At 66.2% G+C, this 225,263-nt stretch carries 216 protein-coding genes and 1 pseudogene (2 of these 217 running past the window's edge); 104 read left to right on the top strand and 113 right to left on the bottom strand.

The annotated features are described in order from the left end of the window. On the top strand, positions 1-1,356 hold the 3' portion of the coding sequence (locus HV793_RS16980; protein ID WP_175213614.1) for a putative phage tail protein. It extends 114 nt beyond the left edge of the window; the window shows 1,356 of its 1,470 coding nt (coding positions 115-1,470); its start codon lies off the left edge, out of view; it ends in the stop codon at positions 1,354-1,356. 261 nt (positions 1,357-1,617) lie between these two features. Here the strand turns inward: HV793_RS16980 and HV793_RS31240 are convergent, their stop codons facing one another. From HV793_RS31240 to HV793_RS16960, 4 genes are all read right to left on the bottom strand, one after another. Continuing rightward, positions 1,618-2,868, bottom strand: coding sequence for a DnaJ domain-containing protein (locus HV793_RS31240; RefSeq protein WP_175213613.1), 1,251 nt, complete (start codon positions 2,866-2,868; stop codon positions 1,618-1,620). A 486-nt stretch (positions 2,869-3,354) separates the two neighbouring features. After that, positions 3,355-3,585: a hypothetical protein gene (locus HV793_RS16970; RefSeq protein ID WP_054456318.1), complete on the bottom strand. Its 231-nt coding sequence runs from the start codon at positions 3,583-3,585 to the stop codon at positions 3,355-3,357. A 283-nt stretch (positions 3,586-3,868) separates the two neighbouring features. After that, on the bottom strand, positions 3,869-4,078 hold the full coding sequence (locus tag HV793_RS16965; RefSeq protein ID WP_119451334.1) for a DUF7661 family protein: 210 nt from the start codon (positions 4,076-4,078) through the stop codon (positions 3,869-3,871). 16 nt (positions 4,079-4,094) lie between these two features. Beyond that, positions 4,095-4,976: a LysR family transcriptional regulator gene (locus HV793_RS16960; RefSeq protein WP_175213612.1), complete on the bottom strand. Its 882-nt coding sequence runs from the start codon at positions 4,974-4,976 to the stop codon at positions 4,095-4,097. Between the two features lie 98 nt (positions 4,977-5,074). Here HV793_RS16960 and HV793_RS16955 point away from each other — a divergent pair, with 98 nt between their 5' ends. The 3 genes from HV793_RS16955 to HV793_RS16945 are packed head-to-tail and all read left to right on the top strand — an operon-like array spanning position 5,075 to position 7,588. Next, positions 5,075-6,082, top strand: a complete 1,008-nt coding sequence (locus tag HV793_RS16955; RefSeq protein WP_175213611.1) for a membrane dipeptidase — start codon at positions 5,075-5,077, stop codon at positions 6,080-6,082. Positions 6,083-6,107: 25 nt separating this feature from the next. Next, a complete protein-coding gene (locus tag HV793_RS16950) occupies positions 6,108-7,079 on the top strand; it encodes a Bug family tripartite tricarboxylate transporter substrate binding protein (RefSeq protein ID WP_054456322.1) in 972 nt (323 codons plus the stop codon). Next, positions 7,079-7,588, top strand: coding sequence for a RidA family protein (locus tag HV793_RS16945; RefSeq protein ID WP_175213610.1), 510 nt, complete (start codon positions 7,079-7,081; stop codon positions 7,586-7,588). The genes HV793_RS16950 and HV793_RS16945 overlap by 1 nt, the downstream gene beginning before the upstream one ends. 29 nt (positions 7,589-7,617) lie before the next feature. On the opposite strand, the gene HV793_RS16940 is transcribed toward HV793_RS16945, so the two are convergent. From HV793_RS16940 to HV793_RS16930, 3 genes are all read right to left on the bottom strand, one after another. Beyond that, positions 7,618-8,217, bottom strand: coding sequence for an OmpA family protein (locus tag HV793_RS16940; RefSeq protein WP_119451338.1), 600 nt, complete (start codon positions 8,215-8,217; stop codon positions 7,618-7,620). A 2-nt stretch (positions 8,218-8,219) separates the two neighbouring features. Next, positions 8,220-8,720: a hypothetical protein gene (locus HV793_RS16935; RefSeq protein ID WP_225588745.1), complete on the bottom strand. Its 501-nt coding sequence runs from the start codon at positions 8,718-8,720 to the stop codon at positions 8,220-8,222. Between the two features lie 155 nt (positions 8,721-8,875). Then, positions 8,876-9,061: a hypothetical protein gene (locus HV793_RS16930; protein ID WP_054456325.1), complete on the bottom strand. Its 186-nt coding sequence runs from the start codon at positions 9,059-9,061 to the stop codon at positions 8,876-8,878. 193 nt (positions 9,062-9,254) lie between these two features. Here HV793_RS16930 and HV793_RS16925 point away from each other — a divergent pair, with 193 nt between their 5' ends. Together HV793_RS16925 and HV793_RS16920 are read left to right on the top strand one after the other, a co-directional pair. Further along, positions 9,255-9,974 (top strand): carbonic anhydrase, encoded by a 720-nt coding sequence (locus tag HV793_RS16925; protein WP_175213609.1) that lies wholly within the window; start codon positions 9,255-9,257, stop codon positions 9,972-9,974. A gap of 122 nt (positions 9,975-10,096) precedes the next feature. Beyond that, on the top strand, positions 10,097-10,366 hold the full coding sequence (locus tag HV793_RS16920) for a hypothetical protein (protein WP_125473658.1): 270 nt from the start codon (positions 10,097-10,099) through the stop codon (positions 10,364-10,366). Positions 10,367-10,422: 56 nt separating this feature from the next. On the opposite strand, the gene HV793_RS16915 is transcribed toward HV793_RS16920, so the two are convergent. Further along, the gene (locus HV793_RS16915) at positions 10,423-10,803 is read right to left on the bottom strand and encodes a DCC1-like thiol-disulfide oxidoreductase family protein (protein WP_013394373.1); all 381 of its coding nucleotides are present in this window, start codon (positions 10,801-10,803) and stop codon (positions 10,423-10,425) included. 107 nt (positions 10,804-10,910) lie between these two features. Beyond that, complete coding sequence (locus HV793_RS16910) at positions 10,911-11,861, bottom strand: GlxA family transcriptional regulator (RefSeq protein ID WP_175213608.1); 951 nt, start codon at positions 11,859-11,861, stop codon at positions 10,911-10,913. A 118-nt stretch (positions 11,862-11,979) separates the two neighbouring features. Here HV793_RS16910 and HV793_RS16905 point away from each other — a divergent pair, with 118 nt between their 5' ends. After that, the gene (locus HV793_RS16905) at positions 11,980-12,573 is read left to right on the top strand and encodes a LysE family translocator (protein ID WP_175181328.1); all 594 of its coding nucleotides are present in this window, start codon (positions 11,980-11,982) and stop codon (positions 12,571-12,573) included. Positions 12,574-12,670: 97 nt separating this feature from the next. On the opposite strand, the gene HV793_RS16900 is transcribed toward HV793_RS16905, so the two are convergent. From HV793_RS16900 to HV793_RS16840, 13 genes are all read right to left on the bottom strand, one after another. After that, positions 12,671-13,312: a DUF2239 family protein gene (locus HV793_RS16900; RefSeq protein ID WP_175213607.1), complete on the bottom strand. Its 642-nt coding sequence runs from the start codon at positions 13,310-13,312 to the stop codon at positions 12,671-12,673. Between the two features lie 200 nt (positions 13,313-13,512). Further along, positions 13,513-14,703, bottom strand: a complete 1,191-nt coding sequence (locus HV793_RS16895; protein ID WP_175213606.1) for a tyrosine-type recombinase/integrase — start codon at positions 14,701-14,703, stop codon at positions 13,513-13,515. A gap of 236 nt (positions 14,704-14,939) precedes the next feature. Then, on the bottom strand, positions 14,940-15,131 hold the full coding sequence (locus HV793_RS16890) for a conjugal transfer protein TraR (RefSeq protein WP_175213605.1): 192 nt from the start codon (positions 15,129-15,131) through the stop codon (positions 14,940-14,942). 10 nt (positions 15,132-15,141) lie between these two features. Then, positions 15,142-15,321, bottom strand: coding sequence for a hypothetical protein (locus HV793_RS16885; RefSeq protein ID WP_175213604.1), 180 nt, complete (start codon positions 15,319-15,321; stop codon positions 15,142-15,144). Then, positions 15,321-15,773 (bottom strand): DUF3310 domain-containing protein, encoded by a 453-nt coding sequence (locus HV793_RS31115; protein WP_244958657.1) that lies wholly within the window; start codon positions 15,771-15,773, stop codon positions 15,321-15,323. Before HV793_RS31115 ends, HV793_RS16885 begins: the two co-directional genes overlap by 1 nt. A 2-nt stretch (positions 15,774-15,775) precedes the next feature. Further along, complete coding sequence (locus HV793_RS16875) at positions 15,776-17,173, bottom strand: DEAD/DEAH box helicase (RefSeq protein ID WP_175213603.1); 1,398 nt, start codon at positions 17,171-17,173, stop codon at positions 15,776-15,778. Further along, a complete protein-coding gene (locus tag HV793_RS16870) occupies positions 17,170-17,649 on the bottom strand; it encodes a hypothetical protein (protein WP_175213602.1) in 480 nt (159 codons plus the stop codon). Before HV793_RS16870 ends, HV793_RS16875 begins: the two co-directional genes overlap by 4 nt. Beyond that, a complete protein-coding gene (locus tag HV793_RS16865) occupies positions 17,649-18,524 on the bottom strand; it encodes a hypothetical protein (RefSeq protein ID WP_175213601.1) in 876 nt (291 codons plus the stop codon). The genes HV793_RS16870 and HV793_RS16865 overlap by 1 nt, the downstream gene beginning before the upstream one ends. A 1-nt stretch (position 18,525) precedes the next feature. Then, a complete protein-coding gene (locus HV793_RS16860; RefSeq protein WP_175213600.1) occupies positions 18,526-18,825 on the bottom strand; it encodes a PDDEXK family nuclease in 300 nt (99 codons plus the stop codon). After that, positions 18,818-18,988, bottom strand: a complete 171-nt coding sequence (locus tag HV793_RS16855; protein ID WP_175213599.1) for a hypothetical protein — start codon at positions 18,986-18,988, stop codon at positions 18,818-18,820. The genes HV793_RS16860 and HV793_RS16855 overlap by 8 nt, the downstream gene beginning before the upstream one ends. Before the next feature lie 3 nt (positions 18,989-18,991). After that, the gene (locus tag HV793_RS16850; RefSeq protein WP_175213598.1) at positions 18,992-19,993 is read right to left on the bottom strand and encodes a DUF7666 domain-containing protein; all 1,002 of its coding nucleotides are present in this window, start codon (positions 19,991-19,993) and stop codon (positions 18,992-18,994) included. A gap of 56 nt (positions 19,994-20,049) precedes the next feature. After that, entirely contained in the window at positions 20,050-20,667 is a 618-nt protein-coding gene (locus tag HV793_RS16845) for a DNA polymerase III subunit beta family protein (RefSeq protein WP_175213597.1), read from the bottom strand. A gap of 68 nt (positions 20,668-20,735) precedes the next feature. Continuing rightward, positions 20,736-22,934: a DNA polymerase family A protein gene (locus tag HV793_RS16840; RefSeq protein ID WP_175213596.1), complete on the bottom strand. Its 2,199-nt coding sequence runs from the start codon at positions 22,932-22,934 to the stop codon at positions 20,736-20,738. A gap of 35 nt (positions 22,935-22,969) precedes the next feature. Between HV793_RS16840 and HV793_RS16835 the strand changes: the two genes are divergently transcribed. Further along, positions 22,970-23,233: a hypothetical protein gene (locus tag HV793_RS16835; protein ID WP_175213595.1), complete on the top strand. Its 264-nt coding sequence runs from the start codon at positions 22,970-22,972 to the stop codon at positions 23,231-23,233. A gap of 2 nt (positions 23,234-23,235) precedes the next feature. On the opposite strand, the gene HV793_RS16830 is transcribed toward HV793_RS16835, so the two are convergent. The 10 genes from HV793_RS16830 to HV793_RS16785 form a co-directional block, all read right to left on the bottom strand. Then, the gene (locus HV793_RS16830; protein WP_175213594.1) at positions 23,236-23,481 is read right to left on the bottom strand and encodes a hypothetical protein; all 246 of its coding nucleotides are present in this window, start codon (positions 23,479-23,481) and stop codon (positions 23,236-23,238) included. Beyond that, complete coding sequence (locus HV793_RS16825; protein WP_175213593.1) at positions 23,478-23,768, bottom strand: XkdD/Y8K6 family phage-associated protein; 291 nt, start codon at positions 23,766-23,768, stop codon at positions 23,478-23,480. Before HV793_RS16825 ends, HV793_RS16830 begins: the two co-directional genes overlap by 4 nt. After that, positions 23,765-24,133 (bottom strand): HNH endonuclease, encoded by a 369-nt coding sequence (locus HV793_RS16820; protein WP_175213592.1) that lies wholly within the window; start codon positions 24,131-24,133, stop codon positions 23,765-23,767. The genes HV793_RS16825 and HV793_RS16820 overlap by 4 nt, the downstream gene beginning before the upstream one ends. Before the next feature lie 229 nt (positions 24,134-24,362). Next, on the bottom strand, positions 24,363-24,962 hold the full coding sequence (locus HV793_RS16815; protein ID WP_175213591.1) for an ssDNA-binding protein: 600 nt from the start codon (positions 24,960-24,962) through the stop codon (positions 24,363-24,365). A 37-nt stretch (positions 24,963-24,999) separates the two neighbouring features. Beyond that, on the bottom strand, positions 25,000-25,206 hold the full coding sequence (locus tag HV793_RS16810) for a hypothetical protein (protein WP_175213590.1): 207 nt from the start codon (positions 25,204-25,206) through the stop codon (positions 25,000-25,002). After that, a complete protein-coding gene (locus HV793_RS16805) occupies positions 25,203-26,450 on the bottom strand; it encodes a DUF2800 domain-containing protein (protein WP_175213589.1) in 1,248 nt (415 codons plus the stop codon). The genes HV793_RS16810 and HV793_RS16805 overlap by 4 nt, the downstream gene beginning before the upstream one ends. Further along, positions 26,443-26,766 (bottom strand): hypothetical protein, encoded by a 324-nt coding sequence (locus HV793_RS16800; protein ID WP_175213588.1) that lies wholly within the window; start codon positions 26,764-26,766, stop codon positions 26,443-26,445. Before HV793_RS16800 ends, HV793_RS16805 begins: the two co-directional genes overlap by 8 nt. After that, a complete protein-coding gene (locus tag HV793_RS16795) occupies positions 26,763-27,017 on the bottom strand; it encodes a hypothetical protein (protein ID WP_175213587.1) in 255 nt (84 codons plus the stop codon). The genes HV793_RS16800 and HV793_RS16795 overlap by 4 nt, the downstream gene beginning before the upstream one ends. Then, positions 27,014-27,505 (bottom strand): hypothetical protein, encoded by a 492-nt coding sequence (locus tag HV793_RS16790; protein ID WP_175213586.1) that lies wholly within the window; start codon positions 27,503-27,505, stop codon positions 27,014-27,016. The genes HV793_RS16795 and HV793_RS16790 overlap by 4 nt, the downstream gene beginning before the upstream one ends. A gap of 152 nt (positions 27,506-27,657) precedes the next feature. Further along, the gene (locus tag HV793_RS16785) at positions 27,658-28,098 is read right to left on the bottom strand and encodes a hypothetical protein (protein WP_175213585.1); all 441 of its coding nucleotides are present in this window, start codon (positions 28,096-28,098) and stop codon (positions 27,658-27,660) included. Positions 28,099-28,246: 148 nt separating this feature from the next. On the opposite strand from HV793_RS16785, the gene HV793_RS16780 reads away from it, so the two are divergent. The 25 genes from HV793_RS16780 (at position 28,247) to lysC (ending at position 55,565) form a co-directional block, all read left to right on the top strand. Then, positions 28,247-28,486, top strand: a complete 240-nt coding sequence (locus HV793_RS16780; RefSeq protein WP_175213584.1) for a hypothetical protein — start codon at positions 28,247-28,249, stop codon at positions 28,484-28,486. Between the two features lie 236 nt (positions 28,487-28,722). Next, complete coding sequence (locus HV793_RS16775; RefSeq protein WP_175213583.1) at positions 28,723-31,020, top strand: VapE domain-containing protein; 2,298 nt, start codon at positions 28,723-28,725, stop codon at positions 31,018-31,020. A gap of 319 nt (positions 31,021-31,339) precedes the next feature. Further along, entirely contained in the window at positions 31,340-31,537 is a 198-nt protein-coding gene (locus tag HV793_RS16770) for a hypothetical protein (RefSeq protein WP_244958656.1), read from the top strand. Between the two features lie 40 nt (positions 31,538-31,577). Beyond that, the gene (locus tag HV793_RS16765) at positions 31,578-32,054 is read left to right on the top strand and encodes a terminase (RefSeq protein ID WP_175213581.1); all 477 of its coding nucleotides are present in this window, start codon (positions 31,578-31,580) and stop codon (positions 32,052-32,054) included. 9 nt (positions 32,055-32,063) lie between these two features. Then, positions 32,064-33,584, top strand: a complete 1,521-nt coding sequence (locus HV793_RS16760; RefSeq protein ID WP_175213580.1) for a terminase — start codon at positions 32,064-32,066, stop codon at positions 33,582-33,584. A gap of 81 nt (positions 33,585-33,665) precedes the next feature. Then, positions 33,666-33,887 (top strand): hypothetical protein, encoded by a 222-nt coding sequence (locus tag HV793_RS16755; protein WP_175213579.1) that lies wholly within the window; start codon positions 33,666-33,668, stop codon positions 33,885-33,887. Positions 33,888-33,895: 8 nt separating this feature from the next. After that, positions 33,896-34,300, top strand: coding sequence for a hypothetical protein (locus HV793_RS16750; RefSeq protein WP_175213578.1), 405 nt, complete (start codon positions 33,896-33,898; stop codon positions 34,298-34,300). A 2-nt stretch (positions 34,301-34,302) separates the two neighbouring features. Further along, a complete protein-coding gene (locus tag HV793_RS16745) occupies positions 34,303-35,979 on the top strand; it encodes a portal protein (protein ID WP_175213577.1) in 1,677 nt (558 codons plus the stop codon). Positions 35,980-35,987: 8 nt separating this feature from the next. After that, a complete protein-coding gene (gene gp10, locus HV793_RS16740) occupies positions 35,988-36,308 on the top strand; it encodes a capsid staple protein (protein ID WP_175213576.1) in 321 nt (106 codons plus the stop codon). 42 nt (positions 36,309-36,350) lie between these two features. Next, positions 36,351-36,707, top strand: a complete 357-nt coding sequence (locus HV793_RS16735; RefSeq protein WP_175213575.1) for a Bbp19 family protein — start codon at positions 36,351-36,353, stop codon at positions 36,705-36,707. Next, positions 36,664-37,377, top strand: coding sequence for a peptidase (locus HV793_RS16730; RefSeq protein ID WP_175213574.1), 714 nt, complete (start codon positions 36,664-36,666; stop codon positions 37,375-37,377). Before HV793_RS16735 ends, HV793_RS16730 begins: the two co-directional genes overlap by 44 nt. Before the next feature lie 12 nt (positions 37,378-37,389). Continuing rightward, positions 37,390-38,439 (top strand): major capsid protein, encoded by a 1,050-nt coding sequence (locus HV793_RS16725; protein WP_175213573.1) that lies wholly within the window; start codon positions 37,390-37,392, stop codon positions 38,437-38,439. Between the two features lie 27 nt (positions 38,440-38,466). Beyond that, on the top strand, positions 38,467-38,901 hold the full coding sequence (locus HV793_RS16720; RefSeq protein WP_175213572.1) for a Bbp16 family capsid cement protein: 435 nt from the start codon (positions 38,467-38,469) through the stop codon (positions 38,899-38,901). Positions 38,902-38,913: 12 nt separating this feature from the next. Next, on the top strand, positions 38,914-39,108 hold the full coding sequence (locus HV793_RS16715; protein WP_175213571.1) for a hypothetical protein: 195 nt from the start codon (positions 38,914-38,916) through the stop codon (positions 39,106-39,108). A gap of 70 nt (positions 39,109-39,178) precedes the next feature. Next, the gene (locus tag HV793_RS16710; RefSeq protein WP_175213570.1) at positions 39,179-39,877 is read left to right on the top strand and encodes a phage connector family protein; all 699 of its coding nucleotides are present in this window, start codon (positions 39,179-39,181) and stop codon (positions 39,875-39,877) included. Between the two features lie 3 nt (positions 39,878-39,880). Continuing rightward, positions 39,881-41,938 carry a phage tail protein gene (locus HV793_RS16705; protein ID WP_175213569.1) on the top strand — a complete coding sequence of 686 codons (2,058 nt, stop codon included), beginning with the start codon at positions 39,881-39,883 and terminating at the stop codon, positions 41,936-41,938. Then, the gene (locus HV793_RS16700; RefSeq protein ID WP_175213568.1) at positions 41,928-42,410 is read left to right on the top strand and encodes a hypothetical protein; all 483 of its coding nucleotides are present in this window, start codon (positions 41,928-41,930) and stop codon (positions 42,408-42,410) included. Before HV793_RS16705 ends, HV793_RS16700 begins: the two co-directional genes overlap by 11 nt. Before the next feature lies 1 nt (position 42,411). Next, positions 42,412-42,927 (top strand): virion core protein, T7 gp14 family, encoded by a 516-nt coding sequence (locus HV793_RS16695; protein WP_175213567.1) that lies wholly within the window; start codon positions 42,412-42,414, stop codon positions 42,925-42,927. A gap of 10 nt (positions 42,928-42,937) precedes the next feature. Further along, entirely contained in the window at positions 42,938-45,169 is a 2,232-nt protein-coding gene (locus tag HV793_RS16690) for a transglycosylase SLT domain-containing protein (RefSeq protein WP_217481785.1), read from the top strand. After that, positions 45,159-51,761 (top strand): ADP-ribosyltransferase-containing protein, encoded by a 6,603-nt coding sequence (locus tag HV793_RS16685; RefSeq protein WP_175213566.1) that lies wholly within the window; start codon positions 45,159-45,161, stop codon positions 51,759-51,761. The genes HV793_RS16690 and HV793_RS16685 overlap by 11 nt, the downstream gene beginning before the upstream one ends. A 62-nt stretch (positions 51,762-51,823) precedes the next feature. Next, positions 51,824-54,301 carry a putative phage tail protein gene (locus tag HV793_RS16680; protein ID WP_175213565.1) on the top strand — a complete coding sequence of 826 codons (2,478 nt, stop codon included), beginning with the start codon at positions 51,824-51,826 and terminating at the stop codon, positions 54,299-54,301. A 50-nt stretch (positions 54,302-54,351) separates the two neighbouring features. Further along, positions 54,352-54,570 (top strand): hypothetical protein, encoded by a 219-nt coding sequence (locus HV793_RS16675; RefSeq protein WP_244958655.1) that lies wholly within the window; start codon positions 54,352-54,354, stop codon positions 54,568-54,570. Further along, the gene (locus HV793_RS16670) at positions 54,567-55,061 is read left to right on the top strand and encodes a lysozyme (protein WP_280528341.1); all 495 of its coding nucleotides are present in this window, start codon (positions 54,567-54,569) and stop codon (positions 55,059-55,061) included. Before HV793_RS16675 ends, HV793_RS16670 begins: the two co-directional genes overlap by 4 nt. Continuing rightward, on the top strand, positions 55,040-55,450 hold the full coding sequence (locus tag HV793_RS16665) for a hypothetical protein (RefSeq protein ID WP_175213564.1): 411 nt from the start codon (positions 55,040-55,042) through the stop codon (positions 55,448-55,450). Before HV793_RS16670 ends, HV793_RS16665 begins: the two co-directional genes overlap by 22 nt. Further along, on the top strand, positions 55,341-55,565 hold the full coding sequence (lysC, locus tag HV793_RS31295; RefSeq protein ID WP_425321807.1) for an Rz1-like lysis system protein LysC: 225 nt from the start codon (positions 55,341-55,343) through the stop codon (positions 55,563-55,565). Before HV793_RS16665 ends, lysC begins: the two co-directional genes overlap by 110 nt. Here the strand turns inward: lysC and HV793_RS16660 are convergent. Beyond that, positions 55,555-56,634 carry an acyltransferase family protein gene (locus HV793_RS16660; protein WP_175213563.1) on the bottom strand — a complete coding sequence of 360 codons (1,080 nt, stop codon included), beginning with the start codon at positions 56,632-56,634 and terminating at the stop codon, positions 55,555-55,557. The genes lysC and HV793_RS16660 overlap by 11 nt on opposite strands. A gap of 539 nt (positions 56,635-57,173) precedes the next feature. On the opposite strand from HV793_RS16660, the gene guaB reads away from it, so the two are divergent. After that, positions 57,174-58,634, top strand: a complete 1,461-nt coding sequence (gene guaB / locus HV793_RS16655; protein WP_054456333.1) for an IMP dehydrogenase — start codon at positions 57,174-57,176, stop codon at positions 58,632-58,634. A 118-nt stretch (positions 58,635-58,752) separates the two neighbouring features. Beyond that, a complete protein-coding gene (gene guaA, locus HV793_RS16650; RefSeq protein WP_054456334.1) occupies positions 58,753-60,345 on the top strand; it encodes a glutamine-hydrolyzing GMP synthase in 1,593 nt (530 codons plus the stop codon). Between the two features lie 80 nt (positions 60,346-60,425). Here guaA and HV793_RS16645 read toward each other — a convergent pair whose 3' ends face one another. After that, on the bottom strand, positions 60,426-61,637 hold the full coding sequence (locus HV793_RS16645; RefSeq protein ID WP_175213562.1) for an MFS transporter: 1,212 nt from the start codon (positions 61,635-61,637) through the stop codon (positions 60,426-60,428). A 226-nt stretch (positions 61,638-61,863) separates the two neighbouring features. Between HV793_RS16645 and HV793_RS16640 the strand changes: the two genes are divergently transcribed. After that, the gene (locus HV793_RS16640) at positions 61,864-62,778 is read left to right on the top strand and encodes a LysR family transcriptional regulator (protein ID WP_088159349.1); all 915 of its coding nucleotides are present in this window, start codon (positions 61,864-61,866) and stop codon (positions 62,776-62,778) included. Between the two features lie 57 nt (positions 62,779-62,835). Here HV793_RS16640 and HV793_RS16635 read toward each other — a convergent pair whose 3' ends face one another. After that, positions 62,836-64,002 (bottom strand): mandelate racemase/muconate lactonizing enzyme family protein, encoded by a 1,167-nt coding sequence (locus tag HV793_RS16635; RefSeq protein WP_175213561.1) that lies wholly within the window; start codon positions 64,000-64,002, stop codon positions 62,836-62,838. 81 nt (positions 64,003-64,083) lie between these two features. Between HV793_RS16635 and HV793_RS16630 the strand changes: the two genes are divergently transcribed. The 5 genes from HV793_RS16630 to HV793_RS16610 are packed head-to-tail and all read left to right on the top strand — an operon-like array spanning position 64,084 to position 69,151. Next, positions 64,084-64,851, top strand: a complete 768-nt coding sequence (locus HV793_RS16630) for an ABC transporter permease (protein ID WP_175213560.1) — start codon at positions 64,084-64,086, stop codon at positions 64,849-64,851. A gap of 29 nt (positions 64,852-64,880) precedes the next feature. Further along, positions 64,881-65,738, top strand: a complete 858-nt coding sequence (locus HV793_RS16625; protein ID WP_125472951.1) for an ABC transporter ATP-binding protein — start codon at positions 64,881-64,883, stop codon at positions 65,736-65,738. Positions 65,739-65,772: 34 nt separating this feature from the next. Then, positions 65,773-66,771: an ABC transporter substrate-binding protein gene (locus HV793_RS16620; RefSeq protein WP_054456339.1), complete on the top strand. Its 999-nt coding sequence runs from the start codon at positions 65,773-65,775 to the stop codon at positions 66,769-66,771. Further along, complete coding sequence (locus HV793_RS16615; protein WP_175213559.1) at positions 66,768-68,435, top strand: GMC family oxidoreductase; 1,668 nt, start codon at positions 66,768-66,770, stop codon at positions 68,433-68,435. The genes HV793_RS16620 and HV793_RS16615 overlap by 4 nt, the downstream gene beginning before the upstream one ends. After that, positions 68,432-69,151 (top strand): GntR family transcriptional regulator, encoded by a 720-nt coding sequence (locus HV793_RS16610; RefSeq protein WP_054456341.1) that lies wholly within the window; start codon positions 68,432-68,434, stop codon positions 69,149-69,151. The genes HV793_RS16615 and HV793_RS16610 overlap by 4 nt, the downstream gene beginning before the upstream one ends. Before the next feature lie 60 nt (positions 69,152-69,211). On the opposite strand, the gene HV793_RS16605 is transcribed toward HV793_RS16610, so the two are convergent. After that, the gene (locus HV793_RS16605) at positions 69,212-70,009 is read right to left on the bottom strand and encodes an aminoglycoside adenylyltransferase family protein (RefSeq protein WP_119451359.1); all 798 of its coding nucleotides are present in this window, start codon (positions 70,007-70,009) and stop codon (positions 69,212-69,214) included. Between the two features lie 136 nt (positions 70,010-70,145). On the opposite strand from HV793_RS16605, the gene HV793_RS16600 reads away from it, so the two are divergent. The 5 genes and pseudogenes from HV793_RS16600 (at position 70,146) to HV793_RS16580 (ending at position 73,604) form a co-directional block, all read left to right on the top strand. Next, the gene (locus HV793_RS16600; protein ID WP_119451360.1) at positions 70,146-70,751 is read left to right on the top strand and encodes a hypothetical protein; all 606 of its coding nucleotides are present in this window, start codon (positions 70,146-70,148) and stop codon (positions 70,749-70,751) included. Between the two features lie 23 nt (positions 70,752-70,774). Beyond that, entirely contained in the window at positions 70,775-71,782 is a 1,008-nt protein-coding gene (locus HV793_RS16595) for a hypothetical protein (protein WP_119451361.1), read from the top strand. 59 nt (positions 71,783-71,841) lie between these two features. Further along, positions 71,842-73,050 carry a hypothetical protein gene (locus tag HV793_RS16590; protein WP_175213558.1) on the top strand — a complete coding sequence of 403 codons (1,209 nt, stop codon included), beginning with the start codon at positions 71,842-71,844 and terminating at the stop codon, positions 73,048-73,050. A gap of 17 nt (positions 73,051-73,067) precedes the next feature. Continuing rightward, a pseudogene (locus tag HV793_RS16585) lies at positions 73,068-73,172 on the top strand (VOC family protein); the annotation flags it as partial. A gap of 84 nt (positions 73,173-73,256) precedes the next feature. Beyond that, entirely contained in the window at positions 73,257-73,604 is a 348-nt protein-coding gene (locus HV793_RS16580) for a hypothetical protein (protein WP_054456346.1), read from the top strand. 63 nt (positions 73,605-73,667) lie between these two features. Here the strand turns inward: HV793_RS16580 and HV793_RS16575 are convergent, their stop codons facing one another. Both HV793_RS16575 and HV793_RS16570 read right to left on the bottom strand, forming a co-directional pair. After that, positions 73,668-75,281: an NAD(P)/FAD-dependent oxidoreductase gene (locus HV793_RS16575; RefSeq protein ID WP_175213557.1), complete on the bottom strand. Its 1,614-nt coding sequence runs from the start codon at positions 75,279-75,281 to the stop codon at positions 73,668-73,670. Between the two features lie 90 nt (positions 75,282-75,371). After that, positions 75,372-76,325: a GlxA family transcriptional regulator gene (locus HV793_RS16570; protein WP_175213556.1), complete on the bottom strand. Its 954-nt coding sequence runs from the start codon at positions 76,323-76,325 to the stop codon at positions 75,372-75,374. Positions 76,326-76,461: 136 nt separating this feature from the next. On the opposite strand from HV793_RS16570, the gene HV793_RS16565 reads away from it, so the two are divergent. From HV793_RS16565 to HV793_RS16550, 5 genes are all read left to right on the top strand, one after another. Next, positions 76,462-77,262 (top strand): SDR family NAD(P)-dependent oxidoreductase, encoded by an 801-nt coding sequence (locus HV793_RS16565; RefSeq protein ID WP_175213555.1) that lies wholly within the window; start codon positions 76,462-76,464, stop codon positions 77,260-77,262. 3 nt (positions 77,263-77,265) lie between these two features. Continuing rightward, positions 77,266-78,480, top strand: a complete 1,215-nt coding sequence (locus HV793_RS16560; RefSeq protein ID WP_175181317.1) for a multidrug effflux MFS transporter — start codon at positions 77,266-77,268, stop codon at positions 78,478-78,480. A gap of 42 nt (positions 78,481-78,522) precedes the next feature. After that, entirely contained in the window at positions 78,523-78,936 is a 414-nt protein-coding gene (locus tag HV793_RS16555; protein WP_054456351.1) for a PaaI family thioesterase, read from the top strand. A gap of 255 nt (positions 78,937-79,191) precedes the next feature. Further along, a complete protein-coding gene (locus HV793_RS31110; RefSeq protein WP_082401177.1) occupies positions 79,192-79,467 on the top strand; it encodes a hypothetical protein in 276 nt (91 codons plus the stop codon). A gap of 4 nt (positions 79,468-79,471) precedes the next feature. Then, complete coding sequence (locus HV793_RS16550) at positions 79,472-79,996, top strand: helix-turn-helix transcriptional regulator (RefSeq protein ID WP_175213554.1); 525 nt, start codon at positions 79,472-79,474, stop codon at positions 79,994-79,996. A 134-nt stretch (positions 79,997-80,130) separates the two neighbouring features. Here HV793_RS16550 and HV793_RS16545 read toward each other — a convergent pair whose 3' ends face one another. From HV793_RS16545 to HV793_RS16515, 7 genes are read right to left on the bottom strand one after another with little or no spacing between them, the layout of a single operon-like run. Beyond that, entirely contained in the window at positions 80,131-81,255 is a 1,125-nt protein-coding gene (locus HV793_RS16545; protein WP_175213553.1) for a C45 family autoproteolytic acyltransferase/hydrolase, read from the bottom strand. A gap of 28 nt (positions 81,256-81,283) precedes the next feature. Then, entirely contained in the window at positions 81,284-82,324 is a 1,041-nt protein-coding gene (locus HV793_RS16540; protein WP_119451372.1) for a CapA family protein, read from the bottom strand. A gap of 10 nt (positions 82,325-82,334) precedes the next feature. After that, positions 82,335-83,888 carry an ABC transporter substrate-binding protein gene (locus HV793_RS16535; RefSeq protein ID WP_054456355.1) on the bottom strand — a complete coding sequence of 518 codons (1,554 nt, stop codon included), beginning with the start codon at positions 83,886-83,888 and terminating at the stop codon, positions 82,335-82,337. A 40-nt stretch (positions 83,889-83,928) separates the two neighbouring features. Next, positions 83,929-85,059 (bottom strand): C45 family autoproteolytic acyltransferase/hydrolase, encoded by a 1,131-nt coding sequence (locus tag HV793_RS16530; protein WP_175213552.1) that lies wholly within the window; start codon positions 85,057-85,059, stop codon positions 83,929-83,931. Between the two features lie 31 nt (positions 85,060-85,090). After that, entirely contained in the window at positions 85,091-86,746 is a 1,656-nt protein-coding gene (locus HV793_RS16525; protein ID WP_119451375.1) for an ABC transporter ATP-binding protein, read from the bottom strand. Position 86,747: 1 nt separating this feature from the next. Continuing rightward, complete coding sequence (locus tag HV793_RS16520; RefSeq protein ID WP_054456358.1) at positions 86,748-87,605, bottom strand: ABC transporter permease; 858 nt, start codon at positions 87,603-87,605, stop codon at positions 86,748-86,750. Between the two features lie 6 nt (positions 87,606-87,611). Continuing rightward, positions 87,612-88,556 carry an ABC transporter permease gene (locus tag HV793_RS16515; protein WP_054456359.1) on the bottom strand — a complete coding sequence of 315 codons (945 nt, stop codon included), beginning with the start codon at positions 88,554-88,556 and terminating at the stop codon, positions 87,612-87,614. A 184-nt stretch (positions 88,557-88,740) separates the two neighbouring features. On the opposite strand from HV793_RS16515, the gene HV793_RS16510 reads away from it, so the two are divergent. Both HV793_RS16510 and HV793_RS16505 read left to right on the top strand, forming a co-directional pair. After that, the gene (locus HV793_RS16510; RefSeq protein WP_054456360.1) at positions 88,741-89,631 is read left to right on the top strand and encodes a LysR substrate-binding domain-containing protein; all 891 of its coding nucleotides are present in this window, start codon (positions 88,741-88,743) and stop codon (positions 89,629-89,631) included. A 137-nt stretch (positions 89,632-89,768) separates the two neighbouring features. Then, positions 89,769-91,382 carry an ABC-F family ATP-binding cassette domain-containing protein gene (locus HV793_RS16505; protein ID WP_175213551.1) on the top strand — a complete coding sequence of 538 codons (1,614 nt, stop codon included), beginning with the start codon at positions 89,769-89,771 and terminating at the stop codon, positions 91,380-91,382. Here the strand turns inward: HV793_RS16505 and HV793_RS16500 are convergent. Continuing rightward, positions 91,375-91,830 carry a GNAT family N-acetyltransferase gene (locus HV793_RS16500; RefSeq protein ID WP_175161441.1) on the bottom strand — a complete coding sequence of 152 codons (456 nt, stop codon included), beginning with the start codon at positions 91,828-91,830 and terminating at the stop codon, positions 91,375-91,377. The genes HV793_RS16505 and HV793_RS16500 overlap by 8 nt on opposite strands. Before the next feature lie 107 nt (positions 91,831-91,937). Here HV793_RS16500 and HV793_RS16495 point away from each other — a divergent pair, with 107 nt between their 5' ends. After that, the gene (locus tag HV793_RS16495) at positions 91,938-93,212 is read left to right on the top strand and encodes a hypothetical protein (protein WP_175213550.1); all 1,275 of its coding nucleotides are present in this window, start codon (positions 91,938-91,940) and stop codon (positions 93,210-93,212) included. Between the two features lies 1 nt (position 93,213). Here the strand turns inward: HV793_RS16495 and HV793_RS16490 are convergent, their stop codons facing one another. From HV793_RS16490 to HV793_RS16475, 4 genes are all read right to left on the bottom strand, one after another. Further along, on the bottom strand, positions 93,214-93,780 hold the full coding sequence (locus HV793_RS16490; protein ID WP_054456364.1) for a hypothetical protein: 567 nt from the start codon (positions 93,778-93,780) through the stop codon (positions 93,214-93,216). After that, complete coding sequence (locus HV793_RS16485; RefSeq protein ID WP_175181309.1) at positions 93,777-94,358, bottom strand: hypothetical protein; 582 nt, start codon at positions 94,356-94,358, stop codon at positions 93,777-93,779. Before HV793_RS16485 ends, HV793_RS16490 begins: the two co-directional genes overlap by 4 nt. Beyond that, on the bottom strand, positions 94,355-94,951 hold the full coding sequence (locus HV793_RS16480; protein WP_054456366.1) for a hypothetical protein: 597 nt from the start codon (positions 94,949-94,951) through the stop codon (positions 94,355-94,357). Before HV793_RS16480 ends, HV793_RS16485 begins: the two co-directional genes overlap by 4 nt. Before the next feature lie 169 nt (positions 94,952-95,120). Further along, positions 95,121-95,687 (bottom strand): hypothetical protein, encoded by a 567-nt coding sequence (locus HV793_RS16475; RefSeq protein WP_175213549.1) that lies wholly within the window; start codon positions 95,685-95,687, stop codon positions 95,121-95,123. A 279-nt stretch (positions 95,688-95,966) separates the two neighbouring features. Here HV793_RS16475 and HV793_RS16470 point away from each other — a divergent pair, with 279 nt between their 5' ends. From HV793_RS16470 to HV793_RS16445, 6 genes are all read left to right on the top strand, one after another. After that, positions 95,967-96,680: a gluconate 2-dehydrogenase subunit 3 family protein gene (locus HV793_RS16470; protein ID WP_054456371.1), complete on the top strand. Its 714-nt coding sequence runs from the start codon at positions 95,967-95,969 to the stop codon at positions 96,678-96,680. 3 nt (positions 96,681-96,683) lie between these two features. Beyond that, positions 96,684-98,459: a GMC family oxidoreductase gene (locus HV793_RS16465; protein ID WP_054456372.1), complete on the top strand. Its 1,776-nt coding sequence runs from the start codon at positions 96,684-96,686 to the stop codon at positions 98,457-98,459. 12 nt (positions 98,460-98,471) lie between these two features. Beyond that, positions 98,472-99,785 carry a cytochrome c gene (locus tag HV793_RS16460; protein ID WP_175213548.1) on the top strand — a complete coding sequence of 438 codons (1,314 nt, stop codon included), beginning with the start codon at positions 98,472-98,474 and terminating at the stop codon, positions 99,783-99,785. Positions 99,786-100,056: 271 nt separating this feature from the next. Then, complete coding sequence (locus tag HV793_RS16455) at positions 100,057-100,566, top strand: P-loop nucleotide/nucleoside kinase family protein (RefSeq protein WP_175213547.1); 510 nt, start codon at positions 100,057-100,059, stop codon at positions 100,564-100,566. 69 nt (positions 100,567-100,635) lie between these two features. Continuing rightward, a complete protein-coding gene (locus HV793_RS16450) occupies positions 100,636-102,279 on the top strand; it encodes a VRR-NUC domain-containing protein (RefSeq protein WP_175213546.1) in 1,644 nt (547 codons plus the stop codon). Continuing rightward, positions 102,276-104,546, top strand: a complete 2,271-nt coding sequence (locus HV793_RS16445; protein ID WP_175213545.1) for an ATP-dependent DNA helicase — start codon at positions 102,276-102,278, stop codon at positions 104,544-104,546. Before HV793_RS16450 ends, HV793_RS16445 begins: the two co-directional genes overlap by 4 nt. Here HV793_RS16445 and HV793_RS16440 read toward each other — a convergent pair whose 3' ends face one another. Continuing rightward, positions 104,547-104,954, bottom strand: a complete 408-nt coding sequence (locus HV793_RS16440; protein ID WP_119451386.1) for a group III truncated hemoglobin — start codon at positions 104,952-104,954, stop codon at positions 104,547-104,549. It abuts the gene before it with no gap. A gap of 217 nt (positions 104,955-105,171) precedes the next feature. Between HV793_RS16440 and HV793_RS16435 the strand changes: the two genes are divergently transcribed. The 9 genes from HV793_RS16435 to HV793_RS16395 all read left to right on the top strand — a co-directional run bounded on the left by HV793_RS16435 (position 105,172) and on the right by HV793_RS16395 (position 116,865). Beyond that, on the top strand, positions 105,172-106,653 hold the full coding sequence (locus HV793_RS16435) for an amidase (protein ID WP_175213544.1): 1,482 nt from the start codon (positions 105,172-105,174) through the stop codon (positions 106,651-106,653). Between the two features lie 248 nt (positions 106,654-106,901). Beyond that, positions 106,902-108,521, top strand: a complete 1,620-nt coding sequence (locus HV793_RS16430) for a methyl-accepting chemotaxis protein (RefSeq protein WP_054456378.1) — start codon at positions 106,902-106,904, stop codon at positions 108,519-108,521. Continuing rightward, on the top strand, positions 108,521-109,051 hold the full coding sequence (locus tag HV793_RS16425; protein WP_370539821.1) for a chemotaxis protein CheW: 531 nt from the start codon (positions 108,521-108,523) through the stop codon (positions 109,049-109,051). Before HV793_RS16430 ends, HV793_RS16425 begins: the two co-directional genes overlap by 1 nt. Further along, positions 109,048-110,331 (top strand): CheR family methyltransferase, encoded by a 1,284-nt coding sequence (locus HV793_RS16420; protein WP_082401157.1) that lies wholly within the window; start codon positions 109,048-109,050, stop codon positions 110,329-110,331. Before HV793_RS16425 ends, HV793_RS16420 begins: the two co-directional genes overlap by 4 nt. A 4-nt stretch (positions 110,332-110,335) precedes the next feature. Continuing rightward, a complete protein-coding gene (locus HV793_RS16415; protein ID WP_175213772.1) occupies positions 110,336-110,986 on the top strand; it encodes a chemotaxis protein CheW in 651 nt (216 codons plus the stop codon). After that, positions 110,983-113,238 carry a hybrid sensor histidine kinase/response regulator gene (locus HV793_RS16410; protein ID WP_175213542.1) on the top strand — a complete coding sequence of 752 codons (2,256 nt, stop codon included), beginning with the start codon at positions 110,983-110,985 and terminating at the stop codon, positions 113,236-113,238. Before HV793_RS16415 ends, HV793_RS16410 begins: the two co-directional genes overlap by 4 nt. Further along, positions 113,235-114,245 carry a chemotaxis response regulator protein-glutamate methylesterase gene (cheB, locus tag HV793_RS16405; RefSeq protein ID WP_175161415.1) on the top strand — a complete coding sequence of 337 codons (1,011 nt, stop codon included), beginning with the start codon at positions 113,235-113,237 and terminating at the stop codon, positions 114,243-114,245. Before HV793_RS16410 ends, cheB begins: the two co-directional genes overlap by 4 nt. 34 nt (positions 114,246-114,279) lie before the next feature. Continuing rightward, entirely contained in the window at positions 114,280-115,293 is a 1,014-nt protein-coding gene (locus tag HV793_RS16400) for a response regulator (protein WP_054456382.1), read from the top strand. A gap of 288 nt (positions 115,294-115,581) precedes the next feature. Continuing rightward, positions 115,582-116,865 (top strand): cystathionine gamma-synthase family protein, encoded by a 1,284-nt coding sequence (locus tag HV793_RS16395; RefSeq protein ID WP_054456383.1) that lies wholly within the window; start codon positions 115,582-115,584, stop codon positions 116,863-116,865. Positions 116,866-116,891: 26 nt separating this feature from the next. Here the strand turns inward: HV793_RS16395 and HV793_RS16390 are convergent, their stop codons facing one another. Then, complete coding sequence (locus HV793_RS16390) at positions 116,892-118,403, bottom strand: MFS transporter (protein ID WP_054456384.1); 1,512 nt, start codon at positions 118,401-118,403, stop codon at positions 116,892-116,894. Positions 118,404-118,557: 154 nt separating this feature from the next. On the opposite strand from HV793_RS16390, the gene HV793_RS16385 reads away from it, so the two are divergent. Next, positions 118,558-119,442 (top strand): LysR family transcriptional regulator, encoded by an 885-nt coding sequence (locus tag HV793_RS16385; RefSeq protein WP_054456385.1) that lies wholly within the window; start codon positions 118,558-118,560, stop codon positions 119,440-119,442. A 14-nt stretch (positions 119,443-119,456) separates the two neighbouring features. Here the strand turns inward: HV793_RS16385 and HV793_RS16380 are convergent, their stop codons facing one another. Continuing rightward, positions 119,457-120,143: a GntR family transcriptional regulator gene (locus HV793_RS16380; protein ID WP_054456386.1), complete on the bottom strand. Its 687-nt coding sequence runs from the start codon at positions 120,141-120,143 to the stop codon at positions 119,457-119,459. A gap of 90 nt (positions 120,144-120,233) precedes the next feature. Then, the gene (locus tag HV793_RS16375) at positions 120,234-121,262 is read right to left on the bottom strand and encodes a MerR family transcriptional regulator (protein WP_054456387.1); all 1,029 of its coding nucleotides are present in this window, start codon (positions 121,260-121,262) and stop codon (positions 120,234-120,236) included. A gap of 176 nt (positions 121,263-121,438) precedes the next feature. On the opposite strand from HV793_RS16375, the gene HV793_RS16370 reads away from it, so the two are divergent. Continuing rightward, positions 121,439-121,900, top strand: a complete 462-nt coding sequence (locus tag HV793_RS16370) for a GNAT family N-acetyltransferase (RefSeq protein ID WP_175213541.1) — start codon at positions 121,439-121,441, stop codon at positions 121,898-121,900. Between the two features lie 15 nt (positions 121,901-121,915). Here HV793_RS16370 and HV793_RS16365 read toward each other — a convergent pair whose 3' ends face one another. Genes HV793_RS16365 through HV793_RS16350 form a run of 4 tightly spaced genes read right to left on the bottom strand, consistent with a single transcriptional unit; the run spans position 121,916 to position 126,015 of the window. Next, positions 121,916-123,139, bottom strand: coding sequence for an MFS transporter (locus HV793_RS16365; RefSeq protein ID WP_175213540.1), 1,224 nt, complete (start codon positions 123,137-123,139; stop codon positions 121,916-121,918). Positions 123,140-123,164: 25 nt separating this feature from the next. After that, positions 123,165-124,226, bottom strand: a complete 1,062-nt coding sequence (locus HV793_RS16360; protein WP_175213771.1) for an alcohol dehydrogenase catalytic domain-containing protein — start codon at positions 124,224-124,226, stop codon at positions 123,165-123,167. Positions 124,227-124,231: 5 nt separating this feature from the next. Next, positions 124,232-125,344 (bottom strand): flavin monoamine oxidase family protein, encoded by a 1,113-nt coding sequence (locus tag HV793_RS16355; RefSeq protein WP_175213539.1) that lies wholly within the window; start codon positions 125,342-125,344, stop codon positions 124,232-124,234. Then, positions 125,341-126,015 (bottom strand): cupin domain-containing protein, encoded by a 675-nt coding sequence (locus tag HV793_RS16350; protein WP_175213770.1) that lies wholly within the window; start codon positions 126,013-126,015, stop codon positions 125,341-125,343. The genes HV793_RS16355 and HV793_RS16350 overlap by 4 nt, the downstream gene beginning before the upstream one ends. 150 nt (positions 126,016-126,165) lie before the next feature. Between HV793_RS16350 and gcvA the strand changes: the two genes are divergently transcribed. After that, positions 126,166-127,083 (top strand): transcriptional regulator GcvA, encoded by a 918-nt coding sequence (gene gcvA, locus HV793_RS16345; RefSeq protein WP_175213538.1) that lies wholly within the window; start codon positions 126,166-126,168, stop codon positions 127,081-127,083. 43 nt (positions 127,084-127,126) lie between these two features. Here gcvA and HV793_RS16340 read toward each other — a convergent pair whose 3' ends face one another. Further along, complete coding sequence (locus HV793_RS16340) at positions 127,127-128,017, bottom strand: LysR family transcriptional regulator (RefSeq protein ID WP_119451399.1); 891 nt, start codon at positions 128,015-128,017, stop codon at positions 127,127-127,129. Positions 128,018-128,147: 130 nt separating this feature from the next. On the opposite strand from HV793_RS16340, the gene HV793_RS16335 reads away from it, so the two are divergent. Both HV793_RS16335 and HV793_RS16330 read left to right on the top strand, forming a co-directional pair. Then, on the top strand, positions 128,148-128,744 hold the full coding sequence (locus tag HV793_RS16335) for a short chain dehydrogenase (RefSeq protein WP_175213537.1): 597 nt from the start codon (positions 128,148-128,150) through the stop codon (positions 128,742-128,744). 302 nt (positions 128,745-129,046) lie between these two features. Next, on the top strand, positions 129,047-132,112 hold the full coding sequence (locus HV793_RS16330) for an autotransporter family protein (protein ID WP_175213536.1): 3,066 nt from the start codon (positions 129,047-129,049) through the stop codon (positions 132,110-132,112). An 80-nt stretch (positions 132,113-132,192) separates the two neighbouring features. On the opposite strand, the gene HV793_RS16325 is transcribed toward HV793_RS16330, so the two are convergent. Further along, positions 132,193-139,746: an autotransporter-associated beta strand repeat-containing protein gene (locus HV793_RS16325; RefSeq protein WP_175213535.1), complete on the bottom strand. Its 7,554-nt coding sequence runs from the start codon at positions 139,744-139,746 to the stop codon at positions 132,193-132,195. A gap of 311 nt (positions 139,747-140,057) precedes the next feature. Between HV793_RS16325 and HV793_RS16320 the strand changes: the two genes are divergently transcribed. After that, positions 140,058-140,672 carry an ABC transporter ATP-binding protein gene (locus tag HV793_RS16320; RefSeq protein WP_175213534.1) on the top strand — a complete coding sequence of 205 codons (615 nt, stop codon included), beginning with the start codon at positions 140,058-140,060 and terminating at the stop codon, positions 140,670-140,672. A 17-nt stretch (positions 140,673-140,689) separates the two neighbouring features. On the opposite strand, the gene HV793_RS16315 is transcribed toward HV793_RS16320, so the two are convergent. The 6 genes from HV793_RS16315 to HV793_RS16290 are packed head-to-tail and all read right to left on the bottom strand — an operon-like array spanning position 140,690 to position 149,342. Continuing rightward, the gene (locus tag HV793_RS16315) at positions 140,690-141,673 is read right to left on the bottom strand and encodes a tripartite tricarboxylate transporter substrate binding protein (protein WP_054456400.1); all 984 of its coding nucleotides are present in this window, start codon (positions 141,671-141,673) and stop codon (positions 140,690-140,692) included. Between the two features lie 44 nt (positions 141,674-141,717). After that, positions 141,718-143,649 (bottom strand): acyl-CoA synthetase, encoded by a 1,932-nt coding sequence (locus HV793_RS16310; protein ID WP_054456401.1) that lies wholly within the window; start codon positions 143,647-143,649, stop codon positions 141,718-141,720. Between the two features lie 16 nt (positions 143,650-143,665). After that, positions 143,666-144,799 carry an acyl-CoA dehydrogenase family protein gene (locus HV793_RS16305; protein WP_175213533.1) on the bottom strand — a complete coding sequence of 378 codons (1,134 nt, stop codon included), beginning with the start codon at positions 144,797-144,799 and terminating at the stop codon, positions 143,666-143,668. Between the two features lie 9 nt (positions 144,800-144,808). Further along, the gene (locus HV793_RS16300; protein ID WP_175213532.1) at positions 144,809-146,005 is read right to left on the bottom strand and encodes an acyl-CoA dehydrogenase family protein; all 1,197 of its coding nucleotides are present in this window, start codon (positions 146,003-146,005) and stop codon (positions 144,809-144,811) included. Positions 146,006-146,014: 9 nt separating this feature from the next. Next, positions 146,015-147,196, bottom strand: coding sequence for an acetyl-CoA C-acyltransferase (locus HV793_RS16295; RefSeq protein WP_175213531.1), 1,182 nt, complete (start codon positions 147,194-147,196; stop codon positions 146,015-146,017). A gap of 25 nt (positions 147,197-147,221) precedes the next feature. After that, on the bottom strand, positions 147,222-149,342 hold the full coding sequence (locus HV793_RS16290; protein WP_175213530.1) for a 3-hydroxyacyl-CoA dehydrogenase NAD-binding domain-containing protein: 2,121 nt from the start codon (positions 149,340-149,342) through the stop codon (positions 147,222-147,224). 199 nt (positions 149,343-149,541) lie between these two features. On the opposite strand from HV793_RS16290, the gene HV793_RS16285 reads away from it, so the two are divergent. The 4 genes from HV793_RS16285 to sodC all read left to right on the top strand — a co-directional run bounded on the left by HV793_RS16285 (position 149,542) and on the right by sodC (position 154,425). After that, positions 149,542-150,471 (top strand): LysR family transcriptional regulator, encoded by a 930-nt coding sequence (locus tag HV793_RS16285; RefSeq protein ID WP_054456406.1) that lies wholly within the window; start codon positions 149,542-149,544, stop codon positions 150,469-150,471. Positions 150,472-150,609: 138 nt separating this feature from the next. Then, on the top strand, positions 150,610-151,998 hold the full coding sequence (locus tag HV793_RS16280) for a GntP family permease (protein WP_175213529.1): 1,389 nt from the start codon (positions 150,610-150,612) through the stop codon (positions 151,996-151,998). A gap of 52 nt (positions 151,999-152,050) precedes the next feature. Continuing rightward, positions 152,051-153,370 (top strand): DUF445 domain-containing protein, encoded by a 1,320-nt coding sequence (locus HV793_RS16275; protein WP_082401160.1) that lies wholly within the window; start codon positions 152,051-152,053, stop codon positions 153,368-153,370. A gap of 530 nt (positions 153,371-153,900) precedes the next feature. After that, positions 153,901-154,425, top strand: a complete 525-nt coding sequence (gene sodC, locus HV793_RS16270) for a superoxide dismutase family protein (RefSeq protein WP_054456408.1) — start codon at positions 153,901-153,903, stop codon at positions 154,423-154,425. Positions 154,426-154,437: 12 nt separating this feature from the next. On the opposite strand, the gene HV793_RS16265 is transcribed toward sodC, so the two are convergent. The 13 genes from HV793_RS16265 to HV793_RS16205 all read right to left on the bottom strand — a co-directional run bounded on the left by HV793_RS16265 (position 154,438) and on the right by HV793_RS16205 (position 169,318). Continuing rightward, positions 154,438-155,061 carry a glutathione S-transferase family protein gene (locus tag HV793_RS16265; RefSeq protein ID WP_125471724.1) on the bottom strand — a complete coding sequence of 208 codons (624 nt, stop codon included), beginning with the start codon at positions 155,059-155,061 and terminating at the stop codon, positions 154,438-154,440. A 94-nt stretch (positions 155,062-155,155) separates the two neighbouring features. Continuing rightward, on the bottom strand, positions 155,156-156,376 hold the full coding sequence (locus tag HV793_RS16260) for an MFS transporter (RefSeq protein WP_175213528.1): 1,221 nt from the start codon (positions 156,374-156,376) through the stop codon (positions 155,156-155,158). A 108-nt stretch (positions 156,377-156,484) separates the two neighbouring features. Next, the gene (map, locus tag HV793_RS16255; protein ID WP_054456411.1) at positions 156,485-157,276 is read right to left on the bottom strand and encodes a type I methionyl aminopeptidase; all 792 of its coding nucleotides are present in this window, start codon (positions 157,274-157,276) and stop codon (positions 156,485-156,487) included. Beyond that, a complete protein-coding gene (locus HV793_RS16250) occupies positions 157,277-157,522 on the bottom strand; it encodes a ParD-like family protein (protein WP_054456412.1) in 246 nt (81 codons plus the stop codon). It abuts the gene before it with no gap. Between the two features lie 80 nt (positions 157,523-157,602). After that, positions 157,603-158,253 (bottom strand): DUF2894 domain-containing protein, encoded by a 651-nt coding sequence (locus tag HV793_RS16245; RefSeq protein ID WP_175162920.1) that lies wholly within the window; start codon positions 158,251-158,253, stop codon positions 157,603-157,605. After that, positions 158,243-158,893, bottom strand: coding sequence for an OmpA family protein (locus tag HV793_RS16240; protein WP_054456414.1), 651 nt, complete (start codon positions 158,891-158,893; stop codon positions 158,243-158,245). Before HV793_RS16240 ends, HV793_RS16245 begins: the two co-directional genes overlap by 11 nt. After that, on the bottom strand, positions 158,890-162,579 hold the full coding sequence (locus HV793_RS16235; protein ID WP_175213527.1) for a DUF802 domain-containing protein: 3,690 nt from the start codon (positions 162,577-162,579) through the stop codon (positions 158,890-158,892). Before HV793_RS16235 ends, HV793_RS16240 begins: the two co-directional genes overlap by 4 nt. A gap of 10 nt (positions 162,580-162,589) precedes the next feature. Beyond that, on the bottom strand, positions 162,590-163,417 hold the full coding sequence (locus tag HV793_RS16230; RefSeq protein WP_119449397.1) for a DUF3348 domain-containing protein: 828 nt from the start codon (positions 163,415-163,417) through the stop codon (positions 162,590-162,592). Between the two features lie 129 nt (positions 163,418-163,546). Next, positions 163,547-164,476, bottom strand: coding sequence for a LysR family transcriptional regulator (locus HV793_RS16225; RefSeq protein ID WP_175213526.1), 930 nt, complete (start codon positions 164,474-164,476; stop codon positions 163,547-163,549). A gap of 198 nt (positions 164,477-164,674) precedes the next feature. Beyond that, entirely contained in the window at positions 164,675-165,493 is an 819-nt protein-coding gene (locus HV793_RS16220) for a phosphate/phosphite/phosphonate ABC transporter substrate-binding protein (RefSeq protein ID WP_175213525.1), read from the bottom strand. A 10-nt stretch (positions 165,494-165,503) separates the two neighbouring features. Further along, positions 165,504-166,508 (bottom strand): ornithine cyclodeaminase family protein, encoded by a 1,005-nt coding sequence (locus tag HV793_RS16215; RefSeq protein ID WP_054456417.1) that lies wholly within the window; start codon positions 166,506-166,508, stop codon positions 165,504-165,506. A 14-nt stretch (positions 166,509-166,522) separates the two neighbouring features. Continuing rightward, on the bottom strand, positions 166,523-167,506 hold the full coding sequence (locus tag HV793_RS16210) for a Bug family tripartite tricarboxylate transporter substrate binding protein (protein ID WP_119449434.1): 984 nt from the start codon (positions 167,504-167,506) through the stop codon (positions 166,523-166,525). Between the two features lie 42 nt (positions 167,507-167,548). After that, a complete protein-coding gene (locus HV793_RS16205; RefSeq protein ID WP_175213524.1) occupies positions 167,549-169,318 on the bottom strand; it encodes an HAL/PAL/TAL family ammonia-lyase in 1,770 nt (589 codons plus the stop codon). Positions 169,319-169,723: 405 nt separating this feature from the next. Here HV793_RS16205 and HV793_RS16200 point away from each other — a divergent pair, with 405 nt between their 5' ends. The 4 genes from HV793_RS16200 to HV793_RS16185 all read left to right on the top strand — a co-directional run bounded on the left by HV793_RS16200 (position 169,724) and on the right by HV793_RS16185 (position 173,822). After that, on the top strand, positions 169,724-170,386 hold the full coding sequence (locus HV793_RS16200) for a response regulator transcription factor (RefSeq protein ID WP_054456419.1): 663 nt from the start codon (positions 169,724-169,726) through the stop codon (positions 170,384-170,386). Then, a complete protein-coding gene (locus HV793_RS16195; protein ID WP_119449401.1) occupies positions 170,383-171,771 on the top strand; it encodes an ATP-binding protein in 1,389 nt (462 codons plus the stop codon). Before HV793_RS16200 ends, HV793_RS16195 begins: the two co-directional genes overlap by 4 nt. A 124-nt stretch (positions 171,772-171,895) precedes the next feature. After that, positions 171,896-173,125, top strand: coding sequence for a helix-turn-helix domain-containing protein (locus tag HV793_RS16190; protein WP_175213523.1), 1,230 nt, complete (start codon positions 171,896-171,898; stop codon positions 173,123-173,125). Positions 173,126-173,159: 34 nt separating this feature from the next. Then, entirely contained in the window at positions 173,160-173,822 is a 663-nt protein-coding gene (locus HV793_RS16185; protein WP_175213522.1) for a DUF5074 domain-containing protein, read from the top strand. Here the strand turns inward: HV793_RS16185 and HV793_RS16180 are convergent. Next, a complete protein-coding gene (locus HV793_RS16180) occupies positions 173,809-174,546 on the bottom strand; it encodes a hypothetical protein (RefSeq protein ID WP_054456423.1) in 738 nt (245 codons plus the stop codon). The two genes, HV793_RS16185 and HV793_RS16180, sit on opposite strands and share 14 nt — an antisense overlap. Before the next feature lie 53 nt (positions 174,547-174,599). Beyond that, on the bottom strand, positions 174,600-175,784 hold the full coding sequence (gene tet, locus HV793_RS16175) for a Tet(A)/Tet(B)/Tet(C) family tetracycline efflux MFS transporter (protein WP_175213521.1): 1,185 nt from the start codon (positions 175,782-175,784) through the stop codon (positions 174,600-174,602). Positions 175,785-175,903: 119 nt separating this feature from the next. On the opposite strand from tet, the gene tetR reads away from it, so the two are divergent. The 4 genes from tetR to HV793_RS16155 all read left to right on the top strand — a co-directional run bounded on the left by tetR (position 175,904) and on the right by HV793_RS16155 (position 180,545). After that, on the top strand, positions 175,904-176,557 hold the full coding sequence (gene tetR, locus HV793_RS16170) for a tetracycline resistance transcriptional repressor TetR (RefSeq protein ID WP_175213520.1): 654 nt from the start codon (positions 175,904-175,906) through the stop codon (positions 176,555-176,557). Positions 176,558-176,755: 198 nt separating this feature from the next. After that, entirely contained in the window at positions 176,756-177,880 is a 1,125-nt protein-coding gene (locus tag HV793_RS16165; protein ID WP_054456426.1) for a TRAP transporter substrate-binding protein, read from the top strand. Positions 177,881-177,960: 80 nt separating this feature from the next. Beyond that, a complete protein-coding gene (locus HV793_RS16160; protein WP_054456427.1) occupies positions 177,961-178,584 on the top strand; it encodes a TRAP transporter small permease subunit in 624 nt (207 codons plus the stop codon). Next, entirely contained in the window at positions 178,581-180,545 is a 1,965-nt protein-coding gene (locus tag HV793_RS16155; protein ID WP_175213519.1) for a TRAP transporter large permease, read from the top strand. The genes HV793_RS16160 and HV793_RS16155 overlap by 4 nt, the downstream gene beginning before the upstream one ends. A 43-nt stretch (positions 180,546-180,588) precedes the next feature. On the opposite strand, the gene HV793_RS16150 is transcribed toward HV793_RS16155, so the two are convergent. Next, the gene (locus HV793_RS16150) at positions 180,589-181,047 is read right to left on the bottom strand and encodes a bleomycin resistance protein (protein ID WP_054456499.1); all 459 of its coding nucleotides are present in this window, start codon (positions 181,045-181,047) and stop codon (positions 180,589-180,591) included. A 35-nt stretch (positions 181,048-181,082) separates the two neighbouring features. Further along, positions 181,083-181,598: a GNAT family N-acetyltransferase gene (locus tag HV793_RS16145; protein ID WP_175213518.1), complete on the bottom strand. Its 516-nt coding sequence runs from the start codon at positions 181,596-181,598 to the stop codon at positions 181,083-181,085. Positions 181,599-181,723: 125 nt separating this feature from the next. On the opposite strand from HV793_RS16145, the gene HV793_RS16140 reads away from it, so the two are divergent. Together HV793_RS16140 and HV793_RS16135 are read left to right on the top strand one after the other, a co-directional pair. Further along, positions 181,724-182,254 (top strand): MarR family winged helix-turn-helix transcriptional regulator, encoded by a 531-nt coding sequence (locus tag HV793_RS16140; protein WP_225588743.1) that lies wholly within the window; start codon positions 181,724-181,726, stop codon positions 182,252-182,254. After that, positions 182,251-183,030, top strand: a complete 780-nt coding sequence (locus HV793_RS16135) for a HEAT repeat domain-containing protein (RefSeq protein WP_175213517.1) — start codon at positions 182,251-182,253, stop codon at positions 183,028-183,030. The genes HV793_RS16140 and HV793_RS16135 overlap by 4 nt, the downstream gene beginning before the upstream one ends. A 47-nt stretch (positions 183,031-183,077) precedes the next feature. Here the strand turns inward: HV793_RS16135 and HV793_RS16130 are convergent, their stop codons facing one another. After that, on the bottom strand, positions 183,078-183,827 hold the full coding sequence (locus HV793_RS16130) for an SDR family oxidoreductase (protein WP_054456432.1): 750 nt from the start codon (positions 183,825-183,827) through the stop codon (positions 183,078-183,080). Between the two features lie 175 nt (positions 183,828-184,002). Between HV793_RS16130 and HV793_RS16125 the strand changes: the two genes are divergently transcribed. Then, positions 184,003-184,794, top strand: coding sequence for a DUF169 domain-containing protein (locus HV793_RS16125; RefSeq protein ID WP_054456433.1), 792 nt, complete (start codon positions 184,003-184,005; stop codon positions 184,792-184,794). Here HV793_RS16125 and HV793_RS16120 read toward each other — a convergent pair. Next, positions 184,761-185,699, bottom strand: coding sequence for a LysR family transcriptional regulator (locus HV793_RS16120; RefSeq protein WP_175213516.1), 939 nt, complete (start codon positions 185,697-185,699; stop codon positions 184,761-184,763). The two genes, HV793_RS16125 and HV793_RS16120, sit on opposite strands and share 34 nt — an antisense overlap. A gap of 107 nt (positions 185,700-185,806) precedes the next feature. Between HV793_RS16120 and HV793_RS16115 the strand changes: the two genes are divergently transcribed. Together HV793_RS16115 and HV793_RS16110 are read left to right on the top strand one after the other, a co-directional pair. After that, complete coding sequence (locus HV793_RS16115) at positions 185,807-186,985, top strand: MFS transporter (protein ID WP_175213515.1); 1,179 nt, start codon at positions 185,807-185,809, stop codon at positions 186,983-186,985. Between the two features lie 70 nt (positions 186,986-187,055). After that, entirely contained in the window at positions 187,056-187,730 is a 675-nt protein-coding gene (locus HV793_RS16110) for an HAD family hydrolase (RefSeq protein ID WP_175213514.1), read from the top strand. Between the two features lie 11 nt (positions 187,731-187,741). Here the strand turns inward: HV793_RS16110 and HV793_RS16105 are convergent, their stop codons facing one another. From HV793_RS16105 to HV793_RS16065, 9 genes are all read right to left on the bottom strand, one after another. Next, on the bottom strand, positions 187,742-188,701 hold the full coding sequence (locus tag HV793_RS16105; RefSeq protein ID WP_175213513.1) for a DMT family transporter: 960 nt from the start codon (positions 188,699-188,701) through the stop codon (positions 187,742-187,744). A gap of 82 nt (positions 188,702-188,783) precedes the next feature. Then, complete coding sequence (locus HV793_RS16100) at positions 188,784-189,608, bottom strand: AraC family transcriptional regulator (protein ID WP_175181486.1); 825 nt, start codon at positions 189,606-189,608, stop codon at positions 188,784-188,786. Positions 189,609-189,705: 97 nt separating this feature from the next. After that, positions 189,706-190,983 carry an RNA polymerase sigma factor gene (locus tag HV793_RS16095; protein WP_175213512.1) on the bottom strand — a complete coding sequence of 426 codons (1,278 nt, stop codon included), beginning with the start codon at positions 190,981-190,983 and terminating at the stop codon, positions 189,706-189,708. After that, entirely contained in the window at positions 190,980-191,387 is a 408-nt protein-coding gene (locus tag HV793_RS16090) for a VOC family protein (RefSeq protein WP_125471701.1), read from the bottom strand. Before HV793_RS16090 ends, HV793_RS16095 begins: the two co-directional genes overlap by 4 nt. Positions 191,388-191,405: 18 nt before the next feature. Continuing rightward, positions 191,406-191,543: an SRPBCC family protein gene (locus tag HV793_RS16085; RefSeq protein ID WP_175213180.1), complete on the bottom strand. Its 138-nt coding sequence runs from the start codon at positions 191,541-191,543 to the stop codon at positions 191,406-191,408. Next, positions 191,533-191,943: a YciI family protein gene (locus tag HV793_RS16080; protein WP_054456440.1), complete on the bottom strand. Its 411-nt coding sequence runs from the start codon at positions 191,941-191,943 to the stop codon at positions 191,533-191,535. Before HV793_RS16080 ends, HV793_RS16085 begins: the two co-directional genes overlap by 11 nt. Positions 191,944-192,362: 419 nt before the next feature. Continuing rightward, a complete protein-coding gene (locus HV793_RS16075) occupies positions 192,363-192,716 on the bottom strand; it encodes a YciI family protein (RefSeq protein ID WP_119449411.1) in 354 nt (117 codons plus the stop codon). A 135-nt stretch (positions 192,717-192,851) separates the two neighbouring features. After that, a complete protein-coding gene (locus HV793_RS16070) occupies positions 192,852-193,598 on the bottom strand; it encodes a hypothetical protein (protein ID WP_175213511.1) in 747 nt (248 codons plus the stop codon). A gap of 230 nt (positions 193,599-193,828) precedes the next feature. Next, on the bottom strand, positions 193,829-194,791 hold the full coding sequence (locus HV793_RS16065; RefSeq protein ID WP_175213510.1) for an MORN repeat-containing protein: 963 nt from the start codon (positions 194,789-194,791) through the stop codon (positions 193,829-193,831). A gap of 300 nt (positions 194,792-195,091) precedes the next feature. Between HV793_RS16065 and HV793_RS16060 the strand changes: the two genes are divergently transcribed. Then, positions 195,092-196,828: a SulP family inorganic anion transporter gene (locus tag HV793_RS16060; protein WP_175213509.1), complete on the top strand. Its 1,737-nt coding sequence runs from the start codon at positions 195,092-195,094 to the stop codon at positions 196,826-196,828. Between the two features lie 17 nt (positions 196,829-196,845). On the opposite strand, the gene HV793_RS16055 is transcribed toward HV793_RS16060, so the two are convergent. Then, positions 196,846-197,478, bottom strand: coding sequence for a LysE family translocator (locus HV793_RS16055; protein ID WP_082401164.1), 633 nt, complete (start codon positions 197,476-197,478; stop codon positions 196,846-196,848). Between the two features lie 100 nt (positions 197,479-197,578). On the opposite strand from HV793_RS16055, the gene HV793_RS16050 reads away from it, so the two are divergent. Next, entirely contained in the window at positions 197,579-198,031 is a 453-nt protein-coding gene (locus HV793_RS16050; protein ID WP_175213508.1) for an Lrp/AsnC family transcriptional regulator, read from the top strand. A 48-nt stretch (positions 198,032-198,079) separates the two neighbouring features. Here HV793_RS16050 and HV793_RS16045 read toward each other — a convergent pair whose 3' ends face one another. The 3 genes from HV793_RS16045 to HV793_RS16035 all read right to left on the bottom strand — a co-directional run bounded on the left by HV793_RS16045 (position 198,080) and on the right by HV793_RS16035 (position 200,755). Next, positions 198,080-199,045, bottom strand: a complete 966-nt coding sequence (locus HV793_RS16045) for an OmpA/MotB family protein (RefSeq protein ID WP_175162890.1) — start codon at positions 199,043-199,045, stop codon at positions 198,080-198,082. Further along, positions 199,042-199,932 (bottom strand): motility protein A, encoded by an 891-nt coding sequence (locus HV793_RS16040; protein ID WP_119449415.1) that lies wholly within the window; start codon positions 199,930-199,932, stop codon positions 199,042-199,044. Before HV793_RS16040 ends, HV793_RS16045 begins: the two co-directional genes overlap by 4 nt. Positions 199,933-200,182: 250 nt before the next feature. Beyond that, the gene (locus HV793_RS16035) at positions 200,183-200,755 is read right to left on the bottom strand and encodes a GNAT family N-acetyltransferase (protein ID WP_125471696.1); all 573 of its coding nucleotides are present in this window, start codon (positions 200,753-200,755) and stop codon (positions 200,183-200,185) included. 102 nt (positions 200,756-200,857) lie between these two features. Between HV793_RS16035 and HV793_RS16030 the strand changes: the two genes are divergently transcribed. Next, positions 200,858-202,579, top strand: coding sequence for an NYN domain-containing protein (locus tag HV793_RS16030; protein WP_175213507.1), 1,722 nt, complete (start codon positions 200,858-200,860; stop codon positions 202,577-202,579). A gap of 26 nt (positions 202,580-202,605) precedes the next feature. Here HV793_RS16030 and HV793_RS16025 read toward each other — a convergent pair whose 3' ends face one another. Continuing rightward, positions 202,606-203,400, bottom strand: coding sequence for an AraC family transcriptional regulator (locus tag HV793_RS16025; protein WP_119449418.1), 795 nt, complete (start codon positions 203,398-203,400; stop codon positions 202,606-202,608). A 97-nt stretch (positions 203,401-203,497) separates the two neighbouring features. Between HV793_RS16025 and HV793_RS16020 the strand changes: the two genes are divergently transcribed. The 3 genes from HV793_RS16020 (at position 203,498) to HV793_RS16010 (ending at position 204,681) form a co-directional block, all read left to right on the top strand. After that, the gene (locus tag HV793_RS16020) at positions 203,498-203,764 is read left to right on the top strand and encodes a hypothetical protein (RefSeq protein ID WP_119449419.1); all 267 of its coding nucleotides are present in this window, start codon (positions 203,498-203,500) and stop codon (positions 203,762-203,764) included. Between the two features lie 103 nt (positions 203,765-203,867). Beyond that, complete coding sequence (locus HV793_RS16015; RefSeq protein WP_054456450.1) at positions 203,868-204,374, top strand: 2-thiouracil desulfurase family protein; 507 nt, start codon at positions 203,868-203,870, stop codon at positions 204,372-204,374. Further along, positions 204,364-204,681, top strand: a complete 318-nt coding sequence (locus tag HV793_RS16010; RefSeq protein WP_175213506.1) for a hypothetical protein — start codon at positions 204,364-204,366, stop codon at positions 204,679-204,681. Before HV793_RS16015 ends, HV793_RS16010 begins: the two co-directional genes overlap by 11 nt. Before the next feature lie 28 nt (positions 204,682-204,709). On the opposite strand, the gene HV793_RS16005 is transcribed toward HV793_RS16010, so the two are convergent. From HV793_RS16005 to HV793_RS15995, 3 genes are all read right to left on the bottom strand, one after another. Continuing rightward, complete coding sequence (locus tag HV793_RS16005; RefSeq protein ID WP_175213505.1) at positions 204,710-205,681, bottom strand: tripartite tricarboxylate transporter substrate binding protein; 972 nt, start codon at positions 205,679-205,681, stop codon at positions 204,710-204,712. Between the two features lie 129 nt (positions 205,682-205,810). Then, entirely contained in the window at positions 205,811-206,389 is a 579-nt protein-coding gene (locus tag HV793_RS16000) for a hypothetical protein (protein WP_175213504.1), read from the bottom strand. A gap of 120 nt (positions 206,390-206,509) precedes the next feature. Continuing rightward, complete coding sequence (locus HV793_RS15995; protein ID WP_175213503.1) at positions 206,510-206,968, bottom strand: carboxypeptidase regulatory-like domain-containing protein; 459 nt, start codon at positions 206,966-206,968, stop codon at positions 206,510-206,512. Positions 206,969-207,120: 152 nt separating this feature from the next. Here HV793_RS15995 and HV793_RS15990 point away from each other — a divergent pair, with 152 nt between their 5' ends. Further along, entirely contained in the window at positions 207,121-207,666 is a 546-nt protein-coding gene (locus HV793_RS15990) for a TetR/AcrR family transcriptional regulator (protein ID WP_225596824.1), read from the top strand. 70 nt (positions 207,667-207,736) lie between these two features. Here the strand turns inward: HV793_RS15990 and HV793_RS15985 are convergent, their stop codons facing one another. After that, positions 207,737-208,132, bottom strand: a complete 396-nt coding sequence (locus tag HV793_RS15985; RefSeq protein WP_175213502.1) for a hypothetical protein — start codon at positions 208,130-208,132, stop codon at positions 207,737-207,739. 112 nt (positions 208,133-208,244) lie between these two features. Here HV793_RS15985 and HV793_RS15980 point away from each other — a divergent pair, with 112 nt between their 5' ends. Beyond that, positions 208,245-209,141, top strand: a complete 897-nt coding sequence (locus tag HV793_RS15980) for a LysR family transcriptional regulator (protein WP_175213501.1) — start codon at positions 208,245-208,247, stop codon at positions 209,139-209,141. A 47-nt stretch (positions 209,142-209,188) separates the two neighbouring features. Here the strand turns inward: HV793_RS15980 and HV793_RS15975 are convergent, their stop codons facing one another. From HV793_RS15975 to HV793_RS15945, 7 genes are all read right to left on the bottom strand, one after another. Beyond that, positions 209,189-210,583, bottom strand: a complete 1,395-nt coding sequence (locus HV793_RS15975; protein ID WP_175213500.1) for a M20 family metallopeptidase — start codon at positions 210,581-210,583, stop codon at positions 209,189-209,191. Further along, positions 210,580-211,551: an ABC transporter ATP-binding protein gene (locus tag HV793_RS15970; protein WP_175213499.1), complete on the bottom strand. Its 972-nt coding sequence runs from the start codon at positions 211,549-211,551 to the stop codon at positions 210,580-210,582. Before HV793_RS15970 ends, HV793_RS15975 begins: the two co-directional genes overlap by 4 nt. Next, positions 211,548-212,537, bottom strand: a complete 990-nt coding sequence (locus HV793_RS15965) for an ABC transporter ATP-binding protein (protein ID WP_054456460.1) — start codon at positions 212,535-212,537, stop codon at positions 211,548-211,550. The genes HV793_RS15970 and HV793_RS15965 overlap by 4 nt, the downstream gene beginning before the upstream one ends. A 2-nt stretch (positions 212,538-212,539) precedes the next feature. Further along, a complete protein-coding gene (locus HV793_RS15960) occupies positions 212,540-213,451 on the bottom strand; it encodes an ABC transporter permease (protein WP_175213498.1) in 912 nt (303 codons plus the stop codon). Between the two features lies 1 nt (position 213,452). Further along, positions 213,453-214,370, bottom strand: coding sequence for an ABC transporter permease (locus HV793_RS15955; RefSeq protein ID WP_054456461.1), 918 nt, complete (start codon positions 214,368-214,370; stop codon positions 213,453-213,455). Between the two features lie 65 nt (positions 214,371-214,435). Further along, positions 214,436-216,007: an ABC transporter substrate-binding protein gene (locus HV793_RS15950; protein ID WP_119449429.1), complete on the bottom strand. Its 1,572-nt coding sequence runs from the start codon at positions 216,005-216,007 to the stop codon at positions 214,436-214,438. Positions 216,008-216,095: 88 nt separating this feature from the next. Further along, positions 216,096-216,767 carry a GntR family transcriptional regulator gene (locus HV793_RS15945; protein WP_225588818.1) on the bottom strand — a complete coding sequence of 224 codons (672 nt, stop codon included), beginning with the start codon at positions 216,765-216,767 and terminating at the stop codon, positions 216,096-216,098. 285 nt (positions 216,768-217,052) lie between these two features. On the opposite strand from HV793_RS15945, the gene HV793_RS15940 reads away from it, so the two are divergent. The 3 genes from HV793_RS15940 to HV793_RS15930 all read left to right on the top strand — a co-directional run bounded on the left by HV793_RS15940 (position 217,053) and on the right by HV793_RS15930 (position 221,029). Further along, positions 217,053-218,249: a pyridoxal-phosphate-dependent aminotransferase family protein gene (locus HV793_RS15940; RefSeq protein WP_175162877.1), complete on the top strand. Its 1,197-nt coding sequence runs from the start codon at positions 217,053-217,055 to the stop codon at positions 218,247-218,249. 24 nt (positions 218,250-218,273) lie between these two features. Further along, on the top strand, positions 218,274-219,326 hold the full coding sequence (locus HV793_RS15935) for a serine hydrolase domain-containing protein (RefSeq protein ID WP_175213497.1): 1,053 nt from the start codon (positions 218,274-218,276) through the stop codon (positions 219,324-219,326). A gap of 692 nt (positions 219,327-220,018) precedes the next feature. Then, positions 220,019-221,029, top strand: a complete 1,011-nt coding sequence (locus tag HV793_RS15930; RefSeq protein ID WP_175213496.1) for an aldo/keto reductase — start codon at positions 220,019-220,021, stop codon at positions 221,027-221,029. 53 nt (positions 221,030-221,082) lie between these two features. Here the strand turns inward: HV793_RS15930 and HV793_RS15925 are convergent, their stop codons facing one another. Then, on the bottom strand, positions 221,083-222,423 hold the full coding sequence (locus HV793_RS15925; protein ID WP_175213495.1) for an MFS transporter: 1,341 nt from the start codon (positions 222,421-222,423) through the stop codon (positions 221,083-221,085). A gap of 86 nt (positions 222,424-222,509) precedes the next feature. Beyond that, on the bottom strand, positions 222,510-224,147 hold the full coding sequence (locus tag HV793_RS15920) for a GMC family oxidoreductase (protein ID WP_175181257.1): 1,638 nt from the start codon (positions 224,145-224,147) through the stop codon (positions 222,510-222,512). A gap of 180 nt (positions 224,148-224,327) precedes the next feature. Between HV793_RS15920 and HV793_RS15915 the strand changes: the two genes are divergently transcribed. After that, on the top strand, positions 224,328-225,173 hold the full coding sequence (locus HV793_RS15915; protein ID WP_054456468.1) for an IclR family transcriptional regulator: 846 nt from the start codon (positions 224,328-224,330) through the stop codon (positions 225,171-225,173). Between the two features lie 19 nt (positions 225,174-225,192). Here the strand turns inward: HV793_RS15915 and HV793_RS15910 are convergent, their stop codons facing one another. Beyond that, positions 225,193-225,263 carry the final stretch of a GntR family transcriptional regulator gene (locus HV793_RS15910; protein ID WP_175213494.1) on the bottom strand. Its footprint extends 643 nt past the window's final position, so 71 of the gene's 714 nt are visible here — the last part of the coding sequence; the start codon falls outside the window, past its right edge; its stop codon occupies positions 225,193-225,195.

Raw genomic sequence — 225,263 nt, 5'->3', positions numbered from 1 at the left:
AATCCGTATGTCGTCGCCGTTGGATACTATTCGCGCCGTGACAAGCCGGAATCGTTCTACCAGTACGACCAGACAGACACGGCCAGCGTGGATAACGGCGGTACGGTGATTGTGGGCAACAACGGCGACCGCTGGAAGTTGGTGCCCAACATCTCGATCAGCGTATGCGACTTTGGCGTGATCGGCGACGGCGCGCGTGACAATGCAGCGGCATTGAGCAAGCTGCGAGCCTGGGTAGCGGCCAAAACCGCATCCGGGAACGTGGTGCAAGTGACCTGGCCTGCGGGTAGGTATGTTTACTCGCAGGGTCCCAACTGGGCGATTCCGGGCCTGCGCATGATTGCCGAGGGAGAGGTGTGGCTGATCAACACCGGCACGGATACGTCGTTCCTTTGCGATGGTTCCTACATCGCGGGCGGGGTTCGTGGAATGTCGATTGAGGGGGATTTCCGGGTTTTCCCAAATGCAAACAGCGCTATTGGCGTCTTGATCAAGTCTGTCCACGTCTCTGAAATTCAAATCGTCTCGCGCGGCGCCGGCAACGGATATTCGGCAATCTATATCTCAGGCTGCGTCTGCACCCTGTTCAAACTCCGGGCGTCTGGTAACGACGGCGGCTGGTACAACCCTCCCACCCATTGCCTATACATAACGCAACATGAGCCAGGGGGCCAGACGAGCTACTGCACATTCCTGAATCCTGTTCTGGAGGGAGCCCCCGTCGGCGTACTGCTCGACGGAGCCATGGGAAACACCTTCATCGGCGGAACCATGGAAGCCTGCCCAAACATTGGCGCCCAACTGACGCTCAATGCCATCCAGAACAAGTTATTTTCCATTGATTTCGAAGAGAACGGGAACCTCGACATCCTCTGCGAAGGTTCCAATAATGAGTTCATCAGTTGCGATACGCTGAAAAAGATATCGATTGCTGCGGGCAGCGACAATCAAGTGGTTGCTGGCCTGCATCAAGCGGTAGAGGTGTTGGCGGCGGCGAGCCGGACGCTTTTGTCTGGCTTCAAGTACAACAGGGCAGGAGGAAGCGCGTTTCCGGCTGACACAGGCACGAAAACGCGATTCCGCGACTTGACCAACGTGGGGACGGGGCTTCAGCACAACGCGCCACCGACGCTGCGGCAATTGACGGTGGGCGCTTCGCCCTTTTTCTACACGAATACGGCTGGCAATGACCAGAGCGTGGCAATTGTTCCCGGGATCATCACCGCGGTAGCTATCGTGCGTAACGGGGCGGCGCTACCTTTACCCGCCACGAATGGCATGTATGAACTGTCTCCGGGCGACTCGATTCGTGTCGAATACACGGCACTTCCGGCGTTGTTTGTGCTGAGCCGTTAGTCTTCAAGACGGGACCCGCCACGGCGGGTTGCGTCCGCATGCGGACGCGGTGCGCGTTCTTTTTTCACGGGGGAGCATGGCAATTCTTCCCCTCTTCAAGAATGCCCTCGTCCCTCGCGCCGGTGATAAAGATAGCGTTCGATCTCCGCCTGTTCCACCGCCGGTTCCAGCGAGCGCCACCCTCGAGAATTCCTGGCGACTCGGTGGCTCGCTGCCGCGAGTCCAGCTGGAATAGAGGGGAGGAGTGAAGTTCGCGGAATTTCAGTCGGCGAGGAATGCCGCCGGATCGCCAGTAGATGGTCGAAAATTCCCGTTTACTTGCCGTTGCAAGGAATACTCCATGACAGTCGAATATATGACGTTCCCGGCGTATGTCTTCTCATAGGATTTCGCTGTAGGGTCGAAGGTAACGGCCATATCGTTGAGGAACCTCCCACAGCGCTGGCTGAATTGCCGACCTGTGGCGAACCAGGCAGAGTAGGCGCCAGAGGGAATTCCGCGGAACGTTTGCGTATCTCCACCTCGAACAAATCCGGCCAGAATGGTCCGACCAGCTTGGTCTTTCAGCTTGACAACGGCATCGACTCCTGAGGGGGCTGTGATACGAAGTTCATGTTCTCCTAGTGAGGCGGGAGATCTCAGGACGGCGCCAGAGAGAGGGGAGGATTGGGCGTCGTTGCAAATGGTTTGGAGCGTCGTGCTGTCATTCCCGATCTGAATGAACGTGCCGTTCACATAGCCAAAGCCAGCCTGGTGTGAGATCGGGAGCCAGCCATTTGTCGGCTCACCTTCGATTGTGATCGTGTCTAGAAAGCGAAGCCTCGCAACAATCTCGTGCTTTGAGTTGGGGCCAGCCCGGACGTTCAGTTCCTGTGATATGACGCGGCCTCTTGCGAGAGGCAGTGGTGGCTGGGGTGATGGACTGGAACCCAAAACCGGTGTGCCAATACCAGAATCAACGGGTAAATACTTTGACTGAGCAGGCTCGCTAATCGAGGAACGAGTGGGCGCGACAGTGGGTTTGGAGGGAAGAGATGTAGACGATTTACGGGATCCCGAATTAATCAGGATCAAGAATAGGATCAGAACGAGTACCCCACATCCGACTGCCCAGCCGTTCCATGTACCGGAGGTCGGGAAGGGCGAGTTTGAAGGGCTTGCTCCCCCAGTTCGCGCCGCTTGAGCGTTCATGCTAGCGCTGGCTTTGGCCGCATTCGGTCTTGGCTGGTCAGGCCTCGTGGCCTGTTGCTGTGCGGGCTTAGGGCGCTGAGCTTCCTGCTGGGCTTCTTGCTGAGCTATCCAAGCGTCGTGGGCCTGTCGTCTTGTCGGGTCCGAGAGTTCTGCATATGCCTGGTTAATTAGGCGCATAACTCGCGCAGCGCCTTCATCGCCACCATTTTTATCAGGGTGGTATTGCTGTGATAGGGCTTTGTACGCTGCGCGAATTACGGAGTCTGGAGCATTTCGAGCAACCTTCAGATTGTCATAGTGGGTGTGAAGTTGTGTACCCATGCTGATTATGTCGACCACGCGAAAAGACGAAGAAGGGTGGAAACAAGATTATCAAATTGTTACGTTTATGGCGAAGTTCGCCGTCCAAGTACCAAAGCTCATGTTCCCCATTGAGTCCGCATTGTATGCGGCGTGTGGCGGGTGCGAATTTACGATGTCCTCCGGCGAGACGCGCGGGAGGAGATCAATATCGCGGCGCCAAGATTTTCCGCACTATCGCGCGCATCGAACAGTCTCGGATAGTGTTGGTGGCGTTGATAATAATTTGGGTATTTTGGGGAATGGAAGATGGTTCGTCGCGAAAGTTTGAGATCAATGGGGTCGAGTTTTCGTTCATGACGATCCCCGCTTTCTATGAGAATTTCAGGGCTTGAAAGGGGTCAATCCTTGCTCTCGAGATGGCTCGCACGTCTCCTGCGTTCATTGGGAGCAATGCTACCTTTGAATGTAGTGGACAGTTTTTCGGCCCTTGGGAGCAAAAAATTCTCAAGAATGCCCTCGCCCTTCGCGCCGGTAGTACAGATAGCGTTCGATCTCTGCCTGTTCCACCGCCGGTTCCAGCGAGCGCCACCGGACCACGTAGCCGCGATGCGCTGGCGGCATCCAGCCCAATACGGAGTACATCGTGACTTCGGTCTGGCCAGTATTGAATTCCGTCTCGAAGAATCCCTGGCGACCCGGCGGCTCGCTGCCGCAAATCCAGCTGGAATCTGGCATGGCGCTCTCCCGTACGGCTTCAATCCTACGCGCCGGTCCGGGAAATGGCATACGTTCTAGCCCCGATGCGGGTTGCGTCCACCTTGTGTTAGAAACACGGATGGGGCTCTTGCGGCATGATTGCCGCGATCTTTGCGAACCTTTGCAGTTCGATTTGGCGGATGCCGGTAGTATTCGTCCATCGAACCTCAGGAGCCCGTCATGCACAGTCAGCAACCCGCGCCCGAGCCGAACAAGCGCCGTTGGCCTTTCGGCTACGGTGAAGAAGAATAGGGCGTTTGCGCTACCCGATACGCTCAATCCGGTCGCCAGGACCGGACAACTCGTGATAGATGTCATCCAGATATTCGGCCAGCCCGTCTGCGGGCACATCGGCAGGAATGGCAATGTCCGCAGCCCGTACGCGTTTGCCGGCGTCCGAACGGTACGCCGTCCACACCGCGCCCTCGCGTTGGATGTCGAGCTGAAACCTGCCGTAGATGTCGAATTTCATCGATGTCCCGAAAAAATCATGACCAGGCCAGTGCCAACTCGGCAGCCATGCTGCGCGTGAGTCCCAGAAGAGCCTGAGCGGCCGGGCTGAGCGTCTCGCCGCCGCGGGTCAATACTTCCAGGCTGCGGACGGCGCTTTGGTCGGCCAGGGGCACGATCGCCAATTTTGCGCTTGCCGTCACCGCCAAGGCGGGCAGGATGGTGACGCCAAAGCCCTGTTCGACAAAGGTCAGCAAGGAAGTGGTATTGCGCACCGTCAGCAGCGAGGCTTCCACCAACGCGGCCACTTCCGGGGAGTCGAACCGGGCGCACAGGCCGTTTGCAATGAACTCCGCGGCGTCGATATCGCGCCAGCGCGCCTCGCGCCGCAGCTTCGTCAGGCGGTGCCCGGCCGGACACACCAGCACGAAACGGTCTTCGAACAAGGGTTCGGTCACGATGCCGGGCAGGGGAGCCGGCAGCGTGGCAATGCCGAAATCGACCTCGCCATCGGCCACCGCCTTGCCCACCGCGGCCGAGTCTATGTCGCGCAAGTCCACACGTACCTGTGGATACTGCTTGCGCATCGAACCGATGACCTGCGGCAACAGCCGGATGGCCGCCGAGGGCACGGCTGCCACCTTGGCTGTTCCCAGGGCGCCGCTGGCATAGCGGACCATGTGGGCCACGGCCGAGTCGAATTCTGCAATGGCCCGCTGCGCCTGCCCGCGGACATAAAGCCCCAGCGGAGACAAGCGGATCTTGCGCTCGCCTTCGAACAGCGGGCCGCCCAGCTCTGACTCCAGCTGCTTCAAGGTCATGGAAAGCGCCGCCGGCGTACGGCCGACCCGGTCACCGGCCTGCGCCAGTTCGCCGGCATCGACCACGGCCATGAACATGCGCAGATGCTCGAGTTTCATATTTAAGAAAATATTAAATAGAACGAAGTTATTTTAGTTTGACTGAATTCTGGCCGGAAATCTACAGTACCGCTCACTGCCATTCAAGGAAGCAAGCAATGAGCGCAAGCGCCTTACGCGTCGACGGACTGCAGTACAGCAACTGGTCCGAGAAGATATTCCGCCAGCTGCGTGAAGGCGGCGTGGACGCGGTCCACGTCACCATCGCGTATCACGAGAACCTGCGGGAGATGATCCACAACATCGAACGCTGGAACCGGTGGTTCGAGCGCTATCCCGACCTGATCGTGCAGGCGCGCAGTGGCGACGACGTCAGGCGCGCCCGCGAGGCCGGCCGTACCGCGATCATTTTCGGGCTGCAGAACCCGTCGCCCATCGAAGACGACATCGGCCTGGTCGAGGTGGTGCACACGCTGGGCGTGCGCTTCATGCAACTGACCTACAACAACCAGTCCTTGCTGGCTGCGGGCTGCTATGAAGCGGTCGACAGCGGCGTCACCCGCATGGGGCGCGAAGTGATCAAGGAAATGAACCGGGTCGGGCTGGTCATCGACATGAGCCATTCGGGCGAACGTTCCACGCTGGAGGCGATAGAACTGTCCGAGCGGCCCATCACCATCAGTCACGCCAATCCGCATTCCTGGGCGCAGGCGCTGCGCAACAAGTCGGACACGGTGCTCAAGGCGCTGGCTGGCGCGGGCGGCATGTTCGGCTTTTCGCTGTATCCGCATCACCTCAAGAACAAATCGGCCTGTACCTTGGACGACTTCTGCGCCATGGTGGCGCGCACCGCGGATCTGGTGGGGGTGGAGCACCTGGGCCTGGGTTCGGACCTGTGCCAGGACCAGCCGGACTCGGTGGTCCAGTGGATGCGCACGGGCCGCTATACCAAGAACATCGACTACGGCGAAGGCTCGGCCGCGCAGCCGGGGTTTCCGCCGCAGCCCTGCTGGTTCCAGGACAGCCGGGATTTCAAGAACATCGAACAGGGCTTGCGCGGCACGGGGTTTTCAGCGGACGAGGTGGCGCTATTGATGGGCGGCAACTGGATGCGCTTTTTCGATGCAAGCTTCGGCCCGCAAGCCACTACTACCCGCAATCCCTGAACGGTCGCAACCTCGGAGCACATACATGAAGAACGCCATTCGCATCCTTGCGTGCGCCACGCTGGCGCTGGGCGCCGTCTGCAACGCCAGCGCGCAGGACTTTCCCAACAAAAGCATACAGATCGTCGTGCCGTTCCCGCCGGGCGGCGTGGCCGATCTGGTCGTGCGCACTGTCGCGCAAAAGCTGGGCCAGGACGTCAAGCAGCCCGTGCTGGTGGTGAACAAGCCCGGCGCCAGCGGCATCATCGGGGCCGAGTTCGTGGCCCGCGCGCCGGCGGACGGCTACACGCTGCTGTTGGCCAACCTGCCGATCATGTCGATCAATGAACTGCAGTACAGCAGCCTGCCGTACTCCGCCACGCGGGACTTCGCGCCCGTGATCCTGTTGGCCGACCAACCCTACATCATCGCCACCGGCAACGCCGTGCCCGCCAAGACGATGAAGGAGTTCATCGCCTATGCCAAGGACAAGCCGGACACGCTGACCTTCGGTTCGGCGTCCAGCTCGACCTTTCTGGCCGGCGAACTGTTCAAGCAGCGGGCGGGCATCCGCATGGCGCACATCCCCTACAAGGGCAGCGCACCCGCCATCAACGATCTGCTTGGCGGACACATCAGTCTGATCCTGGATCCGGTGATCACCTTGCTGCCGCACGTCCAGGCCGGCAAGCTGCGGGCCCTGGCGGTCACTTCGTCTGAACGGATAGATACGGCGCCGGACATTCCCAGCTACAAGGAAGTCGGCCTGGTGGATATGGACATCACTTCGTGGCAGGGCATCGTCGCTCCGGCCGGTACACCCGAGGCAGTCGTCAAGAAACTCAACGAGGACTTCAACCGGGCCTTGCAGTCGCCCGAAGTGGCCTCGCGCCTGAAGGAGCAAGGGGTAAGCACCAAGGGCGGCTCGGCCCAGGCCTTTACCGATTTCGTCGCGGCCGAAAACAAGCGCTGGGCGACGCTGGCCAAACAAGTCAACTTCCTGCCCGGCAGTTTGTGATGAGCATCCTGACCGGAGCCGATGCGCGCTTGCAGGCCCTGGGCCTGGCCTTGCCCCAGCCTACGCCGACGCACTATGCCTATCTGCCTGCGCTGCGCCACGGCAGCACGGTGTACGTCGCGGGGCAGATTCCGAAGCTCAGCGCGGACCAGTTGCTGGTTCAAGGCGCGGTGGGTGAGCAGGTCGGCGAAGCAGCGGCGCGCGAGGCCGTGCGCCTGTGCGTGCTGCATGCGCTGTCGTGGGTGGCCCACCACGCGCAGGGCAACCTGGATGCGGTGGAACAGGTATTGCGCGTCAACTACTTCTTCCAGGTGGGCGAGCGCGCCAGCACGCGGCTATCCGCCATTGCCGATACCGGATCGGAACTGCTGGTCGCGATCTTCGGCCGCCAGGGCGAGCATCCGCGTTCGGTCATTGGCGTGCGCGAGTTGCCGCGCAATGCGCCGGTGCTGGTCAGCATGGACGTGGCCCTGGCGGTTGCGGAGTCCTCGCGCGTGCTGGCAGGCTGACGCCGTTGCCGGCCGCGCGCAGGGCTTGCTCAGCGCTTGGGCAGCACGAACTCCACCCGCCGGTTCTGCGCCCGTCCTTGCGGATTGTCCGAACCGTTGGCCAGCCGGTTCGACTGGATCGGCTGGGTATCGCCCAGTCCTTTGACCGTCAGCCGCGACTTGTCCACGCCATGGCTTGCCAGCCATTGCGCCACCGCCTGTGCGCGGCGCAATGACAGATCCTTGTTGTAGGAGGCCGATCCCTTGGAGTCGGTGTGGCCTTCGATGCCGACGGTGCCGGCCGAACTGGATTTGATCAGGCTGGCGATGTCACGCAGCGTAGGTTCGGCGGCGGGGCGTATGGCGGTCTTGTCGAAATCGAATAGCACATCGCCCAGCATGGCGACGGTCACGGCGTTCTTGTCTTGCCGCACCGACAGGCCGTCGTGGCGCGCGGCCAGTCCGTCTATCTGCGCGTTCAGGTCCGATATGCCGCCGCTGGCATCGGCAGGCAATCCCTTCAGGTCCAGGATGGTGGCCTGCAGATCCAGGATCTCGGCCTTATAGGGAGGCTCCTGCGCCCAGGAGCCGCTGGCGGCGGCGAGCAGCGCCGCGGCCAGGAGAGTCGGCGCGCGCGTGGCGGCGGCCATGGTCAGCGGTCGGTGATCTTGATGGCGTCGAAGGTCTCCACGCCCGGGATGGTCAGCGAAACCTCCTTGATTTCCTTGGGCGGGGCAGGGAACTTGCCCTGCCAGGAACCGGCCATGGGGGTGTCCTTGGACGTGCGGATGAGCAGCTTGGGATTGGTCAGCGGCTTGTCGCTGCTGTCTTTCAGCAGCAGGTGCTTCTTGTTGCCGGCGATGACGTAGAAGCTGTTGGCGTAGTCGTCCTTGCTGATCTGCGAGTAGATCATTTCCGTCTTGCCGTCGACGATGGGCTTGAACCGGATCTTGATGGACAGGATGTCACCGCTGCGCACCGCTTCGATGACCTGGCCTTCCGCGCTGCCGGAATCGGTCAGGCCGGTGGCCAGGGGCGCGGGAGCGTCGGCCTGGCCTTGCGCCATGGCGGTCTGGCCGGCTGCCGCCACCATCATGCCCAAACCCAGGGCACAGGCGGCGGCTGTCTTTCTGATCGGAATCACGATAAGCATCCTTTGTCGTTGAAAACCATTCAGGGCAGGGCATCCGGACCAAGACTCATCCTTTTGGTCCCGTCCAAAGTCCAACGCAAGATGGTCCAACTTTCAGGCGCTTATTTCAGTTTGATGTTTTTCCAAGACGTTACGGAATCTAGCCGGCACAAGCCTCATCCGCCGCGGTGCCCGTGGTAGCGCGGTGCGGCGACGCTGCGGACGTTTTCCTTGTGCTGCGAGCCGACCAGGGCCTTGCGCCGGGCTTCCTCATGCTGTTGATCCGCGCGGGCGCGTTCCTTGTCGGCATGCGTGTCTGGCGCGGTGTGGGAGGGATTGGGGTGGGGAGTGTTGGGCGTCATGGTGCGTACCTATCAAGCAGGTGACGCGGCATATGCCGCTTTTCCACATTACGCCCCTCATCCGTGTTTCTCAAGCTGCGGCTACGGCGCTTTTTTTGATTGTGGCAGCGCAATGTTTGAGCATTTGTAGTGGCCGCGGCAGCACAATGGTCCTGCGCTGGTTTCCCAGATGTTCTTCTTTCAGGAGAGCCTCATGTGCGACTGTTCCTCTTTCGCCCATTCCCCGCAATTCAACCGCCGCCGCCTGCTGTTCGGCGCCGCAGCGATCGCCGCGGCTGGCGCTTCAGGCTGGCTGGGCGATGCCCAAGCCGCCGTGCCGACAAACGATATCGGCCCCGACGAGGCCCTGAAACGCCTGATGGCCGGCAATGCCCGCTACGCCGCCAACAAGCCGAACATGCGGGACTATTCCGCGGGACGCGCGGCTCGCGCCGTGAAGCAGAAGCCCATCGCCGCCATCCTGGGCTGTTCGGACTCGCGGGTGGCGCCGGAACTGGCTTTCGACCAAGGGCCGGGCGACCTCTTCATTGTGCGCGTGGCCGGCAACTTCGTGAACGAAGACGGTCTGGCCAGCCTGGAGTACGGCACGCTGGTCCTGCGGGCGCCGCTCATCCTGGTACTGGGCCATGACAACTGCGGCGCGGTCGATGCGACGGTGAAGGCGTGGCAGGACAAGACGGAATTCCCTGGCCATCTGCCCGCGCTGGTGAACGCGATCAAGCCCGCTGTCGAGATGGCGAGCAAGTCGGGCGCAAGGGATCTGATGTCGGCTGCCGTGCAGGCCAATGTGCGCCTTGCGGTTGAACGCCTGAAGACTGCGCAGCCGCTGTTGCAAGAGATGGTGCAGCAGAAAAAGTTGGGAGTGGTGGGCGGCGTGTACAGCCTGGCAACGGGCAAGGTGACGTTGGTCTGACGCCAGCGCCGGGGTCGGCTGAATTCCAGCGTCGGCCGGCCTCGAACTGGTGAGAATTGCTGAGCTTTAATCGTTTTTCCCTTCGTAATATCCGATGAAAGGATATTGAAAGGGGAAGAGGCATGGGGGCGTGCGAAAAATGCGAGGCTATCGTCAGGGACCGGCGCGACGCGCTTGGTCATGACAGCCTGATCAGCCTGGGCGTGGTGCGATCGACGGGGCAGCAGCAACGCGGCGTGCAGCACGAGGCGTACACCTGTGCGGTGTGCGGCACGGATTGGGATTATCTCTACGACAAGCGCGACCCGGCTTCGGGGTGGCGCCGCTCCGATGCGGGCGTGCACACGGAAACGGCCGAAGCGCCTTTGGCGAGAGCCGTCGGCGCCGCGTAGCGTGGCGCCGTCTTTAATCAGATACCGTTCCTGCGTTGGCTCAGCGGCCGGCGCGGCTACATCTGCATCTTCTTCTTGCCCAATAGCGTCAGCGCCAGGCTGCGGCCGGTGCGCATGAAGGGGTAGAGCGCCGTCGACAGGCAGGGGTTGCGGAACACGGCCGCGTTGACGCTGTTGAACAGGTCGTTGCCGGTACTGATCAGCGCCAGGCGGTTGATGCAGTCCGCGCCCCAGTAGTCCTGCCCGTCCAGGTGCAGCAGCATGCCCTGGTTCAGATCGTAGCCTTGCGCCTTGTAGGCCACCGCCAGGTCGGGGTGGTCGCGCATGTTCAGCAGATCGATGGGACCGACGGCCTTTTGCAGTTGCAGCATCCGCACGTAGTTCGAGCAGAAAGGGCAGTCTCCGTCGTAGAGCAGGAAGTTCTTTGCGATGGCCATGATGCACCGTGTGGAAATGCGCGGGCGCGAAAGGCGCGCCTGCCTCTTACATCCGATTAAAACGCATATCGCGGCAAGCGCCCACCGCCCGCATCGCGGCGCGGGTTTCAGCGCATCTGGCGCACGCCGTGGCCCAGGCGCCGGCGCAGCAGGTTGCGCAGCGTGACGCCGTCGGCATAGCCGACTTGCGCCGCGATCTGCTCCAGCGATTGGTTGCTGGTCTTCAGCAAATGGGCCGCGCGCTCTACGCGCAGGTCCTGGAAGAACGACAGCGGGCTCTTGCCAAGGACCTCCTGCATGCGGCGCGCCAGCGTGCGCTTGCTGGCGCCCAGCGCCTGCGCCGCGGCGTCCAGCGAGAATCCCTGCGCAAGATGCGCGCGGGCCCAGCGCTCGAAGGCCTGTACCATCGGCTCGGCATGCGTCAGGTGATCGGTAATGACATAGGCCGACTGCGAGGGCCGCTGGTCCACGATCAGATAGCGCGCCACCAGCGCGGCCAGCTCCGGACTGGCCTGGCGCACCAGCCACAGCGCCATGTCCATGTGGCTGAGCGCCGCGCCCGCGGTCAGCAGCGACGACGAACGCACCAGCATGCGTTCGTCCTCCAGGTCCACCGCCGGATAGCGCTGCCTGAACAGCGGGGCCAGCCACCAGGTGGTGGTGGCCTTGTGGCCGTCCAGCAGGCCGGATTCCGCCAGCACGAAGGTGCCGATGCAGGCTGCGGCGGTGTTCGCGCCGGGCGCGCGCTGCCGCAGCATGCGGCCGGCGTCGCGCACGTCGGCGCGGTCCAGCGCGGGCAGCAGGGTTTCGGGCATCTTGCAGGCAATGGCCGGGATCACGAGCCAGTCCGGGTCCGACGGGTCCGGGCTGCCCGAGACGGGCACGCCGAATCCCTGTGCGGTACGCACCTTGCGGCGCATGCCGACGATCCGCGCGTCGAACGGCTGGACCGGTTCGGGCAGCAGCGGCGCCAGCTCGTTGGCCGTGGTGAACACGTCCAGGATGGCTGACACGCCGGTATCGAACACGCCCTCCAGGGCCAGGATCTGGATCTTCATGGCAAGAACGCTATCAAAGATGTCAAAACCGCCAATATTAATAAGGCCCGCCCGGACTCACAATGGCGCTGTCTGATCGCTGGCGCAAGCGTGCGCCGCGTCTTGCGAGAGCCTTATCTTGTCTTTTGAAAATCTGCTTGCCCTGACGGTATTCGCCTTCGTGACCTCGGTATCGCCAGGGCCTAGCAACGTCATGCTGATGACCTCGGGCGCAAACTTCGGCTTCGGCCGGACGCTGCCTCAAGTGCTGGGCATCACAGCCGGCTTCACTTCGCTGCTGCTTGGGGTAGGCCTGGGCCTGGGTGCGCTGTTCCACGCCTGGCCGGCCCTGTCGGCGGGACTGAAGGTTGGGGGCGCGGCCTATCTGCTGTACCTGGCATGGCGCATAGCCCTATCGCGTTCCATCGGTGCGGGACAGGCGTCCGCCAGGCCGCTCACGTTCATTGAGTCGGCCTTGTTCCAATGGATCAATCCCAAGGCCTGGATCGTGGCGCTGGCCGCGGTTGCGGTCTATGTGGATGCCGCGGCGCCCTGGGCGTCGCTGGCGTGGATGTGCCTGGTGTTCGCGGTGGTGAACGTGCCCAGCGTGTCGCTGTGGGCGGGCTTCGGCGTGGCACTGCGCGGATTCCTGGCGCAGCCTGGAAGGCTGAAGTGGTTCAACATCGGCATGGGAACGCTGCTGGCGCTGACGTTGTGGCCGATGCTGCGGTGAGCAAGGCCGGTGGCAGCATTGAGGAAAGTGCGGCGAGGAAGGCCGTGGCCTTTTTGGGGGGAGGGTGCGGCCCGCGCAGGCCGCACCCGGACACGGATCAGCCCGCGGCGGCTTCGTCGGGCGCGCCCCATGCCAGACCCATGGCGTAGCCGCGCACATCTTCCGGCCATCCGGCGATCTGCTGCGTAAAACGCCCGCGGTCGTTGGCGTACAGCGCCCGCGTGGCTTCCTCGAAACCGGGCAGGTTGCCGGCCATGCTGGACATGAACCGGTATGCAGCCTCCTGGCGCTCGCGCCGGCGGTCCTGCGCCTCGTTGTCGCGGCGCGCCTGTTCCACCAACTTGCGCAAGACGACCGAAGCGCCGCCGGGCTGCGCGCCCAGCCAGTCCCAATGGCGCGGCAACAGGGTTACTTCGCGCGCCACTACGCCAAGCTTCGGACGGCCCCGGCCGCGCGGTTGCGCGTCATCGACGAGGCTGGCGGGCGCTTCAGGCGCAGCGGCGGCCGGGTCAATGCGGACGCGGTGGCGCTCCGCGATGGCGGCATGGTTTCCGCTCAGGTCCAGATCGACCTGTTTGCCGGACAGGTCATCGAATACGAGGATGGTGGCGTCGTGGCCTTCGTCCATCGCCTGCCTGACCGCGAGCGCCACGTCGGAGAGGGCGCCGGCCGCAAGAATGCGATGACCCACGAAGGCGGTGTGCGGATCGGCGGGGAGGGGGGAGATCGGGTTGTTCATTTTTATCCGGGTGAAATTTGCGGATGAATTATGATCCGGGTAAAAATGGATGTCAATACACCCGGGTAAAAATATAGAAACGAAAAATGCACCACCGTGAGGTGCAGAAATATCCTTGTGGACCTAGGGTCAACACCTAGAAATGCCGCGACGGCCTGCCACAATTTCCGCCGCAAAATCATCTGCTTACCCGCAGAATCTCAGGCCACCAGCTTTAAGCTGGGGGACTTTTGGGGTATCGCCTTTGCCCGCATTTCGCGCATCAAGGCCCACAGATTGAGCGATTCGCCCTCGTCGTGTCGCTGGTTCATCTGCTCAAGGGCGTCGTAGATCTCGCACAACTGCGCGACGGCATAGTGGTGCGTCATGTTGTTGCTGCCCTGGGTGTGCCACAGGATTTCGTTCTGCGTGCGTTCGGAAACACCGGCCGCGCGCAGCCGCATCCCTACGGTGTGCCGAAGATCGTGTACGTGCAGGTCGTCGAGTCCGGCCTTCTCCCGGGCGGCTACCCAGTAGCGGTTACCCATCTTCGTGATAACCGCGTACTTCGGTGGGCGGCCCGGGCGGGTTTGATGGGGGAAAACGAATACCCGTTCTGGGTGCAGGCCACGCTGGGCGTCAACCAGTCGTTGCGCGACCGAGTTGCAGACGATCAGACGTTCCGACTTCCGGCCCTTCACGAACTCCCGCGGCACCACGAAAATGGACACCTCCAGGCCAGGCCGGATACTGACGCGAACCTCCCAATCCCAGCTGAGATTGCTGACGACGTTGCTGCGCACCCCCGTGTTCAGCACGAATTCGGCCATGGGCTTGAGGTAGGGGGCCAGGTGCTGCAAAAGGCGCTCCTGCTCTACCCAGGTGATCGGACGGGGCTGGCGTTGATCTGACAGCGGCAGCATCGTGATCTTGGGCGCATGCGGTAGCCACGTGGCGCCGTTTTCAAACTGCCATTTCGATACCGCCCGGCTGAGGATCGTGCGCACGCACTCCAGGGCGTTGTTGATGGTCTTGTTCTTCCACTTCGCCCGGCGCCGATCGATGATGAAGTCTTTGAGGACGGCATCACACAGCTTGTCGATTGTTAAAGAACCGTTCCATTCCACCAGCGGTTCGAGCATGTAGGCGTCGGTCACGACCGACGGCATGCCCTCCTTATCCTTGAGCAGCTGCGTGGCCGCGTCTTCCAGTGTGACCGGCACCCGTTTGTTGGGATCTGCCAGAAACTGCAGGGAGACACGGATTGCTTCACGCTGCGCCGTCAGGTAGTCGGTTGCCGCTGCTTGGCTTTCGAAGCCGCGCTTGCGAATGCGCTGTTTTTTGTACTGGGCGTCGACCTCGAAGGTACCGTCACCAGTCGCGTAGACGCCGTTCGTTTTTGAACGTCCCATTGCTTCACCTCTGTGATAGAAGCGGGACACTCATTACCCGCGGGCAGTTTAACCGCTTCCTTGTAGTCGTCCCAGGCGGCGTCCAGGTCCGCGCGCTCGTAGATGATCGACGGCCCGGCGCGCGTGCCCTTGCCGGCCAGTCGTGGCGCGATGTTGGTGTCGAAGAACCGGCGCCGCACGCCAAGATAGGTCTGGGCTTCCTGGATGGTGAATCCCCGTTTTTCCATGTCGCACCCCTACGGCAACTTGTACCGATCGCGGCAGGGCGCGCAGGCGCCCGCCACCAGGCGGCCCGACCATTCGCCGCACAGGTCGCATTCGCCGGGCTCGCCCTTGGGCATGGCCGCAGCGCGGACACTGGCGGCCGCTTGGCGCGCGGCGGCTTCGCGTTCGATGTGGTCGCCGGCTTCGTCGATGATGTCAGCCATGCTGTTCTCCTTAAGTTTTGCCGTTCCACTTCGCGCGGCGCTGTTCCGTGCGCAGCTCGCGTCGCAGCCGCTTGATTTCGTCGCGGGCCTCCCGCATTACGGGCGCCAGCCAGCCCGGGTTCTCCTGATGGGCACAGTTGATGGCCGCCTGTAGCCGGGCCAGCAGTGGCGCTTTCTTTGTGGCTTTCATCAGTTGTCACCCAGCAGGTGGTTGATATACCAGCGCGCCTTGCGCAAGTCCTCGTGCCCGTTCTTGCGCTTCCAGCGCCACAGGTACTTGATGGCGTTGGCGGTGCACGCGGCCTCGATCCCTTCCAGTCCGGTCGTGGCGGCCGCGATCGCGTCGATGCACTCGATGCCGCCGGCCGTGTAATGAGCCGGGTGATTCACTGTGTCGGTACGAGCGTCGGCGCCGGCCGCCGAGACGGGCATGCCGCCTGTCGTGTAGCGGGCGTCGAGCGCTTCCAGATCAGCTTTGGCCTCGGTGAGTTCAGGCCTCGTCGCCAGTATTTCGGTCAGGCACTTGCGAAGCCCGGTTACCTCCCAAGGCCGTAAGGGCAGGGATTTCTTCAGCTTATGCAGCGCGTGCTGCGCAGGTGAACTATCTTCAATGAATGGGGCGAAGGGTGCAGGTTCACGCATGGTTATGCTCTCCTTTTCAGGGCTTCGAGCAGCAAGTCCTGGACTTCCCGCTTGGTTTCGATGCGCGCCAGCACGATCTCGTCGACCGTGTCGCGCGCCAGGATGTAGTGGATGAATACGGGCCGGTCGTGGCCGGCCTGCATCTGGCGAGTGGGCCCGATGCGTTCGATGATCTGCTGGTGTTCCTCCAGGTTCCAATTCACGCTGAAGAACACCAGGATGTTGCCGCCGTCCTGTAGGTTCAGGCCGTGGCCGGCGCTGGCGGGGTGGGCGAACAGGACTGGAATCTTGCCGGCGTTCCAGTCGCGGAGCGTCTGCGGATCCTTGTCGAGCTGGCGACCCTTCGGAAATGCCTTAAGCAGGCGCGCCAGGTCGGACTTGAAGTGGTAGGCCACCAGCACCGGCATGCCGGCCGCTTCCTCGATCACCTCGTCCAGGGCCTGCAGCTTCACGTCGTGGACCTCGGCCCACTGCGTGCCGTCCTCGCCGACATACGCCGCGCCGTTGGCCAGCTGCAGGCACTTCATGGTCTTGGCCGCGGCGTTGAAAGCCTCGACCTCGTGTTCCCCGATCTGGGCGAACATGGCCTTTTCCATGTCGGTGTACAGGCCACGCGCCTTGGCCGGCAGGTCCACCCGGATCAAGTTGACGATCGGCTCTTTCAGATCGAACCAGTCACGTGCGTCAAGCGACAGGCACAGATCGCGCATGGCGTCCTCGATCTGGTCCTGGGCGTAGGGAAGCGGCTCGATGCCGTAACCGTCAAAGGTGGGCCGGAACCAGCGCTGGCGGAACGCGTCGAACGTGCGGCCCAGGCGCTGGCCCTGGTCCAGGTACCAGGCCTGGCCCCACAGATCTTGCAGGCCGTTAGGGGAGGGTGTCCCCGTCAGTTCTATGAAGTGCGCCGCGTGCTTGTGCGCGACGCGGCCCAGCGCACGGGCGCGCTGCGTGCCCTGGCGCAGACGGAAACCCTTGAGCTTGGTGGACTCGTCGGCCACGATTTTGCGGAACGGCCAAGGCCGTTTCCAGCGGTCCAGCAGGTCAACCAGCCAGGGCAGGTTCTCGTAGTTGATCGTGAAGACGCTGGCCGAAAACCCAAAGGCGCGCAGCAGCGCCCGCTCACGCGCTTTCACGTCACCCACGATGGGCGTCACGTCCAGGTTGCGCAGGTGCTGCCATTTGGCAGCCTCGTCCGGCCAGGTGGACTGCGCCACGCGCAACGGCGCGCAGACCAGCACCGGGCCGGGCTCGACCAGCTCCAGGAGGTCCAGGGCGTTCAGCGTGGACACCGTCTTGCCCATGCCCATCCCGGCCCAGACGCCGCAGCGCGCGACGTCCAGGGCGTGGTTCGTGATCAGCGCGCCATACGGGCGCGCGGTGAAAGCGCGGCGGGTAGTCACTGGTCGCGATCCTTCTGCGCGCCCGATTGCGCCGCTATGGTGCGCTTGTAGTGCGCCACCACATCCCGATATAGGGCCCGGTGCAGGCTCTCTATGCTGTTCCCCAGCCCGGTATAGTCCCAGGCCATATGCGTGCCGCTCATCGTCTTGAGAATTTCGAACGATGGTTCATCCGCGTCGCTGGTCTGATCGTGCGACCATTGCCTAGCTATTGTGTAGGCGACGTTCACGTCTTTCGCGCTCTGTTTCCCCTGGGTAAGGAGGTCGAGATAGCGCTTCTCGGTCAACGGCTCTATCCAGTACGTTTCGCTGTTTCGCGGAACCCAGTGTTCTGTGATGCCTTCCGGGGATGCGTATCGAGTCTTGTAATCTCCGTCTTCGGTGTATCCCACCACGACGACAAGATGCCAATCATCCCCAGGCCAGCCTAGTCGGGCAACGCAAACGGTACCCGGCGCAATGACTTTCCGTCCCATTACATGCCCTCCGGCTTGATGACCGGACCGCCGTTGTCTGGCTCGGTCGGGCGGCCATCGAGGTGGTATTGCGCGCCCGGTTGCGCGGACAGGGCGGCGTCGATCACAGACTGCGCGTGCTTCCGCATGGCGACGCGCCCCGGTTCAGGTAAATGCTCCCAGGGATACCCCGTGAATTCAGTCATCGCCTTCGCGGCGGCATCCAAGTCGATGCCGAACCAGCGCACCGCCTCGCTGGCCTGGGGCGCGGCAGGGACGCTGCGCTTGCGCGGCTTACGTTCGTTGAGCTCCGCACGTGCGTACTGCTTGAATCCAGCGAGTTCCCATTCGTCGGGCTCGACATTGGCCGCGTAGTCGAGCATCTTCTTCAGGTCGCACGCTTGCACGACCTCGCGCCAGATGGTTGCCGCGTCGTGGCCCGTGATTACCTGGAGCGCAACGCAGACGCCACCACTGAATCCCAGGTCACTGCCGTGCTGGTGCCCAAGATCCCATCCCCTGCTAAAACCTCGGTCATGTTCGACCTTCAACTGCTGCGCCTCCCCGGCCACAGGGGCGCTTGCCAGGGCGGCGCGGGCGTATTCGCGCATCTGAGGCGCGACCCAGTATTCGTCGATCTTGTCGCCGCCCGCCAGCGCCATCATGCGAAGCGCCGGGGACGGCAAGGGCGGCAAGGGCGGCAAGGGCGGCAACGCGCGCCCATCAGCTACAGGGGCGCCGGCCGCGCCAGCGCCGGCCGGCGCGCCGAAAACGCCCGTCAGCATCTTTTCGTGCATGGCTTCGGTGTTGCAGGTCGGGCAAATGCCGGGGCCGCCGCAGCGGGCCCGAGCGCCGTCCGCGCGGGGCGTGACCCAGCCGTGTTTCGTGTCGCTCATGTCATGCCTCCCGGGCCAGCGCATCCACGCCGGCGATGCTGTCGACCACTTCTACGCGAAAGCCCAGCTTGCGCAGGCGCGCATGCTCGCGCTCCTGCGCCGCGGTGGCGGCTTCGCCGGTGGCCTTGAACTCGATGAATTGGACGTAGCGCGCGACGAGGGCCTGGTGCTCCGGCGGGATCGCGCGCAGGCGCAGCCGGTCCGGCACATTGCGCCGGCCGGGGCTGGTGAACTTGTAGGGGAGGTCGCCCTGCGCCTTGAACATGGCGACCCCGTACTGCTCGATGCTGGACTCACGCATAGCAAACGCTCCACACGTCGCACAGGGCCATCGCGACCAAGTCAAAGACCAGGTAGCCCAGGACGCCCAGGCACACCAGCGCGCAGAAGACCGCGCACGCCGTGTCCAGGCGCCCCAGCGGGGGCAAGAGAGGGAATTCGTCGTCATCGTGGCGCTGGTGCATGGCCTACTCCTGGTCGTCGGGAACTTCGATGAACGCGCCGTCTGCCGCCAGGCGGTACCAGGTGTCGGGCTTCACGCCGTCCTGGCCCGCGATGGCGCTGCGGATGCGCACGAGCTTGAAATCGTCATCGCGGTAGCACAGGACGATGGCGCTGCCAGCGCAGGCCCGGGCGCGGCCCTTGTAACCCGAGGCCATGGCCACCGAATCCGCACCCTCAACACTGGCGGCCGAGTAGTTGCCCGTGTTGCTGGCGGCCGAGCGGGCGCCCGTGTTGCTGGCGGCCGAGTAGTTGCCCGTGTTGCTGGCGGCCGAGCGGGCGCCCGTGTTGCTGGCGGCCGAGTAGTCGCCCGTGTTGCTGGCGGCCGAGTAGTCGCCCGTGTTGCTGGCGGCCGAGCCGTAGCCCGTGTTGCTGGCGGCCGAGCCGTAGCCCGTGTTGCTGGCGGCCGAGCGGGCGCCCGTGTTGCTGGCGGCCGAGCCGTAGCCCGTGTTGCTGGCGGCCGAGCGGGCGCCCGTGTTGCTGGCGGCCGAGTAGTCGCCCGTGTTGCTGGCGGCCGAGCCGTAGCCCGTGTTGCTGGCGGCCGAGCCGTAGCCCGTGTTGCTGGCGGCCGAGTAGTTGCCCGTGTTGCTGGCGTGGGAACGCTCTTCGGTTGCGGTCGCGCCGTTCGCCTTGTCCACGCGCGCCATGATCCACTCGACGGCGGACTTGATCAGCTGCGGAACCTTGATTTCCGCCTCGATGGTGATCTTGCCGCTGGCCAGCTTCGTGTCGCCGCCTTCCTTCCGGTCGATATCGCCGTGCGCGACCACCACGGCATAGCGGCTCTCGGCCGGCGCGTAGTAGCCGAACACGTCCAGCGGGTACTCGCAGCTGTGGAAGCCGCCCGAGGCGCAGCGCACGACCTTGCCGTCGTGCTCGTAGGTCTTGCCCAGCTCGTACTGGTAGCCGCGGCAGGCGAGGTTCTTGTCGAAGCCCTTGAACGCGGTGATGCGGGTGTCGTTGCTCATGTTGCGATCCTTGGTGTTGGTTGTTTGCTACAGAAAATTGCCTATTTGCTAAACATTCAGACGAGCCAAGACGGCGCGGGCAAGGCCACCGGCTTCTTGTCAGCCTTGTGAATCTGCGGCATGAGCGTGGCGACAAATTCGGGCTGGCCCTGGATCAGTGCGCGCACGGCGCCGCGCTGGCCTGCAAAGGCGAGCTGCGGTGCTGCGGCCGCGCCTTTCTTGCTTCCCATCAGCACGGCGGCCTTGGCAACGTCGGCCAAGTAATCGGTGTTCAGTGAGGCGCCGACGCCATCCAGCTTTGCCTCGCGCGGTAGCACGCGGCGCCAGTCGGGGAATTGCCCATCGCCCGCGGCCCAGGTGATCCTGTTGCCGAAGTAGGCGAGCGTGCCGCTGCGCAGGTCGTCGGCAAGTTCCACGACCATTGTTGCCATATGGCGGTTCGGCTTGACCTTGGCGATAGCGTCATTCGGGACAATGACCCGGGTGCCGACCGGCAACACCGCATCTTGGCGTACACGCATTGCATGCATACGGTGTCCGTCGGTGGCCACCAGATACAGGCCGTCCTTTGCCTGCTCGATCAGCATGCCGTTCAGGTAGTAGCGGATGTCTTGCTGCGCAGCCGCAAGAGCGACGGCCTTGAATGCGCCTACGGGGATTTCGACGTTGGCCATGTTGATGTCCTTCTGCGGTTGAGTGTTGAGCAAATATTAGCAAACGCTAAATTAAAAGGTCAACAAATTTATTCTTTGCGATAACGCAACGCTTCGAAGCCAGCTGCGGCCAGGGGGATGTCGGGCGCCCACTCGGGCGGCGTGGCCATCAGGCTGGCGAGGTGCGCCGCGTTGAACTCCGGGCGGTCCGGGGCTTCGGTGATGATTTCGTCGTGCACGGTAAGCACGATCCGGTAGCCATTTGCGTCCAGCCCCTCCATCGCCACGGGGGCTTGGAACTCCACGCCGTCATCGTCACGGACAGTCCCGCATATCGGCCGCCACGATTCCACGGCCGGCATGTTGTGCGCCAGGATGTCGCGGGCCAAGGACTGGCAGGCGTTCTCAAACAACTTGCCGCCGTAGCTGTGCAGGCGCGTCCACTTGCGGCTGTACTGGTTCACGCCCATGTACGAAAACTTGCCGTTGTCGTCGACCTGGGGGGAGGGGTAGCAGAGGAACCGGCCGGACGGCATGCGGATACGGAGCCAGGCGCCATCGCGACGGACGCGAAACCGGCCGCAGTCGATGGTCGTGCCCGGGTTGCGCGTGGCGCGGATAGCGGACTCTTCCAGCATGCCCCACAGCGCCTCAATGCCCTGGTGCCCACGGCGCCATGCCCGCTTGAAGCTGTCGCACACGATGAAGGCGCGTTCGGACAGGCCGAAAGTGCTGCGGCGCTTGCGCACCGTCCAGTCGTACATGCCCTTGGCCTCGTCGCGGATGTCATCGGGCAGGCCGGGGTAGGCGTCCTCGGCCATCTGCTCGATGTCGAATCCGTAGGTGAGCGCCCCGGTCAGGAACGCACCGACGCCGCCCTGGTACGCCAGCATCAGTTCCATGACCTTGCCGATTTGACGCATGGTTTTGTCCACGTCCTCCGGCCGCACGCCGAAGGCCTTGGCGTAGGCAACCTTGTACAAGTCGGCGCCGATGCCGGCGTCGAAGTCGCGAAACGCCTGGAGCTTCCAGGACTCGCCGGCCAGCCATGCCGCGACGCGCCCTTCGATGTTGGCCAAGTCGGCTACCACCAGCTTCTTGCCGCGCGGCGCCACGATGCAGCCGCGGATGGCGGCGCTGGCCACCTCCATGACGTTGTCATAGATGAGGTCCGCCGCGCCCGCCTTGATGGCGTCGATGCCGAAGTCGATCTCGTCCTGCAGGGCCTCGTCGCGCAGCGTGCCGATCTTCGGGCGCGGCAGGTTCTGCGGCTGCCAGAGACGCCCGGCCCAGCGCCGCGTGCGGCCAGCGCCGGCAAACTGCAGCAGGCCGCGCAGCCGACCGTCCGCGCTGGCGCCGTTGATGAGCCGTTTGTACTTGCTGGTGCTGGACGTGCTGGCCTGCAGGCGGATCGCCAGCAGTTCGCGCAAGGCCCAGGGCAGCGCCTGGTCCTCGATGCGACGCTCCAGGGTGCTGGCCTGCAGGTCCGGCAGCTCGACGCCGTACTCGGCCAGCAGGTGCGCCAGCAGCTTGTCGCGCTTGGTGGCCGACTCCACCGCGCCGTCGGTCAGCTCCAGGGTGCGCGCGGCCAGATTCTTCTTGGCCCGCTCCACCGCCGTGACTGCGGCCTGCGCCAGCTCCCTGTCCACCAGCACGCCGCGCTGGTTGATGCGCTGGTCCAGCAGCCACAGGTTGAACTCTTCGCCGCTGTAGTTCCAGGTGGGCATCTTGCGGTAGATGACCCGCATGGCCTCGATGTCCTGGCCGGCGTACTCCACGAACTGCGCCCACTCGGCAGGGTGGGTGTGGCGCGTCGCGCGGCGCAACGCCATATTTTTGGGCCGCGGCTTGCAGAACAGCTGGATGAAGCCCTTGCCGGTCTTCAGCTTGCGCTGGTCCATCGGCACGTTCATCACCTCGCACAGGATTTCAAGGGCGCCGGGCAGGGCGTGCGTGTAGGCCTGCACCATCGTGTCCCACCACGCTGCCTCGGGGATCGTGGCGTGCAGCGCGGGTTGCGCGTGCTTTAAGATCGTGCGGTCGAACATGCCGCCGTTGTGCCAGACGTGGCGGGTGGCCGGCCGCTGCAAGATATCGACCAGCGCCGCGGGCGGCTTGGGGTCGGCCGTCACGTCCCAGACGCGCACGGGCTCGTCCTCGAGCGCGTATGCCCAGAGCAGAATCTCGGCCTTCTCGGCGTAGGCGTGCGTGCCGTAGGTCTTCAGGTCGCGGTCGCTGAAGGTTTCCAGGTCGTGAAAGGCGGTGGCCGTGAACTGGGGGGCTGTCATATACTGGATGCTCAATAATTGATCGGGACGCCACCATGAGCGCGCTGCAAATCGCCTACCTGGCCGCCGGCCTCGTCACCGCGGCCGTGCTGTACCCGTGGCTGGTCCGCCAATTCGGTGATCAGGCTCGCAGCATGTTGGCCCGCGTCGCCTACTTCGGCGTGGGTGTCGTGCTTGCGTGGCCGATCTTCGCCATGCTGCCGATAGGGGGGTGGTTTGAGCGGCGCGCGCAGGCCAAAAAGGACGCCCGGGAAAGGGCGTACCGGGCGCAGCTTGACGCGATGAATCGGGCGCGCTGAGGTCATTCTTCGCGCGCCTTGAGCATGGCATCAGCGAGGGCGTACGCACTCTCCGAAATGTCTTTGGCGTAGCGCTTGGCGGCGAGGTCGATGTTGATTCGGCCGGAACTGAGCGTTCCTTCGAGCGCCTTAGCCGCGAAGTAGTCGCGCAGCGTCATGCCAGCGCGGCCGTGCAAGAACTCGCCGTTAGGCAGCCCGGAAAGACCGGATTCAGGGAAGGCGGGGCCGCCGTCGTTGATCGTGCTCATTGCTGCTCTCCCTTGGCCTTCGCGATGGCGGCACGGGCGGCGTCAAATTCGACGGTCGCGCGGTCGGCAACGCGAAGAACGCCTTCAATAGCGGCCAGAAGCTCGGGGGCCGCAGAGATAAGGTGGGCGTTCGCATCGCACTCGGCCCTGTACTCGGGCCGGTGGGGGTCGCCGTTGTTGACGCCCCAGGTGGCGGCGACCTTGCGTCCGTTGTTTGCGCGCACGTCGCAGCCGAATCCGCTTGCGGTGTCCCGATGCCATGGTCCGGGCGTGTGTTTGGTCGTCATGCTGCTTTCCTAAAGGGGGTGTAGTGCCGGCCTTCGGCCACGCACTGTTGAACGTTCTTGCGCTGTGTGCCGCCCAGCAGGTGGGCCGGGTTGCAGCACAGCCGGTTGTTGCAGAGGTGCATCACGACGCTTTTGCTGTTCAGGCGACGGCCGCCCATCTCGACCAGCGCCACGCGGTGCGCCAGCGCCGACTTCACCTTGCCCTTGCGCGGGCCTTTCTTGAATCGCATGTTCATCTTTCCGTAGCCGGAAGCGTTGCGTGCGCCGATCCACAACCAGCAGGGCGTGCCGTTGTGCGACAGCTCATCGGAAATCATGGTGTTGGCCAGGATGCGCTCGGCCAGGTTTGCGTAGGGCGATGCCACGGTGCGTCCTCGTGCTGAAAGGGGTGTGGACCATGCCCCGGATTGCCGCCATTTCTATTGCCGGCTTCCAACGGATTGCGCGTACTCACCAGCGCCGTAATCAACATGTGCGGGCGGAGCTGGGTTGCGATCCGGGGCGTTGGCGCCGCGTGGTCCTGATCGCGGCTGAGGATGGGAAGCCCCCGCTATCGCACGGCGCCGGGGAGAGCGGCGCCGTGAGGGTGTGGGGTTAGGCCAGGTCGTCGCCGGCGTCGGAGCCGTCGCCCAGGTCGTCGAAGTCGTTGGCGTCGCCCTTGCTGGTGCCGCCGAAGGAATCGCCGCCCTTGGCGAACTGCACGCCGTTCACCGTGCAGCGGATCGTCTTGCCGTACTTGTTGTCCTGGGCCCACAGGTCCACGGTGGCGTTGACGTAGCAGCCCGAATAGATGCGGCCTTCCTTGCCTGGATATGCGGTGCCCTTGGCGGCGTCGATGATCGGCGACTTGTCGGCGTCCAGCAGCAGCGGCATGCCGTCCTTCTTCTGGCGCACCGCGCCCAGGGCCATGTTGCCCTCGAAGCCGTCATAGGCCTTGCGCTTGCCCGGGTAGTAGCAGACCTCTTTCGGGTTGCCCGTCTCCAGCAGGTTGTCGACGATGGCCTTACCCTTGGCGCCCCACTTTTCCGCCGCGGCGGCATACATACCGTCCTCGATGGTCTTGCGGGCGGGGTGGCCCTGTTCGGGGATGAGGAAGGTGCAGCCGTAGCGCTCTTCCTGACCAGCTTCAAAGGCCTTGGCCTCGGTCAGGCTTTGGGCAAAGGCGACACGGACGTTGCTCAGTTTGACTTTCATTTTCAGGTTCCTTATGGGTCTGTCTATTTGCTGCGGTTCAACGGAAAAATTCAGGGTGCGCACGCTTGGCGCGCGCGGTGGCCTTGGCTATCGCCTTGGCCCGTTCGTGGGGGTTTCGGACGCGGGCGGCCGACTGCAGCGCCAGGCGGAACTCCAGCGGCAGGACGTTGGCGTCCTTGCCTTCGTTCTCCCGGGGCGCCGATGTCAACGTCGGATTGTTGGGCTGCAGTCGGTGCGTGCTCATACGAGATCCGCTCCTGCGGTGACGGCCGCGTCAGCGCCGGCCGTGACGTCGTCGAAGTCGTCCACCGCGGGCTTGATGACCAGAGCGGGGCGCTTGTCGGACGCCGGCGCCACGCTGGGCGAGCCTTCGGACTTCGTGATCAGGGCCTGCGCCTTCGCCCACCGGCGCGGCGTGTCCTTGAGCAACTTCTCGGCGCTGGTCGGGCTGATGACCTTCTTGTCGTACATTTCGTCCGACTTCAGGCGCATGGCCTTGAGCAGTTCCTCGGCGTCTTGCTCGCTCGTCCACTTGCGCGCGCCGGCGCGGCCCTGAACCAGTTTCCAGCCGTCGACGGGCTCGCCCAGCAGCAGGCGGCGTTCAGTTTCCGCGCGCACCGCTTTGCACCAGGCTTCGACCTCGTCCACGCGCGACATCAGCACGCCCAGGTCCGGCGCGGCCATGTCACCTTGCGGCGCGATCACGTCGAAGTCGTCAGGCGTGGCCTTGACGTTGCGCGACACTGTGACAACAACCTCCGTCGCCTTGGCCGGACACGCCGCGTGCGCCTTGCAGAAGCGACACGCCTTTTCCGACGGCGCATAGTCCGACGGCATCGGCGGTGTCTCGCTGTCGACGTAGAGGTACGCCCGGTCGGCAGCCGCCTTCAGAAGCGCACCTCGCTCGCGCAGTTCGTCGGCCGTGATGGCCCACTCGCTGACGTGGTTCAGCCGCGGTTGGTGGATCGTCATGCGCACGCGGTCGAAGTCCAGGACGACGGCAAACTGATCCAGCGCGCCCAGGGCGTAGAGGATCATCTGCTTGTTCTCCTCGGCGTCGACCTTCACGCCGCGCCCGAACTTCAGGTCACAGACGTGCAGCTCGTCGTCCGTGCGCAGGATGACCGCGTCGGACGTACCGAAGGCCTCGGGCACCCAGCGGCTGATGTCCAGGCGCTGTTCGAGCAGCAACTCATGGCCGGCGGACACGTCGCGCACGTAGTCCACATACTTCTGGACCTCGGTCGCCATGTCGGCCGTGACCTCCACGGTCTTGCCGGCGCGCATAGGGATGCGCCGGCCCTTGTAGGCCATCGCATCTTTGCCTTCGCGCAACGCCATCTCCGCAACAGCGTGCGCCGCCGTACCCTCGTCGGCGTAGTCGCTGCTGGTGTCGGGGTAGCCCGCCTCCAGCTGGACGCTTGCCGGGCACGTGGACCACCGCTCAGCGCCCGAGGGCGAGAGGGTGGCGTGTGCGGGTTCAGTCATTGCTGACCTCCCCAGCGCCCTGGACTGGCGCGCCCGTCAGCGTCGCGGCTTCCACCGGGATGCAGGAGACACGACTCCCCTGGAAGGTGTACAGCTGGCCCGCGTAGATGAACGGCGCGCTGCTGCCGCGAAGGTCAAGAAGTTGCGCGCCCAGCTGGGTGACGCGTTGGGTGGCGGCCTCCATTGCGGCTATCGCAGTCGCCGGTTGACCCGCAGTACCCATCGCGGCGATCGCAGCTGCGGCTGCCTCCCGGTGCGTGTTCTCCTCAGCTTGCGCCGCAAGCAGATTCGAAATCAGGGAATCCAGGCTGTTCATTTCAATGCTCCTATGTCAGCTTGGCCATAGACGCGCTTGAGCTTCTGATAGACCGCGCGGGTGCTGGTGGCCCTATGGCGCCAGGTGCCGGTGATGGCCGCGTAGCGCATGATGGGTTTGCCCATGGCGTCCAAATTGCCGGTAGGCACAGCCTCCTCACGGCCGCCCTCGCAGACCAAATCGTGAGAGGGCATTCCGGCCGTCATCCTGCGCGCAGCCCGGCGCAGCGCACGAGCTTTGCGGCCGTTCATGCGATGGCCTCGTCGCTGGACGCGGTGGGGTCGTAGTCGCCGGCGATGACCTGTTCCGCCTTCGCCTTGAAATCCGCGAACTGATCGGCCTTCAGATCCTTGGCGGAGGTGACGCCGAAACGCTGCAGCAGGCCTTCAGCCTTGGCGCGGCTGATCTTGGCGATCTCCAGCACCAGCGGCTTGATGTCCTTCGTGTAGTCGAGGGAGGCGTCGACGGGCGCGCTGGCTTTCGTCGATTCGGTCGAGGAATTCGCCGAGCTGTCGGATGCAGTCGGGGTCGGCTTTTCCTGCGAGGCCTTGGCGGACGTGTCCGCCGTCTGGGCCTTTTTTTCCGCGGACGCCGAATCGGGCTTGGTCGTAGCTGCCGGTACGTCGCCAGTGGCGAGCAACGTGGCGGTGGCCAGGGCGTCCTTGGCGGTATCGAGTGCCGCGGTGAAAGTGACTCGCGCGTCCTTGATGGTGCGCTCAACGGTGATCCCGAAACTCATGTCTTTTGCTCCAATTGGTGAGGTGGTGCACTGCTATTTCAGATTAGCAAATGCGATATTTATGGGCAATTGAAATTTACTATTTGCTAAATTTCAGGACGCAAAAAAGCCCGCAGAAGCGGGCGCGGTTTGCGAATCGGCATGGCGGCCTCCTACATGGTCAGCTTCACCAATCTCATAGAGAAATCACGGTCGAGCTTGCCTGTAAGTTGGGCGTGCTCATAGACCAAATTCACGATATCAGCGTATTTTTCAGGGGTCAGCGAGGTTTTCAACTCCTGTTGTATCTCTGCAACCATCTTTACTGCGCCGCCCACAAAGCTCGGATCAACGCGCACGGTTTGCGTCGGGGCGACCCCGCCGGTACCGGTATGCGGCTGGTCCATCCAGTAAATGGGTTTACCGGCCTCGCGCTCGATGCGGCGGCATGTTCTCTCGGAAATGACCCGGTGTCCGTTAACCATTTGCGACAAAAACGACGGTCCAGATTGACCCAACTTTTTAGCAAAGCTGGCCGGGCCGCCTTGCTCTGCTAGAACGGTGCGAAGGTTGGCACGGCGTTGTTTATTCAGCGGTGTGTCATCGTTCAACATTGCGTCTTCCTCGTGAGTGGGGTTGGGGTTTTCTCTAGGCCGCGACGGTAACATCCGCCGAAAAGATAAGCAATACGTAATGTTAAATTGCCCGTTCGCATAGTCGATTGCTAAACTACGTTAGCAAACAGTCAAGTGGAGCAATCGAATGAACCAAGACCCCATGGCCGCGCTCTACACGGCGCGCCTATGCAACGTGCGCGCCCTGGCCGCCAGAGAGGGCGGATCCGTCGCCCTGGCTGACAAACTCGGGTGGGACCAGGCCTGGATGTCCCAACTGATCGGCAAGAACCCGTCGCGCAACATCACGGAGCGCACAGCGCGCAAGATCGAGGCGCGTATGGCGCTGCCGATCGGCAGCCTCGATCTTATGCGGGCGGCGGCATGAGGTGCGCACGCCCCATCCATAGGGCCTACGGCGTATGGGTAGCACGCCCGCGACGTAAGAGGGCCTTGGCGCGGCGCAATCGCCAAGCCGCAGCGGCACGAAACGCCGCAATCCTCGATCAGATCATTCTGAATGCGTCGGCCGCGTACGCCGGGCCCGTTTGGCACGCCATACCTGCGGCGGCTATCGCCGTGTTGATGATTTCGGGCGTGATCTGGGCACTTGTGAGGTAACGGATGACCGACAACGCGAAACAATCGCTGGTCGCAGCGCTGGGCCCCATCATCGACCGCGTGCGCCGGGATGTGTGCTGGAAGAAGACGGACGACGGCCCGCGCCGCGTGGATGAGGCCTTGACCGATGCGCGCCTCGCGCAGCACGTCAACGGCGGCCCGGCCTACGGCGCTGCGCCCATCCTGCCCGGCCAGTCCGTGACGCTCCTGGGCGTGCTGGACTTCGACAGCCACAAGGGTGAAACCCCGTGGCCCGACATGCAGGCCGCGGCCGCGCGCGTGGCGCAGGCGCTGCAGGGGCAGGGCGGCGCGCCCGTGGCGTTCCGCTCATCCGGCGGGCACGGTATCCATCTGTACTGCCTGTGGGCCGAACCCCAGGACGCCTATAGCGTTCGCATGTGGCTGCGCGCGGCGCTGGCCGCGGCGGGCCTGGCGCCGGGCACGAAGGGCGTGGCCGATGGCCAGGTCGAGGTGTTCCCCAAGCAGGACGCGGTGGGTACTGAAAAGAAGCGCTTCGGCAACATGTTCATCCTGCCGCTGGCCGGCGCCAGCGTGCCGCTGGACCCGTTCGACCTGGACGACCTGCCGCGCGACTACCTGGTGGGCATGGACTGGCCGATGTCGGCGCCCGTGCCCGTGCTGGAGAAGCCCGAGCGCGAGCTCGCCGCGGTGCCGGCGGGCGACGCCGACGCGGCCGTGCTGGAGAGCGCGCTGGCCGCCATCAAGAACGAGGAAGGTAACGCCCTGGATTACGACCAGTGGCGCGACGTCGTCTTCGCGATTCACCATGCCACGGCGGGCGCCGACTACGGGCTGGAGCTGGCGCACCAGTTCAGCGCGCGCAGTGGCAAATACGATCCGGACTTCCTGGATAACCGCGTCTGGCCCTACATCGACAGCGCGCGGCCGGACGCCGTCACCATCCGCACGGTGCTGCACATGGCCCGCCAAGCGGGCTGGCAGGAGCCGGCCGACCTGGTCGCGCGCGACTTCGATGTGGTGGAAGCGCCGCGCGCAGCCGACGGTCGACCCGAGAGGCCGCTACCCAACTTCGAGCGCAACGACCACGGCCGGATCCTGGCCACGATCGGCAACCTGGCGCTGGCCGTGCGCGATGAGCGTTGCAGCGGCGCAACGGTGCGCTATGACGATTTCCGTGCCGAGATCCTGGCCGCGAGCCCGACCGACCCGGAAGGCTGGCGGCCGTTCGAAGACGCCGACTACACCCGCATGCAAATCTATATGGAGGCAGGCGGCTTCCAGAAGATCGCGCGCGAGTCGCTGCGCGACGCCGTATGGCTGGTTGCCATAGAGAACCGATTCGATACCGCGATCAAGTGGCTGTCCTCGCTTGAATGGGACGGCGTGGCGCGCATCGGTACGTTCTTGCCGCGGTACCTCGGCACGCAAGACACGCCGTACACGCGGGCGGTGTCGCGCTATACATGGACGGCGCTGGCCGGGCGCGTCATGCAGCCTGGCGTGCAGGCCGATATGGTCCCGGTGCTGATTGGTAGCCAGGGCCTGCTCAAGTCCTCGGGCGTTGCCGCCATGGCGCCAGCCGAGGAGTTCTTCACGGAAATGGATCTGGCGAGCCGCGACGCGGAGGCAAGCCGGCGCATGCGCGGGCGGCTGGTCATCGAGCTCGCCGAGCTGAAGGGCCTTTTCTCCAAGGACGACGAAGCAATCAAAGCGTTCATCACGCGGCGCGAGGAAGAGTGGCGTGTCCTCTATAAGGAGTTCAACACGACGTTCAAGCGCCGGCATTTGTTCGTGGGCACCTCCAACCGTTACGAGTTTCTGTCAGACGATACCGGGCATCGCCGCTGGCTGCCGGCCGCGGTGGTGCGGCAAGTGGATGTGGCCGCGATCGTGCGCGACCGGCTGCAGCTATGGGCTGAAGCCCGCGAAGCCTTCGGCCGGGGCGGGGTGGACTGGCAAGAGGCGGAAGACCTGGCCAAGGGCGTGCACGCCCAGCATGAGATCCATGAGCCCTGGACGCCCGTTGTCGAAAACTGGCTCACCGCGGGCGATTTCGAGCCGCTGGGCAGGGCCGAAGATGCCCGCCGGTTGGTGGCCACGTCGCACGAAGTGCTGGTCGGAGCGTTGGGGTTTGAGCCGCGCAACATCAAGGTGGGGGATGAAAGGCGCGTGGCCGGAGTCATGAAAAGGTTGGGGTATTTGCAATCCAGGCCGTATGTGGACGGAAAACAGGTCAGGGCGTGGGTTTTTACGGGTCTGCAAGAAATTGCGAGTACGCAAGAAACTGCGAACTCGCAAGAATTTGCGGATTTAGCGTGATGACTGGCCGATTCTGCCCCGTTGACAAGACGCATAAGACGGATCAAGACAGATCGGATTTTTTCTATCTGTCTTGCCGGAGAGCCTTTGTTTATGCGGTTCTAGGAGGTAGCAAGACAGATAAGACAGATAAATTCTCTATATTTCATGTGCGAATAATTAGGGGCCCCAGGAAAGTTTCCAAAACGAGGGGTCTTATCTGTCTTATCCGTCTTACGGTAAACGCGCAGTTTTTTGCGGATTGGCGCTGGCGCGCGGCGGCCGTTTGTATCGGGGGTGGGCGATGACCCGAATCACGGTAGGTGTGAACGAGAAGGGCGTGCGGGTTGGCGAGGACCACCAGCGTGCCACGCTCACCGACCACGACGTCGAGCTGATGCGTCAGCTACGCGAGGAGGGCCTGGGCTACAAGCGGCTGGCCAAGATGTTCGACACGAGTGTGCGCAACGTGCGAGACATCGTGAACTACAAACGGCGCGTGACCACGCCCACGGCCTGGAAGACCGTCGAGGGGTAGGGTGCGCATAGCGCGGGCGGCGGAATCTACCGTCCCGGGCATGCAGACCATCCGCACACCTGAAAAAGATTTCGCGTTTTTGGCCACCCTGGCCGACACGGGAAACGTCACGAAGTCGGCCGCCGCGGTCGGCGCAAGCCGACGTGTGGTGTACGAGTGGCGCCTGGCTGACCAGGATTTCGCCGAGGCTTGGGACCAGGCTATACGCGTGGCCACCCTGGGCTTGGAGGACGAAGCCCGCCGGCGGGCGCAAGAGGGTGTCGAAGAGCCCGTGTTTTACCTGGGCGGTCAGTGCGGCACGATCCGCAAGTACAGCGACACGCTGCTGATCTTCCTGCTGAAGGCTCATGATCACAAGTACCGTGAAAAGACCGGCCTGGAGTTGAGCAACCCCGACGGTTCCCTCCAGCCGTTGAGCGATGCGCAGGCGGCCGGCCGAATTGCCGCCCTCATTGCGGTTGCGCGGGCGCGCCAGGCGCAGGAAGCGAGCGACGAGCCAGGCGCCGACCTGGTGTAGGGGCGCGGCATGAACGCGTCCGAGATCCTGAAGCTGCTGCGCTACCTGACCCCGGCCGAGCGCGCCGAGGTCGAGGCCATTCTCGCGCAGGACAAGACCATCTGGCGCCCGCTGCCGGGCCCGCAGATGATGGCCTACGACTCGGTGGCCACCATCATCGGATACGGCGGCGCGGCCGGCGGGGGCAAGACCGACCTCGCATGCGGCAAGTCGCTGACCAACCACCAGAAGATCCTGGTGCTGCGCCGCGAGGCCACGCAGCTGACCGGCATCGTTGACCGCTTCACGGAGCTTTTGGGCAGCCGTGACGGCTACAACGGCGCAGAGCGCATCTGGCGCCTGCCAGGCCGGCAGATTGAGTTCGGATCCACGCCAAACCCCGACGACTGGAACAAGTACCAGGGCCGGCCGCACGACCTGCTGGTGTTCGACGAGGCCGCCAACTTCCTGGAGGGCCAAGTGCGCGCGCTGCTGGGCTGGCTGCGGTCCGTGGACCCTTCCCAACGCTGCCAGGCCCTGTTGACGTTCAACCCGCCCACAAGCGCTGAGGGGCGTTGGATCGTCGATTTCTTTGCGCCCTGGCTCGATCCCAAGCACCCGAACCCGGCCCAGCCGGGCGAGCTGCGCTGGTTCGCCACCGTGGACGGCAAGGACGTGGAGTGTGCGGACGGCACGCCCTTCGAGCATGGCGGCGACCTGATCACGCCGCTGTCGCGCACCTTCATCCCGTCGCGCGTGAGCGACAACCCGTACCTGATGGGGACCGGATACATGGCAACCCTGCAATCCCTGCCCGAGCCGCTGCGCTCGCAGATGCTCTATGGCGACTTCCAGGCCGGCATGGAAGACGACGCCATGCAGGTCATCCCCACGGCCTGGGTGGAAGCGGCGCAGGCGCGCTGGAAGCCGATGCACAACAAGCCGCGCATGGACAGCGCGGGCGTGGACGTGGCGCGCGGCGGCCGCGACAACACCATCATCGCCCGGCGTCACGGCTGGTGGTTCGACGAGCCGCTCGCCTACGCGGGCAAGTCGACCCCGGACGGCCCGAGCGTGGCCGGCGTCACCATCGCCGCGGTGCGCGACCGCGCGCCCATCCACATCGACGTCGTGGGCGTGGGCGCCAGCCCCTATGACTTCCTCGTGCAGGCCGGCCAGCACGTGCTGGGTATCAACGGCGCCGAAGCCGCGCCGGGCACAGACAAGTCGGGCCGCCTGACCTTCGCCAACACGCGCAGCCACGACTGGTGGCGAATGCGCGAGGCGCTGGATCCCGCCGCGGACAACGGAATCGCGCTGCCGCCCGACCGCCAGCTACTGGTCGACCTGTGCGCGCCGGTGTGGCGCCTGCAGGGCCGCACGATCTACGTGGAAAGTCGCGAGGACATCATCAAACGCATTGGCCGGTCGCCGGACTGGGCCAGCGCCTACATCCTCGCGCTGCACGACACGCCCAGAGTGGAGGACATCCCGGGTGCGCATACCCGCAAACGTGGCTCCTACGATCCGTACGCAAACCTGAACCGATAGGACAAACCCCACATGTGCGAGCCCGCCACCATTGCGTACAGCGTCGCGGCGATTGCCGGCGGCGCGATTGCGGCGTCCGCCATGGCTCCTAGCACACCGAGTGTCGCGCCTACGGCGCCCGTTCAACCGCCGACGAAACAAGGCGAGAAGGCGCCCGAGGCCGACCAGCTGCGGCGCAAGAACAGCGGAAACCTGATCGATACCGGGCCTGGCGCGTCGTCGGGCAGCACGCTACTCACGGGGCCCGGGGGCATCGACTCCGAAGGGCTGAGCCTGAACAAGAACACGCTGCTGGGGGGCTGACCATGTGCATGGCACCGAGCATGCCCGGCACGGGCAACACCTTTTGGACGACCGGCGCGGCCGGCATGACCCCCGAAGAGGCCAAGGCGCTTCCCGGGCTGACTCCCGAAGCCATTGCCTGGGGCGGGATCAGTACCGTTGCCCAGCTGGGACAGGAGCGCACCGCGGCCCTCGACAAGTGGAAGGCCGAGAACCCTGAGCGCTACCAGGAAGGCCTGCGCGAGCAGGAGCGGCAAGCGGCGGGTCAAGCGCCGCGCACGCAGGCGGCGACGGATGCGCGCCGTGGCGCAGGCGGATCAGGCGGCGGCGCCGGCGCATCGTCCCGGAATACGCTGCTGACGAGCACGGGCGAGTCCCAAGGCGTGGATCCGTCCGCGCTGGACCTGTCCAAGAGCACGTTGCTGGGGCTCTGACAATGGCCCAGCCGCACGTCCCGCGCGACAAATATCTCTCCCGCTACTCCGCGCTGCAATCCGAGCGTTCCAGCTGGAACACATTCTGGCGTGAGCTGACCGATTTCATCCTGCCGTATAGCGGCCGGTTCTTCACGTCTGACCGCAACCGCGGCACGCGGCGCTTCAACAACATCTACGACCCCACGGGCACGCTATCGGCGAACACGTTGTCGGCCGGCCTGATGGCGGGCATGACAAGCCCGGCGCGCCCTTGGTTCCGCCTGGCCACGCCCGATCCGGCGCTGATGCAATACCACTCCGTCAAGGTGTGGCTGTCAGACGTCACGAAGCTGATGCTGGACGTGTTCGCACGATCCAACACCTACAACAGCCTGCAGAGCATGTATCAGGATCTGGGCGTGTTCGGCACGGCCGTCAGCTTCGTGCACCCGGATTTCAACGACGTCATCCACCATTCTCCGTTGCCGGTGGGCGAGTTCTATCTCGCCACGAACGACAAGGGCAACGTCGATACGCTGTATCGCGAGTTCGACGTCACTGTCGCGCAGCTGATCAAGAAATTCGGTATCGAGAACGTCAGCACGGCCGTGAAGTCCATGTACGAGAACGGCACGCTAGACAGCTGGGTGACCGTTGTCCAGTGCGTCGAGCCGAACGTTGACCGCGACCCGAAGTTGCGCGACGCGCGCAATATGCCGTTCACGTCAGTCTACTTCGAACACGGTCAGACGCCCGACAAGTACCTGCGCCGCTCCGGCTTCGAGGAGTTCCCCGCGCTGGCGCCGCGGTGGCAGGTCTGGGGCAGCGACGTCTACGGCGTCGGGCCGGGCGGCCTGGCGCTGGGATCGGTGAAGGGGCTGCAGCACCGACAGCTGCGCCTGGCCGAGGGCCTGGACTACACGACGAAACCGCCAGTCCAGGCGCCTACCGCCCTCAAGAATCACGACATCGACATGCTGCCGGGCGGCGTGACATTCGTGGATGCAGCCAATCCGAACGCCGCCATTCGGCCCGCCTGGCAGGTGCAGCTCGACCTGGGCGGCATGCAAGCGAACATCCAGGACACGCGCGAGATTCTGCGGTCGACGTTCTACGCCGACTTGTTCCTGATGCTATCGAACGTTGACGTGCGCATGACCGCGACGGAGGTGGCCGAGCGGCACGAAGAAAAGCTACTGATGCTGGGCCCCGTGCTGCAGCGCTTGCACAACGAGATGCTGGATCCGATGGTCGAAATGGCGTTCCACCGCCTGGCGGCCGCCGGCGCGCTGCCGCCACCGCCTCCCGAGCTGGAAGGCGTGGACCTGAACATCGAATTCGTGTCCATGCTGGCGCAGGCGCAGCGCGCAATCGGCGTGAACAGCACCGATCGCTACGTTATGACCCTTGGCCAGGTGGCGACGGTCAAACCCGAAATTCTGGACCGGCTGGACGCCGACGCGCTCGCCGACAGCTACGCGGACCAGTTGGGCGTCGATCCCCGCCTGGTTGTGCCGCTCGACAAGGCGGTGCTGGTGCGCCAGCAGCGCGCCCAGCAGCAGGCTGTCATGCAGGCCGCGGCCACCGCTGAGCAGGCCGCCACCGCGGCGCAGCGCCTGGGCGCCGTGCAGACCGGCGAGCGCAATGCCGCCTCTGACCTCATCAACCAGTTCCAGGGATACAGCATCCCGCAATAGGTGCCGCCATGAACTTGACCGACATGAAGCTCTCGCCCGCTGAGGCCAAGGAAATGGATTGCTCGGCGGGTTGCCTGAGCAGCGATGAGGGCGGCCCCAAGTACCCGTGGGGGCTGATCCTGTCCTTGGACGACGACACGCTGCGCAAGCTCGGTGTGTCGGAACTGCCCAAGGTCGGTCAGCAGATGCACCTGATGGCGGTGGTCGAGGTATGCACCACCAGCCAGCACGCGAATCAGGACGGCACGGACAAGTGCGTGTCCCTGCAGATCACGCAGCTGGGGCTGGAAGGCGCCGCGCCGGATCCCGCGCAGGTGCTCTACGGCTAGGGGTGCGCATACCGCGCGCGGCGAATCCCAGAATTCGAGCGCATGAGTACCACGTCATACGACCCTCTCAATCCGTCGGTCACGGAAACGGACCGCGACGCGAAGCGTGAAGACGCCAAGCAGGAATCACGGCTTGAATCGGACGACTTGAAGTGGCTCATGGGAAACCGACGCGGCCGCCGCATTGTGTGGCGCCTGCTTTCCCGGGCAGGGGTGTATCGGTCCTCCTTCAGTACGAACGCCATGCAGATGGCGTTCAACGAGGGGAACCGGAACGAAGGGCTACGGCTCATCGCGAAGTTGCACCAGCTCTGCCCGGAACGGTACGCCGAAATGCTCCAGGAGCAGACCAAGCATGACCACCGAAACCCAAGCGACGACCGGAACAACGCCAACTGATCCCGGCACGCAGCAAGCCGCGACCGCACCGGCCACCCAGGACAACACCGTCCTGACCGCCGACGCGTCCGCGAGCGAGCAACAAGCGCAACCCACGCAGCAGGGCGACGCCCCGGCCGGCGACAAGCCGACCACCGAGGCCAAGCCGGATGGCGAGAATCCGCAGAACGAGGACGACAAGTCCGAGGCTGACGGCGAAAAGGGCGCGCCCGAGCAATACGAGGACTTTGCCGCACCCGAAGGGGTGCAGCTGGACGCCGAGCTGGTGGGCGACCTGAAGACCATCGCCAAGGAACTGAACCTGTCGCAGAAGGACGCGCAGCGTGTGGCCGACCTGGGCCCGAAGCTGATGCAGAAGCTGCAAGGACATCAGGCCGAAGCGTTCGCGCAGATCCGCCAGACCTGGGCGGACACCGCGAAGGCCGACAAGGAGATCGGCGGCGAAGCATTCGCCGAAAACCTGGGCGTGGCTAAGAAGGCACTCGATTCGTTCGGCACTCCCGAATTGCGCACGTTGCTCAACGAGTCCGGCATCGGAAACCACCCGGAGCTTATCCGGTTCATGGTCCGCGCCGGCAAAGCGATCAGTAGCGACACGTTCGTCGCAGGGGAGCGCGGCGCGGCAGGCGCGCGGCGTGACCTGGCGAGCAACCTTTACCGCAAGCAATAAGGAGCCTTCACCATGGCCACCCTCCCGTCCCGTCCTGGCGCCGTCACGCTGACCGACTTCGCCAAGTCCATCGATCCCAACGGCTCGACCGCTTCGGTGATCGAACTGCTGAACCAGTCCAACGAAGTGCTGCAGGATATGCGCTGGATGGAGGGCAACCTGCCCACCGGCCACCGCACCACCGTCCGCACCGGTCTGCCCACGCCGACCTGGCGCAAGCTGTACCAGGGCGTCCAGCCGACCAAGTCGCTGCGCGCGCAGGTCGATGACGCCACGGGCATGCTCGAAGCCCGCAACGAGGTGGACGTCGATCTGGCCAACCTCAACGGCAATAGCTCGGCGTTCCGTCTGTCGGAAGCCCAGGCCGAAGTCGAGGGCATGAACCAGTCGTTCACGCAGACCCTGTTTTACGGCGACACCGCAGCCAACCCCGAGCGCTTCATGGGCCTGGCGCCGCGCTACTCGTCGATCTCGGCCGCGAACGGCGTGAACATCGTCGACGGCGGCGGCACGGGCAGCGACAACACGTCGATCTGGCTGGTCCTGTGGGGCGAGAACACCGTCACCGGCATCTACCCGAAGGGCTCGGAAGCCGGCTTGACCCATCAAGACCTGGGCGAAATCGACGCCTTCGACACGCAGACCCCGCCGGCGCGCTTCCGTGCCCTGGCCGACCTGTGGAAGTGGAAATGCGGCCTCACGGTCCGCGACTGGCGCTATGCCGTGCGCATTGCCAACGTGGACATTTCGGACCTGGTGGGCCAGACCGGCAGCCAAGCCCCGACCGCTGCCACGGCACTGATCAAGCTGATGGTGCGCGCCATGGCTCGTATTCCGCAGATGGGTATGGGCACCGCGGCCTTCTACGCCAACCGCACCGTCAAGGAATACCTGTCGATCGCGGCCCTGGACAAGTCGAACGCGGCGCTGGCGATCCAGCCTGCCATCAACCAGTTCGGTACGGTGTCGCCCGGCAGCGTCGGCAACGGCACCACGACCTTCCTGGGCGTGCCGGTGCGCACCGTGGACGCGCTGCTGTCCACCGAAGCCCGCGTCGTCTAAGCGTCCAACGAGATACGGAGAACCACCATGATCCTGGACACCCAAGAAACCTTCTCGGAAGGTCAATCCATCGCCGCCGCGGCGGGCGACGTCGTGTCGACCAATGTGTACGACACCGGCGCCGCCCACGATGTGGGCATCGGTGAGCCGCTGTACCTGTACGGTCGCATCGGAACCGCGGTCGTTGGCGCCGGCGCAACGGTGCAGGCCGTCCTGCAGACGGACGACAACGTCGGTTTCGCGACCCCGCGCGAGTTCCCCATCACCGGGGCACTTGCCCCCGCGGCGCTGGCGGCCAATGCGGACTTCTTCAAGTATCGACTGCCGGTGGGCCTGGAGCGGTACCTGCGCATCGTGTACCGCATCGCAGGCGCCACCACGACCGCGGGCACGGCCAGCGCCTACATCGTCAAGGACGTGCAGGCCAACGTGCCGTACGCCAGCGGCTTCACCGTGGCCTAAAGGAGCTATCACATGAAAGTTATCGCGACCGCTGTGGGTTACGCCGGCAAGGATGGGCACCAGCTGCGCCAGCCGGGCGATGTCTTCGAGATGCCTGAAGGCTCCAAGGCGTCTTGGTTCAAGCCCGTTGATGACGACGAGCAGGGCGACAAGCCCCGCGGTAGTCGGAAGGCGGACAGCAAGCAAGCAGGTCAGGACCTGGCGTAAGCCCGGGCGCCTCTGACCCGGTGACAAGAAGCGGGGGCCGAGTGCCCCCGCTTGTTCGTGGAGCATGACCATGGCGTCCGTCGTCGACATCTGCAATTTGGCGCTCGCCCACCTGGGCGACGAGGCTACTGTATCGAGCATCGATCCGCCCGAGGGGAGTGCGCAGGCGGAGCACTGCGCGCGCTTCTACCCAATCGCGCGCGACTCGGCACTGGAAGGCCACGACTGGAACTTCGCCACCACGCGCGGCGTGTTGGCGCTGGTCGGTTCGGCGTGGCCCAGCTGGGCGTACTGCTATGAACTGCCCGCCACCTGCGTGCGCGCGATCAGCGTGCTGCCTCCTGGGGCACTGGACGACTACAGCGTCGGCTATCCCGCCTCCGGCGCCGACTTGGGCTACCCCGGATCGATGATGGTGGCGCATGGCGCGCTATACATGCCGCAGGAATTCAGCATCGAGACGGGCGAGAACGACGGCCAGGCCGCAGACGGACGCCGGTTGCTCTACACGAACCAGCAGGGTGCCGTGCTCAGGTACACGCGGCGAGTAGAGGACCCGACGCGCTTCCCGCCATTGTTCGTCGATGCACTGTCCCGCCTGCTCGCCTCGTACCTTGCGGGGCCGGTAGTGAAGGGAACCGAGGGAGTCGCGGTTGCGCAGGCGCAACTGCGCGCCTACCAGAGCATTGTTTCGCAGGCGACTGTGTCGGATAGCAACCAGCGCAGTATCAAGCCGCGGCAATGCGTGCCGTGGATCGCGGGGCGCTGAGCTATGGCCAACGTTCGCACCCTGTCGCGTTCCTTCGCGCGTGGCGAGATCAGCCCGGAACTGTTCGGTCGCGTCGACCTGCCGCAATACCAGACCGGCCTGGCAACTTGCTCGAATTTCATCACGTTGCCCCATGGACCCGCCCAGAACCGCGCGGGCCTTGGTTTTGTTCGCGCCGTGAAAGACAGCGGCAAGCGCACCAGGCTGATTCCGTTCTCGTTCAACACGCAACAGACCTTCGCGCTGGAGGTGGGCGAGGGTTATGTTCGATTCCATACCATGGGCGCGACGCTCGTGAATGGCGCGACGCCGTATGAGGTGGCGACTCCCTATCTGGCGGCGGATTTGTTCGACCTGCATTATGTGCAATCCGCGGATGTGCTGACGATCGTTCACCCGGGCTACGCGCCCCGGGAGCTACGGCGCCTTGGGGCGCTGAACTGGGTGCTTTCCACCATCCAGTTCACACCGACCATTTCCGCGCCGGCTAGCGTCACAGCGACCGCGCACGCAGGCACGGGGACGGCCGACAATACCGACCACATCTACGCCGTCACCTCGCTGGCGTCGGACACGCTCGAGGAATCGCTTATCTCGACAGCTTCCAACACCGTTTCGAATGATCTGTCCCTGCAGGGCGCATACAACGATGTCGCGTGGCCGGCCGCGACCGGCGCTGTACGCTACAACGTGTACAAGCGCAGCAATGGACTGTGGGGCTATGTCGGGCAGTCCGGCGGACTGACGTTCCGGGACAACAACATCACGCCCGACATTTCGCAGGCTGCGCCCACCTTGGCGGACCCATTCAATGGCGCCGACAACTACCCCGCGGCAGTCTCGTACTACGAGCAGCGCCGCTGGTTCGCCGGCACGCGGAACAAGCCCCAGAACGTCTGGGGCACCCGATCAGGCACAGAATCGAACCTGGCCTCGTCCATACCTACACGGGACGACGACGCGATCGCCTTTCGCATCGCGGCGCGCGAGGTGAACACGATTCGCCACATCGTGCCACTGTCCAATCTCGTTGTGCTCACGGCCAGCGCCGAGTGGCGTGTTTCGCCTGCCAACTCCGACGTGCTGACGCCAGCGACGGCGTCGCCGCGGCCGCAGTCGTACAACGGCGCGAACAACGTGCAACCGGCCGTCGTGAACAACAATCTACTGTATGCGGCCGGGCGCGGCGGCCATGTCCGGGAAATGTCCTACAACTGGCAGGCGAACGGCTACATCACGGCGGACGTGTCCATCCTGGCGCCCCATCTATTCGATTACCGCACTATTGTGGACATGGCGTTTTCACGCGCGCCGCATCCGATCCTTTGGTGCGTGTCGTCGTCGGGCGAGCTGCTCGGCCTGACCTACGTACCCGAGCAGCAGGTACAAGGCTGGCACCGTCACAGCACGAAGTCCGGGCGCTTCGAATCGATATGCACGGTGGCCGAAGGCGATGAGGACGCGCTCTATGCGATCGTCCGCCGAACGGTCAATGGGGCGCAGGTGCGCTATGTGGAGCGCTTGCACACGCGGATGATGCCCAGCCAAGCCGACGCGTTTTTCGTCGACAGCGGCCTCACCTATGACGGGGCGCCCGCCACGGTGTTTTCGAACCTTGGCCATCTCGAAGGGGAGGCGGTGAACATTCTGGCCGATGGCGCGGTGATGTCATCGCAAACCGTCACGGCCGGTACCGTCACGCTGGAAAAGCCAGCCCGTAAGGTCCATATTGGACTGCCCATCCAGGCGGATGCAGTGACCTTGCCGTTGGCCTTCGAAACGCAGGCGATGGGCCAGGGCCGCGTCAAGAACGTGAACAAGGTGTGGTTGAGGCTGAATGAATCGTCGGGCGTCTTCGCCGGGCCCGGGTTCGACAAGCTGACCCAGGTCAAGCAACGCACGACCGAACCGTACGGATCGCCACCCCGCTGGATCTCGGGAGAGTTCGAACACGTGGTGAAGGCCGCGTGGACTGATGGGGCGCAGGTGTACGTTCGTCAAACCGATCCACTTCCGGTGACTCTCGTGTCTATGACCATCGAGGCGACAATTGGCGGCTGATCTGGTCATCCGGCCGGCTGCCCCCGCGGATGCCACTGCGCTTGCGGTCGACCTGCGCGCGCAGGACGCCCAGGAGATCCGTGCGATGCACGGCGCGCAAGTCGATGTTCCTGAAGCCATACGCCATAGCATCGCCGTGTCGTCGCATGCATGGACTGCCATGTCAGGCGGGCGCGTCGCCATGGTCGGCGGGGTCGCGGACATTGGAACGTTGCTTGGCGACAACATTGGGAGTCCGTGGCTGCTGGGCTCATCGATTATGTTCCGCCGACCGGGTGCGCTTACTCGTATTGGGCGCCGATATGTTGCGTTTATGCACACAATCTACCCGGAACTGCGCAACATGATCGACGCCCGGAACACTCAGAGTATCGCCTGGTTGCAACGCCTGGGGTTTACGGTGCACTCCGAAATGGGGGTGCCATGCGGGCCGGACGGCGTGCTGTTCTATCGCTTCAGCAAGAAGGCCTGATATGTGCACCCCTGCCGCAGCTCCTTACGTGATGATGGCGGGCGCTGGCGCGTCGGCAGTCGGCGCGAGCAACAGCGCCAAGGCGCAACAAGCGGGCTTGAACTACCAGGCCGACGTCGCGGCGAACAACGCCCAGATTGCGGAATGGCAGGCACAAGATGCGATCCGACAGGGGCAGGAGCAGGAACAGCAGAGTCGCCTGCGGTACGCCGCTACCAAAGGCACGCAGCGCGCGGCGCTGGCCGCCAACGGCGTGGCCCTCGACGAAGGGAGCGCTGTCGACATCTTGGCGTCGACCGACTATATGAACGAAATGGATGCCGCCACCATCCAGGCGAACGCTGCGCGCTCCGCTTGGGGCTATCGGACCCAAGGCACGAGCTACAGCGATAACGCGACAGCGCTGCGAGCCGGTGCGGGCGCGGTGAGCCCTGGATCAGCGGCTGGGCTGAGCTTGCTGGGAAGCGCCAGCCAGGTTGCGGGCAGCTGGTACCAGTATTCGAAAGCGTCAAAGTGAGGGCTGACCCGTGCCGCGCGTTCCTATCGTAGACGCACCCCGCGTCAATTCGTCCGGCTTGCCGGGTGTGCGCCAGCAGGCGGGCCCGGGCGCGCTTGCGCAGGAGATTGGCGCGCGGCAGACGGCGCAGTTGGGCCAAGGGCTCATGTCCGCAGGCGCGGCGGCGACGAGCATCGCGACTGACATGCAGCAGCAGGCGAACCAGCTGCGCGTGGACGATGCGGTCAACCAGGCGAAAGAGGCGGCGCTGAAGCTCACATTTGACCCGCAGGCCGGGTACACGAACGTTAAGGGCATACAGGCCCTACAGCGCGACAGCGGGCAGCCGCTGGCTACCGAGTACGGGGATCTGCTGGACCAGCAGATGCAGAGTATCGCCGAGGGGCTGGGCAACGACGTGCAGCGCTTGGCGTTCCGCCGCGCTTCCCAGGCGATCGGCCTGCAGTTCCAGGAGCAGGCGACTCGCTACGAGGGCGAGCAGTTCCGCACCTATGCAGCATCGGTGCGGGAAGGCACGATTGCCAACAGCACCAACGAAATCGCGCTCTACTACAACGATCCGCAGAAGATCGACCAGAACATTTTATCGATCCAGGCGGCCGTGGCCGATCTGGGCCGAATGAAGGGCCTGTCAGCTTCGATGATTGAGGCTCAGACCCGCAAGGCGACCAGCAACGCGCATCTGACCGCGCTGTCCTCGGCGTTGCAAAAGAACAACGTTGCCTATGCCGACGGCTATCTGCGCAAGTACGCGTCGCAGATGGATGCTGACGACATGCTGCGCGTCGACGGGCTCATAACCAAGCAGATGGACGTACGTCTGGGCGCAGCCGCGGCGACGTCGGCCGTGAACCGTGCCATGCCGCGGCTGATGCCTACACCTGGTGATCGGCTGGTCAACCTTGTGACAGGCAGCGGTACGCAATTGCCGCCGGATCTCGTCGCAACGGTGGCGAATGCTGAAAGCGGGAATCGGGATCTGAACGCGGACGGTTCTGTGGTCACGTCGCCCAAGGGCGCCAAGGGTCGCATGCAGGTCGTGGACGCGACGAACCGCGACCCAGGCTTCGGCGTAACACCGGCGCGCGACGATAGCCTGGAAGAGCGGGCGCGCGTGGGCCGCGACTATCTCCAGGCGATGCTGCAGAACTACGGCGGCAACCTGACGCAGGCGCTGGCGGCGTACAACGCAGGACCGGGCAACGTGGATAAGGCCCTGGCCGCTGCTGAAAAGGCTGGCGACCAGGCCAACTGGATGAACTACCTGCCCAAGCCCGAGGAAACCATCCCATACGTGCGCGGCATACTTGCGAAGTATGAGGCTGGGCAGGGTGCACCGGCCAAGCCGACCCTCTACGAACTGCAGCGAAACGTGCGGGATCAGATGGAAGGCCAGAACCCCGAGCGGATCCGCATCGCCTTGGAGGAAACCGCGCGGCAGTATGAGGTGGCGAACAAGGCCATCAAACAGCGCGATGACGAATCGGTCGCGGGCGCCATGCGCGAACTTGTCGCGAACGGCGGGAAGTACTCCGACCTGCCGCTGGCTGTGCGCGCCACGATCCCGGCCGAGAGCGTGGCCGAAGTCATCAGCTTCGCTGGCAAGATCGCGAAGGGCGAGGACCGGACCAACGAGGCTGTCTACCAAAAGCTGGCTGGCGACCCCGCCTACCTGCGAAGCCTGAGCGACAACGAGTTCTACAGGCTGCGGGGCGAACTGAGCGAAAGCGACTTCAAGACGCTTTCCAACCAGCGCGGGGCAGCCGCCGGGCGCGGTACGGACAAGGCGGACGAGCTGAATACGGCGGCGATCAATAGCACGCTAAACAATCGCCTCTCCACGCTCAAGATCGACCCGACTCCGAAGGACGGCACGAGCGACGCCGTGCGCGTGGGCGCCATCCGCAAGTTCGTCAACGATGCAGTGCTCAGCCAGCAGAAGGTTTCTGGCAAGCAGATGACGGACCGGGAGACGGAGGAATTCATCGACGGGCTGTTTGCCAAGTCGGTGCAGTTCCGAGGCTACTTCAGTACATCGAATGAGCGAATGCTGACCATAAAGGCCGGCGATATTCCGAGCGACGTCAAAAAGGCGCTCAAAGTCGATTTCAAGAAGAACGGCATCGACGACCCGACTGAAGCCGATTTGCTGGGGGCCTACTGGCGTCTGGAGACCGCGCGACAGCAACGCGAGGCGCGTCATGCATCCATGACACAAAGGAACGCTGTAGATGGCAGCTGAAACACTGGATACCGCAAGCGCCGTTTCGGCCTACTTGAACGACCCCAACCCGCCCACGACAGACCCGGCGGGCGCGACACGCGTGTCTGTGGCGGCCGCCTTGGGCAGCAACCCGGACCTGGAAGCTGAACTGCGCCAGGTCGCGACGCGCACCGGAATCCCTATCGATTCCGTGCGTCGTCACCCGGAGGAAGTCAAGCGCGAGGCCGCGCTCACGTCGTTCGACTTCGAGCGCTTAGCCCGGGATTTCCCCTCGACCGCGGCCTATCTGGCTGGCGTCGAGAATGCACGCATTGCCCACGACGACGTCGACAATATGGGCGTCATCGAGAAGGGGCTGCGCGGTCTGGCCAACGTGGGCAAGGCCGCGGCGTCGGCCATTCCCCAGGCCGGCGGCGCGCTGTGGCGCGTCGGGCAGGGCGCAGCCGAGAACCTGGCGCCTCTGCTGGATCCGCTGGCGGGCACGCTGCTGCCCGAAAACCCGTTGCGGCGCCTGGCCGCCGGAATGGCCGACCAGGGGCGCGCGGGCGAGATCTCCGCCAAGGGGCTGATGCCTCAGGCTGCGGGAAATATAGAAGCGGGCGTCTATTCAGGCGTGCAGTCGCTGGTCACAATGGGCTTGACGCTACCGGCCAGCATTGTGACGGGCAACCCCGCGCCCACGCTTTACGGCATGTCGGCCATCACCGGCGGCCAGGCCTACGGCCAGGCGCGCGAGGCGGGAATGGATCCCTACCGCGCGCTGATGTTCGGCACGTCCCAGGCCGCCATCGAGTACGCCACCGAGCGTATCCCTGTCGGCCGCTTCCTGCATGACATGAAGGCCGGCACGCCGCTCTGGAACATGTTGCTGCGCCAAGTCTCAGCCGAGATCCCAGGCGAGCAGGTGGCGACGGCGCTGCAGGATCTGAACGAGTGGGCCGTGCTGAACCCGGAGAAGCCATTTTCCGACTATCTTGCAGCGCGCCCCGACGCCGCGGCGCAGACCTTGGTGGCCACCATCGTGGCGTCGGGCGGCGCCGTGGGCACGGCACAGCTGGCGAACACAGCCGCGGATCGGCTAGCCGGGCGCACGGTGCGCGCGGAGCGCGCGCAGCTGGATGGGCAGGTGCTGGCTGAACTGGACGCCACCGCGGCGGCGTCCAAGCTGCGCGCCCGCTCGCCGGAAGACTTCCAGGCATTCGTCAAGGACGCCATGGCCGACGGCCCGGTGCAGGACGTCTACATCCGGGCGGAAGACCTGGCGCAGTCCGGCGTGGACATCGCCCAACTGGCTCAGGTGTCGCCTGCAGTGGCGGCGCAGTACGAGCAGGCGCTGGCGACCGGCGGGGACGTGCGCATTCCGGTGGACGAGTACGCCACGCGCGTCGCGGGCACGGACCTGTCGCAATCCATGCTGCCGTTCCTGAAGACCGATCCGGCCGGCATGACCCAGGCCCAAGCCCAGGAATTCATGCAGAATCGCAGCGAGCAGCTGCGTGCCGAGGTCGAGCAGGTCATGGCCGAGCGCGAGGCAGATGCCCCGTTCAAGGAGTCCAAGGATCTGGTCGAAGCGGAGCTGATGACCCAGCTGGAGCAGGCCGCTCGGTTCACGCCCGACGTGAACCGCGCCTATGCGGGCATGATGTCCAATTTTTATGCTGTGCAAGCTGCGCGGCTGGGTGTCACCCCACAGGAAATGTACCAGCGCTACCCGGTCCAGATACGGGCCGAAGGCATGGGGCAGTTGAATCAAGCGTTGGCGGCGCAGCCGCCCAAAGGATGGATCCACTCCACCAGCGGCGCCGACGCCGCGGCGTTGTGGGATGGGCAGGCCGACGGTACCACCGTATTCTGGACTGACCTGCAAGGTAAGCTCGGCGACGATCTGCCGGGCACAGCCGGCTATTCGCATTCGCTCGGACGCTCGGACCTTGCGCATATCCGAAAGGCTCATGGAGACGTTGCGGCGGAGACGGCGCGCGGTCAATTGCCGATCACGGCCGCCGACGTGGCGCAGGTGCCCGATATTGTCACGGACTACGATGCGATGCGGGCGGATCTGCGAGGGGCGAACGGCAGCGATCGCATCGCTTACGCGAAGCGAGTTAGCGACGGAGTGCTGGTGTACCTGGAGGAAGTGAGCCACAAGCGGCAAAACATGCGCGGCGTCACGATGTGGAAGTATCCCCCGTCGGTCGATGAGCAGCAGATTCTGCAATCTGCAACCGCCGGCCAAACGTCCGAAACGGACGGGGGCATGGGTAATAGTGTAGGACCAAATGGTCGGGAACTCAATCAGTCCGAGGTACCGCAGACAGGTACGCCGGAATTTCTGCGTTGGTTCGGGGACAGTAAGGCGGTGGACGCGCAGGGCCGGCCGCTGGTGCTCTATCACGGCTCCGAGACTGCAGGATTCGACACGTTCAATTCCGACGAGACTGGAATATTCTTCACGACCTCGCGGCTGATGGCTTCCCAGTATGCCGGGTCGCGCGCGGAGGCCCGCGCCGGCGAGAACGCGCCCAGTATCTATCACGCGTATGTGAAGATAGAAAACCCTTATGAGGTGGATTGGGGTGAGCGCGATTGGAACAAGGGTGATGGTCAGTTTCGTACCACTGACGACGTAGCCCGGTACGCGAAAGAGAATGGTTATGACGGGGCCATCATCCGAAACGCGAAAGACGCCGCGACGGACAACTACAGCCATGTCGTGGCGGATATCTTCGTCCCCTTCGAGTCCAACCAGGTGAAATCGGCCACGGAGAACCGCGGGACTTTCGACGCCCATGACCCGAGCATTCTGAACCAGTCCGAGCGCGGTGCCTACAACATCGACACGCGAACTATTTCGCTACTGCAGAATGCGGATCTGTCGACCTTCCTGCACGAGTCTGGCCACTTTTACCTGGAAGTCCTGACGGACATAGCGGGCCAGGCCGAGGCGCCGGCCGCCGTGCGCGATGACGTTCAGAAGCTTATGGCCTGGTTCGGGGTGCAAGACCTGGCCGCCTGGAACGCGCTCGACCTGGAAGAGAAGCGCCCCTTCCATGAGCAACTGGCGCGCGGCTTCGAGGCGTATCTTTTCGAGGGCAAGGCGCCCGCGCCAGAACTGCAAGGCCTATTCCAGCGTTTCCGCGCGTGGATGCTGGCCGTGTATCGCTCGATGTCCGCGCTGAACGTCGAGCTTTCGGACGAGGTGCGCGGCGTCTTCGACCGCATGCTGGCGTCAACGGAGCAGATCCGGGAAACCGAGACGATGCTCGATTACAAGCCAGCTTTCACGTCGGCGGAGCAGGCCGGCATGACGCCGGAAGAGTGGGCGCAGTACCAGGCCCTTGGCCTGGAGGCGACCCAGGACGCCGTGCAGCAGCTGGAGGCGCGCAGCATCCGCGACATGAAATGGTTGTCGGGTGCGCGCAGCCGCGTGATCGCCCAACTGCAGCGGGAGGCCGCCGACCGGCGCAAGACCGTACGCAAGGAGGTCGAGGCAGAAGTCATGGCGGAACCGGTCAACCAGGCCAAGACCTTCATGAAGCGCGGAGTGGACCCGGTGACAGGTGAACCTGTGAGCGGTCCTACCAAGCTGCAAATCAGCGCTCTGGAGGATCTGTACGGCGCTGAAGGGGACCGATATGCAATGCTCGATTGGTCCAAGTTGGGCTACGGCAAGTACGGCATGCTTGCCGAGGACGGGCTAAACCCGGACATCGTTGCCGATCGGTTCGGGTACGAGTCCGGCGACGGGCTGGTGCGCGCGGTGCTCGCGGCCGAAGACCCTCGCGCCAAGATCGAAGCCCTGACGGATCAGCGTATGCTGGAGCGCTACGGCGATCTGACGGATGCGCAGAGCATTGCCCGCGCGGCCGATGAAGCGGTGCACAACGAGGCGCGCGGCCGCTTCATCGCGACCGAGGTAAACGCGCTGCAGCGCGCCCTGGGTCAGCGCCAAGTGCTGGCCCGCGCGGCGCGGCAGTTCGCCGAGGCGACCATTGCGCGCCTGCGCATCCGCGACGTGCGGCCCAGCCAGTGGGTCGTGGCCGAAGCGCGCGCCGCGCGTGCCGCCGAAACGGCGCTGCGCAAGAACGACTTGCAGGGCGCAGCCGTCGAGAAAAAGCGCCAGCTCGTGAACAACTATGCCGCACGGGCTGCGCAGGCGGCCCAGGCCGAGATCGAGAAAGACCTCAATTACATGAAGCGCCTGTCGGGCTCGACATCGCAGTCCGGCATGCGTGGGGAATCCCTGGCGCAGCTGAACGCGCTGCTGGCGCGGTTCGACCTGCGCAGCAGCATGTCCTTGCGCCAGATCGACGCTGCCAAGACGCAAAGCCTGGCCGAGTTCATCGCCAGCGAGTCGGAGCGCCTGGACGCTGTCATGCCCGACCTGCCGGCGTACATCCTCGACGAGGGGTTTCGCCGACATTACAAGGACATGTCCGTCGAGGAGTTCCGGGGCCTGGTCGACAGCGTGCGCCAGCTCGCCAATCTGGCGCGGCGCGAACAGAAGATGTACACCGCGCTGCGCGACATGTCGTTCGACGAAGAGCGCGGCGCGATCTTGGCGCGTCTGCGGGAATTCAATCCGAAGGCGTTCGACGAGGCCGGCGACCCGCTGGCGCGCGAACCGGAATTTGTCCCCAATATCCGCAAGAGCGTGGCCAAGTTGGGGGATGGGTTCTCCGGAGAGTTTCTGAGCGCCGAGACGATCCTCGATATTCTGGAAGGTGGCAAGTTCGGCCAGGTGCACGAGTCGTTGTTTGGCCGGATGAGTTCGCGGGCAAACTGGAAGGCCACGCGCATGGAAAAGGTGTACCGCGACCTGAAGCCGCTTTTCAAACAGTGGAACCTGAAGGAGCGCCGCGACTACGGCCGCAAGGGTATCGTCGTGCCCAGTATTGGCACCAGCATCACGCGCGAGAATGCCCTGGTGGCGGCGCTGTTGTACGGGAACGCCGACGGCCGCAAGCGCCTGGAGAACTACGGCTGGAACGACAACCGCATGCAGGGCGTACTCGATGTCCTGGATGAGCGCGATTGGAATCTCGCGAATGCGATCTGGGAGCAGTTTGACACGAAGCTCTGGCCGGAGCTGGAGGCGCTGAACAAGCGCACGCGGGGCAAAGCCCCGCCGAAAGTGGAGCCGCTGCCGTTTCCCACGAAGTACGGCGAGGCCCGCGGCGGCTATTTCCGCCTGAAGTACGACACGGATCTCGACGAGCGCGCGCACCGGTTCGACGAGGGCGCCGCCGTGCGCGAGCTGCTGGGCGGCGGCATGGGCATGTCCGCCAAGACCAACCAGGGCACCAGCACGCAGCGCAAGGACGGTGTGGTCATGCGCCCACGTCTGGATCTGGGCGTCTTCGTGGAGGCCGTCAACGAGACGGTGCACGATCTGGCGCTGCGCGAGGCGGTCGCCGACACGATGCGTCTGCTCAATGACAAGGGCATCCAGACAGCGATCAAGTCGTCCGTCGGCGTGCCGGCATACCGCGCGCTGGTGAACCGGGTGCGTGAGGTCGCCGCGCCACCGCGCAACCCCTCCGGGTTCATCGAGAAGATCCTGGCCAGCGCCCGCCGCAACACCATCGTGGTGCTGATGTCTGGCGTCAAGACCGCGCTGCAGAACGTGGTGGGCCTCGTGCCCGCGCTCACGCGCGTGAATGCCGGCAGCATCGGTCTGGAAATGGCGCGGTTCTACAGCCCGGCGATGGCCGAGCGGTACCGCTTCGCCATGGAGAATTCCGAGTACATGCGCCACCGGTACCAGAATTTCGATCGTGATCTGAACGACATGGCCGCCAAGCTGACGGTCAAGGGCCGGCTGCTGCCCGACACGGCGACCATGCTGGCGCTGATGGGGCTTGTGGATCGTGGCGTATCCGTGCCGCTGTGGAATGCGGCTTTCAAGGACGGCATGGTGCAGTTTGACAATGACAACGCCAAGGCCGCCGACTACGCCGACCACATCGTGCGTCAAACGCAAGGCAGCGGCCGCGACGTGGACCTGCCCAAGATCATGTCGGGCCATGGCGGATACGGCCAGCTCAAGCGCTTGTTCACGATGTTCTACAGCTACTTCAACAGCCAGCTCCAGATGCTGGTGCGCGCGGGCGCGATCGCGAAGCGCGAGGCAGCCAGCAACCCGGGCGCGGCGATTGCCAAGTTCACGGTGCAGTTCGTCATGATCGCCGTGTTGCCCGCGATCCTCACGGAAATGATGATGGGCAACGGCGGGGACGATGAGGACGAAGATAAGCTGGCAAAACGCTACGCCCGGGCGCTCCTGATGTACGGCGCCGGCATGTTTCCCATCGTGCGCGATATCTCGTCCTACACCTGGTCGGTGTTCGACACGGACACCTACAACTTCGGCTACAAGATCAGCCCTGTCCAGTCGGCCGGCGAGGGTGTCGTAAAGGGTATCCAGTCGCTGGCCGATATCGTGGCGGGGGAGGGCGACATCGTGGACACCAAGAATGCGATTATGGGGACGAGCTTCGCATTCGGGCTGCCGGGGAAACTGATATCCGACTTTGTCGCCGGCGCCAATGCCTGGATGAGCGGTGACGCCGGGCCCGAAGCGTTGCTGTTCGGCGCCCCGCGGCGGTAGCCCGGGTGCGCATACCCATGACCTAGCCTCTGAGAATTGGCGCGTACCGCGAGGACGCGCCAATGACCATCAGCTCTACCACCCGCAAGGCGGGGCCGTTCTTCGGCAACGACGCAACGATCGACTTCCCGTTCACCTTCAAGGTGTTCAAGAAGCAAGACGTGCGCGTCACTCTGACGGATCCTACCGGGGCCGACCAAGTCCTGCTTCTGGATTCTTCCTATAGCGTCACCCTTAACACCGACCAGGATTCGAACCCTGGCGGGACGGTGCGCTATCCCGTTCTTGGATCGCCGCTTCCGGCGACGTGGCGCTTGACGGTTACCGGCGGTCTGCCGAATACCCAGCCGACCGACATTCAGAACAACGGCGGCTTTTACCCCCAGATCGTAGAGGACATGGGGGATCGCAGCACTATTCAGATCCAGCAACTGCAAGAGCAAGTTGATCGATCCCTGAAATTCTCCATCTCTGATTCAGGCGCCGGCGCGGTGCTGCCCCCAGCGGACCTGCGGGCCAACAAGATGTTGGGGTTCGACGCGGCGGGGATCCCTACCACGCTCATCCCGGCGTCAGGCTCTGCGGCTGAGGTAGCGCTCGCTCTCGCGTCCTTTATCAACTCGCTGGCCAACTCGACGGACACTGTGCAGGGCAGCGCGCTGGTGGGCGGCGTGTCCCGGATCGTCAGTACCATCGCCGAGCTGCGCAACCAGCGCGGCGACAAGAATCCGTATGTGACCGCCATAGGCTACTACGCCCGCGGTGACAAAAGCCCGGCCTTCTACTTCTATGATCCGACAGACGGGGTGAGCGCCGACAACGGGGGCACCGTGATCGTGACCCAGCTCGGCCATCGCTACAAGCTTAACCATCGTGGTTTTGTGTCGATCGATGACTTCGGCGCGCGCGGAAACGGCGTGGCCGATGATTCAGCGCGCATCCAAGCGGCGTTCGACTGGGCCAGCGTGTCGAAAGTCCCGTTGACTGCAAGTGCAAGGACATACGGCCTGGCCCTGTCGCAGCGCATCGCTATGGAAGGCTGGAACCAGACATATTGCTGTTTGGTGTTCAAGTCATATGTGAGAATACAGGGCGCAGGCAAGGGCAAGACGATCTTCAAGCTGCTGGACAACCAAAGCTCCGACGCCAGCCCGAAGTGGTTCAACATGATGTCGGCCAACACGGTGGTCGAGTACCCCTATATCGACGGCATTACCTTCGATATCAACGGTCAGAACAACAAGATCAACCCGGGTCGCGGAGCGGGGTTGTTCGACGGTTTCAACTGCGCAGCGTTGATGGTGTCGGGAAGCGTGGCTAGCGTGGGCGTAGATGCCGGCACGCGCTACCTCAATTTCACCAACAATCAGGTCATCAATTCACCGGGCGTCACATGCATAGCCACTGGCCAACGCAATGGCCCCGGCACAGTCATCAAAAACACCGGGTACATCGGCAACTGCGACTTCCTCAACAACGGCTTGGATAGCCAGGACCATTCCAGCATTTTCGCGTTCGGCGACGACATCACTATGCGCGATTGCTGGTTCAAGTTCCCGACACCGTCTACTGGCCGGTTCGGGCCGGTTGTCGCGGTCGAGATGCACGGCTCGAACATTCAGATGATCAACTGCCATGTTGAGAATTATTGTCAGATGGCGTGGTTGGTCCACGGACCCGATGGTATGCGCCGCAACCAGTCTGTTCTCAATTGCACAGGCAAGGTGACGCACAAGGGTATCGGGCTGTTCAGCAGTGCGACCTGGAATGGAGGGCTGTCGGACCTCTTCGTGCTGGGCAACCAGATCGAGATCACAGGCGACCTGATTGTCAATCCGCACCTGATCGGCACTAAGTACGCCTTCTACTTCGCGTCCGGCCACGGCGCGAATGTGTATCGTCTGACCGCGGCCGACAACCTCGGCTATTGCAGCGATACGACGGACAACGCCGGTATGGTTTGGGGAGCTGACACCGACACGATCATGCAAGAGGCGTTCGACATCAATAACCATTTCAGCGGCTTCAGCCGTGGGGTGATCGTAGGCGGTGGCGGTGGCGGTCGCCTGCTGGTGTACAAGCAAGTTGGGTTGTCGGTCCAGAACTGCCGCGCCACTCCAGTTGTCCCCACCGCGAACACGCGAGGACTACTTATCACCGGCATCAATTACACGCTCGATATCTCGAACCCGACCATCGGGTCCGGCGACATTCTGTCTGCGCCTCCCGTCGCAATTGAGATGTCTGGGTCGGCCACGAACCTGCACCTGGAAGGTGTCAGCGCGATGGATTGTCCCGTCGATGTCCTCGACGGAATAACCGTGAGCGGCTATCGCACGGGCACATTCGCACGGCGGTTCAATGCACTACCTGCCCAGTCCACCTGGAAAGCGGGTGACGTTGCCTATCTGGCGGTCCCCTCAGAGGCTGGCGTTGCTGGCAGCAAGGTCATGACCAACGGCTGGCGCCGGATTACCAACGGCGCGGGGAACGTTCTCAATACGGATTGGCTGGAAATGCGGACGCTGACCGGGAACTGATATGCGTCTGGGAATTGGTGTCCGCACGCCGGATCAACATCGGAGGCGACATGCCCCAAAGGATCATCAAGATGCAAACTGAAATCGGCGCCGAAGTCGCCAAGGCCGCGCCACCGGCAACTGTCGTCGTAGCGGGCGCCGCATCAGGCTGGGACTTGAATGCAGCCGTGCTCTGGGCGACGTTGATCTATATCGGATTGCAGGCTGCCTATCTGCTTTGGAAGTGGCGCCGGGACATGCGGCGTGAACGGGAAGAGGTGGAAGCGTGATCCCAGCCGCGCTGAAACGGAAGGTCCTCGCCGCGGCCGCCGGCGGGGCTGTGGCTATTGCTGGCGTGCTGGTTACGCACTTTGAGCCCGGCAAGGTCCGTGGCAAGCCGTACATCGATCCGGTGGGCGTGCTGACGGTCTGCGACGGTCATACCGGCTCAGACATCGATCCGAAGCGGATTTACACCGATGCCGAGTGTGACGCGTGGCGCGATGCGGACTTGGCCACGGCTGACCGCGCGGTGCGTCGGCTCATAACCGTGCCGCTCAACGAATGGCAGCGCGCCGCGCTCATCGACTTCACCTACAACCTGGGCGCGGGCAATTTGGAGCAGTCCACCATGCGGCGCAAGTTCAATGCCGGGGACTACGCCGGCGCCTGCGCGGAGCTTGACCGCTGGGTAAAGGGTAGGGTTGGCGGCAAGCTGATGACGCTGCCCGGCCTGGTTACGCGCAGGGAGGTGGACACGTGGGTCTGCCTTCAATCCTGATCGGCTGGAAGGGCTACGCCGCGGCGGCCCTCGTTGGCGCAACGGTACTGGCTGGCGCCGCTGGCGCCATCGCCTGGTACGGTGTCAGTCAGCGCGCCGCCGGGCGGGCCGAGTGCCAGGAAGCCCATCGCGTGGCCGGCCTGGAGGAATTCAAGGCCGAGGCCGAACGCCTGACCGGCCTGGCCGGCGACCTGCAAGCCCACATCGATCAGCTCGTCGCCACGCGGCCGCAGGTCATCGAGAGGTACACCCGTGAAATTGTCCAGCGCCCTTTGCCTGCTGACTGCGTGCGCGACCCTGGCAGGGTGCGCGCAACCAACGAAGCCATCGACGCGGCCAACGCTGCCCGTCAACCTAAGCGCGCCGTGCCCGCCAGTCCCGCACGTTGATTCGGTGTCCTGGGATGATCTGGCGCTGGCACATACCGCACTGGCGTTCCAGTATGCCGAGTGCGCCGCCCGGCACCAGGCCGTTGTGGACGCCTGGCGGGCGCCTAAGCAGTAGCCGGGACTGCTGCAGTTTGGGCGGCGACCTTCTTTTTGCTGCCCAGCTTCCGCAGGAAGTTCCGGGACGGCCGCTCAATCAAGTAGTAGGAGATTGTGGCCGTGCAGATGGCCAGCGAGATCTTGTCGGCCAGTCGCAGACCCACAATCTCGTTGGACATGACCACGTTCAGTAGGAAGTGCGTCAAGTACAGGGAATAGGAGATCTCGCCCAGGAACACGGAAACCCGGTTCCCGAAAAGGAGACGCCCCAAGCCCTTATCGCACAGCAGCCCGGCGATGATGAGCAGCGCGCCACAGGTCATGATCCACGATTGAAACGGCACCGTGCAGGCGTAGCCGAGGACAGCGATCCCAGCGATTACCATCGCATCCGATACGAGGGTAGGGAGCTTGTTGATGTCCTGGACGACGCGATAGAGAGCAACGCCCGCGATGAATACCGACGTGAACTGGACCAGGAAATTTCCGTGGGACAGGACAATGTTGCTCGTATCGACGCCGGCAGCCTGCAAGAGGCCGATATGCGGCATCTTCATCAGGACCCAGACCATAGCAGCCATGACTGCGGCGGCGAACACCTTGGGCAGCTTGAACAGGATCAGCGCTGCAAACGGGAACCAGATATAGGCGAACATTTCCACGCTGATCGTCCAGGACAGCGCGTTCCATGAAAACTGGTTCACGAAGCCCCAGGCCTGGATCAGGAGCAAATTCAAGCCGAAAGTGAAAGCCGTTTCATTGGGCGTGCGCAGTGGATACCCGGCCTCCATCAAGGCCAGGAAGGCCAGGAGCGTAACCAGATGCAGTGGATAGATCCGGGCCACTCGTTTGTAGAAGTAACTGCCGTAGGTGCCGAGATTGACCGACTTCCGGAACTCCGGATAGACGTGTGCCATCACGAATCCGCTCAGGACTAGGAACACGATTACGCCGGAAAAGCCGTACAGCAGGATCTGCATGAATAGGCCTTCGCCTTTCATGCCGCCTCCCCAGGTGTAGTGCATCAGAACAACCCAAAGCGCGGCGTACCCGCGGACTCCGGTTAGAGCCGGGATGTTTTGTATCATTTTTATTCTCTGTAAGAACGGAATTTGCGAAGGATTGTAGCCGGGTGAGCCAAAATGGTGCGTGTGGTTGTCCTATCTCTTCAGGGGAAAAACCGCTGTGGCGAAATAGGTGCGGTCCTTCGACAGCCTAATTTCATCATCCGCCCCGGGCTCCCTGAGCCAACTTGAGCAGCCGTCGTCCGGGAAGGATGGGGAAATAGGGAATCGCGGATCCCTGCGGCAATAAGGTCTTCTACCTTCATCAGACGTTTCGCCGTGAAAGTGGGTGCAGGTCCAGCAGCCGCCCGGGTTGCGTGAGGGATCTTTGAAGTAGGACATAACTGTACAAACATACAGTGTTTCCGGGGTTTGAGGTGCGACGCTGCTGGGGGAGTTTCGGGGGACTTCTGTAGGCAGTACGGTACAAAACAGTGCAAAATGGGTAATAAGTGCCTGCTGTAAGTTATTGATAAATAAAGAACTACAAAAATTTCATAGGGTCAACACCTAGGCAAAACACCCAAGCGGCGTATAATCTTGCTTTGCGCCCGGAGTTACCCATGCGTCTCGTACAAAAAGCGCTCACCTTCGACGATGTGTTGCTGGTGCCTGCGTATTCCGAGGTCCTGCCTCGCGACACTTCCCTGGCTACGCGCCTCACTCGCAACATCACCCTGAACATCCCGCTCGTGTCCGCCGCCATGGACACCGTGACCGAATCGCGCCTGGCCATCGCCATGGCGCAAGAGGGCGGCATCGGGATCATCCACAAGAATCTGTCGGCTGAAGCCCAGGCCCGCGAGGTCGCCCGCGTCAAGCGCCATGAATTCGGCATCGTGATCGATCCGGTCACGGTCACCCCGCAAATGAAGGTGCGCGACGCCATCGCGTTGCAGCGCCAGCATGGCATCTCGGGCCTGCCGGTGGTCGAAGGACGCAAGCTGGTCGGCATCGTCACCAACCGCGACCTGCGCTTCGAAGAAAACCTGGACCAGCCCCTGCGCAACATCATGACGCCGCAGGAACGCCTGGTCACCATGAAGGAAGGCGCCACGCTGGAAGAGGCGCAGTCCCTGATGCACAAGCACCGCCTGGAGCGCGTGCTGATCGTCAACGACGGCTTTGAACTGCGTGGCCTGGCCACCGTCAAGGACATCGTCAAGAACACCGAACACCCGATGGCCAGCAAGGACGCCCAGGGCCAGCTGCGCGTGGGCGCGGCTGTGGGCGTGGGCGCCGGCACCGAAGAACGCGTGGAAAAGCTGGTTGCGGCTGGCGTCGACGTCCTGATCGTCGACACCGCCCACGGCCATTCCAAGGGCGTGCTGGAAGGCGTGCGCTGGGTCAAGCAGAACTACCCCAAGGTTGAAGTCATCGGCGGCAACATCGCCACCGCCGCCGCCGCGCGCGCGCTGGTCGAGTACGGCGCCGACGGCGTCAAGGTCGGCATCGGCCCGGGCTCCATCTGCACCACCCGCATCGTCGCGGGCGTGGGCGTGCCGCAGATCCATGCCATCTCCGAAGTCGCCAAGGCGCTGGAAGGCACGGGCGTGCCCCTGATCGCCGACGGCGGTATCCGTTATTCGGGCGACGTTGCCAAGGCCCTGGCGGCCGGCGCTTTCGCCTGCATGATGGGCGGCATGTTCGCCGGCACCGAAGAAGCGCCGGGCGAAGTCGTGCTGTTCCAGGGCCGTTCGTACAAGTCCTACCGCGGCATGGGCAGCCTGGGCGCCATGACGGACGGCTCCGCCGACCGTTACTTCCAGGATCCGTCCAACAACGCCGACAAGCTGGTTCCCGAAGGCATCGAAGGCCGCGTCCCCTACAAGGGCAGCGTGCTGGCCATCATTTACCAACTGGTCGGCGGCATCCGCGCCTCGATGGGCTACTGCGGCTGCGCCACCATCGACGACATGCGCACCAAGACGGAATTCGTGGAGATTACCTCCGCGGGCGTGCGCGAGTCCCACGTGCACGACGTACAGATCACCAAGGAAGCGCCCAACTACCGCGCCGACTGATCCGTACAGTCAACTACAATGTCATGCATCGCGCACCGGCAGAACCGCAACATGAATCAGCGGTTCTGCCGGTGTGGTTTTATTTACTGCGGTTTTATTCTTTACCGGTAGAGTCTCCATGCACCAGCGCATCCTCATTCTCGACTACGGTTCGCAAGTCACCCAGCTGATCGCCCGCCGCGTCCGCGAAGCCGGCGTCTACTCCGAAGTGCACCCCGGCGACGTCGACGACGCCTTCGTGCGCGACCAGATGGCGCAAGGCCTGAAGGGCATCATCCTGTCCGGCAGCCACGCTTCCGCCTACGAAGAAGGCTCCATGCGCGTGCCGCATGCGGTGTTCGAACTGGGCGTGCCCGTGCTCGGCATCTGCTACGGCATGCAGTCCATGGCGCAGCAGTTGGGCGGCGTGGTCAGCTATTCCGACCACCGCGAATTCGGCTACGCCGAAGTCCGCGCCCACGGCCACACCAAGCTGCTGGAAGGCCTGGAAGACTTCGCCACCGCCGAAGGCCACGGCATGCTCAAGGTCTGGATGAGCCACGGCGACAAGGTCACCGAGCTGCCCCCGGGCTTCAAGCTGATGGCTTCCACGCCGTCCTGCCCCATCGCCGGCATGGCCGACGAAGATCGCAAGTTCTACGCCGTCCAGTTCCACCCCGAAGTCACGCACACCGTCCAGGGCAAGGCCATGCTGGCCCGCTTCGTCAACGAGATCTGCGGCTGCGAAGGCGACTGGAACATGCCCGACTACGTGGCCGAAGCCGTCGCCCGCATCCGCGAGCAGGTCGGCACGGACGAAGTCATCCTGGGCCTGTCCGGCGGCGTGGACTCCTCGGTCGCCGCAGCGCTGATCCACAAGGCTATCGGCGACCAGCTCACCTGCGTGTTCGTCGACCACGGCCTCTTGCGCCTGGACGAAGGCAAGCAGGTCATGCAGACCTTCGCTGAAAACATGGGCGTGAAGATCATCCACGTCGACGCCACTGCCCAATTCATGGGCAAGCTGGCCGGCGTGGCCGACCCCGAAGCCAAGCGCAAGATCATCGGCCGCGAATTCGTCGAAGTGTTCCAGGAACAGGCGGGCAAGCAGAAGAGCGCCAAGTGGCTGGCCCAGGGCACGATCTACCCCGACGTCATCGAATCCGCGGGCGCCAAGACCGGCAAGGCCACCTCCATCAAGTCGCACCACAACGTGGGCGGCCTGCCGGACACGCTGAACCTGCAACTGCTGGAGCCGCTGCGCGAACTGTTCAAGGACGAAGTCCGCGAACTCGGCGTGGCCCTGGGCCTGCCGCCGCAGATGGTCTACCGCCACCCGTTCCCCGGCCCCGGCCTGGGCGTGCGCATCCTGGGCGAAGTCAAGCATGAATACGCCGAACTGCTGCGCCGCGCCGACGCGATCTTCATCGAAGAGCTGCGCAACACCAAGGACGAGGCCAGCGGCCTGACCTGGTACGAGCTGACCTCACAAGCGTTTGCCGTGTTCCTGCCGGTGAAGTCGGTGGGGGTGATGGGTGATGGGCGTACCTACGAATACGTGGTGGCGCTGCGTGCGGTGCAGACCTTCGACTTCATGACCGCCGATTGGGCGCCGCTGCCGCATCCGCTGCTGGCGCGGGTGTCGTCGCGCATCATCAATGAGGTGCGTGGCATTAATCGCGTTGTTTACGACGTGTCGAGCAAGCCGCCTGCGACCATCGAGTGGGAGTGATCCCGCTGTTGTCGTGCGGTGAATGAAAGAGGCGCTTCGGCGCCTCTTTCTTTTTGAGTCGGGAGATGAAAGCGCTGCCGTCATCCCCTCAATCGCACCAAGAATGCTCCGAGCGCCGTGGCAGTGGACAGCACCGTCACCGCCATCCATCCGAACTGTGCATACAGCAAGGCTGCCAATGCCGACCCGACGGCCATTCCGATGAACATGCCGGTGAACAGCACCGCGTTGAGCCGGCTGCGGGCGTTCGCATCGATACCGTAGATGATGGTTTGGTGCGCGATCAGCGCTGCCTGTATGCCCAGGTCGAAGCCGATGGCGCTGGCGACCAGCAATCCCAGCTGCGCGCCGGGCGCCAGGAACGGGGTCAAACCCATAACGGCGAAGGACACGACGACCAGAGCTGCGCCCAGGCGGGTGACTAGCGCGGCGCCGTGGCGGTCGGCGATGCGTCCGGCGATGGGAGCGGCCATGGCTCCTGCCGCGCCGGCCAGTCCGAAGGCGCCGGCGGCGGCTGCGCCCAGGTTGAAGGGTTCGCCATGCAGCATGACGGCCAGGGTGGACCAGAAGGCGCTGAAGCCGATCGACAGCAGGCCTTGAGCCCAAGTGGCGCGACGTAGTGCGGCATGTTGCTGCCATAGCGCGGCCAGCGATCGCAGCAGCGCAAAGTAGGGCAGTCGCGTGCTGGCCTCGAAGCGCGGGAGTTGGCGGCTTGCGGCCAGGCCCACGAGTGCGATGCTGGCGGCGGCGGCCGCGAACATGGCGCGCCAACCCCAGTTCTCGGCAACGAAGCCGCTGACTACCCGGGACAGCAGGATGCCCAATAGCAGGCCTGTCATCACCGTGCCCACGATCTTGCCGCGGTGCGCGGCTGGCGCCAGCGTTGCGGCTGCCGGCACGATGTCCTGCGCCATTGTCGCGGACAGGCCGACGGCCAGGCTGGCGGCCAGCAGCGTCGCCAGCGTAGGTGACAGCGCCGCCAGCAGCAGCGCGGCAGACAGGATGGCGGCCTTGAGCAGGATGATCCTGCGCCGGTCGTGCCGGTCGCCCAGCGGCGCCAGAAAGAGGATGCCCAGGGCATACCCCAACTGGGTCAGTGTCGGCAGCAGTCCGACCGACTGGGAAGAGGCGCCGATGTCCGGAGCCAGCACGCCCAGCATGGGCTGGCTGTAGTACAGGGATGCGACCGACAGGCCGGCGCTGCCGGCCAGCATGAAGGTCAAGCGTAGTGGCAGCCCCGAGGAGACGGTCGGATCCTGATCCTTGGTGGCGGTAATTTGCGTGGAAGACATGTTGCTATGTTCCGGGGGCTTGGTGGGCGGCCGCCGCAGCGGCCTGTTGAAGGGCTTGCAGGAACGGCGCGAGGGGTTGCGCAGCGCTGACGAGTGAAGCGCCGATGCACAGGGATTTCACGGCGTAGCTCCTTGCGTTGAGGGGAAGGCCAGATTAGTCTTTGCATGGAATTCAATGAATTGGTCTTTATCGCAACGTAGGGTTGCGTTATTTGCAAAGATAACCATGGATAAACTGCAAGCCTTGCGCGTCTTCCTGGACGTGGCCGAGTCAGGAGGATTCTCCAAAACCGCGCGGCGCCTGGGGGTCGCCACGTCTTCCGTCACGCGGCTGATCGATACCTTGGAGGCGTCTCTCGGTACCGCGCTGCTGACCCGGTCGACGCGCCGGGTAACGTTGACCGACGCAGGAGTGACTTACCTGGAGCAGGTGTCCAGGGTTGTGTCGGATCTGGAGGAGGCCGACGGCAGCGTGTCGGACGTTGGCGCGGTCGCGGTCGGACCCTTGCGAGTTTCCTTGCCTGTGACCTTCGCGCGCTTGTGCCTGGGACCCTATATCTCGGGTTTCCTGCGCGAGAATCCGCGCGTGTCACTGGATCTGGTGCTATCCGATGCGTATGTGGACCTGGCGGCGGAACGGATCGATGTCGCCGTCCGCATTGGCACGCCGGACTTGCAGCCGCAATTGATCGTGCGCAAATTGGCCGAGCATCGGCGCTATGTGGTGGCCAGCCACGAATACCTGGAGCGGCACGGCACGCCCACTGCGCCGGAGGAATTGACACAGCACGACTGTCTGCGATTCGCCCACCAGGCCGGGCCGCAGCGCTGGTCGTTTCTTCGGGGCGATGACAAAGTGCAGCATGTGGAGGTGCAGGGGCGTCTGGCCGCCAACAACTCGGACATGCTGCGCGAAGCTGTGCTGGATGGACAGGGCATCGCGTTGCTGGCGGAATGGCTGATCCGGGAAGACGTGCGGGCCGGGCGGCTGCGCCGGTTCTTCGAGGACTACGAGGTCAATCCTCAAGAACAGAGTGTGTGCGTCCATGCGGCGTATCTACCGAATCGCAGGCACTCCAAGAAGGTCCAGGTATTCCTCGATTTTCTCCAGATGCGTCTTGCGACAAGCGCGGCCGGCTGACGTCAAGCCCTGTTGACCCCTGCAGCCTGGGCAATTGTGGGCCTTCTTTCTGGGATGTTATGAACGCAAACCACAGATCTCGCGCAATTGCGCGAGATCCGGCTCCACGCCCAGGCCCGCCGCGTTTCCGAGCTTGGCCTCTCCTTCGATGATGACGCCCAACGCCGGGCTGAGGGCCGCGCGCAGCGGGTTCTCGTTGGCATCGATTTCAAGCATGCCGCCGGCTCGTCCTCGCGCCGCCAGAATGTGCGCCGACGCAAGCTGGCCGACACCCGCGCCAAGGAAATGCGGGCAGTAGCGCAGTCCAGCCTCGTGAATCCTGTCGATGACGGGCAGGCAGCCGGATATGCCGCCCCATTTGGCCAGATCCGGCTGCACGACTTTAAGCGTCCTGCTGTTGATCATGGTCTCGAAGGCATCTGAACCGATGAGGTTCTCCCCGGCTGCCAGGGGGATGTCCGTTTGAGCAGCCAACTGCGCCCATTCCGACAGCGGGCGATCCGCGCGCAGCGGCTCCTCCAGCCAGCGCGGCGCGAACTCGCTGAAGTGGCTGGCCATGCGCTGCGCACCCGCCAGATCCCAGGCCTGATTGGCGTCCAGCATGAGCTCGTTGCCCGAAGGCAGCCGGGCGTGCACCGTTCTGACATTGGCGAGGTCCCGCTCTTCGCCAAAGCCCACCTTGAGCTTGAAAGCGCGATAGCCCTCCGCGTGTTTTGCGAGCACCGTATCTTCGGGGCGGTCAGGGTTGATGCCGCTTGCATAGACGCGGATCACGTCCGAGACGCCGCCCAGGAATTGCCATAGCGGCACGCCCGCCCGGCGCGACAGCATGTCCCACAAGGCCAGGTCGATGCCGGCGATCACCTGCGCGATGGGCCCGGGTTCGCCCGACTGGATGGCGAGCACCGCGGTGCGCGCGCTCATGTGGGCAAACACCGCTTGGGCCGCGGCGTAAGGCTGACCAACGACCAGCGGCGCGACAACGGTTTCAAGCAGACGGGCGCGGTGTTCCGCGCCGCAGCCGGGAAAGTTGCACCAGACCTCGCCCCAGCCCACTGCGCCATCCGTGTCCTCTACCCGCACGAGCAGGGCGGGGCGGTCATGCATGGTGCCGAACGAGGTTTGTACCGGACGCTTGACCGGCCATCGCAGGACGTAGGCCTCGATACGCGTCAGCGTGAATGGTTTGATGGACCAGGCTTGAGTCGTATTAGGGTTTGTCATGGCATGAAGATATTAAGTACTGGTCTATAGTATGTTTAGCACTTAAGGATTGCAACTCAGGTCTAACCCTCTATACACACCATGCGCCTTCCGTCCTTCATCTCGCGCCCGCTGCTCATCGCGGCGCCATGGCTATGCATCCTCTTGCTGTGGCTAGCGGTGCGCGCCAGCGGACTCGTCAGCCCCGCGCTTGTGCCTTCGCCGGCCGCGGTCGTCGAAAAGTTCATCGAGCTCTCCAAGGACCGCCTGTGGCTGGACATCTGGATGTCGGCCCGGCGCGTCTTCACGGGCGTCGCGCTGGGCATCCTGGTGGCAGTGCCTGTGGGTTTTTGCCTGGGCTGGTATCGCGGGCTGCGGGTCTTCATCGATCCCGTCATCAACTTCTTTCGCGCGCTCCCGCCGATCGCGTTGATTCCGCTAGTGATCGTCTATTTCGGCATCGGCGAATCGGCCAAGACCGTCATCCTGTTCTACGCCTCGTTCTTTGCGGGCGTCATCGTGATGTACGAAGGCATCGCCCAGATCAGCCCGATCTTCGTGCGCGTCGCCCGCACGTTGGGCGCCAACGACCTGGAGATCTTCGCCAAAGTCATCGTGCCGCTTACCGTACCGCACATCCTGACGGCCATCCGGGTGGCGCTGGGCGTGGCCTGGGCCACGCTGGTGGCGTCCGAACTCATTGCGGCCCAGCAGGGGCTCGGGGCGCTTATCCAGAATGCATCGTCGTTCTTCCAGCTGGACGTGATCTACGTGGGGATCATCTGCATCGGCCTCATCGCCATGCTGATGGACCTGGCGCTGAGGGCCGTGAGCCGGCGCCTGGTCGCGTGGCAAGACCGCATCGCCTGAGACCGTTCCGGACATACAAGACCATGACCATGAGCACTCAACTGCGCAGCGTGGACACCGCTACGCCTAAGCCTTCCCAGGAACCGGAAGTCAGAATCAGGTTCGATAACGTCACCGTGGACTTTCCCACGGCCACAGGCCCGATGAGGGTGGTGGATGGCGTGACCCTGGACATCCGGGATGGGGAGTTCGTCTCCATCATCGGCCCTTCAGGCTGCGGCAAGACGACCTTGATGAATATCGTCGGCGGTTTTGTGCAACCCACCGCCGGCTCCGTGACGCTGGACGGCCGGCCCGTCACGGCGCCCGGGCCCGACCGCGGCGTGATCTTCCAGGAATACGGCGTGTTTCCGTGGCTGACGGTGCGCGGCAACATCGAGTTCGGCATGAAGCTCGCGGCCAACAAGACGAGCCCGCGGGAGCGCGCCGAGATCTGTCAGCGCTACATGAAGCTGATGGGCCTGAGCGACTTCGCCGATCACTTTCCGAAGCATTTGTCCGGCGGCATGCGGCAGCGGCTGGCGATCGCGCGCGCCTACGCCGTCAAGCCCCAGTTCCTGTTGATGGACGAGCCCTTCGGCGCGCTGGATGCGCAGACCCGGACCGCCATGCAGGACCTGCTGCTCGAAGTGCTGCAGACCGAAGGCAAGACGGTGATGCTGATCACCCACTCGGTGGAGGAAGCCGTCTACCTGTCGTCAAAGATCGTCGTGGTCACCGCCCGGCCTTCAAAGGTCCGGAAGGTGATAGAGGTGCCTTTCGGCTACCCCCGTTCGGAGCGGGTCCACGAGGACCCTCGCTTCGTCGAGTTGAGCCGCGAGATCCGGGAGCTGGTCATGTTCGAGTACGAAGCCCAGGCCCGCCAATCCGTGCGCCCGACGGATTGAGCCAGCGTCAGCAGCCCCACCACAAGGAGACTCCATGAAACTCGACCGCAGAACCCTGCTCAAGGCCGGCATGGCCGCTTCCATCGCAGCAATCGCGGCGCCTGCCATCGGCCAGGCGCGCAAGAAACTGCGCGTAGGCTACTTGCATACGCCCGCCGTCGACGGCCACCTGTGGCTGGGCTTGCAGATGGGCAGCTACGCCAAGCATGGTTTGGAACTGGAGCCCATTGTCTTCACCACGGGGCTGGAGATCTTCCAGGCCATGATAGGCGGCAGCCTGGATGTGCTGGCCACCGGCGCGGTTGTGTCGAACTTTCCAGCGCGCGGGCAGGGCAAGGTTTTTCTTGTGAACGACATCGAGTACGGTACTGCCCAGCTTTGGGTCCGCGACGAGTCGATCAAGACCGTGGCCGATCTGAAGGGCAAGCAGATCTCCACGACCACGGGTACGACCGCCCATGTGTTCCTGGACCGGGCCTTGCGCGCCGCCAAGCTCGATCCGGGCAAGGACGTGCAGATCGTCAACCAGCGCATGGCCGATGCCGTTACCTCGTTCGTGTCCGGCGCGGTCAGCGCGGTTGCGCTCTGGGTTCCGTTTGACACGATCGTCCGGTCCAAGGTGTCCAATGCGCGCATGCTGATCGACGCTTCCGCGTTCTATCCGGAGGCGGCGATCATGGGCGGATGGGCGGCCAGGAACGATTTCTACGAGGCCCAGAAGCCGGCCATCCGCAGCCTCATCGCTGCGTGGGGCGAGGCCAATGACGCAATCGTGAAAACCCCGGACGCCGCGGTGGAGACGCTGCAGAAGACGCAATACAAGGACGTGCCGCTGGCCGAGTTCAAGGCGCAGTTCAAGCAGGCCAAGTATTTCTCCACGGCGGAATGGCGCACCAAGTACGAGGACGGCTCAGTGACACGCTGGCTGCAGCAGGTGACCGATTTCTTCGCGCAGGCCGGGAACATTCCGAATCCGGTTCCCGCTTCGCGCTACTTCGATCCCTCGGCCTATCTGGAGGCGATCAAGGCATGAGCATTCCGGCTGGCGCGGGCTTTGACTACATCGTCGTCGGCGGCGGCTCCGCCGGATGCGTGCTGGCCAACCGGCTCAGCCGCGATCCTGCGGTGCGCGTGCTGCTGCTGGAGGCGGGCGCGGCTGCGCACAATTTCTGGCTCAAGCTGCCGGTGGGCTACTTCAAGACCATTTACGATCCGCGGTTTGCTCGGCTGTTCCCGGTCGAAGCCCAGGCCGAAACCGGCAATCGCGCCATCCTGTGGCCGCGCGGCAAGGCGTTGGGCGGTTCAAGCGTGATCAACGGCTTGTTGTACATCCGTGGTCAGCATGAGGACTACGACGACTGGGCCGATCTGGGCGCAACGGGATGGGCCTATCGGGATGTGCTGCCGTACTTCAAGAAATCCGAGCTCTACGACGGGGGCGAGTCCGAGTATCACGGCGCTTCCGGCGAACTCCGTGTCTCCAACCTGCGCAATGAACATCCTTACACGGCTGCTTGGGTGGAAGCGGCAGTCGAGGCCGGCTGCCGGCGCAATGACGACTTCAACGGCGCCGAATCGGAGGGTGTGGGTCCCTACCAGCTGACGCTGGGCAGCCGTTGGCGTTGCGACGCCGCGACCGCGTTTCTTTATCCGGTCAGGTCGCGTCCGAACCTGGTGATCGAGACCGGCGCCCATGTCACGCGCATCCTGATCGAAGGCGGCCGGGCGCTGGGCGTGGAGTGGGTGCAAGAGGGCCATTTGAAGCGCGCGATGGCGGATGTCGAGGTGGCGCTTGCTGCGGGTGCGCTGCAATCGCCCCAGGTACTGCAGCTTTCGGGCGTGGGCGACGCAGCGCTGCTTGCCAGGCACGGCATCGCCGTCGCCGCTCATTCGCCGGAAGTCGGCCGCAACCTGCAAGATCATTACCAGGCGCGCGTGATCGTCAAGCTTAAACGGCGCATGTCGCTCAACGACGCGGTGCGCAATCCGTTCAGCCTCGCAGGCATGGGGGCGCAGTGGCTGTTCCAGGGCAGGGGACCGCTCACGGTGGGCGCGGGCCAGGTAGGCGGGCTGGCGGCGACCGAGCACGCGGTGGGCGGCCGTGCGGACATACTTTTCAATGTCATGCCGCTATCCGTGGACAAGCCAGGCGACGCGCTGCACCGGTTTTCCGGCTTTTCCGCGTCGGCGACGCAATGCAGGCCCGATTCGCGCGGCACCGTCGAGATCGTGGGCACGGATCCGTTCGCATCGCCGCGCATCGTCTCGAACTACCTGACCGAACCGCGCGATGCGAAGGTCTTGGTCGCGGGCTTGCGCATGTTGCGCGACATCTATGCCCAGCCGTCGTTCCGCGACCTGGTAACCGGAGTTGAGTACCTGCCGGGAAACGATGTCACGACAGCCGCCGCGCTGGAGCAATTCGCGCGCGACAAGGGCGGCACGGTGTTCCATCCTGCCGGCACCTGCCGCATGGGCGGCGACGCCGGGTCGGTGGTCGACGCGCGCTTGCGCGTGCGCGGGGTGGAACGCTTGCGCGTCGTCGACGCTTCGGTCATGCCCCGCATGGTGTCGACGAACACCAACGCCGCCGCGATCATGATCGGCGAGAAGGGCGCCGCGCTGATCCTGGAAGACGCGCGCGGCGCTGCCCGGCCGCAAGCGCGTGATATAGTCGCGGACACTTTGACGCCATGATTCTCGACACCGCCCAAGCCCCTCTCTACGTTCAACTTTCGGATCTGTTCCGGCAGCGGATCCTGAAGGGTGTGTGGAAGAACGGCGAAAAATTGCCCTCGCTCGACGCGCTGGCCGAGGAGTTCCACGTGGCCAAGGTCACGGTGCGCCAGGCAATCGAAAGGCTTACCCGCGACGGACTGCTTTCACCGCAGCGGGGGCGCGGCACCTTCGTGACGGGAGCGCCCCAGGACAACCGTTGGTTCCGTGTCGAGACCACGCTCGAGAACCTGTCCAGCGTCTATCGGGATACGCACCCGACCATACTCAATATCGACGAGTCCACGCGCACGCCGTTGCTGAACGAGTCGGACGGCGTCGCCGCGGAAAAGTACGTGTTCATGCGGCGCATCCATGCCCGCAACGGGCAGCCGTATTGCGTCATCAACATCTACCTGGACGCCGCCATCTTTGCCAAGCACCCTGCGCGCTTTCGCAAAGAGACCGTCATTCCCATTCTGATGGGGATGTCCTCGGTGGATATTGTCTCTGCCCGTCAGGTGCTGACCATCTCGACCGCTGACGTCGAGGTGGCGCGGCATTTGGGCATCAACGTGAACGCGCCCGTGGCGGAAGTCCGGCGCGTATTCACCGGGCCGGACCGCCGCGTCATCTACCTGGGCGAAGTGACGTATCGCGGCGATTTCGTGCGCATGGAAATCGACCTGAAGCCGTGATGGCTGAAAGGCTGCCCGCTGTATCCGCGCAGGCAAGCAGGCCCTTCACGTGTCCCCGGGTTATCGGCTGCCGGCCAGTCCTTCAATAGCGGCGCGGGCGTGGGCAATGAACGCCGCGGTTTCGGCATCGTGCCGTTGCGCCAGGTCGTCTTCTTCTTGTCCCAGATAGATCGCGCGCGCCTTGGCGAGGACGGGGCGGTAGGGCGCTTCCAACCTCTCGAGCAGCCATGCCGCCGCCTGGTCCTTGGATGCGATGCCCCCGGAGACGGCCGTGTACCAGATGCGCGCCAGCGCGAGGATGATGTGCTTTTCATCGCCGGCCCAGTCCTCGGGCGTGTTCCACTGCGCGACAGTGTCCAGTAGCGCCCGCCTCAGGTCTTCGCGGGGGACGGCCTGGAGCAACTGATCGGCCTGCGGCCCCAAGATGGGAATGCTGTGTCCACGGACCTTGGTGAGCAGTATGGCCAGATCGTGGTCCATCATGGGCGGTTCCACGACTCCCGCCATCAGATCGGTCCGCAGCCATTCGCCGAACTGGAGTTCGCGTCTGGCCGGGTGGCGCCAAGGCACGACGTGTTCCAGCGCCAGCACGGTGACTTCGAGCGCGCGCAAATCGGGTGATGAGCCGGGCGGCGCGGAGATCGCCAATAGCGCCGCGGCCAGCGCGCGCAGCACGGCTTCGTCCGGCGGCTGGGTCACGGTAACGAGCAGGTCGATATCGCTATGGGGCTGCAGCCCGCCGTCCACGGCGGAGCCGAACAGATGGATGGCGACGAGGCCAGCGCCCAGATGCCGTTCGATGAGGCTGCTGGCCGCTGCGACCTGGGTGGCGATTGAGGGGGGAACGAGATGAGCCATGCGTCGATAGTAGCGAAGTTTGCTCGCAGCCGGCAGGGCGGCGGCGCGCAGGCCATGATCGCCGCGCCGGCACTGGTACTATGCCGGCGCAAGGCCCAAGTCCGCTGATCCCAACAAGCCCACGACAGGCACCGAGATGAACCGTTTATTGTTCCGAGCAGGCGTCCTGGCCGCAGGCGTCCTGATGGCAACGGCCAGCCAGGCGCAACCGCCTGCGGCCGCGCCCAATATTGGAGGCTGGCGCCAGGTGTCGGATAGCCAGTTCAACCGGCAATTCCATTTCTCGATGCTGCCCGGCGTGGCGGCCATCGGCAGCAACTGGGCGGTGTACGACTCCCGCGCGGGGAAGGTGGTGTGCTGCCTGGTGGTGGAAGGGCCGGAAGTGTCGGAAGAGCAACTGGGCAGCGTCTACGACATTCCGGGCCCCTGGATCACCGATCTGACCAATGGCTGGAACCTGGACGCGGCGCCTTACCGGCCGCGGGTGCAATTGCTGCGCGTGGATGGCGAGTTGCGCGACTACGAGTTCGCCGATGCTGGCGACGGCGTGGGCGGTCTGCTGGTCCCCGACCATGCCGACGCCGTCGCCGCCCGCTCGCTGGAAATCGATGGACAGCGCTACGCGGTGGAGCGCAAGGATTCGACGCTGGCTGATGACGATGGCGGCCTGTACACGTACAGCCTGCGTCCGGCCAAGGGCGGCGCGCCGCTGAAGATCGAGGTTCCCATCGGAACCTATTGAGCCCGGGAGGCGACGACCACCGCATGAGCCAGACCCTGCAAATCGAGGATGCCCCGCTCACCGAGGATGACATCCTGCTGCTGCGCAGATGCTCCCGCGGCAGACTGTTGATGGCCGTGTTCGGCGTCTTCGTGGTGCTGCTGCTGGCGCTTTCCGTGTTGACCTTTGTCGTGCTTGGTCTGTCCGAGTGGCGCGCGCTGGACGTCGGCGTGGGCGCGGTGCTGCTGGCGGGCATTGCGGTGATGGGAGCGCTGGCGGTGTTTTTCGGACGCAAGCTGCTGCGCATGCCGCCAGGCTGGCGCAGCCTCGACCGGGCGCTGAAGGGGCGGCTGGCCAAGCAGATCGTTTCAGGCCGGCTGACGTCATTTGGTCCGGCTTCCTCGACGCCGGGCGTGTGCTACGGATTCGGCGAGCAGCGCGTGGACGCCGCCCTGCCGTTCTGGAACGAGATCGCCAGCGACACTCGTAGCGGACACGGGCCCGCGACGGCCGTGGGTCTGACAAATCTGCCCGTGCGCCTGCACCTGCTGACCTTGCAGCCAGACTCGCCTCCCGTGCTGTTGCGGGTGGAGTACCCCATGAGCGCGGAATCCCTGGTCGCTGTCGAGGAAATCAGCGATGCCGACCGTGCGGCCGTGCGCAGGGAAGAGTTGGACGCGCGCAAGTTCATGCTGATCTTTGCCCTTGTGCCGCTGGTGGGGGGGCTGTTTCTGCCGCCGCTGCTGTTCGTCGCAGCGATCTTTGCAATCCTGGGAATGCTGTTTGGCATGCGCAGCCGCAAACTGCAGCGGGGGCTGTACAAACATGGCGTGCGGGGCGTGGTCGAAGAGGCCGTGGTCTATCGATTGCGCAGCCCCAACTCCTCGATCGTCTCGCTGGTCCACAACTACCGCATCGGCGGCGTGATGTATCGGGTCGAATACCTGGGCGACGTGGTTGAACCGGGCAGGCGCGTCGAGTTCGAGTTCCTGGATGGCGGCCTGAAGGGGCAGACTGCGCTGTTCTTCCGCGTGGACGGCGAGCCTGCGTAGGCGTCAATGAATCGGCGGAACCGCCATCAGTGGATCCCGCCAAGCAAAAGGAGAGTTGCATGTCCGTACCCATAGACGTGTCCGGCGATCCCGCGGGCTCGGTGAGCGAGGCAGGGCATTATCAGGTGAGCCTGACCGCGGCGGGCAGCCACGTCTTTGCACGCGAAGCAGGGCGCGGCAATCTGATCATCGGCCCGGCCAGCATGGGCAAGAAGGCTGATCTGCACGTGGCTGGCGACGAGGCCATCAACTGGGCTGCATTTGAACCGTTCTCCACGCCTGCCGGCTCGCCGTGGCCGCGGCATATCGATTATTACGGCAACGACAGCGGTTTTTTCGGCTGGTCGCAGGGCCGCGAAATCGAGCAGTTCAGCTGGGCGCCGGCATACTCAGGCAGGCGCGCCATCGACGCGGGCGCGGCAAGAATCCAGACGCTGCGCATCCGGCTGGACCAGGTGTCGGGGCATCTTGAAGCCAGGTTGCCTCAGGTCCGTGACCTGGAGTTGTTTGGCGACCTGACGCACATTGCCGTGGCGGGCGAACTGCCCGATATGTTGTCGCTGCGGCCGGCGCTGGGGCGCCGGACTGGCGTGGCGCCTTACGCCTTGCCCGATCTCGGCCCGCTGCGGGGCGTGCGCGCGCTGGCGCTGCATGGCGCGCCGCTGGGGCAGCCCATTTCGCTGCAGGGAATCGATCGCTTTCCGGAGTTGGAGAGCCTGTCGCTCTGGGGCGGCTTCAGCGGTTGGGAGGCGCTTGCCCGCCTGCCGCGCCTGACAAGTCTGGAGATCCGATTCACGCCCGATCTGGATGGCTTGCCGGAACTGGCCAGTTGGCCCGCGCTGGACAGGTTCATCGCCTACAACGTCGACGAAGCCGCGGGCAAGCGCTTGAAGGCGCAGATGAAGGCAAGGGAGAAGGTCCGCGCATGGGGCGGTTACAACTCCGTCTCCCAGCTGCGCAAGCGGGAGTGGTGGCAAAGCGAATACGGCCGGCCTTTCTCGGGCTGGAACAGCCGCATGGCGAAGTCGGCGAATACGGCCTACGACACGGCCCGGTCGGCGCTGGAAAGCGCAAGCAATACCGTTGAGGTCCAAGCCGCAATCTCTGTCTTTACCCGCCACTTCAACGGCATGAAAGGGATCGAGACCAGCGAGCGCGAAGACATAGGCGAGGCGGTGTGGCAGTTCAGCCAGCTTGCCCAGGTCGAACGGCTGGGAGTAAGCGAAGCGCAGACGCAGCGCTGGTTCGACGAGGCCAGGGATTACTGAGGCGTTGCTTACCCGTGGTCAAGGCCGCAGGCGATACCTTCTATGGCGGCTACGCGGGCTACTTCATGGATCCGGACGGGCATTTGTGGGAAGTGGTCTACAACCCTCGGATGCTGCCTTAGGAATAGACGCGTAGCGCTCTGTTACGGTGACAAAGGGGCGCTTCCTTTAAGCTCCGCGAGTCTCAATTCTGATGGAGCTGGCGCATGTTCAAGCCCTTGATTTCCGTGGCGTCGATGGTTGCATTGTTGGGAATGGGCGGCATGGCCCGGGCCCAGGATCTGGTCCTGCCTTCCATTCCCGAAGCGACGGATGCGATCGTCGACATGCTGGCGGACACGGGCATGCCCCGGCCGTCCAAGGTCAAGCTCGGAACCTGCATCCCGGCGGTGGAGGCCACGTATCCGGGCCAGGTCGCCTGCACGGTCGCGGTGACCCTGGGGGCCGCGGTCAGCGAGAACCAGATGGATTTCTACAAGCAGGACGGCAAGTGGAAAGCGCAGCCCAGCGTTTCCCAGGATAAGCTGCCGTTTCCTGATCCCAAGCTGGATTGAGAACGACCTCCGGCCTGGCGACGGCCACAGGCACTTCAACCCGGGCGCCGCAGGTGCGACTGTTTACGCCTGCCGGCTCATGATGCTCAAGGCCACCGCTTCGGCGATCTTGATGCCGTCCACGCCCGCCGACAGGATGCCGCCGGCGTAGCCCGCGCCTTCACCCGCCGGGAACAGTCCCTGGGTGTTGAGGCTCTGCAAGGTTTCGTTGTCGCGCTTGATGCGGATGGGCGATGAGGTGCGGGTTTCGACGCCGGTCAGCACCGCGTCGTGCATGCCGAAACCCTTGATGGTCTTGTCGAAGACGGGCAGCGCCTCGCGGATGGCGGTGATGGCGAATTCGGGGAGCGCGGTGGCCAGGTCGGTCAGGTGCACGCCCGGCGTGTATGACGGCAGCACGGAGCCGAATTCGGTCGATGCCTTGCCGGCGATGAAGTCGCCGACCAACTGGCTTGGCGCGCTGTAGTTGCGGCCGCCCAGCTCAAAGGCCTGGGATTCCCATTTGCGCTGGAAGTCCACGCCCGCCAGCACATGTTCGGGATAATCGACCTCGGGCGAGATCCCGACCACGATGCCCGCGTTGGCATTGCGCTCGTTGCGGGAGTACTGGCTCATGCCGTTGGTGACGACACGGTCGGGTTCGGAGGTGGCTGCCACCACCGTGCCGCCGGGGCACATGCAAAAGCTGTAGACCGAGCGTCCGTTGCTGGCATGGTGCACCAGCTTGTAGTCCGCCGCGCCCAGGATTGGGTGGCCGGCGTTGGGACCGAAGCGCGCGCGGTCGATCAGCGACTGCGGATGTTCGATGCGGAAGCCGATAGAGAAGGGCTTGGCTTCCATGAACACGCCCTGGTCGCGCAGCATCTGGAAGGTGTCGCGCGCGCTGTGGCCGATGGCCAGCACGACGTGGTCGGCCTCGATGTGCTCGCCGCCGGCCAGGGTCACGCCGGTGACGCGGCCGTTTTCCCGATGCAGCGTCTCCACCCTGCTGGAGAAGCGGACTTCGCCGCCCAGCTTTGTGATGGTGTCGCGCATGACTTCCACCATGCCGACCAGGCGGAACGTGCCGATGTGCGGCTTGCTGACGTACAGGATTTCTTCGGGCGCGCCAGCCAGCACGAATTCCTTGAGCACTTTTTCGCCGTAGTGCTTGGGGTCCTTGATCTGGCTGTACAGCTTGCCGTCGGAGAAGGTGCCGGCGCCGCCTTCGCCGAACTGGACGTTCGAATCGGGGTTCAGGATGCGCTTGCGCCACAGGCCCCAGGTGTCCTTGGTGCGTTCGCGCACGGCCTTGCCGCGCTCCAGGATGATGGGTTTGAAGCCCATCTGCGCCAGGACCAGCCCGGCGAACAGGCCACAGGGGCCGGTGCCGATGACAATGGGGCGCTTGGCTAGGTTGGCGGGCGCCTGGGCGACGAACTTGTATTCGGTGTCGGGAGTGGGCTTGACGTTGCGGTCGTCGTGAAAGCGCTTGAGCAGCGCCGCTTCGTTTTCGACGTCGACGTCCAGCGTGTAGATCAGCAGGATGTTGTGCTTCTTGCGCGCGTCATAGCTGCGGGAGGCAACGGTATGGCCGCGCAGATCGCTGGCCGCTACACCCAGTTTCTTGAGAATCGCGGCGGGCAATTCTTCGGGCGCGTGATTCAACGGCAGCTTGATTTCAGACAGTCGCAACATCTTTGGTCCAGATAAATGGGCGAGCACAACGTCGCCAAACGCGAATTGTACTGGACCGCAGGCAGGGGGCCGCGGGGTATCTGGCGCCGGTCAGGGGCCGGGAGGGCTGGTCCGCGCGTCGCGCCGCACTGCCTGGGGCGGCATGCCGAACCCGCGCAGAAAAGCCTCGCGCAGGTGGCGGCGGTCGCGAAAACCGGTTTCCCTGGCCACGACTTCCAGCGGATGCCGGCTGCTTTCTATCATCAGCCGGGCAGCTTCCAGCCGCAGCCCCTCGATGGCCTTGGCGGGCGACTGGCCGGTCTCGGCCGTGAATACGCGGCTGAACTGGCGCGGGCTCAGGCTGGCGGCCTGGGCCAGATCCTCCACGCTCAAGGGGCGGGCGAGGTTGCGGCGGGCATGTTCCAGCGCCTGCTGGATGCGGTCGGACTTGGGCGCGAGCCTGAGCATTTCCGAGTGCTGCGACTGGCCGCCCGAGCGGCGCTGATGCATGACCAGCCGGTGCGCCACCGCGCGCGCGATATCCGCGCCCAGGTCTTTTTCCACCAGCGCCAAGGCCAGGTCCATTTCCGCGGTCATGCCGGCGGAGGTCCAGACCGTCCCGTCGGCGATGTAGATGCGGTCGGCCTCGACCCGCGCGCGCGGATGGCGCTGCTGCAAGGCGTCGGCCCAGTACCAGTGCGTGGTGGCGCGCCGGTCGTCCAGCAGGCCGGCGTCGGCCAGCAGGAACGCGCCGGTGCACAGGCCGGCGACGCGGCGCGAGCGGGGCGCGAGTTTTTCCAGCAGCCGGGGGAGTTCGGGCGCGACGGGCCTGGACAGGGGCGAAAGCACGCCGGCCACCAGCCAGGTGTCGGCCTGGCTGCGGACGGTGAGCGGACGGGCCTGTACCGTCAGGCCAGCCGAGGCGCGCACCGCGCCATCCAGGGCGTAGCTCTCCATAGCGTAGAAGGGCTCGCGCGCCACCACATTGGCGAGTTCGAACACGGCCTGCGTGCCCAGGCCGATGATCTGGAAGCCTTCGGGAAGTATGTAACCGATGCGGTGCATGGGAGCGTCCTTGCGGGCTATGGCCCCGCGTATGTCCTGCGTCAATGTCCTTATTTATGACTATATACGTCATTTACGCCATGGGCTGCAAGCCGCAATATGGCTTCCATCGCAATCACCCCTACGGAGTCTCACCATGGCACAAACCCAACCCGGCACTGCCCTCGTTACGGGCGCATCCAGCGGCATCGGCGCGCTGTACGCGGAAAAGCTCGCGCAGCAGGGCTACGACCTGATCCTGGTCGCGCGCAACCGCGAACGCCTGAACGCGCTGGCCAGCGTCATCAGCACCCGCAGCGGCCGCGCGGTGGAGGTATTGGCGGCGGACCTGGGCGACCGCGCGTCGCTGGCCCGCGTCGAAGAGCAGCTGCGCCAGGACGCCAGCATTACCTTGCTGGTGAACAACGCCGGCATCGGCACGCATACGCCGCTGCTGCAAAGCGACGTGGAGCAGATGACGCGCATGGTCGACCTGAACGTCACCGCGCCGATGCGGCTGACCTATGCGGCGGTTCCGGGCTTTGTCGCGCGAGGCCGGGGCGCCATCATCAATATCGCTTCCGTCGTGGCGCTTGCGCCCGAAGTCCTTAATGGCGTCTATGGCGGCAGCAAGGCATTCGTGCTGGCGTTCAGCCAGTCGCTGCAACACGAGCTGGCCGGGACTGGCGTGCAGGTCCAGGCTGTGCTGCCCGGCGCCACGGCCACGGACTTCTGGGCCATCGGCGGGCGGCCGGTGGAAACATTGGACCAGCGCATCGTGATGCGCGCCGAAGACCTGGTCGACGCCGCCTTGCTGGGCTTCGCGCGCGGCGAGAAGGTCACCATTCCCTCGCTGCATGCTGGCGAGGAATGGGACGCCTACGAGGCCGCGCGCCTGGCCATGGCGCCCCATCTGTCCAGCAGCGCCGTTGCACAACGCTACACGGCCGCGGTCTGAACCATGGACACCGCCATCTCCGCTGCGGCGCCGGGCAGTGCGGCGCCTGCGCGCCTGACCGGGCGCCTGCTGGCCGTGCTTGCCGGCATGGCGGCCTTGGGCGCGCTGTCCACCAACATTATCCTGCCGGCGTTTCCCAGCATGGCATCCGAACTGGGCGTGGACGCCCGCGATATGGGACTGGTGCTGTCGAGCTTTTTCCTGGCCTTCGCCATCGGGCAATTGTTCGTCGGGCCGCTGTCGGACCGCTGGGGACGGCGCGCTCCGGTGGTGGGTGGACTGGTCCTGTTCATCGCTGGCAGCCTGGTCTGCGTGTGGGCGTCGACCTTGCCGCTGCTGGTGGCGGGCAGGGTGGTGCAGGCGCTGGGCGTATGCGCGGCCTCGGTGCTGTCGCGGGCCATCGCGCGCGACCTGTTCGAAGGCGAAGCGCTGTCGCGCACCCTGGCCTTGACCATGGTGGCCATGGCTGCCGCGCCGGGCTTTTCGCCTCTGCTGGGCAGCGCGATGGAGTACGGGCCGGGCTGGCGCGCGAGCTTTGCGCTGGTCGCGGTGCTGGGGCTTGTTCTGGCGCTGGCCTATGTGGCGACGGTGGGGGAGACGCATCCGGCCGACCGGCGCGCTGCGGCGACGCCCGCTGCCGTGCTGCGCGGCTATGCGGACTTGGCGCGGGATGTCCGGTTCATCGGTCCGGCGTCTGCCGTGAGCGTGGTCATCGGCGGCCTGTATGCCATTTTTGCAGCCACGCCAGCCATGCTCATGGGGCGCCTCGGTCTGAGCGCGCTGCAGTTGGGATTGTTCTTCGCCTGCACGGTGTTTGTGGTGTTCGCCGCCGGCATGCTGGCGCCGCGCCTGGCTCACCGCTTTGGCGCGGCCAGGGTGGCGCGATCCGGCTGCGCGGTGGCGCTGGCGGGCGCGCTGACCTTGCTGGCGGGCGGCGAAGATAGCGGCCTGTCGCAGTTCACGGCCGCCGTGGCGCTGTATCTGTTCGGCATGGGACTGGTCAATCCGCTGGGCACTGCGCTGGCGCTGGGACCCTTCAGCCGGCAGGCCGGGCTGGCGTCCGCGCTGCTGGGCGGCCTGCAGATGGCTTGCGCGGGTGGCATGACGGCGTTGGCCAGCCTGGCGGGCGGCAGCCCCACGCTGATATTGGGCGGGGTGTTGGCTGGCGCTTCTGTGCTTGCGTGCGCTGCGTTGATGGCGGGCAAGCGCCAGCGGTAGTACTTTCCTGATTCTCGACAACCTGTACAAAGGACAAACGCAATGCTGCGCTCACCCGAAACCATAGAAAGTCTCTTCGAACGGCAACGCGGCACGTTGCCTGACACCTTCGGCGTGCGGCCGCTGTCAATCGAGGAAGGGCGCATGTCCATGGAAATGACGGTGGCGCCGTGGATGATGGCGCCCAACGGTTATCTGCACGCAGCCTCGCAGGTGATGCTGGCCGATACCTGCGCCGGTTACGCCACCCTGGCGCATCTGCCCGAAGGGGCCAAGGGCTTCACCACGCTGGAGCTGAAATCGAACTTCCTGGGCACCGCCCGGGAAGGCGTGCTGACCGTAGAGGCGGTGGCGGAGCACATGGGGCGCACGACCCAGGTCTGGTCGGCGACCGTGGTCGACGCAAGCGGCCGCAAGCTGTCGCTGTTCCGTTGTTCGCAGATCATCCTTTGGTGAGCGCGCGGCCCGGTGATGGGCCGCGATGGTAGAACCCGCAAGCCATTCCAGCCTTTTCGTCCGTTTCTCAGACGGATTCCGCCTTGGTTCCCGCGAGCGCCCTCGATAAGCTGCAACGTCGGCTTTCAGGGCCGGCGGCCACGGCGCAAAGAACGCCGTTCGTTCACGACGCCCGGCGCTGTTGGCATCCCCTGAAGCTGTGGCTTGGTTGTCTATTGACAACCTATTCTTATGTCTTCATACTGGATACCAATGATGGCTCGTCCGTCCCATCCCAAAAAAGAGGTCGAGGCAGCACTGCACCATGCCGAAGAATGCGGCTGGCGTGTGGAAGTTGGCGGTAGCCACGCATGGGGGCGGATCTATTGCCCCAGCAATCTGGCGGACTGCCGCTGCGGCGAATTCTGCATCACCAGCATCTGGAGCACCCCGAAGAACCCCGGCAATCATGCGCGCGCCTTGCTGCGCGTCGTAAATAACTGTACTGCGCACCGCCACTTGCCTAGGGCTGACGGCGGCGCATGGGAGTAGTGCGATGGAATACACCTTCACCTTGAAGTACCAGCTTGCCGACGGCGACCATGACATGGATGCGTTGGTCGAACGCCTGGGTGCGGCCGGTTGCGACGATGCTCTGGTCGGCACCGGGCTGCCGGGACGCATCGCGCTGGAGTTCACCCGCGAGGCTGAAAGCGCGGAATCCGCCGTGCGCTCGGCGCTGGCAGACGTCAGGCGCGCGGTTCCAACCGCCAAGCTGATCGAGGCCGCACCCGATCTGGTGGGCCTGACCGATGTGGCCGAGATCGTCGGCGTCTCGCGCCAGAACATGCGCAAACTGATGCTGGCGTATCCAGACAGCTTTCCGCTGCCGGTCCATGAGGGCAGTACCTCGATCTGGCACCTGGTGGACGTGCTGGCCTGGTTGCAGGCCAAGGGCGGCTATCCGCAGGTCGAACAAGTCATGGACGTGGCGCGTGTGGCCTTGCAGGTCAATGCGGCAAAGGAAGGGCAGCGCGTTTCGCGTTCTGCCTCCAAGGCACTGGAAGCGCTGGTGGGATGACGGTCCTGCGCATTTTGAGAGCGCTTGCCCGCGCCAGCGTCCCGATCTCGTCCAGGATTTGCAAGGCGGGCCCCGGCAATATTCCTTCGCGCCGGCGATGCGCATGAAAAACATGCGCTCATGGCCCAACCCGTTCAGTCGATCGGATAGGCCTCGCCCTCCAGGCCATAGCGGGTGAAGAACTGCCCGAACGACGGCATGGCGGCGATATCCATTGTGAGTCCTGCGGTGTCCAGCACCAGGGTGGCGACGGTGGCCGAGCGTCCGCCCGTCAGCGTGCCGCGCGGCGGGCGGCAGACGGAATAGGGCGTGGCCCAGTCGTCCGCCAGGGCGCGCCGCACGTCTATCACCGTGATCCGGGGGCCGCAGGCGTCCAGCAACTGGCGCACGCGCCAGGCCCGGTAATAGGTGTCCACGGCATTCTTCAGGCCCGCTTCGCGCAGCTTGCCCAGCGCGACTTCGCTCATGAAATGGTTGGAATGGGTCAAGAGGCCGTCCTGCGGCAGCAAGGTGAAGCTCTCGTCGGGCGCGCATTCGAAGTCGATCACCCAGCCGTTCTGGCTGACGATCATGTTGCTGGAGCAGGCCTTGGGCGTGGCGGCGATCAGCTGCATGGCGATGGCGACGTGCTGCTGGCAGAGCACAGCGCGCCGCACGCTGCTCAGCGGCACGCCGGACTGCGTGTAGTCGCGGTCGCTGCTGAGATAGTTGCCGGTCAGGCCGATGCCGGCCGAGTTGAAGCCGTGCCGCGCCAGGCCGCCGGCCTCCACCAGCGTCAGGAAGGTGACGCCGCTTTCCAGGGTGGCGCGCAGCACGATGGTGCTGTCGCAGGCGTCGGGTTCCCAGTCCCAGTTGTGCGCATGGATCAGCGTGCCTGTCGCGCTGCGCCCGGGCATGACCAGGGCGGCGGTGCATTCGCCCTCGGCGGGGTCCAGGTTGCCCATCTTGGCCAGCAGCCGCGCCTTGGCGATGACTTCGGTGCGGGCGTTGATCAGGGCTACGTCGTCGAAGGCGCAGCCCGCGCCTTGCGCGATGCCGCGCATTTCTTCGGTATGCGCGGGGTCGAACTTCTGGATCTGGTCTGCGAACTCCTTGATCAGGGCAGCCTGGGCGGCCATGGAAGTGCCGATCTTGTCGAGTTCGCCGCGATAGTGCCGCGCGCTGCGGGCAATGCGTTCGGGCACGGCGCGGCCGTACTGCACGCCGCGTTCAAAGGGGGCGCCGGAGATCGAGACTAGGGGAAACGGGGCGTATTTCATGGGAGCATCAAATGGGGGAGACGGATGTTCAGGAGGCGGTGTGGCCGGTCAGGTCCAGCAGCAGGGCATCGCCGTCGGCGTGCAGGTCCGCGCCCAGCGCGGCGGATGCGCGGATCAGCAGGTCGCGTTCTTGGGCCACGTCGGACGCGGGCAGGAATACGGTCTGGTTGGCGTCGTTGCGCTGCACGAAACGGAACTGCATGGCGGCGGGGCGCTTGTCGCGGATGTCGACGCGAACCGTCATGCCGGTCCACTCCGTATGCGCGTCCGCCTGGTGGGCGACCTGGAAGGAGAAATTGCCGCTGCCATAAAGAATGGGCCTGCCGCGATGCAGTTCGATCGGCAGGATCATGTGGGGGCCATGTCCCAGCACGATGTCGGCGCCGGCCTCGACGGCCGCATGCGCGTACTCGCGCTGGTACTGCAGCACCTCGCGCCGGTAGCCCCAGTGCAGCGAGGCGATCACGACGTCCGCCTGTTCCCGCAGCGCCGCCACGTCGGCCCGGAATTGCGCGAGCGACTCCGGATCGGCCCAGGTCAGCACTTCGGGCGGCACGCCGGGGCGCGTGCGCGCCGCCTGCATTTCCAGCCGCGGCCGGTAGGCGGTATGGCCGCGGATGATGGCGACGCCGGCATGGTGCGCGGTGGCTTCATGGTTGTCCGGCCAGTACACGGCGGTGCGCTGCAGGAAGCCGTAGCGCACGCCGTCGCGTACCTCGATCAGCGGAGCGCGGGCGGCACTGGCGTTCGCACCGGCGCCCACGCTGGACAGGGAAGCGTTCCGCAAGGCCGCCAGCGAGGACAGCACCGCTTCATGGCCGATGTTGACATTGTTGGCGTTGCCCACCGCCTGCAGGCCGGCGTCGCGCAGGACCTGCGCGTGGCGGGGGGAGGTATAGAAGCCGCGCCGCTCCTGGGCGTGCTCGGGCAGGTCGTACAGGCAGCATTCCAGGTTGGCGAACACCAGGTCCGCTTGCCGCAGCGGCTGGCTGACGCGGTCGAACAGGCCGCTGGCGTCATCCACACCCTTGAGGTTGATGTCGCCCAGCAGATACAGGGTTTGATTCATGGTGGCGTTCCTAGTCGGCCTTCGAGACTTCCCAGAGCAGCGGCGCGCCGAAGATCGACGATTCGAAGCCCTGGACGTTCTTGCGGTATGCGCCCGTGCTCAAGGTATTGAACAGGGGAATGATGGGGACCTGCTCCAGCATCAGCCGGTGCAGTTGATCCAGCAAGGCCTGCCGTTCGGCGGGCGCCGTGGCGTTGGTGGCCTTTTCCAGCAGCGCGCGGGCAGCGGGGTCGTCCCACAGCTTGCGCGGCTGGGAACTCTTGTCGCCGGTGACGGCCTCGAAGTTCAGGGCGGGGTCCATGCGGCTGGAGTACGAGAACGACATCATCTGGTAATTGCCTTTCTGCCACTTGTCCTGCTGGGCGCCCCATTCCAGCACCTCGATGTCGGCGTTGATGCCGGCCTGCTGCAGCATCGCCTGTGTGATCACGGCCGCGTCGTAGTTCGGCAGATTGCGCTTGTTGGTCGAAATGACGATTTTCTCGCCCTTGTAGCCGGCCTTGGCGAGCAGCGCCTTGGCGCGCGCCAGGTCGTAGACGTAGCCCTGCTTTTCGGCTTCGCCATAGTAGGGCGAAGCTACGGGGACGAGCGAGTTGTTGGGCTCGGTCAGGCCGTAGGTCACGCCGGCCACCAGTTCCTTGTAGTTCAGCGCCGCGGCGATGGCCTGGCGCAGATAGGGATTGGACAGCAGCTTGTCGCGCGTCTGGATCGTCAGCGTGGAAGGCGCCAACTGGGGCGAGACATTGGTGCTGATGGCCTTGTTCTGCGCCAATTCAGCGACCTCGGAATACGGCACCTTGGACATCACGTCGATAGCCCCGCTGGCCAGGGCGGTCTTGGCCGTCGCCGGGTCGGAGATCACGACAAAGCGCACTTCGTCGACCAGCGGGCGCTTGGAACCCACATAGCCGTCGGGCTTGCCCGGCCGGTTGGCGTAGTTCTCGAAGCGCGTCAGGCTCACGTATTCGCGACGGCGCCACTCCGCGAAGCGGAACGGGCCGGTGCCGATGGGCTTGTCCCAGGTGCCGTCGGGCTTGACGGAGTCGCGATGGGTGATGGCCGTCATGCCGCAATCGCTGCGCGCCAGCGAATCGAGAAACAGCGGCGCGGCCCGGTCCAGCTTGAACACGACGGTGGCGGGATCGGTGGCGGCGGCGCTTTCCACTTTCAGGCCGATGCGACCATCGAAGTCGGTCAGGCAGCGCCAGCCCGTCTTGGGATCCATGTAGCGGTTCCAGCTCCAGACCACGTCGTCCGCGGTCAGGGGCGCGCCGTTGTGGAAGGTCACGCCCTGGCGCAGGTGGAAGGTGTAGGTCTTGCCGTCTTCGGATACGTCGATCTTCTCGGCCAGCAAGGGGGCGGGTTGGCCCTTCGCGTTGTAGCCGACCAGTCCTTCAACCACGTGCAGGATCACCCCATCGGTATTGGCGTCGCGGTTGACGCCCGGATCGCTGCTGCGGATGTCCGCGTCCTGATGGGCGCGCAGCACGGTGGCGCTCAGGGCCGGCGCGGCGGCCGTCAGGAGGGCGGCCAGGGCGGTGTACGCATACAGAGGTCGTTTCATGATGGGTCCTTGTTGTGAGCGGTTTGCAGCCGGAAGACGTTCAGAAGGAAGGGGAGGATCCGCGTTCCACCGTATAGCGGGCGTAGGTGGCGCCCTGCCAGGGCATGCGCGCGACCTCCAGCACGCCAGCCGCGGGTTCCATGATCAGCGCCGCGGTGGTGCAGGATGCATAGCCCTGGGCGCTGACGCGCCCCGGCCGGCAGACGGAAAAAGGAGTGGCGTGGGTATCGGCGAAGGCGGCCTTCAGGTCCTGCACGCCGAGCTTGTTGCCCGCGGCGGACAGGCGCTGGCGCACGCGCTGGTCGCGGTAGAGGCTTTCCGGCGAGCTGGCGATGCCCGTCTCTTTCAGCTTGCCCAGCGCCACTGGGCTGGTCCAATGGTTGGCGTGGACCAGCAGGCCGTCCTCGGGATAGACCAGGAAGGTCTCGTCGGGCGCGCATTCCAGGCTCAGTGCCAGGCCCAGTTGCGTGCCCAGGATCAGGTTGCACGAACATGCTTTAGGCGTGCCGGTGACGATCTGCAGGGCCAGCGCGTAGTGCTCTTGTTCCAGGGCCTTGCGGCGCACCAGCGGCAGGGGCACGCCGTCCTGCTGGTAGTCGCGGCTGGAGGACATGCCGTTGCCGTTCAGGGTCAACCCGGCCGAGTTCATGCCATAGCGCGCCAGGCCGCCGGCTTCAACGAAGGTAAGCACGTCGGGGCCGTCGTCGCGCAGCACGCGCAGGATGATGATGGTGTCGGCGCAGTCCTGGCGGTTGTCCCAGTTCTGGCCTTGCAGGAAACTGCCGTTGGCGCTGCGGGCAGGCAGGATGGCAGCGCCGGTGCATTCGTCGCTTGCCACCGCGGCAGAACCGACCAGCTGCGCGCGCCGGGCCAGGGCCACGATCTCGGTGCGGGCGTTGATCATCAGCACGTCTTCGAAGGAAACGCCGGCGCCCTCGGCGATGCCGCGCATCTCGTCCAGGTAGGCAGGCTCGAAATCCTCGACGGCGCGCGAGAAGTTCGCGATGAGCCGGCGCAGGTCCGCGGGCGAGTACCGCAGCTCTTGCAGCGCACGGGCGTAGATCCCGGCGCTGCGCCGCACGCGCGCGACGGCCAGGCGTCCGTGCTGCAGTCCGCGCTGGTAAGGCGTGCCGGCCACCTCGACCAGCGGAAAGTAGGCTTGCGCTTCCATGTCTGTTCCTATGCCTGCGGGGCTGCGGGCGTCATTGGTCGAACCGCCATTTCAGGCGTACGCCGCCGCTGTCGTTGGCCTCCAGGGCCGGAATGGCCGACAGCAGCTTGCGCGTGTAGGGATGCTGGGGCGCGTCGAAGATCTGGTCGCGCAGGCCCTGTTCGACGATCTGGCCGTCCTGCATCACGACCACGCGGTCTGCCACCTGCTCGACCACGCCCAGGTCGTGGCTGATGAACAGACAGGAAAAGCCGTGGCGTTGCTGCAATTCGGCAAACAGCTTGAGCACCTGCGCACGCACGGTCACGTCCAGCGCCGAGACCGGCTCGTCCGCGATCACGAAGGCGGGGCGCCGTACGATGGCGCGGGCTATCGCCACGCGCTGGCGCTGGCCGCCCGACAATTCATGCGGGTAGCGCCTGGCGTACTCCGGGCCCAGCCCGACCTCGGTCAGCACGGTCTGGACGCGTTCGGCCTTCTGCGCCGCCGTCATGCCGTCCACCTGGCGCAAGCCTTCGGCCGTGAGCTCGCCGACCGTCATGCGCGGATTCAAGGAGGAATAGGGATCCTGGAACACCATCTGGCAGTTGAGGCGGTAGTCGTTCCAGGCGGCGCCCGTCTGCGCAATGGGCTTGCCGCGGAAGTAGATGCCGCCGTCCGTGGGGGCCAGCAGCCCCGCGATGGCCCGGCCCAGCGTGGTCTTGCCGGAACCCGATCCGCCCACCACCGCCACCACCTCGCGCGGCCGGATCTGCAGGTCGATGCCGTGCAGGGCGCGCTTGGCCTGGGTGCGGCCGAACAGCCGCTGGCGGCCGGCGTAGTCCACCAGCAGCTGGCGCACGTCGACGATGGGCGCCTCGGTCGGAACGGGACGGGCGGGGCCGCGCATGGGCATGGCCGCCAGCAATTGCCGCGTGTACGGATGCGCGGGACGGTCCAGGATCTGCTGGGTGGTGCCTGTTTCCACGATCTCGCCGTGGCGCATCACGATCATGCGCTCGGTGTACTTGGCGACCATGGGCAGGTCGTGGCTGATCATCAGCACGGCCGTATTGCGGGCGCGGGTCAACTCCAGCATCAGTTCCAGCACGTCGCGCTGCACCACGGCGTCCAATGCCGTGGTGGGTTCGTCGGCCACCAGCAGGGCGGGTTCCAGCAGCATGACGGCGGCCAGCATCATGCGCTGGCGCATGCCGCCGGAGAATTCATGGGGCCAGGCGTCCAGCGCAGCCGCGGGGTCGCGCAGGCCGACGCGCGCCAGCATCTCCAGTATCCGCTGCTTGCGGGCGGCGGCGGACAGGTCCTTGCGGTGCAGCGCCAGCCCTTCGTCGAGCTGGCGGCCGATCTTCATGGAAGGATTGAGCGAGGTCATCGGCTCCTGGAAGACCATGCCGATGCGCGCTCCGCGCAGCTTGCGCAGGGTGGCGGGGCGGGCGTCGGTCAGCGACTTGCCTTCGAACGTGATCGAGCCCGCCGCGCGCACCAGCGGCGGCGGCGTCAGGCCCAGCAAGGCGCGCGCTGCCTGGGTCTTGCCGCTGCCCGATTCGCCGACGATGCCGACCAGTTCCCCGGGCTTGATGGAGAAGCTGACCCGCTTGACGATTTCCCGGCCGCCCGCGCCCACGGTCAGCGTCAGGCCGTTCACCTCTGCCAGCGTCGCGCCGGCGTCCATATGCTTGGTCGTCATGTCATTCACCCGTACGCATGCGCGGATCCAGGCGGTCGCGCACGGCGTCGCCCAGCAGGTTGATGCCCAGCAGCGTGAGCGAAATGCAGATGCCGGGGAAGATGCTGAGATACGTCGCCTGCGCCATGAACGGACGGGCCGAGGCCAGCATGTTGCCCCAGGTCGGCGCGGGAGGCGGCACGCCCAGCCCCAGGAAGGACAGGGCGCTTTCGGCCAGGATGACCCAGCCGAACATGGAAGTCGCCAGAACCGTCAGCGGCGCGACGCAGTTGGGCAGCACGTGGCGGAACATTGTGTAGAGCTCGGAATTGCCCAGCACGCGCGAGGATTCGATGAACTCCTTCTCGCGCAGCGACAGCACCGTGCCGCGCACGATCCGCGTCACCGAAGGCGTATAGGCCAGCCCCAGCGCCAGGATGATGCCGTACTTGTTGGCGCCTACCACCGCCAGCAGGCCCAGCGCCAGCAGCAGGCCGGGAAAGGCCAGCAGGGCGTTGTTGAAGGCCATGATGATGCGGTCGGTCCAGCCGCGCACGAAGCCGGTCAGTACGCCGATGGCGGTGCCCAGCACGATGGAGAACGAAACGGTCAAGAGGCTGATCCAGACGCTGGTCGAGGCGCCCACCATCAGGCGGCTGAGCACGTCGCGGCCGAATTCATCGGTGCCCAGCCAGAACTGGGCGCCTGGCGGCTTGAGCCGGGACGCGAAGCTGATGCCCAGCGGGTCGCGCGGGGTCCAGACGGCGCCGATGAGGGCGGCGCCCACGACGATGGCGATGATGACCCCGCCGATGGCCGCATTGGCGGGCAGGCGGCGGCGCCGCGGTTTCACGGGATTGATGGCTGTAGTCAGTTGCATGGCGGTTTACTCCGCTCCAACGCGGGGATCGAAGGCGGGATAGAGCAGGTCGACGAACAGGTTGACCAGCACGTAGATGACCGCGACGAACAGCAGGCAACCCTGGATCACCGGGTAGTCGCGGGCGAAGATGGAATCGACCAGCAGGCGGCCCAGGCCGGGTATGGTGAACACGGTCTCGACCACCGCGATGCCGCCCAGCAGATTGCCGAGCACCAGGCCGATCAGGGTCCAGGTGGGGCCGAAGGAATTCTTGAATACGTGATGGGTCAGTACCGCGCGCTCGCTCAGGCCCTTGGCGCGGGCATGGGTTACGTAATCCAGGCGCAGGACCTCCAGGGCGCTGGCGCGCGCCATGCGCATCAGCACGCCGATCTCGTGCAGGAACAGCGTCAGGATGGGCATGGCCAGGTACAGCAGGCCGGCGACCGCGTCCTCCGACACCGACACGTAGCCCACGACCGGCAGCCATTCCAGCTTCAGTCCCAGCAGCAGCAACAGCAGCAGGCCCAGCCAGAAGGTGGGGATGGAAACCAGCAGCGTGGCCATGCCGACCAGCGCGATATCGGTGGCACGATTCTGGCGCCAGGCGGCGATGATGCCGGCCGGCACCGCGACCAGGGCGGCGGCCGCCACGGCGGCCAGCACGATGGGGGCGCTGACCAGGAAGCGGTCCCAGACCAGGGACAGCACGGCCTGGCCGGTGGTAATGGATTTCCCCAGGTCGCCCTGCAGCAGGTCGCCGAACCACAAGGCGAATTGCGCGGGCCAGGACAGGTCCAGGCCCATGCGCTGGCGCAGTTCTTCCAGGCTGGCGGGGTCGGCAAGGTCGCCCAGCAGCAGTTGGGCCGGATCGCCAGGGATCATGCGGATCAGCACGAAAACGGCGACGGACACGATCAGCAGTGTCGGTATGGCCATTCCGATGCGCGAGAGTGCGAAGCGAAGCATAGGGGGCTCGTAGCTCACGTCCCGGCGCCTGCCGCGGCAGCGCGATGGTGACGATACGGTTGACGGGGCCGCTATGCCGGCTCGGCTGCGGGACGACGTAACTTTGACGTCCTGTCATAAAGAAGTAAAACTAAAATTACTTTGTGATATATAAAGTTCTTCTTACCGATATGGCGCCCACCCGATGAGCTCGATCCGCTTCTTCCGCACCTTCGTCGCCGTGGCGCGCAGCGGGTCTTTCGCCGCGGCGTCGGAACGGGTGTCGCTGACGCCGGCCGCGGTCAGCCTGCAGATGCGCGCGCTGGAAGACGACTTGGGCGTCACCCTGTTCGACCGCAGCGGCAAGATCGTGTCGCTGAGCGAAGGCGGACACCGGCTGTTGCCGCGCGCGGAGCAACTGCTGGCGGTGTACGACGACCTGCGCGACGGCCCGGCCGGCGACGAGCTGGTGGGTTCCATCGATGTGGGGTCGGTGGGCACGTCCATGGCGTTCCTTGCGCGCGCCGTACTGACCCTGCGGGACTCGCATCCCAAGCTGAACGTGCAGCCGGTGATCAGTTTTTCCGGCGACCTGTCGCTGCGCGTGCGGGCAGGGGAGCTGGACGCGGCGCTGGCGGTCAAGAACGCCCACAAGCTGCCTTCGGGCACGCAATGGACGCCGCTCTACACAGAACCCTTTGTGTTCATCGCCAACCGTCAGGCGGCGGGCAAGGCGGACGTGGCCAGCCTGATGGCGCGGCGGCTCTTCCTGCGGCCTTCGCGCGACACGCACACGGGGGCGCTGATCGATGCCTTCGTCCGCAGGAATCACCTGAAGTTCGGCGAGTACCTGGAAATCAATTCGCTGCGGACCATGGTTGAACTGGTACACCAGGATGTCGGCGTGACCATTGTTCCGCTGACGCGCGCGGCGCATTGGGAGGAAGATCCGCGGCTGCGCGTGGCTTACTTCGATGATCCCTCCGCGCAGCGCACCGTCGGGCTGTTCGAGAACGAGGCGCGCAGCCATCTGACCAGCGCCCTCAGGCGCGTTCTGCTCGCCACGATCGAGCAGGATGCCCAGGTCAGGCGGTGATCCCCATTACAATGCGGTATTCATCACCTCACCAGGAGTCATTCGCCATGCGCCACTGATGCCGCCGTCTACGCGACGGCCAGTCTCCACCCACCCCCAAAGAGCAGGGGGAGTTCTTGGCATCCTTGGAATTGCACATGACGAATCCCTATATCGCGCTGGAAGGCGTGTCTTATGTTCTGCCGGACGGCAGAACGCTATTCTCCGGTCTCGACGAACAGTTCGACCTGCGGCCTACCGGGCTGGTGGGCCGCAATGGCGTGGGCAAGAGCGTGCTGGCCCGCATTCTTGCCGGGCAGCTGCCGCCGGCCCACGGCCGCTGCCTGCGCTCGGGCAGCGTGCATTACCTGGCCCAGCAGGCGGCGCCCGGCGTGGCGGAAACCGTGGGCGGCCTGGCGGGCATGCAGGCCACGCTGGCTGCGCTGGAGCGCATCGAAGCGGGCAGCGCCGCCGCCGAGGACTTCGACATCGTGGGCGAGCGCTGGGGGGCGCGCCTCGCGTTGCAGCAGGAGCTGGAACGCTGCGGCCTGGGCCATCTGGATGCGGCGACGCCGGCCGCCGCGCTCAGCGGCGGCGAGGCCATGCGTGTCGCCTTGATCGGCGCGTTGCTGTCGGACGCCGACTTCCTGATCCTGGACGAACCCACCAACCATCTGGACAGGCCGAACCGGCAGGCCCTGGCCGAGCAGCTGCAACGCTGGCCGCGCGGTTTGCTGGTGATCAGCCACGACCGGCAATTGCTGGAGGCGATGCAGCGCATCGTGGAATTGTCGACGCTAGGACTGCGCGGGTATGGGGGCGGCTACAGCTTTTACGCGCAGCGCAAGGAAGAGGAACGGAGCAATGCGCTGTCGCTGCTGGAGCAGCGCAAGCATGAGCGACAACGCGAGGAACAGGCCCTGCGCGAACAGCACGAACGCCAGGAACGCCGCCAGGCGCGCGGCAACCGTCAGGCACGCGACGCCAATCAGGCCAAGATCCTGCTGGGCCGGCAGAAGGCGCGCAGTGAAACTTCCGCGGGCAAGCTGCGCCACCAGCATGCGGCGGCCAGCGAGCGGCTTGCCTTGCGCGTGCGCGAGGCGGCCGCGCAGGTCGACGACCAGGACGCCATCGTGCTGCATGCGCCGCCCGCCGCGATGCCGGCGCAGCGGCGCGTCGCCGAACTGGATGCAGTGGAGCTGCCGTTTGTTCCGGCCGCCACGCGCCGCATCGACCTTACGCTGGGCGGGCAGCAACGGGTGGGCGTGGTCGGTCCGAATGGTTGCGGCAAGTCGACCTTGCTCAAGGTGCTGGCGGGACAGCTGCAGGCACCGGGCGGAACCTGCCGGGTCGCGGCAAAGGCCGTGTATCTGGACCAGGGATTGGCCATGCTGGCGCCGCAGCGGCCGGTGCTGGAGCAGTTGCAGGCGGCCAATCGCAGAGCGACGCAAGCCGACTTGCGCACGCGCCTGGCCCAACTGGGGCTGGACGCGCGCAAGATCGCGGCGCCCAGCGGCGAGCTCAGCGGGGGAGAGCGCCTGAAGGCCGCGCTGGCCTGCGCGCTGTACGCCGACCCGCCCGCGCAATTGCTGTTGCTGGATGAACCCAGCAATCACCTGGATCTGCCTTCGATGCAGGCATTGGAGGCGATGCTGCGCGCCTACCGGGGCGCCTTGGTCGTGGTGTCCCATGACGACGCGTTCATGGAGCGTCTGGACCTGACGCACCGGCTGGTTGCGGGCAGGGAAGGCTGGCGCCTGGAAACTATCTGATCGACAGTTCCAGGATGTCGTCGCCGGCCTCGTCGCGCTCCCCGGTGGGCGTCCACCCCAAGTGGCGGTAGAAGCCATGGGAGCGCACGGCGGGATCGCTGGCGCATGCCAGGAACAGGCGTTCGTGTCCCAGGCTGGCCAGATGGCGGACCACCAGTTGCAGCAGCGTCTTGCCCGCGCCTTGGTTCTCGCTTTCGGGCAGCAGCGCCAGCACCACGATTTCGCCGGTCTCGCGGTCGCCGAAGCAGTAGCCTGTCACCCGGCCGTGCGCGCAGGCGACAAAGCCGGGCAGGTCGCCCGAGCGCACGCCAGCGGCCCAGCTGTCCTCGGTGATGCCCAATGCGTGCAGTTCCTCCACGGAAAATGCGTTCTCTCTCGTCTGGCCGCGGATCGTCAGGCAGGCGGGGACGTCGTCGGCGGTGGCGGGGCGGAATGTCAATGTGCTCATGTCCGTATATTGACACCCTGTGCGCAATCGTGGCGAGCGGTAACACTCCGCGCGTCCGGGCGGCATTAACATCGTCCGCTTCAATCCGCGCACTGCAGGGTGTAGGCATGCTCGAGTCCGTACTCGCGCCATGGGCGCTCACCGGCCGGCTGTGGCTGCGGTTCTGGCCGCAATTGATGGCGCTGGTGCTGGCAGGCACGCTGGCCCGCGATGTGCTGCTGTGGGTGGCGGCGCAGACCGGCTTCGCCAACCATCTGGCCGGCCTGGCCGTGCTTACGCTGGTGGCCCTGGCTCAGCTGGTCACCACTGTCGCCATGTTCCTGGTGCTGCTACCGGGTCTGCCAGCCTTGCGAAGCGCACAGGAAGCGGCGCACGCCGGACAGGCGGAGGCCGGCGGCAGCAACGGACGTCTGGGGCGGGCGCTGACCGTGGCCTTGTTGCCGTTCTTCGCCTACTACGCCGCCTGGGGTTTCCTGGGCGACATCGTGCGGCAATACTCGCGTCTTGCTTATGGGCTGGATCCGCTGGGCGAGCACGGCAATGTGCTGGACGCGCTGGATTCCCGCTGGCTGCTGGTGTCGGTGGCGATTTCCTGGCTGGTGCGCAAGGCGGCGGTGACGGCGCGCGACCGCACGGGCAAGGGTCGCTGGCAATGGCTGGTGGTGCTGTGCGAAACCAACTGGGTGCTGATCGGCTTGTACGTCATCAGCCGCTGGAAGGACCAGGCGTGGCAGTGGCTGGCCGACCGGCGCGGCCTGGAGGCGTTGTTGCAGTCCCTGATGAACATGCTGACGCCCGTCACGAATGCCTGGGCGGCGGGCATAACGCCCGTGGAGGCGCAGGGGCGCGGCCTGGGCGCCGCGCTGCTCAGCCTGTTCTTCTATGCCTTGTTGCCGGTGATATGGCTGGTGATGGCCGCACTGGTCTATGGCTATGACGTGCGCGACGATGCCGATCTCAGGCGCTATGAACGGCTGCAACGGTTGGGCGATCGCTACCGCGCCGTGCCGCGTTTTCTGCGCGATTTCGTCGAGCATTTCGTGGCCGGCTACCGCAAGCGTTATCTGCCGCTGGCCAGCGGCGTGCGGCTGGCCTTCCACAGCAGCGCGCTGCTGCTGGTTACGCTCATCGTGGGCTACCGCCTGATCGACTGGGGCGCCGCGTGGCTGTGGTACGGCGCGGCGCGCCTGATCGGTCCGCACGACCTGGATACCTGGCAGGTGCTGGCGCATGGCGTTTCGCTGCTGTTCGGCAGCCCCTTCCGCGATTCTTCCACGGGTTTGCTGATCGAACCCGTGCGCATCTGCTTTCTTGCGGCCGTGCTGGAATGCGCTTACGCACCCTGGAAGATGCGCAGCGCGGCGCCCGCGCCAGCAGCGTGAGTCAGCCGGCAGGCTCCGGCGGCGCGAAGCGCAGGTAGGCGGGCCGTTCGGCGTCGATGGACACGGTGATAGACCAGGGCGCGGCTGCGTCGGCGGGCACCATGAAGGCTTCCATGATTTCGACGCTGGCGCCGGGTGCGGCGCCGCTGTGGGCCGCCGCCACGCAACCGCGTGCGGTGCCGCGCGGCAGGCGCAGCGCCGGGGCGATGGCGGGCAGCCAGGTGCGTCCCTGCGCGTCGTGCAGCGCAATACGGCAGCCGCGCCAGCGCGTGGGCAGATCGGCAGATTGCACCTGCACGGAGAAAGCAGCCAGCGCGGCGCGCGAGCCGGGCTGCCAACCCCTGCCGGCGGGTGGTTCCAGTACCGCGAATTGCCGCAGCTGCCATTGCGCGCCGCCCAGCGGCGCCTGCGCGCCCGCCGCGATTTCGCGCGGCTGCAATTCGCGGCCTGCGAGCCAGCGGGCCACGCTGTCGCGACCGCTCCAGTACAGCGTCAGCGCGAGCAGCACAGGAAGCAGCCACAGGCTGCGGCGGCGCCAGCGGCGTTCGCTAGCGGCCGCATCGTTCATGGGGCGGCCTCCTGTTCCAGATCATGGTTGGCGGCGGCGATGGGCCGGCCGGAGGCGTCCAGCGGGACGTCGTCCAGCGTAATGCGCACCTGCGAATCCAGGCGCGGGTCATAGCGCGCGGACAGCAGCAGCGTGGCGCCGCGCGCCTGATCCGGCCGGATCTCGAACACCAGCCGCACGGTGCGCGGCAGGCCCGGTTCCAAGGCGTGGGGCGGCTGGTTGCGCGCGAGGGCAAGGCGGTCCGTATGGCGGTAGGCCAGGCCGCCGGGTCCGAGCCAGGCGGCTTCGCCGACCGTGGCCGACGTGTCCCGTGCCGCCAGGCGCAGCCAGACGATGGCCCAGACGCCGCCCGTCGTGCGCGTCTGCGTGGCGCTCAGGCTCTTGTAGTTCAGCTGCTGCGCGAACTGCACGCGCTCCACAGTGACGTCGAACAGCCTGGCGCTCACCGTCTGTCCCATGGCGCCGCTTGCCGTGATGGGGCCGGTCAGCGCCATGTAGCGGGGCGTGGTGCGCTGCATGGCGTACAGGGCCAGCGCGGCGGCCAGCACCAGCAGCAGGGTGCCCAGCCGCGCGCTCATGGGGCCGACTCCGGCGCGCCGCCCGGGGCTATCGGCAACTCGATCCGGCCCACGTTCGCGGGATTGAACCAGCCCGGCGCGCCATACAGGTTGTCGACGGGCTTGTAGATCTTGCTCTGCACCGCGAGCGCGGTGCGCATGGGAACCGCGGCCGCGGGGGGCAGCATCCAGACGAAGGCCATGCGCTCGGGCAGGCCGGGCTGCAGATAAGGCATTTGCTGGGAGTCGCGCAGGCCGACCACCATGGGCTTGCCGGCAGCCGAACCCAACGGCGCATTCCAGCGCAGCAGTCCGAGATAGTCGGCGCTCGATTCGGCGGTGCGGTTGGTGAGGTCGGCCTCGACCACCAGCGCCGTGGCGCCGGGCTTGAGCGGCACGCCATAGACCTTGGGCGTGGAGGCGGTCCAGGCCCGGCGCGGCACCACCTGCCACTGGCCGGTCTGGATCGAGATATCGGCGCCATACACGGGTTCGGACGCACGGTTGAGCTTGCCGTAGGCGCCGTAAATCGCCACGCTGGCCGCGGCGACCAGAGAGCCTATGCCTGCCAGGCTGGCTGCGACACGGGCTCTGAGCGAGTGCAGTACGCGCATCCGGACTCCAGGCGCGCAGGCCGCGCGCATCGGGAATCCCAGATCGTAGGCGTGTCGCTCCTGGCGGGTTTTGTCCTTATGTTTCCATGCATGTCGGGGGCGGCAATGCTGCGTGCGCCGGCCAAGTTTTGAAACAATTCGCCGGGCGCGTTGCGCAGTCCCGGGCGCTTCAGAACAGGTTCAGCGCCCGCGCCACCCACCAGCCCAAGCCGATCGCGACGCCGATCAGCAGCGTCCTGCGCAGGCCGCCGCCCTTGGCCGGCACGGCGCCCGGAGGGAGGCCCGCGTTCGGGTCCGATTGGACGGCTGCCGTCGGGGCGCGGGTCGGCGTCGGCTCATCGGTCTCGATCACGAACTCCGGCTTCGCGCCCTGCGGCTTCAATCCCGGCGCGAGATTTTCCACGTCCACGCCGGCATTGCGCAGCATGTCCCACAGGCCGCCATCGCCCTGGCCGGCGCGCAATGCCTCGATGCGTTCGCGTTCGGCGCGCGGCACTTCGTCCAGGCTGTCGTATTTGCGGCCATTGACCGTGACCGCGCCATTCTTGATCTCGACCTTGAAGGACTCGCCGTTTTCGATGCCGGCATAGCTCCAGGTCTCGCTGACCGTGGCGCCGTCCATTCCGCCGTCCAGCAGATCTTCGATGTTGGCGCGCTGTTCAGGCGTGAGGTCCTTCGCGGCGCTCCAGCTGCGCGTCGTCGTAGTGCTGCGCCAGGTCTTGGTTTTTTCGTTCATGCGTGGGTCCGTTGTCATGCGGGTCTAGTGCAAAGGCACTTACTTTGTCCTTAATGCAAAACTTATTTTCATGTCAAGAAAATCGATCTGATATGGTCATCTGAGCGTATCAGATGGCCTAAAAAGCGCATAATGTGCGCACCCTTTCCCAAGCTCCATGTCGTGGGGATCGGGTCGATTTTCTGCAAGCGAAGAGCGTGTTGTCACTAGCTCGGCGGTTCGTGTTCCCAGGTTCATGTTCGGTAGCTAGGACAACTTGGAGTATTCACGGAGATGTCTATGACAGAAGACGCAAAGCCGCGCAGGCGGTTCCTGCAGGCGTTGGCCATTGTGCCGGCGTCGACGCTGGCGGTGGGCGCAATGACCACCGGCTGTACCAACGAGCCGGATAGCGCCGCAGCGCGCGCGGCCAAGCCCTACGAACCCACCTATTTCACCAAGGCCGAATGGGCCTTCATCGTGGCCGCGGTGGATCATCTGATTCCCGCAGACCAGTACGGTCCCGGCGCCATCGAGGCCGGCGTGCCGGAGTTCATCGACCGCCAGATGGAAACCCCGTTCGGCCACGGCAAGCTCTGGTACATGCAAGGTCCGTTCCACACCGACCAGGTGCCGGAACTGGGCTACCAGCTGAACCAGAATCCCCGCGAGGTCTATCGCCACGGCATCGAGGCCTGTGACGCCTGGTGCGTGAAGACGCACGGCAAGGCCTACGCCGAACTGGACAAGCCGCTGCAGGAGCAGATCCTGAAGGACCTGCAGGGCGGCAAGATCAAGTTCGAAACCGTGCCTGCCACGACGTTCTTCAGCTTCCTGCTTTCCAACACCAAGGAAGGCTTCTTCGCCGATCCGATGTATGGCGGCAACAAGAACATGGTGGGTTGGAAGATGGTGGGTTTCCCGGGCGCGCGCGCGGACTTCATGGACTGGGCCGACCAGCCCAACGCGAAGTATCCCTATGGCCCGGTGTCGATCTCTGGGGAGAAGGGTTAAGCCATGGCGATCAAGAAAGACAAAGTCGATGCGGTGCTGGTCGGGTTCGGCTGGACCGGGGCGATCCTCGGCCAGGAGCTGACCGAGGCCGGCTTGCATGTACTGGCGCTGGAGCGCGGCGCGATGCAGGACACGCCCAAGGACGCCGAGTATCCCAAGGTTGCGGATGAGCTGGCGTACTCCGTGCGCGGCAAGCTGTTCCAGGACCTGTCCAAGGAAACCGTGACCATCCGCCATGGCGTGGACGACGTGGCCGTGCCGTATCGCCAGAACGGCTCGTTCCTGCTGGGTACGGGCGTGGGCGGCGCGGGCTTCCACTGGAATGGCATGCACTACCGTGTGCTGCCCGAAGAACTGGAGCTGCGCACCCGGTATGAAACGCGCTACGGCAAGAACTTCATCCCTGAAGGCATGACCATCCAGGATTTCGGCGTGACCTACGACGAGCTGGAGCCGTACTTCACGAAGTTCGAGTACGTATGCGGCACCTCCGGCAAGGCCGGCAACCTGAACGGCCAGATCGTCGAAGGCGGCAATCCGCTGGAAGGCAAGCGCAGCAAGGAATTTCCGCTGCCGCCCCTGACCACCACCTACGGCGCCCAGTTGTTCGACAAGGCGGCGCGCGAGGTCGGTTTCCATCCGTATCCGGCGCCTGCGGCCAATGCTTCGGGTCCGTACACCAACCCTTATGGCGTGCGTCTCGGCCCCTGTAATTTCTGCGGTTTCTGCGAGAACTACGGCTGCTACATGTACTCGAAGGCCTCGCCGCAGACCACCATCCTGCCGGTGCTGCTGAAGAAGCCCAACTTCGAGCTGCGCACGCACTCGCACGTGATCAAGGTCAACCTGGACTCGAGCGGCAAGAAGGCCGTGGGCGTGACCTACATCGATGCGCAAGGCCGCGAAGTGGAGCAGCCGGCGGACCTGGTGATCCTGTCGGCCTACCAGATGCACAACGTGCGCCTGCTGCTGCTGTCCGGCATCGGCAAGCCCTACGATCCCAAGACCAATGAAGGCGTGGTCGGCAAGAACTACGCGTACCAGATGAACGGCGCGGTCAGCGTGCTGCTGCCCAAGGGCACCCAGCTCAATCCCTTCGTGGGCACGGGCGCGGGCGGCGTGGGCATGGACGACCTGAACGGCGACCAGTTCGACCACGGCCCGCTGGGCTTCCTGGGCGGCGCCAGCATCCGCCACGTGCGCTACGGCGGCCGTCCCATCAAGCAGACGCCCACCATGCCGGGCACGCCCAGCTGGGGCACGGGCTGGAAGGCCGGCGTACAGGACGCCTACCAGCGCCACATGTCCATAGGCATTTCCGGTTCGGTGATGTCGTACCGCGACGCCTATCTGTCGCTGGACCCGACCTACAAGGACAGCTTTGGCCAGCCGCTGCTGCGCATGACCTTCGATTGGCACGACAACGAGTTCGACATGCTGGGCTACATGGGCAAGCGCATGGAAGAAGTGGCCAAGGCCATGAAGCCCGAAAAGTACGCCGTGGGAGTGCGCAAGAAGGGCGCGCGCTACGACACGCGGGTCTACCAGAGCACGCACAACACGGGCGGCGCCATCATGGGCACCAACCCCAAGGAAAGCGTGGTCAACAAGTACCTGCAGAGCTGGGACGTGCCCAACCTGTTCGTGATGGGCGCCTGCGTGTTCCCGCAGAACATGGGCTACAACCCCACCGGCCTGGTCGGGGCGCTGGCCTATTGGTCGGCGCAGGCGATCCGCGACCTGTATCTGAAGAACCCCGGCCCGCTGGTCCAGGCTTAAGGAGACGGCACAATGATTAAGCAGACCATTGTTGCGGCCATCTCCGCCCTGGTGGCCAGCGCCGCGTTCGCCGCGGACGGCACGCCGGCCGCCGCCGACGCCCAGATGATCAAGCAGGGCGAGTACCTGTCGCGCGCCGGCGACTGCATCGCCTGCCACACGGCCAAGGACGGCAAGCCGTTTGCAGGCGGCCTGGGCATCGATTCGCCGCTGGGCATGATCTATTCCACCAACATCACGCCCGACAAGGACACCGGCATCGGCAGCTACTCCTACGAGGACTTCGACAGGGCCGTGCGCCATGGCGTGGCCAAGGACGGGCACTCGCTGTATCCGGCGATGCCGTACACCGCCTACGCCAAGGTCACGCCCGAGGACGTGAAGGCCTTGTACGCCTACTTCATGCATGGCGTGGAGCCGGTCAGGCAGGAGAACAAGGACACGGACATCATCTGGCCCTTGTCGATGCGCTGGCCGCTGGGCGTGTGGCGCTGGATGTTTGCGCCCGACGTGGCCACGGCCCCCGTGACCGCGGACACCCAGGGCGCCGACCGCGCCGCGCTCCTGCGCGGCCAGTACCTGGTCGAAGGCCTGGGCCATTGCAGCACCTGCCACACGCCGCGCGGCGTCGCCTTGCAGGAAAAGGCCTTGACCGAGGCGGACGGCTCGGCCTTCCTGTCCGGCGGCGTGGTCGAAGGCTGGCTGGCCAAGAACCTGCGCGGCGACACGACCGACGGCCTGGGCAGTTGGAGCCAGGCGGACATCGTGGCCTTCCTGAAGTCCGGTCGCAACGGCCATTCCGCGGCTTTTGGCGGCATGGCGCAGGTGGTGGGCGAAAGCACGCAGCACCTGTCCGATGCCGACCTGAACGCCATCGCGGCCTATCTGAAGAGCCTGCCGCCGGTGAACAAGGACGCCACCAAGCCGCTGGCCTACAACGAGTCCGTGGCGCAGGCGCTGCGCACGGGCAAGGACAAGGGCGACGGCGCCATGGCCTTCCTCAACAATTGCGCGGCCTGCCACCGCAGTACCGGCAAGGGCTATGCGGAAACCTTCCCGCAGCTGGCGTTGAGCTCGACGGTGAATTCGGCGGACCCCGCGTCCCTGATCCACATCGTGCTCAAGGGCGCGCAGATGCCGGCCACCGCGGCGGCGCCCACTGCCTACGCGATGCCGGGCTTCGACTGGCGCATGACCGACAAGGAAGTCGCCGATGTGGTGACGTTCGTGCGGTCCAGCTGGGGCAACCAGGGGGCGGCCGTCACCGCCGCCGACGTGGCCAAGGTGCGCAAGGACGTGGGGGCGGCGCCGCAGCCCGCGCGTTGAGGTCCCCGCGGCATCGCGCAGCGTGATGCAACACGGCGCCGGCAAGCTGCAAGGCTTGCCGGCGCTGTTTTTTCCGCGGAATTTGACAAGAGCCGATGCCGGGCGCAAGCTTCACCACATGCGCCGATCCCTGACCCCGTTCGCTTTGATTATTACCACCATCAAGGTCATGGTGGGTTAGCGCGCGTCGGTACATCGCTACATAAACCCGCCAGAGGCGGGTTTTTTGTTGGCCCGCCTCCTGCCGCAGTTTTTTCCAGGAGAGCACTTCATGATGTCCACAGAACCTTCCGCCGCCGCCACGCCCATGCTGCACTTTCTGTGCGGCAAGATCGGCGCCGGCAAATCCACGCTGGCGCAAACCTTGGCCGCGCGGCCCGGCACCATCCTGCTCAGCGAGGACAGCTGGCTGGCGGCGCTGTATCCCGGAGAAATCGTGGACCTGACCGACTACGCCCGCTGCGCCAGCCGCCTGCGCAATGCCATGGGCAGCCACGTGGCGGCGCTGGTCGGGGCGGGCTTGTCGGTGGTGCTGGACTTCCCGGCCAACACGCGGCGCAGCCGTGAATGGCTGCGCCAAGTGGCGCAAGAGGCCGGCTGCGCCCATCAGCTGCATTTTCTGGATCTGCCCGATGAGGTCTGCAAGGCCAGGCTGCGCGCGCGCAATGCCTCGGGCACGCACCCTTACACCACCACGGACGAACAGTTCGACATGATCACGGCGTACTTCGTCGAGCCGGACGAAGACGAAGGGTTCAATCTGGTGCGCCACGAAGCCTGAAGAGAGGGACGCCGGCCGGGCGCGCCTGCTATGATTGCTGGATAAATATCCAGTCTTCCGGCCCGACCGATGTTCCCCGCCTACCGTTACTACTATCTGCACAACTTCCAGCGCGCGCTGACGTGGGTGGGCGACCGCTACGCCGACCTGCTGGACGACGCCGAGCGCCGCTTCATGGCGGAATTTCCGGTCTTGCCGCAGGCATCCCAGGCCCTGATGGTGCGCATGCTGATGCGGCGCGGCCCATGGTTCCGCGCCAGCCGGCTGACCTACGAGGAGATCGGCGCGGCCGAGGCCGCCGCCGGGCCGCTGCTGCAATTGGGCTGGCTGGACGCGCAGGCGCCGATGACGCTGGATGAACTCTTCGGCCTGCATACCAAGCCGGAGCTGAATCGCATGTTTGCGCAGGTGCCGGCCAAGTCCGCCCCGCGCAAGGGCGATCTGCTGGAGGCCGTGCGCGTCGCGTGCGCGGATGCGCGGCCCTATGCGGACTGGAATCCCGCAGCGGACGAGCCAGTCTGGCGCGTGACCGTATCGGATGTCTGTGAGCGATTCCGCCTGATGTTCTTCGGCAATCTGCACCAGGACTGGTCGGAGTTCGTGCTGGCCGACCTGGGCGTATTCCAGTACGAGACCGTGCCGTTCGATGCCTCGTCGCGCGCCTTCCAGACGCGCGAAGACGTGGACTGCTATCTGGCGCTGCACGCCTGCCGCGTCGCCCTGGATGAGGGGGCGGATGCCGATGCGCTGATGCAGGCCGTGCAGGCCTGCGCCAGCGCCAACCCCTGGCTCGAAAAGCGTCGCGCCAAAGTGCTGTTGCGCATCGGGCAGTCCTGCGAGCGGTCGCAGGACTGGGACACCGCGCAGCGCGTGTACGAGGCCTGCGCATATCCTGGCGCGCGCCATCGCCGCATCCGCGTGTATGAACGCATGGCGCGGCACGGCGACGCGTTGGCCCTGGCTCTGCAGGCGCAGGCCCAACCTGAAAGCGAAGAGGAAAGCCAGCGCCTGGCGCGCATGCTGCCGCGGCTGTATCGCGGCGCGGGGCAGGGCGCTCCGGCGCGCGATTCGGCTCCCGCCTTGCTGCGCACCGATCTGACGCTGGCGCGCCCGGCAGAGCGAACTTCGGTCGAATTCGTCACCCGCGATCACCTGCATCGGGACGACGCACCCGTGCACTACGTGGAAAACGCGCTGATCAATTCGCTGTTCGGACTGCTGTGCTGGCCCGCGGTGTTCGCGCCCTTGCCGGGCGCTTTCTTCCATCCGTTCCAGCGCGGTCCGGCGGACCTGGACGCGCCGGATTTCCATGAGCGCCGCGCGGCGCTCTTTGCGCAATGCCTGGCGCAGCTGGACACGCCGGGCTACCGCGACCTGATCCTGCAACGCTACGCCGAAAAATCCGGACTGCAATCGCCCTTTGTTTTCTGGGGCTCCCTGTCCGAGGACCTACTGACGCAGGCGCTGGACTGCCTGCCTGCCGCCCACTTGAAGCTGTACTTCGAACGCCTGCTGCGCGACGTCAAGACCAACCGCTCCGGCTTGCCGGACCTGATCCGCTTCTGGCCGGCCGAGCGCCGCTATGAGCTGATCGAGGTCAAGGGGCCGGGCGACAAGCTGCAGGACAACCAGATCCGCTGGTTGCGGTACTGCGTGTCGCACGGCATGCCGGTGCGGGTGTGCCACGTCAGCTGGCGCGAGGACGCGGCATGAGCTACGCCGTGGCGGTGCGCGCCCTGTGTGAATTCACGGCGCGGGCGGGGGATCTGGACCTGCGCTTCACGCCTGCGCCTACGGGTCTGGAGGGCATGGCGGGCCATGCCGCCGTGACGGGGCGCCGGGGGCCGGATTACGAGACCGAGTTGGCGCTGTCCGGCCTGCATGAAAACCTGCTGGTGCGCGGCCGCGCCGATGGCTACGACCCCGTTGCCAATCAGCTCGAAGAGATCAAGACCTACCGCGGCCAGCTTGAAAGTGTGCGCGATAACCACCGCGCAGTGCATTGGGCGCAGGCCAAGGTGTACGGGCATCTGCTGTGCCAGGCTCGCGGACTCGCAAGCCTGCACGTGGCGCTGGTGTACTACAACGTGGTCACCGAGGAAGAGACGGTGCTGGTGGAAGCGCACGAGGCCGCCGCGCTGCAGGCGTTCTTCCGCGAGCAATGCGGAAGATTCCTGGCCTGGGCAGCGACCGAGCTTGCGCACCGCCAGGCGCGCGATGCGGCGTTGGAAGCGCTGAAGTTCCCGTACGGCGAGTTCCGCGCGGGGCAGCGTGAGCTCGCCGTGGCCACGTACCGCACGGCGCGCGACGGCGGCTGCCTGATGGCCCAGGCGCCCACCGGCATAGGCAAGACGCTGGGGACGATCTTCCCGCTGCTCAAGGCCAGCCCGGGCGCGAGCCTGGACAAGATTTTCTTCCTGGCCGCCAAGAGTCCGGGCCGCGGCCTGGCGCTTGAGGCGCTGGACACGGTCAACGCGCAGCCGGCTGCGCCCGGCTTGCGGGTGCTGGACTTGCAGGCGCGCGACAAGACCTGCGTCCACCCGGACCTGGCCTGCCACGGCGAGTCCTGCCCGCTGGCGCAGGGATTCTACGACCGCTTGCCGCAGGCGCGCGAGGCCGCGCTGTCGCATGCGCGGCTGGATGCCGCCACGGTGGCGGCCACCGCGCGCGAACATCAGGTCTGCCCGTACTACCTGTCGCAGGAGCTGATCCGCTGGAGCGACGTGGTGGTGGGCGACTACAACTACTACTACGACGCCAGTGCGATGCTGTACGCCATGACGCAGGTGTACCAATGGAAGGTGGCGGTGCTGGTGGACGAGGCCCACAATCTGGTCGACCGGGCGCGCCGCATGTACACGGGCGAGCTCGACCAGGCCTCGCTTGCGGCGGCGCGCTACGCCGTGCCCAAGGGGTTGAAGAAGTCCCTGGATGGTTTGCAGCGCTCATGGAACGCGCTCAACAAGAAGCAGGCGGAGCGCTACCAGGCCTATGACGAGGTCGCGGCCGGCGTGCTGGCCGCGGTGCAGAAGGCGGTGGGCGCGATCATGGAGCACATGGCCGAGAACCCGCTGCCGCAGGACGATCCCGTGCTGGCGTTCTACTTCGAGGCCTTGCAATTCATGCGGCTGGCCGAGCAGTTCGGCTCGCACGCGCTGTTCGATGTGACCCTGTCGGACGCCAGCGCGGCCGGCGCCAAGACGCCGCCCTCCGTGCTGTGCGTGCGCAACGTGATCCCGGCGCCGTACCTCGCGGCGCGTTACGCGGCGGCGCATGCCACGGTGCTGTTCTCGGGCACGCTGAGCCCGCAGCAGTTCTACCGCGACACGCTGGGCCTGCCCGCGGCCACGCCCTGGCTGGACGTGGCCGCGCCATTCCAGGCCGAGCAGTTGGCGGTGAGGGTGGTGGGCAACGTATCCACGCGCTATCGCGATCGCGAGCGTTCGCTGGCGCCCATCGTCGAACTGATTGCGCGGCAATACGCCGAGCGGCCGGGGAACTACCTGGGTTTTCTCAGCAGTTTCGACTATCTGCGCCAGGTGTCGGACCTGATGCGTGAGCGCCATCCCGCGGTGCCGATCTGGCTGCAGACGCCGGGCATGGACGAGGCGGGCCGCGCGGCGTTCCTGGCGCGCTTTACCGAAACGGGGCAGGGCGTGGGCTTCGCGGTGCTGGGCGGCGCATTTTCGGAAGGCGTGGACCTGCCCGGCAGGCGGCTGATCGGCGCGTTCATCGCCACGCTGGGGCTGCCGCAGGTGAATCCCGTGAACGAGAACATGAAGCGCGCCATGGACTTGCGCTATGGCGTGGAGAACGGCTACGACTACACCTACCTGTACCCCGGCATGCAGAAGGTGGTGCAGGCGGCGGGCCGCGTCATCCGCACGGAACACGACGTGGGCACGGTGCACCTGATCGACGACCGCTACCGCCGCGCCAAGGTGCGCGGGCTGCTGCCGGGCTGGTGGCGGATCGAGTGATCAGGCCGGGTGCAGTTCGGTCAGCGGCTGGCTGGGGTCGCGGCTGAGCTGGTACCCATACCAGAGGCTGCGCGCCATGCGCCGGGCCATTTCCTGGGCTGCGTCGGCCAGCGCCCGGTTGGGCAGGGCGTCGGTGGTCTCCTGCCATAGCGCCAGCCAGCGCTCGAACAGTTCTGCGCTGAGGTTCGGCATGGCGGCATGCTTGGGCATGGGCATGCCGGTGAAGCGGCGCGTGCCCAGCAGCACGGCGGACCAGAAATCCGACAGGGTCGCCAGATGCTCGTCCCAGTCGTGCACCTGACTGTTGAAGACCGGGCCCAGCTGCGCGTCCGCGCGCGCCTTGCCGTAGAAGGCGTGCACCAGGTCGCGGATTTCGGCTTCGGTGCAGATGTCTGCGTCTGAGGTCAAGGTCGTCTCCTTGTGGGGCGGAAGGCGATCTTAGGGCGGGTGCGCCAGCCTGCGGTTTGATCTGGCGCAAGTTTTCCGGCCTGCCGCGGGATCCGGCGCGCCAAGCGCGGCGCCTGTGGTTTGCGTAGTATCGTCTGCCTGCGCGGCCGGCGTCCGGCAAGCGCGACCCCATATGATCAGGCGCCCCGAGTCGAAGGCGCGCCGCAAGGAGACCCGCATGACCATTGCCGCCCCGGCCGCAGCCGTCCCATTGAACGACATCGTGGCGATGCCCGCGCACGCGCTGTCCGAGGCGATCCGCAAGCGTCAGGTGTCCTGCCGCGAGGTCATGGCGGCCTACCTGGCGCACATCGACCGGGTCAATCCCAAGCTCAACGCCATCGTCGCCCGGCGCGACAGCGACGAACTGCTGCGCGAGGCCGATGAGCGCGACGCCCAATTGGCCGCGGGACAGTGGCTGGGCTGGCTGCATGGCATGCCGCAGGCGCCCAAGGACCTGACCGCCGTGCGCGGCATGGTCACGTCCATGGGCTCGCTGGTCTACAAGGACCAGGTCACGGCGCACGACTCCATCATCATCGAGCGCATGCGCGCGTCCGGCGCCATCTTCATCGGCCGCAGCAACGTGCCGGAGTTCGGCCTGGGCTCGCACACCTATAACCAGGTATATGGCGTCACGGGCAACCCCTACGATCCGTCCCGGACCGCGGGCGGCAGCAGCGGCGGCGCTGCGGCCGCGCTGGCGGCCCGCATGCTGCCGGTGGCGGACGGCAGCGATTTCGGCGGCTCGCTGCGCAATCCCGCGGCGTTCTGCAACGTCTACGGCATGCGCCCGTCCGCTGGCCGCGTGCCTTACGGACCGTCGACCGAGGTTTTCCTCAAGCAGCTGGCGGTTGAGGGGCCGATGGGCCGTACACCGCGCGACGTGGCCATGCTGCTGTCCGTGATGGCGGGGCCCGACCGCCGCGTGCCGCTGTCCCTGACCGGCGACCCGGCGCAGTTCGCGCAGTCCCTGGACGCCGACCTGCGGGGCAAGCGCGTGGGCTGGCTGGGTGACTGGAATGGCTACCTGCCGATGGAGCCGGGCATTCTGGAGCTGTGCGAGCCGGCGTTGGCCGGCCTGGCGCAGACCGGCTGCGAGGCCGTCGACTACCAGGTGCCATTCGCCGGCGAACGCCTTTGGCGCATCTGGCTGGCTCACCGCCACTTGATGGTGGGCGGACAACTGCACCCCCTCGTCCACAATCCCGAAACCCGCAAGCTGGTGAAGCCGGCCGTGGTCTGGGAAGTCGAAGGGCTGGAAGGCATGACGGCGCGGCAGGTTTACCAGGCCACCGAAGAGCGCAGCGCCTGGTACCAGACCGTGCAGCGCATGTTCGACGACGTGGATTATCTGGCGGTGCCGTCGGCCCAGGTGTTCCCCTTCGACGCGGCGCTGGACTGGCCCAAGGAGATCGCCGGGCGTCCCATGGACACTTATCACCGCTGGATGGAGACCGTCACGCCCTGGACGCTGGCGGGCTGCCCGGTGATCAGCGTGCCGGTGGGATTCAACGCCGCAGGGCTGCCCATGGGCATGCAGCTTATCGGGCCGCCGCAGGCGGACCTGGCTGTGCTGCAGCTTGCGCACGCCTATGGGCAGGCGCAAGACTGGGTGCAATCCCGTCCGCCCGCGGCGCTTTGGAGCGGCGCCGCCTGAAAACGGGTCCGGTACGCATTGTTGCGGGAAAAGACAAGCCCTTGTAAGAGGGCTTTGCTTTTTTCCGACGCAAAGCGCCATATTTCCCGCAATTTCGGCGTTTTCCGTGGCTGTCAGCGTTTGCCTTTGCAATAATTGTCAACCAACTCACAACATCCCGTAATAAATGGACAGCCTTGTGTCCCCGGTTCTGTTCCAGAATATTTCGGTCCAATCGACGAGTTGATTTTGCATAGAGGTCTCCCGGCATGAAGAATCTGACACTACGCCAGCGCATCCTGGCCAGCTTCCTGGCGATTCTGGCCATCATGGCGTTGATGGTGGTGATGGATTACCGGCGCCTGCTGGTCATCGAGTCGGAAGTCGAGCTGATCAACAATGATGCCGTGCCCGGCATCTACTACAGCACTTCGATCCGGGCCTCCTGGTTCGCCGGCTTCGTGCTGGTGCAGGACGCGTTCAACATGGAGACGGACCAGGAACGCAGCCGCATCCTGGCGGGTCTGCCCGAGACCGATAAGTTGCTGGCGGACGATATCGAGCAATACCGTCGCACCATCGCGCGCGCCGACGACCGGCAGATGTTCGAGGAGTTCGAGAAGGAACTGCAGGAGTACAGACGCATCCGCGCCAACATTCTTGCGCCTGCCGCGCTGGCGGACCCGGCGCGGGCGCAGGCGCTGATCAAGGCGGAACTGCGGCCGGCGTTCTACAAGGGCCGCGACATCCTCGCCAGGATGGTGCAGGAAAACAAGAAACAGGCCGACGAAGCGGCCGTCGCCATCAAGCAATCGGTGAATAGCGCCGAAACGCGCATGCTGCTGTCGCTGGGCCTGGCGATCGTGGCGGCCATCATCTGCGGCATCCTGCTGATGCGCGCCATCGCCAACCCCATGCGCGCCATCGTCAAGACCTTGGAGGCCACCGGCGGCGGTGATCTGACGCGACGCCTGACGCTGGCGCGCAAGGACGAATTCAACGCCATCGAGACCGGCTTCAATGGCATGGTGGACGAGCTGACCGGTCTGGTTGGCAAGACGCAGCGCTCCGCGGTGCAGGTGGCCACCTCCGTCACCGAGATCGCGGCTACTTCCAAGCAGCAGCAGGCGACGGCCTCCGAAGTCGCCGCCACCACGACCGAGATCGGCGTGACCTCGCGCGAAATCTCCGCCACCTCGCGCGAGCTGGTGCGCACCATGGCCGAAGTCTCCGGCGCGGCCGAGCAGACCGCGGCGCTGGCGGGCAGCGGCCAGGTGGGCCTGGCGCGCATGGAAGACACCATGCGCAACGTGGTCGGGGCGGCCGGTTCGGTCAACGCCAAGCTGGCGATCCTGAACGAGAAGGCCGGCAACATCACGCAAGTGGTTACTACGATCACGAAAGTGGCGGACCAGACCAACCTGCTGTCGCTGAACGCGGCGATCGAAGCCGAGAAGGCCGGCGAATACGGCCGCGGCTTCGTGGTGGTGGCGACCGAGATCCGCCGGCTGGCGGACCAGACCGCCGTCGCCACCTACGACATCGAGCAGATGGTGCGCGAGATCCAGTCGTCGGTGTCTGCCGGCGTCATGGGCATGGACAAGTTCTCCGAGGAAGTGCGGCGCGGCATGGCCGACATGCAGCAGGTGGGCGACCAGCTGTCGCAGATCATCCAACAGGTGCAGACGCTGGCGCCGCGCGTGCAAATGGTCAACGAAGGCATGCAGGCGCAGGCCACCGGCGCCGAACAGATCAACCAGGCCCTGCAGCAGCTGAGCGACGCCGCCCAGCAGACCGTGGAATCGCTGCGCCAGTCCACGCTGGCGATCGAAGAACTGACGCTGGTCGCCAACGACCTGCGCAGCGGCGTTTCGCGCTTCAAGGTGTGATGGTTGCCATGGCGCAGCGCGCTCCCTCTGCTGCGGCCGGACGCCGGCTGTACCTGCTGTTCCGCATTGGCGGCGACCGCTATGCGCTGGACGCAAGAGACATCGCCGAGGTGCTGGGCCTGCGCCCGTTCAAGCAGGTGCCGGGCGCGCCGGCGTGGGTGGCCGGCGTGATGGACCGCCGCGGCGTGGCTGTCCCCGTCATCGACATGAGCGCGCTGGCGGGGGGCGGCACGGCCGCCGCCGTCACCAGCACCCGGCTGGCCCTGGTGCGCTATCAGGCGCAGTCGGACGGGCCGGAACATCTGCTGGGGCTGATCCTGGAGCAGGCGACCGAAACCGTGCACTACGATCCAGCAGCGTTTCAGTCCGGCGGCCTGGACAATCCGCAGGCGCGCTATCTGGGCGCGGTGCTCGGCGATGCCGACGGCATGGTGCAGGCTGTCAACGTGCGCGACCTGCTGCCTGCGCCCGTGCGGGCGCTGTTGTTTCCCGCCGACGCCGCAGGCGCGGCGCGCGAGGCGCGGCCATGATGCTGATCGACGAGTTCAGCGCCTTGCTCAAGCGGCGCATGGGCCTGGATAGCGGCTCCATCGGCAAGGCCGCCGTCGAGCGCGCGGTGCGGCGCAGAATGGGCATGGCCGGCATTGCCGACGAGCAGGATTACCTGTGGCAGGTGCAGGCGGCGCCTGCCGAGATGCAGCAGCTCATCGAAGCGGTCATCGTGCCGGAGACCTGGTTTTTCCGTTATCCCGAATCGCAGGCGGCCATGGCCGCGCTGGCGCGGGCGCGCCTGTACGCCACGGGCGCCGAAGGCCGTGTGTTGCGCGTGTTGAGCGTGCCCTGTTCCAGCGGCGAGGAGCCTTACTCCATCGCCATGGCGCTGCTGGACGCCGGCGTGCCCGCCGAACGTTTCCAGATCGACGCCTTCGACATCAGCGTGCGCATGGTCGAATTCGCGCGGCGCGGCCTGTACGGCCGCAATTCATTCCGCGGCGATGACCTGGGGTACCGCGACCGCTATTTTTCGGAGACCGCCGACGGCCACCAACTGGCCGCCCACGTGGCGGCGCAGGTGCGGTTCCAGGCCGGCAATCTGTTCGATCCCGATCTGCTGGCAGGGGTGGCGCCCTATGACTTTGTGTTCTGCCGCAATCTGCTCATCTATTTCGACGCGGCAACGCAGGCCCGCGCCGTGCAGGTGCTGCGCAGCTTTACGCGCGAGGATGGCGTGCTTTTCGTCGGCCCGGCCGAAACCACCTTGCTGACCGGCCGCAGGCTGCCGGCAGTGCCCATGGCGCGTTCGTTCGCCTTCCTGGCCAAGCCGCTGCCCCCGCCGGCCGAGCCTGTCGCGCCGGCGGCAGCGCGGCCCATCGTGCACAGCTGGACGCCGCCCAGGCGGCCGCTGGCCCAGGCGCCGGAGCCCGGCCTGCCCCTGGCGCATGCGCCCATACCGGCGATACCCGCGGCGCCCGTGGTCGCCTCGGCCGGATTGCGCGACGCGCAGGCCTCCTTGCGCCATATCGCGGCCCTGGCCGACCAGGGCCGGGTGCAGGACGCCATGGCGCAGTGCCAGGCGCACATAGGCACCCACGGCGCCAGCGCCGAAGCCCTGTATCTGCAAGGCTTGCTGCAGGACGCGGCAGGCGACGCGCGGCAGGCGCAAGCGGCCTACCGCAAGGCGCTCTATCTCGATCCGACCCATCGCGAAGCCCTGCTGCATCTGGCCGCGCTGGTGGCGTCGGACGGCGATCACGAAGCGGCCAGCCGCCTGCAGGCGCGCGCGGCTCGCGGGGAGGCGCGACGTGGTTGAAATCATGGGCGTGCTGTCCGACGTGGACGACTGCTGGAACCGCATCGGCATCCGCGGCGACAAGAGTTGCGCGCAATTGGCCGACCACGTGCATTGCCGCAATTGTCCGGTCTATGCGGCGGCGGCCAAGCGCATACTTGACCGTCTGCCGCCGCAAATGGAAGAGCAGGGCGTCGAAGAGGCCCAGCAGGAGCGCGCCAGGCTGTCTTCGCTGCTGGTGTTCCGCGTGCACCGCGAATGGCTGGGGCTGCCGACCCGGGCGCTGGACGAAGTGGCCGGCACCCGCAGCATCCTGAGCCTGCCGCACCGGCGCGATCCGGCGATGCTGGGCGTGACCAATGTGCGCGGCTCCCTCACTGTGTGCGTGTCGCTGGCGCGCCTGCTGGGCCTGGAGGCGGCAGCGGAGGACGCGCGCGAGCGACCCGCCACGGCGCGCATGCTGATACTGGGCGGCGCAGGCCGCGCGGTGGTCGTGCCGGTGGATGAGGTCGAAGGCATGCACGCCGTGGACCTGGACGGGCTGGAGCCCCTGCCCGCGACCGTGGAGGGTGCAAGCCTCAAGTACTCGCGCGGCATGGCCCGCTGCGGCGGCCGCGCCGTGGGCGTGTTGGACGAGACCTTGCTGATGCAAGCTTTGGAACGGAGCCTGGCGTGAATCCGGATCAGATGCGCGATGCCTCGCTTCTGGAATTGTTCCAGCTGGAGACCCGCACCCAGGTGGAGGTGCTGAACAAGGGCCTGCTGGCCCTGGAGCACGACCCCACGTCCGCGCCGCAGCTGGAAGCCTGCATGCGCGCGGCGCATTCGCTCAAGGGCGCGGCCCGCATCGTCGATCTGCATCCGGCGGTGCGCATCGCGCACGCCATGGAGGATTGCCTGGTTGAGGCGCGCGAAGGCCGGCTGCGGCTGCAGGCCGCGGACATCGACGCCCTGCTGATGGGCGCGGACCTGTTGCAGCGCGTGGCCACGCCGGGTGTGGAGCTGGGTGGCGAGATCGACGAGCTGGTGACGCGCCTGAGCAATGCGCCTGCGTTGCCGGCAGCGCAGGCTGCCGCGCCGGTCCCCAAGCCCTCGGATTTCCTGCCGCCGATTCCGGTCCTGGATGAACCGCCCGCCGCAGCGGTGCAAAGGCGCAGTTCGGACGCGGGATTGGGCGAGGGCGAACGCGTGCTGCGCGTGACGGCTGACACCCTCAACAAATTGCTGGGCCTGTCCAGCGAGACCCTGGTGGAGTCGCACTGGATCGCGCCCTTTGGCGCGTCCATGCTGCGTCTGAAGCGCATGCAGGCGGGCGCGGTCCAGGCATTGGACGGCGTGCGCGCGGCCCTGGCGGGCCAGGCGCTGGACGCGCAGGCGCAAGCCGCGCTGGACGATGCCCTGCGCATCGTCCAGCAATGCCAGCAGGAGCTGTCGCAGCGCACCAGCGAGGTCGACGAATTCGGCTGGCGCATGGGCCACCTGGCCCAGCGCCTGTACGACACCGCGCTGGCCTGCCGCATGCGGCCGTTCGGCGACGGGGTGGGAGGCATGGCGCGCATGGTCCGCGACGTAGGCCGCGCGCTGGGCAAGCAGGTGCGGCTGGAAATCGAAGGCGAGTCCACCCAGGTGGATCGCGACATCCTGGAAAAGCTCGACGCGCCGCTGATGCACCTGTTGCGCAACGCGGTGGACCACGGCATCGAGATGCCGCAGGACCGGCTGGCGGCGGGCAAGCCGGCCGAAGGCCGGATCCGGCTGTCGGCGCGCCATGCGGCCGGCATGCTGCTGATTGAACTCAGCGACGACGGCGCCGGCATTTCGCTGGACCGGCTGCGCGTGGAAGTGGTGCAGCGCAAGCTGGCCAGCGCGGAAACCGCGGCCCGGCTGACCGAGGCCGAGCTGCTGGAGTTCCTGTTCCTGTCGGGCTTCAGCACGCGCGGCGAAGTCACGGAGATCTCGGGGCGCGGGGTGGGGTTGGACGTGGTGCAGACCATGGTGCGCCAGTTGCGCGGCGCGGTGCGCATCCAGCAGCAGACAGGGCAGGGCACCCGTTTCATGCTGGAGATGCCCTTGTCGCTCTCGGTGGTGCGCAGCCTGCTGGTCGAGGTGCAGGAAGAGATCTACGCATTCCCGCTGGCCTACGTCAACCACGCGCTGCAAGTGCGCGCCGAAGACATCGAACAGCTCGAAGGGCATCAGCATTTCCGCTTCATGGACCGGCAGATCGGGCTGGTGTCCGCGCGCCAGATCCTGCGCACGGGCGGCGCCGCGCCGGCCTCCGAAACGGTATGCGTGGTGCTGGTGGGCGACCACGACCGGCTTTATGGCGTTGCCGTGGACCGTTACGTGGGCGAGCGCACGCTGGTGGTGCAGCCGCTGGACCCGCGTCTGGGCAAGGTGCAGGACGTGATGGCGGGCGCATTGATGGACGATGGCACGCCGCTGCTGATCCTCGACGTGGAAGACATGCTGGTGTCGGTGCAGAAGCTGGTGGAAGGCGGACAGCTGAGCCGGGTGGACGGCGCGGGCGCGGCCGAACAGGCGCGGCGGCGCAAGCGCGTGCTGGTGGTGGACGACTCGCTTACGGTGCGCGAGCTGGAACGCAAGCTGCTGTTGAACCGCGGCTTCGACGTGGCCGTGGCCGTGGACGGCATGGACGGCTGGAACATGTTGCGCAGCGAGGCGTTCGACCTGGTCGTGACCGACGTGGACATGCCGCGCATGGACGGCATTGAACTGGTGTCGCGCATCAAGGCCGATCCCAAGCTGCAGGGCCTGCCGGTGATGGTGGTGTCGTACAAGGACAGGGAAGAGGACAGGAGGCGCGGGCTGGACGCCGGCGCCGACTATTATCTGGCGAAGGGCAGCTTCCATGACGACGCGCTGCTCGACGCGGTGGAAGACCTGATCGGAAAGGCGCGCACGTGAGAGTCGGAATCGTCAACGACATGCCGATGGCAGTGGAAGTGCTGCGGCGCGCGATCGCGCTGGAGCCGGGGCTGGACCTCGCCTGGGTCGCGACCAACGGCCAGGAGGCCGTGGACCTGTGCGCCCGCGACCGGCCGGACGTGGTGCTGATGGACCTCATCATGCCCATCATGGACGGCGTCGAAGCCACGCGCCGCATCATGGCCGAAACGCCGTGCGCGATCGTGGTGGTGACCGCCGACGTGGCGCGCCATACCTCGCGCGTATTCGACGCCATGGGCCACGGGGCGCTGGACGCAGCAGACACGCCGGTAATCGGCAGCGGCGACATGCGCATGGCGGCGGCGCCGCTGCTGCGCAAGATCCGCAACGTGGGCTGGCTGATCGGCCGCTATGGCAAGCGGCCTGCCCTGACGCCGGTGGCCCGGCCCATGCAACAGGCCGACGCCAAGCGCCTCCTGGTCATCGGCGCATCGGCTGGCGGTCCGCCGGCGCTGGCGCAGCTGCTGAAGGGAATACCGCCGGAGTTTCCCGCCGGCATCGTGCTGGTACAGCACGTGGACGCCTCGTTTGCCGCGGGCATGGCGGACTGGCTCAATGAACAGGCGCCGCTGCCCGTCAGGCTGGTGCGCGAGGGCGAATGGCCCGAACCCGGCCAGATATTGCTGGCCGGCACTGGCGACCATCTGCACATGCTGGCCGACGGCACGCTGCGCTACACCGAAACCCCTAAGGAAAGCCTGTACCGGCCTTCCATCGACGTTTTTTTCCATAGCGTGGCGCAGCACTGGCGCGGCCTGGCCGTCGGCGTGCTGCTGACGGGCATGGGCCAGGACGGCGCGCGCGGGCTGAAGGCGCTGCGCGAGCGCGGTTACCTGACCATTGCACAGGACCAGGCCAGCAGCGCCGTCTATGGCATGCCCAAGGCCGCGGCGGCCATGCAGGCGGCCGTGGAAATCCGCCCATTGGACCAAATCGCTCCTCGCGTGATCCAGGCTTTTGCCTGAGCGCGCGGACCTCGACAGCATTCAAGGACTCACTATGCAACCTCCCATTGACAGCTCGGCTTCGGCGAACCTGCATTCGCATGCGGCCATGGTGTTGCTCGTCGACGACCAGGTGATGGTCGGCGAGGCCATCAGGCGGGCCCTGGCCACGGAGGGCAACATCGACTTCCACTATTGCTCTGATCCGGAAAAGGCGCTGGCCGTGGCGATCCAGACCCGGCCCACCGTCATCCTGCAGGACCTGGTGCTGCCGGGCGTGGATGGACTGAGCCTGGTGCAGGAATACCGTGGTCATCCAGTGACGCGCGATATCCCCATCATCGTGCTGTCCACCAAGGAAGATCCGGCGATCAAGAGCGCGGCCTTTGCCGCCGGCGCCAACGACTATCTGGTCAAGCTGCCCGACTCCATCGAGCTGGTGGCGCGCATCCGCTACCACTCGCGCTCCTACCTGGCCCTGGTGCAGCGCGACGAGGCTTACCAGGCCTTGCGCCAGAGCCAGCAGCAACTGCTGGAAAGCAATATGGAGTTGCGCCGGCTGACCAATTCCGACGGACTGACGGGCCTGGGAAACCGCCGTTATTTCGACGAATACCTCAATGCCGAGTGGCAGCGTGCGCGCCGCGACGGCCGCGAAATCAGCATGCTCATGATCGACGTGGACCACTTCAAGGCCTACAACGACACCTACGGCCACATCGCTGGCGACGAGGCGCTCAAGCGGGTGGCCAACACCATCTTCGCCAGTTGCGACCGGTCCACCGACCTGGCGGCGCGCTTTGGCGGCGAGGAGTTCGCGCTGGTGCTGCCTGGCACCCCGGCCGGCAGCGCGCGCCTGGCCGCCGAGAAGCTGCGCCGCGCGGTGGAAGCCTTGCAGATTCCGCAGAAGGACACTGGCGACGGCCCGTGGCTGACGGTCAGCATAGGCACGGCGACGGCGGTGCCGCAAGGCGACCAGCCCTGCACCGACCTGATCCAGGTGGCCGACCGCGGTCTCTATCAAGCCAAGCGGCAGGGCCGCAACCGCGTCGTTCCCGGCGTGATGTAGGGCGCGGCCGCAGGCAGGCTGCGCCAGCCATCCTCCGCGGGTTTCATGATTTTCCTGTCGATTGCGCCAAGTTGAGGTAATCAGGCAGCGCCTTTCAGGAAATCCCCATAAGGGGAAATATTGTTTCTCACTGTCCTCGCCGGACGATGCAAGCGGAAGGACTCTTGCGGCCGGCTACTGTCATTCTTCCATGCAGCCCGAGGCGGGCGGCGCTATTGTTTTCGCATGCGTGAAGCGCCAGCCCGACGGCCCGGCCGGGCACCCGGAAACCAGACAGAGAGGCATAGCATGAGTTACTCCAGCTACCACAAGAAGGACATTTTCGGCCGCCCGCTGCATGCCGAAACCCAGATGATGTCGTACGGCTTCGACCCCTTCCTGTCGGAGGGCGCGGTCAAGCCGCCGGTGTTCCTGACGTCTACCTTCGCGTTCCGCTCGGCCGAGGATGGCGCGGCGTTCTTCGATCTGGTTTCGGGCCGCAAACCCTTGCCCCAGGGCGAGTCCGCGGGGCTGGTGTACAGCCGCTTCAACCATCCCAACCTGGAAATCGTCGAGGACCGCCTGGCGCTGCTGGATGGTTCGGAAGACGCCGCGGTGACCTCCAGCGGCATGTCGGCGATCAGCGCCGTGTTCCTGGCATTCTTGCGGCCCGGCGATCAATTGGTGCAATCCGTGCCGCTGTATGGCGGCACCGAAACCCTGATCTCCAAGATTTTCCCGGAGTGGGGGATAGGTTCGCATGCCGTCGAGGACGGCCTGTCGGCCAAGAGCATGCGCACAGCGCTGGAGGCCGCGGCGGCGCAGGGGCCGGTGCGTCTGTTTTTTGTTGAAACGCCCGCCAATCCGACCAATGCCTTGATCGATTTCGAGGCCATGAAGAATGAGCTGGACGCCTTCGAAGCGCGGCACGGCTATCGTCCCGTGTCGGTGTGCGACAACACCCTGCTGGGCCCGATCTTCCAGAAACCGGCCGAGCATGGCGTGGACCTGTGCGTGTATTCGCTGACCAAGTATGTGGGCGGCCATAGCGACCTGGTTGCGGGCGCGGTCACCGGCAGCAAGACGCTGGTCAAGAAGGTGCGAGCCATCCGCAGCGCGTTCGGCTCTCAGCTGGACCCGCATTCCTGCTGGATGATCACGCGTTCGATGGAGACCGTGGTGCTGCGCATGAAGCAGGCCGCGCGCACGGCGACCAAGGTGGCCCAGTGGCTGTCCGGCAATCCGCATGAAAAAGTGCAGATTTTCCATCCGGAGATGATTGCGGACCGGGCCTACCAGGAAGTCTACAAACGCCAGTGCACCGGGCCGGGTTCGACCTTCGCCTTCGTGCTTGAGGGCGGGCGCGCCAAGGCGTTCCGCTTCATCAACGCGCTGCATCTGTTCAAGTCGGCCGTCAGCCTGGGAGGCACCGAATCGCTGATCTGCCATCCGGCGTCCACCACGCATTCCGGCGTTCCGGCGGCCGAGCGCGACGCGGCCGGCGTGTCCGAGGGGCTGGTGCGCGTGTCGATCGGACTGGAGCACGAGGAAGACCTGATCGCCGACATGGACCACGCCTTCCGCAACTGCTGAGCCGGGGCCGGCATGGCAGGCCTGTTTCAGGCTGCCATGCGCCGCCGGTTGAATAGCACGAACCCCGCCGTGACCAGCAGCATCAGCGCCGCGGTGGCGATGACTGCGGCATAGCCCGTGTCGAAGGCGGTCTTGGCCAGGCGGGTCAAGGCCATGCCCAGGTCCGACGACAGTCCGTCCGCCACGATCAGGGCCTGGTCCAGGCTGTCGCGCGCCAGGTCGGACTGGGGCAGGCCAACCGGCACGGCAAGCGTGTGCGCATAGACGCCGGACAGGATCGATCCCATCAGGGTGACGCCCAGCGCGCCGCCCAGCTCGTACGAAACCTCTTCGATCGAGGCCGCCATGCCGGCGCGCTCCGGGGTGGCGCTCTGCATGATGGTGCTGGACGCCGCGGTCATGGTGGCGCCTATGCCGGCGCCCAGCACGCACAGGCTGACCATCTGCGGCAGCAGCGCCGCGTCATAGCTCAGCAGGTAGCCGGTCATGCCCAGCCCCGACACCAGCAACGACAGGAACAGCATGGTGGCGCTGTTGACGCGGCCCAGCAGCCAGCCCGCCAGCGGACCCGCGATGAAAGCGGCCAGCGACAGCGGCAGGATGAAGAGCGCGGCTTCAAGCGGCGACATGCCCATGACCAGCTGCAGCCGCTGGCTGAACACCAGCTCCATGCCCAGCAGCGCAGCGGCGGCGAACAGCGCAGCCGCCACGGCCGAACTGAAGCTGAGGTTGCGGAAGATGGCGAAGTCGATCAGCGGATAAGGCCGCGCGCGCTGGCGCCGCACGAACACGGCGAGCATGGCCGCGCCCGCAGCGCAGGCCAGGCCGGCGTCGCGCCAGGACGGGTCGGTCTTGCCCAGTTCCTTCAGCGCGTAGGCGCACAGGATCAGGCCGGCCATCACCTGCAACGAGCCCGGCAGGTCCCAGGGGCGGGAGGCGTCCGGACGGCTGGCAGGAATCAGGCGCCAGGCCAGCGGCAGCGCCAGCAGCACGATGGGCACGTTGATGAGGAACACGGAACCCCACCAGAAATGCTCCAGCAGCACGCCGCCCACCACCGGGCCGACAGCGGCGCCGCCCGAGGCAACCGAGGCCCATACGCCGATGGCGATGGCGCGTTCGCGCTCGTCGGCGAAGGTCAGGCGCAGGATGGACAGCGTGGCAGGCATCATCATGGCGGCGCCCACGGCCAGCAGCGCGCGCGCCGCGATCAGCGTGGCCGCGCCGGGCGAGTAGGCCGCGCACAGGGACGCCGTGCCGAACACGACCAGCCCCGCCATGAACAGGCGCTTGTGGCCGAGGCGGTCGCCCAGCGTGCCCATGCCCAGCAGCAGGCCGGACACGACCAGCGCGTAGATGTTCACGATCCACAGCTTTTCCGACGCGTTGACGTTCAATTCATGCGTGAGCCGGGGCAGGGCGGTATAGAGGACGGTCATGTCGACCACGATCAACAGCAAGGCGCTGGACACGATGGCCAGCACCAGCCAGCGGCCGGGCGCGGCCGTGGCGACAGCGTTCGGTTCAGTCCGCTGCATGGTTCTACTCCTGAAACTGAAACGCCTGCCGCGCCGCGAACGCGGGCGGGGCCGGGATTGGCCGGGTCTCAGAGGGCGCCATTATCCATCTTTCAATTCGCATAAAAAAGTTTGAAACCATCTATAAAATAGATGGATAACGAGGAGTCGCGACATGCAATGGACACTGGATCAGCTACGTCATTTCGTCGCCGCTGCGGAATCGGGATCGTTCTCGGCGGCGGCGCGACGCCTGGGCCGGGCGCAGTCGGCGATCAGTACCTCGGTAGGCTTGCTGGAAGCGGACCTGGGTGTGGAGTTGTTCGACCGGTCGCGGCGCAACGCAACCCTGACGGCCGCCGGCGAGGTCATGTTGCAGGAGGCGCAGGAACTGCTGCGCCAGGCAGGCGCGCTGGAACAGCGCGCCTTGTCGTTTGCCGCCGGGCGCGAAGCGCGCCTGGGCGTCGCGCTGGACGAAGGGCTGCCTTATCTGGTGGCCGACCAGTTGCTGAAGGAACTGGCCGAACGCTATCCGGCGCTGGAGCTGACCCAGCTCAACGGCACCGCGACGGAGGTCGCCGATTACGTGGAACAGGGCCGCGCCAGCCTGGCCTTCCAGTTCGATCGCGGCGATCCGGGCAGCGCCTTCGCCCATCGCCATCTGGGCAATGTGGCGCAGGGCATCTTCGTGGCGCAGGGCCATCCGCTGGCCGCGCTGCCCGAGGTCGGGCGCAATGACCTGGCGCGTCACCGGCAGTTGCTCATGCAGATGGACGGCGTCGACCAGGTGGTGCTGAGCCCGTCGGTCTGGCGGGCCGACAGCAGCTACAACATCGCTGCCATGGCCGCCAATGGCGTGGGCTGGGCCATCCTGCCGCTGAACATCGGCGAATACCAGGGTTTCAGCAACGAGCTCGTCAGCGTGCGCTGCGCGGACCTGTTCCTGCCCATGTTGTCCGTGCGTACGCTGTGGCTGAGGGGCGGCAGCCTGAGCGAGACGGAACTCTGGCTGCAGCAGCGCATGGGCCAGCTGCTGGCGGGGACGCAGGCGCAGCCGTAGCGCTGGGGCCGGCTTCAGCTGAGCAGGGCGCTGACCAGGTCGCCGCCGCTGCGGCCGCCGTTCTTGAAATCCAGCGCCGTCTGCACATGCTCCAGATGCGCGTCCATCAGCGCGCAGGCACGGTCGGCATCGCCCGCGCGGGCGGCCTCGATGAAGGCGTGATGCTCCTGTGACGAGCAGCTGGCATCGTGCGAGCTTTGATACAGCACGGTGATGACGGCGCTGCGGGCCGAGAGTTCGCGCAACATCCCCGTCAGCACGGAATTTCCTACGGTCTCGGCCAGCAGAATGTGGAAGTGTCCGAGCAGCCGGTTGCGTTCCTGCACGTCGCCGCCTTCCAGCGCGCGGCGCTCCGCGGCCAGATGGGCGTCGATGCGGCGGTAGTCAGCCGCCGTTGCCCGCGCCACGAATTCGCGTGCGAGCGCTGCTTCCAGGATGCGCCGTACCGCATAGACCTCGCGCGCCTCGTTCGCGTCCGGCTTGCTCACGAACGCGCCCTTGTCCGGCACGATGTTGATCAGCTTGTCCTTGGACAGCATCAGCAGCGCGGCGCGGATCTTGGTCCGGCTGACCTGATACACCCCCGCCAGCGCCTCTTCGCGCAGCCGCGTGCCGGGCGGCAACTTGTGCGCGACGATGGCCGCCGAGATTTCCTTGGCGATATCGTCGGCGCTGGGGTCGGGGCGGACTTCCTGGGACATGTTGGGGCAGGCGAGGGACAGGGCTGGTCAGTCTAGCAAATGGGCAGGCCCGGCGGGGAGCGGGCCTGCCCATGGCCGGGCGGACCCGCGCTAGCGCGCCGCCGCCAGCGCGCCCATTGCCTGCCGCATGAACGACAGGGTGGCGTCATCAGTCCAGGTGCCGGCGGTGAGCTCGGGCTCGGTCATCAGCGCGTGGCGGAATTTCGCCTGGGTGGCGGGGTCGTTGCCGGCATAGCTGCGGAACAGGTCCAGCCAGCGCCGGGCCAACGCCAGGGCCGTGGGCGAGTCCGGCGCCACGCCCGCGTCGAGCGCGTCGCGCACCTCGGCCATCAGTTCGGGCCATTCGCCAATGCGATCGCCGTAATGCTCGCGCATGTAGCGCGCCTCGTCCGGCGTGAGGTACTTCTCGTAGATCCGCAGCTTGCTTTCCGAGAAGGCTTGCAGCACGTAATCGCGCAAGGCCGGAGAGATGCCCATGTGCGCCTGCATCGAGGGCTCGCGTTCGTGCATCCGGTTCAGCTTGACCAGCAGGCGCGGATCGCGACTGGTGTCGCGCAGCAGCAGGGTCATCCAGCGCAAGGCCAGTTCGCGCGGCTGCGCCGCTTCGGGCGCGACGCCGGCATCCATCTGCGCCTGCACCTCCTTGACCAGCGCGAGCCAGTCGGCGTCGCCATTCTGGCTGCTGCGGTACATGGGCAGGCGGGCCAGTTCATCGGGGGAAAAGTATTTGTCGTACATGGTCATGAGTTCCAGAGTGGTGAGCCAATCGGCCAGCTCTGGCTCCTTGCCTTGCGCCAACTGGCCCTGCAGCTGGGCGAGACGCTCGCGCAGCCGGGAGGCTTGCTGGATCTGGCGGTCGAGCATCGCGATCTGCTTGGCGATGATTTCGTCCATGGGAGTGTCGGGCTGGTCCAGATAAGCGCCGATCTCGGCCAACGGCAATCCGAAGCGGCGCAGCGCCTGGATCTGATGCAGCCGCGCGATGTCGTCGCGGCCATACAGCCGATAGCCGTTGTCGGCGCGCGCCGAAGGCGTGAGCAGCCCGATCGCGTGATAGTGGTGCAGCGTGCGGACAGTCAGCCCGCTTCGCCTGGCCAGTTCTCCTACTTTCAGTTGCACGGCATTCCTCCTGTTGATGGCGCGGAACGAACTCTGGGACATGACGTTGCGTGAGGGTCAAGCGTTACCGCGGGCGGCAGCTAGTCTGACACGTCGGGCGATGGGATCCAGCGATTTTGAGCGGCGGCCTTGGCCGTTCCTGGAATAATGGGCGTCCCCCGAAGAGGAAACGAACAATGAATATCCGTGAGCTGGATGCTTCCGAGTTGTCGAGTCTGCTGGATTTGTATCGGCATCTGCATCCAGCGGATGATCCCCTGCCGGGCGCGCAAACGGTCGCAGTGGTCTGGCAGGAACTGATGGAAAGCACTCGGCACAGGGTTTTTGGCGCGTATGCCGACGGCAAGCTCGCTTCAAGCTGCACGCTTACCGTCATTCCCAATCTGACGCGTGGTTGTCGGCCCTATGGCGTGATCGAGAACGTGGTGACGGATGCCGCCTACCGGCGTCAGGGCCTTGCCAAGGCGGTGCTCGACGAGGCGCTGGCGTTCGCCTGGGGCGGGAATTGCTACAAGGTCATGTTGATGACCGGTAGAAAGGACGAAGCGACCCTTCGATTCTACGAGTCCGCGGGTTTTGACAGGCATGGCAAGCAGGCATTCATCGCGAGGCCGCCGGTATCCGGCGACCTCGGTTGAGCCGAACGGCCGGGTTCAGGCCTGTTGCCGCGACTTGGCAGACCCGGCCAGCAGCGCGACCGCTGCGATCGCCAGGGGAATGAACGACACCCACAGCACCGTCGCCCAGTCATAGGCCGCCAGCAGGCCGCCCGATGCGAAGGAGCCGACCGCCATGGTGCCGAAGATGATGAAGTCATTGAGCGACTGCACCCGGGTCTTTTCCTCCGGCCGGTGGCATTCCAGAACCAGGGCCGACGCGCCCACGAATCCGAAGTTCCAGCCCAGGCCCAGCAGGACCAAGGTCACCCAGAAGTGGGCCACGTCGATCCCGGTCAGGCCGATGGCCGCGGACAGGCCGGTGAGCGCCAGGCCCGCCGTGACGATGCGTCCGGCGCCGAAACGCGTGATGAGGCGTCCCGTGAAGAAGCTGGGGCCGTACATGGCGATGACGTGCCATTGCAGGCCGAGGTTGGCGCTTTCCTGGGAATGGCCGCAAAGATGCATGGCCAGCGGCGCGGCGGTCATCAGGAAATTCATCAGCATGTAGGAGACGGCGCCGCAGACCACCGCCGTGATGAAGCGCGGCTGGCGCGCGATCACGCCCAGCGGCCGTCCGCCCGCAACTTCGGCCGCACTGGGCATGGGCAGGTGCACGCCCAGCAGGACCAGGGCCGAGACCGCTGCTACCGCCGCCTGCATGAGATAGGTCGCCGCGAACATGTGGACGGGCCACAGGTACATCGTGTACGTGACCAACTGAGGGCCGACCACGCCGGCCAGCACGCCGCCGCCCATCACGAAGGACAGGGCGCGGGCGCGCCTGGCGGGAGACACGCCGTCGGCCGCCGCGAAGCGGAACGACAGCACGACGGCGGCGTACGCGCCGCCGAAGAACGTGCCCAGGCAGAACAGCCAGAAAGAACTCAGCACGATGGCGGCGGCGGCCAGCAGGCCCACCAGCACGCCGCAGGCGGTGCCGGCAAGAAATGCCGCGCGGCGGCCATGGCGCCTGGCGATGGCGCCAGCAGGAAGGATGCAGGCGGCCATGCCGACCACAAAGATGGAAATGGGCAGGGTCGCCAGCGCCTTGTCCGGCGCCAGCATGTCGCCGACGATGGCGCCGGTGGCGTAGACCACGACGGCGTTGGCGCCTGCCAGCGCCTGGGCGATTGTCAGCCGGGCGATGTTGCCGCGCTGCGCCTGCGCCGTGAGTTCAGCGCCGGGTGCGGCCGATGGCGCCGGGGTTGATGCGGACAAGTGGGTCTCCTCGAGAGTCGTGCTTTTAGTTGATATGGGTGTTGATTTGCCGAGCGCGTTGCGGTTCTCGCGCGGCGTCCATGGTCAGGACCACGCGGAACTTCGCATCGCCGGACTTCAGCCGCAGCAAGGCATCAGCTGCGCGCTCCAGGGGTAGAGTCTCGACCATGGGCAGCGCCTCTGCAAGTACGCTGAAATTCAGCGCTTTTTCAGTTTCCCAAGGCGTGCCGGTCATGGACCCGGCAACGGTGCGCTCGCCGCCCACCAGAAAGCCGGGCGGCACCGCCAGCGGGTCGCGGCCCACGCCCAGCAACATCGTGCGGCCTTGCGGAGCCAGTCCGCGCATGGCCCCGGACACGGCCTGCGTGTCGGTGATGGTGGCGATCAGCGCTTGTGCGCCGCCCATGTCGAGGAGCCGTTGCGCGGCGTCTTCCTCGTTGCTGTCGATGTAGACATGGGCGCCCAGGCGCAAGGCGTCAGCGGCGATGTCCAGGCCCCGGCCGATTGCCGCCACTTTCACGCCCATGCGGCGGGCGTATTGCAACGCCATGTGGCCCAGGCCGCCTATGCCCAGCACGGCAACGAGATCGCCGGCCTGCGCTCCGGATTTCCGGAGCGCGTTGAAGGTGGCGATGCCGGCGCAAAGTATCGGGGCGGCTTGCATGGCGTCGAGCTCGTCGGGTATGGCAACCAGTCCGGTCGCCCGGGCCAGCATCATCTCGGCATAACCGCCATCCCGGGTAACGCCGACTACCGGTTGATTCGCGCACAGATTGAAGAGGCCCTGGCGGCATTGCGTGCAGGCGCCGCAATGACCGCCCAGGCGCCCCACGCCGACGCGTTGGCCGATCTTCCAGCGGGCGTCGACGCTCGCGCCGAGCGCCGAAATGCGGCCGACGGCTTCATGCCCGGGGACGCGCGGCCGTTGCAGCGCCGGATTGTCGATATCGGCCGCGTCGGCGCCACAGACGCCGCAAGCTTCGACGCGCAGCAGTACTTCTCCGGGGCCGGGTTCGGGCGTGGACAATTCAACGAATTCGAGCCGGCCGGGCGCGGTGGTCCGAATGGCGCGATAGGTGGAAGGCAGGCGTGTCATTGGGCGGGGGCTCCAGGCGGGACCGCATTGGGGGAGGGTGCAGCGCAGTTCAGCAGCCACTTCACGCCCGCGTCCGCGGCATCGATGGCGCCAGCCAGATAGCCGGGGAATGCGGCGGACCATTCGCTGGCTATCCCGGCCAAGCGACCCGCCCATACGCCAGTCTCGGCTGCAACGGCGGGTGCTGCCGGGTGTGCGCCGCCATCCCTGCAGTCCGCAGCCGTCGAGGTGTCGGGGTCTTGCGCCCAGTCCTTGTAGAACTCCCGCTCGGGCTTGAGCGCCAGGGGGCCGAACAACCGGGCGAGCTGCGCGCGGCTGAGGGCCATCAACACGTCCTGGCCTGCCGACCGGCGCGCCGCCGCGGGCATGCCTACGAATCCGAACAGGGCAGGACCTTGCGGGGTGCTGGCGTCGTGGACCTCGGCCAGAGGTCCCCGGCTGCTGCGGGCTGCGCCAGACATGTCCTGCTCGCGCCAGAATGCCGAACCGTAGACGGCGAGGTACTTGGCATGGGGAGCCATCCAGGTCGGCGTGCCGCGCCATTGCGTTGCCAGCGCGCTCGGCAGCGGAGGGTCGAAAGCGATACGGGATTGCGCCAGGCGCGGAGGGACGGCCAGCAGCACCTGCGAGGCCTGAAAGACGCTGGCTCGTCCCTCGCCGTCCCGCGCATGCACCTCGATGGCGCGGCCTGTGGCATGCAGCCGGGTCACGGTCCGGCCCAGCTTGATGCATGCCGGATCCAGGCGTGCGAGCAGGGTATCGATCAGGCCGCTCATGCCAGTGGTTAGCCGGAAGGACTCCGGATGGCTGGGGTAGCCGTGCATACGTACCGGCGTTCCTGAACGCTCGACCATCATGAAACCCGCTTCGTGTTGCGGGATGATAGACAAGCCGAACTCGCGGACGAGGGCGCCAAGCCTGGGCTGGATCGCTGGCCAGAACCACGTGGGGCCCAGATCGTAGGAGCCGGCGCCCAGGATGCGGCCGCCCAGCCTGTCGCGTGCTTCCAGCAGCATATGGCTGCCGGCGCCATGCCGCTGCAGCAGCAGGGAGGCGTACAGGCCCGCGAGTCCCCCTCCGATGATGACGGTGTCCACTGACGTCGTCATGGCTGGCTCCCGCCGTTCGGGTCCGGCAGATGGTTGGTCTTCAGATAGACGGTGGCGCCCTCGGCGCCGGCGTCGAGGGCGGCTTGCGCGCCACGGGCAAGCCGCAGCCAGCTGCCTTGCGGATAAGAAGCTTGTCCGTCGGCAATCGATCCGGCCAGAACCAGTATTTCCGCATGCACGGCTGCGGTCCGCGGCAGCGGTGCATGGGCGGGCAGGCGCCGCAGACAGGTCTGCTCATAGGACGCGGAGTAAAGCGGGCAGATTTCGCCGCCGCGCTCGCGCGTCCAGGCGGCGGGATCGCGCGTGTCGATGCGTACGACGGATTGTTCATCCGCAGGCATCTGCCGCAATTTGACGAGGATGGTGGCGCCGTTCCTGCTGGAAGGGGCATGGGCGGAGCCCGGCGGATTGCGCAGATACCAGCCTGCCGGATAGTCGCCGCTGGCGTCGGAGAAGGTGCCGGACAACACCAGTATTTCTTCGCCGCCGGGATGCGCGTGCGGCGGAAAGCGGCTGCCCGGCGCATAGCGCACGATGCTGGTGGCGCGCGCCTGTTCGCCGCCCACGCGGTCCAGCATCATGCGTTCCACGCCGTGCTGCGGCGACGGCACCCATTGGTATTGCTCCGGCGTCACGATGGCGTTGCGTGAGAAATCGGCGTTGATAAGCATGATATTGGTAGAAAAGCTATTCCAAGGTGATGTCCGGCCCTTGGCTGCCATATGCTGAAATTGGCTACTGAAAGGGCGTATTCTTCGCCAATCGGCAGCCGCGGACAAACCAGATAAACTACCTTTGATTGAAAGAAAAACTTTTTCGCAATGAAGTCTCTTGCGCATCTCAACGCGCTGCGCGCCTTCGAGGCCAGTGCGCGCCATCAAAGCTTTTCGGCAGCTGCGGCCGAGCTGCACGTGACTCCTGCTGCGGTGGGCCAGCTCGTGCGCGCGCTGGAGCAATGGCTGGGCGCGCCGCTGTTCCATCGCGGCGCCAGCGGCAAGGCGCGGCTGGTCCCGACGGCGGCGGCTGAACGCGCGTTGCCGGAGATACAGGCGGGGCTCGGCAAGCTGGCGCTGGGCCTGGAGCGCTTGAAGGAAGGTTCCTTGAGCGGCATGCTCACCGTGGCCGTGAGTCCGGCTTTCGCCGCTAAGTGGCTGTTGCCTCGGATCGAGCGCTTCCAGCATGCCTGGCCCGATACCGACGTGCGCCTGGACACCAACCTCAAGCCCGTGGATTTCGCGGCCCAGCAGATCGATATCGGCGTGCGCTATGGCGCTGGCGTCTGGCCCGGCCTGGCGGCGGAAAAGCTGATGGACGAAGAGGTCTACCCGGTCTGTTCCCCGGAACTGCTGCGACGGCGCAAGGCGGCGAAGCGTCCGGCCGAGCTGGCGGGCGAGACCTTGATCCATGATCTTTCGATGGACGCGCAGACGGGATTTCCGACCTGGGCCATGTGGCTGGAGAAAGTCGGCGTACAAGGCGTATCCACCGTCCGCGGCATGAAGATCAACAATTCCGCCGCGGTGCTGCAGGCGGCTATCGATGGCCATGGCGTGGCGCTGGCCCGCAGCGTGATGGCGCATGATGATCTGGTTGCCGGCCGCCTGGTGCGCCTGTTTCCGCAGTTGGCGGTTCCCTCCGCGTTGGCCTACTACGTTGTTTATCGGCCCCAGGCGCGCGAGTTGCCCCGATTGGCCGCCTTCCGAGACTGGCTGTTCGACGAGGCCGCTGCCTGTCGGTAGCCGGGTTCGGAGCCCGGCGGACCTTGCGCGACGCCCGCCGCGCTTACCTTGCGGCGCGGGTGAATCTCTGCACCATGAATTCCACGAAGGTCGTGAGCTTGGGCAAGGCCTTGCGGTCCTTGGGATACAGCAGCGTGATCGGCCGGGCCACGGGCCAGGCGGACTCCAGGATCGGGACCAGCCGGCCGGCCCGCACATCTTCGGCCAGCAACAGTTCCGGCTGCAGCACGATGCCGAATCCGGCCAGCGCCGCCTGCCTGAGCGCCTGGCCGTTGTTGGACACGAAGCGGCCGGCGGGGTAGGCCGCGCCGCCATCCTCCGAGTTCAGGCGCCAGCCGGTGCGGCGGTTCCAGTAGGAAAAATCCAGGCATTGATGGCGCGCCAGGTCGCTCGCGGTTTCGGGCGTGCCATGGCGTTGCAGATAGGCCGGCGCCGCGCAGATGATCATCTGATAGCGCCCGATCTTGCGCGCGACCAGGCTGGAATCGGCGGGTTCGCCGATGCGCACCGCCAGGTCGTAGCGCGAGGCCACCACGTCCTCGACGGCGTCGCTCAAGGTCAGGTCCACGCTGACGTCCGGGTACTCGGACAGGTAGTCGGCGATGGCGGGGGCCAGCGCGAACGAGCCGAAGGTCACGGTCGAGGTGATGCGCAGATGGCCTCGCGGCGCGGCGCGCATGGCTTCGGCGCCTTGCTCGGCATCGCGGATGTCCGACAGGATCACCTTGCAGCGCGCGAAATAGGCCTGGCCGGCTTCCGTCAGGCTTTGGCGGCGCGTGGTGCGGTTCATGAGCCTCAGGCCCAGCCGCGCCTCCAGGCCCTTGATGTGCTTGGCCGCCATGGCGGGCGACATCTCGTGGCGAGCCGCCGCCGCGGTCAGGCTGCCCAGTTCGACGACCGCCACAAAGACTTCCATGCTGAGCAGGCGGTCCATGGATTACGCACCCTGAGTGTGAAGTGAACCCACCATTTTAGGATTTTTCCGGGACGCGCCCTTGGCCAGAATGGGCACAAGCGCTGGCGATATCGCGGGCGCATCCCACAACATACGAATCGGAGTTTCCATGAAAATCATCCTGATCGGCGCCACCGGCACCATCGGCCGCGCGGTCGCCCAAGAACTGGGCCAGCGCCACGACGTCATTGCAGTGGGCAAGACGCGCGGCGAGCATCAGGTCGACGTGACCCAGAGCGGCAGCATCCGCGCCTTGTTCGAGCGCGTGGGCAAGGTGGATGCCATCGTCTCCACCACGGGCAGCTTGCATTTTGGCCCTCTGGCCGAAATGACGGCGGAGCAGTTCAAGATCGGTCTGCACGACAAGCTGCTGGGACAGGTGGATCTGGCGCTGATCGGCCAGCATTACGTCAACGAAGGCGGTTCCATCACGCTCACCAGCGGCATCTTGACCGATGAACCGATCCGCTACGGCGCCAATGCGTCGGCGGTGAACTCGGCCATCGATGGCTTCGTGCGCGGCGCGGCGGTGGAGCTGCGCGGCGTGCGCATCAACTCGGTCAGCCCCACGGTCCTGACGGAATCGCTGGATGCCTATGGTCCGTACTTCCAGGGCTTTGAATCCGCCCCGGCCAGCCGGGTTGCGTTGGCCTATAGCCGCAGCGTGGAAGGCGCGCAGACGGGGCAGGTGTTCCGGGTGTGGTGATTTCCCGCGGCGGGCAAAGGCCGGCACGGCCTTGTGCGTCCTGTTGTTGCCTGGATGTGGCGCTCTCCGATCTGGTCGCGGAGCGCCCTCAGCGCGTTGCCAAAATGGCACACCTGTCTGCGAATTATGCAGAACAAAGTGATTATCCGTGAATTTGATGCGAATATTTACACGCATTGCACGCCCGGATTAGGGCGTTTGGCGTAGGTACCGAAGTCTATCGTCGTTACCCCCGGCACTCCGGGGTCTGGTTTGAGCGCGTCCCGGCCCACCGCCCGGACGGCTACACGGAGACGAATCAGATGGCACACCACGCAAGTCCCTCCATACCCCTGTTCGCCCGCTCGCTGGGCGTGGCCATGTCGCTGGCCGCCAGTAGCGCCTGGAGCGTCAATTACGCGCCATTCATCGTTCCCTCAGGCACGACGTTCACCCTGAATGGCGGTGATAGCGTGACAGGCACGGGATCGAGTTCGGCCATTCGGGTCGGCAACGCCACGCTGAACTTCGGCCCTGGCAACATCGCCATCGGCAATGTCGATCTGGGCGTTTTCGCCACCAATGGCGCGGCGACCAACATCAATTTCCAGACCGGCACCAACGTCACCATCACGACGGTGACCACCACCGGCCTGGGATTGCAGTCCACCACGAATTCGCAGGCGACGTTCTCGCTGGCGCCGAGTTCCAACGTGACGATACGCGGCTTTCAGGGCGTAAATCTGGGCCATACGCCATTCGGCACCATGAGCCAGCTGCAGATCGGCAATGGCGCGACGCTGAAGATCGAGACCGCGCCGGCCGGCGGCAATCCCTGGCCCAAGGGCGTGATGACGAGCAACAACACCGCCATTACGCTGGATGCCGGCGGCGTTCTGGATGTGCAGACCACGGGCGGGACATATGGGCGTGGGGTTGAACTGGGCTACAGCCTGACCTATCCGGACTCGGTCGTACGCCGCTACACGTCAGCGCCAGGCTCGACGCTGCGCGTCAGCACCACGGGGCAGACCGCCGACGGCTTCTACATGCTGGGCGTGGGCGAGGCGGTGATGCAGGGCACCACCGACATCCACACCACGGGCCGGGACAGCAGCGGCATGTTCCTGCGCCGCTACGTCAGCCCGACCAACCATCTGGTGGTAGCCCCGCAGGGCGGCTCCACGGCGAACATCCTTACCGAGGGCGCGGACGCCTACGGGGTGATAGGCATAGACGGCTCACGCGCGGAACTGTCCGACCTGAGGACCGAGACCCGCGGCACGGACGCGGTGGGCCTGTATGCGTATACGGCCAGCGGGCAGCCGGCGACCGTCTTCCAGGCAGCGCGCAACACGGTCGTGACCAGCGGGCAGGGCGGTTTCGGCATCCTGGCGCAAGGCGCGGCCAGCAGCGTGGTGTTCGATGACGGCTCGGTGCAGACGTCCGGGACCGAGGCCCATGGCGTGGTGGTGGCGGGCGCGTCGAGCGTCGCGGCGACGGGCAGCGCCATCGGCGTCAGCGGCGCACGCTCGATCGGTCTCCTGCTGACCAGCGACACGGGCACGCAAGCTGCGACCATCAATGGCGGCAGCATCGCGAGCGCGACCGGGACTGCCATAGGCGTCGACGGGGGCACGGCGAACATCCAGCTCGACGGCACCACGGTCCAGGGCGCGACCAACTGGCTGCATGTCGCCAGCTCTGGAACCTTGCTTGGAAGCAGGACCCGTACGTTGCATGGCATAGACCCGAGCCTGGCGCCGGATGCCGGCAATCCGGGCGGCATCAACGTTGCCGGCGCGCAGGCGGGCTCTCCGGCCACGGCCAACGTGACGGCGCGCAATTCTACCTTGACGGGAGCGGCGGCCACCGAGGCCGGCAGCATCTCGAACGTGACCTTGGTGGATTCGACCTGGACGCTGACCGGCAACTCGACCATCACCAACCTGGTCAACGATCCCAGCCTGATCGACTTCACGCCGCCGCAGGCGGGCGCGTACAAGACGCTGACGGTGCGTAACTACAGCGGCGACGGCACCATCGCGCTGAACACCTATCTGGGCGACGACAGCTCGCCCTCGGACAAGCTGGTCATCAATGGCGGCAGCGCCAGCGGCGCTTCGCAATTGCGCATCAAGAACACGGGCGGGCCGGGCGCCTTGACGACGGCCAGCGGGATACAGGTGGTCGAGGTCGTCAATGGCGGTATCTCCGGAGCGGGCGCATTTGCGCTTTCGGGCCGGGTGGTGGCCGGTCCCTACGAGTATCGGCTGTACCAAGGTTCGGCAAGCGCACCGGCCGATCAGAGCTGGTATCTGCGATCCGAGAAGGAGCCGGATCCGCCGCCTCCTCCGCCGCCGCCTCCCGAGCCTCCGGTGCCGCCTGTCCCACCGGCGCCGCCAACGCCGCCCACTCCCGATCCCGAGCCGCTGTACCGTCCTGAAGTCGCCGCCTATCTCGCGAATCAGCGACTGGTTGGGCAGATGTTCGTGCAGAGCATGCACGACCGCCTGGGCGAGCCGCAATTCATCGAGGGCCAGCAGTTTCAAACCGAGGACAGCAAGCGCCGGGCGCTCTGGCTGCGCGCCGTGGGCAGGTGGGAGGGCTCGCATAGCCGCGACGGCAACTTCGACGTCAGCACCGACATGTTCCTGCTGCAAGGCGGCGGCGACGTGGCGCAATGGAAGCTGTTCTCGGAGACCGACCGGCTGCACCTGGGGTTGATGCTGGGCTATGGCAGCGCCGACAGCACGGCCCGGGCCGAGGGCAACCCCTACAAGGCCAAGGGCAGGGTGCAAGGCTATAGCGCCGGCGTGTATGGCACCTGGTTCCAGAACGACGAGAGTAAGCTCGGCGCCTATGTGGATACCTGGTTCCAGTACGGTTGGTACAACAACCGGGTGACGGGCGAGGAGCTGCCGCGCGTGGACTACGATTCCCGCGCATGGGCCGTGTCGGCCGAGACCGGCTACGCCTTCAAGCTGCGCGGCGACTGGATACTGGAACCCCAGGCCCAGATCATCTACGTCAGCTCGGACACGGACAGCCTGACGGAATCCAACGGCACCCGCGTGGGCAGCGCGGATTCCCACGGCACCATCACGCGCCTGGGCGTGCGCACGCACACCACCTTCGACCTGGGCAATGGCCGCAAGGCGCAGCCGTTCGCGACGCTGAATTGGTGGCACAGCAGCACTGGCAGCTCCGTGTCGTTCAATCAATTGCCGGTGGGCGACCTCTATCCGAAAGACCGCTATGAGTTGAAGCTCGGCGTGCATGCCGACTTCAACAAGGGCTGGACGGGCTGGACCAATGTCGCCGGGTCATGGGGAGCGCAGGACTACCACCAGTACGCGGCAAGGATAGGCGTGAAGTACACCTGGTAGATGTGAAAAGCCCGCGGCGGCTAGACCGCTGCGGGCTTTGGTCATGCCAGAGGCCGGTTGCCCGACCCAGGTCATGAGGCTTACCAGAGCACCTTCAACCCGACAGAGCCCTGTGCGCCGGTCTTGACGCGGCTGTCGCCGCTGTTGGCCCACAGCTTGCCAATGTCGCCGTAGAGGCTGGTGTTCTTGGTCAGCTGCAGCATGGCGCCCACCGCGAACTCGGTCGACGTGTAGCCGCCCTTGGCGCGGATGTCGGTGGTGCCGGCCGGGGCGCTGAAGCTTGCCACGTCGGTGGTATTGCTGGCCTTGTACAGATTGACGCGGGCAAAGGGCTGAAGCACGGTGCCGCCGATGCTGTAGCTGCCCTTGACGCGGGCGCCCAGACGCAGGGTCCAGTCATCGTCCGCATCGTTCTTCACCTTGGCCAGGCTCAGCGTGGTGTCGTCCAGATTGAGCTTGCGGTAGATGATTTGCGCCTGCGGCTCCAACTGCCAGCTGCTGCCCAGGTCGAAGGGCTTGCCCACTTCCAGCGAGGCCAGCCAGCCGTGGCCCTTGGTGGTGGCGCCGGCGCCGGTGTCGGCCGTGCGCAGGCTGCTGCGGTAGTCGGCGCCCTGGATCACGGCGTCGGCGTACAGGCCGGAGTCGTGCTGCCAGGTGCCATACAGGCCCACGTAGCGGCCGCGCAGGTTGTTGTAGCCCGCGTACTTGCGCTCCATGCCGCTGGAGAAGCCGCGCACGCCCATGTCACCGTCCAGCTGGCCCACGTACAGGCCGGCCTTGAGGTTGCGGTCGGCGTACACGTCCACGCCGGCCTGGAAGCCGGTCAGGTGGCCGCTGCTCTCGGGGTTGACCGTGCCTTGCTGCGTGATGGTCGGAGCCGTGCGCAGCACACGGGCCCAGGCGCGGTGGTTCGGGTCCTGGTCGATGGTGCCTTGAGCGATGTCGTCGCCCATGCGCTTGCGCATGTCGCCGAGCATTGCCATGTCCGCCTGGCGCAGTTGCGCGGGCAGCGAGGACAGCAGCGGCACTTCTTCACGGTAGGCGGGAGCGGGGGTGACAGGATCGGTGCCTGGGCCGGGGTTGACCTGCGTGTTGGTCGAGTGCAGCGCGGCGCCCTGTGCCGTCTGGGTCAGACGGTACTCGTAGGCGCCGGCATCGACATGGCCGCCCGCCAGCGTGAAGCTGCCGGGTTGCAGGCTGGCGCCGTTCTCGGTGGAGATGACCTGGATGCCCTGGCTGCCCGTCTGTGCGCCCAGGCCGCCGGCATTGGCGATCTGCACCGTGGTGTTGCCGCTGGCGATGGCGCCGGGACCGCTCAACAGCAGCTTGTCGGTGGCGCTGCCATCCGCGCCCAGCACGGTGGACACGCCCAGCTTGCCGTTGTTGCCGACGTAGGGGCCGGTGACCTTGAGCACGGTGCCCGGCGTGCTGCCGCCGAGATTGACCGCGCCGCTGTTGTTCAGGCTGGCCACGGTCTGGCTGTAGCCCGCCAGGTCCAGCACGGCGCCGCTGGCCACGGTGTGGGCCGAGGCGCTGCTGAATGTATTGGTGGCGCCGGCCTTGAGCGTGCCCTGAGCGACATCGGTCGCGCCGGTGTAGCTGTTGCCTGCGCTGGTCAGGGTCAGGACGCCGCTACCTTGCTTGGTAAGGAAGCCGCCGCCCGTGATGGCACCGGCCCAGGTCGCCGTGTTGGCGCCGGTGTCGATGACCGGGTCGTTGGTGCCCGTCATGTGCAGGTTGTTGACGATGGTCAGGCCGTTGGCAATCAGGTTGATGACAGTGCCGTCGTCCATGGACAGCATGCCAGTGCCCAGGCCCAGGGAATGGCCCAGGCCGATGCTGCCCTGCTTGAGCTGCACACCGCCCGAGAAGGCGCTGCCGCCGGTCAGCGTCAGCGCGCCGGCGCCGGTCTTGACCAGGCCGCCGCTGCCCACGACGATGCCCGAGTAGTAGGACGCACTGCCAGCCGCGGAATTGACGGTCAGGGTTCCCGCGCCCAGCGCCACGGTGCCGGCGCCGGTCAGGCTGCTGGCTTGGAGCACGTTGCCATTGAGGTCCAGCGTGGCGCCCGACAGCACCTGATAGCCGGTGCCTTGGACCAGCGCCGTGGTGGAACCCGCGCGCAGCGTGCCGTCCGCGACCAGCGTGCCGCCGGTATAGCTGTTGGCGCCGGTCAGGGTCTGCGTGCCCGAGCCCTGCTTGACCAGGGTGCCCGTGCCGATGACCGAGCCGCTGAAGATGCCGTCGGCCGAACCGCCCGCCAGCAGGGTGTTGGTTCCCATCTTGATGTTGCCGGCGCCCGCCAGGGTGCCGAACACTTGGGCGCCTTGGCCTGCCGACAGGTCGAAGGTCGCGCCGTTGGCGACGGTCACGATGCCGGTGGCGGCGAGGCTGCTGCCCGCGCCCAACGCTACCGTGCCGCTGTTGACGTAGGTGCCGCCGGTGTAGCTGTTGGTGCCGTTGAGCGTCAGCGTGCTGGCGCCGTTCTTGGTCAGGCTGCCCGTGCCCGAGATGTTGCCGTCGAGCGTCAGGTCGTGGCTGCCTTGCACGGCAAGGCCGGCGTTCAGGGCGATGTTGTTTGCCAGCGCCAGCGCCTGAGTGTTGTCCAGCGTGGCCGCGCCGCCTACCGTCAGCGTGCCGGAACCGAGCGCGGCGCCGTTGCCGACGATCAGGCCGCCAGCGTTCAGGAGGGTGCCGCCGGCGTAGCTGTTGACGCCGCTGAGGGTCAGGTTGGCCGCGCCGTTCTTGATCAGGCCGCCAGCGCCGCCGACGGTGCCGTTCAGGTCCATGGCATTGGAACCGGCGATCGTCAGCGCGCCGTTCAGCGCGACCTTGTTGCGTACGGTGACTGCCGTGTTGCTGTCCAGCGTGGTGCCGTTGGCAGCGGTCAGCAGGCCATTGCCCAAAGCCTTGTCGTTGCCCAGCACCAGCGTGCCGCCGTTGAGCGCCGTGCCGCCGGTGTAGCCGTTGGACGCGTTGAGCACCAGGGTGCCGGCGTCGAGCTTGGCCAGCGTGCCGCTGCCAACGAGCGGGGCGTTGATGGTCGCGGTCACGCCGGGATCGACGCGCACCGAGGCGTAGCCCTGGTCGCCGTTGACCAGGTTGAGCGAACCCAGCGAGCCGCGCTCCAGCACATAGCCGTCGGTCATGAACTGCATGCCCGTCGTGCTTTGCGCGCCGGCAACGGTGACCGTCCCGGCAGCGCCCTGGAAGACCGCGAACTTGCCGGCCCAGGAGCGGTTCCCGTTGCCGTCGGCGCCGGTCCAGTTGGCGTTGGCGCCGTCCCAGGTGCCGTTGCCGCCTTCGATCGCGCCGTTGCCGACGGTTTGCGAGCCGTCCCAGAACTGCACGGTGACGTTGGGTGCGGCCACCAGCAGGTTGATCTGCTTGTCGACGGCGGTCTGCAAGGTCAGGTCGGCCGCTTGCACATTGCCGGGCAGGTAACCGAAGTTCATGCCGTTGTTGGTCAGGCTGCCGCCATAATTCATGAGACGGTACACGCCGGTGCCGAAGCCGCCGGCGTCGCTGATATTGAGCGTGCCGCCCAGGGTCAGGTTGCCGGTCACGTCCACCAAGGCAGCGCCGCCGCCGAGGGAGGGGGCGCCCAGGCTGGCATTCACGATCGACTGGGTGCCGAGCCCCATGCTGCCGACTGACAGGGTGTGGCCATCCGTCAAGTTCAGGGTGGCGCCGCCCATGAGCGTCACGTCGCCGGCGATGCTGCCAGCTCCACCCAGGGCGGCGCCGCTGTACACCAGCACATTGGTGCTGGCGAGCGAGCCGTCTACCCACAGACTGCCGGCACTGACGGAGGTCTGACCGGTAAGCGTGTTGTTACCGGAAAGAACCAGCGATCCCGTGCCGCTCTTGGTCAACCAACCCTTGCCGTCGAGCTGGCCGCCGAAGTTGCTGTTGGCCCCGTTGGCGCCGATGGTCAGGTTGTTCCCGTTCGAGACAGTCACGGTGCCATTGCCGTTCAGGCTGGCCAGACGAGCCAGATTGGTGATGAACAAATTGGCGCCGGCTGCCACGTTCGCGGTGGCATTCTGGCCCAGCGCGTTGTTGCCCGCGGTGGTCAAGCTGCCGCCCTGCAGATCGATCATGCCGCTGAAGGTGTTGGCGCTGCCGGTAAGCGAGAGGTCGTTCGCACCGGTCTTGCGCAGCGTGCCGTTGCCGTTGAGCTGTCCATCCAGGATCAGGCTGTTGTTGCCCGCCACCGTGAGCGCGCCGTCGACATTGACGGTATTGCCCAGGCGCATCGGGCCCGCCGTATCCAGTTGCGTGTTGCCCGTGATGGTCAGCATGCCGGTGCCCAGCGCCGCGGCATTGCCCAGGCTCAAGTCGCCGGCATTGACCGTGGTGCCCCCGTTGTGCCGGTTTTCGCCATTGAGGGTGAGTCGGCCGGCGCCGTTCTTGACCAGCTCGGTGGAACCATTGATCACCCCGTTCAGGGTGAAATCATTGCTGCCGTCCAGCGCCAGGGAGGCGCTCAGTTGCACGTTGTTGGCCAGGGTCACCGCGCGGCTGGCTTCCAGGGTTCCCGCGTTGCGCACGGTCAGCGTGCCCTCGCCGAGCGCTGCGTCGTGGCCCACGGCCAGGTTGCCGCCCGTCAGGTTGACGCCGCCCTGGAAAGAGTTGGCGCCGTTCAAGGTCAGCTTGCCCGTGCCGCGCTTGGTCAGGCCACCGAGGCCGTTGACCAGGCCGCCCAACGTGAGGTCCTGGTTGCCGACGAGGTTCAGGTCGCCAGCCAGGTTGATGGTGTTGCTCAGGCTCAATGCCACGCTGTTGTCCAGCTGCATGCCGGAGGCGGCGGTCAGGGTGCTGTTGCCCAGCGGATTGCTGGAGGCCAGCACCAGCTTGCCGCCGTTCAGCGCCATCGTGCCGCCGAAGGAGTTGTTGCCGCCCAGGGTCAGGGTGCCGCTGCCGTTCTTGTTCAGGCCGCCGCTGTTGCCGGCGATGTCGCCGTTCAGGGTCAGGTCATTGCTGCCACCCAGGTTCAGCTGGCCTTGGGCGAAGATCTGGTTGGTCAGCGTGAGCGCCTGGTTGTTGTCCAGCGTGGTGTCGCTGTACGCGGCCAGCGGCCCCTGCCCCAACGCGGCATCGTTGCCGAGTACCAGGGTGCCGCCCTCCAGCAGGGTGGCGGCGTGGCTGTTGGCGCCGTTCAGCACCAGCGTGCCGAGGTCCAGCTTGCGCAGGGTGTTCAGCCCGCTAATAGGAACATTGATGGTCGCGGTAACGTTGGGATCAACCCTTACGGCGAACTGGCCCCTGGTTCCGTTGTTGGCCCGCAGCTCCGCGTTGTTGCCAGCGACGAGGTGGTAGCCATCGATCATGAACTGCATGCCGCCGATTTCGTGCGCGCCTTCCACCGTGACAGTGCCGGGGTCGCCCATGAACACAGCGAACTTGTTGAGCCAGCTTTGGTTAATCGTGCCGTCGGCACTGGTCCAATTGCTGTTGGCGGCATTCCACGTGCCGTTGCCACCGTCGATCGAGCCGTCAGCGACCAAGCGCGAGCCGTCCCAGGCCTGCACCGGCAAATTCGATTGGACCAAAAGGTTGACCTGATTGGCGGTGGAAGTCTGTACGGTCATTCCGCCGATACCGCCCACTCTGCTCGTGTCGACGCCGATGCCGTTGATGGTAAGACCGCCACCGTAATTGAACAAGCGATACACACCGTCGCCGAGGTTGCCAGCATCGGAAATATTCAACTTTCCGGCCAGCGTCAGGTTGCCCATGACATTGAAGAGCGGGGTGTTTCCGGTAGACGAGGAACCCAGCGCCACATCGACGTTTGAGTTCTGGGCCAGGACCAGTGCGCTGGCGGTCAGCGTACTGCCACTGGTTCCGGCCAGATGGCCAAAGCTGTCGATGTTCAGCTGGCTATTGATGAAGCCGCCGCCGCTCACGGTGCCTCCGGTCCGGACGATGACAGCGGGGCTGCTCAGGGTGCCGCTGACCTTCAGGGTGCCGGCCGTGACGGTGACGTTGTTGTTCAGGGCGCTTGTGCCCGTGAGTTCCAGCGTGCCTGCGCCCGTCTTTTCCAGCGAACCCAGGCCGCTCAGCATGCCGGCATATGCGCTGCTGGCGTTGGTGCCGCCCACCTGCAACACGGTGGACCAGCTGATGTTGGTAGTGCCGCTGCCGCTCAGGGCGCCAATCCGGACGACGGGATCATTGAGGCTCAGCGTGGTGCCCGCGGCCAGCTTCACGCTGGCAGGAGCGCCCAGGCCATTACCGCCGGCTGTCGTGACGTAACCTTGATCGATTTCGAGGTTGCCGGCAAATGATGGGTTGTTGCCAAACAGGAACAATTCGTCCGCGCCAGTCTTGATCAGCTTGCCGCTGCCGCTCAGCTGGCCCGCCAAGGTCAGCTGCTCCTGGAGCTCCATGGTCAGGTTGCCGTTGACGCGGACGGCGTTCTGCAGGCTCGTGGGCTGGGTGTTCTTCAGCGTGGCCGTGCCATTGGCGACCAGCGCGCCGCTCCCGAGGGCTTCATTGTTGCTGAACTCCAAGGTACCGCCACTGAGGGCGATGCCGCCAGTGTGGGCGGTATTGATGGCGTTGAGGCTGAGCGTACCGTTGCCAGTCTTGACCAATTGGCCGGGGCCCGAGATCAGCGAATTCAAGGTCAGGTCATTGTCGCCGGCAACCGTCAGATTCGCATTGAGGGCGATGGCGTTGCCTAGCGTTACCGTGTTGCTTGCCGTCAGGGTGGAAGCGCCGCCCACGGTCAAGTTGCCGAGACCCAAAGCCTGATCGTTGCCCACCGTCAGCGTGCCGGCGTTCAGCGTGGTACCCGACAGATAGGTGTTGGCCCCGTTCAAGGTCAGGTTGGCGGCGCCGTTCTTGATCAGCGAGCCTGGGCCGTAAACGACGCCGTTCAGCGTCAGGTCGGCGCTTCCGCCTATCTCCACGCTGCCAAACAGATTCACGTTGTTGTCGAGGGCCACCTTGTTATTGGCGTCGAGCACCGTGTTGTAGAGCGCCGTCAGGGCGCCGCTGCCCAGCGCGGTATTGCTGCCGACCTCCAGACGGCCGGCCTCGATTATCGTGCCGCCGGTATACGTGTTGTTGCCGTTGAGTACCAGCGTGCCGCTGTCTTGCTTGTGCAGGGTGCCGCTGCCGCCTATGGCGACGCCCAAGGTTGCGGTCACGTTGGAATTGACCCGAATCACGGCAACGCCGCTGGCATTCAGCTGACCATTGGCTCCGCCCACGAGCTTGTAGCCGTCGCTTTTGAACTCCAGGCCCGTGATGCTGTGCTGGCCGCCAACTGCCACGGTGCCGGCGACGCCGGAGAATGCCGCTTCGCCGCCGTTCCAGGACTGGTTCACTGTTCCGTCAGCGGAAGTCCAGTTGGTATTGGCGTAATCCCAGATGCCAGAGGCGCCATCCACCGAACCGTTCGCCACGGATTGGCTGCCGTCCCAGTAGAGTTGCGGATTTGCGGGCGCCGCATGCGCGTTCGCGGCGATCAAGGCAATGCCCAGCGCGCCCGCCAACTGTGCGCCGCCGCGGCGCAGGCGCCGGGCAGGGCTGCTGCTTTTTGCCGGCCCGCGGGCGATTTCACTGACGGCTTGCCATACGCCAGCGGCGGCGTTGAAGACTACTCGATAGACGTGATTCATTGATCTCTTCTATGCCGGCGCCGATGCCGGGCCGGCAAAATTGGATGTTGTATTGATTTAAATGAAACTAAATGCGTCTTGGTGGTAGGTCGCTCAGCGAGCCGATAGCATGAACGGGCGAGGCAACCGTTACAAAAGTCGAAATGTTTTGCGGAAAATTAACATTTATTTACGCCGCGTAATGTACGGCAAAAATGCGGATTTCCGCACTGTCAACGTGGAAAAATTTGAATTCCGTTCACATTTGCTGCGTTGACGCCACGCCGAGGCGGTGATGGCCGAGCGCCGCATTCCTGCGTACACTCCCGGCCATGCTACGAATCGACAATCTCGGCAAACGCTACGGCGACCATCTCGTCTTCCAGGGGCTGACCCATACGTTCACGCCCGGATGCGTGGCGTTGTGCGAAGAAGACAGCACCGGCAAGTCCACGCTGCTGGGCATCATCGCGGGCGTGATCGCGCCGGATGCGGGAGAGGTCTGGATCGACGGACATGCGCTGACCCAGGCGCCGGCGCAAGCCCGGTCCCGCCTGGCCTATGTGCCCGACAACTGCATGGCATTGCCCGCGCAGACGGGGCGCGGCTTGTTGGAACAGGTGGCGGCGGAGAAGAATGTGCCGCTGGCCGACAGCGTGCTGGACCTGGCGTTCCGGCTGGGGCTGGAGCCGCATCTGGACAAGCGCTTCGAGCAGATGTCCACGGGCACGCGGCGCAAGGTCTACCTGACGGCCGCCGCCCTGGGCGACCCGGCCGTCATCATTGCGGATGGGGCCAGCAACGGCCTGGATGCGCAGGCGCGCGGCGTGCTGGCAGAACAGTTCAAGATCTGGGCGCAGGATCGGGTGGTGCTGTTCGCCAGCCACGATCCTGAACTGGTAGAAGCCTGCGGCGCCAGATCAATCGAGGTTGCGGCGCTGCGCTGAAGGCGGCGCCGCCATTATTACTTCGCCATCAAGCCCAGGTACTCGATCAAGCCTTTTTCCTTGACGTAGGTGGCCTGCGCCCATTCCTTGTAGTCCTGGCTGTTGCGGTAGGCGGGCTCCTGGTTCAGCTGCTTCATGACGTCCATGCTGGCGGGGTCGAACAGCGCCTTCTTGAAGGCGTCGTGCAGCGTCTTCACCACCGCGGGATCCATGCCCTTGGGGCCGGCCAGGCCATAGGGCGAGGTGGACACGACCTTGTAGCCCAGCTCCTGGGCGGTGGGCACGTCGGGCCAGCGCGTGGTGCGCTTTTCGCCGAAGGTGACCAGCAGGCGCATCTTGCCGGAATCCACGAACTGGTCCCAGCCGGTGGCGTCGCTTTGCGCCATGACGTGACCGCCCAGCAGGGCCTGTTGCATGTCGGCGTTGCCCTTGAACGGCACGTGGTTCAGTTTCACCTTGGCGTTGATGGCGACTTCCTCGATCAGCAGGTGCGGCGACGAACCGATGCCGGTGGAGCCATAGTCGATGGTGCCGGGCGCCTTGCGCGCCGCCTCGATGTATTCGTTGAAGGTCTTGTACGGCGAGTCGGAGCGGACGGTGAAGCCGAAGGTGTAGCCGGACAGGCCCAGGATGAAGGTGAAATCGTTGATGGGGTCCCAGCTGCTTTTCTGCATGTACGGCATGCGCAGCATGGCCAGGGTGTACAGCGTGATGGTGTAGCCATCGGGCTTGGCGGTCTTGGCCATGGTCGCCGGGCCCAGGGTGCCGCCGGCGCCGGGCCGGTTTTCGACGATAACGGGCTGGCCCAGGTACTTGGAGGCATCCTGCGCCACGGTGCGCAGGTGGCGGTCGGTAGAGCCGCCGGCCGGGAAGGGCACGATCAGCGTGATGGGCTTGGACGGATAGGCGCCTTGCGCGCCGGCGGCGAAGGGCAATGCAATGCCGGCCATCGAGAGCAGCGCGGCGCCGAGGCAGGCGCGCCGCAGGGGCTTATGGGTCATGGGTTTGTCTCCTGGGGTGTTGTTGTGTGTGGGAAGGGGACTGCTCAGTCGCGCAGGGCGACCTTGACCGGTAAGCGGGCCAGCGCGTCGCGCAGGCTGGCCTTTAGCGCTGCGGACGCGCGGGCGTCGGCCTGGACTGCGACCTCGGGTTGAGCGTCGGCCTGTACGCGGAACAGCGCGCCGTCGTCGATCAGGCCGGCTTCCTGCAAGGTGCGCGCCACCACGGCCTGGGCCGATACCGCGGTGGCCAGGCGGCGCAGGTCGGGCTTGTAGATCTTGCCCACGTTGGTCATGGGCATGCTGTCCAGCACGATGACGCGCTTGGGCCGCGCCGGGCTTTCGTCCACGTGCTCGGCGGCATAGGCCAGCAGTTCGGCTTCCGGGACCTGGGCGCCTTCGGCCAGCGTGACAAAGGCGATGGGCAGTTCGCCGGCATAGGCGTCGGGGGCGCCGACGGCGGCGCAGAGCTGCACCGACGGGTGCGAGGCGAGTGCGTCCTCGATGGTCTTGGGATCGATGTTGTGGCCGCTGCGGATGATCAGGTCCTTGGCGCGGCCCTGCAGATGCAGCCGGCCGTCCGGGTCCAGGTAGCCGACGTCGCCGCTGATGAGCCAGCCGTCCTCGGTGAAAGCGCGCGCCGTGTCTTCGGAATCAAGAAAGCCGGGGATGACGTTGGGCGCCTTGAACAGCACCATGCCGGGCTTGCCGGCGGGCAGGTCGCGCGCGGGCGCGCCGGCCGGTACGTCCAGGCCGACGATGCGGACCTGCACGTAGGGCAGCGGAAAGCCGACGCAACCCACCGGAAACTCGCAACCCGGCGGCGAGATGGTCGAGATGCCGGCCATCTCCGTCATGCCCAGGCTTTCGTTGACGTGCAGTCCGAACAGCCGTTTGAAGCGAGCGGCCAGCTCGGCGGGCAGGGGCGCGGCGCCGGTGCGGCAATAGCGCAACGACGAGATGTCGGCGCCGGCCAGCGGCACTTCGGCCAACGCGGCGAGGATGGTCGGCACGCCTTGCAGCGAGGTGGCGCGGTGGTGTTCGACCAGGCGCCAGTAGTTGCGCAGCACGTCGCGGTTGCGCAGCAGCAGGGTGGTGGGGATGACGGTTTCCACGCCCGCCGACAGGGCGGCCAGCGATGCCGGCAACACGCCCGCCACATGGAACAGCGGATAGCCGTTGATGACCACGTCGTCCGGTCCGGCGTTCTGCAATTGCACCGCGGCCCAGGCGCTGAAGACCTGGTTGGCGTGGGTGTGGATGGCGAGCTTGGGCGCGCCGGTGGTACCGCCGGTATGGAAATAGGCGGCCACGTCGCCGGCGTGGATTTCCCGGTTGCTGACCAGGCGGTCGACCGGCTGCACGGCGCGCGCGGCGTTGAAGTCCAGCGCATGATCCGGCAGCGCCGGGCGGGCCGAGGCCGGTTCGTCCAACGGCGCCACGCGCAGCAGCGTGTGCAACGTAGGCACGCGTTCGCGCAGGCGCAGCGCCTTGGACCAGGAGCCGCATTCCACGTCGGACCCGTAGGCGATCAGTACCTTGGCGCGCGCCGTGGTCATGAGGGAGGCGAGCTTGTCCTCGGCCAGCAGGGGGTTCAAGGGCTGGACGATGCCGGCGGCCTCGCCGCCCCAGAGCGCCAGGTGGTACTCGAGGCAGCCGGGCAGCAGGATGCCGACGGCGTCGCCCGGGCCCACGCCCAGTTCATGCAGCAGGTTGGCGGTCTGGTGGATGCCGGCCAGCAGTTCGCGGTAGCTCCAGCGCACCGGCGTGTCGCCGGGATCGGCGCTGCGCAGAAAGGTCAGCGCGGTCTTGTCGCCGAAAGCCGCGGCCGAGTTGCGGAAGATCTCGTAGGTGCTCTGCACCGTGAGCGTCTCGGTCAGCGGCCGGGCTTGCAGCCGCTGCACGTCCGCCGCGCTGCGCACGGGGAATGGGGCCGCAAAAGGCGGCGAGAGGGGCGGGGCGGCATGGACCTGGGTCATGGGCGTGGTCCTCCGCTCAGGCCTGCCCCAGCGCGATGTAGCGCCGCAGGTGATGGTCTTCGTCGCCCAGTTGGTGGTCGATCATGACCAGGCGCTTGGCATAGTGCGCCAGGGGCAGCTCCCAGGTCATGCCGATGCCGCCGTGCAGCTGGATGCTCTCTTCAGCCACCAGGGTGCCGATGCGGCCGATGGTGTACTTGGCGGCGGACAGCGCGCGCTCGCGGGTGGCGCGGTCCGGGTGGTCCAGCGCGGCCGCGGCGTTGATCACGGACGAACGCGCCTGTTCGATCTCCAGCAGCACGTCGGCCATGCGGTGTTGCAGCGCCTGGAAGCTGCCGATGGGAGCGCCGAACTGGCGGCGCGTGCGCAGGTATTCCAGAGTGGCGTCGCGAGCGCAGTCCATGGCGCCGACGGCTTCGGCGCACAGCGCCAGGATGCCGCGCCCGGCGGCGCGTTCCAGCAGCGGGTAGCCTGCGCCGGCCTCGCCCAGCAAGGCTTCTGGCGCAAGCTGCACGCCGTCGAGCACCAATTCGGCCGCGCGGCCGCCATCGATCAGGCCATAGCCGCGCAGCGTCAGGCCGGGCGTGCCGGCGCTGACCAGGAACAGGCTGATGCCGGCCTCGTCGTCCGGCCCGCCCGCGCTGCGGGCCGGGATCAGGAACAGGTCGGCGTGCTCGCCCGCCGCGACCACGGCCTTGGCGCCGTTGAGCACCCAGCCGTCTGCAGTGCGTTCGGCGCGGGTCTCGACGTGCGCCAGTTCATAGCCGGAGCCGGGTTCGGCGTGGGCCAGTGAGGCCGTGATGCTGCCCGCGATCAGGCCTTCAAGGGCCTCGCGCTGGGCCGGCGTGCCGGCTTCGGCGATGGCGCTGCCGACCATGAGCGCGTCCAGCAGCGGTTCGACGGCCAGGCCGCGGCCCAGCGCTTCGAACACGACGGAAATGTCGAAGCCGGTTCCGCCCAGTCCGCCGTCTGCTTCGGCAAACAGGGCGCCGATGGCGCCGAGTTCGGCATAGCGCTGCCACAGCTCCAGGCTGTAGCCCCGCTCCGAGCGGGCATTGCGGTCGCGCGTGGCGAAGTCGCTCTGTTCGGCGACAAAGCGGCGCAGCATGTCGGAGAGCATGCGCCGGTCTTCGGTGTGTTCAAAATTCATGGCCGGCCCTTACAGTCCGAGGATCATCTTGGAGATGATGTTCTTCTGGATTTCATTGGAGCCGCCGAAGATCGACAGCTTGCGGTTGTTGAAGTACTGCGCGGCGGGGCTCTCGGCGCCGTGGGGGCCGATGGGCGGTGCGTCATAGCCGTCGTGCAGCGCTTCGGGCACGAAGGGGCGTGCATAGGGGCCCATGGCGCGGCGGTTCAGCGCGCTGATCTCCTGGCGGATCTGGGTGCCGCGGATCTTCAGCATGGAGCTTTCGGCGCCGGGCGCGCCGCCGCCGGCCACCGCCGCGACCACGCGCAGGTTGGTGGTGCGCATGTTGGCCAGCTCGATCTCGACGCGCGCCAGCCGCGCGGCGAAGTCCGGGTCTTCCGATAGCGGACGTCCGTGCTTGCGTAGTCTTGCGGCTACCGTTTTCAGGCGTTCCAGCGCTGCCGTGGATTGCCCGACTCCGGCGATGTTGGTGCGTTCGTAGGTCAGCAGGTACTTGGCGCAGGTCCAGCCGCGGTTCTCCTCGCCCACCAGGTTGGCCGCAGGCACCCGCACGTCGGAGAAGAACACTTCATTGACTTCGTGCTCGCCGTCCAGGGTGATGATGGGGCGCACTTCCACGCCGGGGCTCGCCATGTCGATCAGCAGGAAGCTGATGCCTTCCTGGCGTCGGCCTTCCTGTGACGTGCGCACCAGGCAGAAGATCATGTTGGCGTACTGGCCCAGCGTGGTCCAGGTCTTCTGGCCGTTGACGACGTAACTGTCGCCGTCGCGCACGGCGGTGGTCTTGACCGAGGCCAGGTCCGAGCCCGCGCCGGGTTCGGAATAGCCCTGGCACCACCAGTCGGAACCGTCCAGGATGCGCGGCAGCCAGTGGCGGCGCTGCGCCTCGCTGCCGTACTTGATCAGCACCGGGCCCAGCATGCTCAGGCCAAAGGGCACGATGCGCGGCGCGCCGGCCAGCGCGCATTCGTTTTCGAAGATGTACTTCTGCACGGCGCTCCAGCCGGTGCCGCCGTATTCCATCGGCCAATGGCTGGCGAGCCAGCCTTGCTGGTTGAGGATGGCGTGCCACTCGACCATGTCGGCGCGCGTCAGCAGCTTGCCCTGCGCGACCTTGGCGGACAGGCGCTCGGGCAGGTGGCTGGCGAGAAAGGCCCGCACTTCGTCGCGGAAGGCGTTTTCTTCGGGGGTGAATTCCAGGTCCATGGGGGATCCTCAGTAGATTTCAAACAGGCCGGCCGCGCCCATGCCGCCGCCCACGCACATGGTGACGACGGCATAGCGGGCGCCGCGGCGGCGGCCTTCGATCAGCACGTGGCCGGCCAGACGGGCGCCGGTGACGCCGAAGGGGTGGCCCAGGGCGATGGCGCCGCCGTCCACGTTCAGGCGGTCCATCGGAATGCCCAGCTTTTGCTGGCAATACAGGGCTTGCGAGGCGAAGGCCTCGTTCAGTTCCCAGAGGTCGATGTCCTGCACCTTGAGGCCGTAGCGCGCAAGCAGCTTGGGCACGGCGTAGACGGGGCCTATGCCCATCTCGTCGGGTTCGCAGCCGGCGATCGCCAGGCCGCGGAACGCGCCCAGCGGCGTGATGCCGGCGCGCTGGGCTTCAGCGGCTTCCATCAGCACGCAGGCGGCGGCGCCGTCCGACAACTGCGAGGCATTGCCTGCCGTGACGAACTGGCCGGCGCCGCGCACGGGGGCCAGCGAGGCCAGGGCGTCGTAGGTGGTGCCGGGGCGGTTGCAGGTGTCGCGGTCCACGGTCACTTCGCGCTCGCTGACGGCGCCGGTGGCGCGGTCGGTGACGGACATGGTCGTGGTGACCGGAACGATCTCTTCCAGATACCGTCCCGCGGCCTGCGCGGCTTCGGTGCGCGCCTGGCTTTGCGCGGCGAAATGGTCCTGGGCTTCACGGCTGATGCCGTAGCGGGCCGCGACGATGTCGGCGGTTTCGATCATGGGCAGGTAGAGCTCGGGCTTGTTTGCCACGATCCACGGATCCATGCCGCTCACGCCGTCGTCGCGGGTGCGGATCTGCGACACGAGTTCCACGCCGCCCGCGATCATCGCGGGGGCGCCGTCCATGACGATGCGGCTGGCGGCCGAGGCGATGGCCTGCAGGCCGGAGGCGCAATAGCGGTTGACGGTAGCGCCGCCCACGCCGACCGGCAGGCCGGCGCGGATCACGGCCTGGCGGCCGATATTGCGACCCGTGGCGCCTTCTGGATAGCCGCAACCGATGAACGCGTCTTCGATCAGGGCCGGGTCCATGCCGGCCCGGTCGACGGCGGCGCGCACGGCGTGCGCGGCCAGCGTGGGGCCGGCGATGAGGTTGAATTCGCCGCGCCCCGCCTTGGTGATGGGGGTGCGGGCGGTGGAGACGATGACGGCTTCGCGCATGGCGTGTTCCTGTAAAGTGTCCGGGTCAGCCGGCCTGGTTCAGGCTGGCGAAATTGCGGCCGGATTCGGCCAGCTGCACGAGCAACGGCGAAGGTTTCCAGAAGGCGGGGTCTTCCTGCGCATAGCCGCGGATATCGGCCAGCACGCGGTCCAGTCCCACGCTGTCGGCGTAGTGCATGGGGCCGCCGCGATAACGCGGAAAGCCGTAGCCCGACAGGAACACCACGTCGATGTCGGACGGGCGCTGCGCGATGCCTTGGTGCAGCACGTTGGCCGCTTCGTTGATCATGGCGGCCAGGTAGCGGCGCTGGATATCTTCTTGCGTGTAGGCGCGCGGCGTGACGCCCGCGCGCGCGCGTTCGGCATCGATGGTGGCGAGGACTTCGGGGTCTGGTTCGCCTTGGCGCGCGCCGTCGGGGTACAGGTAGAAGCCGCGGCCCGTCTTCTGGCCGAACCAGCCCCGTTCGCACAGCCGGTCGGGAATCTGCACGTAGCGCAGTGCTGGGTCGCGGGTGGGCGCGCGGCGCTTGCGTGTGGCCCAGCCGATGTCGCCGCCGGCCAGGTCCGCCATCTGGTAGGGACCCATGGGATAACCGAAGTCGCGCACGGCGGCGTCGATCTCGTAGGGCGACGCGCCGTCTTCCATCATCATGTCCGCCGCCTGGCGGTGCACGGCCAGGATGCGGTTGCCGATGAAGCCATCGCACACGCCCGCGCGCACCGGGATCTTGCGCAGTCGCCGCGCCAGTTCGAAGCCGGTGGCCACGGTGTCGGGCGCGGTGTGCTCGCCCACCACGACTTCCAGCAGCTTCATGATGTTGGCCGGCGAAAAGAAGTGCAGGCCCAGTACGTCGGCGGGCCCGCGCGTGGCGGCGGCGATGAGGTTGACGTCCAGGTACGAGGTATTGGTGGCCAGCACCGCGCCGGGCTTGGCGACGCGGTCCAACTGCGCGAACACGGCTTGCTTGACCGCCATGTCTTCGAACACGGCTTCGATGATGAGATCGGCGTCGTCCAGCGCCTCGTAGCGGGTCGAGCCGGTGTAGCGCGCCATGCGGGCGTCGCGCTCGTCGGCGCTGATCCGGCCTTTCTTGACCAGCAGCTCGTAGACCTGCGCGACGCGGCCACGCCCGCGTTCCAGCGCGGCATCGTCCTGCTCGACCATGGTCACGGGAAAGCCGGCGTCCAGCGCCGAGACGGCGATGCCCGCGCCCATGGTGCCGCCGCCGACGATGCCGATACGCTCCAGGCGCCGCGGCCGGGCCGCTTGCTGGCCCGGCATCTTGGCCGTGTCGCGTTCCGCGAAGAAGGCATGCACCAGGCCCGCCCGCTGCGGGCTGTCCAGGCATTGCAGGAACAGCGCGCGTTCGGTGCGCAGGCCATCCTCGAAAGGCTGCTCGATGGCGGCGCGTACGGCTTCGACGATCTTGCCGGGGGAATACAGCCCACGGGTGGTGCGGGCAACGCGTTCGGCCGCTGCCTCGACCTGGGCCAGCGCGGCGGTCCGGTCGGCGAGCGCGTCGGCGTCGCGGGTGCGGCGCGGACCCGCGCCGATCGCCAGCAATTGCCGGGTGTAGGCCAGGCCCGCGTCCAGCGGATCGGTCTCGCTGGAGAGCGCGTCCACCAATCCGGCTTCCAGGGCGGCGCCGGCAGAGAGGTGCTTGCCGGTCAGCATCAAATCCAGCGCGGCCTGCGCGCCCATGAGGCGCGGCGCGCGCTGGGTGCCGCCGGCGCCGGGCAGCAGGCCCAGGTTCACTTCGGGCAGGCCCAGCTTGGCGCCCGCGAGCGCGACGCGGTAGTGCGCCGCCAGCGCCACTTCCAATCCGCCGCCCAGCGCCGCGCCGTGCAGCGCGGCAATCACCAGCTTGGCGCTGGCTTCGATCTGGTTGCAGACGTCGGGCAGGATGGGCGGCTGCGGCGGCTTGCCGAATTCGCGGATGTCGGCGCCCGCGATGAAGTTCTTGCCCGCGCCCATCAGCAGGATGGCGCGGACCTGCGGATCGGCCTGGGCGTCGCGCACGGCCGCGGCCAGATCGCCGCGCACGGCGGCGCTCAGGGCATTGACGGGGGGATGGTCGATGGTGACGACGAGAATGTCGTCATAGCGGCGCGCGTTGGCCGCGCCGGTGCTTGCGCTGTCTGTCATGGACAGTGTCTCCGATGAGGCCTGCCGCCGGAGCGCCGCTGGGGGCGAGGGCTAGGGCCGGGCGGACCAGGAACGGCCCGTCTTTTATGGCCTCATTCTTTCGCAGTAAAGAAGTCTTGACAATGGCATCGATAATTGACATTGAAGTCAAAAAAATTTGACAATGTGGAGGTGACTTGCTGCGGCGTGGAGGCCCGGAATGGACACCAAATCCCTGACGTTGCTGGTGGAAATCCTGGACGCGGGCAACCTCAGCGAGGCCGCGCGCCGCCTGAAGATGACGCGCGCTAACGTCAGCTACCACTTGAATCAGCTGGAACGCTCGGTAGGCATGCAGCTGGTGCGGCGCACAACGAGGCATGTGGAGCCGACAGAAATCGGACTGAAGCTGTATCACCACGGGCGCAGCATCCAGGACGAACTCGCCGCGGCGCGTGAATCCGTCGAGACCCTGGGCAAGACGCCGCAGGGCAAGGTCAGGCTGAGCGTACCCAGCGGCTACGGGCAGTTCGTGATGACGCCCTGGCTGCTGGAATTCAAGCGGACCTATCCGGACATTGTGCTGGACGTGTTGTTCGAGAACAGCGTGGACGACCTGCTGCGCGACGAGGTCGATATCGCGGTGCGCATCATGTCCGAGCCGCCGCAGAACCTGGTGGCGCGCGAGCTGGGCCAGGTCCGCTACGTGGCCTGCGCCTCGCGGGACTATGCCGCCGCCCGGGGCCTGCCGCAGCATCCGGAAGAGCTGTCGCGCACGCCCATCATCAGCGCGGCGGTCATCGGCCGGCCCTTGCGGCTTTCGGCCTACTACGGCGGCCAGCCGCGGCAGCACGTGGTGCTGGAGCCGACGGTGATTTCGCGCAACTACGCGTTCCTGCGCGACGCGACGCTGGCGGGGCTGGGCGTGGGCGTGGTGCCGGACTACGTGGTGCACGACGACATTGCGCGCGGCGAACTGGTGGCCGCGTTGCCGCAATGGCGGCTCAGCATCTTCGGGCGCGGCATGTACATGCTGTACATGCCCAATCGCCACCACCCGCGGGCGATCTCGATGATCATCGAATTCATCCTGGAGCGCGCCCAGGCCGCGCACGAAGGCAGGCCGGGATTGCTGGAGGCGGCAGGCTAGCGGGGCCAGCCCGCTGAGGCGCGTGCAGGCCCTGGACGCGCGCCTTTCCTGACTGGCCGTTCAGCTTGGCGGGCATAAAATCCGTGTTCCTATCGGCAAGCGGCCGCAGGGCCGCGCCCATTTTTTCCAGGCCCGTCCATGTCCTCTTCCGACGTCCAATTGCTTCTTACCGCGCTGGGTAGCGTGCTGGTGCTGGTTGCGCTGATCGTTTCGCGCATCCGCATGCATCCGCTGCTGGCGCTATTGATCGTCTCCATCGGCGTGGGGTTCGCCACCGGCATGGAGCCCGTGGCCATCGTCAAGAACCTGAGCAATGGCGCCGGCAAGACGCTGGGCGCGGTGGGCGTGGTGATCGCGCTGGGGGCGATGCTGGGCAAGATCCTGGCCGACTCGGGCACGACCGAACGCCTGGCCAATGCCATCCTCAGCCATACTTCGCCGCGCATGATTCCGTGGGCCATGACCCTGGTGGCCTTCGTCATCGGCATACCGATGTTCTTCGAGGTCGGCCTGGTGGTGATGCTGCCGCTGATCTTCAGCGTGGCGCGCAAGCTGGAAAGCCAGCAGCGATTCAAGGGCTCGGCCTACGTGTACGTGGGCGTGCCGGTGATCTCGGCGTTGGCGGCAATGCACGGCATGGTGCCGCCGCATCCGGGGCCGCTGACCGCCATCGCCACGCTCAAGACCACGGTGGGGCCGACCATGATCTACGGCTTCATCGCGGCGCTGCCGGCCATGGTCTTCGGCGGCCCCTTGTATGGCGCTTTCATTTCGCCGCGCATGACGACGCGTCCGGACGAGGCGCTGTTGGAACAGTTCACCACCACCCGCCAGGAGGCTGCCGGCCGCAATGCGCCCAGCGTAGGCCTGGGGGTGCTGGCGGCCTTGCTGCCCGCCTTGCTGATGCTGGTGCACGCGGGCGCGGAAATGCTGCTGCCCAAGGACTCGCGCGCCATGCACGTGGCGGCGTTCCTGGGCGACCCGATGGTCGCGATGCTGCTGGGCGTGCTGTTCGCCGCCTTCACCTTGGTGCTGATGCGCGGCGGCGACGCGGAAAAGCTGCGCGACGCCATGGGCAAGAGCCTCAAGCCCATCGCCGGCATCATGCTCATCATCGCGGGCGGCGGCGCGTTCCAGCAGGTGCTGACCAGCGCCAAGGTGGGCGATGCCATCGTGCAGCTGACCCATCAGTTTTCCTTGCCGCCGCTGGTGCTGGGCTGGCTGATCGCCATGCTGCTGTCGGTGTCCACCGGATCGGCCACGGTCGGTATCGTGGGCGCGGCGGGCTTGCTGGCGCCGCTGGCGGGCGCCGATCCCAGCCTGAACCTGCCGCTCCTGGCGCTGGCCATCGGCTGCGGCTCGCTGTTCTTCAACTACGCCAATCACGCAGGCTTCTGGATGGTGAAGGAGTCCTTCGGCATGACCATGGGCGAAGCGACCAAGACGATTTCGGTGGTGCAGTCCATCGTGTCGGTGGTCGGGCTCATCATGGTGCTGCTGTTCAACATGCTGCCGCCGCTGGGCTGACGCCGCTGCGGGCCGTAATTGTTATGCTGGGTCTGTCGTTTCCGGAGACCCCATGACAGAGATGCCCCGTTCCGCCGCCACGCATTCCGCGCTGGCTTCCGAAGCGCGCCGCACGCAGTTGCGGCGCATGAAGATCGCCGCGCTGGCGCTGTTGGTGGCGATGGTCTGCGGTTTCATCACCAGTCACGTCATGGGCGGGCAGGGCGCCTGGGCTTGGGTGCGGGCGTTCTGCGAGGCGGCCACGGTGGGCGCTCTGGCCGACTGGTTTGCGGTGGTGGCGCTGTTCCGCCGGCCGATGGGGCTGCCGATTCCGCATACGGCCATCATTCCCAGCAACAAGGACCGCATCGGGGACAACCTGGCGGTGTTCGTGCGCGACCATTTCCTGGATCCGGACACGCTGATGGAGAAGCTGCGGGTGTTCGATCCCGCGGCGCGCCTGGCGCGCTGGCTGGGGCGCCCGCGGCAGGCGCGGGCCTTGAGCGAGGGGGCGCGCAATGTGGCCTTGCAGACGCTGGACCTGCTGGACGACCGGGCGGTGCGCGGGGTGATCCAGGAGTTCGTGGTGAAGAACCTGCGGCGCTGGGACGCGGCGGATACGGCGGGCGAGGTGCTGGGCTTGTTGACGCGTGACGGGCGGCATCAGGAGCTGCTGGACGCGGCGCTGGAGCGGCTGGGCGGCTATCTGGGCGACGAGGACGTGAAGGCGCGGGCCTCGAGCTTGCTGGTGAAGTTCGCGAAGAAGGAATGGCCGCGCATCATTGCGGCGGTGGACGTGGTGAAGTCGGTGGACGGAATTGCCGACAATCTGGCGGACCGGCTGGCGCGGGCGCTGGTGGAGGAACTGCGGGACGTGCTGTCCGAGCCTGGGCATCCGGTGCGGCGGGATTATGAAGCCTGGGTGCAGGATTACATCCGGCGGCTGAAGGATGATCCGGCCTTGTCGGCACAGGTGGAGGCGCTGAAGCAGCGGGCGATCGATCATCCGAAGGTGCAGGAGTACGTGCAGGGGCTGTGGGACGATATCCATGCAGCGCTGAGGCGCGATCTGTCATCGGAGGATTCGGCGCTGGCGCGGCATCTGGAGAGCGCATTGCTGGCCTTGGGGCGCAAGCTGGGGGAGGATCCGGGGTTGCGGGAGGCGATCAACAATCACGTGCTGGGCGGGGCGCGGAGGTTGACGGGGCGCTTGCGTAGCGGGGTCACGGAGCACATTTCCCGCACGGTGAAGAATTGGGATGAACGGCATCTGGTGGATGAGCTGGAACTTAGCGTGGGGAAGGATCTGCAGTACATCCGGTTCAATGGCACCTTGGTGGGCGGGTTGATAGGGGTGGCGCTGCATGCTGTGGTGTTGCTGGTTCGAGGGTGATGCGGTTGCCCGGGATTTGACTGCTGTTTCCTGCGCTTCGTAGGCCGCCCGTCGGCGCGGGCGCCTGGGTGGCGAGCGCCCACGATTGCGGTCCGGAGCCTTCGCTCCGGACTGGCCTCGGCGGCCCCCCCCGTCGTCATCTTCGTCCAGGCCTGCGGCCTTCCCTTCAGATTCCCTCGGGCGCATCGAGGTTGCTCGCCACCCAGGCGCCCGCGCCGACGGGCTACGTGCGTACAGATTTGATGCGCCGCTAGAGCCGGGTTCGGTTTCGAGTTTTGCGATGCCCGTCAATTGCGGCCGTCCGGACGGCCGCAATTGACGTACGTCGGGCGTGTCGCCGGGAATTTGTGCGCTGGCGCGAACGTGATGGGGCGGTGCTTTTTTGCAAGATCTGCGTTTGTATCAGGAACGAAGATTGCTGGCAGGCGCCCTGACCCAAATGCTATTGTTTTTTCCGGCATGGCCGGCAGGGGCCGTCCATGCACCACCGGGCGTCCGCGGGCTGCGGGCGCGTATCTTGGAGGCACCCCATGAAGAAAATCTCGATGCTGGTCGCGGCGCTTGCGTTCGCAGGCGCGTCTGGCGCGGCGCTGGCGGAAGACGTGTCGATGTCGTTCCTGAGCGTGGACGGCGTGGGCAAGAGCGCTGGCACGATCACGCTCAAGGACACCAAAGGCGGGCTGCAGCTTACGCCGCATCTGAAGGGCCTGCCGCCCGGCGAGCACGGCTTCCATGTGCATGAGAAGGGTTCGTGCGAGCCTGGCATGGTGAACAACCAGATGGCGGCTGGCGGCGCGGCGGGCGGGCATTTCGATCCCAAGGGCACCAAGGCGCACAAGGGGCCGATGGCGACTGACGGGCATCAGGGCGATCTGCCGTTCATCGTGGTCGCTGCCGACGGCACGGCGACGAAGGCGGTGGTGGCGCCGCATCTGAAGCTGGCCGATGTGAAGGGCCGCGCGGTGATGGTGCACGTGGGCGGCGACAACTACAGCGATACGCCGGCGCCGCTGGGCGGCGGGGGCGGCCGGCTGGTTTGCGGCGTGGTGAAGTAGCCGCTTGGGCGGTCAGGCCGTGCCGTTGCGGCCGTACAGACGGTAGCCTGCGCGTTCGGCGAGGCGGTCGTAGTACGCGGCGACGGCCGGCAATCGCGGCTTGTCGAAGGGCGTGCTGAACCAGCGGTTCACCGACAGGCCGACCGGTATGTCGGCCAGCGAGAACGCGGGGCCGGCGACGTAGCCGCCGGCCTGTTCCAGGCGCCGGTCCAGTATCGCCATGAAGCTCGCCCATTCGCGGCAGGACGCTTCGATCGCGGCGCGGTCGCGGTGGGCGGGAGATTCGCGCACCAGGGCCATGAAGGCGTAGCTCCAGGAACGATTCAGGTCGGTGGCCTGCCAGTCCATCCATTGGTCGACGCGGGCGCGCAGCCTGGGTTCGGCGGGGTACAGGCCCAGCCCGCCGTATTGCGCGGCCAGGTAGCGGATGATGCTGTTGGACTCCCACAGCACGAAGTCGCCGTCCTGGATGACGGGCACCATCGCGTTCGGGTTCAGCGCCAGGAAGGCGGGCTCGCTGGTGGGTTGGAACCCGGAGCCCCAATCTTCTCGCTCGAAAGGCAGGTCCAGTTCGGCGCAGGCCCAGAGCACCTTGCGCACGTTGATGGATGAGGCTTTACCCAGGATCTTCAGCATCTTGCCGCCGCCGTGTTGACTGACCGGGGCAGTCTAGCGGGCGGCGGCGGGCGCGCACAGATACAGATTGCCGGTTTTGCGTGCGCAACAGCGTTCAATAGGCGCCGGCTTCGGGCTGGGTGCGCAGGCGCAGCACCGGCGAGGTATACAGCACCACGAATTGCACGGCAAAGCCGGCGGTCGATACCCACAGGCAGGCTTCGACGCCGGCGCGGGCGGCAAGCGCGGCGCCGATCAGCGCGCCGACCGGGCGGGCGCCGAAGGTGGCGGTCAGGATGACGGCGGACACGCGGCCCAGCAGGGCGTTGGGGGTGATTGCCTGGCGCAGCGTGGTGGTGGTGATGGTCCAGAGGATGGGACCCGCACCGAACAGGAAGAAGCCCGCTGCCGCCCACGCGCCGGACGGAAGCGCCAGCGTGGAGAGCAGGATGGCGCTTGCGATCAGCGCGGCCAGAGGGCCGGCGGCGATCATGGCGCCGAAGCTCAGCCGCTGTGCGAGCCAGGGCGCGAGCAAGGCGCCGGCCACCATGCCGCCGCCATACACGCCCAGCGTCAGGCCGACGGCCGTGGCCGACAGGCCCAGCCGTTCGATGGCGTAGGCCACGTAGATGGCCTGCAGCACGAACCAGGCGGTATTGAAGAATACGGCGGTCACCAGCACCGGGCGCAGCAGCGGATGCGTGAGTACGAACGCCGCGCCCTCGCGCAGTTCCTCCAGCACGCGGCGGCGCGGCGCTGGGCCGGGAGTGTCGTGGGGCAGGCCGGCCAGCAGCAGGGCCGCCAGCAGCGACAGCACGGTGGCCAGCACATACGCCGAGGGCGCGCCCATCCACCCGACCAGCGCGCCGCCGGCGGCTGGCCCTGCGGAAAAAGCGGTACTGCGGGCCAGTTCCAGCCAGCGGTTGGCGCTGGCAAGTCCGGCGGGCGGGACCAGCCGCGGCACCAGCGCCGGCGCGGCCACGTTGTAGGCGACCGTGCCCACCGCGCCCAGGAAACCCAGCGCGGCCAGCCAGCCCAGATTAAGTCCGCCCGTGGCCAGCAGCGCCAGCAGGCCCAGCAGGCTGGCGGCGCGCACGCATTCGGCGGCGGTCATCAGGGCGCGCCGTGACATCCGGTCGGCCAGCACGCCGGCGGGCAGGGACAGCAGCAGGAAGGGCAGGGTCTGGGCCGTCTGCAGATAGCCCGTCTCGGCAGCGCTGGCGCCCAGCGCCAGCACCGCGACCAACGGGGCGGCCGCAAGCGCCATCTGTTCGGAGAATTGGGCGGCCAGGTTGGAGGCGGCCAGGCGGCGGAACGCTGAGGGCAGGGCGGGCATGGGGCGCGGACGGCGGAAACGACAAGGGCACGATCATGATCGTGCCCTTGTCCTCCGGCACTCCGTTCCTTGCCATGGGCAAGGCGCGCGCGCCGCTTCGCCTCTTTCTCAGGGGATGGGCGGATAGTCGCCGAAGCCGTCCGGCCAAGGCGTCAGCACTTCATAGCCGGTCTCGGTCACGACCACCATGTGCTCCCATTGCGCCGACAGCGAGCGGTCCTTGGTGACCACGGTCCAGCCGTCGGGCAGTTGCTTGGTCTGGGGCTTGCCGGCGTTGATCATGGGTTCGATGGTGAACATCATGCCGGGCTGCAGCACCATGCCTTCGCCGGGGCGGCCGTAGTGCAGCACTTGCGGATCGTCGTGATAGATCTGGCCGATGCCGTGGCCGCAGTATTCCCGCACGATGCTGAAGTGCTCGCGGTGCGCCACGGTCTGAATGGCGTGGCCGATATCGCCCAGCGTCGCGCCGGGCTTGACGGCCATGATGCCGGCGCGCATGGCTTCGTAGGTGGTGTTGACCAGGCGCCGCGCCAGCGGGCTGGGCTGGCCCACGTAGTACATGCGGCTGGTGTCCCCGAACCAGCCGTCCTTGATCACGGCCACGTCGATGTTGAGGATGTCGCCGTTCTTCAACACCTTGGCCGACGGGATGCCATGGCAGATCACGTGGTTGGCCGAGGCGCAGATGGTCTTGGGAAAGCCGTGGTAGCCGACGTTGGCGGGTATCGCCTTCTGGACGTTGACGATGTAGTCGTGGCAGATGCGGTCCAGCTCATCGGTGGTGACGCCGGGGCGGACGTGCTCGGCAATCATGTGCAGCACTTCCGCCGCCATGGCGCCGGCCTTGCGGGCCATTTCGATGTCGGCGGCGGACTTGATGGAAACCTTCTTCGCCATTTACGCGGCCTCCTGCTGGGCTGGTTGTGGCAAGCCTTGGGACAAGGAGGCGATGGCGAAGCCCTCGGCCTGTTCGATGCGGATCAGCAGCTGGCAGATGTCGGCGTGGCGCAGCTCGGGGTAGAGCTCGGACAGCATGCCGATGCGCATCCAGTGTTCGGCCTGGGAATTGATGGAGCGGCTGAGCGCGCCGCTGGCGACGCGGAGGTTCTCATGCATCTGCTCGGAGATCTTGACGATGCCCATGGAGTTAATGATCCATATATGGTTTGTATATGGATCGTATCTTACCGCCGATGGGCGGCAGGGCGCAAATCGGGAGGGGGCTAGCGGCCCTTGCCGCGCGCCGTCTTCTTGGCGCCGGCGCGGGGCGCGGCCTCCTTGGGCGGGGGCGCGATGGCGGCGTGCACCTGCTCCATCCACATCAGCGCGTCGGTGTACGACAGGAACTGCTGCAGATAGCCGGGCGACACTTCGCGCATCAGCGACAGCGCGCGGTGCACCAGCTGATTGGAGTTGAGCGGGCCGGCGTTCTTGTGCACCTGCTCCTGCGACTGCCGCACCTGGCGGTCGGCGCTGACCCGCGACCAGACGCCGCGGAAGTACTCCAGCGTTTGCAGTTCGGGATAGGTGGCGCGAAGGTCGGTGGCGCCGCGCGCGTCGGTGCCGGGATCGGCGATGTACGCGGTCAGCGCCGCCAACGGTCCGGGTTCGGGGAGGGCGGCAGCGGGCGCGGGGAGGTTTTCGGCCGCATCCGCGGGCGCGCCGTCCAGTTCGGCCTCGTAGGCCTGGATCAGCGTTGCCAGCTTGCCGTCCAGCAGCCTGCGGGCTTCGCCGCCCTGGGCGGCTGCGCGCCGTTGCAGCGCGTCCATGAACTGGAAGCGGACAGGATCCACACGGTCGGCGCCGGCCTCGCGCCAGGCGTCCAGCATGGCCCGGGCGTCGATGATTTCGCCGCGGGTGCCGTCACTGGCCATGCGAGGTCCCGGCGTCGCTGGAGGGCTTGGGGATGGGCGCGATTTCGACGCGGCGGTTCTTGGACCGGCCGTCCTCATCCGCGTTCGAGGCCACCGGCTGTTCGGAGCCGAAGGCCGCGGCGAACACGGCCGACGAAGGCACGCCCTCGTCGATCAGCGCGCGCGTCACGGTCAAGGCGCGCTGCGCGGACAGGTCCCAGTTGTCGGCGAAGCGCCGGTTGCCTTCGCGCACCTGCTGGTCGTCGGTGTAGCCGCTGACCATCAGGATCTCGTTGTGCGACTTCAGATAGGCCGACAGGGGTTCGATCAGGCTTTTCAGGACTTCACGGCCTTCGGGCTGCAGTTGGTCCGAGTTCAGGGCGAACAGGACGCTGCCGCTGATGCCGATGCGGCCGTCGATCAGGGTCACGCGGCCGGCGGCCAGCGGACCCGCCAGCGCCTGCTCCAGCGTTTCGCGGCGCTGGGTTTCGACCTGGCGCTGCTTGACCTCTTCCTCCAGCTGGGTGGACAGCTGCAGCTGCACGGCAACGACGCTCACCAGAATCAGGACGAAAGCGCCCAGCAGCACCGACATCAGGTCGCCGAAGACGGCCCAGGCCGGGACTGTGGGCTCCACGCCGCCGTCGATGTCCTCGCTCATGCCGCTTCCGCTCCGGCCGTCGCGCGCTGAATAGCGAGCTGCTGCAGGTTCTCGATGATCTGCTTCTGCGACACCATGCTCAGGTCCACCACTTCACGGGCCTGCGCCACGTAGTAGGCGAGCTGCTCGTCGCCGCGCGCGATGGACTTGTCCAGCGCCGCTTCGATGCGTTGCAGGTGCGCCACCAGCTTGTCGTTGGATTCGCCGAAGAGCTGCACCGCAGTACCGAAGGACTCGCCCAGGCTGGCCACTTCGGCGGCTCCGCTGGCGACCTGCGCGGCCACCTCGGCCAGCTTGCCGGTTTCGGCCTGCGCCTGTTCGGTGAACTGCGTGCCGACGCGGTCCAGCAGCTCTGCCGACGAAGACACCAGCGCGTCCACGGCCGTGCGTTGCTCGGCGGCGGTGTGGTTGACGGCGTCCAGCAGGGTGCCCAGGGTTTCCAGCAGGCGGTTGCGTTCTTCCAGCATGTCGTTGTCGCGCTCCATGCTGTCGGAGAGCTTCTGGCGCAGTTCGCCGATGACTTCGGCGGCGGCGCGCGGCGCTTCAGAGGCGGCCTGCACCAGGCGGCCGATCTCGGCGATGGTGTCGTTGGCGCTGGCCTGGGTCTGCGCGCTGATGTCCTGTGCCGTGATGGCCAGCGTGTCGCAGATCTGCTGCTGCTGGTTGGCGGTGTAGGAACTGGTCTGTTCCCATTCGGTGCGCAGCGAGTCGGCGATCGTGCCGAGCTTGCCGGTCCAGACTTCCAGGCGCGCTTCGTCCTCGGCGGCGAGCGCATTCTGCAGGTCCGTCTGCGATTGCTCCAGCGTTTGCAGCAGGGCGGCGGAGTGTTGTTCGAATGCCGCGGCGGCGGCTTCCAGCGCCTGCTGGTTGTCGCCGGCCAGCTTGGCGTTGGCTTGCTCCTGGCGTGCCTGCGCCTCGGTCCAGGCCTGGGTGACGCCGGTGGCCGCCGTTTCCAGGCGGGCCGACACGCTTTCCAGCAGACCAGCCTGAGCCTGGGTCTGGGCGGTAATGTCGCGCGCGGTCTGGGCCAGGGTGTCGTTGACTTCCAGCTGGCGCAGGGCGGCCTGGGTGCCGGCCTGTTCCCACTCCTGGCCGAGCTTGGCGGCCATGGCGGTGAGCGTGCCGGTCCAGGCGGCCAGGCGTTCCTGGTCGCGCGAGGCCAGCGCGGCCTGCAATTCGGCGTGCGACTGGTCCAGCGTTTGCAGCAGCGCGGCGGAATGCCGTTCGAAGGTGGCGGCGGCGGTCTCCAGCGCTTGCTGGGTGTCGCCGGCCAGCTTGGCGTTGGCTTGCTCCTGACGTGCCTGCGCCTCGGTCCAGGCCTGGGTGACGCCAGTGGCCGCCGTTTCCAGGCGTGACGACACGCTTTCCAGCAGGCCGGCCTGAGCCTGGGTCTGGGCCGTGATGTCGCGCGCGGTCTGGGCCAGGGTGTCGTTGACTTCCAGCTGGCGCAGCGCGGCCTGGGTGCCGGCCTGTTCCCATTCATGGCCGAGCTTGGCGGCCATGGCGGTCAGTGTGCCGGTCCAGGCGGTCAGGCGTTCCTGGTCGCGCGAGGCTAGCGCGGTTTGCAATTCGGCGTGCGACTGGTCCAGCGTTTGCAGCAGGGCCGCGGAATGCTGTTCGAAGGTGGCGGCGGCGGTTTCCAGCGCTTGCTGGTTGTCGCCGGCCAGCTTGGCGTTGACCTGTTCCTGGCGGGCTTGCGCCTCGGTCCAGGCCTGGGTGACGCTGCCTGCCGCCGTTTCCAGGCGGGCCGATACGCTTTCCAGCATGCCGGCCTGGGCCTGCGTCTGGGCGGCGATGTCGCGCGCGGTCTGGGCCAGCGTATCGCTGGCGGCCTGTTGGCGGGCCACGGTGTCGGCGCCAGCCTGCTGCCATTCCTGGCTCAGCGTGGCGGCCATGGCGGTGAGCGTGCCGGTCCAGGCGGCCAGGCGTTCCTGGTCGCGCGAGGCCAGCGCGGCCTGCAATTGCGTGTGTGACTGGTCCAGCGTCTGCAGCAGGGCCGCGGAATGCTGTTCGAACGTGGCGGCCGCGGCGGCCAGGGCCTCCCGGTTGTCGCCTGCCAGCTTTTCGCCCGCCTGTTCCTGGCGTGCCAGCGCGGTGGCCCATTGTTCCGAGACGCCGTTGGCGGCCGCTTCCATGCGGGCGGATACGCCTTCCAGCAGCCGGGCCTGGACTTCGGCCTGCGCGGTGATGTCGCGCACGGTCTGCGCCAGCGTGGCGCTGATGGCTTCCTGGCGTTCGGCGGCCTGCGCGCCGGACTGTTCCCATTCCTGGCGCAGCGTGGCGCCCATGGCGCCCAGGGTGTCGGTCCAGGCGGCCAGGCGCTGCTGGTCGCGCGAGGCCAGCTCGGACTGCAGCAAGGTGTGCGATTGGTTCAGCGTGCGCAAGAGCGAGGCCGAATGCTGCTCGAAGCTGGCTGCGGCCGCGGTCAGGGCCTGCAGATTGTCGCCCGCCAGTTTTTCGCTGGCCTGCTCCTGGCGCGACAGCGCCTGGGTCCAGGCTTGCGACATGCTGCCCGACGATTCCTCCAGGCGCGAGGACACGCGGTCCAGCAGGGCGGCCGAGCGCTGTTCGAAGGTCTGGGCGAAGTGGTCGAGCGAGGCGCGCAGGTCCTGGGACAGGGCCTCGCTGGCGCGCTGCTGGCCGGCCAGGGCCTGGTTCCAGATGCCGGCGACATTGCTGGTGGTGGCCTGGAAGCCCGAGGTCAGTCCTTCCAGTTGGCGCTGCACGGCTTGCGTCACGGTGTCCTGCAGGGAAGCGGTTTCGCGCGACAGGCTGGCCATCGTCGCTTCCACCACGGGTTGCAGGGCGGCGCCGGCCGAGCGCGCGCTTTGCGACACGCTTTCCTTCATGGACTGTTCCATGACGGCGGCCAGGCGCGAATAGGCCGCCTCGGCCTTGCCCTGGAACGCGTCCTGGCTGGCCATGTGGCGGTCGCTCAGGGCCTGGTTCTGGCGGGCCATGTCGCTCATCATGGCTTGCAGCTTGTCCACCAGGGTAGGCATGGCTTCCGCCTGGCGCTGCATGACTTCAGCCTGGCGTTGCAGCAGCTTGAAGGATTCCTCGCGCTGATAGCCCTGCGAGTACACGCGCAGCGTGGTCGAGGCCTTGCTGTCCAGCAGTTGCGCGGCGCGCACGCGTTCGCGGCGGCACAGGGCTGCCAGCAGGCCCAGCATGGCGGAGCTGGCCACGCCGGCGATCGAGGTGCCGAAGGCAAAGCCCAGGCCCTTGACCGGCGCGGCGAGCGAGGCGCGGATGGCGGCCAGATCGGTGGCGCTTTCCAGCGCCAGGCCGGTGCCGCGCAGGGTCACGACCATGCCCAGGAAAGTGCCCAGCATGCCCAGCAGCACCAGCAGGCCGACCAGGTACGGCGTCAGCGCCGGTCCGGGCAGGCCCGCGCGCTCGCCTTCGATGCGCAGCCGCGCGGCGTTGCGCAGGCCCGGCGGCAACTGGTCCAGCCAGGATCCCAGATTGCCGGGCGCTTCGGACAGGCCCGAGAGCGCGCGCGTCAACGAGGATGTCGCCTGCTGGTAGCGCAGCAGTTCCAGCGCGCCGGCCAGGTAACAGACGGCTATCAGCAAGGTCACGGCCAGCGCCAGCGGGTTGGTGCCCGCATAGCCCACGCCGATCCAGCCCACGACGGCCAGACCCGCCAAGAAAACTACGAGATTAGTCAGATATTTGGACATAGTGTCCCGGTTAGCTGGCGCGAAGGGTGGCAAGCAGCCCTTCGACCGGTTGTAAACGAACATCCAATTCGGCAAGCAGCACGCTGCGCATGTCTTTGCGGAACGTGTCCAGCCAGGCGCCCGGCGTTATCGATGCCGTCGCCGGAGCGGGCGCCGCGCCCGTCTCGACCGCGGCATCGCCTTGCGCCTCGGCTTCGGTCTCGCCTTGCGCTTGCGCCAATGCGGCAGCCTCGGCCAGGGCCGCGGCCTCCGCGTCGCGCAGGCGCTCGAAATGGCCTTGCAGCAATTTCGGAATCGCGCCGAACAGCGCGCGTTCCTTGGGCAGCAGGGCGCGGTCCATGATGGCGTCGACCACTGCCAGTCGCGTCATTTCGCCGTTTTTGGCTGCGACCATGCCGCGCAGCCGGCTGCGCAAATTGCCCACGGCGGTTTCCATCGTGTGCTGCAACGACAGATAGCGCTGGCGAAAATTCGCGTAATCGGCGTCGGCCTCGGCCAGCGCCGCCAGTTGCTTGGCGGGCGCGGGCGCTTGTCCCGGCGTGCGCCGCTTGGCGGCCGTGGCCGCGGTGTCGCTGGCGATGGCGTCGGCCAGCGTGGTCCGCACGCGTTCGCACTCGCGTTCTTCGGCGCTGCTGAACATGCGGGCGCCGGGGGCGATCACCGGCGGGCTGGTGTTCAGCGCCGCGGAGAGCGCGATCGCGTCCGTCCAGCCGAGCCATTGGCTCAGATGGTCCGAGAGCGATTGCCTGGATTGCGGAACATCGACATCCGTCAGGCGAGTCAGCAAGCGAATGAGCGTCGGGCCGCTTAAACCTGTGCGCTGTGGGGCCTGCAACATACCACCAGAGTCAAAAAGGGGGGAGTTTACACGGTGGAGGGCGGCGCCTGGGGCGAGGGACGGGCGGCAAGGGCGTGCCACCCGAAAAAAGAGGGTCGCATCATCTGCCGATGCAATATTGTGACGGGGTTATGCCACCCGGCGAATCCGGAGTTCTGGCGCCAGGCCATGCGCCGGATTGTCCAGGTAGTCCGCCAGAAAATCGATGAGGTACCGGGTCCGGGCGGGCAGCAAACGGGTTTCGGTCACGGCGTGGACCTCGATCGGCCCCAGGCTCCAGGCCGGCAGCACGCGCGCCAGTTCGCCCGAGCGCAGCCGGCCGCTTTCGTCGCCGCCCAGCGCCGCGATGCCGGCGCCCAACACGGCAAGCTGCCTGGCCATGCAGGCGTCGTTGGCGCCGTAGCGGTGCTCCACCGGAACCAGCAACTGCTCGCGGCCGCGCTGTAGCGGCCAGGGCGCGGGCTGCCCGCCGCCGGCGCGCAGGCCGATGCAGTCATGGCGCGCCAGGTCCGCGGGGCCGACAGGCATGCCGCGGGCGGCCAGGTAGGCGGGCGAGGCGTACAGGCCGGCATGGACCACGCCCAGGCGGCGCGCCACCAGCGACGAGTCGGGCAGTTCGCCCAGGCGGATCGAGACGTCGCCGATCTCGGGCGGGTGCTCGGCGAACTCGGGTCCGGCCACGCTCATCTGGAGCCGGATATCCGGGTAGCGGCTGCCGAATGCCACCAGGGCGGGCATCAAGGCGTCCAGCGCATACGCCGCGGGCAGCTGGACGCGCAGCGGCCCGCTGGGAAGTTCCAGTTGCTCGCGCAGTTCCTCGTGGGCGATCTCGGCTTCTGCCACGATGCGGCGGCAGCGTTCGAAGTACAGCCGCCCGGCATCGGTCAGCTCCACGCGGCGCGTGTTGCGGCTGAGCAGCCGCAGGCCCACCGAGCGTTCCAGTTCGGCCACGTGGCGCGACACCGTGGAGGTGGGCATGCCGAGCGTCGCGGCGGCCCGGCTGAAGCTATGCGCCTTCGCCACTTCGGCGAACAATTCCATGCCTTGCAGGCGTTTCATGAGTGCATCTCCCGCGCGGTCCGGACGGATCAGCGCCATGTTCCATTGCTTGATGTGCGTGTTGCCGGCAGCCCAGGGAAGGCCAGCCGTCGCAGGAGGGCATTGTCGGCACGGGGTTTTAATAATTCTTTAAAGCGCCGCCGTGCCAGGGGAAAGAGGCAGTCCGCCCCGCCTGGAAAGGCGGGGCCTGCGCCGGTTTCAGCGTATCTCGGGATAGCCTGCCGTCACGGCGGCTTGCGCCATGTCGCCCAGGACAGAGTAGGCGGCCGGATCCGGGCGGGCGAAGCGCGCGACATGCGCCGCGCGCAATAGCGGCTGGTGCGCCGGATTCTCGTGCATGGCAAGCAGGGCATCCGACAGGGCCTGCGTGGCGGCCGGGGCCACGTCGGGTCCGGACACCACGAGGGGATTCGGCGTCCATGGCGTGTACGCCAGCGTGCGCAGTCCGGCCAGCGCGGCCGGATCGTGCGCGCGCAGCAGATCCAGGTACCAACTGTCGGCCGCGGTCAGGTCGATCTCGCCGTCGGCCAGGGCGCGCAGCAGGCCCCGCGGGTTGCCATAAGGCCCCTTGGACGCTGCGAACAGTGAGCCGCCAGCCGCGGCCAGCCTGGCCAGCGCCGCGCGCGGCGCATTCCAGCCCGATTGGGAGTCACGCACCATCCAGCCATAGCGGCTGCCGGCCGCATCAGCCAGCGAGGACCAACCGCAGTCGGCGCGCACCAGGAATTCGCTGCGATAGCGCGGCAGGCCTTCGTAGGCCGGCCAGTCCGGCACCACCGCAGCGACCGCCGCAAAGGCCCGGCCCGCCTGCAGCGCGTTGACGTAGGGCCAGCCGCACATGAAGACGCCGCACAGGCCGGGCCGTTCCCAGAGTTCGCCGATGGGCGTGGGCCAGCCGTGCTCGACGAAGCGCACCTTCAGTCCGGCGCTGGCGTGCGCGGCCTGCAGCAGCGCATGCCAGGCAGCCCGCGCCGCGGGCGCCACGTCGTACATGCGCGTCGAAGTGATGAGATCCATGGCGCTGCGCCTATGCAAATTTCAAGGTCTGGCCCAGGCCCATATTGCGGGCCTTTTCCAGCATGGCGTGGCCCAGCGCAATATCGGTGGTGGACAGGCCGCGGTGCCAGAACAGGATGGTTTCGTCATCGCGCTCGCGACCCGGCTTCAGGCCCGCCACGATCTGGCCCAGTTCGGCGTGCAGGTTTTCTTCCGTGATGCGGTCGCTGTCGACGTGGGCGCGCAGCGCGCCATAGGGCAGCCCCTTGCGGCATTGGCCCCAGTCATCGACCACCACCTTGCTCATGATGTCGGTCAGGCTCAGTTCCACCGCGCTCATGGTGCCGTAGGGCATGACCAGGGCGCCGGGCTTGATCCATTCGGTCTTGAGCAGCGGCGTGGGTTCAGGCAGGCGCGAGGCTTCGACCACGATGTCGGCGCCGCGCACGCAGGATTCCCAGTCATTGACGACCTTCACCGGTTTGCCCAGGTCGCGCGACAGGCGCTCGCCAAAGGCCTGCTGGCTTTCCGGCCGGCGCGAGTGCACGCGGATTTCGTCAAAGTCGTAAAGGCTGTCGAGCAGCCGCACGTTCCAATAGGAAGTGCCGCGCGACCCGATATGCCCCAGCACCTTGCTGTTCTTGCGCGCCAGGTACTTGGCGCCCAGCGCCGTGACGGCGCCGGTGCGCATGTCGGTGATGGCGGTCGCGTCGACCACGGCCAACGGCTTGCCGTTGACCGGATCGAACAGATTGAGCAGGGCCATCTCCGAAGGCAGGCCGACTTTGTAGTTGTCGACGAAGTCGCTGACCACCTTCACGCCCGCGACGTGCAGCGGCTCGATGTAGCCGCGCAGCACATTGAAGTGCCCTTTGGCGGAAGACTCCGGCACCAGGTGCATGCGGGGTTCGATGACGGTCTTGCCGCGTCCCTGGGCGTCCAGCGCGCTTTGCACCGCGGCCAGGATTTCCGCATCGGTCAGCGCCAGTGCGCGCACGTCAGGGCCGTTCAAATAGGTGATGTCTATGGATTGCATGATGTCTCCTCTGTTTATTGGATGGGCTGGATGCCGGCCTGCTTGACGATGGCCGCCCACTTTGCGGTTTCCTGCTGGATCGCCTGGGTGAAATCCGCGCGGTTCGAGCCGGCGGGCTCCACGCCCAGGCCGGCGAACTTCTGGCGCACGGACTCCTTTTGCAGCACGGCGGCAATGTCGGCCTGCAACTGGTCGAGGATCGCGGGCGGCACCTTGGCCGGCGCGACGATGCCGTACCAGGACGTCACGTCAAAGCCCGGATAGCCGCTCTCGGCCACCGTGGGCACGTCCTTCAGTTGCGGCAGGCGTTGCGGACCGGCCACCGCCAGCGCGCGCAGCTTGCCGGATTGGATATGCGGCAGCACGGTGGATACGCCGGCGAACATCATGTCCACGTTGCCCGCCACCACGTCGTTGACTGCGGCAGCCATGGCGTTGTAGGGGATGTGGCGCGTGACGATGCCGGCCGACTGGTTCAGCAGTTCGCCCGCCAGGTGGGCCCCGCTACCGGGGCCGGGCGAGGAATAGTTGAGCTTGTCCGGATGCTGGCGCGCATAGGCCACCAGTTCGGTGAAGCTCTTGACCGGTACCTTGTCGTTGACCACCAGCACATTGGGCGAGGTGGCCAGCATGGTCACCGGCGCGAAGTCCTTTGCGGTGTTGAACGGCAGCTTGGTATAGAGCAGCGGGTTCACGGTCAGGTTGCCCGCCGGCGCCAGGGCCAGCGTATAGCCGTCCGGATTGGCGCGGGCGACAAAGTCCATGCCGATGTTGCCGGAGGCACCGACCTTGTTTTCGATGATGACCGGCACGCCCCATTTGCTGTTGAGTTCCTGGCCGACGATGCGGGGCAGCGCATCGGCGATGCCGCCCGCGCCAAACGGCACGACGATGGTGACGGGCCTGGCGGGATACTTGCCTTCGGCGGCTGCCGCAGGCAGTGGCAGCGCGGCGGCCAGCAGGGCGCTGCTCAGGCACAGCGCAAGGTACTTTTTCATGGTCATTCCCCTTGTTGTGTGGTTCAGGCCGCGGCGTGGCGCTTACTGCGCCGTGCCGCGCTCCTGGTTCAGAAACCGGTCGGCGCGCGCGATGTCGTCGGCCAGCCTTCTGTCCTGCGAAAGAAACGGCACTTCCTGCCGGAAGGCCGCCAGCACCTCGCCGGTCCCTTTGCCCACCGGACGCCGCGGTTCCGCGCGCGTGCGCAGATCAACGGCCTGCGCCGCATGGATCAGTTCTATGCCCAGCAGCGTGCGCAGGCGCGCGGCCTGCTGGCCCACGCGCTGCGCCGCCAGCGGGCCGTTGGTGGCCACGTCTTCGATGTTGCCGGCGACCGCCAGCGCATCGGACGAGACGGGCTGCGACAGCGTCCGGATTTCGGTCGCCAGGAGCGACACGGGCTTCTGTATCGTGGTGTAGGCCAGCGTCGTGTCATTGGGCGACAGAAAGCGCGGCAGCTTGGTGAAGGCCGGGTCGCCCATGCGCAGCACGCGTTGCGCCGAAGACTGGGCCACCTGGGCCAGCGCCACGCCCACCGACTGCAGCGGCACCACCCAGGCGGTGGGATCGAAGCCGGCGCTGGGCAGCACCGCGCCGCGCAGCTTGCCCTGCGTCACGTAGTAGCGGGTTTCCTGCGGCGTGGCGCCCGGTGGCGGCGAGACATCCAGCGCCACGGTCGGGTTGTCATCAGAACTGTTGATCTGCACCAGCAGCTGCACGTCCAGCTGGCGCAGCGTTTCGCGGGCCGCGCCATGGACCTGGCTCACGGTGCGGAAGCTCAGGGGATCCTGCAACGGCCGCTGTTCATCCGTCTGCCACAGCGCGCTGCCTTCGAGCAGCGACAGGATGCGCCGGGCCACCTGCTGCTGCGCCGGATATGGACGCTGGCCCTGGGTGGCGGGCAGCAAGGGTGCAATATTGCCGTTCAGGCCTTCGAGCGACAGGGCCGCCACCTCATCGGCGCGGTCCAGCACCCGGCTGGCGTCGTGCGCGGCCAGGATGGCAAGGGCCGCGCCATAGGCGTTGGAACTCAACAAGGACAGCGAATCCTTGGCGTAGGGCTGGATCGGCGCCAGGCCTGCCTGGCGCATGGCCTCGGCTGCCGGCAGGCGCTTGCCGCCGGTTTCCACCATGCCTTCGCCCATCATGGCCAGGCCGATCTGCGGCAGGATCGTGATGTCGGCCTGGCCGACCGAGCCTTGGCCCAAGACCACCGGCGTCAAGCCCTTGTTGAGAAAGTCGGCGTACTGGCGCACCAGCGGCGGACTCATGCCGGTGCCGCCCGCCAGCGCGGTATTCAACCGTATCAGCATGGCGGCGCGTACCGTGTCCGTCGCCGCCGGCTCGCCATAGGCCACGGTGTGCGACAGCAGCATGCGATGGTTGAAGGCCGCCGACAAGGCGCGGGCCTCGTCCGACAGCGTGTCGCCGGAGAAGATGGTCTGGTCCTTGTTCTGACCCACGCCACGATTCAGGCCGTACACGGGCTGCCCCAGGCGGCCGTATTCCAGCAGCAAGTCGTGCGAGCGGGCCACGCGCTGCCACGCAGTTTCGGTGGGCGCCACGGGCTGGCCGCCGCGCGCCACGGCGACCACGTCCGCGGTGGTAAGCGAGCGCCCGTCCAGCGCCAGGGGCGCCTTGCGGGCCGCGGCGCGCGCTTCGGCGGTAGTGGCCGGCGCGGCGGCTGCGGCCGTTGTGGCTGACCACGCGGGCGCGGCAGCAAGGGCCGTGGCCAGTGCCAATAGCAGCGGACCTGCGCATTTGTGTGTAAAGCCTCTGAAAACGCGAACTTCAACTGCCGGAAGATGACGCATCACTGCTCCTGGGAGGGAGGGAAGTAGAGGGACTGCAGCGTGAGTTAGGGGCGGATCCGGGGCCGACGGATGGCGCGTACTTGAAGGCGAGAGGGTGGCGCCCAGGTGCGGTGCGGCGGGTGGCGCTCTTGGCGCGTTCCGAGGATGCGGTGTCAGCGGGATTTATTTAACTCGTATATACAAGTACAGTCAAGCATATGCTAATGACGGTATAGCCAGTAAGAGGGACGTAGCCAGACTGCGCCAGCGTCGACGGGGGGCGCTTGCTAAAATCCGCCGCTCTGGTCCATCGCCCGCTCCGCGCTTTCCGCAAGGGGCTGGCCGCAAGCCGCGGGCATGGCTTCTTAATAAGTTCTTAAACCGCGGCCGGCATGCTGCGGCATGGTTGACGGTTCTGGAGTTTTCTTGCGTGTCCTGCTAGTTGAAGACGACGCCATGTTGGGCGACGCCGTGCACACCAGCCTGGCGCAGTCCGGCGCCGACGTGCAATGGGTGCGTGACGTTGCGCAGGCGCGGCTGGCCCTGGTGGATCATGGTTTTCAAGCCGTGCTGCTGGACCTGGGGCTGCCGGATGGCAGCGGGCTGACGGTCCTGAAGCATCTGCGTGCGCGCTACGATGCCACGCCGGTGCTGATCCTGACCGCCCGCGACCGGCTGAGCGAGCGGATACAAGGCCTGGATGCCGGCGCCGATGACTACATCGTCAAGCCATTCCAACTGGACGAACTGCTGGCGCGGCTGCGCGCCGTGGTCCGGCGCAGCAGCAACGCCGTGGTTTCGGCGCTGCGCTGCCGCGACGTGGTGCTGGAGCCGGCCAGGCGGGCGGTGACCCGCGCAGGCGTGGAAGTCAGTCTCAGCGCGCATGAATACCGAACGCTGCTCGCCCTCATGGAGCGCATCGGCCACACCGTCAGCCGCGAACAACTGGAGGCCGCCGTCTACGGCGACAGCGGCGCCATCGAAAGCAACACGGTGGCCGTCTACATCCATCAGTTGCGCCGCAAGCTGGGCGACAAGCTCATCGCCACGGTCCACGGCCTGGGCTACCGCATCGAGGCGGGCGAATGAAGACGCTGCGCAAGCAGCTCACGCTGACGCTGCTGGTGACGATGACCCTGTCATGGATCGCGGTGTTCGCCTTCCAGCAGTACGAAGCCACGCGCTCGCAGACCGGCGCGCGCGATCAATGGCTGCACGACGCGGCCAGCCAGATGCTGGCGTCGCTGCCGGTCAGCCTGCTGGGCAACGAGGCCCCGTCCGAGCGTTTCACTCCGCCCGCATCCAGCCGTGTCGACGGCGACAAGGTACGTTTCCACCTGTGGTCGCTGGCCGATCGCCGGCTGCTGCTGCGCTCGCCCGAGTCGCCCGCGCAACCCTTGAGCGGCGGCTTCCAGGACGGCTATTTCGACGTGCGCGCCGACGGCGTGGACTGGCGCGTGTACGCGATCTCCGACGCGCAGGGGCGGGTGCAGGTGCAGGTGGCGCGGCCGCAGAGCGAATTGCGCGCGCAGTCGCTGTACAGCCTGAAGCGCGGACTGCTTATCGTGTCTGTCCTGTTCGTGCTGCTGGCCGTGGTGAGCTGGATGGTGGTCGGCCGCGCCTTCCGCAAGGTGGACCGCGCCGGCGTGGCCATCGCGCGGCGCGGCCCGTTCGATCTGGCGCCGCTGCCCATGGCCGGCATGCCGGGCGAACTGCGTCCCTTCATCCGCTCGATCAACCAGCTGTTGCTGCGGGTCAAGGGTGGCATGGACCGCGAGCGCCGCTTTCTGGAAGATGCCGCGCACGAGCTGCGCACCCCGCTGGCCGCGCTGAGCGCGCATGCCGAACTGGTGGCCCGCAGCGCGGGTTCCGGCGACGCCCCGGCCGCCATCGAGAAACTGCGGCTGGTCGCCCAGCGCACCTCGCGCCTGTCCGAACAATTGCTGGACCAGGCCCGCATGGATGCGCTCAGCGCCAGCGCCGACGAGCCGGAGCTGGTCGAACTGGACGCGCTGGTGGCCATGCTGGTGCGCGATTGGGAATCCGACGCCACCCGCAAGCAGCTGCGCATCCAGCTGGATGTGCAGGCCTGCGTCGTCAGGGGGCGGCTGGACGCGCTGGGCGTGTTGGTGCGCAACCTGCTGGACAATGCCGTGCGCTATACGCAGAGCGGCGGCCAGATCGTGGTTTCCTGCGGACCGTCGCCCGACGGCGGAGCCTGCCTGCGCGTGGCCGACGACGGACCGGGCATCGCGCCGCAGGAACGCTCGCGCGTGTTCGACCGCTTCTATCGCGCCCCAGGCAGCGCCGCGGGGGGCAGCGGCATCGGCCTGTCGCTGGTGGCGCAGATCGCGCAACAGCATGGAGCCGAGATCACGCTGGGCGAGGGCCTGCGCGGCGCGGGCGTGGCGCTGACGGTGACTTTCCCGCCTGCAGCCGGGGGAACTCCCGCAGCAGGCGCGCAGGGCGCTTGAACCCGCCGGACCGGGGGCGGGGATTGAAATGCCGGCCGGCCTGACTGCGCAGCAAATCCTCGCCAGGTGGTAGATTAGTTTCCGGCAATCGGACTGAGGGAGCGGCGTCAGTGGCGGGATTTCCATGGATTTGCTGATCACCTCGGCAGCGCGCGCACTGGCCGCCGGCAATCCGCTGGGCGCCCTGAACCTCGTGGCCTTGCGCGATGACGCGCCCGCGCTGGCCTTGCGCGGCATCGCCATGGCCCAACTGGGCGATTTCCGCCGCGCCCGCGCCTTGCTGCGCAGCGCGGCCCGGAACTTCGATCACAAGAATGTGCTGGCCCGCTCCAGATGCGTCGTAGCCGAGGCCGAGATCGCCCTGGTATCGCGCGATCTGGCCTGGCCGGAAAAGGCCCTGGAGGCCGCGCGCGCCGCGCTGGAAGCCCATGGCGATCCGGCCAACGCCGCGCATGCGAGGCATCTGCAGGCGCGGCGTGAACTGCTGCTTGGCCAGCTCGATCGGGCCGAGGACGCCCTGGCCATGCTGGACCCGGCCTCGCTGGCCCCGGCTTCCCGCGCCATCCACGAACTGATCGCAGCCGGTATCGCCTTGCGGCGCCTGCGCACCGAGCGCGCGCGCGCCGCGCTGACCCAGGCCGAGCTTGCGGCCCGCGTCGCCGGCATCCCCGCGCTGATGGCCGAGGTGGAACACGCCACCCTGGTCCTGAATACGCCAGCCGCGCGCCTGATCGGGCAGGGCGTCCAGCGGCCCATTCTGCTGGATGAAGTGGAAGCGCTGCTGGCATCCGACACGCTGGTGGTGGACGGTTGCCGTCACGCGGTGCGCAGCGCAGGCCGCGAGATTCCGCTGGCGAGCCGGCCGGTGCTGTTCGCGCTGGCCCGCGTCCTGGCCGAAGCCTGGCCGCAGCCCGCGCCCAGGGAAACGCTTATTGAGCAGGCCTTTCGCACGGCCTATTTCGATGAAACGCACCGCGCGCGCTTGCGGGTGGAGATAGGACGCCTGCGCGCAGCCTTGGACGGCGTGGCCGGCATCAGCGCCGCGCGTGGCGGTTTCGTTCTGAGGGCCGAAGCCGACAGGCCGGTTGCGTTGCTGGCCCGGCCAAGCGGCGAGGGCGACAGGGATCAGGGAGCGGTGCTGGCCTGCCTGGCCGACGGCGAAGCCTGGTCCAGCTCGGCCCTGGCCCTGGCCTTGGGCGCAAGCCAGCGCACCGTGCAGCGCACGCTGGACGCGCTGGCGGCGGCAGACAAGGTGCAGGCTTGCGGACAGGGCCGGGCGCGCCGCTGGATGACGCCGCAGGTACCGGGATTCACGACAACCTTGTTACTCCCGGCCGCGCTGGCCGCCGACTAGCATGAAGGCTCGAACTCCAGTTCAAGGAACCGACATGAAACGAACGCAAGCCCAGATCATTCGCGAGTACGGCCCATTTCCCGGCGTGCAGGCCGTGCATGGCGTGACTTATGACGGCCGGCAGGTCTGGTTTGCCGCCGGCGAAAAGCTGATTGCCATGGACCCGGATAGCGGCAGCACGCAAGCCTCGATCGACATTGTTGCCGACGCGGGCACGGCCTTTGACGGCAAGCATCTCTATCAGATCTCCGACGGCACCATCGTCAAGCTGGAACCGCAGAGCGGGCGGGTGCTGAGCCGCATCCCCGCGCCCGGCGGCGGCGCTTCCGGCATGGCCTGGGCCGAGGGCAGCCTGTGGGTGGCCGAGTACCGCCAGCGCAAGATCTACCAGGTGGACCCGGAGACCGGCCGCGTGCTGCGCACTATCGAATCCAACCGCTACGTCACCGGCGTGACCTGGGTGGACGGCCAGCTGTGGCACGGCACCTGGGAGGACGGCGCCAGCGATCTGCGGCAGCTGGACGAAAAGACCGGCGAAGTGCTGCAAAGCGTGGAGATGCCGGCCGGCATCGGCGTGTCGGGGCTGGAATCCGATGGCGCCGGCTGCTTTTTCTGCGGCGGCGGCGACAGCGGCAAGCTGAGGGCGGTGCGCCGTCCGCCAGCCAAGGCCGACGATACGGCGGTCACCAACGGATGATGTAGGGCCTGTCTCCCAGTTCCCACACGCCGTCTTTCCGTTCCAGCATGATGTACTCGGTTTGCCATTCGTCCGGCTGGTCTTCCGGCGCAAAGCCGGACAGGTACGGACGGAAGGCGGGATCCGCCGCCCAGTCCGCGGTGCTGCGGTCCAGCCGCCATTCGAACTTCACCGCCGAGACCAGGTTGGGGTTGTCGTCGAATGGATTCTTGAGCGGCTTGGTATGGGTGAGGATCTTGCCGATCTGCAGGCCGGGGGCGCAGAACTTCGCGGTATAGACCAGCTTGGAGTTGAGGCGGGCCTCGCCATCCGTGTAGTAGGGCCGGCCTTTATCCGTCAGCTCCATGCGGCTGCTCGCGTCCTCGGGATCCTCGTCCGCTTGCGGTGGCCCGCCGTCGCCGTTGGCGCTGACGCGCTTGACCGTGACCAGCTGATGCTTGATCAACCCCTGCACGATCCTGTCCTGGCTTTCCAGGAAAGCGGTGTAGACATCAGTGGGCAAGGGCCGCACGCCCACGACGTTGACGCAGGCGCCGACCGGCGCATATTCCGGTTGCGCCGTGGCCTCGACCAGGATCTTGCGCATCTTGCCTTCGGTCAGGCCCGGACCCAGGGGTGATTGCCACCATGCATAAAAACCCGCGGCGCCCGCGATGATCAGGCCCAAGGCCCAGGCCTTGCGTGGAATCCGGCGGCGGTTGACGGCGCGCTGCTTCTGGTTCATTCCTTTCCTTGCCGATTGTGGTTCCCCGATAGTAGCGCGGGACCAGTGCAGTCCTACCAGACCTTGCCTTGCGAGGTTCCGCGGCGCAAGACCGGCAGGCAGGCAAAATACAGCCCGGCGCCCGCGATCCATGCCCATCCTTTCCACGCGTTCAGCGTCGCGGCATAGAGCGCCGTGATGGCCAACGGCCCGACTATCGCGCTCAGGCTGGACAGCGCGGCCAGCGCGCCCTGCAACTGGCCCTGGCGTTCCTGCTCCACCTGCGCGGACAACATGGCTTGCAAGGCGGGCATGCCGATGCCGCCCGAAGCCAGCAGGAGCATGATGGGGAACGCCATCCATCCCCGCGACGCAAACGCCAACAGGACGTAGCCCAGGGCATCGGCGCCCATGCCCAGCAACAGCGTACGTTTTTCGCCCAGCCGCGCTGTGACGGGCCCGGTGGCCAGTCCCTGTATCAGCGCGTGCAGCGCGCCGAATGCGGCGAGCGAGACGCCGACCGTGGCGGCATCCCACTGGTAGCGGTCTTCGCCGTAAATGACCCACAAGGTGGCAGGCACCTGTCCCACGAACTGCATGAGGAAGAAGACGGCCATCAGTGCGATGACTACGGTTCTGCCGCGCGTCCACAGGAACGAAGAGGCGGGCATGAGCGCCTTTAGCGATAGCGGCCGCCGTTCGCCCGCATGCGATTCGGGCAACAGGAAACAACCCATCAGGAAATTGACGCCGTTCAGGATTGCGGCTGCCAGGAACGGCGTGTGCGGCGAGACGCCGCCCAGCAGGCCGCCGATGACGGGCCCCGCAATCATGCCGACGCCGAAGCAGGCGCTCATCAGGCCGAAGTAGCGCGCGCGCTCGTGGCCCCGCGCAAGATCGGCGATGCAGGCGCCCGCCACGGCGCCCGTGGCGCCGGTGATGCCGGCGACGAGCCGTCCCGCGTACAGGACCGGCAGCGTTGGCGCTGTCGCCATGATCAGGTAGTCGATGGCGGCGCCCGCCAGCGAGAGCAGCAGGATGGGCCGCCGGCCGTAGCGGTCGGACAGCGCGCCCAGCGCCGGAGCGCACAAGAACTGCATCAGGGCATAGGCTGCCAGCAGGGCGCCGTAATGGCCCGCTATGTCCTCCGATTGCACCAGGCCGCGCAACAGGCCGGGCAGGACGGGCATGACCAGGCCTATGCCTGCGGCGTCCAGGGCGACGGTAGTGAGGATGACCAGGGCGTGGCCGGCTCTCATGCGCGGCCTCGTGGCGGGTGGATGGACTGCATGTTGTTTGATCTGTTATTTATCATTGATAAATTTTTCGCTACGATAATTTATCATCGATAAAATTTCAAGATGAACGAGGAATCGCCGTGACCAAATTGCAAGTGGATGTCGTGATCCGGGCCGGCCTGGACCTGCTGAACGAGGTCGGCGCCGATGGGCTGACGACGCGCAAGCTGGCCGAACGCCTGGGGGTCCAGCAACCCGCGCTGTACTGGCATTTCAAGAACAAGCGCGCACTGCTGGACCGCCTGGGCGAGGCGATGCTGTCGGAGAGCCACACGTATTCGATGCCCAGGCCCGGCGACACCTGGCGTTCATTCCTCAACGGCAATGCGCGCAGTTTCCGGCGCGCCTTGCTGGCCTATCGTGACGGCGCACGCATACACGCCGGCACCCGGCCGAGCGAGCCGCAATTCGAAGCCGTGGAGGCGCAGTTGGCGTTCCTGTGCACGGAGGGCTTCGCGCCCGCCGATGCCGCCTACGCGTTGACGACTGTCAGCTACTTCACGGTCGGCGCCGTGCTGGAACAGCAGGCCGCCGCGGCCGATGAGCAGGAGCGGCAGGCCGGCGCGAAGCAGACCCCGTCCTCGGCGACGCCATTGCTAACCGCGGCTTTGCAGGCCCTCGGCGCCGCCGGACCCGATGCGGCATTCGAGTTTGGACTCGCGGCCATACTCGATGGACTGGAGCAGCGGCGTGGGCACTCCGCGTTGCCCGGGAAGATCGTGCGTAAGCACTAGTACTTGGTTTCTAGGGTAATTCCTGACGAGAAGCTGATTGTCAGCGATTAGTCAGAAAGGTTTAATCAGGCTCACGCTTTGCGCATCGTCCGCAATCGCGCCGGCGGGATTCCGCAGCAGGCTTCACCATCCCGCGCCCACGCAGGAGTAGTAACTACAAGCTGGTCCATGTAGTCCTAATTCAGGAGACAACACGCCATGCAACACGTTACCAAGCCTCGCCGCAAGTTCATCTCCGGCGCCGCTGTCGCCGGGGCCGCCGCGCTCGGATTTCCGGCAGTTGCCCGGGCACAGAATGCCCCGGTTTCCCTGCGCTTTCAGAGCACCTGGCCCGCCAACGACATCTTCCACGAGTTCGCGCGCGACTATGCGCAGAAGGTCAATGACATGGCCGGCGGCCAGTTGAAGATCGAGATCCTGCCGGCTGGCGCCGTGGTCAAGGCCTTCGACCTGCTGGACGCGGTGTCCGCGGGCACGCTGGACGGCGGGCATGGGGTGGTCGCCTACTGGTACGGCAAGAACACGGCGGTGGCGCTGTGGGGATCGGGGCCGTCCTTCGGCATGGACGCCAACATGTTGCTGGCCTGGCACGAATACGGCGGCGGCAAGGAGCTGCTGGTCGAAATCCAGAAGGCCATGGGCGTGAACGTGGTGTCGCTGATGTACGGGCCGATGCCGACCCAGCCGTTCGGATGGTTCAAACGTCCGATCACCAAGATGGAAGAGGTCAAGGGCCTCAAGTTCCGCACCGTCGGCCTGGCCATCGACATGTATACCGCCATGGGCGCGGCCGTGAACGCGTTGCCCGGCGGGGAAATCGTGCCGGCGCTGGACCGCGGGCTGCTGGACGGGGCGGAATTCAACAACGCTTCCTCGGACCTGGCCCTGGGCTTCCAGGACGTCTCCAAGATCTGCATGCTGCAGAGCTTCCACCAAAGCGCGGAGCAGTTCGAAATCCTCTTCAACAAGGCCAAGTACGACGCGCTGCCGGAACACCTGAAGCACATCCTCAGCTATGCCGCGCAGGCCTCCAGCGCGGACATGTCCTGGAAGGCGGCGAACCGCTATTCGCAGGACTACGTCAAGCTGCAGAAGGACCACAACGTCAAGTTCTACAAGACGCCAGACGCCATCCTGCAGCAGCAGTTGAAGATCTGGGACGAGATGATCGCCAAGCGCTCGGCCGAAAACCCCTTGTTCAAGAAGGTGCTGGAATCGCAACGGACCTTCGCCGAGCGGGTGGGGCGCTGGCACGGGGACACCTCGGTCAACTTCCGCATGGCCTATAACCACTACTTCTCGCGCTCCACCAAACAGGCTTGAAGGGCCGGTACCTGTATCCCGCGCCGCGCGCCATTCACCGGTGCGCGGCGGGACGCCATGCGTCTTGACCTGGAAGCGAGATGATCCGAATCATACGTTTCATAGACCGCATCTCCACTTTTGTCGGGCAAACCTTTGCCTGGTTGATCGTAGTCCTGACCTTGCACGTCTGCTGGGAGGTGGCCGCGCGCTACCTGTGGAACCAGCCCAGCGCCTGGGCGTTCGACATGCAGATGATGTATTACGGCATCCTGTTCATGATGGCGGGGGCCTATACCCTGGCCAAGAACGGACACGTGCGCGGAGACATCCTGTACGGCTTCCTGCCGCCGCGCGTGCAGGCGGCGCTGGACCTGATCCTGTATATCGTGTTCTTCTTCCCCGGCGTGATCGCGCTGGTGTGGGCGGGCTGGTATTACGCCGGCTACTCCATCGCCATCCGCGAGCATTCGTCGCTCATGGCCAACGGGCCGCCCATCTATCCCTTCAAGGCCTTCATCCCGATAGCCGGCGCGGTGCTGCTGGTGCAGGGCGTGGCGGAAGTGCTGCGCTGCGTGCTGTGCCTGAAGCGCGGCGCCTGGCCCTCGCGCGAGGAGGACGTTGAGGAAGTGGACGTCGACAAGCTCAAGAAGATGGTGCATGTAAAGGACGAGGACATCGCCAAGCTGGACCGCTACGTCACCACCGGGGAGCCGCGCTCATGAAGATCCACAAGGCGCTGTGGTTCGGCCTGTCGTGCATCGGCCTGGTGCTGCTGATGATCGCGTTCCTGACGCCCTGGGACCATCTGACCACGGGGCATATCGGCCTCTTGATGCTGGCGCTCATCGTGGTGGCCATCATGCTGGGCTTTCCGACGGCCTTCACGCTGATGGGCATGGGAGTGTTGTTCACCTTCCTGGCGTACTACATGCAGAGTTCCGACGCGGGCCGCTCGGTCGGGCAGACGCTGGACCTGATGGTGCAGCGGACCTACGCCACGATGACCAACGACTCGTTGATTTCGATCCCGCTGTTCGTGTTCATGGGCTATCTGGTCGAACGCGCCAACCTGATCGAAAAACTGTTCCGCTCCATGCACCTGGCGCTGGCGCGTTTGCCGGGCGCGCTGGCGGTGGCCACGCTGGCGACCTGCGCGATCTTCGCCACCGCCACCGGCATCGTGGGCGCCGTGGTCACGTTGATGGGCCTGCTGGCCATGCCCGCCATGCTGAAGGCCGGCTACAGCGTACGCCTGACCGCGGGTTCGATTACCGCTGGCGGCTGCCTGGGCATCCTGCTGCCGCCTTCCGTGATGCTGATCGTCTATGGCGCGACCACCGGCGTATCGGTGGTGCAGCTGTATGCCGGCGCGCTGTTCCCGGGCGTCATGCTGGCGGTGCTGTACATGGTCTATGTGATCATCGTGGCCAAGCTGCGCCCCGACATGGCGCCGCCCCTGCCCAAGGAAGAGCGCGGCGTGCCGCTGTCCCCGGAATCCGCCGCGCTGGCGTCCGGCGGCTACACGCGCGCCGTGTCCGGCATGCTGGCGGCCCTGTTCAAGGGTCGCCGCAACAAGGACGTGCCGTTCGGCTTCCTGATGCGCAACATGGCGCTGGCGATTGCGCCGCTGGCGGTCACGGTGCTGCTGGTGGGCGTGGTCTACCAGGCGACGACGCGGCCGGCGGTCGTGTACGAGATCCCTGCCGAGTTGCAGCTGGGGTCGGGGGGATTCGATTCGGGCCTGAGCGAGCCGCCGGCAGACGATGGGCTGGCGGAGCCGCCTTCGAACGAGTTGGCCGAACCGCCTGCGAATGATCCGCCCGCGGCCGGCGGCCTGGCCGAACCGCCTGGCACGCCCGCCGCCACGCCAGCGGCCGCGCCCGAGACCGCCGCCGCCGCGCAGGCGCCGGCATCGGCCGGCGAGAGTATCGCCGCGCCCCAGGGTTTCTGGATCTTCGCGGCCATATGCGCGGCCATCCTGGTGGCGTTCTATGCGATGCTGACCTGGGCGCGCATGGAAATCTTCAAGATGCTCATGGCCTCGTTCTTCCCGCTGGCCGTGATGATCGCGGCGGTGCTGGGCTCCATCGCCTTCGGCCTGGCCACGCCCAGCGAGGCCGCCGCCATGGGCGCCATGGGCGGCGCGCTGCTGGCCCTGGCATACCGGCGGCTGAACCTGCCGGTGCTGCGCGAATCCGTGTTCCTGACCGCCAAGACCAGCGCCATGGTGTGCTGGTTGTTCGTCGGTTCATCGATCTTCTCGGCGGCGTTCGCGCTGCTGGGAGGACAGCGCATCATCGAGGAATGGGTGCTGTCGCTGGGGCTGTCGCAGTTGCAGTTCCTGCTGCTGGCGCAGGTCATCATCTTCCTGCTCGGCTGGCCGCTGGAATGGACCGAGATCATCGTGATCTTCATGCCCATCTTCGTGCCGCTGCTCAACACCTTCGGCATCGACCCGCTGTTCTTCGGCCTGCTGGTCGCGCTGAACCTGCAGACGGCTTTCCTGTCGCCGCCAGTCGCCATGTCGGCGTTCTACCTGAAGGGCGTGTCGCCGCCGCACGTGACGCTGAACCAGATCTTCCTGGGCATGATGCCGTTCATGGGCATCCAGGTGGTGGCGATCTTCCTGCTGTACGTGTTCCCGGGCATTGGCATGTGGCTGCCGACGGTACTGTACCGGTAAGAGGCGGGGGCGGCGGTCGCGCCGCCTCCCGTGCCGCCTTGCCTCAGGCCTCTGCCTGAATGTCGCGCCGGCCCAGGCCCGCCGAATAGCGGATGAGATAGCCGTCCGGATCCTGTACCAGGAACTGCTGCACGCCCACCTCCGTGGTCCCGGCGCGATACCACTTCTCCTCGGGCTCCATGTACAGCGGCCAGCCGGCGCCGCGCAGGGCATCGACGATAGGCGTGATCGCGGGCACCTCGATCTGCAGATTGATCCCGCGCCCCAAGGGCGCTTCCAGCGGGCCGGTGATCCAGTTCCTGCCGTGGCCGTATTCCTCCAGCATGACCTGGGATCCGTGCTTGTCCAGATAGGCGAAACGGTCTTCCGGGCGGTCGTAGGCTATCGAGAACCCGCAAAGCCCGCACCAGAAATGCAGGCTCTTGCGGATGTCGGACACCAGCAGTTCGGGCACGACGCGGGCGGCGGAGAATTCGGCGGCGGGAAGGACGGGGTAGTTCATGGCGGAGGTTTGCAGGATGCGCAGGAGGGCGGGGATCAATGCCGCGGGAACCGGTCGGATCCAGCGGCAGGACGCGGCAGTGCATAGACGATGGTCTCGCGGTCGTAGTGGCGTTCGCGCGCCCGGAACGTAAACCCGAGTTTTTCCAGGACGCGTACGGAGGCTTGGTTGTCGGGCCAGACAACCGCGACGAGTTCGGAAACTTCCGTTTCGCGCCAGGCATACTCGCACAATTGCTGCGCGGCCTGGCTTGCATATCCCTTTCCCCAAGCCGCGCGCTGCAGCCGATAGGCAAGCTGGATGCTGTCCGTGCCAGCCAATGGGACCAGGCTTACCCAGCCCATTGCGACGCCGTCTACTGTGATCGCCCAGTGGCCCAGTTGGGTCGGCGGTTCCCGCAGCCATGCCAGCAGCTCCTGCCGCCGTGCCTCGTCTGCCGGTTTGATGCCGGTGCTGTAGCGCATGACCTCGGGGTCGGATTCCATGGCCAGCAGCATGGGGATGTCATCTTCCTGCATGCGGCGCAGGGTCAGGCGGGGAGGCAAGGGCATGGATTCATTCACTGGCTGCTTGGGTAGCCAGGATGATAGCCGTTCATAGCCACCAGCCCGTCTTGCGGAAATATGGTTAGGCGCCTTATTATTTCGGCATCGAGAATCACTGGGCTGGATTACTCATGCAAGACCCACAACACATGCTTGAACCCAAACACCGCGCGCTGCTCGATGTCGCCGCCAAGCGCGGCCTGCCGTCGGCCGACGGCATAGCCCTTTGCTTTCAGCTGCTGTCGCTGGCCAGCGCCATCGACCGCGATTGCGCTGCCCGGCTGGCGCCGCGCAAGTTGTCGGAGGGAAAGTTCGTGCTGCTGTTCCTGCTGCATGAGCAGGCCGACGGCATGTCGCCGCACGAGCTGGCCGATGGCGCGGGCGTCACGCGGGCCACGGTCACGGGCCTGCTGGACGGCCTGGAGCGCGATGGTTTCGTCTCGCGCCGCGCGGGCAAGGAAGACCGGCGCAAGATCATCGTGAAGCTGAGCGCCAAGGGGCGGGCCGAGGCCGCGCAGCTGTTCAAGACGCATACGGACTGGATAGATTCCCTGTTTGCGGGCTTGGGCCCGGCGGACCGGGCGCGCCTGCGCACGCTGCTGGGCAAGATCTGGCAGGGAACCGACGCGGGCCGGACCGCGGGACAGGAGAGCACGCAATGAACAAGAAAGCTGCCGCCGCGCCGACGGGCAGGGGCGTGAAGGACATCGGCGCGGAACGCGTGGCGCAGCTGAACGCGGGCGAGCCGGCACGCAATCTGACCGAATGCCTGGCCGTGGACTTTGCCGAATTGATGCAGGCAGCCGCGCCCCAGGTCGGCGCCGAAGCCATCGCAGTTCTGCGCGCGCAGGCTGCGACAGGCATCTCCAAGCGCATGGCCGTGGCGGCGCGGACTCTGCTGGACGGCCTGGGCGCGGACGCCTTCAAGCAACTGCGTGATCACCGCTCGGATACCGTCCGGGGCTGGGCCTGCTTCATGGTCGGTGCAATGCCGGACCTGAGCTTGCAGCAGCGGGTGGCGCTGATCCGGCCGCTGGCCGATGACGGGCATTTCGGCGTGCGGGAATGGGCCTGGCTGGCGGTGCGTCCACAATTGGCGGCGGAACTGGACGCCGCAGTGGAACTGCTGCGGCCCTGGACCGCGGACGCGTCCGAACGCGTACGTCGTTTTGCCAGCGAGTCGCTGCGCCCACGCGGGGTATGGTGCGCGCACATTGCGGCCTTGAAGGCTGATCCCGGCCGCGCGTTGCCGCTGCTGGAGCCGCTGCGGGCCGATCCGGCCATCTACGTGCAGGACTCGGTGGCGAACTGGCTGAACGACGCCAGCAAGGACCAGCCGGACTGGGTGCGCGAAGTCTGCGCGCGCTGGTCGCGGGGCAAGCCGGCCGCGGCGACGCAACGCATCTGCCAGCGCGCGCTGCGTTCCATCGGCGCCTAGCCGCGGGTTTGGGCAGATACGCTTGCGCCCATCCGGCCGGCCAGCGATTACAACTGGCTCATGCCCCCATCCGCGATGATTTCCGTGCCCACGATGAAGGCGGATTCGGGCGAGGCCAGGTGCAGCACCGTGGAGGCGATTTCCTGCGGCGTGCCGAAACGCCCCAGCGGCACCTGGGCGCGGATGCTGGCGGCGGTCTTTTCCAGCGCCGCGGCATCCAGGCCCAGCTTGTCATAGATCGGCGTGGCGACCGGCCCGGGACTGATGACGTTGACGCGTATGCCGCGCGGCAGCAGCTCGGCCGACAAGGTCTTGGCCAGCGAAATCAGCGCGGCCTTGCTGGCCGCGTAGATCGATGAGGCAGGCATGCCGATGCGGGCGTTGATCGAACCATTTAGCACGATGGACGCGCCCGGGTTGAGCAGCGGGTCCAGCGCCTGCAACTGGAAAAAGGCGCCTTTGACGTTGGTCGAGAAGGTCTGGTCCCAGAGGGCCTCGGTGGCTTCGGCCAGCGGCGCAAAGCGGGCCACGCCGGCGTTGATGAAGACGGCGTCCAGACGGATGCCGGCCTGGCGCAGTTCGGCCGCCAGCGCAGCGGGGGCGCCGGGGGCGCCGGCGTCGTTGCGCAGCGCCAGCGCATGCGAACCCAGGCTGGCGCGCACCTGCTTGAGCACCGCGGCGTCGCGCCCGGTGACGACGACGCGGGCGCCCTCGGCGGCGAAAGCCTGGGCGGCGGCCAGGCCGATGCCGCTGGTGCCGCCGGTGATCAGGACGGTCTTCTGTTCGAAACGGTTCATGGTGGGCTCCTTGGAAGCCGGGGGGTGTCCTGCGCGTTTGCGGCGGGCGGGTTTGCCGCTATCCACGATAGATCAATCAGGGGCCCGGCGGGCGATTCGTTATAGTCATTGCTGACCGCGATCAATCTGCGGCAATGCGGCGAAGTCCGCGCACAAAACAGTCCAAGGGACGGGCATGGAAGAGACGACACTGAACTGGGCATCGCTGGTCGATGATCTGAACAAATTGCTGCGCCTGAAGACCACGGTCATCGGCATGAAGCTCTACGAGCGCGAAGACGACATGGCCGCGGTCAAGGGCCTGCGGCGTCCGCAGGCCACGCACACCACCGACCAGATCGTGGGCATGGCCGCCCGGCTCGGTTGGACGGTAGGAATCACGGGCGACGACCTGGTCGGCGCGCAATGCCGCGCCGTGGTCGGCCTGGGGCCGCAGGATGAGGCCTGGAAGCGCGGCGAGGATTACGTGGGCGTCTGGCACGCCACCCAGGAAGATGCCCAGGCGCGCCAGGAGGCGCTGTCCTGTGTGCCGGCGGGCAAGTACCGCGGGCTGGTGGTGTCGCCGCTGGCCTCGGGCCGGCTGGACCCGCCCGACGTCTGCCTGATCTACGCCACGCCGGGCCAGATGATCATCCTCATCAATGGCTTGCAATGGAAGAACTACCGGCGCTTTGACTGGAGCGTGGTGGGCGAAACGGCCTGTGCCGACTCCTGGGGCCGCGCGCTCGCCACCGGCGAGCCCAGCCTGTCCTTGCCCTGTTACGCCGAGCGCCGCTACGGCGGCGTGCCCGACGAGGAAATGCTGATGGCCTTGCCGCCGCGCTACCTGCCCATCGCAATCGAGGGCATGAAGGCGCTGTCGGCCAATGGCCTGCGCTACCCGATTCCGCCCTACGGCATCCAGAACGACGTGCGCGCCGGCATGGGCGTGAGCTATGCGCGTGCGCCAGCGTCGTCCAAGCCCTGATGGACGGCTGCGCGCAAGGCGCCCGCCAGCACGCGGGCTGCCGGTCCCAGCGGCTGGTCGATGCGGTGCGCCAGATAGGTTTCGCTGACCACCTGGCTGCCGCGCCCCAGGCTGTCGGTCGGCAGGCGCAGCAGGCGGCCTTCGGCCAGGTCGCGCTCCACCTGCCAGTAGGGCAGCCGGCCCCAGCCCACGCCCGCCAGGATCAGGGCGTGCTTGGTGTCCTGGCCGCTGACGCGGCAGGTCTGCGGCGACAGCACTGCGAAGTCCCGGCCCTGGGTCAGCGTGGAGGGATCCGTCTGCACGATCTGCACGTGGTCGGCGAGTTCAGCCGGACCCAAGGGCATGTCGGCCGCGACGCGCTGCGCCAAGGCGTGGCCCGCGCCCACCACCGCCACCATCTGCACGGACGACAGCGCCTGCATCACGATCCGCGGATTGCGGAAATGGTCGCCGGCGACGATGGCCAGCGTATGGCTGCGCGTCAGCAGGGCTTCCACCGGGCCGCCCAGGGGCAGCACGGATACGCGCACGGCGACGGACGGATAGACGGCGCGCAGCGCGTTCAGGGCGGCGCCTACGTCGGCGATCGGAAACAGCGTGTCCACCGCCAGCGACAGTTCCAGCTCGACGCCTTCGCCCAGGCCCTGGGCGCGGGCGCGCATGGCGTCCACGCGGAGCAGGATGTCGCGGGCGTTGGCCAGCAGGGCCGCGCCTTGCGGCGTCATCAGGGGCCGGTGGCCGCTGCGGTCGAACAGGGTCACGCCCAGCTGCGCTTCCATGTTGGCAATGGCGTGGCTGACGGCCGATTGCACGCGCGACAGGCGGCGCGCGGCCGCGCGGAAACTGCCGGCGTCGGCCACGGCGGCGAATACGCGCAACTGGTCCAGGGTCAGGGCGTCTATCATTCTGCCGGCTGATCTATCCAATCGATCGATTCCATCAAAAGATTATCACTTACCGGGATCGCTTTGCGCTGGCATCCTGGCTGGGTCGTAAAACAAGGGAGACAAGGATGGGCAAGGAAGGAACGCGCTGGTCGGCGGTGCTGGCCATCGTGGGGGCAGGGGTGGTTGCGGCGCTGCAAGTGGGCAAGGTCATCATTGCAGCGCCCTTGCTGCGCAAGGACATGGGGCTGGATCTGGCCTCCATCGGCGCGCTGGCCGCGGTGTTTTCGATCCTGGGCCTGGTCGGCGGCATTGCCGCGGGCGGCGTCATCAACCGCTATGGCGCGCGGCGCATGCTGCTGGCGGGCCTGGCGGCGACGGCGGTGGGCTCCGTGATGGGCGCGATGGCGTCCGCCTACAGCGTCCTGCTGGTCTCGCGGGTGGTGGAGGGGCTGGGCTTTCTGATGATTACCGTGGCTGGACCCGCGGCCCTGCAACGCATGGTGTCGGCGTCCACCCGCGACTACGCCTTCGCGCTGTGGAGTTGCTACATGCCGGCGGGCATGGCGATTGCGATGCTGGCCTCGCAGGCCTTCAGCGGCTGGCAGGCCTATTGGTGGTGCGCCGGCGCAGCGGTGCTGGTGGCCATGGTATGCGTGGCGGCGCTGGCGCCGGCCAACCCGGGCGGGGCCAGCCTGTCGTGGCGGGGCTTGCGGCAGGACACGGTCGATACCATGGGCGCGCCCGGTCCGCGCCTGCTGGCGCTGTCGTTCACGCTCTACAGTCTGATGTTCTTCGCGTTGTTCACCTTCCTGCCCGTGCTGCTGACCGAGCAACTGGGCCTGCCGCTGGCGACCGCCGGCCTGTACAGCGCCATCGCCAGCGCCGCCAACGTGGTCGGCAACCTGGGCGCGGGCGTGTTGCTGGCGCGCGGCTGGCGGCGTTCCACCCTGATCGCCTGCGCCAGCCTGATCATGGGCGCGGTGGCGCTGTTGATCTTCCGCTCGGTGCTGCCGGCCATGCCCACCTTCCTGCTGTGTGTGCTGTTCTCGGCGGTGGGCGGACTGATACCGGCCACGCTGCTGGGCACGGCGCCGCTGCTGGCGCCGCGGCCGGCGTTGACACCGGCTTCGGTGGGGCTGGTGATGCAGGGAAGCGGCCTGGGCCAGGTGATCGGCCCGGTGGCGGTGGGCGGCGCGATCGACCGCTACGGCTGGTCGGTGGCATCGCTGATCGTCGCGGCCGCCGGGCTGGGCGGGGTGTTTCTGGCGTGGCGCTTGCGGCGCCTCAAAGGTCCGGGGTTATAGAGGGCGCGGATCGCGCGGTGGTGTCACGAGCCAGGCATATCATGGGAACTTGTCCTGAAATGGAGCCACCATGCACACGCCTCCCCCCAGCCTGGTCATCTTCGACTGCGACGGCGTCCTGATCGATAGCGAAATCATCGCGGCGCGCGCCCAATCGCGGGCGCTGGCCGCGCATGGCATTGCCATCACGCCCGAGGACGCCGCGCGCCGCTTCGCAGGCATCCCCGATGCGGACATGTGGCAGACCCTGCAACAGGAAAACGCCCGCAGCCTGCCCGAAGGATTTGCGCGCGAATACGCGGACGGGCTCGAAGCCATCTTCCGCCAGGAGTTGCGCGCGTTGCCGGGCGCGCTGGAGACGGTTCGCACGCTGCGCGAGCGCGGCCTGCAGGTCTGCGTGGCCTCCAGCAGCACGCCGCCCAAGCTGGAGGCGGCCTTGAAGCTGGTTGGCCTGTGGGATCAGTTCGCGCCCAATGTGTTCAGCACCGCGCAGGTGGCGCACGGCAAGCCGGCGCCGGACGTGTTTCTCTTTGCCGCCCGGCAGATGCGAGCCGCAATCCTGGATTGCGTGGTGGTGGAAGACAGCGTGCCCGGCGTGCGCGCCGCTCGCGCCGCGCGCATGCGCGCCATCGGCTACGTGGGCGCTTCGCATAACGGGCCGGACCAGCGCCAGCGCTTGCTGGACGAGGGCGCATCGGACGTCATCGACGATTTGCGGCGCTTGCCGGAGTTGCTGCTGGACTAGGACGCGCGCGCCTATGCCGCGGCAGGCGAGGGCTCCGGCTTGACCCGCACCGCGCGCAGCACGCCCACCATCAGGCAGGCGATGCCGATCAGCGTCAGCGGCTGGGGCATCTGCCCGCGCAGGATGTAGGCATAGGCCAGGGCCGCCAGCGTTTCGAACACGATCAATTGCCCCGCCAGCGCGGTGGGCAGGCGCTGGCTGGCTTCGTTCCAGCACAAGGTGCCCAGCCAGGACGCGAACAGGCCGATGATGGCCATCAAGGCCAGGAAGACCTCGGGCCTGGGACCAGCCGGCATGGGAAAGTCGCTGCCGGCCGCGGCCATGCCGGCCCACAGCACAAGATAGCCCGCCAGCGCCAGCGGCAATGTCGCCACGCCCTGGGCCGTGGCCCAGGTGCGCGGGCTGCGGTCGGGATGGGCGCGGAGCCAGTCCGCGTTACGCAGCGGATACCAGGTCCAGCACGCCACTGCGCCCAGCGCCAGCAGCGCGCCGATGGCGTAGCGCGACATGTCGGCGTCGGCATCCTGGCGCAAGGCTTGCAATTCCACCTGATTGACGCAGGCGATGCCCAACGCGATCAGCGCCAGCGCGGGCGCCAGCCGCTTCCAGGGCAGCCGGCCGTCGCGCCGAGCGTTGCGCAGGTTGGCGCTGATGGCGATGACCACGGGGAGCGTACCGATAATCATGGTGGGCAGCGGCCCGCCCGCGCGCTGGATGGCGCTGGCCAGGCACAGGTAGTAGAGCAGGTTGCCGATGGCGGCGAGCTTCAGCGCCTCGATCCAGTCGGCGCGCTGCAACTGGCGCAGGCCGCGGCGATCCAGCCAGGCCAGCGGCAGGGCGATCAGGCCGAACGCCAGGTAGCGCGCCACGGATTGCAGCGCGGCAGGGTATTCCGGCAGCAGCAGGGGCCCCACGAACACCAGCCCCCACATCAGGCCGGCGGCCAGGGCATAAAGGGTTCCAGCCCACATACGACGTCGCTCCAGGTCACGAATGGCGGCAGTCTAGCCAGCGGGCGGGCGGCGCGTCTTGTACCAGATTGCGGTGCGGGGCTCAGGCGCGGACTTGCTTTTGGTAGCGCGCGGGCGTGACGCCGTAGCGGCGCGAGAAGGCGCGGGTCAGATGCGCCTGGTCGGTCAGTCCCGAGGCCAGCGCCACCTGGGCAGGCGATTCGCCCGCGGCCAGCCGGCGCTTGGCTTCGAACAGCCGCAGCGCCATCAGCATCTGCTGCGGCGTGGCGTGGTATTGCGCCTGGAAGCTGCGCAGGAAATGAAAAGGGCTGAGGCCGGCCACGGCCGCGAGTTCGTCCAGCGTCAGGCGGCGCGCCAGGTTGGCGCGCAGGTAATCGATGACGGGCGCAAAGCGCGGGGCGCCGGTGTCCCTGGCCGTGCGCGGCACACGCGCGTGGCGGCGAAACTCGCCCAGCAGCGCGTACAAGGCGCTGTCGAACGCCAGCGGTTCGCGCGCCTGCCATAAGGTGTCCAGCAGCGCGGTGACGCGCTGCGCGCCGGCCGCGTCATGGCCGACCGCCGTATCGAACCACCAGCCGCTTTCGCCGGTGACGCGGGCCACCACGTCCGGGTCCAGGTAGACCATGCGGTAGCGCCAGCCGCCCTCGGTTTCGGCGCGGCCGGTATGTAATTCGTCGGGGTTCATCAGCACCACCGAGCCCGAGGGCGCCAGATGCTCCGCCCCCCGGTAGCGGAAGCGCTCGACGCCGGACTCGATCGCGCCCAGCCCGTAGGCTTCGTGGGTATGTGGCTCGAAGGCGTAGCGGACGATGTGCGCGCGGTACAGCTCCACGCCGGGCAGGTGCGCCGCCTGCCGGAACTCGGCGCGGTCGCCGGGATGTTCGAACGCCTGCGGCACGCCCGGCATGACGGGCGCGGCAAGGTCGGAGAGGGCATGGTCGGCGGGGCGCATGATTGGATTTAAGCATGCCGGCACGCGCCGCAGCGCCCCTTGGGCCGCGCGCTCAGGAACCGGACATGTCGCGCGCCCGCGCCAGCAGCAGTTCGCGTTCGCGCGCATTGCGCGTCATGCCGGCCGCGCGTTCGAACTCGGCGCGGGCCTCAGACTTGCGCCCCAGCTTGGCCAGCAGGTCCGCGCGCACGCTGGGTAGCCAGTGGTAGTTGGCCAGCGCCGGTTCCTGTGCCAAATGGTCGGCCAGGTCCAGCCCGGCCTGGGCGCCGAATGCCATGCCGACGGCGACGGCGCGGTTCAGCTCCACGACTGGCGAGGGCGCGGCCTGGGCCAACGCGTCGTACAGCGCCACGATGCGCGGCCAATCGGTTTCCTCGGGCGTGCGCGCCCGGGCGTGACAGGCGGCCAGTTCGGCCTGCAAGGCGTAAGGGCCGCGCGGGGCTCCCAGACTGTCCGACAGCGCCAGCGCCGCCAATCCGCGGCGGATCAGCAGGGGGTCCCAACGGTTGCGGTCCTGCTCCATCAGCAGGACGGGACGGCCCTGCGCGTCGGTGCGGGCATGTAGGCGCGACGCCTGCAATTCCATCAGCGCCGCCAGTCCGTGGACCTCGCTTTCGCCCGGCGCCAGCTGGGCCAGGATGCGGCCCAGACGCAGCGCCTCGTCGCACAGCGCGGGACGCATCCAGTCATCACCGGACGTCGCGGAATAGCCCTCATTGAAAATCAGGTAGATCACTTCCAGTACCGACGCCAGGCGCGGCGCGCGCTCCTCGGCCCGGGGGACTTCAAACGGCACGTTGGCCGCGGACAGGCTGCGCTTGGCGCGCACGATGCGCTGCGCGATGGTGGATTCCGAGGCCAGGAAAGCGCGCGCGATCTCGGCGGTGGTCAGCCCGCCCAAAAGGCGCAGGGTGAGCGCCACGCGCGCCTCGGTGGACAACAGCGGATGGCAGGCGGTGAACACCAGCCGCAGCAGGTCGTCGCCGATGTCGTCCTGGCGCGCGGCGTCCAGCGCGTCGACGAAATCGGGCTCGACGTCGGCCTGCAGGGCTTCCAGCTCGTGTCCGATCTGCTCATGCTTGCGCGTATGCAGCGCGTCCAGCCGCAGGCGGTCGCGCGCGCGATTCTTGGCGGTAGTCATCAGCCACGCTCCCGGGTTGTCCGGCACGCCGGTTTCGGGCCAGCGTTCCAGGGCGGCGACCAAGGCATCCTGCGCCAGCTCTTCAGCCAGTCCGACGTCGCGCACCAGGCGCGCGACGCCGGCGATGACGCTGGCGGCTTCGATCCGCCAGACCGCCTCGATGGCGCGATGCACGGTCTCCCGCGTCATGCGCTGGGCACTTCGCCGGGGGCCATGTACACCAGCTCCCAGACGTGGCCGTCCAGATCCTCGAAGCCATGCGCGTACATGAAACCGTGGTCCTGGGGCTGGCGCGGAGCGGTGCCGCCGGCGGCGAGGGCGCGCTTCACCTGCTCGTCCACTTCGGCGCGGCTGTCGCAGGACAGCGCGATCAGCACCTCGGTGGTCTTGGTGGCATCGGCTACCGGCTTGCCGGTGAAGGTCTGGAAAAAGTCCTTCACCAGCAGCATGACGTAGATGCTGTCGCTCACGACCATGCAGGCGCCCTGGTCGTTGGTGAACTGCGGATTGAAGCTGAAGCCCAGGCTCTTGAAGAAAGCCTGCGATTTCTGCATGTCAGCGATGGGGAGATTGACGAAGATCTGGTTGTGCATGATGTTCCCGCTTCCTTTTTAGTGTGTGTCCTGGCGCCTTTCCGCCAGGGTCTTGAGGTTGGCCAGCCCGTCTTCGAAATCCTTCCCGACCATGCTGTCCATGTTGCAAAAGAGATGCACCGGTTTGGCGGCGTGGTTCAGCCGCTCATTGGCCATTGCCGGATATCCGCCGATAGCGTTCGACTCCCTCGCTGGGGCCGAATTCGTCCAGTTCGAAGACCTGCCGCACTTCGACGGCGCAGGACTGGCCGGGGAAGGGCTGGGGAAAGCGCAGCGCCCATTGCATGGCCTCCTCGCGCGAGCGGACCTGGATCATGGTGTAGCCGGCGATCAACTCCTTGGTCTCGGCGAACGGGCCGTCGACCACCGTGCGCTGGTCCTTGTCGTACTGCACCCGCCAGCCCTTGGAAGAGGGGTGCAAGCCATTGGCGTCCAGCAGCACGCCGGCCTTGGCCAGCGCCTCGTGATAGGTCGCCATGGCGGCCAGCAGGCTTTCCTGCGGCATCACGCCGGCTTCGCTGTCCGGCGTGGCGCGGACGATGATCATGTATCGCATTCCTGGGACTCCTCGATTCTGACTACAAGGCCCGAGGGGGGCTTGTACTGGCACGACGAACGGCAAGACGCGGAATCGACAGAAAAATGATGAACCTAGGGAAACTACCAGGAAAGCGGGCGGACCGGCGTGATCCTGCACACCGTTACAAAGGCACAGCCCTGGTTGCAGCGCGCCTCCATACACTCGCAGCGTCCACAACTTTGAACACCAATATGAAAATCCTGTGCAGTCTTGCCTTGCTGGCTTCCTTGCTGACGGGCTGTGCCGTCTATACCCCCAGTGGCGCGGTCATCGTCGATCCTCATGACGGCGGCGGCCGTGGCGGTTTCTGTCCGCCGGGCCAGGCCAAGAAAGGAAACTGTTGAATCTTGCGGCTGGCGCGCGCGCCAGCCGCAGGTCCAGCATGGGCCGCGTGCCTACATGAAGCAGGGGCCCAGTTCGCGGACCTCAACCGTGGCCCACTGGGCGGCCGGACACTCGGCCGCCAGCGCCAGCGCCTCTTCCCGGGTATCGCAGTTCAGCAGGAAAAAGCCGCCTATCATTTCCTTGGCCTCGGCATAGGGGCCGTCCACCAGGGAACGTTCGCCGTCGCGGATCCGCAGGCGCACGGCTTCCGATTCGGACTTCAGGGATTCCGCGCGCGCCAACAGGCCGCGCGAACTCAGGTCTTCCGCATAGCGCAGCATCTGCGCGTAGGCTTCGCGGCCCTCTTCGGGCGTGCGCTGGGCGCGCTGGCCCACCGGTTCGACGATGAAAAGCAGATAGGACATGGGATCTTCCAGTTCGGACTGCCGATAAGGTTCGCCAGATTACCGCTGATCGACCCATTTCGGCCACTTGGAAGAGTTCGTGCGAGTTTTGACTCGTGCTCCCGCTGGAGCTAGCAAATGAGTCTGTAAGCAATTCTAACGCCGCGCGCCGCAGCGTTTTACCAAAGCTTCGAACTCGTCCGGGTGGTCCTGCACGAAATCAATTCGGGCCTCACTGTCCAGCAACGCACAATCCGCGTCACCCGGAATCGCAGGCGAAGTCGGGCGAATCAACGGCGCCCGTTGAGGATTTGGCCGGGATTGGCCCGGTTCCGAATCGATATGTTCTATTGACTCCACGATGTGTCTCAACTGATTGATGTTGGCCGCATGAGCGAGTCGTATTCGCTGAGCGATTTCGCCCTGTATCGCATGGATTACAGGGTTGCCAGAAAGCAGGCTGTCATTCGCGAGCGTTTTGTCGAACAGGTAGTCATAAACTTCTTGTAGAGGTCCAAGCCCGGCGGGATTCAAATCCCCTGACGGCTGCCGGATGATGGACAGGATCTCTGAGTTCAAATGGTCCTGTAGTTGCTGCTGTATGAACTCCTTAGGATCATTGAAAGCGTCACGGGTATTCTGGAAGGCAGAAATCAATGATCGGCCTTGTTGCTCGGCTTCGGCAAGCTTGGCTACTGTCTGCGCTGCCTGTCGGGATTTTCCCGCGGACGTTTGAGCCTGCTGGATACAAACCTGAGCCAAGGACCGCAAGCGAAGAAGTTCGCAATGATCCTCTGCCGAGGATTCGAAACATTGAGGCCAGGCAGTTACCGTGCGCCGGACAATCCCTGTCAACGCGTTGCATTCCAGCCCCGCTCCGATATTCGCCCGAGTTTGGCTCATACACTGACTTTGCTGTCTGTATATGCCACTCAACTGCACGAAAACATCATGCGAAAACTTTCTGCAAGCTGTAATGGTCGGTGGGGTTGGCATCTGCGGTAAAGGCTGAGATGGCTGTCCTTGGGCGGCAGCTAGCGTGCAGAAAAGCGGTATCAATAAACATCCGTAACGCACGAATGGTATCGTCCGCGCTTTGAATCGCGACCTGCCGCATTGGATTGCCGCGCGTATCAGCGGGGCCATGTGTTGGCGCGTATATGGCATTGCATTTCCGCTGCGACTGCGCGGTTCACAATTGCGCCGATCTTGGTAATTGCGGCCGCACAAAGGGAATTGTTGCGAATGCCGTCACATTGTTTTATGGAAATTTTTCCGGATTTCAACTTGTCCAGAAATTGGTCGTCAGTTGTACCGAACGCATCTGTTGCAGCCGCGGCAGATAGTGCTTCGGCTGTCGTTCGGTCAAACTCTCTTGCCTGATCCAGTGTTGCTTGGACGGCAGCGTTGGGCGAATACCCTTGAGTTGAAGCCGACCGCATCACCTCCATAACATCTGTCGCCAGTACCTGTGACCGGATACTATCCACCTGGGCGTTACCGGTCACCGGTATCCTGCCCGCGAGGTATTGCATGTTGCTGCGACAACGTCCGCTCGCGGAGGTAGCCTGTGCCACTCGCTCGTATCGAGTTGCAGGAGTACTTGTGTGAGGCGCTGCGGCCAACAAATAGATGTCGCGCGGATTCGCCCCGGCAGCCAGGTTCTTGATCTTGTCCCCCGACGGGCCATACAACGCGCCGCTGCGCATAACCCCGTTATCAAACTGACCCTGCAGTCGATTTCCATTCGGATAAATTATTTCGCCTGTTCCGCTTGGGCTGTCGTTGCGGAATCCTCCTTCGTATACGCGGCCGTCGAGGTAAGCATAGCGGCCGTTTCCGTCTCGTTTTCCATTGCTCATTGTCCCTTCATACGTACTCCGACTTTCAGCGTACTGCAGAGTCAGGACGCCCGAGCCTGTCGCCTTGCCAGCTTGGCAAGCGCCAGTCCAATCCACATATGCAGGCGCCGCTCCACGCATGTCCAGATCGACGATGCAACCCTGACGAGACTGAATTGGGCCTATCGGCTGCGACACCACGTTGGCCGCCGGCGCGAGCATTAGGCATAGAAGAAGAACACGGCGGTTTCCCATGAATTTTCTCCGAATGTGTGCACGACTGTTTGCGGCAAAATGGGATTTTTTCCCTAAGTCGCCCACTCGTTTCCGTACTTCGTCGCAGTGCGCAAGTGGTTCGTGCGAAATGGGTTGAAATGTGGGCATAGCTTAGGACGCGCGGAGAGGCCGGTCATACTTAGAATTGGGTATGCAGTTTTTCGCCAGCATGGTCGTTAGCGTCTTCCTTTGGCCGTCCAGCATCTTTTGCTCGAGACCGGCGCAATTTGCTCTGCTGTCTGGCACGATATCCGGCACGATTCTCTTGAAAGAGGTCTTATGGCTTTCGACACGCAGGGGGCTGGCAACGCCCACGCCCGCAGCTGGCTGCGCTGGCTGCCCGGATTGGCGATGCTCAGGTCGTATCGGGCCGCCTGGCTGCCCAAGGACGTGGCCGCCGGCCTGGTGCTGACGACCATGCTGGTGCCGGTCGGCATTGCCTATGCCGAAGCGTCCGGCGTCCCGGGCGTTTATGGCCTTTATGCCACCATCATTCCACTATTGGCCTATGCGCTGTTCGGCCCCAGCCGGATCCTGGTGCTGGGACCGGACTCCGCTTTGGCAGCGCCCATCCTGGCGGTGGTGCTCAGCGTTTCCGAAGGCGATCCGATGCGCGCGGTGGCCGCGGCCAGCCTGATGGCGCTGGTCGCCGGGCTGTTCTGCATCGTGATGGGATTGCTGCGGCTGGGTTTCATCACCGAACTGCTGTCCAAGCCGATCCGCTATGGCTACATGAACGGCATTGCGCTGACGGTGCTGGTCAGCCAGTTGCCCAAGCTGTTTGCCATCTCCATCGAAGACGCCGGCCCGCTGCGCGAACTGGTGCAGCTGGGCCAGGCCGTTTACCAGGGGCAGACCAACTGGTACAGCTTCGGGGTAGGGGCGGCGACTTTGGCGGTGATCCTGCTGCTCAAACGCTACGAGCGCGTGCCGGGCATCCTGATCGCGGTGATCCTGGCGACGCTGGCCGTCAGCCTGTTCCACCTGGACTCGCAGGGCGTGAAAGTGCTGGGCGAAATCCCGCAGGGGCTGCCCAAGTTCGTCTTGCCCTGGCTCAGCAACGCGGACCTGGTCAAGATCGCGCTGGGCGGCTGCGCGGTGGCGCTGATCGCCTTCGCCGACACCAGCGTGCTGTCGCGCACCTATGCCGCGCGTACCAACACGCGGGTCGATCCGAACCAGGAAATGGTGGGCCTGGGCGTGGCCAACCTGGCGGCCGGCTTCTTCCAGGGCTTTCCGATCAGCAGCAGCGCTTCGCGCACGCCGGTGGCCGAGGCGGCGGGTTCGCGCACGCAGCTCACGGGCGTGGTGGGCGCGCTTGCCGTCGCGGGGCTGCTGGTCGCAGCGCCCAACCTGCTGCGCTATCTGCCGAACAGCGCGCTGGCCGCGGTGGTGATCGCGGCGGCCATCGGCCTCTTTGAATTCAAGGACCTGCGCCGCATCTACCGTATCCAGCAATGGGAGTTCTGGCTGTCGATGGCGTGCTTTGCCGGCGTGGCCGTGTTCGGCGCCATTCCCGGCATCTGCCTGGCCGTGCTGATCGCCGTGATCGAATTCCTGTGGGACGGCTGGCGTCCGCACTTCGCCGTGCTGGGCCGCGTGCCCAACCTGCGCGGCTACCACGACCTGAAACGCTATCCGAATGCTGCACTGATCGACGGCCTGGTGCTGTTCCGCTGGGACGCGCCGCTGTTCTTCGCCAATGCCGAACTCTTCCAGCAACGCCTGATGGAAGCCGTGGAGGCCTCGCCCACGCCGGTGCGCCGGGTGGTGGTGGCTGCCGAGCCGGTCACCAGTGTGGACGTCACGTCGGCGGACATGTTGCGCGAACTCAGCCGCAGCCTGGCCCAGCAAGGCGCGGCGCTGCATTTCGCGGAAATGAAGGACCCCGTGCGCGACAAGCTCAAGCGCTTCGAACTGACCGAGGTTTTTGGCGACGACCGCTTCCATCCCACGGTGGGCAGCGCGGTGGACAGTTACCTGGAGAGCGGGGGCGGCGGGCATCCTGGAGATTGAGGCCCGCCTCGCCTGGGTCAGGCCATCAACACGGCGACCTGTTCGCCGAACAGGATCAGCGCAATGACGATCATGGCCAGGCCCGAGAACTGGCTGACCCTGCGCGCGGCCACCGGGCGCGATTGCAGCACCGCCTTCGACCCCAGGCCCACCAGGGTGTAGATGACGGCGCAATTGAGGATCTGCAGGATCCCCAACGCCGTGATCTGCGTGGAAATCGGCCAGGCGCCGTCGCGGCTGGTGAATTGCGGCAGCAAGGCCAGGAACAGCAGGATGGCCTTGGGGTTCACGCCGCTGACGGCGAAACCTCTTGCGGCCCAGCCCAGCCAATGCCCCGCGGCCCGCGCGTCACCCGCTATGGGCTCCGACGGATGCGCCAGCACGTTGGCCCCCAGCCAGAGCAGATACGCCGCGCCGACCAGCGTCAGCACGGTGAGGATGGCGGGTTCGCTCGCAACCAGCGCCCCTATGCCCGCCGCGACCACCATGGTGATCATCAGATAGCCGGTCAACATGCCCGCGACGGCGGGAAGGACGGCCTTGTCCCGTAAGCCGGCGGATATGGCATACGCCCAATCCGCGCCCGGGACGACAACCAAAGAAAGCGAAACAAGCCAAAACGCCACCAGATTGCCGGTTTCCAACTGCATACCCCAAATGAATCTCAGGCGGGGAATGTTATCGGCGAAGCAAGGGGAAGTGCTCCTGCTATCTATCTGAAAATACATAGTTGTGGGTAGAATCTTCCCCATGGATGACATGGATAGAAAAATTCTTGCGCAGCTACAGGAAGACGGCCGCATTTCCATCACGGACCTGGCGGAACGGGTTGGCCTGAGCCTGTCTCCGTGCCACCGGCGGCTGCGGGCGCTGGAAGAGGCGGGCGTCATCAGCGGCTACGGCGCAAACATCAATCTGGCCGCGGTCGGGTTGAATTTTTCGGCCATCGTCTTCGTTACCATGCGCGAAGGCAGCAGCGACCGGGTGTCGGCGTTCGAGGCAGCCCTGGCCGATATTCCCGAGGTGGTGCAGGCGCAGCGGCTGTTCGGCGACCCGGACTACATGCTGCACGTCGTCACCCAGGACCTGCCCGCGTTCCAGGCGCTCTATGACCGCGTGCTGTCGGCGCTGCCGAGCGTGCTGCGTTTGCGGTCGACGCTAGTGATGAAGAACGTGCTGAGGAACCGGCCTGTGCCGCTCTGAGGCGGGCGGAGAGCCAGGCCGCGCGGCTGCGCGCGACCTGGGCCCGGATCAGGATTTCGCGGCGGGGGCGGGGGCGGCCGCGGCGGCCCCAGGCGTCGCGCCCTGCGCCGTCTTCTGCGAGGGCGCGATGTCCATGATCAGTTCCACGCGCCGGTTGGCCGCGCGGCCTGCCGGGGTGTCATTGGACTCGATGGGGCGGGTCTCGGCGTAGCCGACAGCGCGCAGGCGCTGGGCCGATACGCCGTCGCGGACCAGCTCGCGCAGCACGCTGGTGGCGCGGCTGCTGGACAGTTCCCAGTTGGACGCGAATTGCCGGGTCTGGATGGGCACGGGGTCGCTGTGGCCCTCGACCGAGACCTGGTATTCGTTCTTGTTGAGGATGGCGGCCAGGCGCTTGATCACGTCCAGGCCGGTGGGGCTGAGGGTGGCCTGGCCGGACGGGAACAGCAGTTCATTGCTGATGCGAAAGCTCACCGACTGCTCGTTGATGATCACGTCCACCGATTTGCCCAGGTCGGCCAGGCCCAGCGATTCCTTGGAGGGCGCGCGCAGCGGCGGGGCGGCGTCGGCGACGACCTCGCCTTCCTGGGCAGGCTGGGCCGTGGCTGCGGCCACGGCAACGGCCGGGGCTTCGGCCTGCGCCCAGCTTGCCGGAATCTGGACCGCGTCGAATTCGGAGTATTCGCCGTCGTAGTCGGGCAGGCCGCTGGCGGCCAGTGTGCCGACCAGCTCCACGGGTTGTTCCGATTGGCCGAAGGCGCCGCCGTGCAGCCGCGTGAGCGCCAGCAGCACGACCAGCATGGCCAGCAGCAGGGTGATCAGGTCCAGGTAGCTGAGCAGCCAGTTCTCGGAGTCCTGTTCGACGGTTTCCTCGACGTGCCAGCGGGCATAGCGGTCCTTGCGGTCGCCCTTGCTGGGACGCCAGCCGCTATTGGCCGCCGCTTTCTCGGCGCGTAGCTGGGCCTGGCGGGCCTGCTCGATCCGCTGCGCCAGGGTGGGAGAAATCAGGCTCATTGGCGCGCGGCGGCAGGACGGGCGATGGAGACGGGCTGGGCCGCGCCAGGTTTGGCCGCGGGTTTGATCTGACCTTCCGCCTTGGCTTGCGCGGCCTGGGGCTTGGCGTCCGCGCCGCCGTCGTAGATTTCGTCTTCAACGTGCATGACGAAGGAATTCAGCGTTTCGCGCACCACCGCGGGGCCGCGCTTCTCGCACATCATGGCGATGCCCTGCAGCACCATGTTCATGGATTCGACGCGCCTTGCGGTACGGCGTTCCAGCTTGAGCGCGATGGGCTTGCAGACCAGATTGGCCAGCAGGATGCCGTAGAAGGTGGTCATCAGGCCAATGGCCAGCTGCTGGCCGATCATCTGCATGCTGCCGTCGCCCAGTACCGACATCAGGTTGATCAGGCCCACCAGCGTGCCCAGCATGCCGAAGGCCGGGGCAAAGGTGGCCATGACGCGGAACATCTGGGCCTCGGCCTGTTCACGCGCGCGCAGGCGCGCCACGCGCCATTGCAGCAATTCGATGATCTGGTCTTCGGGCGTGTTGTCGATGATCAACTGCACGCCGGTGCGCAGGAAGGGGTTGCTGACCTTCTTGAGTTCCTGCTCGACCTTGCGGACGTCGGTGTTCATCCACAGCTGGGCCATGGACACCAGTTCCTCGATGTCCCGCTGCTGGTCGTGCTGGTCGTTGCGAAAGACGGTGCGCACCAGCTTGAAGACGCGCAGCACTTCCGACAGCGGGTAGGCGATGAACACGGCGGCCGCGGTGCCGCCCAGCACGATGGCCAGCCCCGGCAGGTTGATGTACATGCCGGGGTCGGTGGCGGCCAGGGCCACAACGATAACCAGGGTAAGCAGGCCGACGGCGGCGCCGATGACGGTAGACGGATTCATGGATCTTGCCCGATAAACATAGGCATCCCCGTACGCGGAATGCCGGATTTCGGGGAATTCTAGCCAGGGCAGGTCTGAGTCAATCGACCGGAAAACGGGGCGAAAAGGGCGGTAAGCGGCGGCTTGAAGCGGTCGGCGGGGCGCAGGTCGGTCCGGAAATAAAAGGGTCGGATAAGACGCAGGATCGGCCGGTGCATATGCCGGCAAGCCGCGAGCCCCGCATCGGCTCCTCGTCGATCCCGCGTCGGCCCTATCGGCCCTGGCGATCCTGGCGGGCGAACCATTCCTCGCGCGTGATCTCCCAGATTTCCGTGGGCAGCCGTCCGCTGACGTAGCCGCGCTCCTCGGTGGCGACCAGGCGCATGCCGCCTCGCTCCGAAATCCGGCGCGAGGCGGTGTTGGTGGCGGCCTTGGGCGCCCGCAGCAAAGGCTTGCCCAGGACCTCGAACCAGTATGCGGTGGCGGCTTCGCTGGCCTCGGTCATGTAGCCCCGGCCGTGATGGGCGGGGTCCAGCCAGAAACCGCGGTTGTTCCAGGAATCGTCGTCCATCAGGCTGACGATGCCTATCAGGCTGGCGGGCGCCTGACGGGTGCGGATGGACCAGTGCCACTCCTTGCCGCGCCGCATCGCAGGGATCGCCACTTGTTCCAGATAGCTGCGCGCCCCGTCGGGCGGGTAGGGCCATGGCACCTGGTCGACCAGGTAGCGCACCACTTCCCACTGCGGGAACAGGCGCTGGATCGCTTCGGCGTCGCCGATTTCCAAGGGCTGCAGGATCAGGCGGTCGGTGGCAAGAGGCGGGAACAAAGGAGCTTCAGGCATGGCTGCTGGGGGCGGGCGCCGCGTGCCGGCGGCAGATATGTATATCATGAGCGTCATCTGGCGGCGTCTCGCCCGGCGCCGCGGCAGCATTGGAGCAAAAACATGAATACCCCCAACGAAAACGTCAGCATGGCGCTTTTCTGTGATTTCGAGAACGTGGCGCTGGGCGTACGCGACACCAAGTACCAGAAGTTCGACATCCGGCCGGTGCTGGAACGGCTGCTGCTCAAGGGCAGCATCGTGGTCAAGAAGGCCTATTGCGACTGGGAGCGGTACAAGGAATTCAAGGCCCCCATGCACGAGGCCAATTTCGAACTGATCGAGATCCCGCACGTGCGCCAGTCCGGCAAGAATTCCGCCGACATCCGGCTGGTCGTGGACGCGCTGGACTTTTGCTACACCAAGTCCCACGTCAATACTTTCGTGATCATCAGCGGCGATTCCGATTTTTCGCCCCTGGTTTCCAAGCTGCGCGAGAACAACAAGAAAGTGATCGGCGTGGGCGTGAAGCAGTCCACCTCGGACCTGCTCATCGCCAACTGCGATGAATTTATCTTCTATGACGACCTGGCCCGCGAAGGCCAGCGCGCAGCCGACGCGCGCCGCGACAACCGTGGCGGCGCCGCCGCGGGCCAGCAGCGCCGCACGCCCGACGAGGAACGCCGCCGCAAGGAAGAACTCGAGGCCCGCAAGACCCAGGCCGTGGAAATGGTTGCCGAGACCTTCGAAGCCCTCATGGCCGAACGCGGCGACAGCGGCAAGATCTGGGCGTCCGCCCTGAAGGATGCGCTCAAGCGCCGCCGGCCGGATTTCAACGAGTCCTACTACGGCTTCCGCGCCTTCGGCAACCTGCTGGACGAGGCGCAGTCGCGCGGCCTGCTGGAAGTCGGGCGCGAGGAAAACGCCGGCACCTACGTATACCGCGACAGCGCGGACGGGGCTGCAGCCGCGAATCGCGCCGCAGCCGATGGCGGATCCCGTTCAGCCTCGGCCCGTCAACCGGCAGCGGCCGAGACCGGCGACGCGTCCGCCGGCGCGGCTCAGGAAGAATCCCGTTCCCGCTCCGGCCGCAAATCGCGTGGCGGGCGCAAGTCGGGCGGCGAGGGCAGGGGAGCCAACCAGACTGCCGAGCAGGAAACCGCTGGCGAGAGCGCTGCCGCGCCGTCCGAAGCTTCGTCCGCGGCGTCTTCCGTCCAACCCGCAACCAAGGCGCCGGCCCCGACTGAGGCAGCCGCGCAATCCGCCGCCATAGCGCCGGCGACCGCGCAGCCCGATGCCGCCAGGCAGGCCGACGAACAAGCGGATGCCGCCAAGCTGGACGCCATGCGGGCCGACGCCCTGGCTCGAGCGCAGGAATCGAAACCGGTCCAACCCTCGCGTCTGCCGCCCATGCCCAAGCCCCTGCCGCAAGCGCGCCAGCCGTTGCCGGCGGTGAACATCGCTGAATGGACCTTTGCCCAACCTGCCGCGGAAAGCCGCAGCCAGCCCGCGAGCAAAACGCCTGCCAAGATGTCCGACCCGTTCGAGGGCGGCATGGCCAGGATTGCCGCAAGGGACGAGGCCAAGGCCGTCCAGCCCGTGGCGGACACGCATGCGGCTGCAGAGCCCGCAGCCGACAAGCCCGCATCGAAACGGGCCGCGACCCGCAGCCGTCCCGCTGCCAAGAAGACCGCCGCCAAGACCGCACCCGTGGCGCCGGCCGAGCCAGCGGCTGCGGCGGCATCCGAAGCGCCCGCCAAGCCTGCCCGCAAGAGCGCCGCCAAGACCGCCAGCAAGGCGGCTCCCCGCGCGCGCCGGGCCAGCAAGACGGCCGGGGAATCCTGAAGCCCCGGCTTCAGGGCTGACAGCGCTCAACCGCCCGGGCCGCCGTAGCGGCCCGGCGTGGCGCCCAGCTCGCGCTTGAACATGGCAATGAAGGCGCTGACGTTGTCATAGCCCAGCTCCAAGGCCACTGTGGTCACGGCCGCGCCTTCGGCCAGCATTTCCTGCGCCCGCATCAGGCGGGCGCGCTGCCGCCAGGCGCCCAGGGTCAGGCCGGTTTCCGCCAGGTAGCGGCGCGCCAGCGTGCGCGGCGACATGCCGATGGCGGCGGCCCATTCTTCTTGCGTCCGGGTGTCCGAGAGCTGGTTCGACAGCGCCAGCGCCAGCCGCTGCAGACGCGCGTCTCGCGGCAGGAGCAGGGGCTGGCCGGCATGCGGCAGGGTTCTGATTTCATCCCGGATCACCTCGATCAGGCGGCTGCGCGCCGGGTCGATTGCGTCGTCGCTCCAGGACGCGGCGCGGCCCACGGCGGCCAGCAGCAGATCGGAGGCGTGCAGCACGCAAGGACCGGCAGGCAGCCCCGCGCAAGCCGCCGGGCTCAAGTACGCGCTATAGCCGGCATACGGACCATGCGAGTACAGTCCGTGCGGTACGTCGGGGGGTATCCACACCGTCTGGCGGGATGCCACCACCCATTGATGGTCTCCCGCATAGACCGTCAGCAAGCCTTGATAGGCGCCCAATAGCTGCCCCCGCGCATGCTGATGCATGGCGGTATGGCGTAGCGCGCCATCCTGGCTGCGTACGGCGATCAGCCTGGGACCGCCGCGGTCGCGGGCGCGTCCAGGATCAAGCAAGGGAGGGGTGAGAGCAGGCAGTGCCATTGGCAGAAATACCGTATTGGATGGCCAGAACCGCGCAGACTTGCCACGCGGGCCCGTCTATCGTAACTCCTGTCTTGAACAGCTACAGGAGCACAACATGAAAGCAAGCGATATCCTGCCCGACGGCAGGGATCTGGGGGAGTTCAACGGCGTGGCGGTGCGCAAGGGTACGGTGGGGGCGTTTCTCGCCAACGCCCGCGTCTGCCTCGACCCACAGGCGCCGGCCCAGGCCGTGGCCGATGCGCGTACGGACATCCAGGATGCCTTGCCGGCGCTCAATGCGCTGGGGCTGTTCGACGTGCTGCAGGTACGGGATCCCGCGCTGCGCGCCTGGATGCGCGAAATGGGCGCGGCCGCAAGCTGAGCCCTGGCCACACAGGCGTCCGCGCGCCAAGCCCGGTGCTCTATCATGCATGCTTTGAATAAGGGCCGCGCGCCGTGTTGCGGTCCATCGCCTCGGATTACGCATGCAATACGTTCTGGTCAGTTCCTGTCTGCTGGGCAACCCCGTACGCTACGACGGACGCGGCGCCTCCCATGACCACGCCGTGCTGACGCGCTGGCGGGACGAAGGCCGGGTGGTGGCGGTCTGTCCGGAAATGGCGGGCGGCATGCCGGTTCCGCGTCCGCCCGCCGAGATCGAGCCGGACTCGGACGCCGCCGCCGTGCTGGCCGGCCGCGCTCGCGTCATGGCGGTGTCGGGCGAGGATGTCACCGCGCCCTTCGTGCATGGCGCGCAAGCAGCGCTGGAAGCCGCGCGCAAGCACGGCATCGGCATCGCGGTGCTGAAGGAGGGTAGCCCTTCCTGTGGTAGCGGCTACGTGTACGACGGCCATTTCGCCGGCCGCAAGCAGCCCGGCGTGGGCGTGACGGCCGAACTGCTGGCCCGGGCCGGCCTGCGCGTCTTCAGCGAGAAACAGTGGGATGAGGCCCAGGCCTGTCTGGCCGGCCTGGAGGCGGCCGATGGGCGTTGATGTGGGCGACCTGCTGGTGCTGCTGGGAGTGGCCGGTTGCGCGGTCCTGGCCTGGAAGGCCGCAGTGCGCACCGGCCGCAGCAAGGGCCTCCTGCGCCTGGCCGCCGGCCTCTGCCTGGCCCTGTCCGGCTTCTTTTTCTACGCCTGGTACGCGCAATACCTGAAGTGGGACTTCAACGAGCTGGGCCGTTACTACGATCCGGTCGACCAGGTGGTCTACACGGATTCGGGATTCGTCTGGATCCTGCCCGCCGGCGTCATGCTGGCCGTCGGCCTGCTCTGCGGCTGGCGCGGCTGGCGCCGCTGAGCCGCCAGCCGCTTACTGCCTCACGCGGTCATTCGCTGCGGATGTCGGCCTGCTTCACGATCCGGCCGTTATCGGCGTATTCCTTCTGCACCTGGGCCGTGAACTGCCCCACCGTCCCGGGCGACATGATGTTCAGCGCGTCCGTCAGCGGTTTGCTGATGTCCGGCATGGCGGCGATGCGGTTGATGAGGCCGTTCATGCGCTGGCGGAAATCCGGACTGGTGCTGGCGGGAGCGAAAAACCCGAAAGTGGATGTCATGTTTGCCATGGGATAGCCCAGTTCGGCCAGCGTGGGCGTGCCGGGCCGTCCGGGCAGCCGGGCGGGGGAACCCACCGCCAGCAGCGTGAGCTTGCCTTCGTCGATCAGCGCATTGACCGGACCGGAGGCATTCACCAGCATCAGCGTAAATTGTCCACCGAGGGCATCGGGCACCATCTGCGCCATGCCCTTGTACGGCACGTGGGTGATGCGCACGTCCGCTTGGCCATTGATCTGCTCCAGCATCAAATGCCCCAGCGACCCCACGCCGGCCGTCGCCAGCGACAGGCCGCCGGGATCGGCCTTGGCCTGGGCCAGCATGTCCTGGAAGGTTTTGCCCGTGAACTTCGGGCCGCCCACCAGATACACCGGCGAATACATCACGGAGGCCACCGGCGCCAGATCCTTCAAGGGGTCGTACAGCGTCTTCATCACATGCGGCGATAGCGTGACGGGGCTGACGGCGGTAAAGGCCAGGGTATTCTCGTCGTGAGCCCGCGCCACCGTGTTCATGCCGATCATGCCGCCCGCGCCGCCGCGGTTCTCGACCACCACGGGCCGGCCCAGTTCCGCCGCCAGTTTCTGCGCGAACGCGCGCGCCGTGTTGTCGACGATGCCGCCCGCACCATAGGGCACGACGATGGTCATGGCCTTGGCGTCGGCTTGCGCTTGCGCGGCGGCAGAGAACGCGCAGGCTGCGCTGATTGCGCACAGCCCGGCGATCCGCTTGAAATTCAACATGCTTTCCCCTTGTCTATGCCCGACGGCCTGTCCGTCGGGACGCGGCAACGGCCCTGCAAAGAGGCGCGCCGGCATGCAGTGTGTGCAGGCCGGCGCGGCAGGGCAAGCGGGAATACCCGGAATGGCGCTTCAGTGCGAGCGGTAGCCGCGGCTGGTCATGCAGGAATCCAGCGCCCGGTTGTAGGAGTCCACCATGACCTGGGTGGTCCATTGCGTGATGGTGGCCGGGTCGTATCCGCTCTGGTTCATGGCCCAACGCTGGCAGTCCATGGTGGCGCTGGCCTGGGCGCTGTTGACGGGCGCGGTGGACTCGTATTGCACCGGCTCGTACTGAGGCTGGGGCGCGCTGTACACGGGCTGCGCCTCGTACACTGGCGCGTTGTAGACGGGGGCCGCGTAGACCGGCGGGCTGGTGTAGCCCACGCCCGACGAATAGACGCCCGCCTGGGTGTAGGAGGGCCCGGAATCAGCCGCCAACAGCAGGCCTATGGTGGCCAGCGCGAAGGCGCCGCCTATCCACCAACCGTCGGAACTGCTGCTGCCGCCATGGTAATTGTGGTACCCGCCGTGGTATCCGCCACCGTGGTATCCGCCGCCGTGGCCGCCGCCCCAATAACCGCCGCCACGCCCGCCAGCCATGGCAGGCGCGCTTGCCACGGCCAACGCCAGCGCCGCGACGATGGCCATACGGCCAGAAAACCGCTTCATGATCTTGCTCCTGATCCGCCCCGGGGCCCAGCGTGACGCGGGACCCGGACCGATATTGCCACTTTACCGCCTGGCCGCTCCCATAAAGTGTCTCAAGCGCTACGGAGATTTCAACTGATTTCAGCGGGAGGCGGACGGGTCCCGGCGCTCGGGCCAGTTGTTGCAGGAACGCGACTCGCCGGGGCGCAACGTGATCTGCGGCTTATCGTTGAAATACGCGGCGTCGCGGTCCAGCGTCATGTAGGTTTCGTAGCCCGTTTTCTCCACGCACCAGTTCCAGAAGTACACCTGCGCCCCGTGGATCATCATCGATTCGGCGCGCCATTCCTTCAGGGCCCCGAACGCGGCGCTGCCGTCGGACGCGCTGCGGGTTTCATTGCGGAATTGTTCCCGCCCATAGGGAAACGTGCTGCTGATCAACACCACCCGCGCATCGGCCAGGGGCTGGGAATTTTCGTCCAGCACAGTGGCGCGGGCGTCAGGCTGCATGGTCTTGTACACGGGGTAGGGCACGCAGCCCGATAGCAGGCTGGCGAGCGCCAGGGGGGCAATGGTCGGCAAGCACTTTGGGAAGGACATTGCAATGGTTGTATCCGTTGTGGGAACCGTGGGTAAAACCAGTGGCTAAAAGCGCGGAAGGGTAGTATTTTCTCGCGATGATTACGGCACGACCTTCTTCTTTACCGCAAGACAAGCGTCTCACCAAGGGTGAACGCACACGGGCTCAACTTCTGGAGGTCGCGGCAGCGGAATTCGCGGAACGCGGATTCCAGCATACCCGGATCAGCGACATCGTCGCCCGCGCCGGCGTGACCCAACCTGTCTTCTATCAATACTTCGCCGGCAAACAGGCAGCCTACGATGAACTGGTGGGCCTGTTCGCGCAGCGCTTGCGCCAGGCCATCGGCCAGGCGCGCATGCCGGACGGCCTGCAAGACGCCGGATTGGACAGTCGCGTCCGCCTGGGCGTGAGCGGCCTGCTCGCCATTCTGCAAGAGGATCCGAACCTGACGCGCATCGGCTTCTTCCAGGCCGCCGAGGCCGAGGCGCTCAAGAACGAGCTGGCCGCGATGATCGCCGACAACGTGAGGGCCGAGCAAAAGGTGGGACTGCTCCGCGAGGACATTCCGGCCGACTGGTACGCCCAATCCATGATGGGCATCATCGAACGGTTCACGCGGCAGGAGCCGGATGCGGCCAGGCAGCAAGCCCTGGCGGAAGTCGTCACCAGCCTGTTGCTGGACGGGATACGAAAACCGCTCCGACAAGCCTCCTAGCCGGAGGCTTTTTTTTGGCCGGAATCCGGATCCGAATCCGGGCCTGAATTGCATTCGCGCGGTCCGGCGCTCAAGCCCAGGTTTCTTGCAGATACATCCATTGCGGCTGGCCGCCGGGCTGGAGGGCAAACAGCGCTGTCGCCCGGCGCTGGGTCGCGCCCGCGCTCCAGGCGTGGCGTTCACGGTAGCTCAGCAAGACCGAATCCGCGCCGGCGTGCAGCACGGCCAGCTCGTCGATGTCGATCTTCAAGCCGGGGCGGGAGCCGCGCAATCTGCCGAACAAGGCCGGCAAAGCCTCCGCGGGCAGACGCTGACCGTCGGCGGCGATCATGCTGAAGCCGGGCGCAAAATCCTTGAGCAGGGCGGTCAGCTGTGTATCCGGGGCATCGGGCGAGCCGATCCAGCCTTCGATACGGGCATGGACGTCGACAGCCAGGCGCAGGCAATGGGATGAAAGGTCGGACATGGGTGGGATTCCTGGAAAGGGAGCGCCATTCTAGGAGCCAGGTTGTTCCCGAAAAACGACCTATCAATGGATATACTGTTCGTGTTTTTTTGACAATTAATCCAGGCCTTCCATGATCAATCTGAATCGTCTGGCGATGTATGCGGCGGTGGCCGAGGCCGGCTCTTTTACCGCGGCGGCCGATGCGCTGGGCACGACCAAGGCGGTGGTCAGCTTCAACATCAAGCAGTTGGAACAGGAGCTGGGCGTGGCGCTGCTCACGCGCAGCACTCGGCGGCTGGCGCTGACCGAGGCGGGGGAAGGCTTTTACGGCCACTGCGCGCGGCTGCTGCGCGAAGCCGAGGCCGCGGTGGACGAGGCGCGTTCCGGCCAGACGGCGCTGTCGGGCAGCCTGCGCGTGACGGCGTCGGTGGACTACGGCAACCGGGTGGTGGCGCCGGCGCTGGCGGCATTCGCGCGTGCGCATCCCGCCTTGCGGGTGGGCTACCGCGCCGGGTCCGCGCATGCGGACCTGATCGCCGAACGGCTGGACCTGGCCATACGGGTGGGGGCGCTGGAGGATTCCAACTACCGGGCCACGCGCATCGGCCAGTTCAGGCTATGGATCGTGGGCAGTCCGGACCTGTTGGCGCAGCACGGCGCGCCGCGCACGCCGCAGGCGCTGGCGGCGCTGCCCTGGCTGGCCAACCGACCTGGCCGCAGCGACCGTTGGCGGCTGACGGACAGCAAGGGGCGCGAGCACGAGCTGCGCGTGGCGCCGGTGGCGCAGGCCGATACGGCTTCGGCGCTGCTGGCTTTTGCCGAGGTCGGATGCGGCGTGGCCGCGCTGCCGGAGTGGCTGCTGGAAGAGCCTTTGGCGCGCGGCACATTGCAACGCCTGCTGCCTTCGTATGCGCTGCCGCGCCTGGAGGTCTACGCCGTGTATCCCGACACCCGCCACGTCAGCGCCAAGGTCCGGCGCTTCATCGATTTCCTGCGGGAGCGGCTGGGGCCGTCCGGCAAGCCTTAGGGGCGGCGCATGGTCCTTTGCATGCGAACATGCTGGGGCCTCGCGTCTCAGCGCTCCAATGCCGGCGTGCCGCCCGCGCCCAGATCCCAATACAGTCCTGTCATCAGGCTCAATGCCTGCCGCAGCAAGGCCGGCGGCAAGTGTTCGTTCGGCGCGTGCTGGGAACAGCCTGGATAGGAGTGCGGCACCCAGATCGTGCGCAGGCCCAGCACGTCGGTGAAGATGTCGTTGGGCAGCGAGCCGCCCAGGTTGGGCAGCACGGCGGTCTTGGCGCCGGAGGTGCGTTCCAGCGAACCCACCGCCCAGCGCACCCAGGCGTCGTCAGGGTCGATGCGGGTGGCGCGGAACATGTTCTCACGCGTCAGCGTGATCTGGACCATGGGGAAGCCTTGGCGGTCCAGATGGCGGCGCAGGGCGGGGACCAGGTCGTCCGGATCCACGCCCACCACGAAGCGCAGCTGGCAGCGGGCCCAGGCGCGCGGCGGAATGGCGTTGACGGGCGTGTCGGGATTGCCGGTCTTGTAGGCCAGCACCTCGAACGAGCACCAGCCGAACACGCGCTCTGCCGGCGACAGCCCCGGCTCGCCCCACCAGGGTTCGATCTCGGGACCATCGGCGCCCCCGTCCACCTGGCAATCGGCAAGGGCGCGCCGCACCGCGGCGGGCAGTTCGCGCGGCACCCATTCGGGGATGCGGATCTGGCCGGTGGGCGAAACCAATGTGGAGATGGCGTGGGCCAGCTGGATGCCGGGATTTGAGATCAGGCCGCCCCAGTTGCCCGAGTGGTGGCCGCCCGCGCGGGCCTCGATGCTCAGGTCGAAGTTCAGGCTGCCGCGCGCGCCCAGGAAGATGGTGGGGCGTTCCGCGCTCAGGCGCGGGCCGTCGGAGGCGATGAGCAGGTCCGCCGCCAGCAGCGCCCGGTGTTCCTCGCACAGGTCGCGCAGGCCCATGGAGCCGGTTTCCTCGCCCATCTCGATCAGGTACTTGGCGTTGAAGCCCAGCTTGCCGCGCGTCTCCAGCACCAGTCGCAGCGCTTCCATGTTGATGCTGTGCTGGCCTTTGTTGTCGGCGATGCCGCGGCCATACCAGCGGCCCTCGGATTCGGTCAGCGCCCAGGGCGACAGGCCTTCCTTCCATTCCTTTTCCAGGCCGCGGATGACGTCGCCATGGCCGTAGCCCAGCACGGTGGGCAGGGCCGGATCCTCGATGCGCTCGGCATACAGGAACGGCGCGAGCGCCTTCGGGTGCGTCAGCGTGCGGCAGGTGAAGCCCAGCGCTTCGAAGGCGGGCCGGATCTCGGCTTCCAGGTAGGCCGCGAGTTCGGGCGCGCGCGCCGGGTTCTGGCTTTCGGTGGGCTGGGCCAGGCGGCGAGCCAATAGCGCGCGGAAGGCGCCGGAATCAAAACACTGTTCCGCCTGGGCGATGGCTTGTGCGCGGGTCATGATGGCTGGACTCCGTTGGAGGTAGGGGGATAGAGGTGGCAGGCCACCACGGATTGCTCGCGCCGGACCAATGCCGGGCATTCGGTCTTGCATTGCGCCATGGCCTGCTGACAGCGCGGGTGGAAGGGGCAACCCGAGGGCGGACGCAGCGGATCCGGGAATGACAGGCCCAGGCCCATGTCGGGTATGCCCAGTCCGGGTTCGGGCGTCAGCACCGAGGCCAGCAGCGCCTGTGTGTAGGGATGGCGCGGATCATGGAATAGTTGCGCCGTGACCGCGGATTCCACCACCCGGCCCAGGTACATCACCGCCACGTGGGTGGCGATGTGCTCCACCACCGCCAGGTTGTGACTGATAAAGACATAGGTCAGGTTGAATTCGCGCCGCAGGTCCATCAGCAGGTTCATGATCTGCGCCTGCACCGACACGTCCAGCGCCGAGGTCGGCTCATCGCAGATGACGATCTCGGGATGCATCACCAGCGCTCGCGCAATCGCCACGCGCTGGCGCTGGCCGCCGGACAGCTGGCCTGGCGTGTTGTGGGCCAGCCGGGGCGGCAGGCCCACGCGCTCCAGCATCTCGATGGCCTTGTGCTGCTTCGGATTGGGAATGCCGTGCACTTCCAGCGGCAGCGAGACGATGGAGGCGATGGAGCGCCGCGGATTCAGCGACGAATATGGATCCTGGAAGATGGGCTGGACGCGGCGGGCGAGCGCACGCCGGCCCAGGTTGCGGATGTCCTGGCCGTCGAGCCGGATCGCCCCCTCGGTGGGCGGCGTCAGTCCCAGCAGCATGCGGGCAAGCGTGGATTTGCCGCAGCCGGATTCGCCCACGATGCCCAGCACCGCGCCGCGCTCCACCGCCAGGTCCACGCCGTTGACGGCGTGCAGCGTGCTGCGCGGCCGGAACATGCCGGATCGGATCGAGAACTGCCTGCTGACAGTCTCGGCTTGTAGCAATGGGCTCATGCCGGGACTCCTTCGGATTCGAGGATGCAGCGCCATTGCTGGCCGGATGCGGCGCCGTGTACGGGTACCTCATGGCGGCATTGCGGCTGGGCGTGCGGGCAGCGGTCGCGAAAGGCGCAGCCCTGCAGTTCGCCCACCAGCGCGGGCACGACGCCCGGGATGGTGCCCAGCGCCTCGCCGGGCGGCGTGCGCCCGGGCACGGGGATACAGCCCAGGAGCCCCTGGGTGTAGGGATGGCGCGGCGAAGCGAACAGTTCCGCCACGGGTCCTTCTTCCACGATCTGGCCCGCGTACATCACCGCGACCTGGCGCGCGATGCGCGCGACCACGCCCAGGTCGTGGGTGATCAGCACCATGGCGATGCCCAGCTCGGCCTGCAGGTCGGCCAGCAGACGCAGGATCTGCGCCTGGATGGTCACGTCCAGCGCGGTGCTGGGCTCGTCGGCGATCAGCAGCTCCGGGCCGCACATCAGCGCCATGGCGATCATCACGCGCTGACGCAGGCCGCCGGAGAGCTGGTGCGGATACTGGGATAGCCGTTGCCCGGCCGACGCGATGCCGACTTTCTCCAGCAGCTCCACCGCGCGGTCGCGGGCCTGCCGCGCGCCGGCCTTGCAATGGTGGATGTAGTGCTCGGTCAGCTGTTCGCCGATGGCGTAGGCGGGGTTCAGCGCCGTCATCGGCTCCTGGAAGATCATGGCCATCTTGCTGCCGCGCAGCGCGTTGATGCGCCCGCCGCGCGCGGCGGACAGGTCTTCGCCCAGCACCGCCAGCCGCCGCGTGCTGCGCCGGGCGGCCTTGGGCAAGAGACCCATGATGGCCAGGGAGGTCATGGACTTGCCGCAGCCCGATTCCCCCACCAGGCACAGCGTTTCGCCGCGCCGGACCTGGAAGGACACGTCGCGCACCGCGTGCAGCGGGCCGCGCGGCGTGGCGATGTCGACGGTGAGACCCTGCACGTCCAGCACGATGTCGGTGTCGCTCATGCTCAGGCCCTCTCTTCAGGCGTCAGGAGTTGATGCAGCCCGTCGCCGGCCAGGTTGATCGCGAAGATCAGCAGCGCCAGCGCCGACCCCGGTATGGCGATCAGCCAGAACGAGAAGAACATGTAGGCCTTGGCCTCCGAGATCATCAGGCCCCACGACGGCAGCGGCGGCTGCACGCCCAGGCCCAGGAAGGACAGGGAAGCTTCCAGCAGGATCGCGCTGGCGGCTTCCAGCGTGGCGATCACGATCAGTTGCGGCACCACATTGGGCAGCACTTCGCCCCAGACGATGCGCCAGGTGGACGCGCCCGCGGCCTGCGCCGCGGCCACGTATTCCAGCGAGCGCACCTGCTGGGTGGCGCTGCGCATCACCACCGCATAGCGGTCCCACTTGAGTAGCCCCAGCACCAGGATCACGACCCACAGCGAGCCGCCGACGATGGCGACGGTGGCCAGCGCCACCAGGATCACGGGCATGGACAAGCGGGTGGTGATGAGAAACGACACCGCCATGTCGACCTTGCCGCCGAAGTAGCCGGCCGCCATGCCCATGGCCGTGCCGATCAGGCCCGAGATCAGCGCCACGCTGATGCCGATCAGAAGCGAGATGCGCGCGCCGTAGAACAGGCGCGACATGTAGTCGCGGCCCAGCTGGTCGGTGCCCAGCGGGTGCAGCCAGGTGCCCTTGGCGTACCAGACCGGCGGCGCCGTGCGGTAGGCCAGGTCCTGGTAGTAGGGGTCATGCGGCGAGATCCAGGGCGCGAACAGCGCGATCAGCACGATGAGGAGCAGGATGCCGCCGCCGGCCAGCAGCGCCTTGTTGCGGCGCAGCCGCCGCCAGCGCAGGGCGGACGCGGACAGTTGCAGCGGCGCCGGGGCGCCGGAAGCGGACGGGGTCAGGGTAGGCGTGTTCATGTCAGGACACCCGGATGCGCGGGTCCAGCCACGCGTTGGCGATATCGGCGGCCAGGGTCAGCAGCACGTAGAGCACCGACAGCAGCAGCACGATCAGCTGCATCACGGGATAGTCCTTGTAGGTGATGCTCTGGTAGGCCAGGTAGCCCAGGCCGTCCAGCGCGAAGATGGTTTCGATGACGACCGAGCCGCCCAGCAGGTAGCCCAGCTGCACCGCGGCCAGCGCCACTACCGGCACGATGGCGTTGCGCAGCGCGTGCTTGAAGACGATCTTGCGTGCCGGCAGGCCCTTGGCGCGCGCGGTGCGGATGTAGTCGGCGGCCAGGACTTCGATCATGCCGGCGCGGATCAGGCGCATGAAGGCGGGGGCCACGTAATAGCCCAGCGCGATCGCCGGCATCACGAAATGCTGCCAGCTGCCGCTGCCTGACACCGGCAGGATGCGCAGCGATATCGAGAACAGCATGATCAGGATCAGCGCGAAGAAGAAGTTGGGCAGCGCCTGACCCAGCACGGCGATGGCCAGGCATATGCGGTCGATCAGGCTGCCCTTGTACAGCGCGGCCAGCACGCCCAGCGGAATCGAGATCAGAAGCGCGAAGGCCAGCGCGCCCAGGCCCAGCAGCAGGGTGGTCTTGAGCTTGGAGAGGATCAGCGGTCCCGCCTCGGTCTTGAAATACACCGAGGTGCCGAAATCGCCCTGCAGGATGTGCCAGAGCCAGTCCGCGTACTGCACGGCCAGCGGCCGGTCCAGGCCGTAGGTCTTGCGGATCATGTCGATGTCGGCCTGGCGCGCGCCTTCGCCGGCCAGCGCCAGCGCCGGGTCGCCGGACAGGTGCAGCAGCAGGAACGCCAGGATCGAGACCGTCAGCGCCACCAGCACCGCCAGGCCCAGGCGCCTGATCGTGAAATACAGCATAGGGCTTCCTCTTCGTTGGACTCACGCCGGCCCGGCGCGATGCCAGGCCGGCGCGGGGCCGCGCCTTACTTCCAGCTCATGTCCCAGAAGCGCACCAGTTCATCCGAATAGGGCTTGAAGTTCAGGTCCTTGGTGGTCACGTAGTAGGCGGGCAGGGTCCACAGCGGCACCGCATAGGCCTTCTGTGCAATCAGGTCCAGCGCCTGCTTGTAGGCGGCCTTGCGCGCGCCGCTCTCGATGGTGTGGTCGCCCTTGTTGAGCAGGTCGCGCACCTGCGGGTCACGGGTGATGTCGTCGTTGCCGAAGGCGAAGTACACAGGCGTGGACGCGGACACGTCGTTGACCAGATTGGACGCCCAGGTCTGGTGCGTGAGCGAGGCCTTGTTGGCGCGGATCATGTCGCGCATGGCGGCGTACTGCAGGAAGTTGAGCTTGGCGCGGATGCCCACCGCCTGCAGGTAGTTGATGATGGCTTCGGTCTGGTTGCGCTCGCGATACGCCACCAGGTCGATGTCGAAGCCGTTGGGGTAGCCCGCTTCCGCCAGCAGTTTCTTGGCCTGGGCGGGATCGTACTTGTAGACCGGCGCGCCTTCCTGGGTGCAGCCCGTCTGCGAAGGCGTGCAGATGGTGTTGATGAGACCGCCGCCTTCGCCCACGATGTTCTTCAACATGGCTTCGCGGTCGATGGCGTGGATGATGGCGCGCCGCACGCGTTCGTCCTTGAGCTGCGGCGCGGGCGTGCCTTCCTGGATGTTCATCTGCATGAAGACGATGCGCATGGTGTCGCCCGTGACCATCTGCAGCGAGGGCATGCCGCCCAGCTGCTCGGCCTGGTCCTTGGGCACGCTCATGATCAGGTCCTCGCCGCCCGAGATGACCTCGGCCATCTGCGTCTGGCGGTCGGGGATGAAGCGGATCACCACCTTGCCGATCTTCGGCTGGGCCTTGGGCGAATCCTTGAAGTAATCGGCGTTGCGCTCCAGCGTGATGGACTTGCCGGGCTGGTAGTCCACCACCTTGTAGGGACCGGAGCCCACCGGCTTGGCGTTCATGCCCTTGGGCCCGACTTCCTGGTAGTACTTGGCCGGATGTATGGCGGCGGTGGTGGATAGGTATTCCTTGGCGCCGGGGAAGGGCTCCTTGGTGGTCAGGCGCACCTTGTACTTGTCGATCTTCTCGACCTTGTCGATCCAGGCCACGTTCTGCTGCGTGACGGCCTTGTTCTTCGGGTCCGCCACGTAGTTCAGCGTGTACACCACCGAATCCGCGTCGAACTCTTCGCCGTTATGGAATTTGACGCCTTCACGCAGCTCGAATTCCATGGTCTTGTCGTCGACCTGCTTCCAGCTCTTGGCGAGCTGCCCCTTGTACTCGTTGGTGACCGGGTCGCGGTAGAGCAGGGTGTCCCAGACGTTGGCGGCGATGATGACGCCGATCCGCACGTTGTTGTAGTAGGGATCCACGCTTTCCGGCGCCTGGTCGTAGGCCATGCGCACGGTGTCGTCCTTCTTGCCGGCCAGCGCTGGCTGGGCCGCCAGCGTGGCGCAGGCCAACAGGGCGGCAGCCAGGGCCTTGAGGGGGAGGGGGCTGCGCCAGGTCGGCGCGGATGCTGCGGGGGTGATGCGGAAATCAGTCATGGTGAGGCTCCTGTGGAAGTCACTGCACGTACTGCTTATCTGCCATCTTGTCGCGGGCGGCGCGGCCCGCTGTGCTGCCTGCGGCGGGTCAGCCGGAATCGGCCGCCGCCGCGGGCGGTTGGGTAAGGGTCTTCAACGCGGCCTCGCACTTGCGCTGCAAGTGCTGGCGCATGATGCCGGCCAGCCGGTCCGCGTCGCGCGCGTCCAGGGCCTCGGCCATCTCGATGTGCTCGCGCATCGCCAGATCCCATTTCTGGCGGTTCTCGTTCGAGACGAAGCGCAGGTTCTGGATGCGCGCGTTCTGGGCGTCGTACAGCTGCTTGAGCAGGCTGTTGTGCGCGGCCAGGCTGATGCGTTCGTGGATTTCGCGATTGGTGCGGAAATAGGTGGGGAGGTCGTGGCGCGCGTGGCTGGCCATCATTTCGTAGGTCAGCGCGCGGATCTCGGCGATTTCCTGGTCCGTGGCCCGTTCGCAGGCCAGCCGGCAGGACATGGCCTCCAGCCCGCCGATGACCTCGAAGGCTTCGCGGATGTTCGCTTCCGACAGCGCCACTACCTGCGCCCCGCGGTTCGGTTCGATCTGCACCAGGCCTTCGGCGGCCAGCACGCGGAAGGCTTCGCGCAAGGGGGTGCGGGATACGCCGAGCAAGTCGCACAGGGTGCGCTCGTTCAGCCGCGAGCCGGGCGGGAATTCGCCCTGGATGATGCGTTCGCGCAGTTGCCCGGCCACCGTGGCCGGCAGCGTGCGGCCGTTGCCCATGCCGCGCGCCGCAGGCGGCGGCGCGGTTTCGGCGGCCAGGCTGGCGGCGCCGGAATCAGGCATCAGGCTGGAAACGCTGCTCATTGGTATACAAAAATTCCCCGTGTTTTGCGAGACTATAAACCTGTCTTTCCGTATCACCAGATGGGTGTATACCCTAGGTTATTAACGCAAAAACAATGGGATAGAGTGACGCATGCCGCAAGTCCGCGCGCGGGGAAAGTCCTGCTTGTCTGCCCTGCGCCTTTCGTTGGTATACAAAAATATTCCACTTTGGGACTACGCATGCTTACCCTGAACAGTCATCCGTCCGGCCGGCATTTCCTGCAGATTCCGGGGCCCACCAACGTGCCCGACCGCGTGCTGCGCGCGATCGACCAGCCCACCATCGACCATCGCGGACCCGAGTTCGGCGCGTTGGGCCTGGCGGTGCTGGAAGGCGTCAAGCAGGTGTTCCAGACGCAGTCGCCGGTGGTGATCTTCCCGTCGTCCGGCACCGGCGCCTGGGAGGCCGCGCTGGTCAACACCTTGTCGCCCGGCGACCGCGTGCTGATGGTCGAGACCGGCCATTTCGCCAGCCTGTGGCGCAAGCTGGCGGGGCGGCTGGGCCTGGAGGTGGACTTCCTGGAAGGCGATTGGCGCCACCCGGTGGACGCGGCAGCCATCGCCGCCCGCCTCGCCGAAGACCAGGGGCGCAAGATCAAGGCCGTGTGCGTGGTGCACAACGAAACCTCCACCGGCGTGACCAGCGACATCCCGGCCGTGCGCGCCGCGATCGACGGCGCCGCGCACCCGGCGCTGCTGATGGTGGACACGATCTCGTCGCTGGGCTCCATCGACTACCGCCACGACGAATGGGGCGTGGACGTGACCGTGGCCGGTTCGCAGAAGGGCCTGATGCTGCCGCCCGGCCTGGCCTTCAACGCCGTCAGCGCACGCGCCCTGGCCGCGGCCGACGAGGCGCGGCTGCCGCGCTCGTACTGGGACTGGCGCGAGATGCTCGCCGCCAACGCCCGCGGCTACTTTCCGTACACGCCTTCGACCAACCTGCTTTACGGCCTGCACGAAGCCCTGGCCATGCTGCGCGAAGAAGGCTTGCCGCAAGTCTTCGCGCGCCACCAGCGCCATGCCCAGGCCACGCGCCTGGCTCTGGCCGGGTGGGGGCTGGAGCTGCTGAGCCTGGATCCGGCCGCGCACAGCCCGGCGCTCACTGCGGTGGTCATGCCCCAAGGCCATGGCGCCGACGCCTTCCGCAAGCTGGTGCTGGAACGTTTCGACATGTCGCTGGGGCAGGGCCTGGGCAAGCTCACCGACCGCGTGTTCCGCATCGGCCACTTGGGCCACTTCAACGACCTGACGCTGTGCGGCACGCTGGCCGGCGTGGAAATGGGCCTGGCCGCGGCAGCCGTGCCGCATAGGGCGGGCGGCGTGCAGGCGGCAATGGAATTCCTGGCCGGCTCGCGCGCAAGCGTAGCGGCCTGAGACACACACATAACGAGGGAAACGATGAACACACTCATGCAGCAGGCGATCCAGTTCGCCAACGACCACGAATCCGCCTGGGACCGCAGCGTCAAGGGCAACTTTGGCGTGCACCTGAACGATCCGCCGCCCTGGAACCGCCTGCTGGGCCCCATCCACGACCGCGGCCCGGTGTCGGGCGTGGTCACCGTGCGCGGCGAGACCGTCGCGTCCTGGGGCGAGCCCGAGCGCGCCGACCTGACCTTCAGCGTGGCCAAGCTGTACCTGGCAATCCTGGCCGGCGTGGCCCATGACCGCGGCCTGCTGCCGGACGTGGACGAGCCCGTGGGCAAGCGCGTGCCCGGCATCGGCTTCGACGAAGGGCAGAACGCCGACATCACCTGGCGTCATCTGCTGCAGCAGACCAGCGAATGGGAAGGCGAACGCTTTGGCGTATCCGACCAGGCCGATCGCTATCGCGCCGTCACCTTCGGCGTGCCGCCGGACGGCAAGAAGGGCGAAGCGCGGCCCTTGCAGCGTCCCGGCACGTACTGGGAATACAACGACGTGCGCATCAACCAGTTGTCGTACGCGCTGCTGCACCTGTTCCGCAAACCCTTGCCCGAGGTCTTCCGCGAGGCGGTTACGCGGCCCATCGGCGCCAGCGAAAACTGGCAGTGGGTCGGCTACGACAACGCCTGGGTCGAGATCGACGGCCAGCGCATGCCGTCGGTGCCGGGCGGTTCGCACTGGGGCGGCGGGATGTCCATCAGCGCCCGCGACCAGGCGCTGATCGGCCAGATGCTGCTGAACGACGGCATGGCCAACGGCCGTCGCATCCTGTCCAGCGAGTGGATCCGGGACATGCGCACGCCATGCGCGATTGCGCCGTATTACGGCTATCTGATCTGGCTGAATCATGAAGGCCGCGTGTTTCCCAGCGTGCCGGCTTCCAGCTTCTTTGGCGTGGGGGCGGGTAGCTCGTTTACGTGGGTGGAACCGGAGCGGCAGATGGTGGTGATTGTGCGCTGGCTGGACTCGGCCCACGCCGACGCGCTGTTCGGCAAGATCCTGGAGGCGGTGGACGCTGGGGTCTAGATCGTTTTTGGCTAGGTATTTGATGTGGCGGCTGTAGGCGGCTTCGAGTATGCGGATGTCGGGGTTCTGAACCGCCGAGGCTGCCCTGCGCCATTCCGATGCTCGCCCCGGTGGGGCTGCGCTTCGGATGGCTCCGGGCCGCCTCGGCTGACAGCAGCCGAATGCACTGGTCTTAGGTCCGTTCATGGGTAGATGCCGTGAGCCGGTGTCCGGGCGGAGGGATCCGAAGCGCAGCCCCACCGGGGCGAGCATCGGAATCCCGCAGTCCGGACGCCGGCGACTCATGAACCCTGCCTCACAAAACCGAAGCGACAGGGCTTTGAGCTTGCGGATGTCGGAGTTCTTTAGCCGCCGAGGCAGCCCTGCGCCATTCCGATGCTCACCCCGGTGGGGCTGCGCTTCGGATGGCTCCGGGCCGCCTCGGCTGACAGCAGCCCAATGCATTGGTTTCAGGCCCGTTCATGGGTAGATGCCTTGAGCCGGTGGCCGGGCGGAGGGATCCGAAGCGCAGCCCCACCGGGGCGAGCATCGGAATCCCGCAGTCCGGACGCCGGCGACTCAAGAACCCCAGCCTCACAACACCAAACGTCAACAATCCATCCAAGAATGCCCAAGATGCGAATTTGACTCGCGCGGGCCTGCCGTTGCATGCTCCCGCCTAATCCATTTCCGTGAACGAGAGGAAGCCAACCATGAACTACCGCCGCCTCGGCCGCAGCAATCTCCGCGTCTCTCCGCTCTGCCTGGGCACCATGATGTTCGGCGAGCAGACCCCCGACGACGAAGCCGCCCGCATCGTCGCGTCCGCGCGTGACCATGGGTTGAACTTCATCGACACCGCCGACGTCTATAACGGCGGCCGCTCCGAAGAGGTGGTCGGCAAGCTACTGAAAGGCCAGCGCCACGATTGGGTGCTTGCCAGCAAGATCGGCAACGCCGTCGGAACCGGCCCAAACCAGGCCCACTATTCGCGCCAGTGGCTCATGCGCGGCGTGGAGGAAAGCCTCGCGCGCCTGGGCACCGACTTCATGGACATCCTCTACCTGCACCGCGACTACCATGAGGAAAACCTCGAAGAAGCCCTGTGGGCGCTGGGCGACCTGATCCGCGCCGGCAAGCTGCGCAGCTTCGGCCTGTCCAACTTCCGTGGCTGGCGCATCGCCGAGGTCATGCGCCTGTGCGAAAAAATGGGCGTGCCGCAACCCGTCGTGTGCCAGCCTTACTACAACATGCTCAACCGCGGTCCCGAAGTCGAGATCCTGCCCGCCTGCAAGCACTATGGACTGGGCGTCGTGCCCTACAGCCCGATCGCGCGCGGCGTGCTCACCGGCAAGTACCTGCCGGGCCAGGCGCCCGCGGCCGACACCCGCGCCGGACGCGGTGACCGCCGCATCCTGGCGACCGAATTCCGCGAAGAGTCCCTGGAAATCGCGCAAAAGCTGGTGGCGCACGCCGCAGTCCGCGGCACGCAGGCGGGGCATTTCGCCACTGCCTGGGTGCTGGCCAATCCCGTCATCACCGCCGTCATCGCCGGCCCGCGCACCCTGGCGCAGATGGAGGACTACTACGCGGCGCTGGACGTGAAGATCACGGCCGAGGACGAGGCCGTCGTCAACGACTGGGTCACGCCGGGCCATGCGTCCAGCCACGGCTACAACGACCCCAACTATCCGTTCTACGGCCGCCCGGTAGCAGCGGCCTGAAGCATAAGCCCAGGGGAAAAGCGCGCCGGTCCATGTGGCCGGCGCTCTTACGTTCAAGCCTTGCCCAATCCCCCGCGCGGCATGGCAGGCTGCGCCGCCGCTTCCAATTCAGCCGGTTGCACGCCACGCCCGATCAGCATGGCGCAGATCGCCGACACCACCCCCGCGAACAGCACGTACAGGCAGATCAGCCAAGGCTGGCCGCCGCCCGTCTTCAACAGCGCGGTCGCAATGATGGGCGTGATGCCCGAGGCGAAGATGCCCGAGAACTGGTAGACGAAGGAAATCCCCGTGTAGCGCACCTTGGCGTCGAACAGTTCGCAGAACAGCGCCGCCTCCGGCCCATACACCGCCGCGTACAGGATGCCGAACGGAATGATGATCGCCAGCCAGATCAACATCACGCTGCCCTGGCTGTTGAGCATCAGCCAGAAGCCCGGGAATGACGCCGCCGCGGTGATGAGCGAACCCCAGAAGTAAACCCGCGTGCGGCCGATCTTGTCGGACAGCCGGCCGAAGAAAGGAATGAAAAAGCACATCACGAGGGCCGCGGCCATCACCCCGATCAGCGCTTCGGTCCGGCTGATCTGCACCGTCTGCGTCAGGTACGAGATCGAGAACACGCCGAACACGTTGAAGAACACGCCGTCGATATAGCGCGCGCCCATGCCCTTGAAGACATTGCCCGGATAGCGCTTCAGCATGTCGAAGAACGGAATGCGGCTTTCGGCGTTGTTGGCCTTGACCGCCGCGAACTCGGGCGTTTCCTTGATGTTCAGGCGGATGTACATGCCCACCAGCACCATGGCGGCCGACGCCAGGAAGGCGATGCGCCAGCCCCAGGCCATGAACTGCGCGTCCGTCAGCAGGGTGGACAGCAGCGCCACCGTGCCCGAGGCCAGGCACAGGCCGATGGCCAGGCCGATCTGCGGCAGCGAGGCATAAAAGCCTTTTTTGCCCGGCGGCGCGTATTCGTAGGCCATAAGCACCGCGCCGCCCCATTCGCCGCCCAGGCCTATGCCCTGGAACACCCGCAGCAAGAGCAACAGGATCGGCGCCCAGATGCCGATGCTGTCGTAGGTGGGCACCAGGCCGATCAGGAAGGTGGCGATCCCCATGATCATCAGCGTCATCACCAGCATGCTCTTTCTGCCGATGCGGTCGCCGAAGTGGCCGAAGATCAGCCCGCCCAGCGGTCGCGTGACGAAGCCGACGGCAAAGGTGGTATAGGCCAGCATGGTCGAGACCAGCGGGTCGCCGGTAGGGAAGTACAGCTTGTTGAACACGATGCCCGCGACGACGCCGTACAGGAAAAAGTCGTACCACTCGATGGTGGCGCCGATCAGCGACGCGGCGACGACTTTGCGCACCGCGGCTTCGTTTTGCTTGGCCATGTCTAGTCTCCTTTGGTGGGGCGGTGGGGCAATCTGCGTTGTCCTGCGCCTTGGGGTTCTGCTATCCGGGGTCCGTCATCTCCGATTCAGGCGGCGACGCGCAGCGCCTGCGGCTGCGCTTGCCTGAGGTCCTGCAACATGAATTCGGCCGCGCGTTCGGCCAGCATCACCACGGGGACGTTGGTGTTGCCCGACACCAGCGTCGGCATGATCGAGCAGTCCACCACGCGCAGCCCCGCCACGCCGTGTACGCGCAGGCGTTCGTCCACCACGGCCATCGGGTCGCTGGACGGCCCCATCCTGGCGGTGCCGGACGGGTGGAAGATCGTGGCGCCGTATTCACGGCAGAAGTGCAGAATCTCGTCGTCCGTGCGCACGTCCGGCCCGGGGCGGAATTCGCGCTTCATCAGGCCTGCCAGCGGTTCGGTGGCGGCGAGCCTGCGCGCATACTTCACCGCCGCCACGGCCATGTGGCGGTCCAGTTCGGTGGACAGGTAGTTCGGCTGCATGGACGGCGCCTCGAAGGGATCCGCGCTGCGCAGCTGGACCCGGCCGCGCGACGTGGGCCGCAGCTGGCACACCGAATAGGTGCAGCCCGAGAACGGATGCACCTTGCCGCCCGCCATGTCCGCCGACAACGTGGCGAAATGGAACTGCGTGTCGGGCGTGCGGCTGGCCGGGTCTACCCGGCAGAACACGCCGCCCTGGTTGATGCCGACCGCCAGCGGCCCGCCGCGGAACAGCAGCCATTCCAGGCCCATGCGGGCGCGGCCCGTCAGGCTGCGCAACTGGTCGTTGGTGGTGATGGGGCGGGTGGTCTCGTAGATCAGGCGGATCTGCAGATGGTCCTGCAGGTTTTCGCCCACGCCCGGCAGGTCGCGCACCACGCCGATGCCGAACCGGCGCAGCAGGGCTGCGGGTCCGACGCCGGACAGCTGCAGCAGCTGCGGCGATTGCAGGGCGCCGGCGCACAGCACCACTTCGCGGCGGGCGCGAACGGTATGCACCTGGCCGTCGCGCCGGTAGCGCACGCCGCAGGCGCGCGTGCCTTCGAACAGTACGGCCATGGCGTGTGCGTCGGTTTCCACGCGCAGATTGCTGCGGTCCTGCGCGGGACGCAGGTAGGCCACGGCGGTTGAGCAACGGCGGCCGTTGCGTGTGGTGAGCTGGTAGTAGCCCACGCCTTCCTGGTCGCCGGTATTGAAGTCCTGCACATGCGGCAGGCCCAGCTTTTGCGCGGCGCCTATCAACGCTTCCACCAGCGGATGCGCCGTCTTGATCGAGGTGGCGTTGAGCATGCCCTCGGTGCCGCGCGTGGGGCCGGGGCCGAGGTCATTGTTCTCGAGCTTGCGGAAGTAGGGCAGGCATTCGTCCCAGCTCCAGCCGGGATTGCCGGCGGCGGCCCAGGCGTCGTAGTCCTGCCGCTGGCCGCGGATGTAGATCAGGCCGTTGATGGAGCTGGAGCCGCCCAGCGTGCGCCCGCGCGGCCAATAGATGCGCCGGTCCAGCATGCCGGGATCGGGGTCGGTGTAGTAGCCCCAGTTCAAGACCTTGTGGAACATCGTCTTGCCGTAGCCGATGGGGATGTGTATCCACGGGTTGCTGTCCTTGGGGCCGGCTTCCAGCAGGCAGACGCTGTGCGCGCCGCTGGCGCTCAGCCGGTTGGCCATCACGCATCCGGCCGAGCCGGCGCCAACCACGATGTAATCCACGGTATCGGACATGTCCGCAAGCTCTCCCTGCAGCAGGGCGCGGCGCCAAGCCTACGGCGCGTTAACCCTGCTTGTCGTTGTGGGGCGCACTTATATACTGGATCGATGCCGGCGCCTGGGCGCTGCGGCATTTGAGGCGATTCTAGGAAGCGCGCGCGCAGAGCAAAGCACAACAGGCGCAGGGGCGGAAAAGTGGAACAGAATATGCAGATTCAGTTTCAAAATCGCGGTGCAGCATCGGCGCAGCAGGCCGACGACGCCGCCACCCATCAAGAGGCCGCGCGTTCGCTGCGGGCGCTGGTGGTGCTGGACCACCTGGCGCGCGCCCAGCATCCGCCCACGCTGGCGCAACTGGCGCAGCGGCTGGACATGCCCAAGACCACCTTGATGCGCCTGCTGGCGGCCATGCAGCGCGCCGGCTTCGTGGCCGCCACGCCCACCGAGAACGGCTTCGTGCCGGGACCGCAGGCAGCAACCCTGGCCCTGGCAACTCTGCGCGCCTCGGCCTTCACGCGCGCCTGCCGAGCCGTGCTGGCCCAGCTGGTCGGCACCCTGGGCGAAACCTGCAACCTGACCGCGCCCGACGGCGACCGCGTGATCTACATGGAACGCGTGGAAACGGAGGAACCGCTGCGCCTGTTCTTCGCGGTGGGCAGCCACGTGCCCATGCACTGCACCGCCAGCGGCAAGTTGTTCCTGGCGTCCATGAATCGGCTGGAGCGCGGGCGGGTGCTGGCGCGCCTGCCGCTCACGCGCAACACGCCGCGCACGCTGACAGACCCGGCCAGGCTGGAAGAAGAACTCGAACGGCTGGCTGCGCGCGGCATTGGCATCGACAACGAGGAATTCGTGCGCGGCATGAGCGCCGTGGCAGTGCCGGTGCGCGACGCGGACGACCGCGTGGTGGCGGCCGTGGCCTGCCATGCGCCGACGGCGCGCGTCATGCTGGACGAGCTGCTGCGCGCGGTGCCGGTGCTGGAGCGCGCCGCGCGGGCCATGCACGACGTGCTGGCGCAGCACCGAACTGGCGCGACGTAGCGGCCCGGCCTGCGGGTTTTCAATCGGGCGTGAACAGGTCTGGCGGCAGGCGCGCCACGGCCTCGTAGGTCAGGCGGATGTGGGCGGCCA

Origin of the sequence: Achromobacter aegrifaciens (genome assembly GCF_902859965.1) — a bacterium.
Lineage (GTDB): Bacteria > Pseudomonadota > Gammaproteobacteria > Burkholderiales > Burkholderiaceae_B > Achromobacter > Achromobacter aegrifaciens.
Note: the sequence above shows the minus strand (reverse complement) of the source record. Positions and strands in the feature narration are given on the sequence as shown.

Bases quoted from the DNA above. Each gene is read 5' to 3' on its own strand.
- map (WP_054456411.1), bottom strand. From the start codon at position 157,276: ATGGCGAAGAAGGTTTCCATCAAGTCCGCCGCCGACATCGAAATGGCC.
- HV793_RS16510 (WP_054456360.1), top strand. From the start codon at position 88,741: ATGAGCTCGATCCGCTTCTTCCGCACCTTCGTCGCCGTGGCGCGCAGC.
- HV793_RS15955 (WP_054456461.1), bottom strand. From the start codon at position 214,370: ATGCTGTATTTCACGATCAGGCGCCTGGGCCTGGCGGTGCTGGTGGCG.
- HV793_RS16735 (WP_175213575.1), top strand. From the start codon at position 36,351: ATGAGTACCACGTCATACGACCCTCTCAATCCGTCGGTCACGGAAACG.
- HV793_RS16535 (WP_054456355.1), bottom strand. From the start codon at position 83,888: ATGAAACGACCTCTGTATGCGTACACCGCCCTGGCCGCCCTCCTGACG.
- HV793_RS16960 (WP_175213612.1), bottom strand. From the start codon at position 4,976: ATGAAACTCGAGCATCTGCGCATGTTCATGGCCGTGGTCGATGCCGGC.
- HV793_RS15975 (WP_175213500.1), bottom strand. From the start codon at position 210,583: ATGACCCGCGCACAAGCCATCGCCCAGGCGGAACAGTGTTTTGATTCC.
- HV793_RS16570 (WP_175213556.1), bottom strand. From the start codon at position 76,325: ATGCACCGCATCGGTTACATACTTCCCGAAGGCTTCCAGATCATCGGC.
- HV793_RS16260 (WP_175213528.1), bottom strand. From the start codon at position 156,376: ATGCCCGCCCTGCCCTCAGCGTTCCGCCGCCTGGCCGCCTCCAACCTG.
- HV793_RS16750 (WP_175213578.1), top strand. From the start codon at position 33,896: ATGGCACCGAGCATGCCCGGCACGGGCAACACCTTTTGGACGACCGGC.
- HV793_RS16325 (WP_175213535.1), bottom strand. From the start codon at position 139,746: ATGAATCACGTCTATCGAGTAGTCTTCAACGCCGCCGCTGGCGTATGG.
- HV793_RS15940 (WP_175162877.1), top strand. From the start codon at position 217,053: ATGCTTACCCTGAACAGTCATCCGTCCGGCCGGCATTTCCTGCAGATT.
- HV793_RS16330 (WP_175213536.1), top strand. From the start codon at position 129,047: ATGGCACACCACGCAAGTCCCTCCATACCCCTGTTCGCCCGCTCGCTG.
- HV793_RS16760 (WP_175213580.1), top strand. From the start codon at position 32,064: ATGAACGCGTCCGAGATCCTGAAGCTGCTGCGCTACCTGACCCCGGCC.
- HV793_RS16725 (WP_175213573.1), top strand. From the start codon at position 37,390: ATGGCCACCCTCCCGTCCCGTCCTGGCGCCGTCACGCTGACCGACTTC.
- HV793_RS16480 (WP_054456366.1), bottom strand. From the start codon at position 94,951: ATGCGCGTACTGCACTCGCTCAGAGCCCGTGTCGCAGCCAGCCTGGCA.
- HV793_RS16060 (WP_175213509.1), top strand. From the start codon at position 195,092: ATGGCTTTCGACACGCAGGGGGCTGGCAACGCCCACGCCCGCAGCTGG.
- HV793_RS15935 (WP_175213497.1), top strand. From the start codon at position 218,274: ATGAACACACTCATGCAGCAGGCGATCCAGTTCGCCAACGACCACGAA.
- HV793_RS16350 (WP_175213770.1), bottom strand. From the start codon at position 126,015: ATGCTTATCAACGCCGATTTCTCACGCAACGCCATCGTGACGCCGGAG.
- HV793_RS16695 (WP_175213567.1), top strand. From the start codon at position 42,412: ATGTGCACCCCTGCCGCAGCTCCTTACGTGATGATGGCGGGCGCTGGC.
- HV793_RS16020 (WP_119449419.1), top strand. From the start codon at position 203,498: ATGAAAGCAAGCGATATCCTGCCCGACGGCAGGGATCTGGGGGAGTTC.
- HV793_RS16025 (WP_119449418.1), bottom strand. From the start codon at position 203,400: ATGGCACTGCCTGCTCTCACCCCTCCCTTGCTTGATCCTGGACGCGCC.
- HV793_RS16600 (WP_119451360.1), top strand. From the start codon at position 70,146: ATGAACCGTTTATTGTTCCGAGCAGGCGTCCTGGCCGCAGGCGTCCTG.
- HV793_RS16370 (WP_175213541.1), top strand. From the start codon at position 121,439: ATGAATATCCGTGAGCTGGATGCTTCCGAGTTGTCGAGTCTGCTGGAT.
- HV793_RS15980 (WP_175213501.1), top strand. From the start codon at position 208,245: ATGATCAATCTGAATCGTCTGGCGATGTATGCGGCGGTGGCCGAGGCC.
- HV793_RS15965 (WP_054456460.1), bottom strand. From the start codon at position 212,537: ATGAGCGACACCGACATCGTGCTGGACGTGCAGGGTCTCACCGTCGAC.
- HV793_RS16465 (WP_054456372.1), top strand. From the start codon at position 96,684: ATGGCGATCAAGAAAGACAAAGTCGATGCGGTGCTGGTCGGGTTCGGC.
- HV793_RS16395 (WP_054456383.1), top strand. From the start codon at position 115,582: ATGAGTTACTCCAGCTACCACAAGAAGGACATTTTCGGCCGCCCGCTG.
- HV793_RS16455 (WP_175213547.1), top strand. From the start codon at position 100,057: ATGATGTCCACAGAACCTTCCGCCGCCGCCACGCCCATGCTGCACTTT.
- HV793_RS16970 (WP_054456318.1), bottom strand. From the start codon at position 3,585: ATGCCAGATTCCAGCTGGATTTGCGGCAGCGAGCCGCCGGGTCGCCAG.
- HV793_RS16165 (WP_054456426.1), top strand. From the start codon at position 176,756: ATGCAACACGTTACCAAGCCTCGCCGCAAGTTCATCTCCGGCGCCGCT.
- HV793_RS16855 (WP_175213599.1), bottom strand. From the start codon at position 18,988: ATGCACCAGCGCCACGATGACGACGAATTCCCTCTCTTGCCCCCGCTG.
- HV793_RS16790 (WP_175213586.1), bottom strand. From the start codon at position 27,505: ATGAGTTTCGGGATCACCGTTGAGCGCACCATCAAGGACGCGCGAGTC.
- HV793_RS16555 (WP_054456351.1), top strand. From the start codon at position 78,523: ATGCTGCGCTCACCCGAAACCATAGAAAGTCTCTTCGAACGGCAACGC.
- HV793_RS16505 (WP_175213551.1), top strand. From the start codon at position 89,769: ATGACGAATCCCTATATCGCGCTGGAAGGCGTGTCTTATGTTCTGCCG.
- HV793_RS15925 (WP_175213495.1), bottom strand. From the start codon at position 222,423: ATGGCCAAGCAAAACGAAGCCGCGGTGCGCAAAGTCGTCGCCGCGTCG.
- HV793_RS16180 (WP_054456423.1), bottom strand. From the start codon at position 174,546: ATGAACCAGAAGCAGCGCGCCGTCAACCGCCGCCGGATTCCACGCAAG.
- HV793_RS16245 (WP_175162920.1), bottom strand. From the start codon at position 158,253: ATGGCCAGTGACGGCACCCGCGGCGAAATCATCGACGCCCGGGCCATG.
- gp10 (WP_175213576.1), top strand. From the start codon at position 35,988: ATGAACTTGACCGACATGAAGCTCTCGCCCGCTGAGGCCAAGGAAATG.
- HV793_RS16965 (WP_119451334.1), bottom strand. From the start codon at position 4,078: ATGAAATTCGACATCTACGGCAGGTTTCAGCTCGACATCCAACGCGAG.
- HV793_RS16680 (WP_175213565.1), top strand. From the start codon at position 51,824: ATGACCATCAGCTCTACCACCCGCAAGGCGGGGCCGTTCTTCGGCAAC.
- HV793_RS15960 (WP_175213498.1), bottom strand. From the start codon at position 213,451: ATGAACACGCCTACCCTGACCCCGTCCGCTTCCGGCGCCCCGGCGCCG.
- HV793_RS15920 (WP_175181257.1), bottom strand. From the start codon at position 224,147: ATGTCCGATACCGTGGATTACATCGTGGTTGGCGCCGGCTCGGCCGGA.
- HV793_RS16265 (WP_125471724.1), bottom strand. From the start codon at position 155,061: ATGCTGAAGATCCTGGGTAAAGCCTCATCCATCAACGTGCGCAAGGTG.
- HV793_RS16630 (WP_175213560.1), top strand. From the start codon at position 64,084: ATGCGCCTTCCGTCCTTCATCTCGCGCCCGCTGCTCATCGCGGCGCCA.
- HV793_RS16355 (WP_175213539.1), bottom strand. From the start codon at position 125,344: ATGACGACGTCAGTGGACACCGTCATCATCGGAGGGGGACTCGCGGGC.
- HV793_RS16565 (WP_175213555.1), top strand. From the start codon at position 76,462: ATGGCACAAACCCAACCCGGCACTGCCCTCGTTACGGGCGCATCCAGC.
- HV793_RS16675 (WP_244958655.1), top strand. From the start codon at position 54,352: ATGCCCCAAAGGATCATCAAGATGCAAACTGAAATCGGCGCCGAAGTC.
- HV793_RS16615 (WP_175213559.1), top strand. From the start codon at position 66,768: ATGAGCATTCCGGCTGGCGCGGGCTTTGACTACATCGTCGTCGGCGGC.
- HV793_RS16030 (WP_175213507.1), top strand. From the start codon at position 200,858: ATGAATACCCCCAACGAAAACGTCAGCATGGCGCTTTTCTGTGATTTC.
- HV793_RS16150 (WP_054456499.1), bottom strand. From the start codon at position 181,047: ATGAACTACCCCGTCCTTCCCGCCGCCGAATTCTCCGCCGCCCGCGTC.
- HV793_RS16205 (WP_175213524.1), bottom strand. From the start codon at position 169,318: ATGCGTCATCTTCCGGCAGTTGAAGTTCGCGTTTTCAGAGGCTTTACA.
- HV793_RS16415 (WP_175213772.1), top strand. From the start codon at position 110,336: ATGGGCGTGCTGTCCGACGTGGACGACTGCTGGAACCGCATCGGCATC.
- HV793_RS16155 (WP_175213519.1), top strand. From the start codon at position 178,581: ATGAAGATCCACAAGGCGCTGTGGTTCGGCCTGTCGTGCATCGGCCTG.
- HV793_RS16005 (WP_175213505.1), bottom strand. From the start codon at position 205,681: ATGTTGAATTTCAAGCGGATCGCCGGGCTGTGCGCAATCAGCGCAGCC.
- HV793_RS16925 (WP_175213609.1), top strand. From the start codon at position 9,255: ATGTGCGACTGTTCCTCTTTCGCCCATTCCCCGCAATTCAACCGCCGC.
- HV793_RS16575 (WP_175213557.1), bottom strand. From the start codon at position 75,281: ATGTTGCGACTGTCTGAAATCAAGCTGCCGTTGAATCACGCGCCCGAA.
- HV793_RS16085 (WP_175213180.1), bottom strand. From the start codon at position 191,543: ATGGCCAATGAGCGGCTGAACCACGCCGCCAAACCGGTGCATCTCTTT.
- HV793_RS16285 (WP_054456406.1), top strand. From the start codon at position 149,542: ATGGACACCAAATCCCTGACGTTGCTGGTGGAAATCCTGGACGCGGGC.
- HV793_RS16550 (WP_175213554.1), top strand. From the start codon at position 79,472: ATGGAATACACCTTCACCTTGAAGTACCAGCTTGCCGACGGCGACCAT.
- HV793_RS16610 (WP_054456341.1), top strand. From the start codon at position 68,432: ATGATTCTCGACACCGCCCAAGCCCCTCTCTACGTTCAACTTTCGGAT.
- HV793_RS16420 (WP_082401157.1), top strand. From the start codon at position 109,048: ATGATGCTGATCGACGAGTTCAGCGCCTTGCTCAAGCGGCGCATGGGC.
- HV793_RS16435 (WP_175213544.1), top strand. From the start codon at position 105,172: ATGACCATTGCCGCCCCGGCCGCAGCCGTCCCATTGAACGACATCGTG.
- HV793_RS16930 (WP_054456325.1), bottom strand. From the start codon at position 9,061: ATGACGCCCAACACTCCCCACCCCAATCCCTCCCACACCGCGCCAGAC.
- HV793_RS16380 (WP_054456386.1), bottom strand. From the start codon at position 120,143: ATGTCCCAGGAAGTCCGCCCCGACCCCAGCGCCGACGATATCGCCAAG.
- HV793_RS16890 (WP_175213605.1), bottom strand. From the start codon at position 15,131: ATGGCTGACATCATCGACGAAGCCGGCGACCACATCGAACGCGAAGCC.
- HV793_RS16745 (WP_175213577.1), top strand. From the start codon at position 34,303: ATGGCCCAGCCGCACGTCCCGCGCGACAAATATCTCTCCCGCTACTCC.
- HV793_RS16050 (WP_175213508.1), top strand. From the start codon at position 197,579: ATGGATGACATGGATAGAAAAATTCTTGCGCAGCTACAGGAAGACGGC.
- HV793_RS16225 (WP_175213526.1), bottom strand. From the start codon at position 164,476: ATGAAACGCCTGCAAGGCATGGAATTGTTCGCCGAAGTGGCGAAGGCG.
- HV793_RS16955 (WP_175213611.1), top strand. From the start codon at position 5,075: ATGAGCGCAAGCGCCTTACGCGTCGACGGACTGCAGTACAGCAACTGG.
- HV793_RS16780 (WP_175213584.1), top strand. From the start codon at position 28,247: ATGAACCAAGACCCCATGGCCGCGCTCTACACGGCGCGCCTATGCAAC.
- HV793_RS16885 (WP_175213604.1), bottom strand. From the start codon at position 15,321: ATGAAAGCCACAAAGAAAGCGCCACTGCTGGCCCGGCTACAGGCGGCC.
- guaB (WP_054456333.1), top strand. From the start codon at position 57,174: ATGCGTCTCGTACAAAAAGCGCTCACCTTCGACGATGTGTTGCTGGTG.
- HV793_RS16540 (WP_119451372.1), bottom strand. From the start codon at position 82,324: ATGAATCAAACCCTGTATCTGCTGGGCGACATCAACCTCAAGGGTGTG.
- HV793_RS16010 (WP_175213506.1), top strand. From the start codon at position 204,364: ATGGGCGTTGATGTGGGCGACCTGCTGGTGCTGCTGGGAGTGGCCGGT.
- HV793_RS16685 (WP_175213566.1), top strand. From the start codon at position 45,159: ATGGCAGCTGAAACACTGGATACCGCAAGCGCCGTTTCGGCCTACTTG.
- HV793_RS16785 (WP_175213585.1), bottom strand. From the start codon at position 28,098: ATGTTGAACGATGACACACCGCTGAATAAACAACGCCGTGCCAACCTT.
- HV793_RS16385 (WP_054456385.1), top strand. From the start codon at position 118,558: ATGCAATGGACACTGGATCAGCTACGTCATTTCGTCGCCGCTGCGGAA.
- HV793_RS16795 (WP_175213587.1), bottom strand. From the start codon at position 27,017: ATGAACGGCCGCAAAGCTCGTGCGCTGCGCCGGGCTGCGCGCAGGATG.
- HV793_RS31115 (WP_244958657.1), bottom strand. From the start codon at position 15,773: ATGCGTGAACCTGCACCCTTCGCCCCATTCATTGAAGATAGTTCACCT.
- HV793_RS16275 (WP_082401160.1), top strand. From the start codon at position 152,051: ATGACAGAGATGCCCCGTTCCGCCGCCACGCATTCCGCGCTGGCTTCC.
- HV793_RS16145 (WP_175213518.1), bottom strand. From the start codon at position 181,598: ATGCCCTTGCCTCCCCGCCTGACCCTGCGCCGCATGCAGGAAGATGAC.
- HV793_RS16320 (WP_175213534.1), top strand. From the start codon at position 140,058: ATGCTACGAATCGACAATCTCGGCAAACGCTACGGCGACCATCTCGTC.
- HV793_RS16100 (WP_175181486.1), bottom strand. From the start codon at position 189,608: ATGCCGGGCGTGCCGCAGGCGTTCGAACATCCCGGCGACCGCGCCGAG.
- HV793_RS16800 (WP_175213588.1), bottom strand. From the start codon at position 26,766: ATGAACAGCCTGGATTCCCTGATTTCGAATCTGCTTGCGGCGCAAGCT.
- HV793_RS16520 (WP_054456358.1), bottom strand. From the start codon at position 87,605: ATGCAACTGACTACAGCCATCAATCCCGTGAAACCGCGGCGCCGCCGC.
- HV793_RS16850 (WP_175213598.1), bottom strand. From the start codon at position 19,993: ATGAGCAACGACACCCGCATCACCGCGTTCAAGGGCTTCGACAAGAAC.
- HV793_RS16125 (WP_054456433.1), top strand. From the start codon at position 184,003: ATGGAAGAGACGACACTGAACTGGGCATCGCTGGTCGATGATCTGAAC.
- HV793_RS16660 (WP_175213563.1), bottom strand. From the start codon at position 56,634: ATGATACAAAACATCCCGGCTCTAACCGGAGTCCGCGGGTACGCCGCG.
- HV793_RS16775 (WP_175213583.1), top strand. From the start codon at position 28,723: ATGACCGACAACGCGAAACAATCGCTGGTCGCAGCGCTGGGCCCCATC.
- HV793_RS16500 (WP_175161441.1), bottom strand. From the start codon at position 91,830: ATGAGCACATTGACATTCCGCCCCGCCACCGCCGACGACGTCCCCGCC.
- HV793_RS15970 (WP_175213499.1), bottom strand. From the start codon at position 211,551: ATGAGCCCATTGCTACAAGCCGAGACTGTCAGCAGGCAGTTCTCGATC.
- HV793_RS16840 (WP_175213596.1), bottom strand. From the start codon at position 22,934: ATGACAGCCCCCCAGTTCACGGCCACCGCCTTTCACGACCTGGAAACC.
- HV793_RS16235 (WP_175213527.1), bottom strand. From the start codon at position 162,579: ATGTCCAAATATCTGACTAATCTCGTAGTTTTCTTGGCGGGTCTGGCC.
- HV793_RS16945 (WP_175213610.1), top strand. From the start codon at position 7,079: ATGAGCATCCTGACCGGAGCCGATGCGCGCTTGCAGGCCCTGGGCCTG.
- HV793_RS16095 (WP_175213512.1), bottom strand. From the start codon at position 190,983: ATGACGCGGGAGACCGTGCATCGCGCCATCGAGGCGGTCTGGCGGATC.
- HV793_RS16635 (WP_175213561.1), bottom strand. From the start codon at position 64,002: ATGACAAACCCTAATACGACTCAAGCCTGGTCCATCAAACCATTCACG.
- HV793_RS16515 (WP_054456359.1), bottom strand. From the start codon at position 88,556: ATGCTTCGCTTCGCACTCTCGCGCATCGGAATGGCCATACCGACACTG.
- HV793_RS16110 (WP_175213514.1), top strand. From the start codon at position 187,056: ATGCACACGCCTCCCCCCAGCCTGGTCATCTTCGACTGCGACGGCGTC.
- HV793_RS16920 (WP_125473658.1), top strand. From the start codon at position 10,097: ATGGGGGCGTGCGAAAAATGCGAGGCTATCGTCAGGGACCGGCGCGAC.
- HV793_RS16580 (WP_054456346.1), top strand. From the start codon at position 73,257: ATGTTCAAGCCCTTGATTTCCGTGGCGTCGATGGTTGCATTGTTGGGA.
- HV793_RS16805 (WP_175213589.1), bottom strand. From the start codon at position 26,450: ATGACTGAACCCGCACACGCCACCCTCTCGCCCTCGGGCGCTGAGCGG.
- HV793_RS16070 (WP_175213511.1), bottom strand. From the start codon at position 193,598: ATGAGCCAAACTCGGGCGAATATCGGAGCGGGGCTGGAATGCAACGCG.
- HV793_RS15995 (WP_175213503.1), bottom strand. From the start codon at position 206,968: ATGTCCTTCCCAAAGTGCTTGCCGACCATTGCCCCCCTGGCGCTCGCC.
- HV793_RS16915 (WP_013394373.1), bottom strand. From the start codon at position 10,803: ATGGCCATCGCAAAGAACTTCCTGCTCTACGACGGAGACTGCCCTTTC.
- HV793_RS16720 (WP_175213572.1), top strand. From the start codon at position 38,467: ATGATCCTGGACACCCAAGAAACCTTCTCGGAAGGTCAATCCATCGCC.
- HV793_RS16135 (WP_175213517.1), top strand. From the start codon at position 182,251: ATGAACAAGAAAGCTGCCGCCGCGCCGACGGGCAGGGGCGTGAAGGAC.
- HV793_RS16900 (WP_175213607.1), bottom strand. From the start codon at position 13,312: ATGAACAACCCGATCTCCCCCCTCCCCGCCGATCCGCACACCGCCTTC.
- HV793_RS16460 (WP_175213548.1), top strand. From the start codon at position 98,472: ATGATTAAGCAGACCATTGTTGCGGCCATCTCCGCCCTGGTGGCCAGC.
- HV793_RS16825 (WP_175213593.1), bottom strand. From the start codon at position 23,768: ATGACGACCAAACACACGCCCGGACCATGGCATCGGGACACCGCAAGC.
- HV793_RS16530 (WP_175213552.1), bottom strand. From the start codon at position 85,059: ATGGAAGCGCAAGCCTACTTTCCGCTGGTCGAGGTGGCCGGCACGCCT.
- HV793_RS16040 (WP_119449415.1), bottom strand. From the start codon at position 199,932: ATGAATCCGTCTACCGTCATCGGCGCCGCCGTCGGCCTGCTTACCCTG.
- HV793_RS16400 (WP_054456382.1), top strand. From the start codon at position 114,280: ATGCAACCTCCCATTGACAGCTCGGCTTCGGCGAACCTGCATTCGCAT.
- HV793_RS16115 (WP_175213515.1), top strand. From the start codon at position 185,807: ATGGGCAAGGAAGGAACGCGCTGGTCGGCGGTGCTGGCCATCGTGGGG.
- HV793_RS16075 (WP_119449411.1), bottom strand. From the start codon at position 192,716: ATGTCCTATCTGCTTTTCATCGTCGAACCGGTGGGCCAGCGCGCCCAG.
- HV793_RS16215 (WP_054456417.1), bottom strand. From the start codon at position 166,508: ATGCAATCCATAGACATCACCTATTTGAACGGCCCTGACGTGCGCGCA.
- HV793_RS16090 (WP_125471701.1), bottom strand. From the start codon at position 191,387: ATGCACAACCAGATCTTCGTCAATCTCCCCATCGCTGACATGCAGAAA.
- HV793_RS16230 (WP_119449397.1), bottom strand. From the start codon at position 163,417: ATGTTGCAGGCCCCACAGCGCACAGGTTTAAGCGGCCCGACGCTCATT.
- HV793_RS16815 (WP_175213591.1), bottom strand. From the start codon at position 24,962: ATGAAAGTCAAACTGAGCAACGTCCGTGTCGCCTTTGCCCAAAGCCTG.
- HV793_RS16445 (WP_175213545.1), top strand. From the start codon at position 102,276: ATGAGCTACGCCGTGGCGGTGCGCGCCCTGTGTGAATTCACGGCGCGG.
- sodC (WP_054456408.1), top strand. From the start codon at position 153,901: ATGAAGAAAATCTCGATGCTGGTCGCGGCGCTTGCGTTCGCAGGCGCG.
- HV793_RS16305 (WP_175213533.1), bottom strand. From the start codon at position 144,799: ATGAATTTTGAACACACCGAAGACCGGCGCATGCTCTCCGACATGCTG.
- HV793_RS16160 (WP_054456427.1), top strand. From the start codon at position 177,961: ATGATCCGAATCATACGTTTCATAGACCGCATCTCCACTTTTGTCGGG.
- HV793_RS16545 (WP_175213553.1), bottom strand. From the start codon at position 81,255: ATGAAATACGCCCCGTTTCCCCTAGTCTCGATCTCCGGCGCCCCCTTT.
- HV793_RS16470 (WP_054456371.1), top strand. From the start codon at position 95,967: ATGACAGAAGACGCAAAGCCGCGCAGGCGGTTCCTGCAGGCGTTGGCC.
- HV793_RS16810 (WP_175213590.1), bottom strand. From the start codon at position 25,206: ATGAGCACGCACCGACTGCAGCCCAACAATCCGACGTTGACATCGGCG.
- HV793_RS16210 (WP_119449434.1), bottom strand. From the start codon at position 167,506: ATGAAAAAGTACCTTGCGCTGTGCCTGAGCAGCGCCCTGCTGGCCGCC.
- HV793_RS16935 (WP_225588745.1), bottom strand. From the start codon at position 8,720: ATGCTTATCGTGATTCCGATCAGAAAGACAGCCGCCGCCTGTGCCCTG.
- HV793_RS16120 (WP_175213516.1), bottom strand. From the start codon at position 185,699: ATGATAGACGCCCTGACCCTGGACCAGTTGCGCGTATTCGCCGCCGTG.
- HV793_RS15945 (WP_225588818.1), bottom strand. From the start codon at position 216,767: ATGGGCAACGGCCGCACGCTGCCGGCCACGGTGGCCGGGCAACTGCGC.
- HV793_RS16185 (WP_175213522.1), top strand. From the start codon at position 173,160: ATGAAACGAACGCAAGCCCAGATCATTCGCGAGTACGGCCCATTTCCC.
- HV793_RS16220 (WP_175213525.1), bottom strand. From the start codon at position 165,493: ATGGATCTCATCACTTCGACGCGCATGTACGACGTGGCGCCCGCGGCG.
- tet (WP_175213521.1), bottom strand. From the start codon at position 175,784: ATGAGAGCCGGCCACGCCCTGGTCATCCTCACTACCGTCGCCCTGGAC.
- HV793_RS16130 (WP_054456432.1), bottom strand. From the start codon at position 183,827: ATGAACCGTTTCGAACAGAAGACCGTCCTGATCACCGGCGGCACCAGC.
- HV793_RS16590 (WP_175213558.1), top strand. From the start codon at position 71,842: ATGTCCGTACCCATAGACGTGTCCGGCGATCCCGCGGGCTCGGTGAGC.
- HV793_RS16280 (WP_175213529.1), top strand. From the start codon at position 150,610: ATGTCCTCTTCCGACGTCCAATTGCTTCTTACCGCGCTGGGTAGCGTG.
- HV793_RS16065 (WP_175213510.1), bottom strand. From the start codon at position 194,791: ATGGGAAACCGCCGTGTTCTTCTTCTATGCCTAATGCTCGCGCCGGCG.
- HV793_RS16105 (WP_175213513.1), bottom strand. From the start codon at position 188,701: ATGTGGGCTGGAACCCTTTATGCCCTGGCCGCCGGCCTGATGTGGGGG.
- HV793_RS16485 (WP_175181309.1), bottom strand. From the start codon at position 94,358: ATGAGCGCGCGGCTGGGCACCCTGCTGCTGGTGCTGGCCGCCGCGCTG.
- HV793_RS16940 (WP_119451338.1), bottom strand. From the start codon at position 8,217: ATGGCCGCCGCCACGCGCGCGCCGACTCTCCTGGCCGCGGCGCTGCTC.
- HV793_RS16895 (WP_175213606.1), bottom strand. From the start codon at position 14,703: ATGGGACGTTCAAAAACGAACGGCGTCTACGCGACTGGTGACGGTACC.
- HV793_RS31240 (WP_175213613.1), bottom strand. From the start codon at position 2,868: ATGGGTACACAACTTCACACCCACTATGACAATCTGAAGGTTGCTCGA.
- HV793_RS15985 (WP_175213502.1), bottom strand. From the start codon at position 208,132: ATGTCCGACCTTTCATCCCATTGCCTGCGCCTGGCTGTCGACGTCCAT.
- HV793_RS16765 (WP_175213581.1), top strand. From the start codon at position 31,578: ATGCAGACCATCCGCACACCTGAAAAAGATTTCGCGTTTTTGGCCACC.
- guaA (WP_054456334.1), top strand. From the start codon at position 58,753: ATGCACCAGCGCATCCTCATTCTCGACTACGGTTCGCAAGTCACCCAG.
- HV793_RS16240 (WP_054456414.1), bottom strand. From the start codon at position 158,893: ATGAGCGAGGACATCGACGGCGGCGTGGAGCCCACAGTCCCGGCCTGG.
- HV793_RS16830 (WP_175213594.1), bottom strand. From the start codon at position 23,481: ATGAGCACGATCAACGACGGCGGCCCCGCCTTCCCTGAATCCGGTCTT.
- HV793_RS16190 (WP_175213523.1), top strand. From the start codon at position 171,896: ATGGATTTGCTGATCACCTCGGCAGCGCGCGCACTGGCCGCCGGCAAT.
- HV793_RS16450 (WP_175213546.1), top strand. From the start codon at position 100,636: ATGTTCCCCGCCTACCGTTACTACTATCTGCACAACTTCCAGCGCGCG.
- HV793_RS16495 (WP_175213550.1), top strand. From the start codon at position 91,938: ATGCTCGAGTCCGTACTCGCGCCATGGGCGCTCACCGGCCGGCTGTGG.
- HV793_RS16080 (WP_054456440.1), bottom strand. From the start codon at position 191,943: ATGCGATACATGATCATCGTCCGCGCCACGCCGGACAGCGAAGCCGGC.
- HV793_RS16560 (WP_175181317.1), top strand. From the start codon at position 77,266: ATGGACACCGCCATCTCCGCTGCGGCGCCGGGCAGTGCGGCGCCTGCG.
- HV793_RS16730 (WP_175213574.1), top strand. From the start codon at position 36,664: ATGACCACCGAAACCCAAGCGACGACCGGAACAACGCCAACTGATCCC.
- HV793_RS16950 (WP_054456322.1), top strand. From the start codon at position 6,108: ATGAAGAACGCCATTCGCATCCTTGCGTGCGCCACGCTGGCGCTGGGC.
- HV793_RS16625 (WP_125472951.1), top strand. From the start codon at position 64,881: ATGAGCACTCAACTGCGCAGCGTGGACACCGCTACGCCTAAGCCTTCC.
- HV793_RS16640 (WP_088159349.1), top strand. From the start codon at position 61,864: ATGGATAAACTGCAAGCCTTGCGCGTCTTCCTGGACGTGGCCGAGTCA.
- HV793_RS16000 (WP_175213504.1), bottom strand. From the start codon at position 206,389: ATGAAGCGGTTTTCTGGCCGTATGGCCATCGTCGCGGCGCTGGCGTTG.
- HV793_RS16605 (WP_119451359.1), bottom strand. From the start codon at position 70,009: ATGGCTCATCTCGTTCCCCCCTCAATCGCCACCCAGGTCGCAGCGGCC.
- HV793_RS16300 (WP_175213532.1), bottom strand. From the start codon at position 146,005: ATGGACCTGGAATTCACCCCCGAAGAAAACGCCTTCCGCGACGAAGTG.
- HV793_RS16315 (WP_054456400.1), bottom strand. From the start codon at position 141,673: ATGACCCATAAGCCCCTGCGGCGCGCCTGCCTCGGCGCCGCGCTGCTC.
- HV793_RS16295 (WP_175213531.1), bottom strand. From the start codon at position 147,196: ATGCGCGAAGCCGTCATCGTCTCCACCGCCCGCACCCCCATCACCAAG.
- HV793_RS16035 (WP_125471696.1), bottom strand. From the start codon at position 200,755: ATGCCTGAAGCTCCTTTGTTCCCGCCTCTTGCCACCGACCGCCTGATC.
- HV793_RS16340 (WP_119451399.1), bottom strand. From the start codon at position 128,017: ATGGACCGCCTGCTCAGCATGGAAGTCTTTGTGGCGGTCGTCGAACTG.
- HV793_RS16710 (WP_175213570.1), top strand. From the start codon at position 39,179: ATGGCGTCCGTCGTCGACATCTGCAATTTGGCGCTCGCCCACCTGGGC.
- HV793_RS16755 (WP_175213579.1), top strand. From the start codon at position 33,666: ATGGCTCCTAGCACACCGAGTGTCGCGCCTACGGCGCCCGTTCAACCG.
- HV793_RS15950 (WP_119449429.1), bottom strand. From the start codon at position 216,007: ATGACTGATTTCCGCATCACCCCCGCAGCATCCGCGCCGACCTGGCGC.
- HV793_RS16195 (WP_119449401.1), top strand. From the start codon at position 170,383: ATGAAGACGCTGCGCAAGCAGCTCACGCTGACGCTGCTGGTGACGATG.
- HV793_RS16390 (WP_054456384.1), bottom strand. From the start codon at position 118,403: ATGCAGCGGACTGAACCGAACGCTGTCGCCACGGCCGCGCCCGGCCGC.
- HV793_RS16015 (WP_054456450.1), top strand. From the start codon at position 203,868: ATGCAATACGTTCTGGTCAGTTCCTGTCTGCTGGGCAACCCCGTACGC.
- HV793_RS16525 (WP_119451375.1), bottom strand. From the start codon at position 86,746: ATGACGACCAAGCATATGGACGCCGGCGCGACGCTGGCAGAGGTGAAC.
- HV793_RS16490 (WP_054456364.1), bottom strand. From the start codon at position 93,780: ATGAACGATGCGGCCGCTAGCGAACGCCGCTGGCGCCGCCGCAGCCTG.
- HV793_RS16645 (WP_175213562.1), bottom strand. From the start codon at position 61,637: ATGTCTTCCACGCAAATTACCGCCACCAAGGATCAGGATCCGACCGTC.
- HV793_RS16250 (WP_054456412.1), bottom strand. From the start codon at position 157,522: ATGGGCATCGTCAAGATCTCCGAGCAGATGCATGAGAACCTCCGCGTC.
- HV793_RS16910 (WP_175213608.1), bottom strand. From the start codon at position 11,861: ATGAAGATCCAGATCCTGGCCCTGGAGGGCGTGTTCGATACCGGCGTG.
- HV793_RS16310 (WP_054456401.1), bottom strand. From the start codon at position 143,649: ATGACCCAGGTCCATGCCGCCCCGCCCCTCTCGCCGCCTTTTGCGGCC.
- HV793_RS16055 (WP_082401164.1), bottom strand. From the start codon at position 197,478: ATGCAGTTGGAAACCGGCAATCTGGTGGCGTTTTGGCTTGTTTCGCTT.
- HV793_RS16870 (WP_175213602.1), bottom strand. From the start codon at position 17,649: ATGGGACGGAAAGTCATTGCGCCGGGTACCGTTTGCGTTGCCCGACTA.
- HV793_RS16140 (WP_225588743.1), top strand. From the start codon at position 181,724: ATGCAAGACCCACAACACATGCTTGAACCCAAACACCGCGCGCTGCTC.
- HV793_RS16715 (WP_175213571.1), top strand. From the start codon at position 38,914: ATGAAAGTTATCGCGACCGCTGTGGGTTACGCCGGCAAGGATGGGCAC.
- gcvA (WP_175213538.1), top strand. From the start codon at position 126,166: ATGAAGTCTCTTGCGCATCTCAACGCGCTGCGCGCCTTCGAGGCCAGT.
- HV793_RS15930 (WP_175213496.1), top strand. From the start codon at position 220,019: ATGAACTACCGCCGCCTCGGCCGCAGCAATCTCCGCGTCTCTCCGCTC.
- HV793_RS16845 (WP_175213597.1), bottom strand. From the start codon at position 20,667: ATGGCCAACGTCGAAATCCCCGTAGGCGCATTCAAGGCCGTCGCTCTT.
- HV793_RS16290 (WP_175213530.1), bottom strand. From the start codon at position 149,342: ATGACAGACAGCGCAAGCACCGGCGCGGCCAACGCGCGCCGCTATGAC.
- HV793_RS16835 (WP_175213595.1), top strand. From the start codon at position 22,970: ATGAGCGCGCTGCAAATCGCCTACCTGGCCGCCGGCCTCGTCACCGCG.
- HV793_RS16335 (WP_175213537.1), top strand. From the start codon at position 128,148: ATGAAAATCATCCTGATCGGCGCCACCGGCACCATCGGCCGCGCGGTC.
- HV793_RS16620 (WP_054456339.1), top strand. From the start codon at position 65,773: ATGAAACTCGACCGCAGAACCCTGCTCAAGGCCGGCATGGCCGCTTCC.
- HV793_RS16045 (WP_175162890.1), bottom strand. From the start codon at position 199,045: ATGAGCCTGATTTCTCCCACCCTGGCGCAGCGGATCGAGCAGGCCCGC.
- HV793_RS16865 (WP_175213601.1), bottom strand. From the start codon at position 18,524: ATGAGCGACACGAAACACGGCTGGGTCACGCCCCGCGCGGACGGCGCT.
- HV793_RS16475 (WP_175213549.1), bottom strand. From the start codon at position 95,687: ATGAACGAAAAAACCAAGACCTGGCGCAGCACTACGACGACGCGCAGC.
- HV793_RS16860 (WP_175213600.1), bottom strand. From the start codon at position 18,825: ATGCGTGAGTCCAGCATCGAGCAGTACGGGGTCGCCATGTTCAAGGCG.
- HV793_RS31110 (WP_082401177.1), top strand. From the start codon at position 79,192: ATGGCTCGTCCGTCCCATCCCAAAAAAGAGGTCGAGGCAGCACTGCAC.
- HV793_RS16425 (WP_370539821.1), top strand. From the start codon at position 108,521: ATGGTTGCCATGGCGCAGCGCGCTCCCTCTGCTGCGGCCGGACGCCGG.
- HV793_RS16430 (WP_054456378.1), top strand. From the start codon at position 106,902: ATGAAGAATCTGACACTACGCCAGCGCATCCTGGCCAGCTTCCTGGCG.
- HV793_RS16595 (WP_119451361.1), top strand. From the start codon at position 70,775: ATGAGCCAGACCCTGCAAATCGAGGATGCCCCGCTCACCGAGGATGAC.
- HV793_RS16705 (WP_175213569.1), top strand. From the start codon at position 39,881: ATGGCCAACGTTCGCACCCTGTCGCGTTCCTTCGCGCGTGGCGAGATC.